General features: G+C 41.7%; 176 protein-coding genes and 1 other annotated feature (2 of these 177 only partly in view). Of the genes, 140 read left to right on the top strand and 36 right to left on the bottom strand.

The window, feature by feature from the left end; translation table 11 throughout:
* The 6 genes from EHS13_RS27920 to EHS13_RS36475 all read left to right on the top strand — a co-directional run.
* On the top strand, positions 1-818 hold the 3' portion of the coding sequence (locus tag EHS13_RS27920; protein ID WP_155703526.1) for a response regulator. The gene continues 271 nt to the left of window position 1, outside the view; the window shows 818 of its 1089 coding nt (coding positions 272-1089); its start codon lies off the left edge, out of view; it ends in the stop codon at positions 816-818.
* A gap of 301 nt (positions 819-1119) precedes the next feature.
* Positions 1120-2088, top strand: coding sequence for an ABC transporter permease (locus EHS13_RS27915; RefSeq protein WP_193571451.1), 969 nt, complete (start codon positions 1120-1122; stop codon positions 2086-2088).
* A 14-nt stretch (positions 2089-2102) separates the two neighbouring features.
* On the top strand, positions 2103-2984 hold the full coding sequence (locus tag EHS13_RS27910) for a carbohydrate ABC transporter permease (RefSeq protein ID WP_155703525.1): 882 nt from the start codon (positions 2103-2105) through the stop codon (positions 2982-2984).
* 75 nt (positions 2985-3059) lie between these two features.
* On the top strand, positions 3060-4643 hold the full coding sequence (locus tag EHS13_RS27905; protein WP_155703524.1) for an extracellular solute-binding protein: 1584 nt from the start codon (positions 3060-3062) through the stop codon (positions 4641-4643).
* Positions 4644-4900: 257 nt separating this feature from the next.
* Positions 4901-6265, top strand: coding sequence for a hypothetical protein (locus EHS13_RS27900; protein WP_227013542.1), 1365 nt, complete (start codon positions 4901-4903; stop codon positions 6263-6265).
* Between the two features lie 52 nt (positions 6266-6317).
* The gene (locus EHS13_RS36475) at positions 6318-11573 is read left to right on the top strand and encodes a DUF4962 domain-containing protein (RefSeq protein ID WP_193571450.1); all 5256 of its coding nucleotides are present in this window, start codon (positions 6318-6320) and stop codon (positions 11571-11573) included.
* Between the two features lie 767 nt (positions 11574-12340).
* Here EHS13_RS36475 and EHS13_RS27875 read toward each other — a convergent pair.
* A complete protein-coding gene (locus EHS13_RS27875) occupies positions 12341-13717 on the bottom strand; it encodes a hypothetical protein (RefSeq protein WP_155703522.1) in 1377 nt (458 codons plus the stop codon).
* Positions 13718-13845: 128 nt separating this feature from the next.
* Here EHS13_RS27875 and EHS13_RS27870 point away from each other — a divergent pair, with 128 nt between their 5' ends.
* On the top strand, positions 13846-14736 hold the full coding sequence (locus tag EHS13_RS27870; protein WP_155703521.1) for an AraC family transcriptional regulator: 891 nt from the start codon (positions 13846-13848) through the stop codon (positions 14734-14736).
* A 167-nt stretch (positions 14737-14903) separates the two neighbouring features.
* Here EHS13_RS27870 and EHS13_RS27865 read toward each other — a convergent pair whose 3' ends face one another.
* On the bottom strand, positions 14904-15755 hold the full coding sequence (locus tag EHS13_RS27865) for an AraC family transcriptional regulator (RefSeq protein ID WP_155703520.1): 852 nt from the start codon (positions 15753-15755) through the stop codon (positions 14904-14906).
* A gap of 164 nt (positions 15756-15919) precedes the next feature.
* Here EHS13_RS27865 and EHS13_RS27860 point away from each other — a divergent pair, with 164 nt between their 5' ends.
* From EHS13_RS27860 to EHS13_RS27805, 12 genes are all read left to right on the top strand, one after another.
* Entirely contained in the window at positions 15920-16738 is an 819-nt protein-coding gene (locus EHS13_RS27860; protein ID WP_162463292.1) for a sugar phosphate isomerase/epimerase family protein, read from the top strand.
* Between the two features lie 25 nt (positions 16739-16763).
* The gene (locus EHS13_RS27855) at positions 16764-17756 is read left to right on the top strand and encodes a hydroxyacid dehydrogenase (protein WP_162463291.1); all 993 of its coding nucleotides are present in this window, start codon (positions 16764-16766) and stop codon (positions 17754-17756) included.
* Positions 17757-17770: 14 nt separating this feature from the next.
* Entirely contained in the window at positions 17771-18619 is an 849-nt protein-coding gene (locus EHS13_RS27850; protein WP_155703517.1) for a helix-turn-helix transcriptional regulator, read from the top strand.
* 91 nt (positions 18620-18710) lie between these two features.
* Complete coding sequence (locus tag EHS13_RS27845; protein ID WP_162463290.1) at positions 18711-19556, top strand: sugar phosphate isomerase/epimerase family protein; 846 nt, start codon at positions 18711-18713, stop codon at positions 19554-19556.
* Positions 19557-19565: 9 nt separating this feature from the next.
* Entirely contained in the window at positions 19566-20576 is a 1011-nt protein-coding gene (locus EHS13_RS27840; RefSeq protein WP_155703515.1) for a hydroxyacid dehydrogenase, read from the top strand.
* Positions 20577-20593: 17 nt separating this feature from the next.
* Positions 20594-21727 carry a glycoside hydrolase family 88 protein gene (locus EHS13_RS27835; protein ID WP_155703514.1) on the top strand — a complete coding sequence of 378 codons (1134 nt, stop codon included), beginning with the start codon at positions 20594-20596 and terminating at the stop codon, positions 21725-21727.
* A gap of 164 nt (positions 21728-21891) precedes the next feature.
* The gene (locus EHS13_RS27830; protein ID WP_227013540.1) at positions 21892-22155 is read left to right on the top strand and encodes a group II intron maturase-specific domain-containing protein; all 264 of its coding nucleotides are present in this window, start codon (positions 21892-21894) and stop codon (positions 22153-22155) included.
* Between the two features lie 723 nt (positions 22156-22878).
* Positions 22879-23079 (top strand): hypothetical protein, encoded by a 201-nt coding sequence (locus tag EHS13_RS27825; RefSeq protein WP_155703512.1) that lies wholly within the window; start codon positions 22879-22881, stop codon positions 23077-23079.
* A 581-nt stretch (positions 23080-23660) separates the two neighbouring features.
* A complete protein-coding gene (locus tag EHS13_RS27820) occupies positions 23661-24422 on the top strand; it encodes a DUF975 family protein (protein WP_155703511.1) in 762 nt (253 codons plus the stop codon).
* Positions 24423-24593: 171 nt separating this feature from the next.
* The gene (locus EHS13_RS27815; RefSeq protein ID WP_162463289.1) at positions 24594-25706 is read left to right on the top strand and encodes an acyltransferase family protein; all 1113 of its coding nucleotides are present in this window, start codon (positions 24594-24596) and stop codon (positions 25704-25706) included.
* A complete protein-coding gene (locus EHS13_RS27810) occupies positions 25707-26147 on the top strand; it encodes a GNAT family N-acetyltransferase (RefSeq protein WP_155703509.1) in 441 nt (146 codons plus the stop codon).
* A 36-nt stretch (positions 26148-26183) separates the two neighbouring features.
* A complete protein-coding gene (locus EHS13_RS27805) occupies positions 26184-26417 on the top strand; it encodes a hypothetical protein (protein WP_155703508.1) in 234 nt (77 codons plus the stop codon).
* Positions 26418-26525: 108 nt separating this feature from the next.
* On the opposite strand, the gene EHS13_RS27800 is transcribed toward EHS13_RS27805, so the two are convergent.
* Positions 26526-26957 (bottom strand): cupin domain-containing protein, encoded by a 432-nt coding sequence (locus EHS13_RS27800; protein ID WP_155703507.1) that lies wholly within the window; start codon positions 26955-26957, stop codon positions 26526-26528.
* 236 nt (positions 26958-27193) lie between these two features.
* Between EHS13_RS27800 and EHS13_RS27795 the strand changes: the two genes are divergently transcribed.
* From EHS13_RS27795 to EHS13_RS27785, 3 genes are all read left to right on the top strand, one after another.
* Positions 27194-28633, top strand: a complete 1440-nt coding sequence (locus tag EHS13_RS27795) for a C39 family peptidase (protein WP_227013539.1) — start codon at positions 27194-27196, stop codon at positions 28631-28633.
* Between the two features lie 46 nt (positions 28634-28679).
* Complete coding sequence (locus EHS13_RS27790) at positions 28680-29693, top strand: CapA family protein (protein WP_155703506.1); 1014 nt, start codon at positions 28680-28682, stop codon at positions 29691-29693.
* Between the two features lie 66 nt (positions 29694-29759).
* Positions 29760-30020 carry a hypothetical protein gene (locus tag EHS13_RS27785; protein WP_155703505.1) on the top strand — a complete coding sequence of 87 codons (261 nt, stop codon included), beginning with the start codon at positions 29760-29762 and terminating at the stop codon, positions 30018-30020.
* A gap of 621 nt (positions 30021-30641) precedes the next feature.
* Here the strand turns inward: EHS13_RS27785 and EHS13_RS27780 are convergent.
* Positions 30642-31751, bottom strand: coding sequence for a glycoside hydrolase family 172 protein (locus EHS13_RS27780; RefSeq protein WP_155703504.1), 1110 nt, complete (start codon positions 31749-31751; stop codon positions 30642-30644).
* A gap of 152 nt (positions 31752-31903) precedes the next feature.
* On the opposite strand from EHS13_RS27780, the gene EHS13_RS27775 reads away from it, so the two are divergent.
* The 25 genes from EHS13_RS27775 (at position 31904) to EHS13_RS27655 (ending at position 71136) form a co-directional block, all read left to right on the top strand.
* On the top strand, positions 31904-32761 hold the full coding sequence (locus EHS13_RS27775) for an AraC family transcriptional regulator (protein ID WP_155703503.1): 858 nt from the start codon (positions 31904-31906) through the stop codon (positions 32759-32761).
* Positions 32762-32957: 196 nt separating this feature from the next.
* Positions 32958-33884 carry an ABC transporter permease gene (locus EHS13_RS27770; protein ID WP_155703502.1) on the top strand — a complete coding sequence of 309 codons (927 nt, stop codon included), beginning with the start codon at positions 32958-32960 and terminating at the stop codon, positions 33882-33884.
* Positions 33885-33900: 16 nt separating this feature from the next.
* Positions 33901-34776 carry a carbohydrate ABC transporter permease gene (locus tag EHS13_RS27765; protein WP_155703501.1) on the top strand — a complete coding sequence of 292 codons (876 nt, stop codon included), beginning with the start codon at positions 33901-33903 and terminating at the stop codon, positions 34774-34776.
* 96 nt (positions 34777-34872) lie between these two features.
* Positions 34873-36549 carry a type 2 periplasmic-binding domain-containing protein gene (locus EHS13_RS27760; protein ID WP_162463288.1) on the top strand — a complete coding sequence of 559 codons (1677 nt, stop codon included), beginning with the start codon at positions 34873-34875 and terminating at the stop codon, positions 36547-36549.
* A 57-nt stretch (positions 36550-36606) separates the two neighbouring features.
* A complete protein-coding gene (locus EHS13_RS27755; RefSeq protein ID WP_155703499.1) occupies positions 36607-38397 on the top strand; it encodes a hypothetical protein in 1791 nt (596 codons plus the stop codon).
* A 14-nt stretch (positions 38398-38411) separates the two neighbouring features.
* Positions 38412-39476 (top strand): beta-galactosidase BglB, encoded by a 1065-nt coding sequence (bglB, locus tag EHS13_RS27750; protein WP_155703498.1) that lies wholly within the window; start codon positions 38412-38414, stop codon positions 39474-39476.
* A gap of 62 nt (positions 39477-39538) precedes the next feature.
* Entirely contained in the window at positions 39539-41332 is a 1794-nt protein-coding gene (locus EHS13_RS27745; RefSeq protein WP_162463286.1) for a PDC sensor domain-containing protein, read from the top strand.
* A 15-nt stretch (positions 41333-41347) separates the two neighbouring features.
* Entirely contained in the window at positions 41348-41779 is a 432-nt protein-coding gene (locus tag EHS13_RS27740) for a helix-turn-helix transcriptional regulator (protein WP_155703496.1), read from the top strand.
* Between the two features lie 197 nt (positions 41780-41976).
* Entirely contained in the window at positions 41977-44790 is a 2814-nt protein-coding gene (locus EHS13_RS27735; RefSeq protein WP_155703495.1) for a right-handed parallel beta-helix repeat-containing protein, read from the top strand.
* Between the two features lie 64 nt (positions 44791-44854).
* Positions 44855-47137, top strand: a complete 2283-nt coding sequence (locus tag EHS13_RS27730) for a hypothetical protein (protein WP_155703494.1) — start codon at positions 44855-44857, stop codon at positions 47135-47137.
* 32 nt (positions 47138-47169) lie between these two features.
* Entirely contained in the window at positions 47170-48534 is a 1365-nt protein-coding gene (locus tag EHS13_RS27725; RefSeq protein ID WP_155703493.1) for a DUF455 family protein, read from the top strand.
* 2 nt (positions 48535-48536) lie between these two features.
* Positions 48537-49400 (top strand): sugar phosphate isomerase/epimerase family protein, encoded by an 864-nt coding sequence (locus EHS13_RS27720; protein ID WP_227014066.1) that lies wholly within the window; start codon positions 48537-48539, stop codon positions 49398-49400.
* Between the two features lie 212 nt (positions 49401-49612).
* Positions 49613-51238, top strand: a complete 1626-nt coding sequence (locus tag EHS13_RS27715) for a response regulator (RefSeq protein WP_162463285.1) — start codon at positions 49613-49615, stop codon at positions 51236-51238.
* 23 nt (positions 51239-51261) lie between these two features.
* Complete coding sequence (locus EHS13_RS27710) at positions 51262-53010, top strand: sensor histidine kinase (RefSeq protein WP_155703491.1); 1749 nt, start codon at positions 51262-51264, stop codon at positions 53008-53010.
* Between the two features lie 108 nt (positions 53011-53118).
* Positions 53119-54063, top strand: coding sequence for an ABC transporter permease (locus EHS13_RS27705; RefSeq protein ID WP_155703490.1), 945 nt, complete (start codon positions 53119-53121; stop codon positions 54061-54063).
* 13 nt (positions 54064-54076) lie between these two features.
* A complete protein-coding gene (locus tag EHS13_RS27700) occupies positions 54077-54973 on the top strand; it encodes a carbohydrate ABC transporter permease (RefSeq protein ID WP_155703489.1) in 897 nt (298 codons plus the stop codon).
* A gap of 47 nt (positions 54974-55020) precedes the next feature.
* Entirely contained in the window at positions 55021-57006 is a 1986-nt protein-coding gene (locus EHS13_RS27695; RefSeq protein ID WP_155703488.1) for a type 2 periplasmic-binding domain-containing protein, read from the top strand.
* 165 nt (positions 57007-57171) lie between these two features.
* A complete protein-coding gene (locus tag EHS13_RS27690) occupies positions 57172-58227 on the top strand; it encodes a Gfo/Idh/MocA family protein (protein WP_162463284.1) in 1056 nt (351 codons plus the stop codon).
* Between the two features lie 344 nt (positions 58228-58571).
* The gene (locus EHS13_RS27685) at positions 58572-60557 is read left to right on the top strand and encodes a type 2 periplasmic-binding domain-containing protein (protein ID WP_155703486.1); all 1986 of its coding nucleotides are present in this window, start codon (positions 58572-58574) and stop codon (positions 60555-60557) included.
* Positions 60558-60735: 178 nt separating this feature from the next.
* Positions 60736-63288: a PKD domain-containing protein gene (locus EHS13_RS27680; RefSeq protein WP_155703485.1), complete on the top strand. Its 2553-nt coding sequence runs from the start codon at positions 60736-60738 to the stop codon at positions 63286-63288.
* A 43-nt stretch (positions 63289-63331) separates the two neighbouring features.
* Positions 63332-65836 carry a glycosyl hydrolase family 28-related protein gene (locus EHS13_RS27675; RefSeq protein ID WP_155703484.1) on the top strand — a complete coding sequence of 835 codons (2505 nt, stop codon included), beginning with the start codon at positions 63332-63334 and terminating at the stop codon, positions 65834-65836.
* A gap of 33 nt (positions 65837-65869) precedes the next feature.
* Entirely contained in the window at positions 65870-67090 is a 1221-nt protein-coding gene (locus EHS13_RS27670; protein ID WP_155703483.1) for a cellulase-like family protein, read from the top strand.
* A gap of 42 nt (positions 67091-67132) precedes the next feature.
* On the top strand, positions 67133-69142 hold the full coding sequence (locus tag EHS13_RS27665; protein ID WP_155703482.1) for an alpha-amylase family protein: 2010 nt from the start codon (positions 67133-67135) through the stop codon (positions 69140-69142).
* A gap of 60 nt (positions 69143-69202) precedes the next feature.
* Positions 69203-70063 (top strand): sugar phosphate isomerase/epimerase family protein, encoded by an 861-nt coding sequence (locus EHS13_RS27660; RefSeq protein WP_155703481.1) that lies wholly within the window; start codon positions 69203-69205, stop codon positions 70061-70063.
* Between the two features lie 14 nt (positions 70064-70077).
* Positions 70078-71136 carry a Gfo/Idh/MocA family protein gene (locus EHS13_RS27655; RefSeq protein ID WP_155703480.1) on the top strand — a complete coding sequence of 353 codons (1059 nt, stop codon included), beginning with the start codon at positions 70078-70080 and terminating at the stop codon, positions 71134-71136.
* Between the two features lie 47 nt (positions 71137-71183).
* Here EHS13_RS27655 and EHS13_RS27650 read toward each other — a convergent pair whose 3' ends face one another.
* A complete protein-coding gene (locus EHS13_RS27650) occupies positions 71184-71627 on the bottom strand; it encodes an Rrf2 family transcriptional regulator (protein WP_155703479.1) in 444 nt (147 codons plus the stop codon).
* Between the two features lie 186 nt (positions 71628-71813).
* On the opposite strand from EHS13_RS27650, the gene EHS13_RS27645 reads away from it, so the two are divergent.
* Positions 71814-72626, top strand: a complete 813-nt coding sequence (locus tag EHS13_RS27645) for an SDR family NAD(P)-dependent oxidoreductase (protein ID WP_155703478.1) — start codon at positions 71814-71816, stop codon at positions 72624-72626.
* A gap of 84 nt (positions 72627-72710) precedes the next feature.
* Here EHS13_RS27645 and EHS13_RS27640 read toward each other — a convergent pair whose 3' ends face one another.
* Complete coding sequence (locus EHS13_RS27640; RefSeq protein WP_155703477.1) at positions 72711-72944, bottom strand: DUF7667 family protein; 234 nt, start codon at positions 72942-72944, stop codon at positions 72711-72713.
* 301 nt (positions 72945-73245) lie between these two features.
* Between EHS13_RS27640 and EHS13_RS27635 the strand changes: the two genes are divergently transcribed.
* The 7 genes from EHS13_RS27635 to EHS13_RS27605 all read left to right on the top strand — a co-directional run bounded on the left by EHS13_RS27635 (position 73246) and on the right by EHS13_RS27605 (position 82097).
* Positions 73246-74199 carry an ABC transporter permease gene (locus tag EHS13_RS27635; protein ID WP_155703476.1) on the top strand — a complete coding sequence of 318 codons (954 nt, stop codon included), beginning with the start codon at positions 73246-73248 and terminating at the stop codon, positions 74197-74199.
* A gap of 25 nt (positions 74200-74224) precedes the next feature.
* A complete protein-coding gene (locus EHS13_RS27630) occupies positions 74225-75118 on the top strand; it encodes a carbohydrate ABC transporter permease (protein ID WP_155703475.1) in 894 nt (297 codons plus the stop codon).
* A gap of 75 nt (positions 75119-75193) precedes the next feature.
* Complete coding sequence (locus EHS13_RS27625) at positions 75194-76840, top strand: type 2 periplasmic-binding domain-containing protein (protein ID WP_155703474.1); 1647 nt, start codon at positions 75194-75196, stop codon at positions 76838-76840.
* Positions 76841-76921: 81 nt separating this feature from the next.
* Positions 76922-78430 (top strand): response regulator, encoded by a 1509-nt coding sequence (locus tag EHS13_RS27620; protein ID WP_155703473.1) that lies wholly within the window; start codon positions 76922-76924, stop codon positions 78428-78430.
* An 8-nt stretch (positions 78431-78438) separates the two neighbouring features.
* Entirely contained in the window at positions 78439-80181 is a 1743-nt protein-coding gene (locus EHS13_RS27615; RefSeq protein WP_155703472.1) for a cache domain-containing sensor histidine kinase, read from the top strand.
* Positions 80182-80291: 110 nt separating this feature from the next.
* Positions 80292-81497 (top strand): ROK family transcriptional regulator, encoded by a 1206-nt coding sequence (locus EHS13_RS27610; RefSeq protein ID WP_162463283.1) that lies wholly within the window; start codon positions 80292-80294, stop codon positions 81495-81497.
* A gap of 156 nt (positions 81498-81653) precedes the next feature.
* Entirely contained in the window at positions 81654-82097 is a 444-nt protein-coding gene (locus EHS13_RS27605; protein ID WP_155703470.1) for a cell wall hydrolase, read from the top strand.
* A gap of 156 nt (positions 82098-82253) precedes the next feature.
* Here EHS13_RS27605 and EHS13_RS37410 read toward each other — a convergent pair whose 3' ends face one another.
* Entirely contained in the window at positions 82254-84047 is a 1794-nt protein-coding gene (locus tag EHS13_RS37410) for a galactose-binding domain-containing protein (protein WP_162463282.1), read from the bottom strand.
* Between the two features lie 361 nt (positions 84048-84408).
* Here EHS13_RS37410 and EHS13_RS27595 point away from each other — a divergent pair, with 361 nt between their 5' ends.
* From EHS13_RS27595 to EHS13_RS27520, 16 genes are all read left to right on the top strand, one after another.
* Positions 84409-88035 carry an S-layer homology domain-containing protein gene (locus EHS13_RS27595; protein WP_155703468.1) on the top strand — a complete coding sequence of 1209 codons (3627 nt, stop codon included), beginning with the start codon at positions 84409-84411 and terminating at the stop codon, positions 88033-88035.
* A gap of 348 nt (positions 88036-88383) precedes the next feature.
* Positions 88384-91479: a carbohydrate binding domain-containing protein gene (locus EHS13_RS27590; RefSeq protein WP_155703467.1), complete on the top strand. Its 3096-nt coding sequence runs from the start codon at positions 88384-88386 to the stop codon at positions 91477-91479.
* 186 nt (positions 91480-91665) lie between these two features.
* Positions 91666-93459: a cache domain-containing sensor histidine kinase gene (locus tag EHS13_RS27585; protein ID WP_162463281.1), complete on the top strand. Its 1794-nt coding sequence runs from the start codon at positions 91666-91668 to the stop codon at positions 93457-93459.
* Entirely contained in the window at positions 93435-95042 is a 1608-nt protein-coding gene (locus tag EHS13_RS27580) for a response regulator (RefSeq protein ID WP_155703465.1), read from the top strand. Before EHS13_RS27585 ends, EHS13_RS27580 begins: the two co-directional genes overlap by 25 nt.
* Positions 95043-95157: 115 nt before the next feature.
* Positions 95158-96456, top strand: coding sequence for an ABC transporter substrate-binding protein (locus EHS13_RS27575; protein WP_155703464.1), 1299 nt, complete (start codon positions 95158-95160; stop codon positions 96454-96456).
* Positions 96457-96540: 84 nt separating this feature from the next.
* On the top strand, positions 96541-97431 hold the full coding sequence (locus tag EHS13_RS27570) for a carbohydrate ABC transporter permease (protein WP_155703463.1): 891 nt from the start codon (positions 96541-96543) through the stop codon (positions 97429-97431).
* A gap of 74 nt (positions 97432-97505) precedes the next feature.
* The gene (locus EHS13_RS27565; protein ID WP_405083595.1) at positions 97506-98336 is read left to right on the top strand and encodes a carbohydrate ABC transporter permease; all 831 of its coding nucleotides are present in this window, start codon (positions 97506-97508) and stop codon (positions 98334-98336) included.
* Between the two features lie 37 nt (positions 98337-98373).
* Positions 98374-102849 (top strand): CIA30 family protein, encoded by a 4476-nt coding sequence (locus EHS13_RS27560; protein WP_155703462.1) that lies wholly within the window; start codon positions 98374-98376, stop codon positions 102847-102849.
* A 598-nt stretch (positions 102850-103447) separates the two neighbouring features.
* Positions 103448-104035, top strand: a complete 588-nt coding sequence (locus tag EHS13_RS27555; protein WP_155703461.1) for a GyrI-like domain-containing protein — start codon at positions 103448-103450, stop codon at positions 104033-104035.
* Positions 104036-104478: 443 nt separating this feature from the next.
* Positions 104479-105537, top strand: a complete 1059-nt coding sequence (locus tag EHS13_RS27550) for a zinc-binding dehydrogenase (protein ID WP_155703460.1) — start codon at positions 104479-104481, stop codon at positions 105535-105537.
* A gap of 39 nt (positions 105538-105576) precedes the next feature.
* Positions 105577-106413 (top strand): helix-turn-helix transcriptional regulator, encoded by an 837-nt coding sequence (locus EHS13_RS27545; RefSeq protein WP_162463280.1) that lies wholly within the window; start codon positions 105577-105579, stop codon positions 106411-106413.
* On the top strand, positions 106410-107204 hold the full coding sequence (locus EHS13_RS27540) for a sugar phosphate isomerase/epimerase family protein (protein ID WP_155703458.1): 795 nt from the start codon (positions 106410-106412) through the stop codon (positions 107202-107204). The genes EHS13_RS27545 and EHS13_RS27540 overlap by 4 nt, the downstream gene beginning before the upstream one ends.
* A 34-nt stretch (positions 107205-107238) precedes the next feature.
* Positions 107239-108552, top strand: a complete 1314-nt coding sequence (locus EHS13_RS27535; RefSeq protein WP_155703457.1) for an ABC transporter substrate-binding protein — start codon at positions 107239-107241, stop codon at positions 108550-108552.
* An 88-nt stretch (positions 108553-108640) separates the two neighbouring features.
* Complete coding sequence (locus EHS13_RS27530) at positions 108641-109537, top strand: carbohydrate ABC transporter permease (protein ID WP_162463279.1); 897 nt, start codon at positions 108641-108643, stop codon at positions 109535-109537.
* Positions 109538-110344: a carbohydrate ABC transporter permease gene (locus EHS13_RS27525; RefSeq protein ID WP_155703455.1), complete on the top strand. Its 807-nt coding sequence runs from the start codon at positions 109538-109540 to the stop codon at positions 110342-110344. It abuts the gene before it with no gap.
* 80 nt (positions 110345-110424) lie between these two features.
* The gene (locus tag EHS13_RS27520) at positions 110425-111474 is read left to right on the top strand and encodes a zinc-dependent alcohol dehydrogenase (protein ID WP_155703454.1); all 1050 of its coding nucleotides are present in this window, start codon (positions 110425-110427) and stop codon (positions 111472-111474) included.
* A gap of 79 nt (positions 111475-111553) precedes the next feature.
* On the opposite strand, the gene EHS13_RS27515 is transcribed toward EHS13_RS27520, so the two are convergent.
* Entirely contained in the window at positions 111554-112414 is an 861-nt protein-coding gene (locus EHS13_RS27515) for a helix-turn-helix transcriptional regulator (RefSeq protein ID WP_155703453.1), read from the bottom strand.
* A gap of 195 nt (positions 112415-112609) precedes the next feature.
* Between EHS13_RS27515 and EHS13_RS27510 the strand changes: the two genes are divergently transcribed.
* On the top strand, positions 112610-114475 hold the full coding sequence (locus EHS13_RS27510; protein ID WP_155703452.1) for a beta-L-arabinofuranosidase domain-containing protein: 1866 nt from the start codon (positions 112610-112612) through the stop codon (positions 114473-114475).
* A 145-nt stretch (positions 114476-114620) separates the two neighbouring features.
* Here the strand turns inward: EHS13_RS27510 and EHS13_RS27505 are convergent, their stop codons facing one another.
* Positions 114621-115298, bottom strand: a complete 678-nt coding sequence (locus EHS13_RS27505; RefSeq protein WP_155703451.1) for a DUF421 domain-containing protein — start codon at positions 115296-115298, stop codon at positions 114621-114623.
* 170 nt (positions 115299-115468) lie between these two features.
* On the opposite strand from EHS13_RS27505, the gene EHS13_RS36470 reads away from it, so the two are divergent.
* Both EHS13_RS36470 and EHS13_RS27500 read left to right on the top strand, forming a co-directional pair.
* Positions 115469-115618 carry a hypothetical protein gene (locus EHS13_RS36470; RefSeq protein WP_193571449.1) on the top strand — a complete coding sequence of 50 codons (150 nt, stop codon included), beginning with the start codon at positions 115469-115471 and terminating at the stop codon, positions 115616-115618.
* A 42-nt stretch (positions 115619-115660) separates the two neighbouring features.
* The gene (locus tag EHS13_RS27500; protein WP_155703450.1) at positions 115661-116818 is read left to right on the top strand and encodes a benzoate/H(+) symporter BenE family transporter; all 1158 of its coding nucleotides are present in this window, start codon (positions 115661-115663) and stop codon (positions 116816-116818) included.
* Here EHS13_RS27500 and pdxR read toward each other — a convergent pair.
* From pdxR to EHS13_RS36945, 4 genes are all read right to left on the bottom strand, one after another.
* Entirely contained in the window at positions 116796-118232 is a 1437-nt protein-coding gene (gene pdxR, locus EHS13_RS27495; RefSeq protein ID WP_155703449.1) for a MocR-like pyridoxine biosynthesis transcription factor PdxR, read from the bottom strand. The two genes, EHS13_RS27500 and pdxR, sit on opposite strands and share 23 nt — an antisense overlap.
* A gap of 129 nt (positions 118233-118361) precedes the next feature.
* Complete coding sequence (locus tag EHS13_RS27490) at positions 118362-118958, bottom strand: hydrolase (RefSeq protein WP_227014065.1); 597 nt, start codon at positions 118956-118958, stop codon at positions 118362-118364.
* A 351-nt stretch (positions 118959-119309) separates the two neighbouring features.
* Complete coding sequence (locus tag EHS13_RS27485; RefSeq protein WP_155705529.1) at positions 119310-120692, bottom strand: SEC-C metal-binding domain-containing protein; 1383 nt, start codon at positions 120690-120692, stop codon at positions 119310-119312.
* 363 nt (positions 120693-121055) lie between these two features.
* Positions 121056-121217, bottom strand: coding sequence for a hypothetical protein (locus EHS13_RS36945; RefSeq protein WP_155703448.1), 162 nt, complete (start codon positions 121215-121217; stop codon positions 121056-121058).
* Between the two features lie 210 nt (positions 121218-121427).
* On the opposite strand from EHS13_RS36945, the gene ggt reads away from it, so the two are divergent.
* Positions 121428-123008 (top strand): gamma-glutamyltransferase, encoded by a 1581-nt coding sequence (ggt, locus tag EHS13_RS27475; RefSeq protein ID WP_155703447.1) that lies wholly within the window; start codon positions 121428-121430, stop codon positions 123006-123008.
* Here ggt and EHS13_RS27470 read toward each other — a convergent pair.
* Complete coding sequence (locus tag EHS13_RS27470) at positions 122995-124590, bottom strand: PucR family transcriptional regulator (RefSeq protein ID WP_162463278.1); 1596 nt, start codon at positions 124588-124590, stop codon at positions 122995-122997. The two genes, ggt and EHS13_RS27470, sit on opposite strands and share 14 nt — an antisense overlap.
* A 281-nt stretch (positions 124591-124871) precedes the next feature.
* On the opposite strand from EHS13_RS27470, the gene EHS13_RS27465 reads away from it, so the two are divergent.
* The 16 genes from EHS13_RS27465 to EHS13_RS27390 all read left to right on the top strand — a co-directional run bounded on the left by EHS13_RS27465 (position 124872) and on the right by EHS13_RS27390 (position 140518).
* Positions 124872-126566, top strand: coding sequence for a CocE/NonD family hydrolase (locus EHS13_RS27465; RefSeq protein WP_155703445.1), 1695 nt, complete (start codon positions 124872-124874; stop codon positions 126564-126566).
* A 24-nt stretch (positions 126567-126590) separates the two neighbouring features.
* Positions 126591-127409: a creatininase family protein gene (locus EHS13_RS27460; RefSeq protein ID WP_155703444.1), complete on the top strand. Its 819-nt coding sequence runs from the start codon at positions 126591-126593 to the stop codon at positions 127407-127409.
* 4 nt (positions 127410-127413) lie between these two features.
* On the top strand, positions 127414-128223 hold the full coding sequence (locus tag EHS13_RS27455; protein WP_155703443.1) for an ABC transporter ATP-binding protein: 810 nt from the start codon (positions 127414-127416) through the stop codon (positions 128221-128223).
* A 14-nt stretch (positions 128224-128237) separates the two neighbouring features.
* Positions 128238-129566 carry an FAD-binding oxidoreductase gene (locus EHS13_RS27450; protein WP_155703442.1) on the top strand — a complete coding sequence of 443 codons (1329 nt, stop codon included), beginning with the start codon at positions 128238-128240 and terminating at the stop codon, positions 129564-129566.
* Positions 129567-129590: 24 nt separating this feature from the next.
* A complete protein-coding gene (locus tag EHS13_RS27445) occupies positions 129591-130490 on the top strand; it encodes an ABC transporter permease (protein WP_155703441.1) in 900 nt (299 codons plus the stop codon).
* A gap of 74 nt (positions 130491-130564) precedes the next feature.
* Entirely contained in the window at positions 130565-131644 is a 1080-nt protein-coding gene (locus EHS13_RS27440) for an ABC transporter substrate-binding protein (protein WP_155703440.1), read from the top strand.
* 118 nt (positions 131645-131762) lie between these two features.
* A complete protein-coding gene (locus tag EHS13_RS27435; RefSeq protein WP_155703439.1) occupies positions 131763-133124 on the top strand; it encodes an amidohydrolase family protein in 1362 nt (453 codons plus the stop codon).
* Between the two features lie 27 nt (positions 133125-133151).
* Positions 133152-133964 carry a cysteine hydrolase family protein gene (locus EHS13_RS27430; RefSeq protein ID WP_155703438.1) on the top strand — a complete coding sequence of 271 codons (813 nt, stop codon included), beginning with the start codon at positions 133152-133154 and terminating at the stop codon, positions 133962-133964.
* Positions 133930-134361 (top strand): cupin domain-containing protein, encoded by a 432-nt coding sequence (locus tag EHS13_RS27425; protein WP_155703437.1) that lies wholly within the window; start codon positions 133930-133932, stop codon positions 134359-134361. Before EHS13_RS27430 ends, EHS13_RS27425 begins: the two co-directional genes overlap by 35 nt.
* A 38-nt stretch (positions 134362-134399) precedes the next feature.
* A complete protein-coding gene (locus tag EHS13_RS27420; RefSeq protein WP_155703436.1) occupies positions 134400-135575 on the top strand; it encodes an amidase in 1176 nt (391 codons plus the stop codon).
* Positions 135576-135598: 23 nt separating this feature from the next.
* Positions 135599-136459 (top strand): fumarylacetoacetate hydrolase family protein, encoded by an 861-nt coding sequence (locus EHS13_RS27415; protein ID WP_155703435.1) that lies wholly within the window; start codon positions 135599-135601, stop codon positions 136457-136459.
* A gap of 119 nt (positions 136460-136578) precedes the next feature.
* Positions 136579-138384, top strand: coding sequence for a PAS domain S-box protein (locus tag EHS13_RS27410; RefSeq protein WP_155703434.1), 1806 nt, complete (start codon positions 136579-136581; stop codon positions 138382-138384).
* A gap of 65 nt (positions 138385-138449) precedes the next feature.
* Positions 138450-138776: a hypothetical protein gene (locus tag EHS13_RS27405; protein ID WP_155703433.1), complete on the top strand. Its 327-nt coding sequence runs from the start codon at positions 138450-138452 to the stop codon at positions 138774-138776.
* Positions 138777-138793: 17 nt separating this feature from the next.
* Positions 138794-139273, top strand: coding sequence for a hypothetical protein (locus tag EHS13_RS27400; protein WP_155703432.1), 480 nt, complete (start codon positions 138794-138796; stop codon positions 139271-139273).
* Positions 139274-139294: 21 nt separating this feature from the next.
* Entirely contained in the window at positions 139295-139786 is a 492-nt protein-coding gene (gene coaD, locus EHS13_RS27395) for a pantetheine-phosphate adenylyltransferase (RefSeq protein ID WP_155703431.1), read from the top strand.
* Complete coding sequence (locus EHS13_RS27390; protein ID WP_155703430.1) at positions 139787-140518, top strand: MBL fold metallo-hydrolase; 732 nt, start codon at positions 139787-139789, stop codon at positions 140516-140518.
* Between the two features lie 85 nt (positions 140519-140603).
* Here the strand turns inward: EHS13_RS27390 and EHS13_RS27385 are convergent, their stop codons facing one another.
* From EHS13_RS27385 to EHS13_RS27350, 8 genes are all read right to left on the bottom strand, one after another.
* Entirely contained in the window at positions 140604-142511 is a 1908-nt protein-coding gene (locus tag EHS13_RS27385) for an alpha-L-rhamnosidase-related protein (protein ID WP_155703429.1), read from the bottom strand.
* 19 nt (positions 142512-142530) lie between these two features.
* Positions 142531-143505 (bottom strand): glycoside hydrolase family protein, encoded by a 975-nt coding sequence (locus tag EHS13_RS27380; protein WP_155703428.1) that lies wholly within the window; start codon positions 143503-143505, stop codon positions 142531-142533.
* 28 nt (positions 143506-143533) lie between these two features.
* Positions 143534-144364: a carbohydrate ABC transporter permease gene (locus EHS13_RS27375; RefSeq protein ID WP_155703427.1), complete on the bottom strand. Its 831-nt coding sequence runs from the start codon at positions 144362-144364 to the stop codon at positions 143534-143536.
* A 2-nt stretch (positions 144365-144366) separates the two neighbouring features.
* On the bottom strand, positions 144367-145239 hold the full coding sequence (locus EHS13_RS27370; RefSeq protein ID WP_162463277.1) for a carbohydrate ABC transporter permease: 873 nt from the start codon (positions 145237-145239) through the stop codon (positions 144367-144369).
* 57 nt (positions 145240-145296) lie between these two features.
* Entirely contained in the window at positions 145297-146679 is a 1383-nt protein-coding gene (locus EHS13_RS27365) for an ABC transporter substrate-binding protein (protein WP_155703425.1), read from the bottom strand.
* 117 nt (positions 146680-146796) lie between these two features.
* Positions 146797-148410, bottom strand: coding sequence for a response regulator transcription factor (locus tag EHS13_RS27360; RefSeq protein ID WP_155703424.1), 1614 nt, complete (start codon positions 148408-148410; stop codon positions 146797-146799).
* A complete protein-coding gene (locus EHS13_RS27355) occupies positions 148403-150247 on the bottom strand; it encodes a sensor histidine kinase (RefSeq protein WP_162463276.1) in 1845 nt (614 codons plus the stop codon). The genes EHS13_RS27360 and EHS13_RS27355 overlap by 8 nt, the downstream gene beginning before the upstream one ends.
* 125 nt (positions 150248-150372) lie before the next feature.
* On the bottom strand, positions 150373-150624 hold the full coding sequence (locus tag EHS13_RS27350) for a hypothetical protein (protein WP_155703422.1): 252 nt from the start codon (positions 150622-150624) through the stop codon (positions 150373-150375).
* 223 nt (positions 150625-150847) lie between these two features.
* Here EHS13_RS27350 and EHS13_RS27345 point away from each other — a divergent pair, with 223 nt between their 5' ends.
* The gene (locus EHS13_RS27345; protein WP_162463275.1) at positions 150848-151807 is read left to right on the top strand and encodes an aldo/keto reductase; all 960 of its coding nucleotides are present in this window, start codon (positions 150848-150850) and stop codon (positions 151805-151807) included.
* 418 nt (positions 151808-152225) lie between these two features.
* Positions 152226-153152 carry a diacylglycerol/lipid kinase family protein gene (locus tag EHS13_RS27340; RefSeq protein ID WP_155703420.1) on the top strand — a complete coding sequence of 309 codons (927 nt, stop codon included), beginning with the start codon at positions 152226-152228 and terminating at the stop codon, positions 153150-153152.
* A gap of 26 nt (positions 153153-153178) precedes the next feature.
* On the opposite strand, the gene EHS13_RS27335 is transcribed toward EHS13_RS27340, so the two are convergent.
* On the bottom strand, positions 153179-155173 hold the full coding sequence (locus tag EHS13_RS27335; RefSeq protein WP_155703419.1) for a hypothetical protein: 1995 nt from the start codon (positions 155171-155173) through the stop codon (positions 153179-153181).
* Positions 155174-155477: 304 nt separating this feature from the next.
* Here EHS13_RS27335 and EHS13_RS27330 point away from each other — a divergent pair, with 304 nt between their 5' ends.
* The 12 genes from EHS13_RS27330 to EHS13_RS27275 all read left to right on the top strand — a co-directional run bounded on the left by EHS13_RS27330 (position 155478) and on the right by EHS13_RS27275 (position 172646).
* Positions 155478-156482: a LacI family DNA-binding transcriptional regulator gene (locus EHS13_RS27330; protein WP_155703418.1), complete on the top strand. Its 1005-nt coding sequence runs from the start codon at positions 155478-155480 to the stop codon at positions 156480-156482.
* 98 nt (positions 156483-156580) lie between these two features.
* Positions 156581-159151: a glycoside hydrolase family 2 protein gene (locus tag EHS13_RS27325; RefSeq protein WP_155703417.1), complete on the top strand. Its 2571-nt coding sequence runs from the start codon at positions 156581-156583 to the stop codon at positions 159149-159151.
* Between the two features lie 18 nt (positions 159152-159169).
* Positions 159170-161005: a sensor histidine kinase gene (locus tag EHS13_RS27320; protein ID WP_155703416.1), complete on the top strand. Its 1836-nt coding sequence runs from the start codon at positions 159170-159172 to the stop codon at positions 161003-161005.
* A complete protein-coding gene (locus EHS13_RS27315; protein WP_155703415.1) occupies positions 161002-162594 on the top strand; it encodes a response regulator in 1593 nt (530 codons plus the stop codon). The genes EHS13_RS27320 and EHS13_RS27315 overlap by 4 nt, the downstream gene beginning before the upstream one ends.
* A 118-nt stretch (positions 162595-162712) precedes the next feature.
* Positions 162713-163648 (top strand): ABC transporter permease, encoded by a 936-nt coding sequence (locus EHS13_RS27310; protein WP_227013538.1) that lies wholly within the window; start codon positions 162713-162715, stop codon positions 163646-163648.
* Positions 163649-163667: 19 nt separating this feature from the next.
* The gene (locus tag EHS13_RS27305; RefSeq protein WP_227013537.1) at positions 163668-164552 is read left to right on the top strand and encodes a carbohydrate ABC transporter permease; all 885 of its coding nucleotides are present in this window, start codon (positions 163668-163670) and stop codon (positions 164550-164552) included.
* A gap of 51 nt (positions 164553-164603) precedes the next feature.
* Entirely contained in the window at positions 164604-166310 is a 1707-nt protein-coding gene (locus EHS13_RS27300; RefSeq protein WP_155703414.1) for an extracellular solute-binding protein, read from the top strand.
* Positions 166311-166406: 96 nt separating this feature from the next.
* Positions 166407-167042 carry an SGNH/GDSL hydrolase family protein gene (locus EHS13_RS27295; protein WP_155703413.1) on the top strand — a complete coding sequence of 212 codons (636 nt, stop codon included), beginning with the start codon at positions 166407-166409 and terminating at the stop codon, positions 167040-167042.
* A gap of 40 nt (positions 167043-167082) precedes the next feature.
* Positions 167083-167988, top strand: a complete 906-nt coding sequence (locus EHS13_RS27290; protein ID WP_227013536.1) for an aldose 1-epimerase family protein — start codon at positions 167083-167085, stop codon at positions 167986-167988.
* 22 nt (positions 167989-168010) lie between these two features.
* Complete coding sequence (locus EHS13_RS27285; RefSeq protein ID WP_155703411.1) at positions 168011-170260, top strand: hypothetical protein; 2250 nt, start codon at positions 168011-168013, stop codon at positions 170258-170260.
* 117 nt (positions 170261-170377) lie between these two features.
* Positions 170378-171478 carry a DUF3048 domain-containing protein gene (locus EHS13_RS27280; protein ID WP_162463273.1) on the top strand — a complete coding sequence of 367 codons (1101 nt, stop codon included), beginning with the start codon at positions 170378-170380 and terminating at the stop codon, positions 171476-171478.
* Positions 171479-171500: 22 nt separating this feature from the next.
* On the top strand, positions 171501-172646 hold the full coding sequence (locus tag EHS13_RS27275; protein ID WP_155703409.1) for a WD40/YVTN/BNR-like repeat-containing protein: 1146 nt from the start codon (positions 171501-171503) through the stop codon (positions 172644-172646).
* On the opposite strand, the gene EHS13_RS27270 is transcribed toward EHS13_RS27275, so the two are convergent.
* On the bottom strand, positions 172631-174448 hold the full coding sequence (locus tag EHS13_RS27270; protein WP_155703408.1) for a cache domain-containing sensor histidine kinase: 1818 nt from the start codon (positions 174446-174448) through the stop codon (positions 172631-172633). The two genes, EHS13_RS27275 and EHS13_RS27270, sit on opposite strands and share 16 nt — an antisense overlap.
* A complete protein-coding gene (locus tag EHS13_RS27265; protein WP_155703407.1) occupies positions 174429-176042 on the bottom strand; it encodes a response regulator transcription factor in 1614 nt (537 codons plus the stop codon). The genes EHS13_RS27270 and EHS13_RS27265 overlap by 20 nt, the downstream gene beginning before the upstream one ends.
* A gap of 129 nt (positions 176043-176171) precedes the next feature.
* Here EHS13_RS27265 and EHS13_RS27260 point away from each other — a divergent pair, with 129 nt between their 5' ends.
* From EHS13_RS27260 to EHS13_RS27215, 10 genes are all read left to right on the top strand, one after another.
* Complete coding sequence (locus tag EHS13_RS27260; RefSeq protein WP_155703406.1) at positions 176172-177104, top strand: ABC transporter permease; 933 nt, start codon at positions 176172-176174, stop codon at positions 177102-177104.
* Positions 177105-177139: 35 nt separating this feature from the next.
* Positions 177140-178027 (top strand): carbohydrate ABC transporter permease, encoded by an 888-nt coding sequence (locus EHS13_RS27255; protein WP_155703405.1) that lies wholly within the window; start codon positions 177140-177142, stop codon positions 178025-178027.
* A gap of 58 nt (positions 178028-178085) precedes the next feature.
* Positions 178086-179696 (top strand): ABC transporter substrate-binding protein, encoded by a 1611-nt coding sequence (locus EHS13_RS27250; protein WP_155703404.1) that lies wholly within the window; start codon positions 178086-178088, stop codon positions 179694-179696.
* A gap of 88 nt (positions 179697-179784) precedes the next feature.
* Complete coding sequence (locus tag EHS13_RS27245) at positions 179785-182889, top strand: alpha-L-rhamnosidase (protein ID WP_162463272.1); 3105 nt, start codon at positions 179785-179787, stop codon at positions 182887-182889.
* A gap of 58 nt (positions 182890-182947) precedes the next feature.
* Positions 182948-186139 carry a glycosyl hydrolase gene (locus tag EHS13_RS27240; protein ID WP_155703402.1) on the top strand — a complete coding sequence of 1064 codons (3192 nt, stop codon included), beginning with the start codon at positions 182948-182950 and terminating at the stop codon, positions 186137-186139.
* Positions 186140-186142: 3 nt separating this feature from the next.
* The gene (locus EHS13_RS27235) at positions 186143-187948 is read left to right on the top strand and encodes an ABC transporter ATP-binding protein (protein WP_155703401.1); all 1806 of its coding nucleotides are present in this window, start codon (positions 186143-186145) and stop codon (positions 187946-187948) included.
* Between the two features lie 167 nt (positions 187949-188115).
* Complete coding sequence (locus EHS13_RS27230; RefSeq protein WP_155703400.1) at positions 188116-188430, top strand: hypothetical protein; 315 nt, start codon at positions 188116-188118, stop codon at positions 188428-188430.
* 121 nt (positions 188431-188551) lie between these two features.
* A complete protein-coding gene (gene cls / locus EHS13_RS27225; protein ID WP_155703399.1) occupies positions 188552-189988 on the top strand; it encodes a cardiolipin synthase in 1437 nt (478 codons plus the stop codon).
* 79 nt (positions 189989-190067) lie between these two features.
* Complete coding sequence (locus EHS13_RS27220) at positions 190068-190418, top strand: hypothetical protein (RefSeq protein WP_155703398.1); 351 nt, start codon at positions 190068-190070, stop codon at positions 190416-190418.
* A gap of 998 nt (positions 190419-191416) precedes the next feature.
* Positions 191417-193540, top strand: a complete 2124-nt coding sequence (locus EHS13_RS27215; protein WP_155703397.1) for an EAL domain-containing protein — start codon at positions 191417-191419, stop codon at positions 193538-193540.
* Here the strand turns inward: EHS13_RS27215 and EHS13_RS27210 are convergent.
* Entirely contained in the window at positions 193537-194169 is a 633-nt protein-coding gene (locus EHS13_RS27210) for a GntR family transcriptional regulator (RefSeq protein ID WP_155703396.1), read from the bottom strand. The genes EHS13_RS27215 and EHS13_RS27210 overlap by 4 nt on opposite strands.
* An 85-nt stretch (positions 194170-194254) precedes the next feature.
* Here EHS13_RS27210 and EHS13_RS27205 point away from each other — a divergent pair, with 85 nt between their 5' ends.
* From EHS13_RS27205 to EHS13_RS27190, 4 genes are all read left to right on the top strand, one after another.
* Positions 194255-194896 (top strand): GntR family transcriptional regulator, encoded by a 642-nt coding sequence (locus tag EHS13_RS27205; protein ID WP_155703395.1) that lies wholly within the window; start codon positions 194255-194257, stop codon positions 194894-194896.
* A 98-nt stretch (positions 194897-194994) separates the two neighbouring features.
* Positions 194995-196143: a mandelate racemase/muconate lactonizing enzyme family protein gene (locus tag EHS13_RS27200; protein ID WP_155703394.1), complete on the top strand. Its 1149-nt coding sequence runs from the start codon at positions 194995-194997 to the stop codon at positions 196141-196143.
* Positions 196144-196165: 22 nt separating this feature from the next.
* A complete protein-coding gene (locus tag EHS13_RS27195; RefSeq protein WP_227013535.1) occupies positions 196166-197179 on the top strand; it encodes an alcohol dehydrogenase catalytic domain-containing protein in 1014 nt (337 codons plus the stop codon).
* A gap of 15 nt (positions 197180-197194) precedes the next feature.
* Positions 197195-197962, top strand: a complete 768-nt coding sequence (locus tag EHS13_RS27190) for an SDR family NAD(P)-dependent oxidoreductase (RefSeq protein WP_155703393.1) — start codon at positions 197195-197197, stop codon at positions 197960-197962.
* A 4-nt stretch (positions 197963-197966) separates the two neighbouring features.
* Here EHS13_RS27190 and EHS13_RS27185 read toward each other — a convergent pair whose 3' ends face one another.
* Complete coding sequence (locus EHS13_RS27185) at positions 197967-198344, bottom strand: hypothetical protein (protein WP_155703392.1); 378 nt, start codon at positions 198342-198344, stop codon at positions 197967-197969.
* Between the two features lie 220 nt (positions 198345-198564).
* Positions 198565-201189 carry a GH116 family glycosyl-hydrolase gene (locus EHS13_RS27180; RefSeq protein ID WP_155703391.1) on the bottom strand — a complete coding sequence of 875 codons (2625 nt, stop codon included), beginning with the start codon at positions 201187-201189 and terminating at the stop codon, positions 198565-198567.
* Positions 201190-201337: 148 nt separating this feature from the next.
* Here EHS13_RS27180 and EHS13_RS27175 point away from each other — a divergent pair, with 148 nt between their 5' ends.
* From EHS13_RS27175 to EHS13_RS37635, 4 genes are read left to right on the top strand one after another with little or no spacing between them, the layout of a single operon-like run.
* Positions 201338-202204, top strand: a complete 867-nt coding sequence (locus tag EHS13_RS27175) for an AraC family transcriptional regulator (RefSeq protein ID WP_155703390.1) — start codon at positions 201338-201340, stop codon at positions 202202-202204.
* A gap of 27 nt (positions 202205-202231) precedes the next feature.
* Entirely contained in the window at positions 202232-202747 is a 516-nt protein-coding gene (locus EHS13_RS27170) for a DinB family protein (RefSeq protein ID WP_155703389.1), read from the top strand.
* A gap of 40 nt (positions 202748-202787) precedes the next feature.
* A complete protein-coding gene (locus EHS13_RS27165; RefSeq protein ID WP_155703388.1) occupies positions 202788-203486 on the top strand; it encodes a PIG-L deacetylase family protein in 699 nt (232 codons plus the stop codon).
* A gap of 25 nt (positions 203487-203511) precedes the next feature.
* Positions 203512-203790: a DUF4184 family protein gene (locus EHS13_RS37635; RefSeq protein ID WP_162463271.1), complete on the top strand. Its 279-nt coding sequence runs from the start codon at positions 203512-203514 to the stop codon at positions 203788-203790.
* Here the strand turns inward: EHS13_RS37635 and EHS13_RS27155 are convergent.
* Positions 203781-204686 carry an ArsR/SmtB family transcription factor gene (locus tag EHS13_RS27155; protein WP_155703386.1) on the bottom strand — a complete coding sequence of 302 codons (906 nt, stop codon included), beginning with the start codon at positions 204684-204686 and terminating at the stop codon, positions 203781-203783. The genes EHS13_RS37635 and EHS13_RS27155 overlap by 10 nt on opposite strands.
* Positions 204687-204839: 153 nt before the next feature.
* Here EHS13_RS27155 and arfA point away from each other — a divergent pair, with 153 nt between their 5' ends.
* From arfA to EHS13_RS27130, 5 genes are all read left to right on the top strand, one after another.
* Positions 204840-206351, top strand: a complete 1512-nt coding sequence (gene arfA, locus EHS13_RS27150) for an arabinosylfuranosidase ArfA (RefSeq protein WP_155703385.1) — start codon at positions 204840-204842, stop codon at positions 206349-206351.
* 139 nt (positions 206352-206490) lie between these two features.
* Entirely contained in the window at positions 206491-207252 is a 762-nt protein-coding gene (locus tag EHS13_RS27145) for an SDR family NAD(P)-dependent oxidoreductase (protein ID WP_155703384.1), read from the top strand.
* Positions 207253-207324: 72 nt separating this feature from the next.
* Entirely contained in the window at positions 207325-207648 is a 324-nt protein-coding gene (locus EHS13_RS27140; RefSeq protein ID WP_155703383.1) for a YtxH domain-containing protein, read from the top strand.
* Between the two features lie 148 nt (positions 207649-207796).
* Positions 207797-209011: a YCF48-related protein gene (locus tag EHS13_RS27135; protein ID WP_162463270.1), complete on the top strand. Its 1215-nt coding sequence runs from the start codon at positions 207797-207799 to the stop codon at positions 209009-209011.
* Between the two features lie 138 nt (positions 209012-209149).
* Complete coding sequence (locus EHS13_RS27130; RefSeq protein WP_155703381.1) at positions 209150-209479, top strand: hypothetical protein; 330 nt, start codon at positions 209150-209152, stop codon at positions 209477-209479.
* Here EHS13_RS27130 and EHS13_RS27125 read toward each other — a convergent pair.
* From EHS13_RS27125 to EHS13_RS27115, 3 genes are read right to left on the bottom strand one after another with little or no spacing between them, the layout of a single operon-like run.
* Positions 209476-210798, bottom strand: coding sequence for a DUF4129 domain-containing protein (locus EHS13_RS27125; protein WP_155703380.1), 1323 nt, complete (start codon positions 210796-210798; stop codon positions 209476-209478). The genes EHS13_RS27130 and EHS13_RS27125 overlap by 4 nt on opposite strands.
* A complete protein-coding gene (locus tag EHS13_RS27120; RefSeq protein WP_155703379.1) occupies positions 210799-211902 on the bottom strand; it encodes a DUF58 domain-containing protein in 1104 nt (367 codons plus the stop codon).
* 6 nt (positions 211903-211908) lie between these two features.
* Positions 211909-212871: an AAA family ATPase gene (locus EHS13_RS27115; RefSeq protein WP_155703378.1), complete on the bottom strand. Its 963-nt coding sequence runs from the start codon at positions 212869-212871 to the stop codon at positions 211909-211911.
* 211 nt (positions 212872-213082) lie between these two features.
* Here EHS13_RS27115 and EHS13_RS27110 point away from each other — a divergent pair, with 211 nt between their 5' ends.
* The 5 genes from EHS13_RS27110 to EHS13_RS27090 are packed head-to-tail and all read left to right on the top strand — an operon-like array spanning position 213083 to position 218506.
* Positions 213083-214825: an ABC transporter ATP-binding protein gene (locus EHS13_RS27110; protein ID WP_155703377.1), complete on the top strand. Its 1743-nt coding sequence runs from the start codon at positions 213083-213085 to the stop codon at positions 214823-214825.
* A gap of 14 nt (positions 214826-214839) precedes the next feature.
* Positions 214840-216630: an ABC transporter ATP-binding protein gene (locus tag EHS13_RS27105; protein ID WP_155703376.1), complete on the top strand. Its 1791-nt coding sequence runs from the start codon at positions 214840-214842 to the stop codon at positions 216628-216630.
* The gene (locus tag EHS13_RS27100; protein ID WP_155703375.1) at positions 216627-217562 is read left to right on the top strand and encodes a TRM11 family SAM-dependent methyltransferase; all 936 of its coding nucleotides are present in this window, start codon (positions 216627-216629) and stop codon (positions 217560-217562) included. The genes EHS13_RS27105 and EHS13_RS27100 overlap by 4 nt, the downstream gene beginning before the upstream one ends.
* Positions 217563-217577: 15 nt before the next feature.
* Positions 217578-217847 carry a DUF1294 domain-containing protein gene (locus EHS13_RS27095; RefSeq protein WP_155703374.1) on the top strand — a complete coding sequence of 90 codons (270 nt, stop codon included), beginning with the start codon at positions 217578-217580 and terminating at the stop codon, positions 217845-217847.
* Between the two features lie 20 nt (positions 217848-217867).
* Complete coding sequence (locus EHS13_RS27090) at positions 217868-218506, top strand: hypothetical protein (RefSeq protein ID WP_155703373.1); 639 nt, start codon at positions 217868-217870, stop codon at positions 218504-218506.
* Positions 218507-218529: 23 nt separating this feature from the next.
* On the opposite strand, the gene EHS13_RS27085 is transcribed toward EHS13_RS27090, so the two are convergent.
* Complete coding sequence (locus tag EHS13_RS27085; protein ID WP_155703372.1) at positions 218530-219336, bottom strand: helix-turn-helix domain-containing protein; 807 nt, start codon at positions 219334-219336, stop codon at positions 218530-218532.
* A gap of 213 nt (positions 219337-219549) precedes the next feature.
* Here EHS13_RS27085 and EHS13_RS27080 point away from each other — a divergent pair, with 213 nt between their 5' ends.
* The gene (locus tag EHS13_RS27080; RefSeq protein ID WP_155703371.1) at positions 219550-220359 is read left to right on the top strand and encodes a phytanoyl-CoA dioxygenase family protein; all 810 of its coding nucleotides are present in this window, start codon (positions 219550-219552) and stop codon (positions 220357-220359) included.
* A gap of 93 nt (positions 220360-220452) precedes the next feature.
* Here EHS13_RS27080 and EHS13_RS27075 read toward each other — a convergent pair whose 3' ends face one another.
* Positions 220453-222105 (bottom strand): beta-L-arabinofuranosidase domain-containing protein, encoded by a 1653-nt coding sequence (locus tag EHS13_RS27075; RefSeq protein ID WP_155703370.1) that lies wholly within the window; start codon positions 222103-222105, stop codon positions 220453-220455.
* Between the two features lie 101 nt (positions 222106-222206).
* Positions 222207-222425: a binding site (T-box leader), on the top strand.
* Between the two features lie 48 nt (positions 222426-222473).
* Here EHS13_RS27075 and ilvA point away from each other — a divergent pair.
* Both ilvA and EHS13_RS27065 read left to right on the top strand, forming a co-directional pair.
* Positions 222474-223739, top strand: coding sequence for a threonine ammonia-lyase IlvA (gene ilvA / locus EHS13_RS27070; protein WP_155703369.1), 1266 nt, complete (start codon positions 222474-222476; stop codon positions 223737-223739).
* A 48-nt stretch (positions 223740-223787) separates the two neighbouring features.
* A complete protein-coding gene (locus EHS13_RS27065) occupies positions 223788-226457 on the top strand; it encodes an alpha-mannosidase (protein ID WP_155703368.1) in 2670 nt (889 codons plus the stop codon).
* A 1-nt stretch (position 226458) separates the two neighbouring features.
* On the opposite strand, the gene EHS13_RS27060 is transcribed toward EHS13_RS27065, so the two are convergent.
* The gene (locus tag EHS13_RS27060) at positions 226459-227196 is read right to left on the bottom strand and encodes a YqjF family protein (protein ID WP_155703367.1); all 738 of its coding nucleotides are present in this window, start codon (positions 227194-227196) and stop codon (positions 226459-226461) included.
* A gap of 41 nt (positions 227197-227237) precedes the next feature.
* Here EHS13_RS27060 and EHS13_RS27055 point away from each other — a divergent pair, with 41 nt between their 5' ends.
* The 3 genes from EHS13_RS27055 (at position 227238) to EHS13_RS27045 (ending at position 229360) form a co-directional block, all read left to right on the top strand.
* Complete coding sequence (locus EHS13_RS27055; protein WP_155703366.1) at positions 227238-227651, top strand: thiol-disulfide oxidoreductase DCC family protein; 414 nt, start codon at positions 227238-227240, stop codon at positions 227649-227651.
* A gap of 98 nt (positions 227652-227749) precedes the next feature.
* The gene (locus EHS13_RS27050) at positions 227750-228514 is read left to right on the top strand and encodes a phytanoyl-CoA dioxygenase family protein (RefSeq protein ID WP_155703365.1); all 765 of its coding nucleotides are present in this window, start codon (positions 227750-227752) and stop codon (positions 228512-228514) included.
* A gap of 24 nt (positions 228515-228538) precedes the next feature.
* Positions 228539-229360 (top strand): helix-turn-helix transcriptional regulator, encoded by an 822-nt coding sequence (locus tag EHS13_RS27045; RefSeq protein WP_155703364.1) that lies wholly within the window; start codon positions 228539-228541, stop codon positions 229358-229360.
* A 6-nt stretch (positions 229361-229366) separates the two neighbouring features.
* Here the strand turns inward: EHS13_RS27045 and EHS13_RS27040 are convergent, their stop codons facing one another.
* On the bottom strand, positions 229367-230386 hold the full coding sequence (locus EHS13_RS27040) for a LacI family DNA-binding transcriptional regulator (protein ID WP_155703363.1): 1020 nt from the start codon (positions 230384-230386) through the stop codon (positions 229367-229369).
* 126 nt (positions 230387-230512) lie between these two features.
* On the opposite strand from EHS13_RS27040, the gene EHS13_RS27035 reads away from it, so the two are divergent.
* Positions 230513-230686: the start of an L-fucose isomerase gene (locus tag EHS13_RS27035; RefSeq protein WP_155703362.1), read on the top strand. Its footprint extends 1614 nt past the window's final position; the window shows 174 of its 1788 coding nt (coding positions 1-174); its start codon is at positions 230513-230515; the stop codon falls past the right edge of the window.

Below are 230686 nucleotides of genomic sequence, written 5' to 3'. Positions count from 1 at the left end.
CCAAACAAAGCATCCAACTGGATGCACTGGATTATATTATGAAGCCTGTAGACGACGTGCAACTTTTCGCAGCATTAGATAAAGCAACAGCAAGAATCAAGGAAGAAAGAAATCGCCAAGCTGCCCAGCTGATGCTGAGAAAGCTGCCCCATCATAAACTTTGGCTGGATAGATGGCTGGAACACATCCGAACCCTGCATGTTGAAACCTTGCCTTTATTGATCGTAGAAACCCTTGAACTATTAGAGGAATGGGTGGAGGGCAATTACAGTCTGTTGAATCCATTATGCAACGTATGGCTCCGAACTCTAATTGAGGAATTGTCAACAGAACGCTTTCAAATGGAGCTGGAAGAAGGTACTGACCTCGGACTAGGGGATTCGACTCTTACTTTGCAAGCCTTACGCAGTTATTTTCGATTATGTGCAGTAAGAAGGCTAGAAGAAGGTGCTAATTGCTTAGTGGATACTATGCGGGGCGTTAGAGAACAGCAGTCTTCAAAAGTGATTGACAAGGTTAAGCAATATATCGATCTTCATTATGGTGAACAGATTAATCTGCAGGAGCTGGCAGAATTTGTTGCGTTGAATAAGACGTATATGTGTACATTGTTTAAGCATGAAACAGAAATGACCATTGGCGCCTACATTGTAGCGATTCGAATGCGCGAAGCACGGAATAGCCTAATGGAAACAGCAGAAAAAATATATGCTATCGCCAATCAGGTCGGCTATGAGGATGTGACCTACTTCTCGCAATTGTTTAAGAAGCATTACGGGTTTAGTCCGCTTGAATATAAGAAACGGATGAAATCATAATAGATGACAGCTATACAGGACAGGCCTTTATGAGGCACTGTCCTTTTTAAATTATCAGAAAGTATATAATTCCATACTTTTAGCTGATAATTCTTAGCAAACGTACCATCCCTAATACTAACGAGCAAAAGACTTTGTTGCTCGTTAGTATTAAGGATGGCGAAGCCGTTTACCCTCGTTTGTAGAATAGTGTACAAGAGTTAAGTTCAGAAGATTACCATGAATTTCGAAATATTCTCTACTAGGATCGAATTGTTCGTATTTATATAATAGAGTTACAAAGGATTAAGGAGTGGGAACAATGAAGAACGAGACGATCATCCCTGTAACTAACCCCGCTGCTGTTAAATTAAAAAAGACAGGAGAAATTAGTTTCTTCAGGTTTGTTAAGAAAAACAATGCTCTATATGTCATGTTGATTCCGGTATTTATCTACTTTTTGGTATTTAAATATTTACCGTTGTTAGGCAGTGTAATTGCCTTTAAAGATTATAATATCTTCGAAGGCTTTATCAAAAGTAAATGGGTCGGGTTGCAATGGTTTGAATTAATGTATACCAATCCGGAGTATATTAAGCTCGTTCGTAACACCTTAATTATGAGCTTATATCAAATTATATTTTCTTTTCCAGCACCGATTATACTTGCTTGTCTTTTGAATGAAATTCGTAATATGGCTTTTAAGCGTTCTGTTCAAACTGTCTTATATTTGCCTCATTTCTTGTCATGGACATTAGTATATGGACTAGCTTACATGATGTTATCGCAACAAACTGGATTTGTTAATGAAATTTTTAAAAGTATGAATTTACCGGTATTTAACTTCCTTCAATCGTCAGAGCATTTTCGCTCCGTGGTTATATCTGCTGGTATCTGGAAGGACATGGGCTGGAGCACAATTATTTTTCTTGCAGCATTAGCGGGTGTTAGTCCTTCGTTGTACGAAGCCGCCAAGATCGATGGAGCAGGACGATGGAAGCAATTTATACATGTGACCTTTCCCGGCTTATTGTCAGCGATAGTCATTCTTCTATTGCTAAAGATTGGCAGTGTCTTGGATGTTGGCTTTGAGCAAGTATATATTTTCTTAAGTCCGATTACCTATGAGGTTGGTGAAATACTCGATACTTACGCATACAGACTAGGAATTATGAATGGCCAGTTCAGTATGACAACAGCTATTGGACTATTTAAATCCGTTATTGGTTTAATTCTACTACTCGGTGCGAATCAACTAAGCAAATCCACAACAGGTGAGAGTTTATATTAGGAGATGTGTGTTAAATGAAAATTAAACAATCAATGGGAGAGAAGTTATTTGATGTAAGTAATCTTATTCTCTTAAGCTTGTTGAGTATTGCGGCCATGGTGCCTCTGTTACATGTTCTGGCCGGTTCCTTTAGCTCCAACAATGCGCTTATTCAATCTAGGGTTTTCCTCTGGCCGGTCGAATTCACTTTATCGCAATTCAACTATGTCATCCAAACAGATTCGTTCTGGAAAGCAGGGTGGATGACGGTAAAAGTCGTATGCATAGCAACCTTTCTTAATATGGTAGTTACCATTGTAGGTTCTTATCCCTTATCCAAATTATATTTAAGAGGTAGAAAAGCCATTATGCTGTTTATTGTCTTCACCATGATCTTTCAGGCTCCTCTGATTCCTGTTTACTTGGTAGTAAAGGAACTGCATTTGATTAATACCCTATGGGCATTAGTTATTCCTGGTGCGATCAGCGCGTTTAATATGATTCTTTGTATCACCTTTTTTCGCAACCTTCCGGAAGAGCTCTTCGATGCTGCTAAGGTCGATGGGATGAGTGATTATAGAATCGTTTGGGAAATTGTGGTCCCGTTGTCCAAACCGATTATGATGACTTTGCTGCTCTTCTATGCTGTAGGCCATTGGAATAATTACTTTGCACCACTTTTGTATATCAATGACCGCAATTTGCAGACATTGCAGATGTATCTATACTTCTTAATTGCAGCGGGTACTAGCAATGATGTTGCCTCAGCTGCGTCAGGTGATGTGGGTGGAAAGCTGCTGCCCGAGGCATTGGAGATGGCAACCATTGTCCTTGCGACTATTCCGATTGTTATCATTTATCCATTCCTTCAAAAGCACTTTGTAAAGGGTGCGACATTAGGCTCCATTAAAGAATAATTGGTTATGCTGGTCTTATGACCTTCATATATAGCTTTTGCTTCAAAACAACATATATAGGGAGGAAAGTTTCAAATGAAATCTATAAAGAACTGGTTAGGTTTGGCTATTGTAATATCTATGGTTACTCTTTCAGCATGCTCCTCAAACAGCGGGACTAAAGTGAGTCCAGATGTGAGTTCAGCAGCAAGTTCAGCTGCAAGTGCAACTCCAACTTCAAGTGAAGTGCCGACAGCACCTGTTAAATTCAGCTTTCTGACAACAGATTCGAATCAGCCTATACCAGGCGGCAATCCAATGGACGATTCAACGATTAAGTATTTGGCTGAAAAAACGAATACGATAGTGGATATTACCTTTCTTCCTCATGGGCAAGCAGATAATCTAATGAAAGTAAAATTCGCTAGCGGTGAATTGCCAGATGTACTATCTGGTTATGGCGTAAACGGTGAGTTATTTATCAATAATCAATTAATACCATTGGATGATTATATTGAGAAATATGGACAGAATTTAAAAAAGGTAATACCCAAAGCAGCTTGGGATGAAGTGTCAAGAAATGGAAAAATTTATGCGATTCCTGAATCGGCTTTAGGGGATTCCCCAGTGAATCGCATGTTCTATGTCCGTAAGGATTGGATGGACAAAGTGGGTATTAAGGAAATGCCAAAAACACCGGATGAGTTCTACAATATGCTAATCGCATTCCGTGATAAGGATCCAAACGGCAATAATAAGAAGGATGAAATTCCATTATCCGCTCGTGAGAATTTTACTTGGCTTGATAATGTCCTAGGTATGTTCGGTACATCCGTTTTCGGCGCTGCGTTGGAGAATGGAGAGATTGTACCAAGAAATACGAGCAAACAAATGAGAGATGCTCTTTCATTCGTTAAGAAGTTAATGGATGAGAAGCTCTTGGATAGTGAGTTTATGACGAATAAACGCAACACTTGGGAGCAAAAAATTCAAAATGATCAAGTAGGTGTGTGGTCACATGCTCCAAACTTGGCTTGGGACTGGCAGGATAAATTAAATAAAGCATTGCCTGGTAAAGGCGCAATAGTGGGTCCACTCTTGACTCCAAAAGCAGCTGGTGTAGAGTATGCAGGATTTGGAGCTGGCCCAATTAATAAAGCTTTCTCCATCACTAAAAAAGCGAAGGACCCTGCAGCCATAGTGAAATTCTTTGATTGGTTGGTTACTCAGGAAGGACAAGAATTTGTTAACTTCGGAGTGCCTGGAATTACCTACACTAAAGAAGGCGATAAGATCAATTACAACAAGCAAAAGGATACTGATGACAAAAGCATTCTTTGGCGCTCTTTAACCTTTAACCTAGCAGGATGGAATCCGTCACTCCAAAAAGTTGTTTTTGGTGATGAGGCAGTAGCGAAGATGGAAGAATTCTACACAATCGGCAAACAAGAAGGGTTGCCTAACTTGATGGTGGGAGCCCCAACGTTTAAATCCAATTTACCGGAAATCGGAGAATTTGGAACGGCAGGTACGATGTTTGTTGAAACTGCAGCTAAGATTGTACTGGGTGACAAACCGATTGAGTATTATGATGAATATGTTAAAAATTGGAGAACTCGTGGTGGTAACGATTTAGTAAAACAAGCAACGGATTGGTATAACGCGAATGGTAAGAAATAAGGTTTAGTGTTTAGAGGCTCAAGCTTAGGTGTGTGGAATCATCCGATCCTACACTCCTAAGCTCCTTAAATAAAATTTTTTTTAATGTTAAATGAAAGCGTGACCATTGAGGAGGGAATTAACAAAAATCACTCTAGCTTGTGAGGTTAGAGTTCATGTATCGAATGAAATGCAAATACACATCCAATTGAAAGAGGTGTACAAATGAGATTTATATTTCGTATTGTGCTATTACTCTCCCTTGTTTCTATAGAATTTTGACAATGGCTAAAGCGGCAGTCGTCGCGAATGTCTATGTTTCGGCAGACTATAATTCGACTGGCTCATTACGATTGAGTAACACTCGAATTACCATGGATGGAGACCCGAATTGTTGGCCGAATGGAAATCCGAATTGGACGGAAGCGGTAGTGGGTTCATTTATGGCAGGCTCATATCTAATAGGCGTTGGAAATGTAAGCGGATTCTTGGAAGGTTACAGTCACGCTGCTTTTAAAACGGAGCTGACGAATAGAGGATTAATCAATGTTTATAACACCTTTAACGTAACACAGAATGCAACAGTAAACGCTTATGTAAATAATATCTTGGATAATGATAACAATAACAAACCGTTTTTCAGAGGGATGAAGCTCAGTGCTTTTGTAACGGATCCTTTCAAGTTTTATTTCGAAGCAATGGGCAAGGAAACCTACAAAGCAAACGCTACAGAAGGGGACTATGTTGGGGAGCTTGGCAGAGCAACGGAATTCGCAAGTACAGATGGCGGCGGTTCAGATGGAAATATCGTCCGGGATTCTTTAGGATATGTTATCCATGGCTTAAATCATAGTATTGGAAATCGCTTTATACTTGAATATTTTGGGTATTGGGCTTCTACCTCATATACAACCCAAAGGACTAATTTATTGAAATGGATGAAGGTTGGTTTCAGTGATCTGCTAGGTAAAGCGAGAAACGGATATTGGTCGCGCGGCAATGGCCATGAAGATTATCATATCAGCAGTACGGATGTATACTTCCCTTACTTTGAAAGCTTAGCTCAAAATTACGGCTTATTTAAGCCGATTCTCTTCAGCGAAAATTATGATGATGGTAATTTCACTGGGTGGATTGCAAGCGGTTCTTGGTCTATCTTAAATTCCGAACCTACCTGGAGTGGCAGTACAACCAAGCTAGATCCAATAGTTCAATTATTGGCAACATCGGGAATTTCAACTTTAGTTTCAGGATATAGTGGAACTAATTATGTTGTTTATACATCGATGAAATACGAATCCTGTGGAGGTGCCTATTGCAACATGGGCATTATCGGAAAATATATAGATGCTAATAATTATTACGTTATGCGTTATAAGCAGGATAATCAGAAGCTGCAAATCGTCAAAGTAAAGAATGGCAGCTCGAATTTAATCACAGAGACCACATTCACTTGGAATGCAGGAGTGACCAAGCAAATGAAAGCGGTGTTCGGAACAAATGGGATAATGCAGCTTTATGTAGACGGTGGTACGTCACCAAAAGTAACTATGACAGATACAGAATATGCTTCAGGCAAAGCAGGCTTATATGCGAGCTTCGCTAATGCGGAATTTGATGATGTTCTAGTAACGGCACCTTGATTTTTAAAAGATATCCAGATAATTCATAACAATATTTTAGGAGGCAATGTCCATGATCCGTACAAGTATAAAAAAACTAATCAGCAAAATCGTTATTTTTCAGATCATTATAGGCATGATTTTAGCGGCTAATCCCATTTATAACAACAATGCTTATGCTGAGGTAATTGGCAATATTTTACCAGAAGCGGATGCTTACGTATCTAGTAAAGTGGGAGAAAGGGATACAAATTACAATGGTGCAGCATCACCGCATCAAATCGTGTTAAGAGAGGATGACACAGCACTTACAAATTCCAAAAGAGGCTATGTACGGATAAATCTAGCTCCGATACCTGCAGACACAAATGGTATAACCGTTACAATGAGAGTATATGCTGAATCTTCTACAGTAACCTCCACGATATATGCTTACGCTGTTGCCGCGGATACTTGGGACGAAACAACACTTACGTGGAATACAAGGCCCGATGGTGGTGCCTATGGTGAAAAAGTAGCAGAGTTTATCATGGGAACGACCGGAGGATATTATGAGTCAGACATCACACCTTATATCCTTGCTCAAAAAGCTAATAACAAAAAAGCCAACCTTGTTCTGGTTAATAAATTGGCAGCACCACAGAGAAATCTCAAAACCAAGGAAAGATTTGTTGGGCAGCAGCCATATCTAGTTGTTTCAAAGAGTGTTGACCTATCTCAATTAGCTCCAACCAATTTAAATGTTAGCAATTATCAAAAAAAGGTAGCCCTTACTTTCAATGAGACTCTTACTGATAATACGGGTGGGAACTTGAAGACCGCAGTGATGATTTCAAGGGATAATGGAGCCAACTTTAAAGCCCTTACTCCATGGGATTCTGTGAGTCTGACCGGAAACCAGCTGGTGATTGATTTTCAAAATCCATTGTTAGGCGTTAGTAATAAAATTAAAATACAGAGTAACTCGTTGAAAGCCAGTAATGGAACTATTCAAGCTACTGAAATTATTACGAGTGCTTTTGCCGCTGGACCTATTCCAGATCCATTGCTTGCCCCTACAAAGCCTGCACGTGATTTTGCGGCGAATGTTCCTAATATAAGTCAAACCTCGCTCAATCAATATGCAAACGTTCATCCTAAATTATTTGTTGATGCAAATAGGGTAAATGAACTTAGAGCTACTGTTTTACTAGGGGGCAGCCATAAAGCAATATGGGATAGATATTTAAAACAAATGGATGGAGAGTTATTAAAGACACCACCAGCTCTGAATTATTCAGATGGGGATGAGGCCGAATTGTGGCAAAAATTTGTTGCTTTTACGACTCAAAACCTTGCGACAGCTGCCATACTTACTCAAAAAAAATCTGTAGTGGATACAAGATGGTTGGAAGCTGAGGAAGCAACGATCGGTGTTACAACTACTGTAGCGGCTGACACTGATGCTTCTGGCGGTAAATATGCCAATACAAGCAAAGATAACATTACAAAATTGCCTACACCAGCTGAAAAAGCAGATATGGAATTAAAGGTTACTCTACCAGCGACACAGGCATATAAGGTTTGGGCTAGAATATCTACCGATGCAGCTAATCCTGTGTTTCATCTAGCTGCCGACATCAGTGACTATCAACAAGCACCTGCTATAACGGCCGGTGGATGGAAATGGATTAAGGCAGCGGAATTTCCTTCACTTTCAGAAGGGGAGCATATCATCAAAGTAATGACCAATACCCGGCTGGATAAAATCATGATTACCTCGGATGCCAATCTTATTCCTTCTGGAGTAGGTACGGAACAGCATTGGAAAGAAGCGGAAGATGCCATAATAGCGGCTCCAATGGTGGTGTATTCGGATGATACTACAGCATCCAGGACAAAATATGCGGCTGTAAAAGCGGGGGCAGATGCAAATACGCTTCCTGCAGCTGGTGTGGCAGGGGATATGAGCTATTCTTTTGACTCAAATCAAGGAAACTACGATGTATGGGTAAGAGTTAAAACGGAGAATGTAACTAAAAATGGGTTATATTACAGTGTCGATGGTGGAGCCTATGCGGCTGTAGCGCCAACGATTGATAAAGCACAAGAGTGGCAGTGGGTTAAGGTTAATACACTAACTGAGCTTGCTAAGGGTCAACATACTATCAATATCAAATACAAAACTACTAAACTTAAAATCGATACGATTTTAGTAACCTCAGACATAGCAGCCGTACCCAATGATCCGAATAAATACCTTATGGCTGCCATACAATGGGCAAAGAGTTCAGTCAGCTACAATACCTGGGGTAAAGGTCAGGATATAAAAAGCACACAATGGAATCTCAACAGTGATCTTGCACCGGCACACCAACTGGAATCCCTTGCCATCGTATATGACTGGTTATATGATAGCTTAAATGCAACGGATAGGAAATTAATACGGGATAAGCTGATTTATATGGGTGAATACATGTACGCCACTTTAGCAGGTGAGAATCAGCAATATAGCTGGTTTATGTATAGTTATTTAAATAACCATCTTTGGTTAACAGCAGGTAGTCTTGAGCTTGCAGGAGCAGCCATTTATGGGGAATACCCTGCAGCAAAAAGATGGTTTAATGTAGCTGTAGAAAAGTTTGACAATATTCTGGGCTATATATCCGATGATGGCAGCAGTCAAGAGGGACCTGGGTATTGGAGTTATGGTACCAATGGTTTATTAAAATACATGGAAGTGTCTAAAAAGCTCCTAAATATAGATTATTTTGAATCAGAAGGCCTTAAAAATACGTTTGATTACAGACTTTATAACCAGCTTCCGATAAATGCAAGCTCGAGTTTGAACTTTTTGGTTGAGACGGGGGATACCTTTAGGGATAATTTTGGTCAGACGAATACTACATTAATCAGAAATTTAGCGAGATTATATAAGGATGGAACAGCACAATGGCTCGCCGATCAAATGACCTTAAAAGGTATAGATGCAAAAAGCACTATGGATTTTGGTGATTTGGTTTTCTATGACGAGTCCATTCAACCAACGGATCCGGTTACAGCGAATAAAACCTCCTTTAAATTATTTGAGGATTTGGGTCTTGTCTATGCTAGAAGTGACTGGTCAGGAAATGAATCATTGGTTACTTTCAAATCAGGGGCTTATGTTGGAACGAAATCATTGGAATTGAATCCAGGAAGTAAAGCAGGCTATGGAAATGGAGGCCATGTACACCCAGATCAGAATAATTTCACCATATTCGGAGATGGAGAATGGCAAATCAGAGATGATGGTTACGCTGCAAAGTATACAAGTAACCATAACACCCTGCTAATCAATAATCTGGGTCAGCTTGGCGATCAGAATGCGAATGGAGATTTAGGAAACGGCCCGATCTGGGGCGGTGGAGATACACAGCAAATGCTTACACAAGGAAGCGCACCTACTATAGATAAGCACGTTTCAACACCACAGCTGGATTACTTTGTAGGGAATGCTACCTCACAGTATCATGTAAACAAAGGCTTGACTAAATACAAAAGACACATGATTTACTTGAAGCCGGATGTCCTTATTGTGGTGGATGATATTGCTCTGGATTCTCCACAAAATCTTGAATTGAGATTCTTTCCAGAGCAAAACAGCTTTGTAAAAACAGGTGCCAAATACCTGAGTGTTGGAAAGAAATCCAAGCTTGAATTTACTCCGCTTACGCCGACAGATGTAATAGTAAAAGCTGAAAACGTAAATTATTATGACCGAGATAATAAGGCTTCCCCCAAGTTGGCTTATCGCGTACAGAAAACAACCGACACGTGGAAGAATGTTTCCGCATTTGCATGGTCCAGCAAAGCCAGAACACCTAAACAAGTCAGCCTAACCAGTCAAATTGGATCTATATACTCGTTTGAAGTGGAAGGCAAAAAAATAACCGTCGATATTAACACGATGATAACAGCCGTGTCTGATGTTACCGTTAGGGAAAGAATTAAAGGATCGGATGCCAGTATTGCAGGTGTATATTCAAATGATATACTGATAAATGGAGTCACACCAGATAAGTTGAATTATGAATTTACTGTAAAGAGCTCAATACCGCCGCAATTATTGGTTATTCCTTCGGATAGCTATGCAGTGGTGAACATAACGGTACCAAGTAAATTGCCGGGTGAGTTTAAGGTTGATGTTACCTCAGAGGATGGCAGTAATAGTAAAGTATACACCTTTAAATATAATAAAGTACCCAACACAGGCTTTGGAAATGTCCATGTGGATCTGGTTGGAGAATCTGATCCATCGGGTACTTTAACATCAGGAGCAGGCGACTATCTTACCTTAGACAAAAATCTGGGTTCGTATTGGGCACTTCTTCCAGATGGAGCTTGGATACAGTATGATTTCGAAACAATTAAAAAAATTGACAAAGTATTAATTGCCTTTTCCAGTGGCGCAGCTAGAACAGCTAGTTTTGACATTATGATTTCAACGGATAAGTCTAACTGGATAAAGGTTTACTCAGGTGTAAGCAGTGGGAAAACACTGGAACCACAAACCTTTACATTTGATCCAGTAGATGCCAGATATGTAAGAGTTGTTGGACATGGAAATTCAAATAGTGGATGGAATAGCTTCTCTGAAATTGGAGTAATGGGAGTTGAGGGTGACGATAACAATCCAACACCAACACCAACACCAACACCAACACCAACACCAACACCAACACCAACACCAACACCAGTCGCGGGAACGATGGAGCTATATCCTGTTCTGAACGGGCAAACCGCACAAGCGAGTATCGATGCCGACATACTTGCCAGTTCTTTCGAGAATGCGCCGTTAGACAATCAAAACGACAAGATCGTCAGTCTAGTAATCATGCCGATGGAGGGGGCGAAGAAATATGTACTCAAGCTTCCAAAAGAAGCTTTTTACGATTCGCCAGGGAATAATAAGGATGCAGAAAGGAAAATCGCGATTAAATCAGCTATAGGTTCAATAACTGTTCCTAACAACATGTTCAAGGCGAAGGAAATCAAAAATGTAGCGATTATCGGGATTTCTATCGGTTTAGCGGACACTTCCCAATTCAAACCCAAACTAAAGAAGGAAATCGGAAACAGTCCTGTTATTGAACTGAAGGCAATCTTGGATGGTAAAGTAATGGATTGGAGTAATAACAAGGCTCCTGTCACTGTAAGTATGAATTACACACCAACGGAGAAGGAGCTAAAAAATCCTCAACATATTACAGTTTGGTATGTGGATGGATCGGGCAAGGTCAATAAAGTGTCTAAGGTAAAATATGATGCAACCACAGGTAAAGTCACCTTTACTACAACGGAATTCTAACATCCCAAGCAAAGGAATTGTGAATGAGATGGCTGAAAACCTACTGTAAACATTACTAGAACAGACTTCAGTGGGCTAACTGATCGGAGCTAGTTTTATTTAATAGGCAAGTAGGGGGGCTTAGGCCTTCCTTTAGCTTTTTTAAAGCATTCGTGGGAATGTATGAAAAATTCGAGCTTAATTTTATACGCTCTATATGCCCCTTTTAACTTGTATCCCATTGACTCAGCAAAAGATAAATTACCGAAAATTAATATGACATATATAATAAGCCATACTAAATACTGGCTTATTGTATGCAGAAAACAACTGACACGGGGAAGAATGTATCCGCATTAAATATCGCAAACAGAGCTATAAAAAATCATTCAGCTCCGTTCTTGTAATCCATATAGAATCTTTCATAAGGCATCCAACGGGAATCATTCAGAACTATCCAATAGGAAAATCTATTTGTGGAAAGCATGCTTATATCGAGCCCCTTACATCAGGTCTCTTATTTGTTCAAAACACAACGAATATGTCCCTAAATAAAGGAAATAAGGTGAAATAACGAATCTGATGTCCGTAAGAATTAAATAACTGACATCTAAGGAGCAATTGAACTTATTCTAAGTGAGCAAAGCTAATCCCCTAGATAAAATACCCCGCAGCTTCTGCGGGGAACTTTATTTTTATTGGAATAAGTTGTGAATGTTATTTATATAGCAAATGGCTATGACCGATTGGAGGAATTAGTGGGTAAAGCTTCTAAGAATTGGATTTTATTAATATTGGTTGTATTTTAATTCAATTGTGGATAGTCCGCAGAAGCCAGGGAAGTTTTTAGCGATTTTCTTGGCTTCCTCCAGAGAAACAGCTTCTCCCAATTCTTCAATACGACGGATACGTGCACGCTCAGACATTTCTGTTGCCGTAATGATATCGTTGATTTGTTTGTAGAGCTCAGGGCCCCATTTTTTTCCGAATTCCACATGCATCCGCTCATCAACCATATCAAACTCACAATGAATGGCTGAAAGTGCATCATTGAATTGCCAGAAATGCTCAGCAGACTTCCGTTTTTTAATAAAGGAACACGGTTCGGCGACCATTGTTAGCCCTGCATACAGATTTGGGAACCATTCTTGGGTTAAATCCTTCAAACCTTTTCCAGGAGATCCTTTGAAAAATTTGAAAGCCTCCGTTTTATAACCCATCTGAAGCAAACGGCGAACACCCATTTCACAGTGTCTCACTTCATCCCACAAATGACGAGCTGTATCAAAATAAAACTCAAGCTTCATCTCACTCACAGCATAATAGAGATAACAAAGGGATTCGGCTGCCCCCATCTCTGTGGCATTAATGTAGTGCATTTGTTTCACACTGTCTTGCAATGGTGACAGTGAAGGGTCTGAATAGGATTGTTTGTATGCAGGGTTCCATTTATAAAGGGGGAAACGCTCTTCATTCCAAGCGGAATTCATAGGTACGGGGCCGATTGCTTGCCCAGTAAGGTGTTGGGGCCATACTGGGCTGTAATGGTTACCACTATTCAATGATTCTATGAGATTCGTCCATACAGCTTTTGCGTAATTCCTCCATGCCGTAATTTCACGAGCTAGCACCGGATCTTCTGTTGCGGCAAACTGAACTTGTTGTGGCAGCCATTTCAGCATCTCATTACGATCTACAAGAATATAACGCAGCTTATCAGCCGTAGGCGCATCTAAAATAGGGTCAAGACGTTCTTCCAAAAGCTCATACTCTTCAAATAGCTTACGTACGGCGTAAGTATACCCAGCAAAAAAGGCAGCCTCCGAAGGCGCAAGGGAAATTCGTTCAACTACTTCACGTGTAATTGAAGGAGAACCTTGTTTTTCATTTAATGAGCCAGGGAGCTCACCCAGTCTTTCATATAAGAGCTTGGCATGCTGGTTATGAAGATAGCCGTAGCGGCCCAATTGTACCTTTGTTTCGAATTCTTTCACTGCAGGCAACCATCCAAAGGCCATGCGGGAAAGCTCCAGCTCTACCCATAAGAGGTCAGTAAGCAGGCAAGCTGTTTCCTTGGGACGCAAGTACAAGGAATGCTCAGAGTCAGAAAGGTTAATTTCTGATCGATCCTTATCAAAGACATTTACTTCGCGATGCTCATTCATAGATATCTCTCCTTAAATGTATTTGTTTCATTACATTCATTATAACAAGATATTTTCTAGAAAAGTTTCTGTGAATTATGGTAAAATGTCTTTGAATTGCTGTGAATTTTTGTGAAGGTGGACTACTAGTGAGAGTAATTGAACATTTTGATTTTAATAAACATCCTTTTATGTTTAATTATAATGCCAAGACAACAGATAACTTGTTTCAGATGTTTCACGCACATCAAGGTTTGGAATTTTTGTTTATCGAGCAGGGGAATGGACATATCATTATTGAGCAGCAGTTGGTTCCACTTCATCCGCCAATGCTTTTTATATTTCAACCGTATCAGCTTCATCGCATTCATGTTACAGCTAGTAAAGAAATGCCGTATGTTCGTTCTATTTTTGTGGTGGAGCCACATGCACTAGAGCCGTATTTACTGCAGTTTCCCTCACTTCGTGCTTTCTTTAGGAGAACCTGGTTAGAGCTATTGCCAACACAAGCATTACTGTTGGATAGTGAGCAAGCGCTTGCTTTAAAGAATGCATTGCTGCTAACTCATAGTGAACGTGAGCAAGTTAAGACTTATCAGCAAGAGCAGAAGGATGAAGCGACAGCTCTCGGAGCGCTAAACGTTCTTCGCCTTCTGCGAACCATGCCTGATTTATTCTTGAGCCAATTGAACAATCGCCCTCTTCGTGAGGCTCATCTTGCTGAGCAAACGATGGCTTGGATTGAAGAACATTTTAGAGAAGCATTTTCACTACAGAGTCTTGCGGATAGCTTACATGTGTCACCTCATTATTTATCCCATTTATTCAGGCAAGATACTGGAAGTAGTATTACAGAGTACATGATAGCCAGAAGGCTGAGGGAAGCATGCTTCCTACTTGAAACAAGCGATATGCCTGTCAAAGACATTGCCTTAAAGCTGGGCCTTTCCGCAATCTCTTATTTTGTCCAATTATTTAAAAAGCATATGGGAATTACACCCTATCAATACAGACTGAAGAGACGGAAATCGTTTATTTAATAATATCAGAAAGTATAAAATTCCATACTTTATCTGATATTTCTTGACAAACGCACCGTCCTGAAAGGACGGCGTAGCCGTTTATCCTGAAAAATGTCAAATCGTGAACGGAATATCATGGGCTAAAGGTGTGCGGCTAATCTAATAGGCAAATCTAGACCCTTCCTTTATCTTATCTTCTGTTCTTTTCTAAATACTGCAGGAGTGACGCCGTATTGTTTTTTAAAAAGATGATGAAAGTGACTTAAATTATTAAAATTCAAATCCAGTGCGATATCTGTAATACTATTGAAGCTATTTGCAAGCATATTGGCTGCATAATTCAACCGCAGCTGATTTAGAAAGCTCGTTGGTGTAGCTTTAAAGTGCTTTTTAAACTCACGGCACAAATGATGATGACTTTTCTCTGAGAGCTCAACCATTCTCTCCGAGCCTAGAATGAAATTTTCTTTTTTGTGCATTTCATCATACACATGTAACAGCCAATCCGGTTTTTGGGGTTCATCATTAAAGTGAAATGCAGAGTAATAATTTACAAGTATATCTATTAGCAAAGCTCTAAGCGATGTTTTAATAAGTGCTGTTTGATGAATAGCAAGGGTTACAATTTTTTCGAACTTTGCGAGAAACTGGCGCTTTTCTTCTTGGGTTAAATGGGCAATAGGTGGATATTTGGAATCCAAAAGACGTTTCGACTGAAATCCATCGCCAAGAAATTTGAACAACTCAAAGACAGTATTCAGCGAATAGGCAATGTTGATATAGTGGCATTCTTCCTCGTTAGCAGAAAGACAAACATGGGCATCATCAGGACGAATGAATAACAAGCCGCCAACATTTAAGACATGACTTTTACCATCGGCAAAAAGATGCTTGAGTGTGCCTTTGACAACAAAATGGATTTCATAATATTCATGGGTATGAAGAGTGCGAACGTTGTTACGGGTATTATGAACTCGATAATAGGCTTCAATTTCAGGGTCAATAATTTGTGAAGCAGTAAAATGCAGAATACACATATAGCATCCAATCCTTTAAACGAAATAGGCATCAGGTAAGCTGACGAACCTTTATTGATATCAAAATAACACACAATTCCTGTACATACAAGACAAGTATTATCCGTGAAATTAGCCTAAAATATAAGGGAGGATATTGACATCTAAACAGGGAGCTGGCGACATTGAAATTAAGCTTTACCACCTTGGCTACCCCAGAATTAAGTGGAATCGAAGCGATTAAGCTGGCCAGGAAATATGGTTATCAAGGCATTGATCTCCGGGTATCCGAGAATCGTGGAGAGTTAACACTAGCTGCAACGAGGAAACAAATTACGGAGATAAAGGATACGCTAAAAAGCGAAGGGATTTGTCTTGTCAGTCTGATGGCGTATAATTCGGCAGTCAGCTCGGGAAATGTGAATTGGATGAGGATGGAAGATAGCATATGTCGTCATCTTGAGCTAGCAGATCGGGTTGAGGCGCAGTCCGTAAGAATTTCTTTAGAGAAGAAAGCTCCTGAAATGGATAGTAGAGCTTATTGTGATGGGGTTTTACAATCGTTGTCAATAGCTTTAAAAGATGTACCAGATGGAGTCGAAGTATGGATTCAAAATCATTATAATCACTTAAATGCCGTAGAATGCGCTAACTTAGTTAGATGTCTCAATCATCCTAAGCTTGGTTTTTTATTATCTACAGATCATTGTCTGATTCAAAATGAAGATTTGGAAGAAGTCCTTAAAGAAGCAAAAGGGATAACTAAGCAGATTTATATGGCAGATATTATTAGAATCGAAAAGGGTTATGAAGATGTTCTTCCTGGGATGGGACAAGTACCCTTAATGGAAATCTATCAAGGCATCGGGGGCAAACAATTTAAAGGCTGGATAACACTTAAATGGGAAAATATATGGCGACCTTACCTTGCAGATCACGAAATAATATTGCCATTTTTTATCAACTATATTAAAGAACATATGAATGATAAATGTTGCAAATAAAAGGATGATTATAGGAGGGCTGAGTTTGAACCTATTTATAACACAACAAGAAAACAGCTTGAAACAGAAGTTTTTTCCAAAGTCTACATTAGAGGAATTGAACTTAAAGGGGAATTTAAAGGTTAATCAATATAACCGAGTAATGACAGAGGTCGAGCTCTCTAAAGAGCTTAAAGATGTGGATGTATGTATTGCTTTAGCATGGGGAGGTTGTCCTAGGTTTACTCGAGAAGTACTGGATAATGCGTTAAATTTAAAACTAATTGTGACCCCAGGTGCAAGTGTGGCTACATTTATAACTGAAGCTGTATACGAAAGAGGCATTAAGGTTTGCAGTGCCAATAGTATTATGGCAAGATATGTAGCAGAAGGCACTCTAGCCTATATATTGGCTGCTCAAAGGGAGATCGTCATGCGCAACAATGAAATCAGGGAAGGAATATGGAATAATTCCACATGCCAAACTCTAATTGGAGCTAAAGTCGGACTAATTGGTCTAGGCACAGTAGGGAGGTTTCTTCTCGAGTTTTTAAGACCTTTCGGTGTAAGCATTAAGCTATACGATCCCTATATAAAACCGGTTAGTTTGCGATTCCATTCGAATGTTACACTTTGCAGCTTAGAGGAGGCATTGTCTGGTAATGATGTCGTTTCATTACATGCTTCTCAGACGGAGGAAACCTTTCATATGCTTAATAAGGAAAGGCTGTCCCTTCTGAAGGATGGGACTCTATTAATTAACACATCCAGAGGTTCATTAATAGATGAACCAGCCTTAATAGCTGAGCTTAGAACCGGGAGAATTCATACGGCTTTAGATGTATATGAAGTCGAGCCATTGCCTATTGATAATAAGCTTAAAAAGCTGGAAAATGCTATATTGATGCCACATATTGCCGGAATGGTCCATCTGGAGAAATTTACTTTTGCTATGCTGGAGGAAATTGAGAGATTCCAACTAGGGGAAAAGCTTTGGTACGAAATTCCTGTTGAACAATATAGATTAATGACTAGATAGAGGAAGGACGCTATATGAGCTCACACTTAATTTATTATTATCAAGACTTTATGGAGCAGGAATTTCCATTTAAGCTGGCATTTCCGAATGAACAAAGTCTGAATCAGCAGCTTCATGCACACGAGCACTTTCAAATTTGCTTTTTAATGCGTGGAGTTTGCCTTCATCATGTTGAGAATCAAGTCTATCTCATGACAAAAGGCGATATGCTTGCGATTCCTCCCTTTGTTCCCCATCGGTTCGAGCCTTACCAAGAGGAGAAAGTCGAGTTGGTTCAGATTGATTTCATGCCCATCGTCGTCGATCAGGATGAAATCTCGCTTGAAACTCAATTTTTCCCGAAGATTAATATATCGGCAATCAATCAAGATTTGGTTGAACAGCTCATCACAAGCATGAAGCGTGAGCATGCCCAAAAAGAATCGGGCTACCAGCTGCTCATTAAGGCAGACTTAATTCGATTACTGATCACGATATTTAGGGAAAGCAATAAGGAAGCACATTCAGTCTCAGCTCAAGAGCCACAAAGCAGGAGATTATTCAATGAAACGGTTCGGTATATTGAAATACATTATGCTGATAATCTGCAGTTGGAAATAATGGCACAAAAAGCAGCGATGTCTACTACCTATTTCAGTTATATGTTCAAAGTTCTGAAAGGGCAGCCATTCGTGCAATTTGTAAATGAAGTCAGGATTAGAAAAGCGCTTGACCTCCTGAGATTAACCGAGATGAGTATTCAAGAAATAGGCTACGTAACAGGCTTCAATACTGCAAGCCATTTTAACCGGATGTTTAAAAAACGGATAGGACTGAGTCCGTCCAAATATCGCCAGCAAACCTCAGAAACAGTAACATCCTAAAAAACGTGTATCTTTTCATAAAAATGTGCAAGTATTCTACATCACCTCCATGTATAGTGAGCTTAAGTCACAATATATGGAGGTATTTGGTATGAGACTATCTTTTAGTACGCTGCCTTGTGAGGGCTGGAGTGTAGAGCAGCTTATTGCTTGCTGTCAAACATATGGCTTTACAGGAATTGAATTGAAGCTAGATGAGCAATATGCTGTTTCTTTAGCTACAAGTGCAGAAGATCTTCGTATAATTGCCAAACAGTTTCAATCCGTCGGCATCACCATTACGAATCTAGGGACAAGAGTGATTTTCAATGGGATTAGGGAGGAAGAATCTGAAGTCCTACAAGAGCTAAAGATGTGCATACTTATGGCGGAGATGTTGGGAGCAAAAGGTGTAAGGATATTTCTTGGGACTTATTTGCGCTACAAGAATGCACCAGAACAACCCAAAGATAGCAACAGAATTATTCACTACTTGCAAGATGCATGTGATTATGCGGCTGCACATCAAGCTGAGGTATGGATTGAGACTCATAATGAATTCTCGACAGGGCAAGTTTTGCGAGAGCTGCTTGACCGCATTAATCGACCTAACTGTAAAGTGGTCTATGATATTATTCATCCCTATGAGTTTGGGGAATCACCTCAGGAAACGATTCGCATGCTGGGACATGCTTGTGCTCATGTTCACATGAAGGATGGAGTACCCTTTGAGGATCCGCTGATTCACGAATGGAAATACACCTTAACCGGAGACGGACAGCTCCCATTAGAAGATATCATTGCGGAGCTTAAAAAAAATGATTATGAAGGCTATTATTCATTGGAGTGGGAGCCTAAATGGAGACCGGAATTACGAGAGCTTTCTGTGGGCATGGATACCGTGTTCGCTGAGTACATCCAGCTTATGGAACGAATAAATAAAACTATAATGAGGTGAACCTACCCAATGAAAACACTTATTTCTATAAAAAGTCCTGAACTGAAAGAAATGTTTTTCCCCGAGCATGTCATTGGAAAGTTGGAAGCATTCTCTGAAGTGGAATGGTTCGAATCGACAGGCGAGAGCTTTGACAGTGAGGGATTAACTCGCATTATAGGCGATTACGATGCTTGTTTGACATCATGGGGGTCTCCCTTTTTTACAAAAAAAGTGCTAGAAAATGCTCCGAAGCTGAAATTCATTGGGCATGTAGCAGGCTCAGCAACCGCGGTTGTCGACGAGGATGTATATGGCAAGGATATTGCGGTTACCACTGCTAATATCGTATTAGCCAAATCTACGGCAGAGGCCGCTGTTGCCTTAATTTTAGCTGGAGCATGGGATTTGCTCGGGTATAGCTCCCGACTTAAAGCTGGACAATGGTGCAACAATAGCAAAGATACGGTTATGGGATTATCAAATCAAGTTATTGGTTTAATTGGGCTGGGAGAGATCTCACGGAATGTAATAGCTTATCTTCGTGGTTTCCCTGTGAAGATCAAGCTTGCCTCTCGTTATTGTACAGATACCCAAGCTGCTGAGCTTGGGGTAGATCTGTGTTCTTTGGAAGAACTGCTGCAAACCAGTCAAATCATCAGTCTTCATACTGCACTGACCCCTTCGAGTGTTGGAATGCTTGGAGAGCGGGAATTGTCACTCATCCAAGATGGCGCATTGTTTGTAAATACAGCTAGAGCAAAAATTGTCGATGAAGCAGCCTTAACCGCCCAATTGCAATCGAAGCGTTTTTTTGCAGCGCTTGATGTCTATCATGCTGAACCTCTACCGATGAATCATCCATTTCAGCAATTAGATAATGTGATTTGTGTTCCGCATATTGGCGGATTTGCAAGAACATATAAGCGTTTTATGGGTGAATTTATTATAGATAATCTTAAAGATTTCAGCGAAAGCAAGCGACCTCAGGGGCAGGTTTCAAGAGAAGAATACAATCGTATGACATCCAGCATTCTTTAAGAGAGAGGGAAATTAAAATGGAAAAGCTTCAAGAGATCAAACAATTTGTGCTAGCTAAAACGAAGGGAAATGCTTTGAAATTCGGGGATAAGCTACCTCATTCGACCGAGCAAGGTAAATACACCTTCATGGATAATGGATTCTGGGTAGGCGGCTTTTGGACAGGTCTTAATTATCTTTGCTATGAGATGTCAAAGGATTCATCCTATATGGAATTTGCCAGAAGCTCTAATCACCGCTTTACTAAGAGATTATATGAAGATCGTCAGACAACAGATCATGATCTCGGTTTTTTATTCAGTCTTTCGTCTGTTGCGGATTATAAGCTAACGAACAACCAAGAAGCTCGCAAGGTTGGAATCGATGCGGCTGATGAGTTAATTGGGCGATTCCATGAAGTAGGACAGTATATACAGGCTTGGAATGTTTGGACCCCAGGCGATCCCTTCAGTGAAGAGAATAGGGGGAGGATCATCATTGATTGTATGTATAATTTGCCCTTGCTCTTCTGGGCAAGCGAGGAAACAGGTGACCCTAAATATAAGAATGTAGCGATTGCACAAGCAGAAACCTGCGCCAAGTCGATCATTCGTCCCGATTACACCACCTATCACACCTACATATTTGATTCAGAAACGGGTGAGCCTAAATACGGAAAAACATTCCAAGGTCATGCAGATGAATCCTGCTGGTCCAGAGGTCAAGCATGGGCACTCGGAGGCTACACCCATGCCTATCGTTATACGGGTAATATGGCTTATTTAAAAATAGCAAAGCAATGTGCCCAAGTATTTATAGATCGCTTGGAAGAGGATCTAATTCCGATGTGGGACTTTACCTTTCAAGGCGGCAAAGAAGGAGAAACAAGAGATACCTCCGCAGCAGCTATAGCAGCGGCAAGCTTCCTCGAGCTTGCCAAGCACGTTCCTGCAGCTGAACAAGCCTATTACCATGATCTTGCTAAGCGTATAGTATTCAATTTGTATGAATTCTATTCGACAAAGAATGATCCTGAGAATGAGGGATTGCTTAAGGAAGCTACTGCACATAAGCCGAAAAATTCAGGTATTAATGTCTCTTTGATTTACGGAGACTATTATTTTGCAGAAGCTGTGGCAAGATTATTAAACGAAACGGTTGTTTACTGGTAAGGTGCAGGGATAGAAAATGCTTCGAACAAGCGCAAGGCTGCTTCATAAGTCGAACTGACTTGTGGGCAGTCTATTTAGTTTGGCGGCGTGTTCAGGGACGGATCCATTTCGCCTGAACAAATGGGGCATGGTTAACTAGAAAGGCAGAAGAGCGCATTCGAGAAGTGGTCAAGGAAAGGCTTGCACCGCCCAGCATGCGATCACGCTCCTTATTGGAACATGTGGAATGGCTCAATCCAAAGATTCAAGGATGGAGAAACTACTATTACACGAACTACAGCCAGCTAAAGTTAGCAAAGCTGGACTGGTACATCCTGCAACGACTAACCCGCTGGTATGCCAAGAAAAGACAACGCAGAAGATGGATGGGTTCATTGCAAGAAGTTAAATACACTGCCAAGCAATGTGGATTAAAAACGTTATTGTAATTTGCATGCACATGAATGATGAACATCGGAAAGCCGTATGAAGGAAAACTTCACGTACGGTTTGATGAGGAGAGGCTGAAATAATATTCAGCCTTTTACTCTAGATGAAGCGGATAACAGTAGTGATGAAATGAAGAATTCATGTGAACATGATTATGGGATATGGAGAAAATGAGAGTAACGTGATTATACAAAGAAGATTTAGTTAGTGTAAAGGTGGGGGCTAGTTACATTGCTAAGCTTTTTTGTGTTTCCGGTAGGCGGAAGAACTGATAGGCAGAGAGCGTTGTTAGGGGGAAACGATTGAAATTTCAATATACATTTCATATACTAATTTGGCGAAACTTGGTATGATTGTTTTGAAACAGATTTTTTCCTGAAAACACAAAACGTGGTATGTATATTGATGTACTATTGTGATTAATGATTTTAACGATTAAGGTGATGATAAAATTTGAAATTTTTAGATTTATTAGGTTATGGTATTGTTTATTTGCCTACAGTTATTTTTACTTATTATATTTTTAAAAGATACATGGTTACAGAGAAAATTATAATTCCTAAATTATTTTATCTTTTCTTGCTTTATTCAATAATTGGAACACTAATGCCCTTTACAAAATAACAAATAAAACAAGGATTTCAAGAGGAATTGATATCATTAATCGATAACTAACAGAGTTGGGGTTGTTGGAGTATATTATAGGGATTAGGAGCGAATACATGTCTGAAGATAATGAAATTCAAGAATTAAGAGAGCGTTTGACAAAAGTTGAGACCAAAATTGAAATGTTAATGAATCAACAGCCTGAACCAACTCGTTCATTTATCTATGATTTTTTTGTTGGCTTTGTTGTTGTGTTAGGGGCAATGTTTCTTGTTGCAATAATTGGTTTAGTTGCTAGACAGATATTTTTTAGATAAAAGCAATTAAGTCAAAAGTAGAAAAACTGGTATCGTGACGTACAAATATTACATTTTGGAATGGTTTAATAACATTAAAAATACAGAAGAGATAGAACATATGGATTGGAACAACTTTTAGGATTATCAGAATCTATTCAAAAACTATATTTATAGGAGTAAATATGACGGAACTAGAAGAATGGTCTAGTTTAGTTATCAATTATTCAACATGGCAATGAATTGAAAAATCTTAGTGGTAATATCTATATTTCAAATAGTGAGTTTACCACACAGTGGATTGATAAGAATACTATTAGTGTGGGTAACGTTGGTCAGGATCAATTTAAGAAGATCAATAAGTTTAAAGCATTTAATATCCAATATAATTGAAAATGAAATATTGCTTTTAAAGGCTTATTAAATTAGGAGGTGAAATTATGAAGATAATATTCCTTGATATTGATGGAGCATTAAACGCAAATAGATCTATAAAAAATAGATTAAATTTAATTGATATATAGATTCAAATGATTACATACAGTAAATTGTGTTACATTAGGTGTTAATATATGGAACTGCGACGAAGGGAATGATATTGAATGTGGACGCGTAAGGAATTGAAGGAAAAGGCAAAGCAAGTATTGAGAACATCGTATTGGAAGGCGTTTCTTGTAAGCCTAGTATTGGCGATTATCAGTGGGGGGATTCCAAGTTGTTCATTCAATTCAAGTTTTAGCGGGAGCATAGGAAACAATGGGTCATCTATGAATTTATCTGGATTTTTTGATGGAATAGGCGATTGGCTGAATGGAGCACTATTAGTTATCATTATTATTTTTGCGATTATTGCTGGATTGATTGCATTAGCTTTTCGCTTTTTTCTCATCGTTCCACTCGAGGTAGGAGTTAGACAATATTTTAAACAAGCTGCGCAAGAAGATGTGAACATGAATTATTTAGGGTACTCGTTTAAAAAAGAGAAGTATTTAGCGATCGTTAAAGGAATGTTTTGGAGTGCTTTTCTCAACTTTTTGTGGTTCCTGTTGCTCATTGTGCCGGGAATCGTTAAGGCTTATTCATACAGCTTAGTGCCTTACATTTTGGCTGATAATGCAAATATTGGAACGAAACGTGCTATAGCACTAAGCATCCAAATGACCCGTGGACAAAAGTGGAACATGTTCGTGTTGGATCTTTCCTTTATCGGCTGGTACTTGCTTGGTACACTTGCATGTGGTATCGGTGTCTTATTCGTCTTCCCGTATGTCAATTCGACTGAAGCAGAGCTTTACTTGGTACTGCGTCAACAGGCGCTGGACGATGGGGTTTGCACAAGGTCTGAACTTAATTTAATGGTGTAAAAAAGCCTTAAATAAATAATAAACTGGAAGACTTCCTGAAGAGGAGGTTTTTTTATATCCTGATGGAAGCTTCCAAATTATAGAGTCTTGGTTAGCATATTGGAATTAATATACTATATATTTATAAGTATGTGATTACAATATTTTCGTTAATGGAAGGAGAACATGATAATGGAACGCAATGCCGGATTGGATATTGTCCGCAGCACGGCTATTTTGCTTGTCTTATTTTGCCATGGACTCGGGTTCTTTTTTATGAAATACTACGACTTTAACCCTATCAACTATGTGGCAGGCTACTTGGCGGTAGAGTTGTTTTTTGTTTTAAGTGGTTTTTTGATCGGCAGAATTTTGTTGCAAGACATCGTTGAAAGCGGTTCGTTCTCAGGGCTGAAAAATTTCTATCTCCGCCGCTGGTTCCGGACGCTGCCTCTATATTACTTTGCGGTGGTTACAACGTACTTGTTTTTTAATCAGCATATGGATGCCACGAACCTGATCTTTCTGCAAAACTTCAACGAACAGGATTTATCATTTTTGCCGATTTCGTGGAGCTTGTCGATTGAGGAATGGTTTTATCTACTAATTCCACTTCCGCTTCATTTTGTAGGTAAATTTCGTAATAAACGTCTTGCATTCTTCGTCATTACGTCTCTGTTCGTCATAATCCCGCTCATTCTGCGGATGGTCGAAGTGTCACATAGTCAGCCGGTTTGGGATTACGGGGTGCGCAAACAAATTCCACTTCGTCTCGACAGCCTCGTATTCGGTGTTATTCTGGCGGGTATCAAAACGTACTACTCTGGTATCTATCGAAAATATATCGCAGGGAAAGTGTCCTTGCTGCTTACGCTTGTCGGGCTGACCTATTTCGGCGGTTACTTGGTTTACACCGGAATACAGGATCAAACAATGGATCATTCCTGGTTTAACCGAACGTTATTGTTCAGTTTCGTATCCTTGTTTATCGCGATGTTGATCGCCTTTATGGAAGTACATATTCAACGTATGGACCATTTTCCAAAAATATGGACCGTCTTCCGCTTCATCAGCTCCCAAAGCTATGGCTATTATTTGTTTCATTGGAATATATACGTCTGGTTCAGCCGAGAAAATACGACCAACAGCATCGGCCACAGCTTGTATTTACTAATGTTTTCGCTGATAATGCTGATATCGTTCACTTATTTGATGCATAGGTATTATGAGGTGCCAATGATGAAGTTAAGGGACCCAATGACTAAGAAAAGAAAACGGGCATATCCAGCAGGAGGAGGACTATGATTGGGAAATATTGTGGTAGAAAGAGTGGAATGGGGTTCGCCGAAATATAAATCTGCAGTTGAATTAAGAGATAAGATACTTAGAAAACCCTTGGGTTTAAATATATTTGATGACAATTTACAAGAAGAAATAAATTATTATCATATTTGTGCAACAATTGATTTGGTGACTATTGGCGTACTTATTCTCAAGAGGATTAACGAAACCACTATGCAAATGAAGCAAGTTGCAGTAGATGAATCTGTAAGAGGTCAGAATGTAGGTAGGAAGATGGTTAACTTTGCAGAACAAATAGCAAAAGGTTTAGGTTATAATACTATTGTGTTAATCGCACGTGAAACTGCCATACCATTTTACGAAAAACTTAATTATCTAAAAATGGGTGATAAATTTATAGAGATAGGAATACCGCATTTAAAAATGATGAAAAATGGATTTTGAAAATGGCATTATCCGAATATTATGGGAGTGAATCGCATGAACAAGAAACCAGTAACAAAAGCTGAAGTTATTAAATTAATTAATCTCGGAACAGTTGTTAAAAACGATACTTCTGATGGCTATGTAACAATAAAGCGAAAAATTAAAGGGATATTTGAGATAAAGATTTTTATAAATGGAGTAGAAAAACCAGAAGTTTTTAGCAATAATTTCGAGAAATTATTAGAGACTATGAAGAAATATGATGCGTTCTATATTGAAGAAGAATAGCCAAACAAGGAGTGTGAAATAAGTGAGTAAAAGGCCGCTTACTCCCGATAAAGAAAACGAGCCTTAGAAGTGATTCTAGAGGCTCATTTATCTTTGACTATTTTCTTGCTACGGAAGCACCGTAGATGGATGTATAATAAGGAGTTCTTTCCCTTTCTCGACGACATACGTGGCTAGCTCCGAGGCGGTTTCTTTGCCGACGTTCGTTGCCCTGTGGACTGATCCAGCCGGGATGAACAAGTTTTCTCCAGCCTTGAGCGTCACCGGTGACATACCCTGGACTTCATACTTCAGCGAACCTTTGAGGACATAGGCGATTTCCTCGCCCGGATGCGAGTGCGTGGGGGACACCACTCCCGGAGCGAAGTCGACGCGATCCTGGATGACCTCGCGCCCGGGGATGCTGATATCGTGCTGCAGGAGAGCGGTTCGCTTGATTTCCTCTTGTGCCGACACCGGCTGATACGCATAAGCGCCTCCAGTGATTAGTACTACTACTGCTACCACTACTGCAATGATTAAAGTCTTTTTTCTTTTCATGTGATTATGTGAATCTCCTTTCAGCCTTTAATTCAACTCGGTTCATATTATTAGCTTAAATAATTTTTTTATTATTGGTTCCAGACATTTTTTTCTAGTTCCGCAGTTTTTTTCACTTAATAGCTCTTATATGTTTGTTCTCATGTGGTTTTTCTTAACGGCATATCGGGCAAAAAGCACCTTGACTTGATACGAATTGTATCGTAATATAAATTACGATACAATTCGTATTTAGTTTGGGGGAGGATACGATCATAAAAAATAAAACTCGTAAATTATCCTTTATTATTTTAATATTTTGTATTTTCCAAATATCGAACAGTTTTTTAATAAGCAGAAATGTTCTTTCAGCAGTTAAAGCAACAAATATTGTTTTATATATCAATAGTAATCTTGCCTACGTAAGTGATGCGATTTATTCGATTGAGGCTCCATTTGTAGAACATGACATTACGTTCGTCCCTCTACGTTTTTTGAGTAAACATTTAGGGACTCAGATTACTTGGAATGACACAACACATTCAGTCATCATTAATACATATCAGACTCAAATTGAACTGATTATTGGCAAAGCAGCATTAAAGGTTAACGGTAAAATCATACCATTGCTAGCACCCGTGCAGATGAGAAGTAATAAGACCTATGTACCGCTTAGGGCAATTGCAGAAGCTTTAAACCAAAACGTGACTTATACTAACGGATTTATCACTATCAACGGCGGGGGAATTAAAGTGAATGAGGATAATATCCCAATAAAGTTTGCCAAACTTAAACAAGGTCTCCCTTTTACGGTTTATAAGGATCAAATTTTTGTCGAAGGATTCGTTCAATTAGACAATGCGATTAAACATGCTGAGAGGTTACATCATGCTTCAATCGTGGGGGAGGATGGTGCTTTAGCTTGGGATAATTATTTACCATATCGTGTTTATCAGAATGAGAAGTTTTTAATAGACTTGAAGAGTTACGCTGAATCGGTCGTCTACGCCAAACAATATGTTAATAGCTCTGTGTATTTTTCACTAAAGAATCAAAAGGTTTGGAACAATCAAGAACCACAGCAAACGGCAATCTATATTGAAGCCCCACATGTCCTTCAGCTGCCAGAGCTTGCTCGGGGTTGTGAAGTGACAGCGCTAACCATGTTATTGCAGCATGCAGGCGTAATAGTGGATAAAATGCAATTGGCAAAAGAGATCAAGAAGGACCCTACGGAATACAAAGAAAAAGATGGGCGAATTTATTTCGGAGATCCCAATGTTGGATTTGTCGGTGATATGGAAACGTTCAACAAACCAGGTTTCGGTGTTTATCATGGGCCAATTGCTGAACTTGCTGAATCTTATTTGCCTGATCGAATTATAGATTTAACAGGGGCTGAATTTCAAGACATCCTTTATTTCATTAACCGCGGTGTTCCTGTATGGATCATTACGAATATGAAGTTTGAAGCTTTGAAACCAGAGGATTATCAGCTGTGGATCACGCCAGGCGGCGAAATGACGATTACTCGAAAAGAGCATTCTGTTCTGATTGTCGGTTACGACGATAAATTTATCTACATCAACGACCCCAATGGTATAACAGAAAAAGTTGAAAAGAAGCCTTTTATAGAGGCTTGGGATCAGATGGGTAAACAAGCGATTACTTATGTGGAAAATAAGGAAACCGTCTAACTGAGGCAATATCTATCATTATTCAACAAAATAGGGAGATGCGTAAATGCCAACTAATTTCTTAATAGCTTTACTAGTTACAATTTTATTGGTTAGTACCCCTATAGCTCATGTTTATTCAGCGGAGAAAATAATAGGCGAGTCACAAGATATTCTTATTAGTGCAGTTGGCGATAACACATTAGGTTATGATGATGACTTCGGCACAAAGGGGAGATTTGACACTGTTTTAAAGTCTGTCAAAGATGATTATAGCTACCCCTATAAAAATGTCTATGATATTTTATCGAAGGATGACATCACAATTGCTAACTTGGAAACTACGTTAACTACAGCGACTAAGCGTGCAACTAAAACATTCAAATTTCACGGTAAACCGGAGTACGCAAGTATCCTAACAGATGGCAGTGTTGAGGTAGTCAATTTGGCTAACAATCACACGTTGGATTATTTTGACAAAGGCTATAAGGATACGATGGCGACATTAAAAGATCACGAAATAGCATTCTTTGGCTATGACAACACATCTATAAAAGAGGTAGATGGTGTAAAAGTAGGGATGTTCGGATATACGGGATGGACACATAACGCTACTGCCAAGACAAACATCCTAAAGTCAATTAAAAAGCTAAAGGATCAAGGTGCTGCTATAATCATTGCTTCCTACCATTGGGGTATAGAGCGAGATAATTATCCGAATGCAACACAGAAGAATATTGCCCACTTTAGTATCGACAATGGCGTAGATTTAGTTCTGGGGCATCATCCTCACGTTATTCAGGGATTAGAGAAATATAAAGGAAAGTACATCGCGTACAGTCTAGCAAATTTTGTATTTGGTGGAAATAGGAATCCAACTGACAAAGATACTTTTATTCTCCAAGTCAAGTTTTCCAAAACGGATACTAACACCTTTACCGAATCTATAAATGTCATTCCATGCAGTGTAACTTCTAAAAAAGGTGAAAACAATTATCAACCAACACCTTTGCAAGGTAAAGATAAACAGCGAGTTTTGGATCGGCTTAATAAGTATTCTAGTAATGTAATTGTTAAGTGATTAATAAGATAAAGCTGGAATAAATCCCTGTCCATCGAATATGTATGGGTGGACGGGGGTGATATATTGAGCAATGATGTGTTCTGGTTAAGTTTAATTGGTTTGGCAATTGCTATCCTTGGGTCTTTGTTTCTTTATCTCGGTACGCCAATGGACATCGGCATTCATAAACCAGCATCAGGAATGATAGTAAGAATAACGAATGAAGATAGAATGGCAGCAGACAATGTAATAAGAAGAAGAGAGCAATTATCAAAGCTTGGTTTCATATTTTTATTAATCGGTTTTGTTGCACAGCTCGTTTCAGTTTTGCTACAAGCACCCTAACGGGTGTTTTTTTATTGACTAGGAAATTATACGAACTGCGGTTATTCAAGGTTTAACACCTCATTATTCCTTTGTTTAGTTGGAATAAGCGTTCTGGTGTCCCTAATACTTGAAAACCCCATCCATTTCTTGATATAGCGGTGCTGATGTCCGTTAGTAATGTATGGGGGTAGTTAAATCATCTGGAGGGTGAAAAAAGTCGAGGGAGGGAGTTAATCACTCCCTCAGGTTGTTGAGAAAGTAATATATTCGATTCTCTAAGAATGAAACGTAAAAAGATATTCTAAACCATCTACATTTTATAAGCATAATAATTGTGCTAAAAGTAGATAATTAACCCATAAAATGGATGATACGCACATTTTTTATGCTTATTATTGAGGATTATACAGTAACTTTAAGTAATTTCTGGATATTAACACAATTATTGTGCTTATGCTTCACGTGAACGAATGTGTAGACTCTATACGCACAATTTTTATGCTTATAGCTTATTTTTTTAAGGTTATCAAGAGGAATCCGAAATAAATCAATTTAATTGATACTTTTCATACACAGAATGACTTTTTCAACAGCCAGAGGGAGTTAATCCCTCCCTCCTATTCACTCCCACTTACTCAATCAACCTTTCTCATTTCCCCAAAGTGTACCTGAGCCACCCATAGCTTTGCGCCACTCATGGCGCCAGGTATGCACATCCTTGATACTGATCTCTGGCATATTAGCTCTTGATGCTCTTACCGGCAGAGGAGGGAATATCTTGTGCGGCTCGGTTTGGTACCAGTAGGAGACGGTGCAGATATCCAGAGCCAGATTGTTATCATGGCCGTGCTCAATGCTGGCTCTCAGCGATTTATCGAAGTATATGGGATCTTCCAGCAGAAAACGGTAGACGTGGGTGCGGCCCATCCATCCCAGTTTGTCAGGAACACGAGCACAGCCAAAGTATGGATGGGCATAAAGCTCATTGGGGCACCAGGCTGTATTGAAGAAGTCCTCTGTACCGGTGCCATGCAAGGATCCCGGCCAGCCCTCGCCGTCGATCATCCACATATCGTCACCTTCCCCATACCACATCGGTCCCGGACTATCGACATAGTAATTGATTCCGACAAAGTGTCCCTTGCCTTCAATCTCTGCAAACAAATAATTGTTGGCATCGGTCTGATTGCGGCCAACCCACTCCATTTCCCCTTCAGGCGGGTGAACAGATGTAGTCGCCTCCCGGTTCCACCAGGCGTGGAATCTTCCCATCGAAACCGGGATGGAAAGATGCTCTTCATAATCCACATAATAGAAGAAGGCACGGATATCAATATCCGACTGATTCTCGATAGAGATCCGGGCTCCATTGTTAAATGGCATTGGAAAGTAGCAGTTAAGTGCTTTGCCCTTAAGCGGTGCTGCTGCAAGCGGAAGTGAGGTGAATGAATATTCCTCTCCCCAGCCCTGCCCGAAGAAATCCCCCAAAGGTGCCTCCACACTCGGATGCTCTTCTCCATCCCAATACATGCGGATAATAGCATTCCGCCGCATAAAAGCATCCTCTGAGCTGAGTGTGATCCAGATATGCTTGATAATGCCAGCTCCTGCTATATCAGCAATATCAATGGTTTCTCCAGCAGCAATCCGCACATAATCGGCGTTACCTCCACTGCGGTCATAGCTGGACACTCTCTTGGATTTAATTCCCTCACGCAATTGAAATATTTGCCCCAGTAATCCATTCATTAAGCTCACGTACCTTCCAGATCTATAGTTAAATTCCCTTTAAGTATAGTACTGAAATAGCAGAAAATATTTAGCCGAACACTATGAACATTTATCACTTATTGCTATAATCGTACTTATCTTTTGCACAGCTGAGGGAGGCAAAGCTTCTAATGAACACCATTTCTCCGTATGTTCGCATAGCCATGGATATCTATCAGCTCCCGTACTGGCAGGTCATGGAGCGTGTCATTTGGGATTATGAATTCCTGTATTTAAAGGAAGGCGAATTAATAGTTACTATAGAAGAACGCATATATCATGGTCGTCCTGGGGATGTGTTTATTTTTAAGCCTAAGCTGAGGCATTCGATCAAAGTCACAGGCTATAAGCCTGTACGCCAGCCGCATATTCATTTCGATTTGTTGGAGCAGGAGGACAGCGCCGAGGTGAGAACCTCATTTATTATGGAAGCTGAGATGTCAGAGCATGAAAAAACCTTGTTCCGAACCGACCTCTTATCCGAGCCTCCTTATAATTTGCCTGATTATGTGAGGTTAAACAATCCGGATTCGTTTGAGAAGCTGCTTTTTGAGCTTATTAGCGAATTTCAATTAAAAGCTCCTTTCTATGAAATCCATATTAAAGGGCTGATGATTAATTTATTAATTCTTCTTATCCGCGAGCATCATTGGAATCAATCGCCCCAGCTGCAGAACAAATTGCAGGAGCTGCAATTGATTCAGCGTTATTTAAATGAAATTACCGATCGGGAGGTTAGCCTAGAGGAGCTTTCCAAAGAGTTCAGTATAAGTAAATATTACCTCGTTCGCTTATTCAAAACCGCCTTTCACATGAGTCCAATTCAATTTCACCGATTAGCTCGGTTTGAGAAAGCCAAGCAGCTAATTCAATATACGAATCTCCCTTTTAAGCAGATTGCGGATCAGACCGGCTTCCAGAATATTCATGCATTTAGCCGCGCTTTTAAGAAAATAGCAGGGGCTGCACCATCTGCATACCGTCGTTAGAGTAATTAAGGAAATCCAAGCTTGAGCTGTAGGCTGCCAAAGCCAACGGCTTTTTTTTGTTGTGAAACCCAAGCGGGACAAGGCTTTGTTTAATGAGCTGAGAATTCTGATGATGACTAGAAAACAAGCGATTGTTAATTTTGAAAGGATATCTTACATTTGCGTAGTCAGGAATGAACAACTGGATTAGAGGGAGATGATCAGCATCATAGATGCATCCAAGAAATTTAACAGCAAAAGATTCAAACAGAATGTTCCCTTATTAATTATGTTTGTTCCCGTGATCGCTTTCTTCCTGGTGGTCAAATATTTGCCGATGTTTGGGCTGGTAATTGCTTTCAAAGATTATAATTTCGCGGACGGAATCTTCCATAGCCCATGGGCAGGCTTCAAGAATTTTCAAATGCTGTTCAATAATCCGGAAACGCTGGGGATCGTCCGCAATACGTTGGTTTTAGGTATTCTCAGCGTGGTTGTAGGCTTCCCGTTTCCCATTATGATAGCGATCCTGTTGAATGAAGCGAGAAAGCTGATTTTTAAGCGCTTCGTGCAAACCTTGGTTTATTTGCCGCATTTCTTCTCATGGGTAATTGTTGGAGGTATGGTCATTACCTTATTCTCACAAGAATCCGGAGCGATCAACCATTGGATTACGAAGTGGACGGGAAATCCCTATCCGTTTCTCTATAGTGAAACCTCATGGATCGCGATCTTTCTCGGATCGGGAATTTGGAAGGAAGCGGGCTTTAGCGCCATTATTTATCTCGCAGCCTTGACCAGTGTTGACCCAAGCTTGTATGAAGCAGCTGGTCTGGATGGAGCAAACAAATGGCGGCAAATCTGGCACATCACACTGCCGGGAATCAGCACAACGATTGTACTGATGATGATTCTATCCATCGGGCATGTAATTGAGGTCGGCTTCGATCAGGTCTATGTCCTGCAGAATAATGTAGTTTCCAATGTGTCTGAAGTCATCAGCACTTACATTTTTCGTGTTGGCTTGCAGAACGCCCAATTCAGTTTAACAGCAGCTATGGGGCTGTTTGAATCGGTGGTTGCCTTTATTATGGTGATGACAGCCAACCAAATAGCGAGACGGTTTAATCAAGGATTATGGTAAGCGGGAGGAATGACAGATGAAAGACACGTTTGGCGAAAAAATATTTTATGGAATCAATTATGCACTCCTCAGCTTGCTCGGTCTAACCTGCCTGATTCCGCTCTTGCATATAATCGCCTTGTCACTAAGCGGGTCGCAGGCGGTATTATCCGGCGAAGTCACGATCTGGCCAGTCGGCTGGAGTATGGAATCTTTCTCAACTTTATTAAAAGGAACCAATGTCTTAGGTGCTTTGAAGAATAATGTGATCATAACGGTTGTCGGCGTTGCACTCAGCATGGTGTTCACCATTATGGCGGCATATCCGCTGTCCCGTCCGTATTTCTATGCACGCCGTTTTTTCACCCTTGCGATCGTATTCACAATGTTATTTTCAGGCGGTCTGATTCCCACCTTCCTTGTCATTAAGGCACTTGGGCTGGTAAACACTTACTTTGCACTTTGGCTGCTATTCCTGATTAGTACGTTTAACATGCTCATCATGCGAACTTTTTTCGAAAATATCCCGGATGAGCTAATCGAAGCGTCCAGAATAGACGGCTGCGGGGAATGGCGGCTGCTGATGCAAATTGTGCTTCCACTGTCGATGCCCGTTTTGGCTACACTGACTTTGTTCTATGGAGTCAACTATTGGAACATGTTCATGACTGTCTTGATCTACATCAATGATACGGATCACTATAATCTGACTGTGCTTGTGCAGCAGATGGTGCAGAGCCAATCGATTATGCAGGAAATCAGCAATATGAGCCCCGAGGATTCGATGCAGTTAACCCCAGAAGGAATTAAAGCTGCCGCGATTATAGTAATGGTCCTACCGATGCTTATCGTATATCCGTTTCTGCAGAAATATTTTGTAAAAGGGGTCATGATTGGCGCTATAAAAGGTTAGTACATTATGTTGGAAGGGGTGATACGTGGCATAATAGAGGCAATAGTCAAAACTAGCGAAACGAATTACAAAATTGCATGGGGAGGGTTTTACACAATGAAAAAAACAGTGAAAATGTTTCTAATATTATTGATCGTTATTATGGCGCTTAGCACGGTATTGGCAGGATGCGGATCCAAAAAAGCAGAAAATACAGGGGAAATGTCGGCAAAGCCTGGAGATGATAAGGCCAGCACAGAGCCTGTGAAGAAGTCGGATATGACTTTAACCGTCTATGACCGCGGCACTATTCCTGCCGAAGAAGGTACGGTAGAGGACAACCGTTGGACCAAATGGATCAGCGAAACAGGTCCTGTAAATGCGAAATTCGTAGCGATCCCGCGTTGGGAGTCCATGCAGAAGATGAATACCTTATTCGCTTCCGGTGCTGCACCGGAATTGATTCTTGAGTTTGATCCAGCCATTAAACAGCAATGGTTTACGCAGAAGCAGCTGCAGCCTATCGATGAAATGATCGAGAAGTACAGCACGGATTATAAGAAATTATTGGAAACCTATCCGCAAATCAAGAAGCTGGCTGTGAAGTCAGATGGCAAAATGTATGAGTTTGGCAGAGTTCAAAACTTGAGAACAAACCACTTTTTATATATCCGTGCGGATTGGCTGAAAAAGCTTAATCTGGAAGCACCGAAAACGATTGATGAGCTGTACACGGTAGCTAAAGCATTCGCTGAGCAGGATCCGGACGGGAACAGCAAGAAAGATACTTATGGAATGAGTTTAAGCTTCGTAAGTGGATTAGTGCTAGCAAGTGCATTCCAGAATGTCAGCTGGGTAGTAGAGAATGGAGAGCTGGTAAGAGATTGGGATCGTGCGACTGCGATGACAACTTTTATGAAGAAATTGTATGACGAAGGCATTGTGGATAAAGATTTTGTAACGGATAAGAACGGTGCAAAAGCTCAACAGGATTTTATAACAGGAAAGCTTGGTATATACGGTGCGAATGCAGGTGGAGAGGCATTAGGCTTTGCACTTTACGATTCATTCAAGAAGAACGTGCCTGCAGGAGAAATCATTCCAATTGCCTTGCCTAAAACCGAATTTGGACAATTTAGCCCGGTACTTAACCCGCCGATTCAATTAACGGCAGTGGTGAATGTCGGGGCCAAGAATACAGAAGGTATTATGAAATATGTTGACTTTATGTCTACAGAGGCAACGATGAAAACATTGAAATACGGCTTGGATGGAACGCATTCCAAGGCTGGAGCTAACGGCTGTTATGCGCCAATCGATGCTGAGAAATTCAAACAAGAGGTATCATACACAGGAGATTTGGCGATGCTGACCAATCCGGCGCTTGAAGGAAAATGCGCCTTGTATTCCAGTCAGCTAAATGCGGATAAGCCGTTGGAGGCTGAATTCTTGAACATTATTAAGCTGGCGGATGAGGCGTATCTGTCTCCAGAACGTCCAGTAGCAACGTTTACAGAGTATATGCCGCAGCTTCCTGAGGAGCTTCAGCTTATCTCCAAAAATGGTGAGAAATCAGGTGCCAACGGAACTTTGGCTCCAGGTAATGTATTGGCTGATAACTGGGTTAAGGCTGTCATTAGCGGCGCTGCTTATACACCTGAGCAAGCCATGACAGATTCAAAGGCAGCATGGGATAAAATTGGCGGCAAGAAATTAGAGGAATTCTACAAATCATGGTATGCAGAGAATAAAGATAAAGCTTTCATGCAAAAGGATTTATATACCTTTAAGTAAGCTCAATAAAGCCTCCCTATTTATTGGCGGGGGGCTTTATTTCCTACAATAACGGAGATGAAAGGGTTCGATACTATGGATGCCAATCAGAAAAGCGTGATTTCCAATGTTTATGATGAATTAGCCAGAAACCTCAACTGGAGTGACGGGCTTGTCCGGATTTCCCACCCTGGACATACACGGGAAGCTTCGCAGCATGCGGAATGCCATGAAGGGCGGACGTCAGCTGATTATTATGCGGTTGGATCACTCTTGGGAAGAATTGATGAGCTGCAGGGTATGAAGATTCTAACGGAATTAAGCAAGCTTCAGATAAGCGATCCACAGCATCCGCAATATGGCGGGATGCGATGGTATAAGGAAGAAACCGTAATTAATGATACCAATGCAGCTTTTTTTATTCTAATGCCTTTAACGACTATACGTTTCTTATACCCAGGATCCTTCCCAGCAAGCCAGATCGGGATGCTCGATACAATGATGGATGCCGGCTTGGAATGGTTTGCCCATGAATGCACAGACCCCATTCTGTATTACCCGAACAAAATCATTAGTGATGGCGCGCTGCTGCTCACCTTAAGCCGCATTCGCAGCCACGAAATATATTACAGCAAGGCCGTAGATTTTTTTGAGAAATGGGAAGCTTACACGATTTGCAGAGGCTGGGGCTGGGGCGAGAACATCAGCATGCACTATTTACCCATTATTCTCAACGCTTTAAGTCTGGCCTGCAAAGCATTAAAGCCTGCAGAAGCTGAGCTGAAATGTAAATTACAGAAGCAGATGGATGCTTTGTTGGATTATATTCGCTTTCAAGGACCAGGCGAGCTAGTTCCTTCTATTAGAAGCTACAACTTCGATGGGAAAGCGGAGAAGTCGAGCTTCTTATGGATCATTGCTGGTTTAAGGCACAATGTTATGGACGAAATCAAGCAGGATTCGATCGTTAATAATTGGTCTTTAACCGCAATGATCAGCCTGCTGCTGTTTGAAGAAAGCTGGAACGAGCCGCAAACGGTTCAACTCGAAACCCCGCGGGTTCGCAAAGAGCATATTTTTGATCAAAGTTATTCGTACACATGGGTGGGACAAGCGGGCAGATTGGGCAGCATTAATCAATTTCCGGTTATACCAGGTTCTTACCAATGGCCTACCTGGGGGCTCGGCTGGCAATCGTTTCCGGTCAGCTTCCGCATTGAAGGCGCCCAGCTAGGCTATCTTCGCTGGTCCGTGAAGGAGAACGGTGGTCAGCGAACCCATCCTGCAAGGAACAAAGAAACGTATTTAAGCCCGGCACTCTTCGGAGAGGAATGGTATCCTGATGTGCAAACGCAATGTGCGCAAGCGGAGCATATGCTGCTTGTTTGCCGTTCTATGGCCGGAATTAACAATCAAGCAGCTGAGCTTGCAGATGAATGGGTTATCCATCGCTTTGAAGGCAAGATTCTCCGCATGGAGGACTGGGTGATTCTGCAATATAAGCAAGCAGCTGTTGCAATAAGAGCTTTGAATGGAATTTCCTATTCACAACAGGAGCGGGCTGCTCAAGGCATTCACCTTAAGCAGGTGGGAGAAAGTGTATATCTCCGGCAAGTGTTATACAGCGGAGATGAAACGACACTGCAGCATCCGCGGCTGGAAGCAGCATGGGCTGTGCTTTTCCTCGACAATATCACGGATAAAGCGGAGATATTGCAGCGCCTGGAGAAGGTGGCTATCGCTGATATTTCCAGACCTGATGGCGAGGTCCCGCGAATAAGCTATCACGAAATTCGCCAATTGGAAATGGCAGACGACAGCTGTAAGGTAGCTTTAACAATCGACCCCTTCTCTATGAATAAAGCATAAGGAGCCTACTATTCATGCAATTGTTAGATAGAACCATAATGGAGCAGCATATAGACAAGTTGATTCTGCAAATGAAGGATTTAAAAAGCTCGATAGACGAATCGTGCCCAATCGGAATTATCTCGATGGATAATTGGGAGTGGCCGCAGGGAGTCGGTTTGTTCTCGCTCTACTTATATTACAAGGAAACCGGCAGTCCACAGCTGCTCGCTTATCTGGTAGAATGGTTCGATAAGCGGATTGCCGAAGGCTTGCCGCCGAAGAATGTCAATACGATGTGCCCGATGCTGACGCTGAGCTACTTATATGAAGAAACACAGGATGATAAATATTTGCAGATCTGCAAGGAGTGGGCCAGCTATGTGCTGGAGGAGATGCCGAGAACAGTCGAGTTTGGCATCCAGCATGCAGTATCTGGACAGCTTAATGAGGGCCAGCTCTGGGATGATACGCTTTATATGACGGTGCTTTTTGTTGCGCGCATGGGTGTAATTCTCGAGAATGAGCGCTATATTCAAGAGAGTATCCGCCAATTTCTCGTCCATCTTAAATATTTAACGGATCCAGTTAGCGGTTTGTTCTTCCATGGTTGGACCTTCGAAGGGAGGCATCACTTTGCCAAAGCGCTGTGGGCGAGAGGTAATTGCTGGTATACGGCTGGATTGGTCGATTATTTAGAAATAGTAGAGCTGCCGCAAGGTGTTCAGGACTTTCTTATATCTTCATTGGAGAGGCAGGTCAGCGCATTGCAGGATTTGCAGGCAGATGACGGGCTTTGGCATACGCTGCTTGATGATTCCACTTCCTATAAAGAGACTTCGGCTACGTCTGCATTTGCTTATGGTATTCTCAAGGCAGTCCGTAAAGGATATCTAGATCCTAAATATAAGTCAGTTGGGTTAAAGGCGCTTCAGGCAGCTATAGGCCAAATTGATGAAAATGGTGTGGTGCAGGGTGTTTCCTATGGAACTGGGATGGGTTTGACACTGCAGGCTTACAAGGATATTCCGGTTTGTCCCATGCCCTACGGCCAGTCGATGGCACTTTTGGGTTTAATTGAAGGCTTGAAGCATGTATGAGAAGTTTTTAAAGCTATGAATACAGAGAAATTGTTGATAGGATGAGAAAGGGAGGGATGTATATGCACAAACAATGGTTTCACCGCTTGCTACTATCTTACATTCCAAGCTTTCTCATCATCATCGCAGTCTTGATTTCCACTCTATTCATCGCCTTTAGTGAGCTAACCAAGAAGACAGCCGTGCAAGCTAATGAGGTGTTTGCTAAACAGGTTATGCAGTCGATTGAGAATTCGCTGCGTTCCGTCGATCAGGTCATCATGCAATCCATTCAATATGATGTGAAGCTGCAGGCTTTTTTTGATGCTGCCTTAGCGGACGATCCTTATGCTTCTATTAAAGAGCCCTTCTCGAGAATAACGGAATTAATTGAAAATACACCATTGGTAGAATCGATATATATGTATCGGCTGTCCGATCAACGTATCATGACGCCCACCTCTCTGGTTTCCTTGAATGATTTCGAGGATCGTGAGTTTTTGCAGAGTATGCTGAACCAGCAGGCTCCGTTCTATTGGACTGGAGTAAGATCATATACAGAATTGGACCGCAAGCTGACGGTTATTTCTTTTATTCGTAAAATACCACTTTTAACAGGCAGTCAAGGCATGCTTATTGTCAATGTAAAAATGGATTCGATTGCTGCATTCATTAATGAAATGGTTAAAGGTGATGTCAGTTTTATTCGTTTGTATGACCGCAATCAACAGATCATTTATGGCAGTGACTCCAAATTGCTGGAAAGTGCTGAACTGTCTGAAGGCAATTCCAAGGAGTTAACTGAGATCCAATCTGATTATATGGGCTGGTCGCTGACAAGCGGGATAACCAACTCGACTCTTTTCCAATTTGTATCGGCTTTCTCTTATCTATGGATTGGTTTTGCGATCATCACTGTTGCACTTGGCATAGGCTGGATGATCTATGTTTCCAGACGCAATTATCAGCCGATTCAAGCGATTATGTCACGGATCAACTCCTATTCCCTGCAAAAAAGCTACGAATTGCTCGGCAAAAAACAGAATGATGAATTCAAATTCATCGATTCGGCGCTAGAGAGGCTTATGGAGCAGTCTCATCATTATCAGAAGCAGCATGAAGAAGGCTTGATTTACCGCGGACAGCAATTTTTCATGGAATTAATTGAAGGTACCCGTTCCGTCAGCTTAGAGGATTGGAATAAAGAAATGCAGCTTTTTGAATTGCCGACGCAGTTTGAATACCTGTCTGTAAATGTAATTGAAATTGATAAATATGCCGAATTTGTCCAAGCCTACAGTCCCAAGGACCAAAGCTTGTTTAAATTCGTGCTTAGCAGCTTGGTGAAGGAAGTAGCGGATAATGAATCACTAGTGGTTTGGTTCAACTGGACAGGGGCTAAGCAATTAACGATTCTCAATCAGCTGACAGGGGATACAGAAGAGAGCCAGAGCAAGTGTATAGCTGCTTTTGAGAAAATAGTCGCTTGGGTAGAGGAAAACTTAACTTTTACCATTACAGTTGGTGCGGGATCCTGTGTAAATAAGTTAGCCGGCATTCCCGAATCTTATGACGAAGCTCTGCATGCGTTAAAATATAAATCCTCGTTGGGAATGAACAAAGTTATTGGTTATTGGGAGCTGGAAGCCAAGCCGAGGGGGGAAATGTTCAAGCTGCTGCAGCAGGTACGCTCCATTGCCCAGTCTTATCGGTTAGGCGAGGAGAGTTGGATTCCGCAATATAGGCAGTTTTTTCTGGATTTGAAACAGGAAGTTTATACCCAGGATGAAATTATCAGCCTGTTAAATTATCTGATTTATCAGCTGCATCGCGAAATGATGGAGCTGACTCCAGATCTGCAGGAGCTGTGGAACTAGGATGTGTATCCAAGCTTGAACAAGGAAGTTAATAAATTTGATGCCATTGATGATATGGACCACAGCTTGTTCCAAATTCTGAGCAACGCAGCCAAGATCATCCAATCGACCCGTGAGAATAAAAGCAACTATACCATCATCAGGGAAGTCCGAAAATACACGGAAACGCATCACACCAATCCTGAATTGTCTTTAAGCCATTTAAGTGATGAGTTTAACATTAATGTTAAGAGCTTGAGCCGCTTATTCAAGGAAGAATTCGGTGAGAATTTTATTGATTACCTGGCTAAGATTCGGGTAGAGCATGCTCAAAAGCTGCTGCAGCAAACCAATGATTCCGTCTATGAGATTTCCGAAAAGGTAGGTTATACCAACACCAATACATTTATCCGTGTTTTTAAACGGACATCCGGTTTTACCCCTGGAGATTACAGGGAAAAGCATTGAGAATTTTCGATGTGCTGGGTAAAAGTGAACGGCCATGCATGAATTACATAGGTTAAATTCAAGCCCTGTCTGGGTTTGTCGCTTTTAGAGAATTCTGATGATGCTGAGAAATGTGACGATTGTAAGGTTGGCACAAATCGATTAAGCTTCGTTTGAACGCTGGAGTGCGACTTACTAGAGACGAGGAGTGATTGTCAATGGCAACGGAAATTAATTTGCGCAAGGTATTAATAATGGGTCTTATCGCAGCTGTCTTGATTGCTTTATTCGGAGCTTTACCTGCCAGAAAGGCTTTTGCAGGCACACAAGCAAGCTTTTATGTGGAATTTACTAGTGGGCTGGATACAAATGCGGGTACGCTTGCAGCACCTTTTAAAACGATAGAAAAAGCGAGAGCGGCAGTTGATTTAATCAATGACAGCATGACAGGCGATATTTATATTTACCTTCGCGGAGGCACACATCCTTTAACAAGCTCCGTTTTATTCGATTCAAGTGACTCAGGTACCAATGGTTATAAGGTTTATTATAAGCAATATGCTTCCGAAGTGCCCATCGTGTCGGGTGGGGAGAATTTGAGCGGCAGTTGGACTTTATATGATGCTCCGAAGAATATATACCGAAGAAGTGTTACGGCCGGCCTTGAGTTCCGTCAGCTGTATGTAAATGATCTACAGACTACGAGGGCACGCATTCCAAATATCACAAACGCCGATACCTTGGGGCCTTATTACCAGACTGTTGGTTATGTGCCTGTGACTACACCTTCGCCATCACCTGCTCCTGCAGATAGAATCGATGGGAAATATAAAATTAATAAAGCTGAGATAGCTGCCTGGGCTAACCCCACGCAGGTGGAAATGGTGGTTCAACCGCATTGGTATCATAACAATTTAAGAATTGCAGCCTACACAACCGATGCAACTTATGCTTATGTAACCTTTCAAGCGTCAGAAAAAGCGCTGGCTTTTAAGAAAGATGACAGCTTCTTTGTCGGCAATGCTTACTATTTCGAGAATGCTTATGAGCTTCTGGATGCAGAGGGCGAATGGTATTTAAATACGGTCACCGATTACCTTTATTACAAACCGCGTACGGGTGAGAATATGGCTACTGTATCGGTTGTTGCTCCTAAAGTAGAAGTATTGTTTGACCTCTTGGGAACTTCCGGAGCTAATATCCACGATATTGAGTTCAGCGGAATTACCTTTAAGCATTCCAACTGGAATAACCCGAGCTCAGCCGGTCTGGTAGCGACGCAAGGCCTTCAGCCATTGCCCTTTGATACAGCCACTGGATATGCATCCGTATCTCCGGCAATGGTCAGAGCTTCCTACGCAAACCATCTTCGCTTTATTAACAACAGCTTTAAATTTGCCGGAGCCAATGGGCTGCAGTTTTTCAAAGGTGTCGGCGAGAGCCAAATTGTGGGGAATACGCTTACTTATATTGCCGGCAATGCGATAAATCTCGATGGGTTCAGTAAGAAGAATCCTACTGCAGTCGAGCAAACTAAGAATATTCTGGTGGGTAATAATACGATTTCGCGGTATGGGCAGGTATATACGAACGGGATAGGGATTCTTGCGGGCTTCGTCAGAGACACCATTATTGAGCATAACGATATTAGCTATGGCCCTTATATGGGGATGCAGGTAGGAAATCAAGCATTTGCCAATATTGAGGTTGGGATGAGCAATAACAAGATCCGTTACAATGAGGTTCATCATGTAATGCAGAATCACGATGATGGCGGAGGAATTTATACGTTATCTAGACAAATCAATACGGCCATATTTGAGAACTACATTCATGATATTGTAAAAAGCACCTGGGCGATGAGCTTTGAGGTAGCCGCGATTTATCTCGATAATTACAGTGAATTTATTACAGCTGAGCATAACGTGTTTGCAAATGTTAATAAGGGTGAGCATTTTAATCCAGGCGGACACACTCAGAACCTAACTTGGATAAACAATGGAACTTCGGATGCGTCTGTGATAAGCAATGCAGGGGTAATAGCAGGTTACACAGAACCAGGCGCAGTGTATGAATTTGAAAACGAGTATATCCCATATACTCCATCCGGAGCCAGTGCAAGCGTTCAAAATCAGTTAGATGGAGCAAGCAGTGCGCAGTGGGTATTGCTAAGCGCAGACGGAGTGGGAGACTACATTGATTTCACTTTGCCGAATGTTGCAGCAGGAGCGTATACAATAAAGCTAGTATATAAGCAGCTTGCCAGCAGAGGTCAAATGCAGACAGAAAGTCCAGCTGGTACAAGCTTTGGAGATACTCTTGATATGTATGGTTCACCAGGCGGTTACAACGTCTATACAGTAGGGAGTAAGCTTTATGATACAACCGGCGATAAAATACTGAGGTTTAAGGTTACGGGTAAGAACGCGTCAGCTTCGAGTTACAACTTGTCCTTTGACAAGATTATATTGGAGTTGAGTGTGCTGGATCAAAACTTTAATTCAATGACAACAGGTCTTGCACCAACAGACTGGACAACTGCTGCTAATGGAGGGACTCTAACCGTTGAGGCGATGCCAACCGCATTGGATAAAAGCTTGAAGGCTTATAAAACAGCAGCCAGTGCAGCATCAATGACAGCATACAAGAATTTTACTGCCAACTTGACATTGGGAACTATTGAAACCAGATCACGAGCAGAGCAAACCAATGCTACAAGCTACGTAATCTTAACCAAGGATAGCAGTGATGCTTCAGCCTTTCAGATAGCCTTTGGGAACAATGGATTTATACAATATAGAAACAGCAGCGGATGGCAAAATACTACTATTAGCTATGCGGCAGGTACTTGGTATGACTTTAAAATTGTATTCGATACAAATACAGACACTTATAATTTCTATGTAAATCAAACTTTGTACGCCACCGGAGTAAGCTTTATGGTGAATACAAGTAATATTGCTAAAACCGGAGTAGGAATCTACCAAACTGATCTCGGAACAGCTTACTTTGATAATATCAAAGCATATTGATCCAACGGCAAGATGGAATCCCGCCGATGCACAGTAATCAAACATACTAACGGGAGGGGTAGCTATGCATCAAATATCGGAAAAAGAGTATTTGCAATTGATTGGACCTTGGATTCTGGATGCGAAGAAATGGTTGTATCATTGTCCGGATCGTCCGAATCTGGTTTGCTATGGTACAGGTTACAATGATTGGGGTGTGCAGACACATCAGAAAGCATTAGCGGCATTTGCTGTTTGGGGAACCGCCTCCGATGTGGATCCCGTTGCCATGCGCATGGATCAGGAAGAAATACGCTCGCTTGCTCTGTCGATGCTGCGATTCAATCTAGCCTCGCATCAAACGGGGGATTATCACTGTCTGGATGGAAGCAAGTGGGGCCACACATGGATTAGTGCGCTTGGAATTGAACGCATGATGCACGGTGTAGAAGCACTTAGGGAATATATGAGCGCTGAGGATCTGGTTCAGCTGGAAGCTTTGCTTCTATCGGAAGCGGATTGGCTGTTGGATAACTATAGTGTTGTCGCCGGACTTATTGATATGCTGGATGGCAAAAGCCGCAATAAGCCAGAAAGCAATCTGTGGAACGGTGCGCTGCTGCACCGCACGGCTATGCTGTTTCCACAAGCTAAGCGAGTGGAAGAATACTTGGAGAAGGGGACTCATTTTCTCTTAAATGGCATCTCGGTACCAGACGATGCACAATCGGGACGAATATATGCGGGACGGCCGCTTTCCGAATGGCACGCAGGAGCAAACTTTTTTGAATCGTATGCTCTCCATCATCACAGCTATTTAAATGTTGGTTATATGGTTATTTGTCTGTCTAATATTGCCATGCTGCATTTTGCTTATCGTTCTAGGGACAAGAGTGCACCCGAAGCCTTGTATCATCACGCCGCGGATCTATGGACCATATTGAAACAAATGATATTTCCCGATGGCCGCTTGCTTCGGATTGGCGGCGATACCCGGGTGCCTTATTGTTATTGTCAGGATTACGCGATACCAATGTGGCTGTTTGTGGAGGACTACTTAAAAGAGGATTGCTCGCAAATGGAAGCAGGCTGGTTGGCTCAAGTGAGTGAAGAAGTGAAATCGAACGGGGATGGATCGTTTTTATCCCGTCGTTTGAATCGGCTGGCGGAACGCTCTCCTGTGTATTACACACGATTGGAGTCTGATCGGGCAGTGTCTTTGTCGATGGCCGCATCCTGGAAAAGTCTAATGGGTGAGCGGCAGAAACAGGAGATCATTAAGGATGAAAGTGAACATGGCGGGCAGTCGTTGCAACCAGCCTTTTGGCATGATGATTTCCATGGTGCCTCCCTTGTTCGCTCTGAACAGCGGATCGCATCATGGGTTTGGAAATCGGCAGAGAAGCCAACTGGCCTTTGTTTGCCACCGAAAGCCAGCAGCCTGGCGGAATGGCGATTCAATCTTGCTGGCTCCATCACCGGACTGGGAACGGTCAATAAGTCTGAAGTGACGCAGTTTTATGATTATGCTTTTCCTGGGGGATTCGCGACAATTGGTACATTGGCTGTAAAATCCGAGCGATTCGTAGCAGAAGGTGAATCTTCAGCGACGATTGCCGCTCATCATATCGCTTATGTGGCTTTGCCCGATGATAAGACGGTAGTCGTAATGCAATATGCAGTAGCTGTGAACAGAGCCTATATCCGGCAATTGCGCGGTTTGCATTTGCATGTTCCCAACGACGTTTATAACCAATATTCCCGTAAATATACGACGGATTCAAACATAATAGACAGGGACGGCCAATCAACAGAGGAGCGCTATGATGCGTTCGATTCGAACTGGTTGAATATCGACAATCAGATTGGCGTTGGCCGGGCGTATGGACCTAAGTTAGGACTGTATTGCCCTGGACAGAGCAATATTCATTTGAAGCAATATCCGTGGGTGGATCAATCCATGGATGTTGGATTGTTGAGAACGGATCAAATTGTCCAAGAATTTTCAAACACTCTTCAAGCAGTAGATGAAGGGCAAACGATACTCGACAATGGATTTTTTATACTTGCGAACGCAGATTCTCAGCAAACTGCAATGGCTTCTGCGAGTTCGATTCAATCCAAGCTGCTCGTACAAGCATCATCAGAAGGAGTAAGGTGGATGACAGTGAATGGAGCCGATGGTCTACATTATGCAATCATTGCGAATTTCAGTGATAAGCCAGTCGAGTTCCAGATGTCGACTGGCAACGAGTTGAATAAATTGATCGGCTGCGATACTGCGGTTACATTACTGCCCACGAATGGGGATAGCACAACGCTTCGGTTGGATAAGAACCGAATTGCCGTGTATACATTTAAGCTTTAAATAGTAAGAAATCCACAATTGGAGGCTGTTACATGGCTGAGCAAATTGAAGAAGAGTCTTTCGCTATTGATATAGATCAAATGGAATTACCGCCAGCTGTTGCCGAGTATGGCAATGTTCATTTGCGTCCTGTTGATTCGAATCGCAGGTTAAAGCAATTGTTCTGGCTGGAGTTTGAATTATCGAGATTTGCTATGGGATGGGCACCGTGTTTCCCTGATTGGGATATAAAAGGTGAGCTTATGCGGCTGGCATACCTGCACACGATTCATATGAAAGCCTTGAAGGAGCGTATTGGTGAATTGGCTGGTGGTGGAATTAATGAGCGTGCTCGATCGCCTGTTAGCTTTCGCGAAGGATTTCAAAGCTTGTCGTTAGCTCCTGGATTGGCTGAATTTGCCTTTGCTTATCGGGCATTGGTTCAAGCTTTATTGGAAGCATACCGCAAGCTTGAATTTGAGATGGACCCTATTCTCGATGCACCTTCGTTAGATATTTTTCGCTTAATTGAAATGGATAGCCGAACTCATCTGGAGTGGCCGGAACGATTTATACGATTTGCCTACTCGGAACAGCCAACGCTGAATCAACGGTATACTAGCTGGACGCTGTACACCAATCAAGTAATCCTCACCATGCAACGGCACGCTGAGGATAAAGCTGTAAAATGGCCGACTCCTCTGGCAATCGAAGCAATAGGTCCTGTACCGGCAGTCGCAGCTCCTGATGTCAGATTTCCGCTTCATGACCCAAAGATTCATGGGGAAGCAAATCTGCTTAGAGATTCGAGCAGCCCGCTCAATGATAGTGTTAAGCAAATGATATATATCAATGCAACTGAAATGACTTCAGCGGAATCCATGGCCTATCTATACTATGGAGTACAAAACATGCCGATGGATTTCTATATTGATGTTGCCCGCCATACTTGGGATGAAGTAAGGCACAGCCAAATGGGGGTTCGCCGCTTGAAGCAGCTTGGTTTTCAGACGGAGCATTTTCTCTGGGCAGGAACACAAGCACTGACTTCGGATAATCTGCCGACTATTTTTCCGGAATTTTATGCAACATTGACTATGGTAGCCGAACCATGCTCATTCTTCAAAAAACGCAAATCCATCGATGCTTTCTGGAAATTCGGTGATGCGCTTTCTGCCGTCCAATCTGAATTTGATATATCAGATGAGCGTATGCATGTGGATTTTGGACAAAAGTGGGGAGCGAAGCTGTTTGAGCATATGGAGGATTTTGAGACGGCTAAATCGGTACAGGAAAAAGTCCGCGCCCAAAGGCTGCGTAATGTAGGGGTACAAGAAACAGAAATTGAGCAGCTGCTGAAAAATTTTCCTTCCTTATGCGGTTTCACAACCAAAGAACTCGTATATGATCAATATTGAGTGTGGAAGAAAGGGAAATCACTATTATGGCATTTGGTATATTGGCGCATGCTTTAGGTAAACTGCCACTCAAGCAATTGACGGAGAAGCTGGGTAAATACGAACTGGATTTTGTACAATTGGCTTTATCCAAGGCGATAAGCGATATTGACCTGGGTTTAGGGAAGCTTAGCCCTGGATTGGCCAATCATATTGCAGAGCAGTTTGAGAGAAACAGCCTCCGTATTGGGGTGCTTGGTTGTTATATTAATCCGATTCATCCTGATCCGGTGCAAAGACGGTACGATATTGAGCGGTTTAAAGAGCATATACGTTTCGCTCGTCAATTTGGAACATCGATTGTCGCCACGGAAACAGGAGATTTGAATACCTACTTAACCCATGACTCATTAAGATACCGTGAGATTGGCTGGGACATCCTTAAAGCAACTATAGAAGAGCTGACGGAAGAGGCAGAGAAATGGGGAGTTTTTATCGGGCTTGAACCCGTTTACCGACATACTCTTTCATCATCTGAGAAAATGAAACAGCTTTTAGAGGAAATTCCATCGAACCATCTCGGTGTTGTATTTGATCCTTGTAATCTATTAGATCTGACAAATATAGGGCAGCAGGATAAAATTATTGCAGATGCTTTTGATAATTTTGGTGAACGCATTGTGCTGGCTCATTTGAAGGATGTGAATATTTCAGAGGATTCAGAAAGCCTGCAAGAGGTTCAAGCAGGCTCCGGCCAATTTAATATTACGGGTTTTTTAAGTAAATTGCACCAGCACAAACCATTCGTCGATATATCTATCGAGGGAGTTAATGAAACTAATCTTAAGGATGCATTGCGATATCTGAATAGCCTTTCTTACAAATGAGTGCCGTCGTTGGCGTTAAATAATAGTTTCTTTCGTCAAATAGTCAATTATCTAATTGACTATTTTTTGTTTGCCGATTTTGGTTTCCGTATAAGGGAAGTGAGGTATGACTTTCAAGTGAGGGCCTTTAAAGGACTATCTCGGTTCTTTAGCGAATGTATCATTGCAGAAGTATATTACCCAAAACAGCCATTGGCAGAAGGAGAATATTTATGCATAGAATGCTTATTGTCGACGATAATTTATGGGATCAAGAAGGTATAGCAGGGATGTTGGATTGGGGAAATATGGACATTGAAATAGTGGGCATTTGTTCGAACGGAAAAGAAGGGCTGGAGCAAGCTCGAATTCTAAACCCTGATCTTATTCTTAGTGATATCACCATGCCGATTATGGATGGCATAGAAATGGCAGACAAAGTCAGGCAATTCTATCCCGAAGTGAAAATCATCCTAATGAGTTGCCATGATGAGTTTGATTTTGCGCGTGCCGCTGTGCGTCTGGATGTGCAGGATTACGTGTTAAAACCAATCGTTGCGGAATATCTTGAAAGCGCTATTAAAAAGGCATTAAACAAACATGATTTCGAACGTTCGTTGAAAAAGGAAAAGGAAATGATGCTGGAGCAATTAAATCAATCCTTGCCGTCCTTTCAGGAGCAGTTTCTCCGAGAGCTATTATTTGGTTATTACCATGAAGCAGATGAAATAAGAAGAAGATTTGGTTTTTTGAAAATGGAGATTAGCAGAGACTGCAATATCTACTTGGTATCTGTTGTTTTAGGCGAATATGAGAAGATAAGATTCGATGTGGAGACGGACGATGAATATTTTACTGCTTATACCGTAAAGAGAATATTGCAGAAATGCAACAATGAGCACTTTTCGATGAATATGCTGCAAATCTCCAACAAAGAATTTGTATTGTTATTAACCGACAATGCAACGTCTCCTAGGCAGTCTACTGGAGATTTTTCTGATCTGATCATCGCATCGCGGGATGAAATTAGCAGCTTATTGAATCTGAAGATCAGGATTGGGATCAGCCAGAGCTCACAAGATTTATCGGATGTACCCAAGCTTTACCAGCAGTCGGTTCGCGCAGCAAAAACCAAGTTTTATAAGGACGGTAACGATATCGTACTGTTCGCGGAAATTGAGCATCTACAGAGCAGGATCTTTGAAAAATCCATAGATATTGAAGTGTTGTACAATGAGGTCGAGGCTTTGATCGGAGATGGAAATGAAGACTCTATTGAAGCCTTTTTTGTTAAATACTTTGGCTCATCAACTGTGAATTACAGCGAAAATTATGTGAAAAGCTTAGCTTTTTCGATTGCAAATATAGCACAGCTCATTCTCATAGAGGCGAATCAATCCTCCAAGATTTTATTCAATGAGAATCAAATATTATGGGAAAGACTATCCGAATTTTCAGAAATGAACGATGTTAAGATGTGGATCCGGAATATATTGAAATCGGTTAATGAACATTTATACAGCACTAACCCTTCACATGTTAAAGTGGCAGATGAAATCAAAGCCATTATTAAAAACAAGTATCATGAACAAATAACCGCGGGTGATATCGCCAAAAGCGTTTATTTAAGTGTTGTGCATGCTAACAATGTTTTCAAAGGCTTGACTGGTAAAACCATATTCGAATATCTTACGGAATATCGGATTGACTGGGCTAAAAAAATGCTCAAAGATCCATCCAGCCGTATATATATTGTTGCCGAAAAGGTTGGATATTCTAATAAATCTTATTTTTGCTTATTATTCAAAAAAATTACTGGCTTGACTCCTGGAGAATATAAGAACAAACCTCACTTATAATTGGAGATAGGAGTGGAAGCTTTATGAAAAAAAGAACCGAAGCAAGAATGAGAAAACCAAAGATATCCCTGCAGTACAGCCAAAAAATTGCACTGATCATTTTTTTATTTACGCTAATTCCGTTATTGGCACTGGGATCCTTTTATTTGGTAAAAACATGGAATACCAAAGTGGCCGAAATCATCGACTCCAATAAAACTCAGCTAGGCATTGGAGTGAATGCGATTCATGATCTATTTAAGGAAAATACGAATAAAATTGTTTATGTGATGAGCAATACCCGGTTAAATGGGGTTTTATCAACTAGGCATGAAGAAGAAATTGAGACGGTCTGGACGAATTACAATGTGATGAATGATGTTTTTAGCGCTTTGGAGATGGGTAGCTCGCAAAAGAGTGTTTTGGTCTACTCATTCAATAAATTGGTTTACGAAGGCGAATATATTAGAAGCGGCGAGCGGCTTGATGGAAATTTAAAAACAGAAATTCTGGATGCTAAGGAGAATTCGGTGATTTGGAAGTACAGAAAGGATAGTGACGGCAGTAGAGCAAAATCAGAGGATCTGATCCTATACAAAAAAATCATGTCTATTGATAATCCGTTGGCTATCGTTGAAGTAAGAATCCCTATTGCTAATATCACTGCGCCTTTACAGTTCGCCCTTCCCCAAGAAGGGTTTATTTTATATGTCACAGACGACGGTGCAGATCCTGCTAATCGTATAGTTGTCAACAGCAATCAGCTAAAATCAGAAAAGATTTCGGCTGTTTCGGAGCAGTATTTCAAAAATAACCAAAGTAATGGTTATTATACAATTGACTTGGAGTTTAAAGAGAATGGCCACCGAGTTCTGCTATTTCTGCCTAAACGAGAAGTACTTGCGAATATGAAAAGCTTTGTGATCCAAGCCTTTATTATCATTTTGTTTTTGCTCATTATTATTATACTAGTTGTGAAGATGGTTTCGAAAATGATAACCAAGCGGTTATCCCGTTTATTGAAAGAAATGGATGTGGAAGGCTTGATCAACGGTGAGCAGCTGCTTCCTGTAGATATAAGCGGCAATGACGAATTTGCTAAAATCGCCAGCAGGTTCAATAAACTAATACTCAGAATTACAGAGTATTACCGGACATTAACAGAGTATGAGGTGGAGAAAAAGACACTGGAAATGGACCTCCTGCAAGCATGTATAAACCCTCATTTTCTTTATAATACTTTATCAGCGTTAAAATGGGCTTACCCAGACAAAAAACTAGGCCTAGTTATCGACTCCATGGTGAAATATTATCGGATTGTGCTTAGCAAAGGAGATAAAATTTTTACGATTTCCCGAGAGATTGACGGTTTACATGAATATATGACGATACAAAAATTTGCTTACAAGGCGGAGTTTACCTTTACATTCGAGATCGATGAAACAGTTCGGGATTTTTTAATCGTCAAAAATCTGCTCCAACCGATTGTTGAAAATGCACTTTTGCATGGCATTAACGGAATGAAATCAAAGGGATTTATTGCTATTAAAGGTAGACTTGTTGACGAGAATATTGTCTTTGAAATTTCTGATAATGGATTGGGTATGGAGGAAGACAAAAGCAGGAATATCCTTATCGGAAATTTGACGAATTCTTACAGCGGCTATGGGATGAAGAATGTGCAGAAGCGGATCGAAACGTATTATGGCAAGGGATTTGGCTTGAGCATTGCAAGTGAAATCAATCAAGGAACAACGATTACGGTGACCATTCCGGCTGAAAAGATTTTATAATATTGTTATGTTTTTTTATAAATGGAGTCTTTGATGCTTTAGAAAGGGAGTGTATCATAATAAACAATAAGCCAAACAAATAAGACAGTTAAGGAGCGGGTTCATCTAATGAAAGTTCAAGCAGCAAACAATAAAGCTGTAAAAAAACAAACTTCAATTGTGCAGAAATTAAAAAAAGATTGGCTTATCTATTTGTTGCTTTTACCGGCTCTGCTGATCACACTCGTTTTCTGCTACTTTCCACTGCCTGGTATCCTGATTACATTTCAAGAGTACGATATATTTTTGGGTCCAATTCATAGTCCATGGATAGGGTTTGATAATATTAAAGCGATCTTCGAGCTGCCAGATATCACGAAAGCGCTATCGAACACAGTGGTCCTTTTTTTTATTTCCTTAATTGTTGGATTTCCAGTTCCGATTATTCTGGCACTTCTACTGAATGAAGTAAAGCTAAAGCTTTTTAAACGAACTGTGCAAACGCTTACTTATCTGCCGCACTTTTTATCCTGGATTTCCGTTATCGGGATTGCTTATACCATGTATTCCATGTACGGGCCAATCAATGACATGAGAGTTTCCATGCTTGGTTCTGATGCGGAAAGGATTTTATTTATGGCTAAGCAGGGATTTTTTATCCCGAATATCCTTATGCTCAGCTTATGGAAGGAAATGGGCTGGGGCACAATTATTTATTTGGCTGCTATTTCGGGAATAAATCCTGAATTGTATGAAGCGGCCGGAATTGATGGCGCCGGCAAGTTTCAACAAGCTATGCGGATTACCATTCCAGGCATTATGCCTACTGCGATGATCCTATTGATCCTTAGCATGAGCGGATTGTTAAACAGCAATTTTGAATTGGTTTTTGGACTGCAGAATTCTTTTATTGATTATGATGTGTTGTCCACACTTGTATATAAATTCGGAATCCAGCAGGCACATTATTCATTGGCTACGGCAGTAGGATTTATTCAAGGTGTAGTTGCTTTTGTTTTATTAATTGTAGTGAATTTTATCACGAAAAAAATAAGCTCGATTTCGATATGGTGAGGGAGGATTATTCATGAAATATTCAACCCCTGGCTATCGAATTTTTACAATCTTTAATATATCGTTCATGGCGCTACTGGGTCTGATTACGGTTTTTCCCTATTTGAACGTGATGGCAATGGCTTTCAATGAGAGTCGCGATACTGCTTTGGGAGGAATAACCGTATTCCCGAGGGAACCGACCTTGTATAATTTCAAAGTCATTTTATCAAATTCAGCTATTTCCCAAGCTGCAATCATTTCGGTTTTACGGGTTGTAGCCGGAACGATATTATCTTTAATTGTCCAAGTATCTGCGGCATATGCGTTTACAAAAAGGAGTTTATGGGGAAGAAACGCGTTGCTTTTATTTCTGATCCTTCCGATGTTCTTTAATGGAGGCATTATCCCGCAATATTTGTTATTTTCCAAGCTGCATTTGTTGAATCATTTTCTGATCTACATTCTGCCGGGTGCTTTTGTTTTCTATAATATGCTAATCATTAGAACCTATATGTACACCATACCGGAGAGTTTATTGGAATCAGCAAAGATTGACGGGGCAAATGAAATAACGGTATTAAGACGGATTATCCTGCCGCTTTCCATGCCGATCATTGCAACCATTACATTGTGGACAGCTGTGCTTAATTGGAATGATTGGATTACGACTTTATTCTTCATCACTAAACCTAAGCTATATACTTTGCAATTTATAATGATGCAGATGGTTAGAGAAAATGATTTAATTGCCTCCTTAATTGAAGAGGCCATCAAGCATGGCCAGGTGACCAAAATTAAACTGACAACAACGCCTGAAGCGATTAAGTCAGCCCAAGTTATCATTACGACGATTCCGATCATTCTGGTTTATCCGTTTCTGCAAAAATATTTTATCCAAGGTGTTTTGATTGGTGCTGTAAAGGATTAGTCGGCAAGGGTAATACAATTACCAAAAAAATGAAGGGGATGAGCAAATTGAATAAAAAGCTTAAGTCAGTCATGTCAATGCTTGTTGTAATGATCTTAGTTTTATCCGTTTTTGCCGGATGTACGAACTCAGACAAAGAAGCTTCAAGTCCAAGCATAAGTCCAGCCTCAACAGCAAATGCAAGTACAGAACCTGCATCTGTTGAAGCAACTCCTGCGGAAGCGACACCTGTGGCAGCAAATGAGACGAATGATATTAATGCTCATCCTTGGATTGATAATCCGGATGCAGATACGTCGGATCTTCCTACATGGACGGGAAAACAGCTGAAGCTGACTTACTGGCAGGCTGAGGGAACCGGCGGATTGGGAAAGAAGAAGTCAGCAAATGATGTCGTTACTCCTGAGGTTCAACGGGTCACTGGCGTTACGATCGATGAAGACAATTCGATTGACAATGGCGGACAATCCTGGGATATCAAGCTTAGCCAGCTAACGGCTGCCAACGATTACCCCGATATGGTTTGGAATGCGCAGGATCTTAAAAAACTGGTGGATGCCAATAAGCTCTATGACTTGACAGAGCTAATCCCCAAATATGCACCCAATCTGCAGAAAATGTACGATACTTTTCTAAAACCTACAGAAATGTACAAGAAATATTCGTTGCCTTTTGGTATCTATGAGAATTTGTATGCAGATACAGACCACGACCCTTCTGTAGACCTGGCTAAGTACAGCGTATTCAATCCGCCTGTCGACTCTCTTGGTTATATATGGGTAAGAGATGACGTTATTAAAAAGCTGTATCCAAGCGCCAAATCAGAAAAAGAAATTCAAGATATGTACGTGCAAAAAGGTGCTTTTACAAAGGAAGAAATCCTGGATGTTCCTATTAATAGCTCTGATGACTTTATAAAAATGCTTTATAACATCAAGGACTTGCAGTTGAAGGAAGGCAATAAACCGGTTTCCCCATTTTTCGTATCGACCGGAACGGATAACTGGCCTTTAATGGCTGTGATGATGGCCATTCTGGAAGGACGGATGGATACCGATTACTATACTTATTTTGACAAGAAGGATCAGAAGCTCGCCTATCTGTTCAAACAACCGGCTTTCCGCGAAGACGTTAAATTGATGAATAAGCTTGTGATTGATGGTGTTGCTTCGAAGGAAGGTTTGCTCGATCCCAACGAAGTATTCAATGAAAAGCTGAAGAACGGTCTGTATGCGGTAACCTATGCATGGATGACACCGGATAATGCCGGGCTTGAGGCAGCAGGTAAACCATACAAGTATCGAAAGGTTTATCTGAATATCCCGCAAAAAACAGATGAGTTCCTAAGATATAAATCTAACGTAGGTTCTCGAAGCGGCCTTTATATCTTTAAGGACAGCGTTGCACCTGAGGATCTTCCGCAAATTTTACGCTGGTATGATTACATGGTCTCCCAATCCGCTGAGAAGCTGAGAAGCTGGGGTCCTAAGAGCGCAGGCTTGTTCGACGAAGTGAGCGGCAGCAGAGTATTTAAAGACAAGGAGCTAGCCGACAATATGGTCTATCAAACACAAAACGGTAAAGCACTGCAATATAATTTGGGGGATTCAACAACGATTACCGCGCCAACCGGGGGCTTGATGGTAACCTTTATGAATCAGAATAAAAGTAAATTCCACCCAGCGGTAACCTACGATAGATCCGTTAGAACTCCAGCAGGAGCGGATCAAGCCTTCTCCATTGGCTTTACCGATCCTGCGATAAAAGTATTAGCGAACTCGCCTAACATTTGGGTATTTGGAGAAGTGCCTAGCTTACAGAAAGCCTTTGCCGCAAAGAAAGCATTGGAGGATCCGCTTACCAAAACGTTGACTGCTGGTTCCGCGGCCCAATTTGACAAGCTTTACGATGATTTCCTCAAATCGGCTGATAAAGCAGGGTTTACCGATGCAGCATTGGCAGAAGGGGATAAATATTTTAGAGAGCATAATGTTGGCGGTGATGGTGTGGACTACATGCCTAATATTAAATAAGTGAAGGTCTGACTTGTGTTTATTCAAGTAAGCACTTGCGAGTCTACAAACAAAAGCAGCCCTGAAAAGGCTGCTTTTTGTGCAAATAATCCGAGGATGCGGAGCAGATACAGTAAGTGGTTGCTGCTGCACACCTTTAAGCCAACGGTGGGGGGATTTTGTAATATGAAAAAATTAAAAGTAGGCTTGGTTGGGATTGGCAGAGGAACTGCCTATGGGAGATTATTCGCAGGAAATAACAAAACTATAGTGACGGCACTATGTGATACTCATTCGGAAAGCCTGGAGAGCTGCGGTAGACAATTTGGATTACATGACAACCAGCTTTTTGATAACTATGATGACTTAGTGAATAGTGATGCTGATATCATCGTCATTGGTACTCCTATTCCTGTCCATGCAGATCAGGCTATTAAGGCATTGGAGTGCAACAAGCATGTGCTGTGCGAAGTGACAGCGGCCAACACCCTTCAAGATTGTGAGAGGCTATTCTATGCTGTACAAAGATCAAAAGGGAAATATATGCTTGCAGAAAACTGTAATTACATGCATTTCGCATTAGAATGGAACAAGCTAATTAAACAAGGAAATCTTGGAAACATCTACTACGCTGAAGCAGATTATGTTCATGAAATAAGAATTGCTGTGGAGGGACAATGGAGAGCTCAGCGAGCGCCTCTACATTATTGTTCCCATAGTCTGGGGCCACTGCTTCTGTGGATGGATGACTATATAGTAAAAGCTACGGGCTCGGGAAAAGCGACCTCCATTATGGGGGATATCGGTGTAGGCGCTATCGACATGCAGGTTGCATTGTTCGAAACTAACAAGGGTGCAACGATTAAAGTTTTGAGAAGCTCAGTTGCTACTAGGCAACCGGAGCTTTGCGCTTACAGCGTTTATGGTACTAAAGGGTTTTTGGAAACGGGACGTACGGGGTATGACAATATCGGTTTGAGATATTTTGAAGGTTTGGACGAAAAGACAGGGAAAAAGATAGCTGTTAGTTCATCTAATCCTGATGCTCCTAAAGACAGTGGGTTAGGAGGTCACGGTACTTCTGAGTTTTTTCTCGTCAAAGATTTTATAAATGCCATAGAAAATGATGTGCCTCCGGCCATTGACATCGTGAAAGCCTTGGATATGACTATACCTGGGCTGATAGCTCATGAATCGGCTGTTAAAGGCAACATATGGCTTGATGTCCCTAGGTTCATATGATTTTGAGTCGCGCTTAAGAATTCCGGTTTCGGTGATAATTCAGGCTGAAAAGACTTTATAATACTGTTATCTTTTTTTATAAATGGAGTCTTTGTTGCTTTGGAAAGGGAGTGTATCATATTAAAATATAAGCCGGTAAATAAGTCAGATTATCTGATTTCCGGCTCCGATTATCCACGCATTCCTGCTGAATGAAGTAAAGCAAAAGCTTTTTAAGTGAATTGTGAAAACGCTTACTTTTCCGTCGCATTTTATGCCAATCATTGCAACCATCATGTTGAGTCCATGGGTGTAACACTTAACAAAGTGATTAATATACCAAGAAAATGAAGGGGATGAGCAAATTGAATAAAAAGCTTAAGTCAGTCATGTCAATGCTTGTTGTAATGATCTTAGTTTTATCCGTTTTTGCCGGATGTTCGAATTCAGACAAAGAAGCTTCAAGTCCAAGCATAAGTCCAGCCTCAACAGCAAGTGCAAGTACAGAACCTGCATCTGTTGAAGCAACTCCTGCGGAAGCGACACCTGTGGCAGCAAATGAGACGAATGATATTAATGCTCATCCTTGGATTGATAATCCGGATGCAGATACGTCGGATCTTCCTACATGGACGGGAAAACAGCTGAAGCTGACTTACTGGCAGGCTGAGGGAACCGGCGGATTGGGAAAGAAGAAGTCAGCAAATGATGTCGTTACTCCTGAGGTTCAACGGGTCACTGGCGTTACGATCGATGAAGACAATTCAATTGACAATGGCGGACAATCCTGGGATATCAAGCTTAGCCAGCTAACGGCTGCCAACGATTACCCCGATATGGTTTGGAATGCGCAGGATCTTAAGAAACTGGTGGATGCCAATAAGCTCTATGACTTGACAGAGCTAATCCCCAAATATGCACCCAATCTGCAGAAAATGTACGATACTTTTCTAAAACCTACAGAAATGTACAAGAAATATTCGTTGCCCTTTGGGATCTATGAGAATTTGTATGCAGATACAGACCACGACCCTTCTGTAGACCTAGCTAAATATAGCGTATTCAATCCGCCTGTCGACTCTCTTGGTTATATATGGGTAAGGGATGACGTTATTAAAAAGCTGTACCCAAGCGCCAAATCAGAAAAAGAAATTCAAGATATGTATGTGCAAAAAGGTGCCTTTACAAAGGAAGAGATCCTGGATGTTCCCATTAATAGCTCCGATGACTTTATAAAAATGCTTTATAACATCAAGGACTTGCAGTTGAAGGAAGGCAATAAACCGGTTTCCCCGTTTTTCGTATCGACCGGAACGGATAACTGGCCTTTAATGGCTGTGATGATGGCCATTCTGGAAGGACGGATGGATACCGATTACTATACTTATTTCAACAAAAAGGATCAGAAGCTGGCTTATCTGTTCAAACAACCGGCTTTCCGCGAAGACGTTAAATTGATGAACAAGCTCGTGATTGATGGTGTTGCTTCGAAGGAAGGTTTGCTCGATCCTAACGAAGTATTCAATGAAAAGCTGAAGAACGGTCTGTATGCGGTAACCTATGCATGGATGACACCGGATAATGCCGGGCTTGAGGCAGCAGGTAAACCATACAAGTATCGAAAGGTTTATCTGAATATCCCGCAAAAAACAGATGAGTTCCTAAGATATAAATCTAACGTAGGTTCTCGAAGCGGCCTTTATATCTTTAAGGACAGCGTTGCACCTGAGGATCTTCCGCAAATTTTACGCTGGTATGATTACATGGTCTCCCAATCCGCTGAGAAGCTGAGAAGCTGGGGTCCTAAAAGCGCAGGCTTGTTCGACGAAGTGAGCGGCAGCAGAGTATTTAAAGACAAGGAGCTAGCCGACAATATGGTCTATCAAACACAAAACGGTAAAGCACTGCAATATAATTTGGGGGATTCAACAACGATTACAGCGCCAACCGGGGGCTTGATGGTAACCTTTATGAATCAGAATAAAAGTAAATTCCACCCAGCGGTAACCTACGACAGATCCGTTAGAACTCCAGCAGGAGCGGATCAAGCCTTCTCCATTGGCTTTACCGATCCAGCCCAAAAAGTATTAGCGAACTCGCCTAACATTTGGGTATTTGGAGAAGTGCCTAGCTTACAGAAAGCCTTTGCCGCAAAGAAAGCATTGGAGGATCCACTTACCAAAACGTTGACTGCTGGTTCCGCGGCTCAATTTGACAAGCTTTACGATGATTTCCTCAAATCGGCTGATAAAGCAGGGTTTACCGATGCAGCATTGGCAGAAGGGGACAAATACTTTAGAGAGCATAATGTTGGTGGTGATGGCGTGGACTATATGCCTAATATTAAATAAAGCAGGCTAGATCTTATCGCGACTTGTTGGTTGTTTGATAAATCAGGCATAAGGGCCAGAACGGAGGGAGCAGCTGGGTCTGTATGGGAATTCAACTTCCCATGCAGAACCTACTTGAATATAGATTTCTTTAGTAAAGAAACTTTGTGCGAATTTTAAAATTTAAAGGAGGATTAAGATGATGAACGCAATAAAGAAGATGATCTACATCCTGGTTTGTCTTTCGCTTATGTTTGGGATCCAGTACCAGATCAATATTCCTGTCGCTCAAGCAGCGACGCTTAATATTACGAGCTACGGTGCTACTGCAAACGACTCCTCGGATGATCGAACCGCTATCCAGAACGCGATCACTGCCGCTGTGTCGGGAGATACGGTTTATTTTCCGAATGGTACATTTAACATCACAAGCCCGATTGTCGCCAAAGCTGGTGTTAAGCTGCTTGGGCAAAGCCAGAGCGGTGCCATCGTCAAGTTTACGGGCACCAGTGAGCCGAGTTACATCAGAAGGGATTCGAGCAGCAATGCCATTCAATCCTACGGAATGATTCATATTATCGGGATCTCCAACGTGGAAATCTCCTATCTGACCTTAAACGGGAACAACAATAATTATGCGGGAAACGGAATTTCCGCTGAAGGAAGTCTCGCTGGAACACCTAGCACAAACCTTAACATCCATCACGTTACTATTCAAAATCTGTCCTCTAATCTCGTCTTTGGGCCGATGGGTATCTCTTTTACTGGCTATAATCAGCCAACGGTCATTCCTGGAGTGACGGATAGCATGATCGCCGACAATACGGTCAGCAGCATAAACACGAGCAGTGCATGGGGCGCCGGCATCCGGGTATCATGGGGATCCTCGAGAAATTCCATCTTGCGGAATACGGTATCCAATACGGGGCGGGGCGGTATATTTTGCAATAACGGCTCGGAGGATACTGTGATCAGGAGTAACACAGTAACTGGATCGGGCGGCGAAGGACTCGGCATTGAAGTCTGGAATGGTTGCAACCGCGCGATCATCGAAGATAACGTAATCGATCACTGGCTTAGTGTAGCCCAAAGCGACTATGTGGCCGTTAGAAGAAACGTCGTAAGCGATAAGAGCGGCATCTATAAATTTCTCGGCATTGAATTCGCCGATGCGACTCATGGGGTATTTACCGATAACTTGGTCGATGGCGGAGCGGAAATCGGCTTCTCCATTTCAGGAGATGAAGTGAAAAACTATGCCTACATCGGACATAACACTTTTAATCATAGCAGCTTGTTCGGGGCACAAATCCAAGGAGATCTAGGAGGCGCCTCGAAGCTGTATTTCTATAAAACTGACTTTATCAACACGCAAATCGGAATTGAGCCTCCGCCTTATAATACGATAGACGGCAATGGGCTTCGGTTTAACGGGAACGTAACCGATGTCACCTTTGATAATTCCAGTGTGAGCAATAACCAAAGAGAAGGTGTACTCCTATACGGGTCGAACGTCGATCGCTTAACCTTCAAGAATAGTCAATTTACGGGCAACACAAGTGTTGCGTTTGGATCTTACAGCGGATATTCCGCGTTTGGCTTTACTGGTAATACCGTGAGTGGAAACGGAAGCAACACAACGCCTTCAGCCGTAAGCTTCGGCAACATAGAGCCGACTGCAGTTATCAGCAGCGCCAGCTCGGGCAGCGTTGGCCAATCCATTAGCTTTTCCAGCTCATCAACGGATTCGGATGGAACCATATCGCATGTGCTGTGGGATTTCGGTGATGGAGCCCCAACTAGCAGCTCTAGCACTTCACATACGTATAGCCAGCCCGGTTCTTATCGTGTCACGTTGACCGTTTGGGATAACGGAGGGAGAGGCGCGATCAAGGAAAGTACGATCGTGATCAGTTCGCTAACTACGGTAGTGGACGATTTGAACGACTGGACAAAGACATACAGCCATACCTCCAATCTTACTTTTGATACGATCAACACAACCTATTTCGGTGGAGATGCATCACGGGCGGCGAGAAACGGCACGTCGACGAATGAGGAAGTGGTGTGGAATCGAACAGGGATGACATCCTTCGAGGCAGTCGGATTCTTCTGCGGATGCGAGGCGGTATCGCATTATAGTTTCTATACATCAGCCAACGGCTCCAGTTGGACGTCCGTTACGCCGACGACAACAGGGGGCACGGGAGATTGGCTCAAATATACGTATACGCTGAGCAATCTATCTGGCGTTAATTATGTCAAGATCAGATGGAACCATACGAGCGGCAGCTCTTGGACTCCTCAGCTCAGCAAAGTCACTTATACGTATCCCACTCCAACAGTCGTGGACGATTTGAACGATTGGACGAAGACATATAGCCATACTTCTAATCTTACTTTTGATACGATCAATTCGATTTACTTCAGTGGAGATACATCGCGAGCAGCGAGAAACGGCACTTCCACAAACGAGGAAGTGGTGTGGAATCGGACGGGGATGACGTCGTTCGAAGCTGTCGGATTCTATTGCGGTTGCGAAGCGATATCGCATTACAGCTTCTATACTTCAGCCAATGGCTCCAGTTGGACGGCCGTCACACCGACAACAACCGGAGGAACGGGAGATTGGCTTAAATACAAGTATACATTGAGTAGTCTTACAGGGGTTAATTACGTCAAGATCAGATGGAACCATACGGGTGGTAGCTCTTGGACGCCTCAGCTTAGCAAAGTCACTTATACGTATTGACTCTTGAAACTCAAAATCTATTCACGAGGAGGAGCTATATAAGATGAAAAGGATTAACAAGTCTCTTATGTTCTTAATATGCCTATTGGTTATTTGCACGTTTCAATTCCAATACAATGTTCCTGTAGCAGATGCTGCCACCGTTAATGTAACCATTTATGGGGCTAACGGTGCTGACGGCAATGACGATACGACGGCTATCCAGAATGCGGTAAACGCGGCAGCATCCGGAGATAATGTATATTTACCGGCAGGTACTTATTATATCAGTTCAGCTATTACGCTTAAATCGAATATCAAGTTAAGCGGTGCCAGCAAGACAACAGCAATCATTAAATTCAACGGCACGCTGCAATCGATCAGAAGCATGCTCTACTTAAGCGGCATAAACAATGTTGAAATCTCAGAGCTTACCATCGACGGGAATAGCGATCCGGATGTTCATAACGGGATCGAGGGCAATAACGGAAGCGGCTTTAACATCCATAATATGGTTTTCAAAAATTTTACGGCTTCTGGAGTATATGGACCGTTCGCTGTATGGTTCCAGGGGAATACCGACTATACGCACGGAGTTACGTATTCCACGGTTGCCGACAATTCGTTCACCAATATCGGGGTGACCTCGGACTGGGGTTCGGGAATTCGAATGGGCTGGGGCTCCAGTCATAACCAAGTTCTGCGAAATACGATATCGAACACAGGAAGAGGCGGTATTTTCGCTCATGATGGCTCTACGGATTCGATAATTCGCAACAATACAATTAACGGATCCGGGATGAGCATAGAAGGATTGAGTATTGAAGTCTGGGGCAACTGTATCAACACAATAATTGAGGATAATGTTGTGGATCATTGGATCAGCGTAGCGTCAGAATCTAATTATACTTCCATACGCCGCAATACGATCAGCGATCACGATGACATCAAGTTTCTCGGACTTGAGATCGCTCAGGCAAGCCATACGGTATCCACCGACAATTATTTAGACGATGGACAACAAATCGGGATTTCAATTTCCGGCGAAAGTGCCGAACAGTACAATTATTTTGCCTATAATACAGTAGTTAACATGGTGGAATGGGCGACTCAATTCCAAGGAGATACGAACGGAGAACAATACCATTATTTTTACAAGAATAAGTTTAATAACACGCAGAACAGCAATTCAGGGGCTATATATCCAGCCGATGACGGGTATGGCCTTCGCATTAATGGCAACACAACTTACTTTAATTTCGACAGTAACGAGATTAAGAATAATGGCTCAGACGGGATTTACATTACGCCGCTCGGAATTGCTCCAGTTGATAAAATCAGCTTCGTGAACAATACGATCACAGGAAACGTAGGTAAATCAATTAACCAGTATCCTGCAGTTTCTGCTGATTTGGAATGGAGCGGCAATACCGTGAGCGGGAATGGAACGAATACGCAATTAACCTCCAGAGGCTTCAGCAACGTGAAACCGACGGCTAACTTTACAGCTGTAACGACGGCGACGGTCGGGCAATCGATCAGCTTTACGAATACATCTACGGATACCGGCGGATCAATTGCACATTCGTTATGGGACTTTGGTGACGGTATTCCCACGAGTACGACTAGCCCGTCGTACACTTACTCAAAGCCCGGAACCTATCGTGTCACTCTTGTCGTATGGGATAACGGGGGAAGAGGCGCGATTAAGGAAAGCACGATCGTAATCAGTTCGACGACAACTGTTGTGGACGATTTGAACGACTGGACGAAGACATATAGCCATACCTCTAATCTTACGTTTGATACGATCAACACAACTTACTTCGGTGGAGATACTTCGCGAGCGGCGAGAAATGGCACGTCGACGAATGAGGAAGTGGTGTGGAATCGAACAGGGATGACATCCTTCGAGGCAGTCGGATTCTTCTGCGGATGCGAGGCAGTATCGCATTACAGCTTCTATACATCGGCCAACGGCTCCAGTTGGACGTCCGTTACGCCGACAATAACCGGAGGAACGGGAGATTGGCTCAAGTATACGTATACACTGAGCAATCTAACGGGCGTCAATTACGTCAAAATCAGATGGAACCATACGAGTGGAAGCTCTTGGACGCCTCAGCTCGGCAAAGTCACTTATACGTATCCGATTTCAACAGTCGTGGATGATTTGAATGATTGGACGAAGACGTATAGCCATACTTCCAATCTTACATTTGATACGATCAACACGACCTATTTCGGCGGTGATACATCGCGGGCGGCCAGAAACGGCACGTCCACTAATGAGGAAGTGGTGTGGAATCGGACGGGGATGACGTCGTTCGAAGCTGTCGGATTCTATTGCGGCTGCGAAGTGATATCGCATTACAGCTTCTATACTTCAGCTAATGGCTCCAGTTGGACGGCCGTAACGCCGACAATAACCGGAGGTACGGGAGATTGGCTTAAGTATACGTTTACTCTGAGCAGTTTATCGGGCGTTAATTACGTCAAGATCAGATGGAACCATACGAGCGGGAGCTCTTGGACACCTCAGCTTAGCAAAGTCACTTATACGTATTAGAGTAATGGATTTAATAAAAGGGGGAATATAGATATGTCATTGATGCCATACGATATGCGAAACGGCTTGACACCAAGGCGGCTTACGATTGCAATGTGGGATTATTCATGGTTAAAGGGGCATTATCCTGGAGGTTCCTTCGAAAATTACGGGCAGGCTGTAGATGAATTAGTCGAACGTAATTTCAATACAGTGCGCATCGATTGTTATCCGTTGACGATTGGATTATTGAATTCAGAAGAGGAAGAGGTCACTATACTCGGAGAACCATTAGCAAATTGGGGAGTATGCGACGTCGACCGCAAGCATTCCATTGTTCGAGAGCTTGTTGAATTTATGCAGGCGTGCAAGGATAGAGGGGTTTATGTCATTCTATCGACATGGAATGACCGCTGCAAAGAACATCCCGATTTGCACCAGCATTACGCTAGTGATCGTGCTGCATTCCGCGTTGCTTGGGGTCGGACATTGGATATTCTAGGAAGCCGCGGTTTGTTAGAGCACGTTCTCTATGTTGATTTGGATCAGGAGTTTCCTTATTTCTCGCCTTATGCAGATGAAATGAACAAGCTGGCAGTGAACGGGAACACAAGTCAGGCATCCGGCGGAAATTTAGCAGATAACATGGAAGCGGCGGTAAACCAGCAGGGGGGAACGAACAAGCTAATCTGGACATCGGAACAGCTGGTATACGTGGATGAGCTGCATAAGGAAATGCTTCAACACTTCCAACGTAAATATCCATATCTCCGGTTTACTTATTCGCTGACCTCGTTCTGGAAAGAAGTGAGGACAGCAGGAAATCGCAGTTACGATGTGCTCGAGCTGCATATGTTCATGCAAAGCGCATTGCAAAGCGAACGTCTTGAATCGCGGATTGGATTTAACGATATTGTGAAAGATCGTGGGGACCACGATTACTCTGATTATCAGCGGCGAATCGATGATGCGTTTCGGGTGATGCGCCCAATGTTTATGCAGGAAATGCATAACCGGCTATCGTTCGCAATGGAGTGGTCGGCAGAAATAGGTGCTCCGGTCACCACCTCGGAAGCATGGGGACCTTGGTGGCATATGGACCATCGGCATTTGTCATGGAGCTGGCTTCGCGATTGGTGTACCGAATGCAACGAACTGGCTGGCCGATATGGATTATGGGGAACGACACCTTGGAACTATGCCCATCCATACTGGGAAAATTGGCGTGATGTCTCCTGGTACAAGGAAGTAAACGGTGTATTCTTACGAAGCTGAAGCGAGTCCATGCCAATACAAATAAGGAGCGAACGATAAAAGATGAATTCACAGCTGATATTTCCAAAGAGAACGATCCATCTCGATTTTCATACCAGTCCGTTGATTCCTGACATAGGTCTGAATTTTGATCCAGATGAGTTTGCCGGTACATTCAAGAAAGCACATGTGGATAGCGTTACTGTATTTGCTATGTGCCATCACGGCCATTTGTATTATAACACCAATCATCAGGCGCGCCATCCGGGTCTGAACGAAAAGCTTGATTTGCTGGAAATGCAGGTAGAAGCTCTGCATAAAGTTAATATTCGTGCGCCCATTTATCTCAGTGTATTATGCAACGAATTTGCGGCCAATCTCCATCCAGAATGGATTGCACTTACCCCTGAATTACGTCAGGTCAAATGGAGCGTTAACCCTTCCGATGCTTTTACAGCCGGATGGCAGTTGATGGATATGTCCAGTCCATATCAGGATTATTTAGCGGACATCCTTGCCGAAGTATTGAAGAGATTTGCACCAGTGGACGGTATCTTCATGGATATATGCTGGGATCAACCAAGCTGTTCAACCTGGGCTGTTGAAGCGATGCTGAAAAAGGGGTACGATCCGCGCAAAGAGGATGACCGAAAGCGTTACGCCCGAGGGCTTTCCCATCAATATATGCAACGATACCGTGACATGGTTGAAGAAGCACAGCGCAAGCATAATCCAGCGGGAATCTGGTTCAACGGCCGTCCGAAAACAAATCTTGCGGAGGAAAAGAAATTCTTAAGGCATGTGGAGATCGAAGCTTTACCTACCGGAGGATGGGGTTATGCCTTCTTCCCCTATATGGCGCGATATATACGTACGATCGGACTTCCTACTTTAAGCCATACGGCTCGATTTTTTAGAAGCTGGGGAGATGATGCATCCTTAAAACCCGAGATGGCTTTAAAATATGAATGCTGCCAGATATTAAGCCAGGGAATGACCAACGGTATTGGTGACATGTTGGGTTCGAAAGGTAATTTGAACAAACCGGCATACGATTTAATCGGCAGGGTATTTGGGTACATTGAAGCATGTGAGCCTTATGTGGAAGGCGGAAATCTTGTAAGCCAGATTGCCGTAGTGGTGGATTTAGGGACGGAGGATAACCCAGGTATGTCGGGTCTGGGTACAATGCGGGCATTACAGCAGCTTCGCCATCAATTTGATATTGTGCAAACAGATGTGGAATTGGGCAAGTATGAATTGGTCATCCTCACAGAGACCGTGCTTATGAATGAGAGCTTCAAAGCCAAATTGCAGGTGTATATTCAAGCTGGCGGAGCCTTGATCGTATGCGGTCAAGCAGCACTTAATGCGGACAGTCAGCCGATTCTGGATGAGCTGGGCATTGTTGTCCACGGGTTAAGTCCATTTACACATACTTTTTTGCATGCGAATGAGAAAGTATCTAATGGGCTTGCTGATTTGGGGTATGTGATGTATGAGCCTTGTTTTCGAATGGTCCCTGCACCAGAAGCGGAAGCACTGGTCCAAGTGGGAGAGCCTTATTTTCAACGGGAATATAACCATTTCTCAGGGCATTTCTATACCCCTGAAGACAAACTCTCCGAATACGCGGCAGTGATAAAGAAGGGGAGGGTGATCACCTTCTCGGTTCCTATTCTTGAAGCTTATGGCAAGCATGCTGTCACGAACTATCGAATCTTGTTGGGCAATTGCATCGATCTTCTGATTGAGGAGCCTATTATTCGTGATAAAGGACCGAGTAATTTGGAGACTACAGTGGTGCGGAGAGGAAATAGCACTGTTGTGCACCTTATGAGCTTTGCTCCCATGCGTAGAGCTGAGAATTTGGATATTGTCGAGGATGCGTTCCCTTTAGTGGATATGCAGATAGCTATAAAAATGGCCAAAAAACCTACTCGTGTGTTTCTCGCCCCCAATGAGCGCGACTTGACCTTCGAATATCGTGATGGATATGTGCATACCAAGGTTACCGTACTTGACGGCCATGCATTACTGGTTATTATGGACGGCGCTGATAATGAAAACTAGAGAGCTGATATTCAGGAGTGCTGAGACTAATAAATCATCTATCAGAGAGGATTATTAAACATGAAATTCGGTGTATTGTCTATTGCTTTCGGACAAATGGGTTATAAAGAATTAGCCCGGAAAGTCAGTTCTTACGGATTTGACTCTGTCCATATGGAATTAAACCATATCCTCGATATCGATCACTCTTTAGGCAAATTAAGTACGGGTGTGGCAAATCTAGTCGCAGAGGAATTTGGGCGCAATGGTGTAAGAATTCCCGCGCTTGGTTGTTATACCAATTTGATTAACATCAATCCGGATCAACGCCGTATTGGGATCAACCAGCTGAAGGAGCATCTTCGTTTTGCACGGGATTTTGGCGCCAGTACAGTAACTACGGAGACAGGGACAGCTAGTCCCGACAGTCCTTGGGAGCATCATCCGGATAATCAATCCGAGCAAAGCTGGATATTGCTTAGGTCGGTGATCGAAGAGCTTGCGGAGGAAGCGGAAAAATGGGGTGTGTTTCTTGGGTTGGAAGGATATTACAACAATGTGATCAATACTCCAGAACGCATGGAGCGTATGCTGCAGGAGGTTTCATCTGCGAATATCGGCATCGTGATGGATCCGTGTAATTATATTACTCAACAAGAAGAACACCGTCAGGATGAACTCATGGAGGATGCTTTCAAACGGCTTGGAGATCGAATCTTAATTGCCCATGCCAAAGACTTTAATTATAAACATGCGGACGATAATGCAGAGCACTTGACTATACAGCCGGCTGCCGGTACGGGTGATCTTAACTACCCCCTCTATCTTAAATTATTAAATCAAGCTAAACCGAACATTAAAATTTACTTGGAACATTTGTCTGAAGGCCAAATGCTTACTTCTACAGCCTATGTGCGTGGAGCTATGAAAAAAATACATTAGAGAGGGTGGTTAGTATGGCTGCAGGAAATGAGCTGATTTATGCTTTGCCCAAAAAACATGATTACGGGATTGGCATAATCGGAGCAGGAGGGATTGTTAATGCAGCTCATCTCCCTGCTTACCGCAAAGCTGGATTAAATGTAGTTGCCATTTGCGATATTAATGAGACAGCAGTGGGGCTTACAGCTAAACGCTGGGAAATAAGTGATTATTATACCGACTACAGAAAATTGCTCGCGCGAACCGATATTCATATTATCGATATTGCAATCCCAAATGAAGGAAGAGTAGAGATTGTCAGAGAAGCGGTTGCTACAGGAAAGCATGTGCTCATCCAAAAGCCGTTTGCATATAAGCACGAACAGGCTTTGGAAATGGTCCAGCTTGCTAGAGCAGCAGGTGTCAAGCTGGCTGTGAACCAGAATGCTCGCTTCGCTCCCTTTTATAACGTTACCAAACAGATTATCGATTCAGGTGTTTTAGGAGAACTTTATCTAATTACTCATGAAATGCGGATCAATCAAGATGCGGTTATGGGTGATACTTGGTTTGCCAAGGTTCCCCATTTCCTGATCGTCGATTACGATATTCATCATATTGATTTAATGCGATTCTGGTCGGGAATGACCCCTGAGCGTGTATTTACTTCCACAACTAGAATGCCTGGACAAAATTTCGCAAGCGACATGATCGCATTGACCACTATGGAGTTTGCTAATGGTCTGAGAGGTTCCTTGATGACTGTAGACACAACCCAATCCGATGACCATTTTTGGCGATTTACTATTGAGGGGACTAAAGGAAGCTTGTACGGAAGTATCGAGGACAATTATAAATTCCCAAAAATTAAATATTCTAGCAAAGATAAGCCAGATCAATGGATTAGTCCGTACATCAAAGGAGATTGGTTCTCGGATGCATTCTATGGAACCATGTTTGAATTAATGAATGCGATCCAAGAGGATCGGGAACCGAGTATAAGCGGGAAGGATAATATAAATACATTGAATACAATGCATAGTATTATTCGTTCGATCGAAGAAAAACAAGTGGTTGCTGTAATGGATTGTTAATCTCAGCAACCCATAAATCCTAAGAATACCAACTAGTACCATAACCCTTAAAGAATACCAGAAGATATACCAAGAGCAAGATCCTTAGCTAGTTTTTCAATCGTAATGACTGATAATTCTTTCTCCATACTCGTTTGAACTTGCGTATAAGTGCCAGTCAAAAGGTTGGGTATCTTACTGCCAACAGGACAATTAAGATTTGTATTTTTGTGAATATTGAATAAATCGGTTTGTTCTTCCTTTTCGATAGCTCGATACACATCTAGCAATGTAAGTTGATTTGCTGGACGGGCTAGAGTGATGTTGGCATTGGTACCCAGAGTGGATACAATGAATCCGGCTTGCGTAAGCTTTCGCATAAGTCGACGAATGACTGCTGGATTTGCATTAACACTGGTAGCAAGTAATTCAGAGGTGATTCTACCGCTTTTATAAAATTCAAGAAAGCATAAAATATGAATGGCTACGGAAAATTGAGTGCTGTTCGCCAATGATTTGCACCTTCCTTCTTGAATGGATATTGATATTGTATGGTTTTCACAAGGGTAAATCAAACTTTTAATAAAAGTTGACTTCAAAATAAGTTGCTGTTATATTGTAAATATTAATTGTAACAGTAACTGATACTATTACTATTAATACATAAGATTAAGAACAATAAAAAGGAGCAATTAATTATGAGTAAAGTATGGTTTATAACAGGAACTTCAACAGGGTTCGGCCGACAATTTGTGGAGCAGCTGCTTCAAACAGAAGATAAAATTGTCGCTACTGCGCGTAATATAGAAGCTATCGCTGATTTTAAGCTGAAATCACCTGACAATGTCCATATCGTAGCATTGGATGTCACCAATAAAGCCCAAATTCAATTAGCCGTTCAAGAATCTATTGAGATATTCGGACGGATCGATATTGTAGTGAACAATGCTGGTTACGGACTTTCAGGAATGATTGAAGAATATACAGATGAACAAATTAGAAAGCAATTTGATGTCAATGTTTTTGGAATGTTGGATGTCATTCGTGCCACTCTCCCCGTTTTCAAGAAACAGGGCTCAGGACATTACGTCAATATTTCATCCTTTTTTGGAACCTGGTCAATGCCGCCATACAGTTTATATTCTGCGTCCAAATTTGCAGTGGAAGGTTTTTCAGAATCTATGGCTACGGAGCTTGCGGGATTCGGCATCAAGACAACGATAGTTGAGCCATCTGTTTTTGAAACTGAATTTTTGGGACATTCGCTGCAGCAGGCAGAGAAAAAGCCTGAATATGCACCTGTGTATGAGGCCTATTACAATGGGATTACTTCTCTAAAATTAGGTGATCCAGCAAAAGGTGTAAAAACGATTATTGCAATGATCAATAGCGAGAATCCTCCACTTCATTTTCCGGTTGGCTCATTCGCATCCAATAGTATCCGGAACGCATTTGCCAAAAGAATTGAAGAAGTTACAGCATGGGAAAAGCTATCGTCTGAAGCAGATTAAATTCGCTAGCAATATGAAGATTTGATTAAAGTTAAATTTGGAATAAAAAGCTGCGAATCCTTTTAGTCAAAGGGTTCGCAGCTTTTATAGTTTGAATTGAAGCTCTAGCCGATCAATATCTGCACAGATTTCATGCTGCCAATCCCAATCTTTGGTCATGGAAGCCATCAAGGATAAATTATACAAGCTCGCTAGTTTACGGGCATAATTCGCATTGGCTTCCAAACACATCTCCATTTCTTCGATTTCCTTAAATGTTAATTTCCGCGTCTTTTGTTCTGTCCATAATTCCGCCATACGTTGATGTACCGGCATCATATTTATTCCACCTAGATATTAGATTTGTTATGATACAGTTTTGACATAAAGGAAGATTTTTACACCTAATAGTTAACTATCTTAGTGTTTCCGAATATTTATTCCAATAAATATAATAATTAAATTATCAGTCACAGCATGAGCTGGAGATGGTTTTAATGCTTTTATTAGATAAGGTACTCTGAATACAAAAAGTCCGTTGCTAAGCAGACTCTTTTCGTTGTTTCAGGGAGTATTACGTTTTTACAAGTCGTATTATTATAAAAGTATAAACAATGACTTGCGGAAGGATGCTCTTCAAATGAAAATACAACACAAACCAAGCATTCAGCTTCCCAAAAAGCGCATAAGTAAATTAGTATTATTTGGTAGACAATGGGATTTACAATTGATGGTCATACCCGCTTTAATCTTTATTTTCATCTTTAGCTATTTTCCGCTATATGGCTTGCTAATGGCATTTCAGGATTATGACATCTTTACCGGCTTCTTTTCAAGTCCCTGGGTAGGCTTTAAACATTTCAATATTTTTCTAGAATCACCTGAATTCGGTGAGGTGGTTAAGAATACAATTTGCATTAGCTTGCTGAAATTGCTATTTTGTTTCCCAGCCCCGATCATACTTGCCCTCATGTTAAATGAAGTTAAAAATATGCTCTTCAAACGGTTTATCCAAACGATCAGTTATTTGCCGCATTTTTTCTCTTGGGTGATTGTGGCTGGCTTTATCAGTTCTATGCTTGCCGTAGATAACGGAAGCTTGAACATGGCTTTGCAAAAGCTGAATTTTATTGATGAACCAATCAATTTTTTATCCGTTCCTGATTATTTTTGGACCATTTTGATAAGTGCTAACATTTGGAAGGAAATTGGTTTTGCTTCTATTGTATATTTAGCAGCGATTGCAAGTGTGGAACCAGCTTTGTATGAAGCAGCAGCCTTAGACGGTGCAGGTCGGTTTAAACAAGTGTTTCTTGTTACAATTCCCAGCATTATGCCAGTAATCATTATCTTTATGATTTTGGCAATCGGCAATATTCTTAATGCGGGATTTGAAGATATTCTCCTATTGGCAAACAGTCCGACGATCGCCGAAGTTGCTAACGTAGTGGACACCTATGTCTACCGTGTAGGGATTAAAAATTCCAGGTATTCTTATGCCACGGCAGTAGGTTTGATGAAATCTGTGATTAACATCGGTTTATTGGTACTCGCAAATGCTTTAGCCAAGAAGAAAGGGACAAGCTTGTGGTAGTACAACAAGTTAGAGGTGGAAGTCGATGAGGCTAAGCACAGAGGATAAGATGTTTCATTTGGTAGTCTATACGGCATTGATTGTTCTAGGATTCCTTTGTTTATATCCCTTTTGGAATTCAGTAGTCATTTCATTTAATCTGGGTTCGGATACGGAAATGGGTGGAATCACCTTTTGGCCGCGCAGCTTTACCTTGCAAAATTATCATATCGTTTTTCAAGACAGCAGGCTGATGAATGCATTTGGGATCTCTGTCTTGCGAACAGTACTCGGTACAGCTTCTGCGATTTTATGTACAGCGATTTTTTCCTACGGCATGTCAAAGAGAGGCTTGATGGGGAAGAAGTACTACATGATTTTCTGTATTATCACGCTTTATTTCAGTGGTGGTTTGATTCCTACATTTCTGTTAATCCGTAGTCTTGGGCTAATGAATTCCTTTTGGGTTCTGGTCATACCGGGAATGATCAATGTTTGGAATATGATTGTGTTTCGGACGTTTTTCATGGGCATCCCAGAGGGATTGGAAGAGTCGGCAAAAATGGATGGTTGCTCTAATTTCGGTGTTTTATTCAAAATTGTTTTTCCATTGTCAGGTCCAGTTATTGCTACACTTTCCTTATTTACAGCGGTTTCCCACTGGAATGATTGGTTTTTCGCCAGCTTATATATTTCCAAGACAGAGCTGCTTCCGGTACAGGCTTTATTGCAGCAAATCCTGAATTCCAATATTATGACGACTGAGTTGATGAATTTAAATTCAGCAGCGCAAGATAGGATAACAGCCATGCAAAGCATCACGACTAAATCATTATCCATGGCTACGATGATTGTTGCTGTTTTACCGATTATGCTCATATACCCATTTGTGCAAAAGTATTTTGTTAAGGGTGTTATGGTAGGATCATTAAAAGAGTAATTGGAGATTTAAGAGGTATTACCTGTAGTTTAAGGCAAATCTGCTTTAAATAAATAATACAACGGAGGGTTTTCAATGAAAAAGAAAAACTTAATGGCATTCCTCACTGTTCTTGTACTTAGTTCCAGTATGCTCTTGACCGCTTGCTCTAAATCAAGCACAGAAGAAAGCTCGGCTGCACCAGCTGATGCTACAAGTACACCGGAAGCAACAGCCCAATTTAAGTTTGGGGAAACACCTGTGACCTTTAGCTTCTATGGTAACTATGATTGGTACACACAAGCTCCATGGGGTGCTGACCCAGGGACTAAATGGATTCAAGATAATAAGAAAGTAACCGTTACTGCTATTCAGGCGGGCAGTGCACCAGAAGTGAAATTAAACGCTATGATTGCTACCAATGATTTGCCAGATGTCATTTGGGGCGAGCGCGATGCAAACGTCGAGAAATTGAGGGCAGCTGATAAATTGGTTGCATTGGATTCCTATGTAGATAAATATCCCAATCTTAAAAAATGGGCTGGAGATGCTACTTTGAATATGTTAAAAGCTAGCGATGGCCATTTATATGTATTCCCGAACTGGTATGCTAACTCGCCAAGAGGTAACGGCGGCTATATGGTAAACAGTAAAATTTATAAAGATTTGGGTTCTCCGAAGCTAGAAACCTTCGATGATCTGTATACATATCTGAAGGATGTAAAAGTTAAATATCCAGATGTTGTCCCATTAGAAACTAGCATTGGCGCACAAGGACTTTATGAATTTTATTCCGGCTTTGCCGAAGATCACCCTGTTCAATTCGTAACCCAACAAGCTGTTCCAGAAGGCGATCAATTAAAATCGATTTTTGTTGATCCAGTATTTAAAGAAAGCTTGGTCTATGCAAGTAAGCTATTCAGGGAAAAACTGGTTACGCAGGATGCGTTGACACAAAAAATTGAACAAGTCCGAGAAAAAATAACTACTGGTAAAGTTGCAGTAGCTGCAGCATTCAATGTGACTGATTTAGGAGCAAGAGGAACGGTCGCTTTGAAATCGAAAGATTCGGAAGCTGGGTATACCATGATTTGGCCGATTCAAAAAGGCGGTCTGGATAAGAATAAAATTTATGCTACACAGTACGATACATTGGGCTGGAATGTAAATATGATCACAACCTCAGCTAAAGATCCAGAAGGTATCTTCGCTTACTTGGATTGGTTGACTGGACCGGAAGGACAAAGAGTTGGATTCTGGGGTCCTCCAGGCATGTATTGGGATGGCTATGATGATGCGGATGCCCCAAATTTCACGGAGAAATACGCATCGGATAAAGAAGGACTTGGTAAATTGATGTCTACCATGGATTCATTCAACTGGGCAGGCAACACGACTTTCATAGATACAGCAAAAGCCACACACGAATTGTCCTTGCCGACTGATAAGCAAGAGTGGGCAACCGTTGCGCAAAGTACTGTAGCTTGGAAGACCTCTTACAATATTACACAATTCTCAAATCTGGATCCGCTGCCAACCTCGGATGAAGGCGTTATTGCACAACGGGTTAATGATATCTTTACTCGTGTATTCTCTAAAGCTGTATTTGCAAAGAGTGATGACGAAGTAACTGCATTATTGGAGCAAGCGAACAAAGATGCAACAAAAGCGGGTTATGACAAATTACTGGAATATAAAACTGCAAAATGGCAAGAAAACATAAAAAAAGTAGCTGCAAATTAATCAAAATCATGTTCTTTGTATAGGAGGGAAGGTATACTAAGTATACCTTTTCTTTCTTATTTCTATAGGGGGTTGGTCAATTTGTATAAGGTTTTAATCGTCGATGACGAAATATTGGATTTGATGGGCTTGCAACAACACATTGACTGGGAAGAGCTCGATATGGAGATTGTATCCAGTGCGAATAACGGATTTGTAGCCTTGGAGTATTTGACGAAGAACCATGTGGATATTCTGGTTTCCGACATTAATATGCCGATTATGACAGGGCTGGAATTGGCACGAGAAGCTTTGAAGCATAAATCGAATTTACGAATTGTGTTTGTAAGCGGTTATTCCGAGTTTCAATATGCCAAACAGGCAATAACGATGAACGCCAATGGATATGTTCTAAAGCCGATCGACGATGAAGAATTATTTCTGGTGCTGCAAAGTGTCAAAATAGAGTTGGATAAAGAAATCAAAATAATGGATTGGGAAAAAAACGAAACGATTAACCAACTGTTAAATGGACAAGCCGTTACGCTGGATTTGCAAAAAAACCAAGGGCTGTCAGTCGCTGTGATTGAAATTGATAATACGCTGTTGAAGCCGAGTCCGTTCATTATTGAACATCAAACAGTGGTCTTGGACGACCTGCAAAAACTAATTGTCGAAATGCTCTTGCAGGAAAAAATCGTTTATTTTTGTAAGTCTGATTCTATCAGAATCGTTGTGATATTGGAGGATGGGGCTCCTGCAGTACGGTTAAACAATCTAATTAAAAGGATTAATGAAAATCAGAGCTGGTCTGTTACGATTGGTTTGGGAAATATAGTTTTTGACTTAAAGGAGCTGCCTGCCTCATATCAAGATGCGAAGGAAGCTTTGTCTTACAAAATGTTTCATGGCAAAGGGATCGTTATTCAAACGGCAGATATTAAGAATCAAACCGCACAGCAGACCAAAAAGCTGGATGATGTATTGGAGTCGCTTTTTATCTCATTGAATAATTATCAGCTTGTTAAAGTGGATGAGCATATGGAGGATTTATTCCTTTTAGTGAAGATATTTAAAGATAAATACTCCGTATATGCATTTATGCTGCACGTTATTTCTCAACTGGATTTTAGGCTGCGGAATGTAAATGAAGATTTGTTTCAGATTCTAGATCTGGATTTCAAAAAACTCGATGTTTTATTTCATTTTGAAACGATAGTGGACATTCAATGGTGGCTTAGATCTAAAATGATCGAGCTGTCAGAGTGGCTGCAGCAGAAGAAATTGACAAAAAATCGCAAATTGATTGATGATATTCAAAAGTACATTATGGATAAGTTGGAGGAAGAGCTTACATTGAAAGATGTGGCCATGTTCTTCTCGTTTTCCCCCAACTACTTGGGACATTTGTTTAAAGAAGAAACAGGAAATAACTTCAGTAATTTCGTGATTGGCAAAAGAATGGAGCACGCAAGCCGTTTGCTGCAGGCGCCAAGTATGAAGATATACGAAGTCGCAAATAGATTGGGTTATAAAAAGTTAAGCAGCTTTAATCGACAATTTAAGGAGCAATTTGGTTTGACACCAAGTGATTATCGCAAACAGGGGTGATTAGTTAAATGATAAATAAGAGTAAACCACAAAGATATATTTCCTTTGGCAAAAAACTGTTTGTATCCTACATGGCATTGCTGATCATACCGATATTTGTAATCGGCTATTATTCTTATACCTCATCAATTAAATCATTTAAGGAAAAAACCAGATCAACCATTCACGGGACACTAAGCCAGATCAGAGATAATATTGATTACAAAATGGATGCGATTAAGAATATTTCCGATGATTTATATTTTGATCAAACCATGCAGGATATTTTAAGTACATACGAGGAGGATTATTTCAGCTATGATAATATGAGTCATTATTTGTCACCCAAGCTAACTAATATAGTTAATTCAGCGATAAGTGACATTTGGGTTAACCTCTACATAGACAATAGTAATGTTCCAGAAATTTTCTTCAATCGGGGCAATGAGATAAATCCTTTATCTGCAGGCAAAGATTTTGAAATTATGCATAAAGAGCGACTGGAAGCGCAAGAATGGTATCGGAATTTCAATTATCCGGATGAAGTTTATGGGCAGACTCTTGTTTGGAGTCAGGTAGATAAGGATACGGACTTTGGCAATGTTTCTTTACTGCGTAGATTGATTAATTTTAACAATAGCAATAAAGAAATTGGCTTCATTCGCATTATTACTAGAATCAGTGATTTGTTCAAATCCGTAGATTATAAAAAAATTACAGAGACAAGCTCTTTGGTTATATTAAATGAAAATGGCAAAAAGATTTATTATTCTTCACCAGAAGGAGAGTTTAACGTACAGAATAGTCATTCAGATGATTATTTGATTATTGAAGAAGAATTATCAGGGCTGAACTGGAAGCTGCTTGCTTATATTCCTCAAAGCTTTTTTCAAGAGAATGCAGACAAGGTTAGGAATGTAATTTTCATCGTTTGCATTATTAATCTGCTGATTCTTATTATGGTAGGAGCATTATTTTCCAGGTATTTTACGCGCAGAGTAACGAAAATTATTATGACGGCGAATTACTTCCGAGAAGGGGATTTTTATAAGAGGATTCATTTCAAAAGCAGGGATGAGTTTTCAGAAATTGGTGATGCTTTCAATGATATGGGCAAAAATATTGAAGCGTTGATTCAAAACCTGTACGTGAGCAATCTTCAAAAGAAAGAGGCTGAATTGGAATCTTTACAGGCGCAAATTAATCCGCACTTTCTATATAACACTCTATCCTCTATCAGTCAGTTGGCCAAATTCGGCGAGCTGCAAAAATTGCAGAAGACGGTTTTGGGGCTTGCTAAATTTTATCGTTTATCGCTGAATGAGGGCCGAATTTTCACTACAGTGGATAAAGAGATAGAGCATGCAAAAACCTATGTTGGATTGCAGAAGGTAAAATATGAAGATCACTTGCAAGTGCTGTATGATATCGATCCCCAAGTTTTGCAATATAAGACTATCAAACTGATTCTCCAGCCTTTTATTGAGAATGCCTTACAGCATGCTTGGTTTGGCGATCAAATTAATATTCGAATTACGGTACAATTAGTTGATGAAAATATTGTTTTTCGGATTATTGATGATGGGGTAGGGATAAGCAGGGAAATCTTAGAGCAAATTCTTGATTTGAATGGTGTTCAAATAGGCTATGGTATTCGAAATGTAGATATGCGAGTCAAGCTGCAATTTGGGGAAGAGTATGGGGTAGCTTTATTTAGCAGGAGGGGGATTGGCACATCTGTTTCCATATCTATTCCCATTAGCAGAGATTAATAGCTTTAACATAGGGCAGTTGAATTACGGGGAAAATATGATATGGTAGAGAGATAAAAGTATTGGAAAGGAATGTAATAATGAGACCGATAAAAGGAGATCTCAAATTGATGAAGGCGCTGAATCGTACAGCCATTCTTCAATTGTTTCATAGCAAGGGTACATTAACTCGTGTTGAAATTGCCAAACTGGCTAATCTAACACCGACCACAGTGTCATCCCAGGTGGATGGATTAGTTAACGAAGGTTTCCTCGATGAATTGGGTAAAACGGATTCGAATTCAGTCGGAAGAAAAGCGATTAAATTGGAAATTACTCGGAGTAAAGGTTACATTATTGTTGTTTGTCTTTCTGCCCAATCCTTTACATGCTCGCTTGTTAACTTTCATGGTGAAATAATCGAAGAGATTCATTCGCCCAGTAAAGCGGGGAATAAGTCTGCTTGTGATTTTATAGAAGATGGAATACCACGGCTTATGAAAATCGCAAAAGTAAAAAAAATCGAAAAAATTAAAGGAATCAGTGTTGTATCTCCAGGAATTATTGATGAACAAAACGGAGTTATCAAATTTTCTCGTGTATTGGAAATTCATGATCTTCAAATTAAAAAAATTCTAGAGGATAAATATAAATTCAATATCGAAGTGATTAATGACATGAATGCTTCTGTTTTTGCAGAGCATTACTATGGTTTAAACAATGTCTACAAGAACCTGCTCTACATATCAATTGAAGAAGGCATAGGTTCAGGTATTATCATAAATGAACAAATATATTCTGGCTTTAATGGTTCTGCTGGGGAAATTGGCCATACTTGTGTTGATCCAGACGGAATAACTTGCAGCTGTGGGAATAAAGGTTGTATTGAGACCATTTTAACGATTCCTTTTATTTTGCTTCGTGCCCAGGAGGCGGCTCAAGCAGCTTCAGATGCAGTTGTACCGGAAAATTTTGATGATGTAATTTCCATGTATGAGCAAGGGGCTGAGTGGATACAGCCGATTATGGAGCAGGCACTGCAGGTTATGAGTCAGACATTTGCTTTATTGTTTAATTTCTTGAGTCCGGAAATTCTTATTGTCAACGGCTGGCCTACCCGTTCAGAAAAATTCGTTCAGGAAATGAAGAAGAAATTAGAGGAGTTCCCCTTTCCTACACCTAATAGCAGCTCGAGAATTGTATTTAAGAAATTGGAGCATAATCAGATGATTATCGGAGCAGCAATCTGGTTGTTCCAAGGACTTTTTAGCGGTACGCTTTTCTCGAAACGCCACACATCCTTGGATGAAGAGTTTCTTAATCATTTAGAGAAGTGACAAGGAACACTCGATATAGAAGAAAGTGAAAGAAACCGTCCAGATTATGGGCGGTTTCTTTCCATTCTTTTAAGAAAGCATTTCACTATTATGCCAAAGTAACACATCCGCTTCACCTACAATATGATATGTCATGAAATCTAAAGAGGTGAGCCAATGGCAGTCGTAAAAGGCAGGAAACAGGATATTGATATGTTGGCAAGGTTGCTTCGAGCTGAAGCTGAGACCGAAGGCGAAACGGGCATGCTTCTTGTTGGAAATGTTGGCATTAACCGAATAAGAGCGGACTGCTCCGATTTTAAAGGAATCCGGACAATTCCCCAAATGATCAACCAGCCGCATGCGTTCGAAGCATTGCAACATAGTACGTACTATCAAAATGCAAGAGAGAGGGAACGCCGTCTGGCACAACGGGCAGTGAATGGGGAGCGGAGTTGGCCAGCTGAATTCTCCCTATGGTATTTCCGTCCAGGAACGTTCGAAAATCCGGGACCTTGTCCACCAACTTGGTATAATCAGCCGTTCGTAGGACGATGGAAGAAGCACTGTTTTTATCAACCGACCACGGAAGAATGTGAAAATGTATATAATACGTTTTAATTTTATTAACGAAAAGAGCTCAGGATCTCTCAACCTGACTTGTCGCGGTCATTACTCGGAAACTTTTTAAGCCCGCCAACTAGAGAGGCGGGTTTTCTGACTTTAGCTTTATGTTTTTAAACAACTTTATTATCATACAACAGAGTTAGCAATTAATTATGGATGATTGACCCATTGGCTCATCCAATTCGTTTGATCAGGGGTGAATTTGGATGAAGGATATATAGCTGCATTTCTGCCGATAAAGTTGCTCCACCAGAAAATTCCTGCTCCGTAAACGTTGGCTCCGCCGGTGATAGCTGCATTAATTCCTTCAGCAGCTTTGAGCAAGCTTTCAATAGCTGGATTGTGATAGACAACACCGTCTTCTGCAGTTTTCATCTCATAGGACGGCATTGTAGGCACCAGCTGGGATCTAACGCCTCCAGGTCCAGTATTACCAATTGCTGTGCTGTATCTGCTGATTTCATTCGTCCAGAATGTCTTGAAGGTTGCAGCAGTGGTAACGTCTGATCCCCAGCCCATTTGATCGTACATCATCGGATTCATCATATTCACAATAGCGGCTACTTGTCCGATGTAGGTATTAGTCCATTGGTAAGTTGTTACTCCGCTATAGGGTGGGTCTGCCGGTGTCGATATGGAATAGTAGGCATTGCCTGCTAATGCATTGTTGCGCAAGTATTGAAGGGTGCTTAATAATGTAGTGTCATTGGTCATGAAGCCTTCCCAATCCAGATGCACGCCATCTGCTTTGTAGAAGGTTCCGGTTCCTCCGATTTGTACTCCGACATTCACCAAAGTATGGATAATTGCATTCACATTTGAATTAAAGGTTGCTGTTCCAAAGTTTGGATTGCTTACTTTGACGCCACTAACACGTGTAAACCGATTGCTGTAGTTAAGACCGATAATAATCTTCTGATTAGGGTCAGTTAACTTGGAATTTTTGATCCATGTTGCTAATCCCGCATAACCGGAGGCAGGTAAAGTACCATTGGTTGAAGTGCTGGAATTCACTAGCAGACCGATATCCGCAATCTGATATTTGATTTTGTTAGCTGCGAGTTCATTTACATAGGTAGTAATATTCGCTGCGCTTTGCGCCGTAGCAAACCACGCGGAATCAAGGAATGCTAAGTTTTCCAAATGGCAATTGGAGGAACAACCTCCGGCTGCATTTGTAGTTATATTTAACGCTGAGCTCGCGGCGGACACATTGCCTGCGGCATCTTTTGCCTTGACTGTGAAAGCATAGGCTGTGCTAGCCGTTAATCCGCTGATTGTTGCTGAAATTCCGGATACATTTACTGGTGAAGCTCCGTTTTTATACACATCGTAGCTCGTTACGCCAACGTTATCGGTGGAAGCGGTCCACGATAAATTTACGCTGGTTGCCGTTTTGGAGGGGGAAGCTAAGCTTGTTGGTGCAGTAGGTGCTGTAGTATCACTACCCCCACCGCCACCATTATTATAGACTTCGAGCTCGAAAATTTCATAATTGACATCAGCTTTAGCAGTCATGTACACCCTTACATATTTAGCGCTGGTTGCTGTAAATGAGGCAGTTGTTGTTCCGCCTGAACCAGCTGTAGTTTTATATTTATCAATCCATGTGGAAGCATCTGTAGAGGTTTGGATTTTAAAGGAAGTTGCATAAGTATATTGAGGCCATTTAATAACGACAGTGTCTATGGTCTGCGAAGAAACTAAATCAACATAAAGCCAAGAAACAGCTTCGGCGGTTGCACTAACCCAACTAGTTACGGTGGCATTTCCATCAACTGCTTTAAGCCCAGCATAATCGGTACCCAATACAGAAGAAGTTGTAACAGCTTTACTTAGAGCAAGATTGGTAGCTGCAAAACCAATTTGAGGCAGTATGGCAGTGACAAGACAAAAGGACAAGAGAACCATAAGCAAAGATCTTTTAGTTTGTATTCTGAACATCTCGATAACCTCCATTTAAGTTAATCTGTTGCAGAACTAATCCATGCGTGAACGGATAAACACAATCCCCATAAAACCCGTCTGTCAAACTCCTTTTATTGTATTTGCTGAGACTTCCACCTCCAGAAAAATGTAAAATAATCGCCGGAACCGTTTGAATTATATTAATAATTCCATTGTTTATATTAATATAGTAGCAAAGATATTGAATTGTCAATCATATAATTATGCTGCGGATTTTTAAATTGAAATGATGAGATAAAGAGCACGAAACATCACTGTTGACAAAGAAAATAACTTCTAATACTATTAATTAGTATAATGGAATTAATAATTAAAAATACTTTATTCGGGGTGGATTATGAATAAAAAATTATTAACGGTTTTGCTTTTAATTTGCTTAATGCTCCAATTGGTTACTGTTTCTAGTTCAGCAAGTGCGGATGGTGTAAATCTCGTAGCAGATGGCGGATTTGAATTGGGGGGAGCGAACTGGGAGGATTGGGGATTAACGACTATTGTAACCGACCAGGTGCACGGCGGCAGCAAGGCGGCCAAGATTGGAACAGGAGGCCAGGAAGATGAAGGCGGGATGGCCTGGTACGTGGATGACGTAAGCGGCGGCCAAACCTTTACTATTTCGGGCTGGGGGAAAACAACTCTAGGCGAGACAGCTATAATTGGAGTGAAGAGCTTGAACGGCCCAGCGATCGCAGGAAGCACGGCGACCTTAACTTTTACGGGACAAGCCTATGAGCAGAAGTCCATTTCCTATACTGCGGCTGCAGGGGCGACACAGCTATTGATTTATATTTATAAAAATGGAGGGGCAGGCTACGCTTACCTAGATGATATCAGTGTGAATTTGGAAACCGCGACAACACCGACATCAACACCAACGCCACTAGGTCCGACGCCAACACCAATAGCGAGCGAGCCAACACCTACTCCTGCGAACCCGCATAATCATGCTTATTTGCCAGAGGATTGGTTTTTTAATCCCCAATCGGACCAAGCTATTTTTAATCGTGTTAATCAGTTGAAGGATTATTCGATTGAATATCAGTTTGCCAACATCGGAAGCTTGAAAGCGGATGGTACACTGAATAGTACGCAAAGTGAGGAATTGGGCCATTGGATTAAAGTATCGCATGAGGCGGATCCGAACCAGAAGGTGATAGCTTGGATTAATGGAAATACGGAAACGCATTTGCATGTAGGAACCGAGCAGGAAAAAGCGGCGATGCATACGACAATTATTAATTCTCTGAAAAATATGATTGATACAGGATACTTATATAAGGGTACCTATTATAAAGTGGATGGCATACAGTTCGATATTGAACCGCTTCGCGCTACCTGGAAGGATGATCCTGATTTAGTGGTTTTATTGCAAGGTATTAGAGACGCTGTTGGGCCTAATGTTCACTTGTCAATTGCAACACCTGCTTGGGACAGCGTATGGTCTAATGAGTATATAACTAGAATCTCCAATATCATGGATATGCTTAATCCGATGATCTATGATGCTGTAGGTCCAGACAGCTGGAAGCCTTATGTGGTTCAAACTCCAGAGGAGTATCAAGCCTTATGGAAGAGTACGGCTTTAAGATATAGCGCAGCTATTGGTGCAAGCGACAATCCAGATTGTCAGTATGCTCCGATCATGGCTGCTTATGATACAAAGGGGTACACAGAAACTAATCCTAACGATCCGGAATTCGGAAAATTTATTAAATATCACGATCCCTTTATCGAGAACATATATAATGCAGCAAAAGGTTTAAAACAAGCAGTTGCAGAAGGTGCTAATGTATATGGATCCGGAATTTTCTGGTGGGGTACGTTTATTATGACAAATCCAGATCCACGGGATAACCAAGATTATAGCCATGCTCGGAATTGGTGGATTACGGATTGGGTAAGAAATGGAGAATCAACAGACCTTCCAGCAGCTATTCCAACGCCTCCGCCAACAGTGCTAGGCGCGAATATTGTCCAAAACGGCAGCTTCGAATCAGGTACATCGATTTGGGAGGATTGGGGATTTGTCAATTTAGTACCTACAGAGGTTCAGGGCGAGGGTATGAATGCGGCTCAAATAGGTCTTGAAGAAGGTGGTATGGGCCAGCTTATTACAGGCGTTGGCGAAGGGGTCCACTTTACATTATCGGGCTGGGGTAAGATAGATAATATAGGGGATGAGGCCATTATTGGAATTGATTGTTTAAACAATAATTTAGGAACAGGTGGAGCCAACAAAATAGCGGGCGGGAAATTTTTCATTAAATTTAGTGACACCGAATATAGCTTGAAAACTCTACAGTTCACAACTGTTCCGGGCACAACCAAAATTCAAGTGTATATCTATAAAGAATCCACAGCTGGAGGTTATGTATATGTGGATGGAATAAGTGTGGAACAGGTAAAATCAGCATTTCCTGAAGCAAGCAGCATTACTGTGGCCAATAATCGGGTTACAGCAGATTATGTTCAAGTATCCGGATTAACTGCCAAAGATGTAGTTAAAGTCTATTCTGCTGGAGCGGAGTTGCTGGGCACATCTGACCCGGTGATCAATGGACAAACAGCGGCCGAGGTTACTATAGCCCAATTAGGAATATCTGCGGGCAGTGTATGGGTAAGTGTAACTAGTGATGGGAAAGCGGAGAGTGCGAAAACGGCAAAAAATTACTTGGTCGAGCCGTCAGAGGTAGTTAAAAACGATACACCTAAGACTGAGCCGACAGCTACTCCAGTGCCAATAGCAACTGCATCGCCTGAATTAGTCCCTACATCACCATTATTGCCAGCTTCCGTTAGTATGGATCTATCTGCGAACGTAACAAAGAAAGAAGTTGCAATTGACGGAAAAGTAACCACAAAAGTAGCTTTGGATGCGGAAAAGCTAAGTGCTGCTTTCCAGCAGCTAATAAATAAAATTGAAAATAACCAAGGTAATAATGCTGCGCCAATCATTACTATACAGATAGAAAAAATGGAAGGGGCTTTGAAGGTTGAATTACCTGCTAGTATTTTGTCAGAGGCGAAAAAGAACTTACCCAATGTGATTGTATTTATTCATTCTGAAGCTGGAAGCTATTCTCTTCCGTTAAGTGTGATTGATGTAAACTCGCTTGCTAAGAGCTTGGGTACAACGGATTCGAACGTTACTATCTCTATCCTTATTCAACAGATGGACTTAGAAGTTAACGAACAAATAAGGAAATTCGCTAATAATTCCGGCTTAATTCCACTGGCTGCAGCGGTAGAGTTTAAAGTTAGTGCTGAAGCAGATGGAAAAATAATAGAAATAAATAATTTTGGCACAACGTATGTAGAAAGAAGCATTGTTGTAAAAGCAGCAGTAGATCCCATCAAGGCATCGGGAGTTTTATACGATCTGACAACCGGCAAGCTTACTTTTGTTCCGACTCAATTCCATAAACGGGATGACGGCAGTACTGAAATTGTGTTTAAGCGTAATGGCAATAGTATTTATACGGCTGTTTCTAATAGCAAGTCCTTTGAGGATATTAGCGAGCATTGGGCAAAGGCAGATATTGAACTGCTTGCTTCGAAGCGGATTGTAAATGGAGTAAATGACTCAAGCTTCGCTCCGGAAAATGCTATTACAAGAGCAGAATTCCTTGCATTGCTTGTTCGTTCGTTAGGTCTGACTGACTTCGGGGTTTCAGCCTCATTTACAGATGTTAAAGACTCTGATTGGTTCGCAGGTATAGTTAGCGCAGCGATTCAAGCCAAATTAGTCATTGGATACGAGGATCATAGCTTTAAACCAAACGCTAAAATTACAAGGGAGCAAATGGCAGTTATGATAACCAGAGCTTTTACTGCTATGGGGAAAGGAGAAGAGAATATTATCGGAATGATGGATGATACTTTAGATCCTTCTGCTGTTGTGAAACGTGCCCAAGCAGTGGTCATGCTAAAGCGTTTTCTGCAGATTGCACAGTTTATCAATTAGATTCGCATCCTATAATATTCGGCACGCATAAGAATAACAAGGAAGCACCCGATGGGTGTTTTTTTGCGTTTCAGGCATTTGTTGGTCAGAAACCTTATAAAAAAAATCAAAACTCTTAGCTTTTAAGTGTTTCTTGCTTAAATCGCTAAATAACAAAAATAAGGTCAATTTATTGATAATCAGACCAATTTATTTTCAAGAAAAATCAAGTAGAATTCTATTTGTAAATGTATTTAGATTTGCTCTTTAAGCAGCAAGAATTTAGAAAGCTGGGAAGGAGGATAAATACTCATTGTTTAGGATCATAATTCGGTTTAATGATCTACCAGATTAAAAGGAGGAATTAATTTGAATAAGAAGTTTGGCTCTAAGTTGTTTTTTCTTGTAATCGTTTTCACAATGGTACTCTCGCTTTTGATTACTTCAGTACCTATCGAGCCGGTGAAAGCCGCTGTAAGTGGATTTGTCACTCGTTCAGGCAGTCAGCTCCTGCTAAATGGGCAACCGTTTCGTTTTGGGTCGACGAATATATATTGGTTAGGGTTGGATGAAAATGTACCAGCGAATACGATTGATTTTCCTACTGCATTTCGTGTAGATGATGCCTTGGAAACTGTCAAAGAGATGGGCATTCAAGTTGTACGAAGCCATGCGGTAAATTCATTTGGGTGTGCAAAATGTATTATGCCAACCCTTGGAGTCTATAATGAAGCAGCTTTCGTAAAGCTTGATTATGCAATCAAATCAGCAGGGGATCATGGGATTCGCTTAATTTTGCCAGTAGTTGATCAATATAATTATTATCACGGAGGAAAGAAATCGTGGTCGGTTAAATTCTTTGGTTATCCAGACGATGGTCTTAATTATGGAGGATACGAGTTTTATAACAAACGTGAAATTATTGACGCCTTCAAACTGTATATAAATGCAGTATTGAACCGAACTAATACTTATACAGGCATCAAGTATAAAGATGACCCGGCGATTATGGCTTGGGAAACCGGGAATGAGCTAGGCTGGTATGATAATAAAGCCGCCGAGAGAGCATGGACTCTAGAGATTGCAGATTATATGAAGAGTCTCGATTCCAACCATCTTGTTGTAGATGGCACTTATGGGGTTGAGGATGATCACTTAACGATCTCAAGCATTGATATCTTCTCGGATCACTTCTATAACTGGCCGGCTGTCGGCAGCTGCTGCAAAGGATTATCAGTCACCGCATTGAACGCTCAAGCCACTAAGGTTGGCAATGCAGGCAGGGTTATGTATGTCGGTGAATATGCTTGGAATTATGAAGCACAAGGAACCATGGTGAATTTCCTTACCGCTATCGAGAATAACCCCATAATAGTCGGTGATGCGCCTTGGGCTATGTTTGGTCACAGTGATATCAATGGTTATGTACAACACGGAGACCCTTATACCATTCATTACCCTGGCGATACTACAGATATGCGTACTAAGATGCAGCAAATGCGTACGCATAATTACAAAATGCAAGGCATATTGACACCGCCGGCTCATGGCATACCGGGTGCGCCATTAATCACAGGCTATCAAACGACTGGCAGCAATTATAAATTAACCTGGAGAGGTTCGGTCCCATCGGATAAATATTCAGTTGAGCGTTCTACGGCAGGCAGCAGCGGTCCTTGGACAGTTGTTTGCAACCAATGTGCTACAGATAATAATACTCCTTGGACGGATTCAACTTCGACTGCAGGTATCTCCACTTGGTATCGTGTGAAGGGTTTTAATCTTTCACTAGTGGCAGGAGCCTATTCCAATGTATTTGCAATTTCGGGTACTCCGGTCCCTGCTCCAGGCAGTTTCACGGAATCTGCACCATCAGGGGGAACAACCAATGTTAGTGTTACCCCAACCTTCAGCTGGGGAGCTTCCTCCAATGTAAGCAGCTATTCACTTGTTGTTGCGGATAATAGCGCCTATACCAGCCCAACTATTAATATCACTGGATTGGCCGCAAATAATTATACCCCTGCGGCAGCGCTTGCTTACAATAAAACCTACTATTGGAAGGTTATCGCTGTCAATGGAACTGGATCAACAACAGCTACCAATGCGGGAATTTCATTCACAACTTTGGCTCAACCAGCCATACCGGGGGCTTTCACACAATCCTCCCCAGCCAGTGGATCAACTAATCAGTCCACAACTCCTGCCTTTACCTGGGGAACAGCTTCTGGTGCTAGCAGCTATTCGTTAGTAGTGGCAAACAATGCTGCCTTTACGAGCCCGATTATTAATGCCAGTGGATTGACCAATACAAGCTACACTCCATCCACTTCATTGGCTTATAATACAGCTTATTATTGGAAGGTTACTGCGCTTAACGCTACAGGCTCCAAAGTTGCCACCAATGCGGGGATCAGCTTTACAACGGGTGTTCAGCCAGCGGCTAACCTGATTGACAATTATGAAGGATATGGAGGCTCCAACTCATCCCTTCAAGCAGCGTATATAAGGAATACGTCTGGGAATGCAGTAACCACTACCTTGGATACAACGAATAAAAATGAGGGTACTTACGGAATGAAGGTTGCTTATACGATTGGTTCACCCAATTTTGCTGGTATTGTTCATACTTTAGGCAGCGCAAATTGGTCAGGACAGAACGGCATTAGCTTCTGGTTGAAGCCGGATGGTTCCAATCGTCAATTAACGGTTCAATTCAAAGAGAGCAGCGGTGAAATCTGGGAAGCTTACTATACGCTCACTGGAACTACGGCAGCAACTGTAGGCTTGCTATTCAACGGCTTTCAACATCCTAGCTGGTACAGCGGCGGCAACGGCGTCATTGATCTAGGGGCCATTACCGAATTCAATTTATATGTTAATCAAGGTGCGGGTGCTACAGGAAGCAGTACTTTGTACTTTGATTCTATCACTACTGCTAACCTCACTGCTCCTCCAGTCAATACGATTGTAGATAATTTTGAAAGCTATGGCGGTTCCAATGCTTCGCTACAGTCGGCTTATATTAGAAACGCTTCGGGTAATGCTATGACACCGACATTGAATACAACAAACAAGTCAGAAGGCGCTTATGGGATGCAACTGGCATATACAATGGGAACTCCGAGTTATACAGGTGTCACTCGTGGCTTATCTGGCCAAAATTGGTCTGGCAAAACAGGGATTCAGCTTTGGCTGAAACCAGACGGCTCCAACCGTCAATTGACCATTCAATTTAAAGAAACGGGCAGTGGCGAGACCTGGGAAATCTATTATACTTTAGCGGGCACAACGGCGGTTACCTTAACTTTACCGTTTAGTACCTTTCAACACCCGAGCTGGTATACGGGAGGGAACAGCGTTAGAGACCTTGCAGCTATTGGAGAATATAGCATCTATGTCAACCAAGGATCTGGTATTGCGGGCAGCAGCTCGATTTATCTAGATGCTGTCACTTTGTACTAAAATATGAATTAGGCTGCTCCTAAGTTGGTTCTTAACTTGGAGCGGCCTTTTTATTTCCCAAAAATAATTCCATAGATCCAAAAAAAATTATAGTTTTTGAAGATCAGTCCATTTCCAATGTAGGAAAAATCTAGTATAGTTTTTTATGGATGCGCTTTCGAATTGTTCGGGAGAGGAATGGAAGTAATGAAAAAAGGCAAGCGACTGGAATTGTTGAGGTTCTTTTACCCAACCGGAATGACTATGCAATGGAAGCTTATTGTCGTTTTTATTTTTCTGATTACCATCCCAATTATCACAACCAGCTATATTTCTTATGAGAATTATGTACGCTCCATAGATAATAATACCCGTAAGTATGTCGGAGAGAGCATTGTCAACATGCAAAGCAAGCTGGACGATCATGTTAATGACATGCAGTTTATTTCCAAAATACCGCTTTATTCTATTTTGATGCAGCAGTATTTGGCTGAGAATCATATGGATCTTGAGATTCAGCGGCAAATGGACTTTTATATTGATTTGATGAACAACGTCCGCAAGGATTTATATACCGTATATATCTTTAACAATTCAGGCAATGTGTTCTATCGCTTGAGAACGGATTCAGTCCGCAGTGATTTAATGTCGCATTATAAAGAGTGGAGCACCAAAGCCAAGGAGGTCAGCGGGGATCCTGTATTGATTAGCACACAGGAGTTACCTGAAGGAACTGGCAGCAGCCGCTATGTGTTCACATTAGTCAGAGATATTAAGGATATCAACACAAATATTTCGGTCGGTACTGTAGTGGTTGATGGCGGACTGGAAGTGATCGAGAATGTCGTACAAGAAATGAACGACGTTACGAAAGGAAAGACGCTGATCGTCGATCCGCATAATAATGTGATCTATGACAGTGATAAAAAGCTTATTGCCCGTAATATTGATGGTTATGAAGATTTAAGTAAAGTGGTCGATAAGAAGGGGAGCTTCAATACAATATTGGACGGTGAGCACTATATTTGCAATTATATCGTCTCAGCAAAAACAGGTTGGAAAATGCTCGTTTATGTTCCCGTTTATTATCTATATAAAGATGCTGTGTTGACACGTAATGTAACTTTGACAGCGACGGCGGGTATTATTATTTTTGCGTTGTTCTTTTCAATTGTGCTCAGCTTTACGATGACTAAACCGCTGCGCAAGCTAACCAAGCTGATGAAGCAGGTGCGAGGCGGTAATCTGGATGTTAGCTTTTTAGTGAAATTCAGAGATGAGGTTGGGGTATTAGGCAATGAATTTAATTTGATGTTACGGAGAATTAAAGAGCTGATCAATGAAATTTACACGATATCTTATCGGAGGAAAGAGGCGGAGCTGGAGGCCTTACAGAGTCAGATTAATCCGCATTTTATTTATAATACGCTGGAAACGATACGCATGAGAGCGGAAATTAACGATGATGATGAGGTTGCTGAGATGACGTTTACGTTAGGTAAGCTGCTGCGCTACAGTATCAATCTTAGCCGCGAGATTGTAACGCTCCAAGATGAGCTGAACCATCTGGAGCATTATGTCCAGCTGCTGCGCTGCCGGTTCAGTAATCGCTTTGAGCTTCATTACGAAATTCCAGAGGATTTGCTATCTTATCAAGTCATGAAGCTCACCTTTCAACCGATTGTTGAGAATGCGATTTTGCATGGAGTCGAAGGTATGGAAGCTATAGTGCAAATCTCATTTGTGGCTCGTGTAGAAAAGAATCAGATCATTTTTGTGATTCGAGATGAGGGTGTTGGCATTGACGAGCGGAGGCTCCAGCAATTACGGGATTCACTTCGCGGAGAAGCATCTGTTGGCGGAGCCAAGTCCGGAGTAGGCCTACGCAACATTAATCAAAGAATTAAGCTGCATTATGGCGAAATATACGGAATTGAAATTGATAGTCGTCCGGGCTTGGGTACGGAAGTTCGCTTATGTTTACCTTATCTGAAAGGTTGATGGCAATGCTGAGAATTATCATTATCGATGATGAAGAAACCATACGTATCGGGCTTGAAAAAATCATTACGAAAGCAAGAGCGGATTATTCCGTAGTCGGCACCTTCAGCAACGGTCGGGATGCTTTAGCTGAGCTGGCACGTCTGGAGCCGGACGTGGTTATTACCGATATCAAAATGCCGTATATGGACGGCCTGCAGTTTATTCAAGCGTTGAAAGAGCAAAGGCCGCTTGTGCGCTGCATTATTTTAAGTGGTTATAATGATTTTGATTATGCACGCCGATCCCTGCATTTTGGTGTTACGGATTATTTAATTAAGCCTGTCGATAAACAGGAGCTTTTTATAAATCTGGATCATATTACCGAAGCCATTGTTCGTGAAAGACTGGAAAGTGAACGGGAAATGCTGCAGGATCATAAAGCTAAGCGCAATGATTACTTGGAGCAAGAGATAGTTCTGCGTAAACGAATGCTAGGTGAGCTGCCTACTGTAGAAATGGATGCCTCAGATAAGGAAGAGATGGAAGACAAACAGCAGAATTTGCTGGAGGAAACGTACGTTGTGCTGGCTATGCGGGTTTCTGATAAGCTGATGTGCGAGTATCTTTTGGCGCAATTTCGCATCGGCAAGCTGAAAGAATGCGCAATTACCTCTATGGGGGAGCAAGCAATGGCAGTCCTATTATCGATTAATTCTAATGAGGATCCTTACACTCAAGTGCAAAGGTTCTGCTCCAAGCTAACAAGGGAGGTTCGGAGCCAGGGAGATCCCGAGCAAATTGGCATCGGCGTCAGTCAATTCTTTCAGAGTAAAGAGCAGCTGCAGCATGCTTATTCCGAAGCTCTGCAGGCGGTTCATTATAATATTTATCGTTTGGATACAGCGTATTTTTCTTTTTTTAAAGATGTGAAGCATAAAACGCTTGATCTGGCATTGATGACCAATCTGTTGGATCAGGAGCTAACACAAGCTTTGGAGCTAAGTAACCGTGAGGCTGTTCGCTTCTCCATGCAGCTGATATTCAAAGAACTGGAGCATATAAAGCCGACTTATGAAGAAGTTGTGCGTGTGCTGAGCAACATTTTCTACGTGGCTTGTATGCGTTGTGATGGTTTATCTAATGAGATAGCCCAATTGACAAAGCCCGATTTTAATATTTATGATTCGGTCAAACAATATTTAACGCTCAAACAGATGTGCAAGTGGCTCCTGGATTTATTGGATGACGCATTAAAGAATTTGGAGGAAAAGCGCCTAGGCTCTGGAAGTCGTGTAATTGAGACAGTCAAACAAATGCTTCATGCTCAATACAATCAAGAAATCGAATTGACTGAGCTCTCAGATATGGTTTTCCTCAACGCAAGCTACCTCAGTTTTTTATTTAAACAAGAAACCGGCCAGACCATCACACAGTATTTGCTCGAAATCCGCATGATGAAAGCCAAGGAGCTGCTTCGTGCGCGAATGGACTTGAAAGTATATCAAATTGGTGAATTGGTTGGTTATGCGGATGCGATGTATTTTAATAAATTGTTTAAAAAAACGATCGGTATTACACCCAAGGATTTTCGCAGCAGATAACAAAAAGAATACAAGAAACACAAATTCCCTACATTTGAAATGATTACTAATTATTCTATACTAACTCATGTAAGCGATATCACTTACAAAACTATTGAACCTAGGGGGAAGAACGATGAAGAAATGGTTGTCTATTATGGTGATAACTAGTTTGGCAATTACTATTTTGTCAGCATGCAGTAAGGAAGATAAGGAAAGTGCAAGATCAGGTACTCCTGTAAGCGTGAAAAGTACAGAGGCACCCGTTGAGGCTGTGAAAATACAAGGCAAGGTGACCTTAGCGACAAACCGCACCGATTTAATTGAAACAAATCTGAAGGAATATGCAGAGCAATTCCATGCTAAATATCCAGATGCTACCGTAGAGTTTCAGGCGATAAAGGATTACGATCAAACGATCAAAATTCGGATGGCTTCCAATGAATTGCCTGATATTATCTTGATCCCAGGTACAGTGAAAAACTCAGATTTGCCGACGTTCTTTGCACCTTTGGACGATCTAGGGCTAAACGACAGAATTTATTTTAAAGACAATCGCTCGTTGGATGGAAAGCTATACGGGATCTCATCCGGAAGCTCTGCAATGGGAATAACGTATAACAAAAAGGCCTTCCAGCTAGCTGGAATAACAGAAGTACCTAAGACGCTTGATGAATTTCTCGCAGCGTGTGAGAAGCTGAAAGCTAAGGGAATTATCCCGTTAGCCACCAACTTTAAAGATAAATGGCCTTTATATGGCTGGGATCAAGAAGCGTATGTTGTCACGGGAGATGCTGGTCTGCACAACAGTATGGCTAAACAGGAAGCTCCTTTTGCAGTAGACGGACCTCATTGGAAAGCGTTCTCTATCCTTAAGACGCTTGTAGATAAAGGGTATACCGAGAAAGATTTAATGTCGACGAATTGGGAAGCATCGAAGAAGGATGTTGCTTCTGGCAAGATGGCTATGTATCTATTAGGCAATTGGGTTGTTCCTCAGGTCATTGATAATGGATCAACAACAGAGGATGTTGGATTCTTCCCCTTGCCGCTTGATAACACTGGGAACGCAAAAGCCATTATTGCTTCGGATTATTTCTATGGCGTCAACAAGAAAAGCGCGAATTTGCCAGCTGCTAAAGCTTTACTGAAATGGATTGTGGAAGAATCAGGCTACTCTGACTTTGCAGGCTTTATTCCGGTGCTGAAGGATAAAAAACCAGTTCTTAAGCAGCTAGCGGATTTCATGGCTATGAACCCGACCATGATTGAAATGCAAGCAGATAACGACGAATACCTCGCGATAAGCAATAAAATGCAATTTGATACAAGCGCTTTCGCACAGGATGCCATTATGGGCGACGATATGAAAAAAGTATTTGCCGAATACGATAAAAAATGGCAGGATGCAAAGAAGTCTCTTGAAAAAAAATGATTGATGATAAAAGGCGTCGCCATTGAATGTGCGGCGCCTATTATTTACCCAGGACCTTATTCAACAGCAAAGAAGGGATAATTGATGTTCTCTTTACGTTATAAAGCGCAGAAAACGATGATTTTGTTTGCGTTTTTATTAGTTCCACTGCTGCTGCTGGCAACCTTCTCTTTTTATCCGGCCCTCTACTTGTTCTGGCTTTCCTTTACATCATGGGATGGGTACAGTCCAGCTAAGGCTTGGGTAGGTTTAGATAACTATAAAGAATTGTTTGCAAATCGAGAGCTTTTAGGTGTTTTTTCACATAATCTCTACTATTTATTTGGGGGGATTGTGCAAAATGTTCTCGCGCTTATGTTTGCTTTGCTGCTTAATATTAAATTAAAGGGACGCAATGCATTTCGGGTCATTCTATTGCTTCCCTATATTCTTAACAGTGTCGCCATCGCGTATATGTTTTCCTATGTTTACGATGCACAGTTCGGTTCGCTCAATAGTTTGCTGACGCTGCTCGGTATGGAGCATTTCATTACCAGCTGGTTGGGTAACAAACATATGGTCAATGTTTCTCTAGCTTTTATATCGGCTTGGAAGTATATGGGCTTCAATATGGTGATTTATTTAGGAGCGCTGCAATCCATACCAAGTGATTTATATGAAGCGGCCAGAATAGATGGAGCTAGTCGGAGCCAGTCCTTTCGCTACATCACTCTACCAAGTATCGGACCTGTTCTGGAGCTCAGTATGCTGCTTACTGTATCTGGTGCGCTTGAGGTTTTCGATCTTCCCTTTATTATGACAGGCGGAGGACCAGCAGGTGCAAGTGAGACCTTCGTGACCAAAACGGTGCAGACCGCATTTAACTTTAGTAACTATGGCCTTGCATCAGCGATGGGGGTCGTGCTTCTACTCATTGTGGTAACAGTGATCACGATTCAACGAAAGCTGATTCTGCGAGGAGGCAATGACAGATAATGAGCATCGAAACAGGAAGAGAATCTTTTGTGAAAATTGACAGAAAACAAGCTAAGCTTCCCCCTCGAAAAGCATTGAATCGGGAAAGCTTACTATATAACAGTATGGTTTATCTCTTGCTGTGTCTGGCTGCACTCGTTGTGCTTTTCCCACCGTATGTTGTTGTACTCAACGCGTTTAAAGGTAATGCCGAATATGCCAAGTCTGGTGTTTTTGATAGGCCTGATAGCTTCTTTTATTTGGAGAATTTTAGAAAAGTTCTAGAAATAGGCCATATGGGCAGAGCCTTCTTGAATACAGGCATTATTATGGTCGTAGCATTAATTGGCAATGTCATACTCGGCACTATGGTTGCTTATTCTTTGGGCCGCTTTCGCTTCAAGTTAAGACCTTATATTCTCGGAGCTTATGTTGCAGCTACACTCATTCCTACGGTGACGACTCAGGTTGCGACATTCTCAGTCATTAAGCATTTAGGTTTGTTTAATACGCATTTTGCCCCCATTCTTCTATATCTGGGCACGGATGTGATGCAAATTTATTTATATATGCAGTTTATTCGCAATATTCCCTATGACTTGGATGAAAGCGCGATGATTGAAGGGGCAAGTCTATTCTATATCTATCGTGTTATTATTTTTCCACTGCTGGCTCCCGCTACAGCTACCGTCATTATTCTCAAAAGCATTAGCATTTATAATGATATGTATATTCCCTACCTGTATATGCCGGAACAAAAGCTAGGGGTTGTCTCTACTTCATTAATGAGATTCGCAGGTGTGAACAGTGCGCAATGGAATTTAATCTGTGCTGCCTTGTTAATCGTACTAATCCCATCCATCTGCATATATTTATTGCTTCAGCGTTATATTTTCTCAGGAATTGTCAATGGCTCGGTAAAATAGAGGAGCATAAAAAACACTATAGAGGAGGCTTTAAGTAATGAGAAGAATAAAGGTTATTGCCGTCGGTTTGGCGGCCTTATTAGTAATGGGAACTTTCTTCACTACGCTGCCTGATCTTCGACCTGCAATTGCGCTTGCCGATACTAACACACCTAGTGTTTTTACGAATTTTGTTACCCGCTCGAGCGATAAATTAATGGCTGGCACTGGGGAATTTCGTTTCATTTCTGCAAACGTGCCGACTCTGTCGATGGTAGAAGACATCACTTGGCGGACACCAGATGCTTGGGAGCAGGAGGATGCATTCAAAACACTGGTTCAGATGGGGGCGACGGCAACAAGACCTTATGTATTCTCGGTTCGTAAAGTCGAAGATACTGCGGATATTCAACGTGCTGTTATGGCGCCAGGTGTATTTAACGAGGATGTATTCAAGGCATTTGATAAAATGCTTCAACTTGCCAATCAATATGGAGTCCGGATTATCGTCCCTTTTGTCGATCAATACCAATGGCAGGGCGGGATTGCTGAATATGCCGCGTTCCGGAATAAAAGCAAGGATCAATTCTGGACGGATGCGCAATTGATTACTGATTTCAAGACTACGATTTCCTATGTATTGAATCGAGTGAACACCTATACCGGAGTGGCTTACAAGGATGATCCGGCAATCATGGCATGGGAAACCGGCAATGAGCTTGTGCCCGCATCACAATTATGGACGCACAATATCGCAGCTTATATTAAAAGTATAGATTCTCATCATTTGGTGTTGGATGGCAAATACGGCATCGATGATGCCTCACTCGTTGATAATAGCATCGATATGGTTTCCAACCACTACTATCCCGATCATTATGCGGATTATGCCCTGCAGGTCAATTTGGATAAAGCTAAATCCTCGGGGTTAAAACCATTTATAGTGGGGGAATTTGGCTTTAAGCCTACTGCTGAAGTTGGGGCGTTTCTAGATAATGTAATCGAGAGCGGCGTCTCTGGAGCGATGATTTGGAGCTTGCGTTATCATAATCGCGACGGTGGTTTCTATCCGCATACGGAGTCTACCTATGGAGGAATCTTCTATGGCAGCTATCGTTGGCCGGGCTTTCCTTCGGGCAATGGCTTTGATGAGACTAATCTACTGCAAACTCTACGGACAAAAGCTTTTCAAATTCGGGGAATTAATCCAGCACCTCCGATTCCTGTACCGGAGGCACCGATTCTGTTACCGATTGAATTTGTTTCAACAATTGGGTGGAAAGGCTCTGTTGGCGCGAGCAGCTATATTGTGGAGCGGGCTGAGCAGGCGAACGGTGCTTGGACGGTTGTGGGACCTCAGGTATTTGATGCTGTGTCTACAGATACACAATTGTTCGATGATAGATCAGCGGTGACGGCTCAGACGTACTTTTACCGTGTGAAAGCAGTGAATAGCGCGGGCACTTCTGTTTATTCCAATGTCATAGGTCCAGTAGCTGCCAAGCATGTGATTCTCGACGAAATGCGTAACTATGAGAAAATGTATGACTACACAACAGATTTGGAATTAGATTCAAAGCGTGCAGCGGATTTTGGTGGTGACAGCTCGCGAGTAAAGGCTTTAAATACAACGATCGCACAATATGTCGAGTATGCTTTACCTATCGCGAATAGTGGGAGTCAGCCCGTTCAGGTAAAATCTGTTCATCTTGAATCCTATATAGATAAAACCAAACCATTAACGTCGTTCGTCATGGAGGCAACTACCGATGGCATAACGTATACTCCGGTTGTGGCAAGCGTGACGGATACAGCGGGCATATGGCTCAAGCGAGTTTATCAAACTGGAGCATTAGCGGTAGGTACGAAGACAATTCGGCTGCGTTATCCGACTGATTTGGCAGCTGGACAGCTGGGTCGTCTGCAAATTGAATATCAAACGGATGGTGGAGCGTTAACTTTTCCTGAGCCAATTCATCGCCAAATTATCTCCGACGGCTTGTTGACCGACGACTTCAACAATTTCATAAAAATGGATACACATTCTGCAAATCTCGGCTTTTTCTCTGATAACGAAGTTTATTTTGGCGGGGACATGAAAAGGCTGGGACGCACTTCGAATGCAAATGAAAGCTTTATATATAAAACGGGCGGAGATATGAATTATTTTCAATTCGTGATGTATGCAAGACAAAATCCAAATGATTATGTGCTGCCAGATTTTAAGTTTTATACGTCGATAGATGGATCAAGTTATCTTCCCTATTCGGATACTAGTAAGAAATCAACACCAGGTGACGGATATTGGACAAAAACGGAGTATACCGCCTTCAAGCTTCCTGCTGGTGTACGTTATCTGAAGCTGGAGTTCCCAGTAGTGCCAATTGCTTTTGCAGATCAAACGTGGAATCCGCAAGCAAGCCAGCTGCAGATCGGGGTTGGGAGTCTTAAACTAGACCCGCCACCAGGCTCGGCGCAATCAGCTTGGATTGATGATTATGAAAGCTATAGCGGCTCTAATGCAAATCTTCGTGCTGCTTATATGCTAAACCAGGATGGCTCCGCAGTGACGTTGTCACTCAATTCTGCTAATAAATCAAGCGGAAATTATGGAATGAAGCTTGAGACCAATCTAGAGCTAGGCTGGGGCGGCATGGAGAAAAATGTCTCAGGAGCTAATTGGTCAGGCAACACGGGCATTGAATTATGGGTAAATCCAGGCGGTGCTGATGTGGGTATTTCCATCCAATTCACAGAAAGCGTTGATACAGCTGGAGAAGTATGGAAGGCAGCGAGACGAATTAGCGGCAATACTCCTGTTTTAATCAAAATTCCTTTCAGTGAGTTTACAATTCCGGATTGGTGGTTGAATTCACATCCTACAGTTGGAAACCGTAAACCCGATCTGAATACCCCAGTGTCCTTTGGGCTTTATTTGGACGGAGCAGCAGGTGCTAAGACGATGTACATGGATGCCATTAAGCTTTATCGGGATCCGACAATTGATCGTTTTGAAACATACGATGGAGATAATGCGAAGCTCCGTGCAGCTTATACACGCAACACAAGTGGAGATGATATAACACTTACTCTTGATACTCGTAAGAAGAATGATGGCAGTTATGGTTTGATGATCGACTACAATTTAACCGATGCCAAAGGATTTGCCGGTGTCACCAAAGATTTGCACAGCATCAATTGGCTGGGAATGAACGGAATTCGGCTGTGGGTGAAGCCAGATCGGAAGAATCAGGATTTGACCTTGCAAATTCGCGAAACGGGAAGCGAGTATTGGGAAGCTAAGCTGCAGCTTTCAGGTAAAGATGACCAGCTAATAGAGATTCCATTCCATGCCTTCCATAAGCCAGCTTGGGCTCCGCAGGATAATGGGAAGCTTGATCTTGCGTCTGTCTCCGAGTTCTCCATCTACGTGGATAAAGGCAGCAAGAATAAGGGGAAAGGCACGATTTATGTAGACTCGATCGAGGCTGCGACTATCGGAGCTATCGACAATTTTGAGACCTATCAAGGATCTAATACCGCTGTTGCCGGCGATTATGTGCGTAATTCTTCTGGAGATCCGGTTTCGGTCACATTGGATGCCAAGCATAATAATGAAGGTAACTATAGCTTGAAGCTGGCGTATTCACTTACTAACACTCTCGGATATGCCGGGGTAACGAAGCAGCTTGGTCTGATGGATTGGAAATCAGCCGGTTATAATGCTCTGCAGTTTTGGATTGAGCCGCCAGACAAAACGGGCCATGTGTTCACGCTGCAATTTAAAGAGGCTGACGGCGATCAATGGGAAGCACAGGTTAGCATGGATGGTAAAAGCAAAAAACCGTTGTTAATTCAAGTGCCTTTCTCAGGCTTTGGGCGTTCGTTATGGTCAACTGGCGACGGTAAGCTTGATTTGACCTCAGTCACAGAATACTCCCTGTATGTGAATAAGAAAAACGGTGTTAGCGGCAGCTTTGTGCTCTATATCGATGAAGTTAAGTTGGCTAAGATTGCGGTGCTAGATAATTTCGACTTTTACGATGGTGATTCGGAGCTTGTGGCTGCTAAGGCTTATACACCAAATCCTTTTGGCGGAAGCATAATCATGCGACCGCAAACGGAGTTTAAGCAGGATGGCAAATACGGGTTAAAGTATGATTACGAGCTGCCTTCCAATTCAACCAACTTTGCCGGTGCAACGAAAACGCTAGGGTCAATGAGCTGGGAAGGGTACAAGGGCTTAAATCTCTGGTTGAAACCGGATGGGTCCAATCGTAAGCTGGTGATCCAGTTTAAAGAAGCGGACGGCGAAACCTGGGAGCAATATGTGCAACTAACTGGCAAGACAGCAAAAAATCTGTCGTTTAATTTTAGTGGATTCGTACATGCTCCGTGGAACACGGCAGGCAATGGTACACTTGATCTTGGTTCCATCTCCGAGTATTCCTTGTATGTAAACCAGGATCTTGGAACAATAGGGAAAGGAACGCTATATTTTGACGAAATAGCTTTGTTTAAGAACAAGCCTTAATCCTGCTGCCAGAAAAGCATCTCAAAGGTAAACTTTATTAAAGCTGAGACCCCTTACTGAGTAAGGGTCCTCAGCTTTTGTTGAGAGAGTATACAATAAGTCGTTTTGTACAGCGTACTAAGCCTGAAAAATTGCTACCTGGAAAACCTCCCGTTAATATTGCATTAAATGACCATTGGAGATCATGACTCCTACCGCTCAGATGATTTAGATGGATTTTCTCCCGTTAATAAATGGAATCAGGTTTGTTTTTAAGATTTAGATGGATTTCCTCCTGATAATTCAGCGGAAATAGCCTTGAAACAGCTAAAAACACTTTTTACATGGAGTTTTTCCAGTTATTTACTGAATTTACCCGAATAATGCAATATTAACGGGAGGAATTCCAGTTAGAGCAACATTAATGTGCGATTATTCGCAAAATATCTCTGGAGAATGGATTTTGTGAAAGTAAAAAGTAACTTAGGTGCTAGGAGTCCATGTTTTTGAGGCTCGAGGTGCGGCAAGCCTTTTTCAACAGCCTGAGAAATTCCATATACTAATTTGGTTAAAATTGGTATGCTATTTTCAAAGAAAAATTTTGGAGGGGGATGAGAAAATGGCAATTGATCGCAAAGTTATTGAAAGAGAAGATATTAGAAGATCCAATAAAGAATTTTATTCACTGAGGGATAAGACCGTCCAGTTATATACACTACCAGAAATGAATTATCTGAGCAGTACGGGGGTTGGCGAGCGAAATATTTATGCGATGTATGATTATAGGGGAATATGGATGATGGGCCGATTTATCAATAGAGTTAAGCATTACACGGTACGGGATCTCAATAAGAATTTCAGTAGAATGCCCATGGAGCTGGAATGGGGGGATCCGTTTAAAGCAAACATGTGGGTTCCTGAATACATAGATCAAATTTTATTTAATAACACGGTTGCAGATTTAGTTGAACGGTTTGGAGAAATGGATTATACATTTGAGCTAGTGATGCTACCACAAAGGCGTTGTGCTCAGTTTCTACATCAAGGAAGTTATGAGGAAATTCAGCAATCTGAAGTGGAGTTACTTCGTGGTATCGAAGCGCAAGGCTATAAGCCCAAAGGAAAATGTCAGGAAATATTTATGAACCATCCCCATTGCAATCCTCCAGAAAAACTTAAGATCCTGCTTAGACACGAATTAGCGTAATGGAGCAGGTTTTAGGGATGATCTTTATATAATAAGTCCAAAGAGATCAAGTCCCTCATAGGTAAATAGAATCGAGCAGCCCCATGAATTTACTCATGGGGCTGCTCGATTCTAAATTATAAGCATATAAATTCCACCCAGTATATTTTTCAAGTATATATTTAATTCCCATAAATTAACACCTGTATTTTTGATAGATAACCCTGTATAAAAGTTATTCATCTATCAGGTAATAAGCTTTACAATATTCATGTAAGCAGTTAAAGTACAATGAAAGCGATTAACAGGCGGGAAATGAATAAGTTTAGATTAGGGAATGCTAGCTGTATAAATGATGCCTTCGCAAATGGAAGGCAGATGTTGTCCATCAGTGAAATGGATAGCGGTCCATCGGACCTGTAAAAATCACAAAATGAATAAATATAATGGAGGAGTGCTATATTATGCCAAAGCAACTAATTGCAGTCGTGCCAAGAAAAGCAATTATCGAGGAATACGAAGAAGGAATTGTAAAACCAAACCAAGTAAAAGTTAAAGTGGAGAGTGCTTCTCCAAAGCATGGTTCTGAATTAGCTGGGTTTCGTGGGGAAAGCCCACATACTGCGGATTATTTCGATGAAGAATGGAATATGTTCCTGCCTAGACCACCTCAAGATGCTGAAAAATCAGGCGGTGGCGGAAAGTGGAATTTAGGAAATCAATGGGTTGGCGTGATTGTAGAAGTAGGTTCTGAAGTCAAGGATTATGTTATGGGTGAGCGAGTTTGCAGTTATGGCGGAATTAGAGAATTTCATATTGTGAATGCAGTAGATAATTATTATTTAAAGAAGGTTCCTGAAGGAATGAGCTGGAAAAACGCGGTTTGCTTCGATCCTGCGCAATTCGCATTAGGCGCAATCCGTGATGCACAAGTCCGCGTAGGCGATCGTGTTGCGATCTTCGGGCTAGGTGCGATCGGCCAAATTGCCGCACAAATCGCAAAAGCGGCCGGTGCAAGTTATGTAGCCGTAATCGATCCTATCGAGATGAGACGTGATGCAGCAATTCGCAATGGAGCAGATGCTGGCTTTAACCCTGTGACCCAAGACGTCGGCTTAGAGTTAAAGAAGGCAACGAATAAACTGGGTGTAGACGTCATTATTGAGACAAGCGCCAGTGAACATGCGCTTCAGCAATCTTTACGAGGATTAGCATACGGCGGAACAATTGCATTCGTTGGTTGGGCTAGAGCATTTAAAGGTGGCTTGGATTTAGGCAGAGAAGCACATTTCAACAATGCAAAAATAGTATTCTCACGTGCATGCAGTGAGCCTAATCCGGATTACCCAAGATGGAGCTGGCGCCGTATTGAGGATGTTTGCTGGGATATGTTGAAGTCAGGTCAAATCAATTGCGACGATATCATTTATCCAGTAGTGCCATTCGAACAATCTGCACAAGGTTATGAAATACATGTAGACCAAAGTCCAGAACAAAGCATTAAGCTTGGAGTCAGCTTCTAATAAAGATTATGGACAATGATGTATAAGGGAGGAATTAGAGTGGATGGACAGTTGAATTTTCTGCTAAGAAACGCAGAGCTGGATGTAGTGGAGTTCGATGTGCATCAGCGGAAAGAAATGAAAACCTTTAATCGAACCCTCCCTTATTATGTCATGTCGTATCATAAAAAAGGCAGCGCTAAATTGCGTGTTGGCAATCAAATTCACACAATTACACCGGGAACCGTCATATATATCCCGCCTAACGTGGAGCATGACCATTATAAGGATTCCCATGAGGAAACCGAATTTCTATGGTGGCACTTTACCTTTCAAATTGTGAACGTGATGGATGTAATGAAGTTATTTCAAATTCCAATCGCTTTCCGGCTGCACAATTCGGAATATTTTGAACAAGTATTTGAGCAATTTATAACTTCTACATCACGAAGCAGTTCACTGCCATCCAGCATATTAAAACAGGCTAAAGCTTTGGAACTGTTGTACATTATATTGGACAGCGCCTTGGGTAAACGGGACCACATTTCATTTAACACTCAATCGCTCAGCTTTCTCGATCTACTATCGCGAATTGTTCAACACCCAGAGGAACAAATTTCATTGCAAAGCTTATCGGAAGAGATGCATATGCATCCCACCTACATTTGTAACCGCTTTAAAGAACTATTCGGAAAATCGCCCATGCAGGTACAGCGAGAGATAAAGATGCAGAAAGCAAAAAAACTGCTGGAATCAAGCGAAATGACGATAACCGAGCTTTCACAAGCCTTGGGATTTAGTGAGGTACAGAATTTCACGCGGCTATTTAAAACTTATGTCGGCGTTTCACCTACGCAATACCGAAACTTAAATATTAAATGGAGGTTTATTAAATGAAATTAGCTACGCAAGATCGAGGTTTCCTTGGGAAGACATATGAAGAGAAATTATTGAAAATTCAAGCCATTGGTTTAGAGGGGCTAGAAATCGACGGGAAAAATTTAATCAACAGATTTGCCGAGATTAAACAAGCTGTCTTAACAACAGGTGTGCCCATTAGCTCGATTTGTGGAGGTTACCGCGGTTGGATTGGAGATTTTGATGCAGAGCAAAGAGCACTTTCTATCCAAGATATTGGTGAAATATTAAAGTATACAGGGGAAATTGGAGCAGCAGGCGTGATTGTGCCGGCCGCATTTGGCATTTTATCGAAAAAGCTTCCTCCTTTTACTTCACCACGCAGCGCAGCTAATGACAGAGAGGTTTTGCTGGATTCGCTCGGGCAATTGAACATTCTTGCAGAGTCTGCTGGCAGCCACTTATTGCTAGAGCCATTAAATCGCTATGAGGATCACATGATTAATCGGTTGGATGAAGCGGGAAGTTTAATAGTTGAAGGCGGCTTTAAAGCAGTCAAAATCATGGCTGATTTCTTCCATATGCAAATAGAAGAGCCTGATATCTCAGCTAGCTTGCGGAAATCGAGCGACTTAATTACCCATGTACATCTTGCTGATAGCAACCGGCTGCAACCAGGCTTTGGACATATGGACTTCAGAACGGGCTTCCAAACATTAAAAGAAATCGGTTTTACCGGATTTATGGCTGTAGAATGCGAGCTTGCTCCTGGGGATGAAGAAACTGCTTATATCGAAATGGTTCGTTATTTGAAATCTTGCCTTAATTAATTTATTACAAAAAAAATATAAGGTGGAACCAATTATGAAAACTATTAATCCAGGGCGCTTTACAAAATCAATGTCACTTGCAGTCCTATCTTTAAGTGTACTTTTAACTGGCTGTTCGAGTTCAGGCTCAAGCTCAAGCGCAACAAAAATTGTGCTTAAAGTGCCAGATGCGGAAATTTGGGGAGAAGAAAGCTCTGCCCTTCAAGTAATGTATGATCTGTATACCAAGGATCACCCGGATATTAAACTGGAGCAGGTGATGATGACGGATGACCAAGCTATGTCTGCCGCATTACTTTCCGGAAAAGCGCCTGATATTATGGTTATGGATCCATCTGTTGCTAAGGAACGTTATAAAATGAAATATATTGAGCCTATGGATGCTTATTACAAAAAGTATGAATGGGATAAGGATATGTTCCCGTGGGCTAAAAACGCATTCGTAGACCAAGGCAATGTTATCGGAATTCCATGGAATTATGAAGGGCTAATCCTTGTATATAATAAAACGATGTTCACTGAAAATGGTTGGAGTGCTCCGAAAAACTATAATGACCTAATGCAGCTTGTACCTAAGATTAAAGCGGCGGGAATTATGCCATTTGCATGGGGGTCATCGGATAATCCAGGAGTGGATGACTGGTGGGTAACCAGCATTGTTAATAGTGTCTTGGGTCCTGATGGGACTAAACAATTATATTCTGGAGATAAGAAGTGGACAGATCCTGTTATTGTTGAAGCGATTCAAAGATATAGTGATTTCTGGAACGCTGGTTATATTACGGATAAGAAATCCCATGCGATTTCCCAAGAAGACAGCAGCCAATTGTTCTTTACTGGTAAAGCAGCAATGAGATTGGATGGAACTTGGAGCTTAGCAGCAGAGAATAGCGGCAAATTTGAAGTGGATTTCGCAGCTTTCCCAAGCTGGAAGGCAGATGGAGAACCCGTTATTCCATTGGGAGTAGGCGGCGGATTGGTCATTAACGCGAAATCAGCGCATAAAGATGAAGCGGCTGACCTGCTTAACTATTTCTTCAAACCTGATGTTGTTAAAGCAATGGCGGAGCATGGTATTCCAGAACCGATTACAGCGGATTACAGTACGATGAAATTGAAACCAAGTGTTTCCAAAGCGCTTAACTTAATTAGCGATACCATTAGCCAAGGAAACTCCGGGTATGTGGCTTGGTCATACGGTCCACCAAGTGTAGTTCAAGTGTTGGAGTCGGATTTCGCGAGTGTGTATTTAAAGAAGACGAGTGTAGAGGATTGGCTTAGTAACCTGCAGAAATTGAAAGAAAAAGATGTAGCAGAGAATAGAATTTTTGATTTAACCAATTATTAAAATAAAGGTTTACGGAATGCTCGTAATTGATTTATTCAAAATTACGAGCATTCAAATATGACAATGAATGTGTAAAGGAGTGATCGGTTTGTCATCCATCACCAAGAAAAAAGGAAGCATCTCCAAAAGATGGTTTGGTTGGTATTTCATTATTCCCGGCTTATTATTTCATATTTTTGCGGTATCCATTCCTTCTTTGATGTCCTTATATTTGCCCTTTACGGAATGGAACGGCTTAAATGTACCTAAGTTTATTGGGTTAGATAATTTTGTTGAGGCATTTCAAGATAAAGTGGTAGGGATAGCATTTATCAACAACATCAAATGGGCGTTATTCTGGATAACCATTCCTATCATTTTTGCTTTTATTCTTGCTTATTTGTTAGTGAAGGTTAAAAAAGGGCAAACCGCTTATCAATCGATTTTCTTCTCAACATCGATCATTACAGTAACCGTTGCTGGTCAAATTTGGTTTTGGTTATATAATCCATTCAGTGGAGTCAACCATTATTTAGAAAAAACAGGACTAGATTTTCTGTCTATACCGGGTTTGACAAATCCTTCTCTAGCGTTGTATTCCGTATTGTTTGCTGACATGTGGAAAGGTTTTGGCGGAAATGTTATTTGGCTGCTTGCGGCCATGTCTCAGCTCGATAAATCCATGGAAGAAGCAGCAAAAATTGACGGAGCAGGACGCTTTAGAATTTTATGGTATATTATTATTCCGCAGCTGCGGCCAACCTTGGTTATTATTACGTTACTGACCGTTTTAAACGCATTTGGCGCGTTTGATATGGTGTATGTTATGACGGGCGGCGGACCCGCACATGCAACAGAAACATTGTCTACTTATTATTATTCATTAAGTACTACGGGAAGAAGAGCTGGCTATGCATCTTCCATCGCCTTGTTCCAAATGATGATTGCCATTGTATTGATGATTGTTTATGGAGTGCTTAAGAAGAAGAAAGGGTGGGATGTTTAAATGAAATTCAATTGGCGCCATATCCCTTTGAGTTTAGTAGCCATCTACTCTTTATTTCCAATGGTTTTGTTGGTCTTGAATTCGTTTAAGCAAAAAACGGAGATCATCACAAATCCATTGGGGTTTCCGCTTCATTGGACCATAGATAATTTTCTTAAGGCATGGGATAAAGGCGATTACAGTACGGCTTATCTAAATACAATTATTGTAACGGGAATAACTGTTCTGCTAACCTGTGTTATATGTGGGTTAGCTGCGTATGGAATTGCCTTTCTAAAAACGCCAGGTTCTGGTTTGCTATTAGCCTACTTGTTTATTTCTATGAGCTTGCCGGTTGGATTTATCCCGATCTTTTTTATGGCAGTCAAATTAAATCTGATCAACAACTATTGGGGAGTAATAATCCCTTATGTTGGCGGCGGCTTTGCCTTTAACGTATTCTTGCTTCGCGCCTTTATGTTGGGGATCCCCAAAGATTTGTTAGAATCAGCAACGGTGGATGGATGCAGTCCAATGCGGTCTTTTTTTGCAATGATTCTGCCGTTGGCTAAGCCTGCTTTTGTTGTAGTGGCGATATTCACTACGTTAGCGACCTGGAATGAGATTTTCTTATCGAATGCTATCCTGCAAGCGGATCATTTAAAAACAGTATCTGTAGCTTATTTGAACTTCAGCAGCAAATATGGCACGAATTGGGGACTAATGGCTGCGGGTGGCGTAATGACGGTTATTCCAATGATCATTCTGTTTATGTTCATGACGAAAACATTTGTTACTGGCTTGCAAGAGGGCAGCGTAAAATTCTAATAGCTAAATTTAAAGAAGATTAAAGGTAGCCCATTGATGAATAAACGTGCAAAGGTTCATTAATTCAATGGAGGGACATAATGCCTAAACAACTAATTGTAATTGAACCTAGAAAAGCTGGGTTTAAAGAATATGTCGATGCCGCAATCCAGGAAGATCAAGTCAAAGTTAAGGTCGAGTATGCTGCGCCTAAACGTGGAACAGAGTTAATGGATTTCCGTAACGAAACTCCGAATCTTGTTGATGCATATATGGATGAATGGAAGGCATATATGCCGCTGAAGTATAAGCCTGAGCGATTTGGCGGTTGGCCTTTAGGCAATCAATGGGTGGGTATTATTACAGAAGTGGGAACTAGCGTATTGGATTACCGGGTTGGTGAACGGGTATGTGGATATGGCGGAATTCAGGAAACCCATGTTATATGCGCGGTAGATAATTATTATCTATTGAAAATGCCGCAAGATATGAGCTGGAAAAGCGCTCTTTGTTTTGACCCCGCCCAATTCGCGTTAAGCGCGATTCGTGATGCTCGGTTAAGAGTTGGAGACAGGGTGGCGGTAATTGGATTGGGGGCAATCGGTCAATTGTCAGCCCAGTTGGCTAAATTGGCAGGAGCTAGTTATGTGGCGGTTATTGACCCTATTGCTTTAAGACGAGAGATTGCGCTTCGTACGGGTGCAGATGCGGCATTCGATCCTGCTTCGCAAGACGTCGGTTTGGAGCTTAAAAAAGCTACTAATAAACTTGGTGTCGATATTATCATCGAGACGAGTGCAAGTGAACAAGCGCTTCAGCAATCCTTGAGGGGATTGGCTTACGGAGGCACTATCGCTTATGTAGGGCTGGCTCGTAAATTTAATGGCGGGTTAGATCTTGGCAGAGAGGCCCATTTCAACAATGCCAAAATTATATTTTCACGTGCTTGCAGCGAGCCAAACTCAGATTACCCAAGGTGGGACTGGCGGCGAATAGAAGAAACCTGCTGGGACTTCTTATGTACAGGCAGACTCCAATGCGATGAGATCATAGATCCTGTTGTGGCATTCGGTCAATCGGTAGAAGGTTACGAGGAGTATGTGGATCAGCATCCAGACAAAAGCATCAAATTAGGTGTAACCTTTGTATGATTTCTATACCCAAGTTGAATGAGAATAAGCTGTGAATCCTTATTACAAGGAATCACAGCTTATTCTCATCTCTAAAACATTAAATTCTATAATTCATCCGAAATGCCTTTGGTCGAAATCCAGTATGCTTGGTGAAGCAGCGAATAAAAAACGGGAAGGATCCAAAACCGGAATCCTCGGCAATTTTACCGATTTGTTCATTTGTATGAATGAGCAGAAGCTTAGCTTGATCAACACGATAACGTGTAATAAATTCAAGCGGTGTACAGCCGTATACTCTTTTCATACAGAGCGAAATATAATTTGGATGGAAATGCAGCCTTTCTGCTAATTGGGAATAGGAAATGGGGCTGCGGTAATTTTCGCGTAAAAAAGAAGCAGCCTGCTCGGCAATGACGATATGCGGTCTATTCTGAAGAATCCGTTCGCCTTCGGTAAGTTTAAACAGCAGCTCCTGAAACAATACCTGCTGCTTCCACCTATCCGAGCTTAATGGCTGAGCTTTGAGCAGGTTTAATTGTTTCATTAAACTATAGCTGAGCTCTGGTGTATACAAGTCGCCAAATTGCGGAATAAAGCATGAAAACTGTTCCAAAGGGGAATAAACATCATCTTGATTCGGATAGATAAAGCTGGCATGCTCCGAAAGCTCATTCCAGCTGCCTAATGTTTGAAAATGAAGCCAAAAGAAGTGAGTAGTCATCTTGCAAGCACGAAGCGATCTATGGCTGCGGTCAGGAAGCAGCAGTAAATATTGACCGGCTTGTACCTCGTAATTTTTTTCCTCTTCCGCCATATGCAAACTACCTTGAGTCACTAGGATGAAATCAAAAACACCAATCTTATTTCTAGCTGCATGAGAATCGCCATTGTAATAAGTATCTTCACCGCAAGTGATATAATGCGGCATCGGTGGTGACATGAATTGAATAATCGACATTTGTTCTCCCTTGCCTTACAAATTAATAATAGTTTAACCCGCAGATTCATTTTAGGCAAAATAATTTAGTGAAATTAAGTATTATCGATAAATGATTATCAAATATATGTTGTGATTGGATAAAAACTCGCTGTGATTGGATATGCTCTTTAAATGAAAGTTCAGGTATACTTGGCTTCAAAAGGAGTGAAACCAATGACATTAGTGAAAACAGCCTTCGAATCGCTTCCCTTGAGGAGCATTAAACCATTGGGGTGGTTAAAGGATCAATTACGTATTCAAGCAGACGGTTTAACAGGACATTTAGGGGAGCATTGGGCTGATGTTGGACCCCAAAGTGGTTGGCTTGGTGGAGAAGGTGAAAGCTGGGAACGTGGTCCTTATTATGTAGATGGCATGCTTCCCCTTGCTTACTTATTGGAGGATGAACGGTTAATTGCTAAGGCTAATAAATGGGTGGAATGGACCTTGGCCAGCCAGCAAGAGGATGGCATGTTTGGACCGAAGCGCATTAATACCGTGAATAATGATATCAACCATAATCATGATTGGTGGCATTACATGATCATGCTTAAGGTGTTAATGCAGCATGAAGAGGCGACAGGAGATTCACGGATCGTTCCTTTCTTAAACCGTTTCTTTCAATTTGTGCACCTGAACATTGAGAAACAACCGTTATTTTCTTGGGCCGAAGCACGCGGTGCAGAAATGCTGTTATGTATTTACTGGCTGTACCAACGCTCGCCGAACCCAACATGGCTTGAACTTGCACATATAATAAAGCAACAAACCATCGATTGGACAGCAGTTTTTGCTGACTTTCCTTTTTGGCGAAAGGTTGAGAGCTGGGATCACAAATCTCACGTCGTTAATGTTGCTATGGGTTTAAAAGCACCTGGAACCTTCTATCAATTATCCGGTGACCCTAAGGAGCTGGATGCCATAAATAAAGGAATTAAAAGCCTAATGAAATTTCATGGGCAAGCTCACGGCATGTTTTCCGGTGACGAATGGCTTTCGGGAACGAATCCAAGTCAAGGTGTTGAACTATGTGCTGTAGTTGAATATATGTTCTCGCTTGAAAATTTGGTGCGGATTTATGGTGTAGGCCAATTTGGCGATATTCTAGAGAAAGTGGCATTTAACGCACTTCCAGCGGCAATATCAGCGGACTGGACCTCCCATCAATATGATCAGCAGGTTAATCAAGTCATGTGCAATGTAGCCAAGAGAGACTGGAGTAATGGAGCGGATGCTAATGTATTTGGACTTGAACCCCATTTTGGCTGTTGTACGGCAAATATGCACCAAGGCTGGCCGAAGCTAGCTTCACATCTCTGGATGTCTGATGGTAATGGTGGCTTAGCGGCAGTTTCTTATGCTCCTTGCCTTGTGAGGACTAAGGTTGGCAATGGGAGCGATGCAACACTTGAAGTCAGTGGAGGCTACCCCTTCAATGAAGAAATTACAATGAAGCTTACCCTTTCCTCAGCCGAGCAGTTTGCCTTGTCTCTGCGAATTCCCGCATGGTGTGATAAGCCAAGCTTGTTGATCAATAATGTTAGCGTCACATTATCAATCGTGAATGGGTATGCGAGCATCCAACGTCATTGGCTGGATGGCGATACAATTCAATTGTTTTTGCCGATGGAGGTAGTTACTCATTCGGCTCATAATTTTGCGATCCAGATTAATCGAGGGCCATTGGTTTATGTATTGCCTATAACAGAAAATTGGCAAAAGATCGTTGAGAGAGCGAAATTCCATGATTGGGAGGTTTATCCGATGAGTCCGTGGAAATATGGCATTTCCTCTGAGGCGAGCTTCGAAGTGGTTGAGGGGATTATACCCAAGCAACCTTTCGAAGCAGCCAACTCACCTATTAAACTGCGAACAAGTGGCCAATTGATTCGAGATTGGAGAATGGAAGGCAATAACGCCGACACACCGCCCATCCACCCTAATGTAGATGGGCAAGCGGAACAAGAGCTTTTACTTGTTCCTTATGGCAGCTCAAGGTTGCGGATTGGGGAGTTTCCGTTGATTGGGAAGAGGCAATAAAGGAGCTCACCAAGAATAATCCAAAATATAGAGCCTGATAGCCCTTAAGCAAAGGGATTAACAGGCTCTGTTATTTACCAGCATTGAAGATAGTACATTGGTATGTAAACAGAACGCGGAAAACGTCAACGCCAACGGGTATAATTTAGCTTTCCCTAAGCTTAAAAACACAATAGTCCTGCTGGTCAATCTGAGCTAGTATAACCTGTTCAAGTTGAATATCGCTATGCTTAAGGATTATCTCCATCCATTGTTTGTTTTTCTGAATTTTTTTTAAGTTTTCCTCCATAATTACACCATCAATAATACATAACTGAGGAATACCGCGTGATTTTTTGGAGATATTCATATCTCCTCGTGTTATAGATAAGCTGTCAGCAATTTTTCTAATGGATAAAGAGCCATCTGTTTCAAAAAGTGCAAATTCAATCTCATCGATATAAAATATATCTTTTTTCCGCAAAAGCATCATAAGTTCGTTGATTGTTAAACGGGCTTTTTTTAAGTTATCCATAAAAATTTGACCGTCCTTGATGATTAACAGTGGTTCACTGTCCAATAATTTTCTTCCTATAAGGCTTTTTAGAGAGATGTAATCCGCAAGCAGCCCCAGAGCAGAGAATAGACTTAAACCAACTATCCCGTAAAACAAAGTTACTTGATTATTGAAAATAAGGTTACCGCCAATAGAGCCAAATGTCACTCCAGCTACAAAATCAAAAAAGGTAAAATGGGAGATTAATTTCTTTCCAATAATTCGAGCCCAGAATAATAATCCGATGAACGCAATTACGGTACGCAGAAGAATTTCAATTAGCGACATTTTGTTACCTCCACTTGTGCTCGTATTATTGCCACATAATAACCGATATATTACATTAATAATTCGGTAAAGTGGTGGGTCAATAATCTTCGCAAGTGGACGGTTACAGTATAAATAATAAGCTTTAATATAGGGAATATAAAGATATAGTACTAAAGGAGGTCAATCAAATGGATGTTCCTACATGGGTTTGGATTGTTTCAGGAATTGTCATTATCATCGTATGTTATATAGCCATATGGACGACGAATAAAGCTTATTCGAGAAAATGGGAAGAGCCTGAGGAGATTCCTAGTATTGAAAAGAGGCAGGTGCCTTAATGTATAGAGAAACAGACTAAAAGGGGAAGTTCCATCTTGAATATGCAGAATGTATCAGCAGGTATCTTGTCCGCTCTAATGACCTGCACGGGTGGTGCGATCCTCGTAATTAAATGTGCGGAAATGGCTGGGCTTAGTCGATCTGAGCTTATTTCATGGTTATTCATTGTTTATTTTGTTGGCGGTATCTTAAACTTAGTGCTTTCTATTAAATACAGAATCCCGTTTGGTGGAGCCCATTCGATTACGGCCGTTGCGTTCCTTAGCACTGCTGCAGTTCATTTTACGCTAAATGAACTAGCTGGCAGCTTCATTGTTGCAGGAGGGCTTATCGCAATATTTGGGTTTTCAGGCTTATTTAATAAAGTTTTAGACTTTATCCCCAAACCTATGATTGATGCCATGCTGGCAGGACTTGTTCTGAAATATGTGGTTGATATTGTTCCATCCTTTAAAGCATCTCCATTTGTTGGGGGAATGGCGATCTTGGGTTTTTTTATTGTGCCCAAAATCTCCAAATCATTTCCTCCTTTGTTGGGAGTGCTAATTTTTGGTATATTGGGACTTTTCATCGGCTACGATTTTCCTATAATGCATCCAACAGCTTTTAGTTTACCTCAAATAATAACACCATCGTTTACTTTTAACGGGTTTATTTCAATAGCTTTTCCGCTAGCTGTTTTAGTTCTAAGTAATGATATTGCAGTAGGTTTAACGGCGCTGAAGAATAATGGCTATAAGCCTCCAGTCAATAAAGTGCTTATTTTTTCAGGTTTAGGCACGTTTTTTGTTGGTTTTTTTGGAGGGCATGCTGTGAACATAGGGGGGATGATGACTGCATTATGCAGCAGTGAAGAAGCGGGTCTGAAAGAGAAAAGGATAGTAGCCGCCTTGGTATCAGGGGGCCTAGTAGCCTTATTCGGCTTATTCGCTTGGAAGGTGATCGTTATTATAGAGCTGCTGCCAGCTTCTTTTATTACTATGCTCTCAGGGTTTGCGCTCTTGGGAGTGCTGTTAAACAGTCTGAAATCCGCTTTTTCTGTACCCGCTTATCGTTATTCAATCTTGTTTGTTTTTATCATAGCTATCTCTAATATATCATTTTTAGGGATATCTTCTCCAGTTTGGTCTTTGCTCGTAGGTGTGATTTCGGCAAAAATTCTCAGCGAGGGAAAGCTTAGCTTGAAATCAGTTGAATAGCCTCTTTCAGTAGCTTTAACCCTGGGATGATATCGTCAATGTGAGGCCTTGCAAAGCTTAAACGGATACTACGATGGTCAGATCCATATACACTGCCTGGTACATGAATAACCCCGCGTTTTATTGCTTCGTTAAGCAATTTGAAATCATCGAATTCACGATTTATGTTGCACCATATGTTAAGTCCTCCTTGTGGAGGCGTAAACGTAATATAGTCAGGCAAAATGCTCTGTAAGCCTTGAATCATGTGATTTCTTTTATGTAATAAAGCCTGGCGTAAAAGGATAATCTGCTGCTCAAAATGCCCATCCTTAATAAATTGGTTCGCCACCCATTGTGGAATACCGCTCAAGCCAAAATCCATTTGCTGCCTCGCATCGGTTAACCGGCTTACGACGGCTTGAGGGGCAATCAGCCAACCGATCCGCAAGCCAGAAGCAGCAATTTTGGAAAGCGATCCTATATATAAGACATTGCCGGATGTGTCTAAAGATTTCAAAGTAGGAGGCGGATTGCCATCAAATGCGGTTAAGGTAAACGGGTCATCTTCAACAATTGGGATGCCCAATTCAGCGGCGATTTCGAGTAATCTTATTCTACGCTCTGCAGAGAGGATTCCGCCAGTTGGGTTTTGAAAGTTAGGGTTAAGAAATAGCATGCGTATGCGGTGTTGTCGGTGTAATGTAATGATATCCTCAGGATTTATTCCGTGTTCATCTACAGGCAGTCCGAATAAACGGAGCCCGGCTGATTGAAACATAGGTAAGGAATAACAATAAGAGGGATCTTCAATTGCCACTGCATCACCAGGACTTAGCAGACACTGAGTAATTAAATACAAAGATTGCTGCGAGCCAGAAGTTATTAGAATCGAAGAATCCGTGGTGTTAATATTAAGCTGCTGAGCAAGAAAAGAAACCAAGCTTTCTCTAAGCGGTGAAAAACCCTGTGGATCCTCATACCCAAGCTGTTCTTGAAACGGCTGTTTTTGCATAAGGTGACGAATAATTTGATTGGGAAATAAGTCGGCAGATAGTTCACCACTGGCAAAATCTATGATTCTCTCGCCTTTTCTAAGTTCCTCCCGGATACGGCGGATGAAGGGCAGATTAGGTAAAAAGGTTCCACCCTCCACATATTGCTTCCAGTTAGGTGTTTGAGAAGGAGTAATCCCCCATTTAAGCTTGCTGACTTTTGTGCCGCTGCCCTTAACGCTTTCGACAATACCGGAAGCGCGAAGCTCATCATAAGCTTGTAAAACTGTACTGCGATTCACTCCAAGCAGATCAGCGAGCTTCCTTTCCGAAGGCAGAATACTACCCGGTGGAAATTCTCCGAATGAAATACAACGTTCCATATAATCCGTAATTTGCTGATAGATCGGTTTTTTTGCTGCTCTATCTGGTTTCCACATGTAAGTTCATCATCCTTAGCTAGAAATGAAAAAGAATCACCTTCTAAAATAGTTATCGGAGAATCACCGTGATTCTTCCATAGCCTAGTTTAAAAAGTAATCCTATAATAATTAATTAACGTTGTTTGGCTATTTATTGCCTTCTTTTGCACCGAACATTTCACCTGCATAGAATACTCCCAAACCATAAGCACCGCCATGATCTTTCGCAATGGTAAGTACCTGAGTATAGGTAGCTTGGTTTGCCCAGTCTCTCTGCATTTCAAGTAAATATTGCAGCCAAGTCAGTGGCACCGCACCAGCCTGAATCATCCGGTTCACAGCCATGTCATGCGCCTCGGGGCTAACACCACCGGAAGCATCGGAAACAAAATATACCGTATACCCTTCATCCAAGGCTGAAAGAACAGGATCTACCAAGCACACTTCTGTCCATAGTCCAGCCATCACAATTTTCTTTTTATTGAAGCTTTTTACCTTATCCGCGACGCGTTGATCCTCCCATGGATTCATAGTTGTACGGTCGATTGGCTGTTGATTGGGAAAGACAGCTTGAATTTCTGGGAAAATGGAGCCGCTAAAGGTTTTAGCAGATACTGTAGTCAAAATGGTAGGAACACCAAATAACTTGGCTGATTTAGCTAATCCTGTAACGTTATTACGCAGCTCTGTTATGCTGTGCGATTTTACTGCAAATGCCATTTGGGGCTGATGGTCAATCAACATAAGAACATGATCAGATGCCGTTAGTAATTTCGGGGAAGCATGTCCCGTTGGCTTAATTTGTGCACCCTTGGAAACGTCTGAAGCCAGCTGTCGGAGTTTGGAATCCGTTCCTGGGTTGGTTGCTGGTGCTGATTGACTTTGCTCGGACCGTATCATCTCCTCTGATATGGATTGAGGTTGGATTTGGGTGGCATTGGTGCAAGCACTTAAAGCCATCATTAAAGCTAAAGTAAAGAATAGTTTAAGTTTCATCCAGAGTGTGGGCACCTCTCTCTAATATTATTTAATTCCATATTAGAGTGTACTCGGTGTAATATAATATACGAATAATTACTTGGTTCTTTTTAACATTCAATTCTTCTGATTTTTTAGCAATGCGATAAGCTCGGGAGCATTCTTCCAGAGATGAATATGTGAATCTGCATAAACAATGGCTTCATCGTCATCGCCAAAACCAACAAAATCCGGAATGTCACGAGGGATGGCTTTTTTGCCGTTTAAGTATTGCGGTAAGTGTTTGTTTCTACTAATGGCCGCGTTTAATAACTTGGTCAGCTTAGCGGTAATGCCATTAAGTCCATATTCTGCTAAAACACGGTCAAAGCTTAAACCAGCGCCGGTATCTTCTTGAAATTTTTTATGCAAAGATGAGGCTTCTTTCCATTGCTCTGTTTCCAGATAAGAGAGTGAGAGCATTTCACGTACACATTGGTTATCGTTTGGATTCAGTTCAAGTAAATCCGTATAATGCAGAATTGCTTCATTATCTTTTCCCATTTGAGAGCAGGAATGAGCATAACCTAGCTTTGCTCGCATATAAGGACGTGTGGAAGTAATTCCCCAAAAGTGACCTTTGTTTTCTTTGAAAAATTCGGCGCTGATTTCTCTCTCCCCAGCTAGCATTCCTTGTTCATAGTATTTTGCGGCTTCTTTAAGGGTTCGCGCATCAGTTTCGGCTAGTATATTATAGGCATCAACACTATTGGGATAGAGCTCTAAAGCCTGTTTCGCCATTTGAGTTCGTTTTGTTGCTGAGGGCTCGTCCCAAGCTGCATAAAGAATATCCTGTGCTTTTCCTTTTGCCGAAGGACTCTTTCTAGCTTTCTTTGGTTTGGGAGCATTAAGCTGATTATTGATAAATGCGTTGGCTTCTTCAAAGGTTTCAAAATCCTGGTCTTCGAGCAAGGCGCCGAAGGATAGTAGTTCTTTCTCCATGCCCAATCGGCTTGGAGCAATCGCGACGGGAGGCTGGGTTACTCCAAAGTTTTTCATTTCGGCGATCTTTTCCAATGCATATGTCATAAGTTGAGTCGAACGTTGTGTGATGGTTCCAGCGGAAACATTGTATTTCTCTGCTAGCGAGGAGCGGGTTACATCTCTACCGTGCAATTGGCTGAGCCAATATTCAATTGCTGCGGGATAAACACCGGCCTTTTTAATCCCAGGTTCTTCGTCATTAGAGAAATCATTCCAAAGCTGAATAGCTATAGATATTTCCTCAGCAGTAAAATCATTTAAGCTATCTACCATGTAGATGGCTTCCATTTTGTAAAGTTCATTCTTCCAAGGCAAGGTGTTATGAATCAATATGCTCAAATTCATCGGGCCGACATGAGCCTCGGGGGATGCTGCAATTCTTGTGATATTGCCAGCCTCATCCTTGGACAAGCAGCATTTTTTATATTTATTGCCACTTCCGCAATGACAGAGATCGTTTCTTCCGAGTTTTTGCATGGGTTACTCCTAACAAAAATTTATAGTTGTTTCTAAATTCCTTATCTATTTAATATGTATTATAAACAATTTGGTATCTCGCAGACAAGAAAAGGGTGGATTACTTAGAATTGTTTTTTATTTTAAAGTTTTGGCTTGATAGCCGAGTTTTTAAGTGTTACTTTAAAACCTAAGAAATTATATGTTTGATGAGCTGTTCTTTTTGGACTGTTGAGTCGGAATAAAGCGGTGGCGCCGCTTTAAATCGAGCGATTTTAGTTTGTAGAGCATTTTAAAGCGGCGGCGCCGCTTTAAATCAAGTGAATCTAGCTTCTAGAGCATTTTAAAGCGGCGGCGCCGCTTTAAATCAAGCGAACCTAGCTTCTAGAGCATTTTAAAGCGGCGGCGCCGCTTTAAATCAAGTGAATCTAGCTTGTAGAGCATTTTAAAGCGGCGGCGCCGCTTTAAATCAAGTGAATCTAGCTTGTAGAGCATTTTAAAGCGGCGGCGCCGCTTTAAATCAAGTGAATCTAGCTTGTAGAGCATTTTAAAGCGGTGGCGCCGCTTTAAATCAAGCGAACCTAGCTTCTAGAGCATTTTAAAGCGGCGGCGCCGCTTTAAATCAAGTGAACCTAGCTTCTTGAGCATTTTAAAGCGGTGGCGCCGCTTTAAATCAAGTGAACCTAGCTTCTAGAGCATTTTAAAGCGCCATTGCCGCTTTAAATCAATCGCTGCCACAAAAAGGAGAGATTAATCATGCAAAAGTCGATTATAGGCACCAAAGCTATGGTTGTCAGTCCACATTATCTAGCCTCTGCAGCTGGGGCGCGAATTCTCCAAAAGGGCGGAAACGCTTATGATGCTGCTATTGCAGTTAGCGCCTGCTTGGCAGTTGTTTATCCGCATATGACAGGCTTAGGCGGAGATTCCTTCTGGTTGATGTACAATCAAAAAGCTGGAAATATGCGAGCTTACAATGGCAGCGGCCGTTCGGGCAGCGAGATTAGTAGAGAGACCTTTACTGGAGAGAAAGCCATTCCGCATCGTGGCATACGCAGTATAATCACTGTACCTGGGATGGTAGATAGCTGGGAAGCCATACTAAGTGAATATGGGAGATTGACATTGGCGGAAGTGCTTGAACCAGCGATAACTTATGCCGCGGAAGGTTTCCCACTATCTAACAACCAATATGAGAATACCGTTTACCAATTACCTCTACTTTCGCAAATGCCGATTACTTCTGATATCTATGTGCCTGGTGGTCAAGCTCCTCAAACTGGAAGCAAATTCATTCAAAAGCAGCTGGCACAAAGCTTGCGCGAGCTTGCGGCCGAAGGCAGAGACAGCTTCTATAAAGGCACCATAGCCAACAAGATAGTTGCCTATTTACAAGAAAACGGCGGTCTGCTAACCTTGGCGGATTTTGCTAATCATCATGGGGAATGGACCACACCTGTTACAGGGAACTATAGAGGTTACGATATCTATCAGGTCCCTCCCAATTCACAAGGCTTTGTAGGTATCATGGCATTGAATATATTAGAAAAATATAACTTAAATGAGATCCCTCATGGCTCCTATGAGTACTATCATCTGTTGGTCGAGGCGCTTAAGCTTAGCTTCCAAGACCGTAATCGTGTACTGACAGATCCGGAATTCTCATCGATTCCGCTAGAGCAGCTATTATCTAAAGCATATGCAGAGCAGCTAGCTCAGAAGCTTCAAATGAATCTAGCAAAGCCTTTCCAAACGGAACCATTGGGAAGCGATACGGCTTATGCAGCGGTTGTGGATGAAGAAGGCAATGCGGTTTCGTTTATTCAAAGCTTATATTTTGAATTTGGTTCGGGTGTAGTAGCTGGAGAAACGGGTATATTAATGCAGAATCGCGGCTCGTTTTTCTCGTTGGATCCCAATCATGTAAATTGTCTTGAGCCCAATAAGCGAACTTTTCATACATTAATGCCTGCGATGGCTTGTAGGGCAGGAAAGCCTTATATCCTATATGGAACACAAGGCGGAGAAGGGCAGCCGCAAACCCAAACGGCAATTATTACTCGTATGCTTGATTATGGGATGGACCCGCAAAGCGCGATTAATCAACCTCGTTTTGTATGGGGGAAAACCTGGGGTGAGGACACACAGGAATTAAAAGTAGAAGGCAGGGTCTCGCAAGAAACACTAGACCGCTTAGGTCAAGCCGGCCATCTAGTGCGTAAAGTTGCGGATTATGATAGTGTCGTTGGCCATGCTCATGCAATTCAAATTGATGATAATGGATTTAGAATTGGCGGGACCGACCCGCGTGCAGATGGTGCAGCTATTGGTTGGTAATGACTAGCAATCTTTTAAACATGAGGACTAATTTCAATTGTAAAAGATGATTCGTATTCTTGAGATCGATGTGCAGAATTTCGCCAATTTTCTCTAAGCGATATAAAACGGTGTTGCGATGAATGTACAACTCCTTGGCGGCGTCATTTATTTGACCATTGCTGGCAAAATAAGCCTCCAAGGTGCGCAGCATTTCCGTTATATAGTCCTCGTCTTTTTGTAATAAAGGATACAAGAAATAATCGCAATAGCTGCTCATCACTTCCTGAGGGATATGACGAAGCAGATAAATAAACTCCAAATCCGCGAAAAAAATCACCGATGAATCTGAGGTTAAGGTAGCATTAATTCTTTGAGCCTCCAAGCATTCCTCATAACCACTCATTAATTCTTCTGCACTGCGCTTTATTTTACTCACATACATTTTTAAGGCTTCGACGCTTAGGGTGTTGAGTAACTTTGCAAAGCTTTCGCTTATCTGCTCCATATAGCCCATTTCCTTCGTTTCATTCTCGGTTATGGCGAACAAAGAGACTAGCTTATCAAATACAAAAAAATGATAGGATTCGATTGCTGCAAGCTTGGGATAATCTAGTAATTCACGTTGAATGCTGCGAATGAATGATTTTTTAGCTTCGTTGTCCGTTAATGTGGAACTAAACGTAGAAAGGCTGCACACATAAGAGCTGCTCCAAGTGTGGCTGCCGATGGATTTCGCTTGACTATAGACATCTACAAGGGAGGTCTTTCCTTGAAAGTAGCGTTCTATGGTATTACCTAAACGATAGCTGGCGATTGTAGATTCTTGATTTTGGATGGATTCCAGATGAAAGGAAAGGATAACGGCAGCTTGGTGAAAGATGCCTTCCTCGGCGTTGATATCAGCTAGATTCGTTGGCATTACAATAAAAAACCCATGACAAATGCCATTTTTTAAAAGTGGAATTCGATAAGAAAATCTATTATTAAGCCGGCTCAGCTTATAATCGAGGTTCCAAGGCCATTGGTTTAGCAGCTCGGCTTCAGCGATATCCGAAACATTATATAAAAGCTTCCCATTCGTGCCAATGACAGCGATAGGGTGTTTTAGAATATTAGAAATTTTGTCAAAATAATTGGTGTGCTCGTCAGCTTGCATTGCGAAATCAACTAGTTTTTTCTGCATTTCTAGTACATCGTTAAGCTTCTTCGTATTTCGTTCAAATTGGGATTGAAAGAGTGCGGTTATTTGCTCGGAAAATGTAAACTCAAACGGAAGCTCGATGAGCGGAAAATGTAATCGATTGGCTTCGTCTAAGACGAGCTGAGGGATTTCCTTCCAGTAACGTCCAAGCTTAATGCCAAGGCCAGAGGATTGGCGGTCATTTAAGCTTTGCAGCAATTTAACAAATTGATCTGGAGAATCCTTGATGGCGTACCCCGTTGTAAGCAGGAGCTCGCCTTCTTTCATCCAGTTTGCTATATCAGGTGCGTCCATCAGATTTAATGAGCTGATGACCCGAGAAGCCCCTTGTGCCCCCGCGACAAGCTTGCCTTCCGATAAAGGATAAATCGTCAGCGCCTCTTCAATGGTTATATTCATAGGTATCCTCTTTTCCATTTCTCATCTGTATAGTTCGCCTGTGTCACCTTATATAACATATAATAAGGTGTTTTTGGTTTAAAAACAAATAATTACGATTATTTTATATGGAAAAACAATATTGTGTTATGTATGTTTACATTAAGGCGAGGGGGAGGTAATATAAACACATCGACAAACGGTTGAACTAAGTGATATTTAGAATCTAGCCATCAAATGCATAATTTAATGTTAAGTAATATAACATTAGTTATTGGAGTAAGGGGAATGGAGTGGATTTAATGTCAGCTTTCAGTTTCGCAAATGTCATTATTGAACGTAATATCTCCTGTACTATGAGAGATGGTATTAAGCTTTATGCTGATATATATCGTCCAAATAACGAAAGAACAATCTATCCGGTATTGCTGATGCGTCAGCCATACGGAAAATCAATAGCATCAACAATAACTTATGCTCACCCTACCTGGTACGCCAATCATGGATATATCGTTGTCATTCAAGATGTTAGAGGCAGAGGGGAATCAGAAGGAAGCTTTAACCCTTTTTTCAATGAAGCTGAAGATGGATTTGATACGGTGGAATGGGCAGCATTCCTCCCAAGCTCCAATGGAAAAGTAGGCATGTATGGTTTTTCTTATCAAGGAGTTACACAATGGGCTGCAGCCTCGGAGCAGCCGCCGCATCTGTTAGCTATTGCACCGGGCATGTGTTCAGCAGATTTGTATCACGGAATGTTTTATCCCCATGGCAGATTTGCACTTAAGGAACATCTGCCTTGGGCATTTCAATTAGCACGAGACACGGCGCGAAGAGTGAAAGATGCTGATGCTGAAGAAATCGGCGGACGAGTAAGACGTGGGATCCCAGATGATTTGCTGTACCACCTTCCTTTAAATGCCAAGCATCCGCTAATCACTGAATATTTTCCAGCTTATTATGATTGGATTGAGCATTCTGAATACGATGACTATTGGGAAAAGCTTAATTGGCTGCCCAAGCTGCTCGAGAAACCAATTCCTGCGCTGCATATCGGTGGCTGGTACGATGTGTTTATGATGGGCACTCTGCAAACCTATGAAGCTATGAGCCAGATTAATAGCGAAGCAAACAAGCCTCAACACCTAATTGTTGGACCTTGGGAACATATTCCTTGGGGCCGCAAAGCCGGTGGGGTCGATCACGGTCCGCAAGCGGATGGTGATATTCATCACAAACAGCTGTTGTGGTTCGATACTTGGTTAAAAACAGATACCGATTCGGATTTACAAACACAGCCCGCTGTTACCTATTTTGAAATGGGAAGTAATCTTTGGCGTGAGTCAGAGAAGGCGATATCGTTTTTCCAAAATAACAACCAAACAAAAAACTGGTACCTGAGTGGTTCCGTTAAACCAGCGAATGGATCGCTTGGCGGTGGCAAGCTTTTGGAGACGAACGAGTTAATCTCGGATGCTCCACCTGATGTATTTGTTTATGATTCACGCATGCCAATGCCCATAGAATCCTACGTTCCAATTGATCGAAGCCATGTAGAAGAGCGTTATGAAATTTTAGTGTATAGCAGTGAACCTTCAGCAGCGCCGTTACGATTGTTAGGGTCACCACAGCTGACTGTTTATTACCAGACATTAGAAGGACCTACAGATTTAGTAGCTATTCTAACAATTCTGCAACCCGATGGCACCTCTCGTTTCCTTACAGTCGGTCGTACGGAGATTTGTTCAGAAGCTGGCGAGAACAACGATTGGATTAAGCTCACATTTAGTTTGCGTCCAATAGCAATTGAGCTTGCTGCGGGTACTGCTATCCGTTTGGAATTGACAGGCAGCGCATTTCCTTTATTCATGCGTCACCCCAACGGGATTAAGTCAGCTTTGATTCACCAAGTAAATTCAAGTGAGCTTCAGATAGCATCGGTTGCCATTAGCAGTAGTCAGCAGCTTAATTCTTTTTTAGTGCTTCCAGTAATCTAATCAAAATACAGAGGAGTGACTGTCATGACAGTGCGTTACAGTGGAAAAGCTTGGGATACTCATTTCTTACCGAGACTTAGCAAGCTAGAGGTTGAGGCTATTCCGAAGGAAACCGCATTGGTAGTCCTTCCAGTTGGGGCAACAGAGCAGCATGGGCCGCATTTGCCTATATTTACAGACACCTTGATTGGTGATGGTTTCATCACGGCAACCTTCAATCATTTACCTGACGATGCGAACATTTGGCTGCTGCCAGCACTTCCTTATGGCAAAAGCACAGAGCATATGAATCATCCAGGAACGATTACTTTATCGGCACAAACCTTAATGGCCGTGCTTATGGATATCGCAATGAGCTTAAAACGCAGTGGCTTTCAAAAACTGGCTTTCTATAACACACACGGAGGGAACATAGATGTTCTCAACATGATGGGCAGAGAAATTAGAATCGCAACGGGCTTGGCCGTATTTAATTTAAATACAGGCTCCCATAATACAAGCGAAGGTATTATTACGCCTGAAGAGAAAAAAGCCGGCATTCACGGAGGCGATGAGGAAACCTCGATCATCATGGCGTTAAAAAGAGATTGGGTTCATGATGATTTATTGCCAAGCGAATTGATTAATTTTCCAGAATCGACTTATCTGGCATTTAAGAATAAAACCTTTGCTTGGATTATGGATGATGTCTCTGTTTCTGGAATTGGTGGAGATGCGACGCTTGCAACAGCTGAGAAAGGGGCGGCTTTAATCGAAAGCGGCTCAAAAATTCTCGCAGAAGCCCTTCTAGTGTTCGCAGCCTTCGATATGAAAAGCTTGATATCCCTTAAGGTCGGGAGATGATGAAATGAACAATTCACTGGCGACTTCAACTTTGTCTACAGGTCATACGTCGATTGATAGCCCTCTAATTGTAGAAATGTCTAATCTTAGCAAGGTATATCCGAATGGTACAGTAGCTTTGCAGAATGTGAATCTGACGATTCAAGAAGGTGAGTTTGTCTGCTTCGTAGGTCCGTCAGGCTGTGGGAAATCGACTATTTTCAATTTAATTGCCGGCTTGACACAACCAACTCAAGGTGAGCTAAAGATTCTCAATATGACGCCTAAACAAGCGCTTAAGCAAAGCGATACTGCCTTTGTTTTTCAAGATCATACTTTACTTCCTTGGCGAACACTGTTAGATAATGTGGCTTTGCCTTTAGAAATACGTGGAATATCAAAAAAGAAAACACATGAAGAAGCTGAACGTGTGCTTGAGCTAGTGGGCTTGAAGGATTACACAAAAGCGTTGCCTAGGCAGCTGTCAGGCGGTATGAAAATGCGAGTCTCGATAGCAAGAGCATTGGCACAGCGTCCTAAGCTGCTGCTTATGGATGAGCCGTTTGGTGCACTGGATGAAATTACCCGCCAAACCCTGCAAGAAGAGCTGCTCAATATCTGGCAGAAGGATTCAAAAATGACGGTGCTTTTTATTACGCATAATGTGTTTGAATCGGTATTCCTCTCCACTCGAGTCGTCGTTATGACGCCTAGGCCAGGGAAGGTTTCCAGTACGATTGCTTTACCGGAACCTTATCCGCGTAATGAAGCCTTTCGTTCTGCAGCACAATTCGGCGAGTTTGTTAGAGAAGTATCTCATGCGCTTAAGCATTAGGAGGGTGGCATCATATGAAAAACGAATGGAAAGAGCAAATCGCAGAATTGCTAGGTGAAAGCAAATTATTGCTGGATACCGCTTCACTCGAAAAATACTCCAAGGATTATTATTGGTACTCACCCATACTCGAGCCCAAGCTGAAGCACAAGCTTGCAGAAGGAATAGTACTTGCATCGAATGAACAAGAGGTTAACCAAGTATTAACCTATGCCTATAGCCAGAAAATTCCTGTTACGGTTCGTGGAGCAGGTACAGGCAACTATGGTCAGGCGGTTCCGCTTGAAGGTGGAATTGTGCTTGATGTAAGTGGTTTGGATAAAGTTGTTGAGATAGGCGACGGCTACGTGCGAGTACAGTGCGGAATGAAGATGGGCGTGCTTGAGAAAAAGGTTCGTGAGCAGGGTCAAGAGCTGCGAATGTACCCAAGCACCTTTGTCAAAGCAACAATTGGCGGATTTATTAGTGGAGGCTCCGGCGGGATCGGCTCGATTTCTTGGGGAACACTTTGGGACGACAATGTGCTTGAAGCCATCGTTTACACCATGGAAGAAAACCCGCAAAGACTAGTGATTCGCGGTGCAGAGCTCCACAATTATATTCACAATTATGGCACTACAGGCATCCTTACTGAGGTCGTTATTCGACTTTGTCCGAGTAAGGAATGGGTGCAAAGCATCGTCTCTTTTGAAAGCTTAGAGGATTCGCTACATTTTGCACATGCCTTAGCACACAACGAAACTATTCCAAAAAGATTATTAACTCCAATGGAATGGCCGATCCCTTCCTTTTTTGTTCCGCTCGCCAAGCATTTAAAGCCAGGAGCGCACGTTGTATTTCTCGAGACAGAGGATGGCACTTTACCTTCACTTACCTTATTTGCTGCAAAATATAAAGGAAGAGTTTCTCATGTTATTGAAGCGGCTTTCTATCACAAGGTATTAGGCTTATCGGATTTTACTTGGAATCATACTACACTTTGGGCGCTCAAGGCTGAGCCTACAATCACCTATATCCAAGCTGGATTTTCACCAGAGAATTTCATCAGCCAAATGCAGCAAATTAAAGCGGAATATGGTGATGAAGTGCTGCTTCATTTTGAATGGATGCGCTCGGGAGTTCGGATTGTTCCAGGATCTATTCCACTAATCAGATTTACAAACGAAGCAAGACTCTATGAAATCATCCGTTTCTTTGAATCGATTGGAGTTTCAGTGAGTGATCCTCATGTTTGGACGCTTAAAGGCGGAGCAGCAGGCAAATTAAACAATATGCAGAAGAAAAAGCTGGAAAATGATCCTCTAGGACTCTTAAATCCAGGAAAGATTGCAGTCGAAATCTAATGGAAGGAAAGGAGGAAGAAGACCATGGCAATGGATGAAAGATATTTGCGAATGATGGCAGATGAGATTTTACCAGCAAAAATTAGAAAGTCTTGGACCCAAAAAGCGGATCCTGGTATAAGCGGATCGAGAAGTTTGCTTGTTAAGTTTTTGCTAAAGGCAATTGGTCCCATTCTTATGTTTATTTTTTTCATAGGCGGTTGGGAGCTCTTACTAGCTTTATTAGATACCAGAACCTTTATTTTTCCGAGGCCCTCCGATATTTTTCATGCTGCAATAGACAAATGGCCTAATCTAAAAGCTTCCGTATTAACGACTATTTTTGAATCACTATTGGGTTTTTTCTTCAGTATCATTATTGGCATTACCGCCGCTGTGCTATTGGCACTTTCCAAAACGATTGAAAAAGTTGTTTATCCCTATGCGATTATTCTACAAACAATCCCGATTGTTGCGATTGCTCCGATTATCGTGATTTGGGTTGGGCCTGGATTTTACGCCATTGTGGTCATTACTTTTCTTATCGCATTCTTCCCTATGCTATCCAATACAATTATTGGTTTGAATTCAACGGACCATAATATGAAAAATTTATTCCATCTGTATGGCGCTTCACAGCTTCAAGTGATGTGGAAGCTGCGAATCCCAGCTGCACTTCCTTATATCGTCGGCGGTCTAAAAATTTCTTGTTCCCTATCCGTCATTGGCGCGATTGTTGGTGAATATGTCGCAGGTGTTGGCGGTTCAAGAGGTGGTTTGGGCTACGCGATTACAGTTGCTGCAAGCCGTTTGCAGACTCCTTATCTTTTTGCTTGCGGGCTGGCGGCTTCGGCATTGGGTATTGCATTCTTTCTAGTCGTTAATGCTTTCTCCAAGTGGATGTTAAGCTCCTGGCATGAATCGGAAATGAGAACAGAAAGCTAATTCTTTTTCACCCAACCTAGGCTTCAAAGCTTTATCAAATATAAAAATATAAGTAGGAATGGGGAGAACGAAACATGAAAAATCGTAATTCAGCTGTGGGTCAAATCGCTTTTGTAATTATGCTAGTATTGGTAATGTTTATTGCAGGCTGTGGTGAGAAAAGCACATCTAGTGAGGAAGTTAGTGCAAGTCCTGTAACCAGCACGACTCCCGCAAGTTCTGTTGCTCCAACTGAAGCTGCGACCGCTTCACCCGTACCAAAGGAACTATATAAGGTTGCACAGGTCACTAACTGGGTAGCTCAGCCTGAGCATGGCGGAAACTATGCAGCATTGGCTAAAGGCTTTTATAAGGATGCAGGTCTGGATATGACCATTACTTCCGGCGGTCCTGGGATTAATGCATCAGCACTTATTGCTTCAGGTAAAGTCCAATTCGGCATGGGGTCAACGGATGAAATTTTATTAGCCCGTGAGAATGGAATTCCGATTGTAGCGATTATGGGCACTTTTCAGAAGAGTCCGCAAGCCTTGATTTATCACAAAGGCCAAGCCATTAAATCTTATGCAGATTTAAACGGGCGCAAGGTTTATGTAAGCCCGGGTGCTGGGTATTGGGAATATATGAAGATAAAGTTTGACTTAGGCAAAGTTACAGAAATGAAATACAACTACGAGCTTGCAAGCTTTGCGAGTGATGAAACTTCCGTTGTCCAAGGCTACATTACATCAGAGCCCTATGATTTGAAGATTCAAGGAATTGAAACGGAATATCTATTGAATTCCGATTCTGGCTTTAGCCCTTATGGAAACCTGATGTACACTACCGAGGATATGATTAAGAATCATCCAGATCAGGTTAGAGCTTTCGTTGAAGCAACCATCAAAGGCTGGGAGTATTATATCGCGAATCCAAAAGAAATTAACCCAGTGATCCAAGAAAGAAATCCAGATATGCCGCTAGAGAAAATGGATTATAGTGCAGCAGCACAAATTCCATTGATTAACGGTGGAGATGCTGCAACCGGCGGAATTGGGATTATGACGAAAGAGCGTTGGGAAGCAATGAATACTCAATTGGTGGAAGTTAAATTATTGAAAGCTCCGCAAGATATTACAAAAGCCTATACAACTGAGTTTTTACCTAAGAAGTAAGCTGAAATTATAGTTTGCCATCCAATCCGTTTAGCCGTTTCCGCGAGACAAGGTGCATTTGTGCACCTTGTTCCGTAGAACCTGGCTCATTCCATGAAAATGAGGTGCCTGCTAGATCATGGAAAATAAGCTGAAATTTAATAATGCTCGACTCCCTTTAGTGAATGAAGATTGCCTATTCCAATTAGAAGTAGAAAACGGCAAATGGGTAAGGATCCAACAACAAACTGAATATTTGCGTAATGAAGATTATGTCTCCATAGATGAATTACCGTCTGATGCTTCAAAAAATGGCGCTACCTATAACCAACTCGATCTTGAGGGAAAAATCCTGCTTCCGGGCTTTGTGGATTCACACATGCACTTGGATAAGTCCTTTTCACTGACCACAATCGGGAATCTGAGCGGAACCTTGGAAGAGGCCTGTATCAATTATGGGCAAGCGGCTCCCAGCTTCACCAAAGCCGAGATTAAAGCTAGAATCATGCGGTCAGCGCTACAGTCGCTTTCCTATGGAACCACACACATTCGCACACATCTTGATTTTAGTGCTGCTACAGCTGGGACTGCGAAGATCGCGATGAATACCATTGAAGCCGCATTAGAGGTTAAAGAAACGCTTGCTCCCTATATGACATTGCAGTTAATCCCGATGTGTTCTTATCCACTGCCAGCAGTTGGATTAGATATCCTGGAAGAGGTATTGCGAATGGGTGTGGACGGGATAGGCGGAGCTCCGCATATGTCAGCTAATTCGAGAGAACAAATCGATTTTATTTTTAAAATGGCGATGAAGGCGGATTGCTTAATTGATCTGCACGCAGATGAAAATGATAATCCTTCGATTCGTACGGTTGAGTATATTGCCAAGCTTACTAAAGAATATGATATAGCTGGTCGTGTTACCGTCGATCATTTATGCTCACTTGCCTCGATGCCGGATAAGGATGCATCTACTTTAATTGAAGCCATGGTGAGCTCTGGATTAAAGGCAGTCTCTTTGCCCGCGGTTAATCTTTACCTTCAAGGCAGACAGGACAGCTTCCCGGTTAGGCGGGGTGTTACTCGTTTAAAACAATTATGGGAAGCGGGAGTCCCAGTCGCAATTGCTTCGGATAACATTCATGACCCCTTCCATCCGTTTGGCAGAGGCGATTTAGTTCAGATCGGACTTATATCCGCCTATGCAGCCCATATGGGAAGTCCAGCTGATTTACGCACATTGCTGCGAATGATTACGGATGTGCCAGCATCAATATTAGGTATGGATGGTTATGGAATTGAACAAGGCTTAACAGCGAATTTTGTTGTTCTGGACAGTCATTCACCAGATGAATTATTCACCCTGCTCCCAGAAAGACGATGGGTCTACAGCAATCAGAAATGGCTGCGGATAGCAGCTCCAAAAACGAATTGGAATGAGCCGCGGCTAAACGAATATTGGGATCAAGCCTGTGATATTGTCTCTTTCAACAAATAAACCTTTTACAATAAATGAGGTGAACATATGTATCAACTAGGAAACAACAAGAATTATTGGCAGGTATCCAAGGATCGCGTAGATTTGCAGCGCATAAGGAAGAAATCTAATCTAGTAACCTTATCGACAGAACCTCGTAAAATTACTTTTGATTTACAGCATACAGCCATTATTGTGATCGATATGCAAAATGATTTTTGTTCAAAAGGCGGTTGGTTGGATTATATTGGAGTGGACAATCAGGTCCTGCAGAACCCAGTGAATAAGCTGAATATGTTATTGCCGGAATTGCGAAAGGCAGATGTTCCTGTCATTTGGGTCAATTGGGGTAATCGTGAGGATCGCTTAAATCTGAGTCCTTCAGTCTTGCATGTATATAATGGGACAGGCGAAGGGGTTGGGATAGGTGAGCCATTGCCGTTCAATGGTTCTCATGTGCTGGAAAAAGGCAGCTGGGGTGCCTCGTTAGTAGAGGGGTTGCATGTGGAAGCTTCTGATATTCAGGTGGATAAATATCGAATGAGTGGATTCTGGGATACGCCTTTGGATAGTATTCTGCGGAATTTATCGGTGGACACTGTATTATTTGCCGGAGTAAATGTAGACCAGTGTGTAATGGCCACTTTACAGGATTCCGTATGCTTAGGCTACGATGGGATTTTGCTCGAAGACTGCTGTGCGACAACTTCGCCTGCGTATTGCATTGAAGCTACGCTTTATAATGTACAGCAATGTTATGGTTTTGTTGCAGCATCTTCCGTTCTATTGGAAGCCATTAACGCCCAAGTGGGAGAGGAGATTGTAAATGAGCATTCCAGGGTCGATAGTCGGTCATTTTGAGGATTGTCCTGTGCACAAGATTTCAAGCAAGGACACTAATAAATTCGTGATATTGTGTGATGGAGCATTAGTCCCTTTTGTATCCGTAATCGAAATTTTTGATGAGAATGGGCAAACGCCGCCAAACGAGCATTCAGGTGCTTTTGAATATTTTTATGTGATAGCTGGAGAAGGTGTCGCCGTTATGGGTGATGCAGAGATTGAGATCAAGGTGGGATCATTTTTTGTAGTCCCTCCACAAACCAATCATCAAGTTCGCAATACCGGGACTGGACGACTTTACGTGCTGACGACTATGATACCTGACGAGAAATTTACGGATTTGATCAAATCAGGGCCGAAGGCCAGCTTGGATGAAGCTGATTTGCTAGTGCTTAGAGGAATCGCTAAAAACTAACTGTAAAATATCTAAATTTCGTGTCTAGGAGGTTGTATATGCCTAAAGAGTGGGGAGCATTCGTTGCAAAAGATCTAGTTCTGGAGCCTACTGGGAGCGGGAAATTGCAAGGTGCAGCCTTTGCTGTTAAGGATGTCTTCGCGATTAAAAATTATACATCTGGAGCGGGAAATCCGGACTGGTTAAACTCGCATTCTCCCTCGAAGCAAACCGCTGAAGCTATTCAGCGGCTGCTTTTTCAAGGAGCGAGACTGACAGGAACTACGCAAACAGATGAAATTATGTACAGTCTGAATGGCGAGAACTTTCATTATGGCACGCCAGTTAATCCCCAAGCTCCGGAGTGTATTCCGGGAGGATCATCTAGTGGATCAGCGGTTGCAGTTTCCGCGGGGCTGGTTGATTTTGCATTGGGAACCGATACAGGTGGATCTGTTCGTATTCCTGCTGCCTATTGCGGTATTTATGGCTTTCGTCCGACCCATGGGCTTGTAGCTTTGAACGGCGTCATTCCCTTGGCGGAAAGCTTCGATACTGTAGGCTGGATGGCTCGGGTTCCTAAACAATTATTGGATGTTGGTCTTGCGTTATTGGATGAACCTACTCCGAATGATAAAGGCTTTAAGCGGATGTTTATTGGAAATGATGCATGGGCTTTGGCGGATGTAGATTGTATGGCAAGTGGACTTGAGATTTTTCCTGTGATTGAGCGAATGATTGGCCATTGTGAATGGGTGGATCTTGCTCCACAAGGCTTAGCCGCTTGGATGAATGCATTCCGGACTCTGCAGGGCTTGGAAATATGGCGCGCACATGGTGAGTGGATTCAGACGGTGAAGCCGACGTTTGGACCAGGGATTGCGGAGCGCTTTGCTTGGGCAAGCACTTTGCGTGAAGAAGATAGTGCTGCCGCATCTGAACTTAGAAAAGAAGTTAGAAAGCGGATGAGTGATTTACTAGGTGAGGATGGATTGCTTATTATTCCAACTGCGCCTGGGAGCCCTCCCTTACTCAAGCAATCTGGTGAAGCAGTAGAAAATCGGCGGACAAGGACACTTCAGCTCTCTTGCATAGCGGGCTTGGCTGGCTTACCGCAAATTACAATACCATTGACGACTTCAAATGGCATGCCCATGGGGATATCCATAATTGCGGGACATGGTCAGGATCTTAAATTACTGAGGTGGGTCAACGCGGCGGCTTTTGAATTTTGACAGAAAGAAGGGAGAATTGCATTGTGAAGCTGGCTACTTTAAAATTAGATGGCTTAGAAAAAGGGGTTATTGTAACGGATAAAGGGTTTGTTCTACTTGAAACCGTCTCTACAACAGGTTATCAGTTAGGATCAACGGAGCTGTTCGGCTTACTCCAAAATGACGAACTGGATGCCTTGAATGTTTGGTATCAGCATGGTGGAAGAGGGCTAGTCGAGCAAATGGATACTATCCCTTTTGAAGCTGCCGTATATGCCGCTCCATATCGATTCCCGCGTAAAATATGGGGAATTGGGATGAACTATTGGCAAAAGGCTGAGGATTTAGCTTCAAGCCCACCTAATATGGAGCCGATTTGTTTTATGAAGCCGGATACGACTTTAATTGGTCCTAATGAGTACATTATGCTTCCTGCTATATCTAATAGAGTGACTGCCGAAGCGGAGCTTGGTCTTGTGATCGGCAAGGTTTGTAAAGATGTACCCGAATCAGAAGCAATGAGTGTAGTAGCAGGTTATGTTCCTACACTAGATATGACAGCGCAGGATATCCATGCTAAAAACCCGCGTTTTTTGGGGAGATCTAAGTGCTTTGATACTTTTTTCAGCTTTGGCCCTCATTTAGTTACCTTGGACGAATGCTTGGAAATGGATGCTTTGGCAATCGAAACGGTTCTCAATGGAGACGTTATTTATAGCAATGCCATTTCCAACATGATTTATAAACTGCCATTTATTGTTTCATACTTCTCGGATATGATGACGCTTCTTCCTGGTGATATTATCATGACAGGCACGCCTGGCTCATCTCTAATCCGTGAAGGTGATATGGTTGCTTGTCGAATTGATGGATTTGAAACTCTACAAAACCCAGTAATGAGTTAGGGTTATTAACTTATTTCATGCTAAAACTGACTCCGCGGGGGTCTTTTTTGTTTGGAAAAAGGTATTGGCTTTTCCTCGGTGAATAACAATAACAGAGTATTCACATCGGAGGGTTAAAAATGATGAAATCATGGGGGGCCGGAGAGCGGACCCAGCGTTTAGTAGACTCATTTATTAATTTAACATCGGACGGAATTGTTGTTGTTGACCCCACGGGACGTGTTCTAGAGGTTAATCATAAATTCGAGGAATTGCATGGGTGGACACGAGAAGAATTGATTGGCCAAATCCTGCCTATGATACCGGAAGAATTTAAAGCTAATGCGCACCAGATTTATCAACGTATTACAGAGGGAGAACAGCTGACAAATCTTGAATTAATTAAATTACGCAAAGATGGAAGCACTTTTTATGCGGATGTGTCTATTTCACCCATGAGAGATGAGAACGGTACCATTGTAGCCTTTGTGATTCTCGAAAGAGATATCACAGAAAGAAAGAAGACGGAAGACGCCTTGAAAGAAAGCGAAGAAAGATATCGGGTATTAGTCGAGGAATCTCCTGAAGGCATCGTTGTTTATCGAGACTTGAAGATTGTTTTTGCCAACCCTGCAGCTGCAAAACTTGTAGGTATCCAAGATCCACAGGCATTAATTGGTCAATTTGTATTCAATTATGTCCATCCAGAGCATCTTCAAGCATTGATTCAGTTGGATAAAACATTAAAGGACAATGATAAGCCTAGTGAAGCATGGGAGAAGAAATTAGTCGGGATTAATGGGCAGATCATTGATGTTTTGGTCAAAGCAGTGCCGATTAAATTTCAGAATCAAATGTCCGTACAATTATTATTCAGAGATATAACAGAGCAGAAGAAGGTCGAGGTTCAGCTTGAAGAGCGTGAGCTGCAATACAGACGATTGTTAAAGCTTTCACCCGTGCCAATCATTCTACATAGAAAAGACATCATTCAGTTTGTTAATGATATCGGTATAAAATCGCTTGGAGGCAGTGGTATTCAAGATTTTATTGGCCGTTCGATTTATGATTTCATCGCACCTTACAATCACGCCCAAATGTCAGATAGAATTAACTCTGTGGTCCGAAGTGATGATTATTTGGACTTTATTGAGTTTAAGCTGCTGCGTGTGGACGGGACATTGTTTGACGCCGAAGTTTCATCTGTTTATGTTCATCAGCAAATGGGATCCCCGACCATTCAAACGGTGATTCATGATTTGACAGAACGTAAAAAAACAGAAGAAATGGTACTGAAGTCAGAGAAACTATCGATTATTGGTCAACTGGCTGCAGGGATTGCCCATGAAATTAGAAACCCATTAACTTCGTTAAAGGGATTTACAAAGCTATTAAAAACCCCAGAGAATCAAAAGCATTTTATTCAAATCATGACAGATGAATTAGAAAAAATTGAGCAAATTGTCAATGAATTTATGAGTATGGCCAAACCACATAAAAGCAACTTTAAAAAAACGAAGCTGCCGACGCTTGTAGAAAATGTAGTTCGGTTTATGGAGCCGCAAGCTCATCTCTGTGCCGTACAAATTCAATGTGATATGGATTATAAAATGAAAAATGTGACCTGCGATCAAATTAAAATCAAACAGGTGTTGATGAACGTCTTGAAGAATGCGATTGAGTCCATGCCTAATGGGGGTATAGTCCAAATTCAAGTTATTAATCTAGAGGATGAACAAGCAATGATTCGGATTAAGGATCAAGGGAATGGAATCACGGAAGATCAATTACTAAAAATTGGTGAACCCTTCTTTACGATGAAGGAGCATGGAACGGGCTTGGGACTGATGATTTGCCATAGCATAGTGGAAGAACATAAGGGGAAATTGACGATTGAGAGTCAGCTAAATCAAGGGACTACCGTGGAGATTATATTGCCTATTTAACAGATGCTTTTTCTTTTTAAGAGATACTGGCTATAATATAGAATGAGATGAAACGGAGTGAACCCATGGAACGAGTAACGCTTAAAGTTAATCAAGGCATATTTAGTGTGGAAGAAATATATTTGGATGTGGATCCTGAGCAAGTTTTTGTGCTTTTCGTTGTTATTAACACGGCTGGAGAATGTGAGTGGAGTGTTGGTTCCACCTCAGTGGAAGATAATGATAAAATTTATGCTTCCGTAATTAATCAGGAAATGAAGCAGGCTGTTCTGGCTCATGCTTTGCCTATTCTAATTAACGCTCTTCAAATAAAGGCGTTGCAGCCTGACTCTGCAGAAGATCAAGCCTCCTACCAGCAAGCATTAGAGGAATTGGCGAAAATAGAGCTTTAATCGAGGTGATTAAACCGATGCGCGCGTATTTTCCTTTTACGTTTATAGTAGAAAATCAGTCCTATTGTTGTATTTGGTATTCGGATTCTGTAGATGGATTTATTATGGATGCGGATAAAATAAAGCATTTTAGCAGTATGAGTGCGCTTATTTCTTACGTAGTTTCGCAGAACCTCATGATAGCAGAGGAAACAACTGTGCTTTTTGTGGACGGATTTACTCATTGGTTGGAAGAACCAGCCGAGATTGATTGTGAGGAATTTCTGATGTTCTGGAACGTAGTTACGGATCTTGCGCATTCCTCTGAGTTCAGCTTTTATGGAGATCATACAACTAAAATTCTCACTGGTGTTTATGATAAGCTGTTTATTGGCAGCCAATTACCTAGCAAAGAAGCGGGCAACAGCTTAAATGCTCCTATTTGGGATAAAACAGAACGGCTCGAATTAACCAAAGTGATTGAAGATGGGTTAAGGATTATTAAGAGTTGCTTATGAGCGAAGGAGATGTGAATAGCTATGAAAGCAGTTTACGCAGGCAGCTTTGACCCGATTACTCTTGGCCATGTATCCGTCATTCAAAGAGCTTTGCGAATGTTCGAGAGCATACATATTGTAGTAGCCAATAATAGGTCAAAAAAGCATCTTTTTAACCTTGAGCAAAGAACAAAATTAGTTGAAAAGTCAATATCCGCCGAGTACCTTGAACGCATCATAATCGTACCTTATGAAGGTGTAGTTGCGGATTATATCAATGCCCATAATATTGATGTAGTTATTAGAGGGATCCGAAATGCGACAGATTTAGATTACGAGCTGCAATTAGAACAATATATCCGCAACACAACCATTGCCGAGACGGTTTATCTGTCGCCGTATACTCAGCATATTCAAACAAATAGTTCCCTGGTTAGAATGTTTTTTCAATCCAATAAATATGAGCTTGCGATTAATTATATGGTTAAAGAAGCTTATGAAACAGCAATATGTTATGAAGTCAGGGGGATATGAATGAAGATAACCGTACTAGGTCCATGGGGGGCTTATCCCAAAGCTGGTGAAGCTACAGCAGGTTATTTGCTTGAGCATGAAGATGAGAAGATTCTAATTGACTGCGGAAGCGGAGTTTTAGCGCAATTACAGAAACATATTCAGCTGAGTGAAGTTACAGCTGTTATTATTTCGCATACCCATTTCGATCATATTGCTGATTTGGGGTGCTTGCAATACGCCTGTTTGATTGATACGGATTTAGGAAATCGCACATCCATTCTGCCTATCTATATGGCGGACGAGTCGAACAATAATCAATACAAAGCAATGAGCGGAACAGAAATTCGGCGTATTGCTGTTGGTGAAGCTTTGAGTATTAATGAGCTTCAATTTTCATTCTTCCAAACCTTTCACGGAGTTTATTGCCTGGCAGTAAAGCTCGAATTCGCGAATAGAACATTTGTTTATACGGCTGATACTTTTTATGATGATTCTTTGGTGCAGTTTTGTGCCAATGCAGATGTTGTGATAGCTGAAACCTCTTTTTATAAATCATTTGAAGCTAAAAAGTATGGCCACATGAACACAACGGATGTGGGTACGCTTGCTTTGAAAGCCAACATTGGCAAAGTATATCTAACCCATCTGCCGCATTTTGGGGAGCAGGCTAGTTTAGCAGACGAGGTTGGCGAAATCTATCCAGGTCCAATAGCGCTAGCTTACTGCGGGATGGAAATTGTAATGGAGTGAGCTAAGCAGCTATGTCGAAGTGCCTGCAAAGTAAAGGCAGGAGATTGCTATAAAATCTAGCCAATCTCCTACCTAAGTGTAAGTTTTATACTATTATACGTTGCTTATTGCGAACGATTTCCAAGGTTCTGCCGGAGAGCATGCTGGCTGAAATTTCATAATGAACAGCCACCTCATCTGGACAATCCAATGAAAGCTGCAATCGAGCTTCATCCATTTCAATACTCAGCTTGATAATTCCGTGAGGAGTAGGAAGGCTCCCACTAACCTTGCGCAAGACTCCTAGCTGAGGAGAAATGATGATTTCTGCAAAACCAGCCTTCGAGGGTTTGATACCCAGGACATAAGCCTGCATCAGGTACGCTACCCAGCCAGACCAGCCATGGCAGGCGCTGCCCATAATATCGTGGCGGCTTCCAGGCATGATAATATTGGTGCTGAACTCACCGCTTTCCGCATCGACGAATTCCCAGAACGTTCCCGGATCCTGCCCCAGCATATTTCCCCAGCAAGCTTCTATAAGCGCAAAAGCATCTTCCGTACGTCCGGCGATAAAATTCGCTTCAACTTCATAAGCCACGATAAAAGGCCAAATTTGCTTGTTGTGCGTCCAAAGAATAGACTCGGCATCCTCATCCTTCACTTCACCGAAGTACATGGCGAGCTGCTTTTTATGCTCTGGAGTGAAAACGACATTGCGGATCTTTTTATCGATGGTCGTCGAACCGAATTCGTTCCACATGTTGTTCTTCAAGTAGTCCAGAACGCGTTCCGTCCGCGCGGTATCTGCAATTCCAAAAACGGTCGCATAGCAATTGATGTCGCTGGGAACGAATGTCTGGAGATTAGCCAAATGAATGGTATCGAAATAGACGCCTTTGGCTTCATCCCAAAACTCTGCGTTAATATTACGTTTGATCTCTTCCCGCAGTACTCTGCAAGCTTCAGCACTTTCTGTATTATCCATCGTGAGCTCAAGCTTCTCCGCACATTCGAGTGCGAAATAGAGCACACATTGCGTCGCACCATTGTAGCCTTGTCTCGGAAAAGTCCACATCCAGCCTTTGTCATTGTATAGAAAGCCTCTATCATCGACACTATAGAAGATCCATTCCAGTAAGCGGCGAATTCCAGGGTAGATATAAGCCAGAAAGGCTTTATCACCTGAGAATAGATAGCATTCCCAAACCGAGGCGAGCCACCAGAGGTTATATTCTTTAAAATCCTGGCCGGATGTGGCGCTGCCAGGAACGATTCCCGCTGTATTCTGCAAATCATAGAATAGAGCGAGTGTGCTCTTGGCGACTTCATAGGCACCAAAAGCGGAATAAATCAGGAGCGCTTCCGTTCGCACGTCGCCAATCCAGGCTTCCCTGTCCCGTCTAGGCCCGTCCCATATGACATATTTGGAATAGGGGTTGCGCCAATCGCGGACAAATGCTTTCTTCTCAGACGTCAAAGTGTAGTCAAAGGCATAGGAATATTCACTTGGCTGCATGCATAATTGAACGGTATACGCTCCTGCCTGCCAGATATCATTCCACAACGGAACGTCTGATTCAAAGCCGCCTTTGTAGAGAGCTGGATAGGAGGAATCGCGGATTCCGATTCTTCGAATCTTCGCAAAGCATGAATAAGGAAATGGCGATTCTGATGCAAGGCTCAATTTCAAATAACGCAAAGCGACAAAAGAGCCGTCCAGTGTAAGCACGTTATTCGCTGGCATTGGCATTGTTTTTCGATAAAACATAGAATCCAGTGTAGGGCCATATTCATAAACCAAGCTGCCGCTGCTGCTGTCCTCCAATTCCACATATAGAAAGCCAGTGACTTTGTTGCCGAAATCCAGCCAGATGGTCGGTGAAGCTGTACCGTTTTCAAACGAAAGCAACGTCCAGTCCACTTCCCTGGAAAGCATATTTTGACTATTTTCAACTATTCCGTCATTGGATTCAAGCTTCAAAAATTTTACTGAAATAAAGCCGCTTCTCATCGAAATCTCTCCTCATTAGTCAGCTAAGCTTCAAATCAAGCAGCCCGATACAGCCATATCCGGAATGATCCATGGCCGTATAATAAAGTGTGTAAACACCGTCCCCTTCGGGAATGAAACAAAGCGGTGTGCGCATTAGCTTCTGCCAGTCCATTTTTGCAGAATCAAGCCAAACATAATTCCCTTTGGACCAGTTAATCCCATCCGCAGATAAGGAATAACCAATCGTGCCTCTGCAGCCGAGATCTTCAGGGCCGCCATCGAACCAGGCGATATAGCTCCCATCCTCCAATTGCCTGACCATAGGATTCTCCACAAATTTGTCATCGATCAATACGGGATTAATGGATGAGCATCGTTGCCACGGACCCGCTAGCTCGGGAGCGGAGGCTAGTCCGACTCCCCACCAGTCAATCGGGAACTTCTGCGTATGCGCGCTGCCATAGAAGGCATACCATGAATCGCCAACTGGGTAGGGGTAGAAGGAATCTGTTCCCTGCAAGCCTTCCCATGGATCGGAATCTACTCCGGGCTGCATGAGAATCCCTGCATCCTCATAAGGGCCCCCGATTCCTGCCTCGCCTAAAACGGCAGATACGGCTCTCCATATCTTTCCTTCATGATTAATGAGCATTCGATCTGGTGCATCAGGTGCGCAACGGTAAGCAATATAAGTAAGACTCCATCTGCCTTCAAGCTCATCATAGACCGGCATCGGCGACCAAAAAGCGGCACGCGGATCAGTACCATCATAATTTCCGCTGGATTCGAACAGGGTGGATTGCCGTCTGAAATGCAGGCGGTCGTCGCTAATCCAATGTGCCAACCGCATCTTGACCCACATCGGCATGCCGACCATCTCAGAGGTAAATAAATGGTATACACCATCGAGCTTGACGATAGTCCCGCCTTCAAAGCCAAATTGGTTATTCTCTGTACCTGCAACGCCTTTGAACAAGACTGGTTTCTCATGTTGATTTAGTATGGTTATCATATAGGCTGTATCTCTCCTTTATTGGTTATCAGCCTTTGAATGCGCCTGCTGTCAAACCCTCTACTATATGCTTTTGCAGTAGGAAATACAGGATGATGATCGGAGTGATGACAAGGGTCATATCTGCGAAGACGAGTCCCCAGTCAGTTACGTATGTGCTTTTAAAGTTAAAGACAGAGATGACGACAGTCCAATCCTTGCTCTTGGTTAACAGATAGAATGGACCGGTGAAATCATTCCACACACCCATTACAGTAATGATGGATACTGTTACAAGAACGGTTCGCAAGAGTGGAAGTACAATGCGCGAGTAAATCGTAAACGAACTGCTTCCATCGACAATTGCGGCTTCATCCAATTCCTTGGGTATCGTTTTCATAAAGCCAGCCAGCAGAAATACAGCAAAAGGCAATCCAGTTGCCGTGTAATAAAAGATAATGCCTATAAGTGTATTGTTAATATGCAGCTGCTGCATCACTTTGATAGTCGGAATTATGGAAGCTGGGATAATCATTCCGATGATAAAAGCGAAATAAATCCATTTGGCAATTTGTTTGGTGTTCCGTTGAATAATAAAAGCCGCCATAGAGCCAAAGAGGTTAATGAACAGCACAACTGCTAAAGAGATATTAATACTGTTCTTATAGCCGTTTAAGAGCTTGCCTTTCTCAAATACAGTCGCATAATTGCTAAATTTCCAGACAGAGGGCAGCTTCATCGAGAACATGGCTGCTTCGCGCGTATCCTTCAGTGAGTTAATCAGAATCATGAACAATGGAATCAGTACGATTAAGGCAATTGTACATAAAGCAATATTAATTAGGAGAAGTGGGAGCGAGCCGGTTTTAAAAGTCTTCACGATTACATCTCCACCTCTCTTTTTCTTAGAAAGTATAATAACACCATGGCAATACAGGTTATCAGGAAGAATAACACCAGATTAGCAGCCGTGGAATAACCCAATGCACCTCGACCGAAGGCTCTCAGGATATAAGTATTGAATACCTCCGTTGTGAAGCCTGGTCCGCCTTTGGTTAAGGCGAAAACAATATCGAACACCTTGAGGCAGCCAATCAGTGAGAGGATGAAGTTAACCGTGAACGATTGAGCGATAAGCGGAAAAATTACATGTCTTAACCGTTTCCAATAGTTGGCTCCATCTATTTTGGACTGCTCGATGCAATCACTTGGCACCATCTGCAGCCCAGCCAGATAAATAATCATCGCAAAACCGGATACACGCCATAATTCAGTCCCAATGATTGAATACAAGGCGATTTGCGGATCGTTAAGCCAATCCTCAGCAAGTCCATGTAAGCCTATAGCATGGAGAAATTGATTGAGAATACCGAATTCGGGATGATAAATCGCGCCAAAGATATAACCGACAAGCAGCGGACTAATGACGATGGGCAGAAAATAAATCGTTCTTAAAGTAGTCTTGAGAAATAGCTTTTCATTCAAGGCGAGAGCCAGCCCAAAGCCAATTATGTTCTGCATGACCGTCACGATAACTGCAAAAATCAGAGTGTTCTTAAAAGCTATTATAAGGACAGAATCCTCGAACATATCCTTGAAATTCTGCAGCCCGATAAAGGAAACACTAGCTGCTCCCAGATTCCAATCGGTCAGGCTATAGTAAAAGCTGCCTAAGGAAGGGGCGATGAACATGACGAAATAGATAATTAAAGCGGGTAGAGCAAAGATTATGGGGTATTTCAGGTTTTTGTTCATGCTCATCTCCTAAAACAAAGACGGAGGAGAACCTCCGCCTTTTAATTTCTCTATAATTTAGAATCCAGCTAGTTTCTTGTCTTTTCCAGATCTTTGGTAGTTTTTATCCAGCATATTAACGGCTTCATCTACATTTCCGCTGATAATAAATTGCTGCGAGATTTTATCGAAATCGGTAAAGGTAGGTAAAAGTCTAAACTGCACGTTAATTTCTGATTTACTGGTATTCTGGTAATTTAACATGTCCTTCTGCGGAGCTGAGAGTTTTGCAGTCTCCATAGCGCTTTTGAATACGGGCATGCCGGGATTTTTCCCGTACCAGATAGCCAGTGATTCGGGTGTCGACATGAAAGCAAGCAGCTCTTTGGCTACATCTGCATTTTTGTTGTTCTTGGCAACAATGACTTGGCCTGGCGGGTAGAGTACAACTGTTCCTGTATCCGTATCGGAGGGGATTGGGAATGCACCTAGTTTATCCAAGCCGGCATCGCCGAATTTCTTCTGCACATCGGCTAGAACCCAATCGCCTTCGATCATCATTGCAGCTTTGCCCGTCATAACAGCTTCCGCTTGCATATCATAAGTAGTGGACAGCAGGTTCTTAGGAAAATATCCTTTGGTTTTCAGTTCAAGCTCTCTTGTGAAAATATCCTTAACCTGGGGAATATCCTTGATTTTCAACTCGTTTTTATTCAGCTTATCAATACCTTCCTTGCCAATGGCCGGGTCAACGAAGGTTTCCCAGCTCGCCAGGAAGTAGACTTGCTCTGGCCAGCCATCTTTGACAGCAGTCTGAATTGGCGTAATGCCAGCGGCTTTAATGGTTTCACATATAGCCAGAAAATCCGCATAGTTCTTAGGAGGAGCTAAGCTTAATTTAGTAAATACTTCTTTGTTGTAATAAATGGACATTGTTGTTGAAGCACCCCAAGGCATCCCGTAAAGCTTGCCATCAAGCGTTTGAAAGTTTTTCTGGGAATCCGTAATGTCGCTAACATAGGCTTCATTAGATAAATCAGCGAAATTTTCATCTGGCTTGAATACGGAGAAATCGCCTGTACCCGGATAATACCAGAACACGTCCGGATAATCTTTAGTCGCAAGTCTTGCTTTGATCACATTTGCATAGTCTGGCAATCCTAGAATCTCAACTTTATTGCCTGTCTTTGCTTCAAAGTTCTTGAAGATTTCCTCGACTCCGGTAAGCGGAACATCACCGCTCATAGCGAAGGAAAGAGTTACAGGGTCTTTTTTCGGTTCAGGTGTTGCGGTTGCTGGCGCTTCTGTTGCCGGTGCTTCCGTTGCAGCTTTCTCAGCCACGGTTGCTTGTGGCGCTGAGGAGGCTTGTTCGTTGTTAGAGCTGCTTCCGCAAGCGGACAACGAGAGGAGTGAGATAGATAATAGGGTGATAAGCGTAATTGATTTGAAGCTGGTCTTCATCGTAGTTCCCCCTAGATTACATAAGTAAACGTTTTCATTTACGTTTCTAAATCATATTTTATATAAAATTAGGTTTGTTTCATATTCGCTAATCTTACTCATTCGTGTTTGAATTTCTTACTTGATTACTTGCTTGAATTTCTCGCGGTACTCACTGAGCGTCATTCCCGTCATTTTCTTGAATACCTGGCTGAAATACCTGTAGTCGTCGTACCCGACCATCTCTGCTATTTCATAATTCCGGTTCACATCCTTAATTAACAAAGCTTTAGCTCTTTCTACCCTGATTTCCTTCACATAATCAATAAAATTCTTGTGCGATTCCTCTTTAAATAACCGGCTCAGGTAATCCGGGTTAAGGTGGTATTTTCTTGCATAGTGATTAAGTGAAATTTGTTCCGAGTAATGCTCCATAAGGTCCTTGATGATGTCGACGATTACCTTTTTTCCATCTTTCTTGTTAATTTGATTGAAATAAGCTCCAGCTTTGTCGATCAAGCTGCCAACAAGAGCTGAAGCCGCAAGACCATCCATTAACGATGTAATTTCGCGGATTAACAGGTCATAGCTTCTGCCGCATATTGTTTCCAAACCACTACCCGCAGAATGAAGAATTTTTTCGATGGAACCGACAAGAATGATTAGATCCTTCTGCATCTCATATACCGTGCGATTTTCTTTCAGAACACTATTGAACATCTCATCAAAAACATTACCTGCTTCTTTTGTGTTTCCCATCGTCAATAAATACAATAAATTATTCTCTTTCTCAGCGGGATAACCGTTTGGCAAGTCAATAGCAAATTTAGGTTCATAGAAAATAACTGCAGCCTCATCGGATATTCGTTTCATTCGGAGAGCTTTGCTAGCTTCCTTATACAATTTATTGGGTTGAAAGGAGCTGCCTTTCTGCAATATCTCACTTATTCCTGCGCTGATCTTCACAGAGCAGCCACTGGCTGTCTCTTGCAACAGCTTCTGGATGGTGGACTTCAAAGAGCTTTTGCGCATCAGATCTTCGTCGCCATACAGTAGAATAACCACTTCGTTTTCCGCGAGATTAACGATCGTTTCATGCACAATCCCTAGCTCTGACAGATGAAGCATAATTTTTTCCTTGAGATAGTTAGTTAGCTGCCCGTGGTCAGGTTTAATGTCTGTCTGCTTTTCGACTGGTTCAACATAGCAAACACAGATTGCTTTGCGATTTGCATCCAATAAGTTTTTGAACATTTCGTCTGAATAATGAACAGAGCTGATTTCGCGTTCGCTATAAATTACTTCTTTCAACAAGGCTGTTTTGGACATGACGAAGCTGGCGGAAACATGGCTTTCTTTCTCATGGACTAGTCTTCTTCGTTCCACTTCGCTGATGGCTCTTGTTATTGCCTGATTCATATCATCATCTTTAATTGGCTTCAATAAGTAGTCGAAAGCGCGATTGACAATAGCTTCCCTCGTGTATTCGAAATCACTAAATCCGCTGCATACCAGAATTACTGCATCTGGTGTACTCTGATTTAATGCTCTGAGCAGCTCAACGCCATCCATTCCTGGCATACGCATATCCATAATAATGATATCCGGCTTTAGCATATGGGCCATTTCAAAAGCTTCATCTCCATCGGCTGCTTCTCCGACAAGCTCAAGTCCCAAGCTCTTCCACTCTATGGATTGAATAATCCCCCGACGAATCCAAAGCTCGTCATCCACTACCAGCACCTTAAACATTTGTTATCCCCCCGTTGATATTGTTCTTAATAGCCGCATGATCCCTGGGAATTCTTATCATCACTTTTGAGCCTAGATTTTTATGGCTTTCGATTCTCAGCCCGTATTCGTTTCCATAACACAACACTAAACGAGTATGGACATTAATCAGCCCAATGCTTTGATCGAATGAGAGATCTTTTTCACTTTCCTTCAACGAGTATCGAAGCTTGTCCAAACTTTCCTGATCCATTCCAACACCATCGTCCGTGATCGTAATATAGAGATGCTCCTGGTCCATGGTCCCTTCGATGAGCACCAAGCCTTTACCTTTCTTACGCTCTAGCCCATGGTAAACTGCATTTTCGACGATTGGCTGCATAATAAGCTTGAGGATGATTTCACTCCTGACTTCATCTCCGATTACAATTTCATAGTCGATTTTTTCGCCAAATCTTTCTTTCTGGATCGTCAGATAATCGATTATGTTGCCGACCTCACGGTCAACGGTGACGAAACCGTTAGGGTTTTTAATGCTGTAGCGGAACATCTCCGCCAGAGAAGTGACCATCGCTGAGATATCGCGGTTTTGATGATAATCGGCCTTGGCCTTTATTGTGTAAAGGGTATTATATAAAAAATGCGGATTGATTTGCGATTGCAAAAAGTTGATTTCAGCCTCTTTGAGCTTAATTTGATAGATGTATTTGGATTTAATCAAGTTATCAATTTCCTCAACCATCGTATTAAAATTCAAGGCTATTTTGCCAAGCTCGTCGGTTCTTTTCCAGTTAATGCGTACATCCAGATCGCCTAGCTTAACTTTTTCGACAGATTTAAATATTTTTAAAATCGGCTTAGTGATCCAAGAAGCAAAAAGCAGTGAGAGGATAGAGGTTACCAAAAGCGCGACCGTTGCTATGATTATGGTAGCATTTCGAATATGAATCGAGGCATCGAAAACCTCGGCTTCCGGCACAATGGAAATGACTTTCCAGTCGGACATGGTTAGCTTAGTGTAGGCGATCAGGTTCTTATTGCTGCCATAATCAAGCCATAAGCTACCCTTGGCTTCTGATAATTGAAGGTTTATCTCCGGATTAAACTCGCTGGTAATGGGATCGTCTCCCGTTGAATATATGATTTTGCCGTCTTCATCCACGAGCACAAGCTTGCTGCCTTTTCCCATATCGAAATCCTTGAATATATCGGTTATGGCGCTGAAATTATACTCTGCCTTGACTACACCTTGCGTACCAAATCCCTTGACCAGGATGGAAGCCGAAAAAAGCATCCGCTTCTCATCACTCACCATATCCGGATAAGCGCTTTCAAAATATACACGGCCATCGTAATCAATTGTTCTTTGTAGCCATGAACCGTAATTATATAGCTGCTTTAAGCTGTCTGGGTTTACTTTTTTAGAGGAGAACAGGGGGTCACCAACTTCATTAAACATGAATACATCTACGATATCAGGCCTTTTGGGTACATAATAGCTGCGGGAAAAGAAATCATACAGCATCCGTTCGTAAGAGGCTTGCTGCGCTTCGTTCATCTCCTTATAATCATCCAAACCATTCAACAGATTCTCATTGTAATAAGGCATGATAATGGTATTGCGGATTTGCACCAAATTAAGATCAAGGTTTTTTTGGATTTGTGCTACGACCTCGGTGCTTGCGCTCATTACTTTTTTCTCAATCGATTTGCTTGCGTAATTATACGAGGTTATCCCAGTGCTGATGATGGCAATCAGGATAATAATAAAGTAGGTAACGAATAATTTGGAGACAATTTTATTGCTTTGACTTTTTATACGCCGATAGTAATCAGTTATATATGCTATAGACTTCATGTTAATGCTCCTCATTAGCTGACCCGATTTGAGATGCATCTATAATACTACTAAATCTTATATTAATTCCATTAGAGGTGAAAAATAAAAAGAAACCCCTCATTCCTTGAGGGGATAATTACCTATTAGATAAATCTTCGCGGACCTGTTTCCAACAAGGCGATAACAAGTAGATCGAATAAAACAAGCGGCAGAACGAATGGAAGAAATGAGGTATGAACTTTTTTACCGTCATTGGCGGAAGAAACCTTTAAATATAATTTTTTTCCATCGACTTTTGTGATTTTTCCTGTGTAAATAATCCCATTTTTCGCAGTGATTTTAACCTGTTTATTGATATATAATTTACTTTGGCGACGAAGTGCAGCAACGGACATCTCAAAACCTCCTTTTTAGCGTTTTCAGCAGAATACTAGCATCCATAAGTAGCTGCTTGGTTGATAGTCTAGTATATGAATGTCCCTATATTGAAGTGTGGGTTCTCCATTTAAATGATTCATTCGTCTCGCTTTATACTAGCCGTCACATTAATTGCAATGTGTTCCTGCTTGTTATATATTTTATTGGACAGTAACGATTTCGAACATGGAGGTGAAGGATATGCAGATTAAATCGGTAGTGGGTACGGATTTAGAATGCTCGACCTTTTGTTTAGGTGGCGCAATTCTTGGCAGTGATATTAATCAAGCAGATTCTTTTGAACTTATGGATGCTTATGTAGATCGAGGCGGAAATTTTGTGGATACAGCAGAGGTTTATTCAAATTGGTTGCCCGTAGAACCCAGCCTCAGTGAGAAAACGATTGGTTTATGGATGAAAGCGAGAAAAAATCGCCATAAGCTGCTAGTATCTACGAAGGGGGCACATCCGCTTCTAGAAAGTATGCAGCTAGCGAGAATGTCAAAGCAAGATATTATTCATGATATAGAGCAAAGCTTGCGTAATCTGCAAGTCGAAACGATTGATTTCTATATCCTTCATCGGGATGATACTGATCGAACAGTTGAGGAAATTCTCGAAGCTTTAAATGAACAAGTGAAAGCGGGCAAGATTCGTTATTTTGGTTGCTCGAATTGGACTACAGAGCGGATTAAGGAAGCACAGACTTATGCCAACAAGCATGGGATTCAAGGGTTTTCAGGTAATCAAATGATGTGGAGCCTTGCCGAAGCAGATAGTACGAAGTTTGTGGATACTACACTTGTTGCAATGGATAATGGGATGACGCAATATCACTTGGAAACTGGATTGCCAGCTTTTCCGTATTCGTCCCAAGCACAGGGGTTATTCACTAAATGGGATTCGGGGCAATATACAGCAGATGATTCACGGATCAGCCCTATGTATAAATCAGCAGCCAATAGAGCGCGGTTCGAGCGGGCTCAGCAGCTTGCAAATGACCTCTCGCGTTCAATTACGGAAGTTGTCCTCGGCTATTTAATTTCGCATAGCTTTCAGACCTTTCCGATTATTGGCTGCAGAACAATTAGCCAATTGGAAGAGAGCTTGAAAGCTGCTGACCTACGGCTAACCCAGGAGCAGTTGGAGTTTTTGAGGTAGAAGATTTAAGGGTTTATTATATCCTTGACTAGCTCCATCCACGAAATGAGGTGCACTTGTGCGCCTTTTTTAGTTTGGAATTAACTCCAATCTCGAAATGATGTGACTTTCTGCACAGTCAGACTGTCGCAAGAGAAATCCAGTGTTTGAAAAGTAACAATTTTGAGTGTTTTAATGCAGGCGTTTTGCGCGTTCAGATAAATTTATCCATATGCACAATAATTGTGCGAAACTAGCATTTTTTTGGTGCTAGCTCTATCTTTAGCACAAATATTAGGCTTATTAATTTTTCGGAAAAAACCTGGAAGCCAATTATATGTTTTTCAGCAATCCCAATTCATTTAAAGACAAAATTTGCAACCTGAACTATACTTTAAGAGAGTAACTAGAAACCCTATGAACAGGTGGAAAAAGCAGCATGATTGGAATAATAATTAATCCGCTCTCAGGCAATGGACAAGGCAAGAAGACTTGGTTAAGGGTGGAAAAGGAATTAGAAGAACGAAAAACGGCTTACATTCATAAAGCAACTAGCTATGGCGGAGAGGCTTATGAAATTGCTGCTCAGATGGTGAAGGCTGATGAGGTCAAGAGGATCATTGTCATTGGAGGAGACGGCACAATAAACGAGGTTGTAAACGGTATTGTAGATGCTGGAGGTGCAACAAGCTGCGCACTTGCTGTTATTCCTGCAGGAACAGGCAATGATTATGCCAAAGCACACGAAATACCGAAGAATTCCATGGAAGCTCTTAATTTGGCTTTATCTCCTACCAGTACAATTAAGCAAATAGATTTGATACATACCAATTCGGATAATCTCGCTATTAACAATATCGGAGCTGGGTTTGATGGCTTAGTTGCTAAGCTGACAAATGAGGCCGCTTACAAGAAACTGCTGAATCGCTTGGGACTTGGCAGTCTTGCTTATTTTATTACAATGATGCGTGTGTTTGGAACTTATAAGCATTGTACAATTTGGCTAGAAGTGGACGGAATCTCTCATGAGTTGACCCATACCTGGCTGGCAGCAACTGCCAATATTCCGTTCTATGGCGGCTCCATGCAGATATGCCCGCAAGCACTTTCGGATGATGGTTATTTAGATGTTGTTGTCATTCGCAGCCCAAGCAGATGGAAGGTATTATCCATTCTGTTCTCTGTTTATTCAGGTAAACATGTCAATCATCCAGCCGTAACCTTCTATAAAGGCCGCTCTATATCTATTCGTTCAGCTGCCCCACTCCTACTGCAAGCGGATGGTGAAGCTGCTGGGGAAACGCCAGTGCAATTAAAAATAGTTCCACGGGGAATTTCAATAATAGCAGGCCCTCCAGCTCTTTAATAAGCTCTGGAGGGTTTTTACTACTATTAATAATTAAATGAGAATGAAGAGCTTAAGCCGTATTGCGCGATAGCTTTCTTAATTGTTATCAGAGTCAGCAGCCCTTCAGCATTGGATTCTCCGCCTGTATCATTGCTTTTAGTGATAATACCAGTAAAACGGGCAGGTGCAATGCCATCAAAAACAGTTCCTTGTCCTTTATAAGTGCCTGCTCCGGCTACAGCATCATAGAGGTCTATCTGGAGGTTGTTGTTTCCGATGAACCAGCTGGCTACTCGTTTTGCGTATTCCAGATAGTTGCTTCTTTTAGTAGTTATGTCCGCTCTTCCGGAAAGATAGTAGGCTTCAGCAAGCTGCTTCAAGCCAAGCGCAATGGAAGAATTGGCATAGACCACCTGTGAATCATTAGTATGGAATTTGGCCGCCCAGCCTGTTATGGATGTAATTCGTTCCTTCGTCCTTGCATAATTATTACTTGAATCATTGTAATGATAGGCTTGGTTGGCATAAAAGCGATCTGCTGAGTAAGTGATAGAATCCAACAGACTGTTTAATTGTGTGGGAGTTTGACCAGCATTGCGTTTAAGAATATATTGCTTAGACAATGCATAAATTTCAAGCTCACCCCAAGCTCCCCAGTTGCCAGCAACGGAGTCATCAATAAAGATGCCGTCTCTCCAGTCGCTTGTGTGAAATTGTTTGGAGATTATACGGGTTTGTAAAGCGTCCATCATGACATAGATGTCATTTTGAGTTATCCGATCGTCATATACCGATGTTGTATTGGAGTTTGCAGGTAAATTAAAAGCGTAGGTTCCATAGCTCAGGCTGCCTGGATTTGTTGTTGAGCCATAGATGAGCTGATAATATTCCGTCAACCCGGTAAGGAAATTACTGGCAAGCTTAACATCCAGTGTACTTAAGTTATATTGCTTTATATTATACAAAAGGCGATTGATATGAGCCTCTAAAAACTTCGCAAAATTTAAATTGTCTCCAGTTAAGCTGCCATTGATCGATTTATATTTCTGCATCATGTTCAAGCCTTCAGCAAACGCCCATAAATTCCTAGCATCATCCGCACCTAAATTTAGTGAGCTTGTGGTCCAGTCTTGTTTAATTCCATTGAGCGGATTGGCTGTATTCTCCGTACCATTGGCATTATACAGCACCCCGCTATAGACTTGAGCTATATCTGCTCCGCTGGTGGATTGCAGGTCATTCATATAAATAGAATATTTGGAGTGTGGCATAAATGGCCGTGCCGGAATAAGTTTATTGCTTGCATCATGCAACGCATGGGCATCGTCGGTCTCAGGGTCCATCCAATCATAGCCGGTAAAATGCTCTGGAACATTGCGATTAGGTACTGGGCTTTGTCCAGGCTTGAATGGATATTCCGTACGTTTGACATATTCAGAACGGAAGTTAAAATGTTTGTCTTGACCTTGTTGAATAGGATCCCACCCGAACATGCCAGGCCCATCCAACCAAGCGAAGTTATAAACTTTGCCTTCAAGAGTGGTCATATAGCCGGTAAAGGTGAGCAGATCGCGTGCGTTCTGGAAGGATGCAGCATTGGCGCTAGTTCCATTCAGAATATAATCTTCGGCAAAAGCAATTGCAGATCTAGCAGAATCATCGACACAAGTGGCTCCCTCGGCCATATCTTGATAATAGTTCCAGCCATTGCTCAGCCAAGCATTGTTTTTTTCTGTTGCATACAAAATCATAGATTTCATATTCCAACCGTTCACTGTGTTGTACCCGCCCGCACCCAGAAGCTGATCGTAATAAGCGGTTGTTGGCCAAGTTACGCCATGCTGATCAATGCGAGTGGAATAAGAGAAACCTGTAGAGGAGGTATGAGTAACTGGGAGCTGCCAATTAACATGTGTATAATTGATTGGGAAGTTATTAAAATCAACCGTTTTGGTAGCAGCGAACACACTTGTTGAATTGCTTACTATTACAGCTAAAGACATGCCAAGCGAGACGATCATTCTTTTCTTGGATTTCATTACTTAATCCCAGCTTTCTTTTTGGATTTTGAAGAGGTTACGCTTGTAAAAATTCCATTATTAATTACGATCATAACTTCATTAACATCACCTCATAATACAAAAATCATTCTCTAATAATGTAAGCGGTAACAAAAAAGACGGTGAGGCTGAGTTGTTAAAAGAAGTTATTGCTCATTATGTAAGTCTTACATTACTTCTTTCATTTAAATCCTACATTACCGAATGTTTATGTGTCAATATGAATATTATTGTAAGACTTACATAAAACGTGCTATAATGCAGCTAAATTAATTAAAGGCAGGTGAGTACATTGAATATTTATGATATTGCAGAGAAAGCAGGCGTATCCATAGCGACGGTATCACGCGTAATTAATAATCAGGGTACAGTTAGTGCAAAGACACGGGAGAAAGTAGCTGGGATTATCCAGAATTACAACTATACTCCTAAGCTTGCCTCGAGCTTAAATAAATCCAAGGAGATTGTATTCTTTACTTCCCCACAATCTCTTTTGTTTGAGAACAGCATTATATCTGGCATAGGAGAGGTAGCTTTTTCCAATAAATTAAGTATTCGTTTGTGCGCGCTTAAAGATATTCCACGCAAGCATTCAGATTTGCAGGATTTCATCAGCGAAAGAGGAATCGGAGCTGCTATTTTTACTTTGCTGCCTTACTCGGAGGAGCATTATTATGACCTGTCGCAGCTTGTGCCAAGCGTCCTATTATTCAATCGAATAGATTCATTCCCAGTTAACTTTATACGCGGTGATCATTATAAAGGCGGGTATTTAGCAATCCAGCATTTGGTGCAAATGAATCATCGGCATATCGGGATTATTGATGAGGTAAATGCTTCGGCTGATCATCAAGAACGTTTAAAAGGTGTACATGACGCTTTGAAGGAGTTTAATATAAGTACTTTTAAAGAGCATCATTTAATCAATGTAGCTCATCTTACAGAGATGGATATATGCTCACAAATTGACCACTTGCTAGAACAGAATCCACAAATAACAGCGCTATTTGTGGCCAATGATAATTTTATTCCAGGCCTCTATCGTCATTTTCGGAGCAAAGAAGTGCGAATACCGGAGGATATCTCCATAATTGGTGCGGATGATTTGCCAGGCAGTATTGATTTATATCCACCTCTAACGACCATACGCCAGCCCGTTAAATTAATGAGCAGTAAAGCTGCGCAATATTTAATCGACATCCTGACAGGACATCATGATGCGGCAGCTACTCTGCAGGAAACCTTCGACGTTCAGCTTGTAGTTAGAGGTTCAACACGAAAGATTTAATAAAAAACTAAATTGACATTGGATTTGAAGCGGTTTAGAATAACTTTGTAAGATAGAATGAAAGACTTACAAAATTCATCATAAAAGAAGGTTATTATATGTCGCAGCAGTTTGAATTAAACGGAGATGACTGGCTGCTTACAGGCTGGTATCCTCACCAATGGCGGGCAGAGGTGTCCATGGAGCTGGGTGTAAATCTAACTCCAGCTGTTCATTCGATTAAAGCGGTAGTGCCTGGCTCCGTCCAAACGGATTTGTTAGCGGCTGGGTGGTTAAAGGATCCCAATATAGGTTTGAGCAGTCTTGAAGGCGAATGGGTCAACAACCGGGAATGGGTGTTTGAAAAGTTTTTTGAGCTTCCGCAGGGATGGACTGAGGATCGCTGTGAAATCACCTTTGAAGGCTTGGATTATGCGGGGGAAATTTATCTGAATGGCATGAATATAGCTAAATTCGAAGGCATGTTCAAGCCTGTTAGTATAGATGTGACGGAAAAGCTAATAGCAGCGGCTGGAAATAAAAATCATTTAAAAGTCGTTTTCTTGCAGACACCTGAGGTTGACGGGCAGATCGGGTATTCTCATCAAATCAGCAAGCTTAAATCACGTTTTAATTATGCTTGGGATTGGTGTCCGCGCATTATTCCAGTGGGCATATGGCGTGATGTGTATCTCTCAACTTATCATGCTCTACAGATTACAGACTTTTATCCCGCTGCCAGCTTGCTGCCTGATTACAAAAGCGGCATGTTGGAATTGAATATCCAAATGAATGTACAGGTAACTGGGCAGTATCATATAGAATTTGTCGTATTGGATGAAGAGAATAAGCTAATAAGTTCATGCCATCTGGAGGAATATCTTCAAGGTGGAAGGAGAAAGCTGCAAATCAAGCAGGAGGTTGAAGATGTTAAGCTGTGGTGGCCAAATGGATACGGAGCTCAGCCGTTATATACAGTTAAGATAATTATTACCGATTCCAATGAACGTTTATGTCAACAAGCAGTCAAGCAGGTTGGCTTTCGGCATATCGAGTTTATTCAGAATGAGAACGCTCCCACGGATGCACTGCCTTATACTTTACTCATCAACGGCTTGCGCATATTTATTAAAGGTGTGAATTGGGTGCCCATTACCCCTTTTTATGGTGCTGTCACTGAGAAGCAATATGAGGATTATTTGGGACGTTTCAAGGTAATGAATGTGAATTTATTGCGCGTATGGGGCGGAGGCATTATTGAAAAGCAAGCATTTTACGAGTATTGTGATCGTCATGGTTTATTGGTTTGGCAGGAATTTTTACAATCCTCCAGCGGCATTGACAATAATCCACCAGATGATCCGACATTTCTACAAAGCTTGCGTGAAATTGCAACAATAGCCATCCTTGAGAAAAGAGCACATCCCAGTTTAACTGTTTGGTGCGGTGGCAACGAGCTGATGTGGAGCGGATTTATTCCAGTGAATGAAACTCATGTCAATATAGCTATGCTTAAAGGGCTTGTGAACGAGCTTGACCCTTCTCGCTATTTTCTTCCTGCAAGTGCATCAGGACCAAGCTTTTGTGCGGTGGAAGCGGACTTTGGAAAAGGTCTGCATCATGATGTTCATGGTCCATGGGTTTACCTGGGTGATGGGCAGCATTATGGCTTTTTTAATCAAGATGATGCGTTATTGCGTTCGGAAACAGGCTCCCCAGGCATAGCCCGCTTAGAATTATTGGAAAAATATAAGGATCGTTATTCCGTATGGCCGCCAAACAAAACGAATCCATATTGGACCCATCGAGGCAGCTGGTGGATTCAATGGGAGGAAATGAAAGCTTGGTTTGGCCAATGGGAGGAAGCTAAGAATGAAATGGACGCATATATGCAGTGCAGCCGTTATCTACAGCATGAGTCGCTTAGGTATGCGGTAGAGTCAACTCGACGACGAGAGCCGCAAAGCTCCGGTTTCATTGTATGGATGGGCAACGAGCCTTATGCCAATAATGCCAATACTTCGCTTATTGAAGTAGATGGCATGCCAAAGCCTGCCTATTACAGCATGCAGAAGGCATTCTCCAAGCTGCTTATTACCGCACAATATGAGCAAATTGCTTTTCAAAACGGTGAATTATTCAGAGCAGCCATTTACTTGCATCATGAGCAGGAGCAGGTTTTCTCAGAGAATGAAGCTGACAAGGGATTTAAGGTCCGTGCTGTAATTTATAATGCATATGGAGAATGTTTAGAGGAGAAACACTTCACTATTCCCAATTTGCAAACCGTACTATTAGTAGGTGAGTTGGAATGGAAGGTCAGCTCTTGTCCTTTTGATTTGTTCATATTAAGGCTGGAGGTTGCTGGAGATAGTGAAGTTGTTTGCGCTAGGAACAGTTATATTTTTACGATGAATGGCCTGCATTCCTTTGAGCCCTTACGGAGCTTGAAGAAAGTTAACCTTGAGTTAAATCAGGGAGCTGAGAATAACCAAGTAATCATTTCTAACCCAAATTCCGTTGCTGCAATTGGTATTTTTATTAGAGAGTGTGACCCGGGAGCATTTTTTCATTGGGATCAGAATTATATAACCCTGCTGCCGAACGAAGCTCAAACCTTATCTTGCCTTAACCATGCAGTACTTCCCTCCCAGTTAGTTATAGAGGGTGTGAATTTAGCCGTATATTAAGTTCAAGGAGGAGCTGGAGTGAAGAAATTGCTAACAGGTTTTCGCCAACGTCTCACCAGCTCCATCCAATTCAGATTAACGATTTATTTTATTATTATTTTGATGCCGCTTATTTTCATCAGCTTATACGCCAATTATAAATCCAAGCAAATTCTTGAGGGTCAAATCAGTGAAAGAAGCAAGAATGCGATGATGTCTTCTTTAGATAATATGGATGTGACTATGCAAAGTCTGCGTGATTTGGCGATATTGATTTCTTCGGATCAGGATTTATCGCAAATGCTGAATAATCTGGAGCAATCACCACTTTCTGCTGAATCTGTTTATGGCTCGGTAGAGCTGCTAACCCGAATTACCAATATCAATAATGTAAACAGCATATTGACTCAAACGGCTATTTTTCAAACTAATATGCATATGCTTTTCACCAGTACGTATGGCTGGAAATCTATCGACGATTACAGTAAGCAGGATTGGTTTAGGCGTGTCAAAAATGCTAATGGCAAGAACATATTGTATTCGCCGGTTAAGGATGAAGCTCAAGGCAGCTTTGAATTAAATTCGGTGTTTAATGTTAATAATCTCGTTCTAATGCGTTCCATGGATATTTTTAATAGTGTGAAAAAAGGTAATGTTCTAATGCTTTCTGTACCTAAAGAGAAGCTGCTGAACTTTGCCAAGAAGCTTTCTGATTTCAAGGATAGCGAGATCTATTTGTATGACGAAAACCAACAATTGCTAATATCAACAGCAACAAACGACTCCAAAATCCCGCTAGGCGAGTTAACCTCAGGCAAATCTTCGATGATTCGGATTGCCGGAAGCAAGCAATCTACTTTTATAATAAAAGTAACTTCGGAAGAATCTCATTGGTCTTTGGTAATGACCCAGCCGGAATCGGAAGTATTCAAACAAACCAAGCAGCTACAAACCTTTACATTACTGATTATTGTCATAAGCTGTTTTCTCGCTATGGGAATCTCGTGGGTAGTATATAGCGGGATTTCGGCCCCAATTCGTGGTCTCTCCTACGGGATGAAGCAGCTTCGGCTGGGCAATTTATCGATGCGTTTGGACAATCACCGCTCTGACGAGCTCGGGTATTTAACCGAAACCTTTAATCTTATGGCAGAACAGCAGAGGTATTTGGTTCATGATATTTATGAGAAGGAGCTGCGGCTTGCGCAAACCGAGCTTAATTTTCTGCAATCACAAATTAATCCGCATTTTCTGTATAACACCTTGGACTCGATTTACTGGATGTCCAAAAACTATGATGCTGATGATATCGGGGATGTAGTGCTGAATTTGTCCAAGTTTTTCCGGCTAAGCCTTAGTAAAGGCAGGGATACATTCTCGCTGTCAGAGACTATGGAGCATCTTAGCTACTATATTCACATCCAAGAAATTCGCTTTGGTGATAAAATAAACTTCCAGGTTGAGCTGGATCCTGAAGTCAGTTCCTTTCAATTGTTAAAATTTTTATTGCAACCTTTAGTTGAGAACGCTGTTATTCATGGGCTTGAGAAAAAACAGCATGGCGGGGTCCTGCATATTCAAGCCTATCTAGAGATGGATCGATTGAAGCTGGAGATCTCCGACAACGGTGTCGGAATTGAATCGGGACGACTTGTCTACATTAGGGAGCAGCTGGCGATTGAACGGAAGGACTCTGTTGCGTATGTCAAGTCGGATGATTTATTTGCTTTAAGGAATGTACAAAGAAGAATTCAGATCTATTATGGTGCGGAGGCTGAATTACAAATTCACAGTGAAGCGTTGACTGGAACAAAGGTTATCATTTATTTGCCATTTCAACAACCCATAGATAAGCAGCAGGAGGAAACGGAATGAACTTAATGATTGTGGAGGACGAGGCATTGCTGCGCAACAGTCTTGTCCATAGTATGGATTGGGCAGCAAATGAGATCGAAATAGTAGGTGCGCATTCCAATGGATTAGAGGCTTTGAAGCATTTGGAGCACAATCGACCAGATATTATTCTTCTGGATATTCAAATGCCGGAGATGGATGGACTCACCTTGGCAGCTCGAATAGTGGAATGGAATCCCATGATCAAAATCATTCTGATGAGCGGGCACGACGACTTTCAATATGCCCAAAAAGCGATTGATTTAAGGGTTAGCAATTATTTGTTAAAGCCCGCCGGGGACAAGGAAATCCTGAATGCTGTCGTAAATGCGGCTCAAGAAATCAAGGTAGAGCTAGCGAAGAAGCATGATCAGTCCATCATGCAGCAGCAATGGAAGGAGAATCTGCCGCGACTCCAGGAGATGTTTCTCCAAAACTGGGTTCATGATAAATTCGATGATTGGCAAATTTCGAGAAGAAGCCTAGAGCTAGGGATTAGCTTATCCATGGAGCATGATTATTGTCTGGCCGTTGCAGAGATGGACCCCTTGTCGGAGCATGAGACACGGTTTGGCAATAATGACCATTCACTGCTGCAATTTTCACTGCAGAGTATAGCTAAAGATTACTTTCCGCAGTCCTGCAAGGTTTTTACGGACTGGAGCGGGGCAACCCTTATTCTTTTTGACTCGATTTCAACGATGAATGCTATGGAATTTCAATTGTTTGTTCATACTTCATGCAGTAAATTTATCTACACCGTCGAACAAATTCTGAAGCTGACAGCCAGTGTTGGGATTGGAGGGATTTCACAGCTAGCCAGTGTACAAAGATCCTATAAACAAGCACGATTGGCTCTGCAAATGAGAGTCATTTATGGAGATAACCTGGCGATCCCGTATATGGAGCCAGCAAGTGGGAAAAGTCAGCTTACCTTTAAAGAAAGCTTCGAGAAGGATCTCTGGTTTGCGTTAGAGGCAGGCCAAATGGAAGCGAGATCCGCCAGCCTAATTCAGGAATTTATTGAAAACTTAAATCTGGCAGCAACTGTTGATGAAGTAGAGGAAATCGTATTCTTAACTTCCTCGCTGTTCATCCGTTGGATTCAATCACAGCAATGGCCGGTTAAAGATGTGGTTCAGGAGGATTATGCTTACTTCTCGAATCATGATTTATTGGTATCCAAGGAGCAAATTTCACAATGGTTTGAACGATGTCTCCGTCATATTGACCAATATACGAATCAACAAGGCAAATCTGGCGGGCACCAGCTGATTAAATCGGTGGTTTCGTTGGTTCAGGAGCTGATGGACCAAGACTTAACCCTGCATGCCATTGCCTCGATGCTTTATGTCAATTCTTCCTACCTCAGCCGATTGTTTAAGCAAGAAACCTCCAAATCCTTCTCGACTTATGTATTAGATAAGAAAATGGAGCGAGCCAGCAGCCTTTTGAATGAAGGGGCCAGGGTGTATGATGCTGCTCGCATGGTTGGCTATCGCGATGTCAGTTATTTTACAAAGGTTTTCCGTAAATACTGGGGAATCACGCCGGGCGAAGTCAGAAAATAACTTAATAATGTCATGAGAGTACCATTTCTAGTAATGGTACTCTTCTTTTTTTATCAAGTTCATCCCTATATAATTTAGGTATAGGAAACATAAATAAGCAGCCTTGGAGTGAACGAAAATGCAAAGAAAAGGAATGATGAAGCACAGAGGCATAAGAGATCTTGTGGTAAATCGTTATCTTTATCTATTGGCTTTGCCAGCCATACTATTCAGCCTGTTGTTCAGCTACACGCCATTAATAGGCATTATGATTGCTTTTGAAGATTTCAATCCCATGCGAGGTTTATTTCACAGCAAATTCGTTGGGCTGGACAACTTCAAATTTTTCTTTCGTGGCGAGGATTGGCTGATTATTACCTTGAATACCGTTTATTTCAATTTTTTATTCATCATTACAGGTACTGTAGTTGCTCTGGCATTGGCTATTATTTTGACAGAATTGGGCAAAAATTACTTTATACGCTCCATGCAATCCGTGATGATCTTACCTTATTTCATTTCTTGGCCGATTGTTGGATTGTTCTCTGTCGCTTTCTTCACCGCAGATACAGGGACGGTCAATCAGCTGCTCAAAGCATTATCTCTACAACCCGTAGAATTCTATTCAACTCCATATGTTTGGCCCTTTATCTTTGTATTAGCCAATCTTTGGAAAGGAGCAGGATTCAGCGCCATTATCTATATGGCAGCGATTATCGGGATCGATAAGGAACTATACGAGGCAGCGAGAATGGATGGAGCTACCCGCATGCAGTGCATCTTTCGCATTACCCTGCCGATGCTGAAAAGCACGATTATTATGCTGTTCTTGCTCAGCTTGGGAAGTATCTTTGTTGGAAACATGGAGCTGATTTATTCTTTTATTGGAGACAATCCACTTTTGTTTAGAACAACGGATACCATTGATATTTATGTATTCCGCGGCTTGCGAAATTCTGGATCACTAGGTATGTCTCAAGCTATTGCGCTCTACCAATCGATTGTTGGCTTCCTACTCGTTGTATGCTCCAACACATTGACGAAAAAGCTGGACAAGGATTCCGCGATCTTCTAAGAGGAAAGGAGTTTTGAAATTGAAGAAATCAAAATCGGAACGTTGGATGGTGTTTGCTTTTTATGCTTTTGCCATCTGCTTTGCTCTGATATGTCTATATCCATTTGCTCTAGTGCTGCTTAGTTCACTTACGGAAGAAACCAGCCTCCAAAGATTCGGGTATTCGCTGTTTCCACATAAGTTTTCGATCTCTGCTTACAAAGCGATTTTTAGCACCAGTACAATACCAAGAGCTTATCTCGTAACGCTGTTCGTTACTGTAGTAGGAACAACATTAAGCTTGCTGATAACAAGCACGGTCGCATATGCACTTTCGGGGAAACGTTTGTATTATGCGGGTTCACTAGCTTTCTTCTTTTACTTCACGATGATGTTCAGTGGAGGGCTGGTTTCACAATATATCCTAATTACCAAATATCTTCATTTGCAGAATTCGATATGGGTTTATATCATACCAGCGCTTTTTGGTCCATGGAACATGTTTCTGATGCGCAACTTCTTCAATGATATTCCAAATGAATTATTCGAGTCAGCTAAATTGGAGGGAGCAGGAGAATTGCGATTATTATTCCGCATTGCCCTGCCGCTATCGCTTCCTGCACTTGCTACGATTGGTTTATTCTATGCTTTGGGCTATTGGTCGATGTGGACCCCTGCATTGTTATATGTGGAAAATCCGGATTTATATACACTGCAGTATATTATTATGCAGATTATTAGAAACATTAATATTGCTCAAACCATTGCGATTCAAGGAGCGGCACAGTCTAGCACTGCCGTTGCACCTGCTTATACAGTCCGCTTGGCAACAGCGATGGTAACGGTTGGACCGATCATTTTCTTATACCCGTTTTTACAGCGTTATTTTGTAGGTGGACTTAAAGTTGGCGCCATTAAAGGCTAGCCTCAGCGCAAGCTGATTAGCATATAAAAAATTATCCATGGAGGGTTTCAAATGAGAATTGGATTAAAAAAGATGATTTCCGTTCTAATCATTACATGCTTCATGTCCACATTATTAATCGCCTGCACCAAATCGAAGGATGAAAGTGTGGTTACTTCGACACCGGGAGCCTCAGCAGAAGGAAGCACAACGTCTGCTGCACCAGCAAGTCCTGCTGCTTCAAAGCTGGAACCGGTTACCTTGAATGTCATGCTCTGGGGAGATAAGCCAAAGCAATTTGACGAGGTTGTAGCTGAGTTTGAAAAGCAAACCAAGGATACATTAAACACACATCTTAATGTGGTTTGGACACCTATGGCGGATTATGTAAATAAATTGAAATTAAAGCTGGCTGCTGGCGAGCAGGTGGATCTTGCGTTTGATGCTCCATGGATGAATATGAATCAATTTATTCAACAGGATAATTATTATAATCTGGACGAGTATTTCTTTAATGATAAATATCCAGGACTCAAAAAAGCATTCTCCGATTCATTCATCAATAACAATAAAATGATGGGAATAGACCAGAAGCTGCACACCTTTGGAGTTCCATTAGGTCAATACCTCGGAGATTTAGGGATTCTTTACTACCGCAAGGATTTGGCAAACAAATATGGAATCTCTGATTTTAAATCAGAAAAGGATGTAGAAGCCTATTATGATCTAGTGCTGAAAAACGAGCCCAACATGATTCCATTTGTAGAAAGATCGGATGGGAATTACAATTCGGATCCGGTTATTCAAGGAGATAGTTCGATCATGCTGGCTAAAGCCGATGTTAATTTATGGGATGTACCAATAGCGCCTAGTATTATTGCCACGGCTCTTATTAAAGACAACAAGGTGCTATCTGCTTCGATAACAGGCGGTAAAACGGCAGATTTACAGGGCTTCCCAGCTCCTTTCAATCAACAGAATTACGATCCGCTTGTGGCCATAAGAGCATGGCATGATAAAGGCTACACGGAAAAAGAGCCGATTACGAGGAAGGATGGCGCAGGTACTTTTGCTGCCGGGAAAGCAGCCTCCATGATCGAAGGCATTTCCAACTATGCAAAGATCCTTGGAGATTTAAAAGCAGGCGTTCCGACCGCTGATCTGGGCATGTTTGTTTATCAAAAAGGACAGCGGGAAATGACGCAGCCTAATGCAGTTACAGATTTCCGTGCTTTTAATTTCTTAACGATCCCCAAATCCTCAAAAAATTTAGAAAGAAGCATGCTGTTTATTGATTGGCTGAATCAGAGCCAAGCTAACCATGACTTCTTTGAACTAGGTATTCCAGGGAAAAACTGGGAAGCGGTTGGTGAAGATAAGTTCAAATATCCGGATGGCATAGATCAAGGACAGAACTACAATATACCGGCTTATGAATTGACTTGGAACCCGACCTACATTCGTTTGCCTAATGCGATTCCAGATGAGTACATTAAATATTACAGATACCTGGCAGATGATAAATCCTATATGAAATCAGCTACTGCTGGATTTGCTTTCAATGGTGATATCGTCAAGAATGCTCTAGCCAATCCCGATCTTGGAAAGGTTGTTTCGGATAGTGTGCTTTATAAATTAGGCATGATTCCTAATCCTGCGGTCGAAATGGCCAAACTACAAGCTAAATGGGAAAAGAATACGGCTTTACAAGCAGATCTGCAGAAAATTAAAGAAGAATTTGTTAAACAGCTGCAAGCCTTCCTAGATACTCAAAAGTAAAATTACTGCATTCATAAACATTATGTCTAAATACTTTAGGGGCAAAGCTTTGCCCCTAAAGATTTACTTTATTCCATTATTAATGAGGTGAGCCGAATGAACAGCTTAATAAAAAATCAGGATCTTGTTTTGTTTCAGGGAGATAGTATTACAGATCTTTGCCGCAGCAACGAATATGCACATGAGCTTGGGCTCGGTTATGTACTGATGATTGCAGCGTTGCATGCAGCTCAATATCCAGAGAAGCAAGTAACCTTTATGAACAGAGGGATTAGCGGGAATCGGGTCACGGATCTGCAGGAAAGATGGCAGCAGGATTGTCTGGATTTAAAGCCAACCTGGGTATCGATATTCATTGGTATTAATAATACCTGGAGACGTTATGACAGCAACAATCCAACTTCAACGGAAGAATATGAGGCAGGTTATCGGGACTTGCTGGTCAGAACAAAAGCCGAACTAGGTGCGAATATTATCTTAATGGAGCCATTCGTGCTCCCAGTGTTAGATGGACAGAAGGCATGGCGAGATGATCTGGATCCAAAGATAAACGTAGTCCGTGAGCTGGCAAGAGAGTTTAATACATTACTTGTGCCATTGGACGGCATTTTTGCGCAGGCTTCCACTCGGGCTGCAAGCAGCTATTGGGCTCCTGATGGCGTACATCCCTCACCTGCTGGGCATGCGCTAATTGCTAAGGCTTGGTTAAAAACCGTAGGTGTAGAGCTTTAATTCTCACCAGATGAACCCAGAGAACTCCATATTGAGAAAGGTGAGTCATTTGCATAATGATCGCAATTATGGGTGCAGAATCAAAACGGAGCTTGTTTATAAAGGCTACTCCATGGTAGTTCTGGAGAATGAGCATTTTCGTTTATCGATTTTACCTGGAAAAGGTACAGATATTATTGAGCTGCTGCATAAAAAAACGGATACGGATTTTAATTGGTTCACTTATTTAGGCTTGCGCAAGAAAGAAGCAGCTTTTACTTCCTTTCAAATGCAATATGAAGGCGGCTGGCAAGAGATCTTGCCTAATCTATCCGGCGAACATTTGCATAATGGTGTTAAGCTGGAAGCCTATGGAGAAGTTAGCTTATCGGAATGGAGCTACTCTATTGTAAAAGATGATCCAGAAGAAATTGCCGTCAAATTTGAAAATAACCTGAGGAGTATGCCGCTGCGAATAGAAAAGCTCATTAGCATGCGGAATGATCAAGCAGGATTTGATATTCAAGAGACCTTGTACAACACTTCAACTGCCATAATTATGCTCGATTGGGGCCACCATATCACGTTTGGCAGTCCATTCTTGCAGCCGGGCACACGCATTGAGCTTCCAGATTCAAGGGATGCTTATAGAGTTCCAGAGCCTAAATCACCTGGCGGCTTTGAGGTCTTTCCCTGTGATATAGGCAGCTATCGGCTTATAAACCCACAGGGAATCGGCGCGGAAATTAAATGGGATGCAGGGGTTTGGCCGTACCTGTGGTTCTGGCGGGATTATGGCGAAAGCACGGCGGCTCCTTACTATGGAAAGCATTTTAATGTGGGCTTGGAGGTTTTTAGCTCACCGCCAGCTTCCTTGCTTCAAGACAATGTGATAAAGGGAACTGCAATCTGTTTGCCTCCTATGGGTGAAAAGCATGCCAGCATAAATTTTAGCGTTATTAACTAACCGAGGATGGGATTGAGTTTACATGAACATAAAACTAGCATCTATTGAAATAGAAAACAATGAACAGAAAATCGTTTTTGACTATCATGAAGATTTGCAAGGCTATGGCTATACGCTTTTTGTGATAGATGGCAATAATCAATGGAAGCCAATATCGAACAGCCGCAATCCCTTGATACGGGGAAAAAGCTTTGATCTTTATCCCCAAACGATTTCTCGTACTACAAATGCAGATGAATACAAAGTGTCGGGCATTAAAGGCGGAGTTCTGACGCACAAAGGAGTATGCGATTATCCATGGAGCGGAACGATTTCGATATTCCCTTCCACAGATTGGTTTAAAGTTGAGGTGGAAGTCAACAGCGAGGAGGATCTGACTCTGCAAATGGTGGATGGATTTGAACCGGAAATTATGATCGATATGGGTAGTTTGCCGCCATATGACAGAGGCGATCATGTTTGGTACAAAACCAATATCAATAATCCAACCAAATGGAATGACGAGGCATACGGGAACGACCTGCCTGCGCTTTATTATTATGATTCCTATCATCAATTTGAAGTAATGATGTTCTTCAATATGACTCCGATGAGCTGGATGTCCCGGGAGAATATTGCTAGATTCCTTAATTATCGCTGTGGCTTTCGTAGAAGCTATAAGCCTACTCCGCAATATGAGCTTGGTTTATTTGCCGATGGTTTTTCAGGGAAGCTGTTCCCCAAAGGAAAGCAAGTCTTTGAATATTATCTCAAAATAAGAAAAAGAGTCAAAGCAACGACAGAGCAATTGGCGCTTACGGATTTATTGAACCATTGCTTGGAGCTTGTGCCAGCAAAAGCGGAGTGGCCGCCTAAAGCAACTGATTGGCAGGATTTCACAGAACACTGCGCGGAGAATCTCTTAAGTCCGCAATGCTGGAACAATAATAGTGTTTATGAGGACTTTATCCTCAATTATGTTAATGGGTATTCGCCTGCTTGGCAGGAGGCCTTTGAAGCGAAGAGCCTGACCATTGATTTTAAAGCCATTCCTTGTATGGATTCTGCTGCGTTTATTAGCTTTCCCTTAACGATAGTCAATCAAATTAAGGATAATCCCCATTATCAGCAGCTGCTGGAACGGATTCTTAAGTTCATGCGGCAGCAAGTACGCAACAATTATACAAGACATGAGCCTCTCGGCACGAGTGGGACTTGGCAATATGTTTATATATTGGAGCAAATTTGGCAGGTAGCCCATTTGAATCAAGAGCAAGAAATGTTGAATTATGTCATTCAAGAAGTGGAAACAATCTTAATTCCGCTTGCGCATAACGTTGATTATTTATTCCCTTTATCCTTTGATTTTAAAACCTTGCGTAAATATGCTAATGGGGATGCGTATGCGATTAGTGGTTTATATGCTTATTTTATGTTAAGGCTGCATAGTGTTACTAAAAAGCAGCATTATTTAGAAGAAGCCAAAAAAGGTGTTCGTATTCTGCATCAATTGCCGATTAACTCGCTGGCGCAAGAGGTATTCATGCTGGGCTTAGGAATCCAAGCCGCGTCCGAATTATATGAGAAAACCGCTGAAACAGATTATCAGAATATTTATGAATATCTGCTTGCTCAGAACCTACGCATGATGTATTGGTACAATGATAATACCAAGGAAGAATATAGAGATTACCACATTTTTGGAATGTTCCAAGCATGTACGCCGATCATCTATCCAGCTTTTTTCGAGAATGTAGAATGCTTGGCGCGGATTGCTTCAACACTTGATAAACATCCTGTTCACAAGGGACTGCTCCGCGTTTTTAATCAAGCTAGAATCAATAATTTTTACCTGTTTCCTGAATGTTTGCCTGAGAATAGGCATATGTCAGATCTTATGTACATTCCGTTTGAGAATTTAGGCGTCTTGGAGGATGAGAAGACAGGCTGGATTGGTCAAGAAATTTACGGTGCCGGTCAAGTGTTTGAAGCCTATCTCATGTGGGAAGCTTTTGCAAAAAGCAGTGATCGTGATGTGTTGCTGTTGAATTTGAATAACTACAAGTTTGCAGAGCTTGATGCGATTGCGGATGCTGAATTAACTTTTATAGTTTATAATCCAGAAAACATCGACAAAACAATACAAATTCAAGTGAATGCAGACTCAAATTGTACGCAAGCCTATTGGGGAGAAACATTTGACTCCATTATCACGCCATTATCCATGAAGGATAAACAAATAAATGTAGTAATAGAGGCGGATCAGAGCTTGTACCTAAAGCTGACGAAATAGAGAGTGCTTACTTAGAAAATAGCAGGATTTGAAGATTAATCTTCAAGTCCTGTTTGCGTATTCCAATTTATGCTAAATTCTGTTTAAATAAGAATAAGAATGATGGGGGGATATGATTTGAAAATCACGCAGGATTCCACATTAATTGCACGGACTAGGCGGCATATATTTCGAAATACCTTATTGTTACTAACTGCTGCAATTGTATTAACCTCCTGTGATAGTGGAGAATCTACTGTTACTCCACAGATCTCTATTCTTCAAGAAACGACAATGCCTTTACCGTCTCCAACAGAGGTAGTCACTCCATCACCATCGCCAATACCAACGCCAGATCCTTATAAGGCACCACTAACAGGATTAGGTATTGAGGCTCCGATCACAGCAAGACCCATCATGTACATGGTGGAGAATTCACCTAGCGCCCGTCCGCAAACAGGGCTAACGGATGCAGATGTTGTTTATGAAATTCTCGCCGAGGGTGAGATTACCCGATTCATTGCTGTTTATCAAAGTAAAGTCCCTGCTGTCATTGGACCCGTTCGCAGTATACGTCCTTATTTTGTAGAGATTGGAAAAGGATTGGATGCAATTGTGGTACACGCAGGCTGGAGCCAAGATGGCATGAATGCGATTGTCAGGCTGAAGGTGGATCATCTGGATCAGGTCTATGGGGATGATCGGTATTATTGGCGCGATAAATCTCGGAAAGCACCTCATAATCTCTATTCAAATGTTGAGAAAATCAGACAAGCGGCGCTTGATAAAAAGTTTCATGTGGAGTGGAAGAATCCATTGCTGAAGTTTACTGCACCGTTAGATTCCAAGCTAGAAGGGCAAGTAGTAAACAATATAACTATTCCATACATTGCAGGATATAAAGTTGGTTACACCTATGACAAGGTAAGCGGATTGTTCCAACGGTCAATGCTGGGTGAACCACATAAAGATAAAGTAAGTGGTCAGATAATCGAAGCGAAGAATATAATTATATGCGAGGCTTCTCATCAGATTTTGGATAAAGAGGGACGGCGTGCGGTCAATATCCATGGGCCAGGGAAAGGCTACTTACTGCAAGAAGGAATTATTAAAGAAGTCACGTGGAAAGAGAAAGATGGTTTCATTCGCGTAAGCGACACAACGGGTGAGCTTGGATTGCTGCCAGGTAAAACATGGATTCAAGTGGTTCCGAAAGGGACTGAGCTTACCATAACTTAAATTATTTGATATATGGAGGATTATGAAAAAATCTATTGTTATGCTCACAATCATCCTATTGCTAGCTGGCTGTAAGTCAGAGATTTCAGCAACTATGGCTCCAACAGCAACCGTAATGACATCGACACCAACCAACTTACCAACAATGACACCAATTATAACTCCTGAACCTACAGCTATACCTGAATTAGAGAGATTTCTGTTTCCTTTCCCAGGTGAACGCCTAGCATTTAACCACGAAGAAAGCGATATAACGGGTTGGGCTATTACACGAGATAATCGAGATCAGGGTCTGCAGATTTCTTATACAGAAAATAAGGGAGTGGATTGGTTTACAACAATTCTACCTACAAAACAGCCATGGGAAAAAGAAGTCGATCAGAAGCATTTATTTGCTTCGTTAAACGCAACTGGCCCAAGCTGGATTATGCTAGCCTTACCTTTTGAATCTGTGGATGGAGTGTACAATAAAACACTATACCGTTCAGATGATAAGGGAAGATCGTGGGCTTTATTAGGTGACTTTACTAGTGTAATTGAGGGTGAGCTTAAAGAGATTTTATTCATTAATGACAAAGAGGGCTGGGTTACAACCAATTATCGAGGAACGGACATTATTCCGTTGTATCATACTGTTGATGGTGGAGTAACATGGAGTCTTGAAGCTCTTCCGCAGGAAAAGGGTTTTCGTTATGCAAATGTAAGTATCCCATATTTTGACTCAGTGGGGCATGCTACAGTGAAGGTTGAATATATAAGCGATGCTGGCAAAAAAACCGTTTATTACGAATCGACTGATAATGGCAGCACTTGGCAGCTTTTCACGTTTAACTCTATTCTGAAATTAAATGGTGATAAGGCAGCACTTGAGGTAGTCAGGCAATTTGCAGTAGCATGGCAAGGCCAGAATGAGAAGAAAGTAAGCTCATTATTCGAGATAAGATCAGCTGAATACGTCTCCGAATACACCTCACAGCTGAAAAAGCATAAGAATACTTTCTATAGTGCTTATTCATTCTTACAGCCAAATGATCCGACTCCTGCCGAGTTTTGTATGAATCTTTATTATCAGAATGATGGGCAGACAGAAAATGAGGTTGGGAGAATGTCAGTCTGTCTGCGTCAACAACCTAAAAGTGATAAGTGGAAGATCTATATGCTGGATTGAGTGACATTGGTTTGGATGGGTAAAGTGATGAGGACTGTCGTCCCGGTTTTTTTATTATATCCATAAGAAATCCCATATTCTTCCCCATAAAGCAACTTGATTCGCTTATTAATATTATTGACACCATAGCCATGGAAGGCGTCTACCGTATTCATCTTGAAGATAGTATTAATCTTTTCCTCCGAGATTCCCACTCCATCATCTTTTAGTTCGAGAATAAATTTGTGCTCATCCATATATCCACTTATCGTAATCGTGCCTCGCTCTTCCTCTGTTTCGAGAATTCCATGAATAATGGAGTTCTCGATCAGAGGCTGCAAGGTAATCTTTGGGAGCTTGTATGCATAAAACTCATCAGGAACATCAATAATTAGGTTAATCCCATTCTTAAACCTCGCATTTTGAATATCAACGTAGGCTTGAATATGTTCAAGTTCATTTCTGATTGTAACAATGTCTTCCCCTTTGCTTAAGCTTAGCTTATAGAATTTAGATAAAGCTTGGACAACCTCATAAATACTTTCTTCCTTTATTCTCAAGGCCTTCCAATAAATAAGGTCTAATGTATTGTAGAGAAAATGGGGGTTTATTTGTGCTTGAAGCGCTTTTAATTCCATGGATTTAACATCCTGGCCTAATGCGTATTTCTCTTCCAATAGTTGTGTTACTTTAGTGATCATCGAGTTGAAATTACGTGATAGCTCACCGATTTCATCCTTGCTTTCGTGCTTGATCCGCACATTGAAATCACCTTGTTTTACACTTTTCATTTGGGAAATTAGACTGCGTATTCTTCTTGTTCCCGATGCTGCTGCGAAGAAGGCAAGTGGCAGCGTGAAGGGGATGATAAATAACGTAATCCATAACATTTGTTTAATTGCTTTGCCTTGTGAGGCAAGGATTTCTGCATAAGGGATAAAGATTACTAAATGCCAATCAACACCAAAAACCCTTTGCAAACCGACTAAGTAATCTTTTCCATCAATAGTATGTTTTTTCCAAATGCCTGTATTTAAATTGCTAATCAAATCTTGGCTGGGCAGATTAGATAATAAATGGATATTATTAGAATCGGTTGAAGATGACTTGCTTAAAATTTCATCTTTGTTATTCAATAAATAAACAGAAGAGTTTTTAAAGAAAGCAACATTATCAAGTATGTTGGTGATGAGAGTTTCGGGTACATCCAGCCTAATAAATCCGAGAAAATCGTCGAGATTTTCTAATTTAGCTATTCCTCTTGCTACTGAAATATATTTGGTTGTTGATTCGTAAGTATCTGAGGGTGTAGAGGTATCTTGAAACCATTCAAATATGCTAGTTTTCGAGCTTAGTTTGGAATACCAAACCGTATTGAAGATTCTTGAAGTGTTCAAAAAATCATAGCTCTCGTTAAAAGTAGTTATGGCTTCTTGGGTATATATCGTTGTCTGGGCAATCTCAATGCTTGGTTTCGCGTTATAGAATTGTTTGCGGATCTCTGATAAATCAAAGCCCCAGAATCCCATGCGATTCACATAATACTCAGATTTAGTTTTCAAGATTTTTAGGACCGTATCGTTCGTAGAAACCACAGTTAAATAGGTTTTAATAATATCAATTTTGTTCTCCAAAAGTGTCCGATTCTGCTCGAAGGTTTGTTGGGAGGAATACTGCGCTTGCTTCTCTAAATCCTTGGAAGCAATATAATTATTGACCAGGATGAAGATGATAAAAGGCACCGAGATCAGCAGGAGATATTGGATAAAAAGTTTATATCGTAAATTCAGATCACTATAGAAGCTAAAGAGTTTTTTTATCATATAAATGCTTCTCCCTAAATTCCGAAGGAGTGGAACCCGTATATTTCTTGAATAAAGTGGAGAAATAATTCGTATCGGTTAAACCAATGCTGGTTGTTATATCGTATAGCTTCATATTCCTATCCTTGAGATATTCTTTAGCTTTCTCAATCCGCAGCTCCGTGATGTGTTCGTTAATAGTCCGACCTGTGGATTTCTTGAAATAAGCACAAAGATAGGTTTGGCTTAAATGAGTGTGTTCTGCAATGGATTGGATCGAAAGCTGATTACTAGTGCAGTGGCTCAATATGAATTTTTTAATTTCACCGATTTTAGCGATTGTATTCTCTTTACTATCTGGTTTAAGCAAGATAATTTCAATATTCGTTATTAAGAAGTCGGATAATTCTTGTAATGTCGTTCTTGCTTCGGATTCCTGCCATACGGGAATATTCTCATTGATATCGCCTGAATCTACAATACTCCACTGCATGGTGACCTCAAATAAAATCCGCAGGAATTTAAAATATATATTTCTTATTTTATTAGTATCAGGGTCATAGGCTTTAGCAATATCTGTGGTTAAATGCTTAACAAGAATAATTAGTTCATCGGCGGATGAATTTCTCAATAGCTTTCTGAATTGCGAATATAAGGTTTTATCAATTTCAAAGCTTAGAACAGGGAAGGTATTCGGATGGAAAATTTGGTTGACTCCATAATAAAATTGCTGCTTTACGGTTTCAAGTGATGATTTATATAAATCAGGAAAATCAATGCTCTGATTGGAGCTAATGCTGTAACCGATTGAACTGCTATATAAATTGGATGCCGGACGAAGCAGCTCTAGAAGACTGTCGCCAAAGGCTTTGGTTTTTAAACTATGTGGATCTGACTTCTCATCGTTTGCAGCAATAATAAGATAATTGTCATTGACGAAACCGGCAATAAACCTGTAATTGAGGAATGGATTGCAATGGCTCAGTGTCTTCAAAATAGTATGTTTAATGAGTGATTTTTCATCGTTGGTAATGCTAGCCTTCCAATTTAGAACGGTACAGATTACCAATACATTCCCTTCAGTATGGAGGGGAATAGCATCCGTTCCATATTGATTAATTAAATCGCTAAGCTCCGTTTTATTGAGAATTAACTCCAATATTATTTCTTGGCGCAGCAGATGAATATTCTCATTAAAGCTATTCAGGAGAAGTGTCTGATTCGCTTTTTCATTCGTTGCCTCCAATAATCTTGGAACGATTTTTTGGAATAAAGCTTTCAATTCTTCGAGGTCAATTGGTTTCTCTAAGTAATCTACAGCGCTTAATTGTATGGCTGATTTAAGGTAGTCTTTATCCGAAAAACCACTAAGGAAAATGATCATGCAATCGGGAAATAGCTCGCGAATTTTTTTGGATAGCTCAATGCCATTCATCTTAGGCATGCGGATGTCGGTGAGGAGAATGGAAGGGCTGTAATGCTCTGCAAGCTTAAGTGCAGCTAAGCCATTTTCAGCTGATCTTACATTATCAATACCCCATTCTGACCAAGGTACTAGCTCTTCTAGACTGCTTCTTGTGGTCTCTTCGTCATCTACTATCATTAAGTTAATCATTTATTAACACCTCATCTGTACATAATAGAATAACAAAGATATCGTAACTTTATCATGTGGTAATCTTATTGTAAACGCTTTATTATGAAAGCGTACCCAATAAAAAAACAAAAGTTAAGAGGTGCTTGAATGAATACAGTCAGAAGAAAAAAGGGCTTCTTATACGAAATTGCTAAAAATAAAATTCTTTATTTAATGTTCCTGCCAGTGGCATTTTACTTTTTAATATTTGCTTATCTACCCATGCCAGGAATAATAATAGCGTTTAAGAACTTCTCTTATTCTGGTTTGATTTTTGGCAGTGAATGGAATGGATTAGAGAATTTCAGGTATTTCTTTGAATCAGGCAAGCTGCTGCAGGTTACGGTTAATACCGCTATTTATAACATGGTCTTTCTCGGATCAAGCACAGTTATTGCCATTATGTCGGGTATATTCATTGCCGAAATGACAGGTAAATATTTCAAGAAAGTTGCGCAAAGCTTTATGTTTCTTCCTTACTTTATTTCATGGGTTACGGTTGCTGCTTTTTTCTACAATATTTTCAATTTTGATTTTGGAGTATTGAACACCTTGCTTCGCAAGCTTAGCATGACACCTGTGGACATTTATTCGAACCCAACGATTTGGATGTTTCTATTGCCTTTCTTCTATATTTGGAAGACTATCGGTTTTACTAGTGTTCTATACCTTGCGGCAATTATGGGTATTGACTCAGAGAGCTATGAATCAGCCAAGATAGACGGTGCCAATATCTTTCAACGGATTAGGCATATCACTTTACCGGCACTTACTCCAACTATTATCACCTTAATATTATTAGGTATCTCAAGAATTATGCGTGGAGAATTTGATATGTTCTATCAGCTAGTTGGGGAGAATGGCCTGCTGCTTGATAAAACAGACATTATCGATACATTGGTTTTTAGATCCTTAGTTTCATTAAATGACTTTGGAATGGCATCTGCTGCTGGATTTTATCAATCGATCTTAAGTTTTGTAGCTATATTCGGTGTCAATTATTTAGTCAAGAGATTCAATAGTGATTATGCATTGTTCTAAACTTATTAATCCATTAGGGAAAGGTGGCTTCACCTATGAAACATAGTAAAGACATGCAGTTATTTAATATCTTTGCTTATCTATTTGTTGGTTTATTAGCGGCAGCGGCTGTGATTCCATTTTACTTACTTGTAGTCAACTCCTTGCAATCCGAAGATAGCGTCATGCAATTTGGTTACTCTATATTACCAACCGAGTTCAATCTTTCCGCTTATAAATTCATTTTTGAAAGGCCAGAAAAGGTCCTTCACGCTTACATGGTATCCATATTCGTAACAGTGGTGGGAACGGTTATTGCTTTATTCTTCTCGTCCATGACGGCTTATGTATTATCGAGGAAAGATGTTAAATACCGCAATCCAATGGCCTTTTATCTTTTTTTCACAACATTGTTCAGCGCAGGATTGGTCCCCTATTACTTATTGGTCACTAATTATATGCATATCAATGATACGCTGCTAATCCTATTATTATCCAACATGTTTAACATTGTTTATCTGCTAATTATCCGTTCCTATATAGCTAATAGCATTCCAGATGCTGTTTCTGAATCAGCCAAGATTGATGGAGCTAATGATTTCTTTATCTATCTTAAAATCATTCTTCCACTGATGAAACCTGCCTTAGCAGCTATCGGGTTATTCCAAGCTTTAAACTATTGGAATGATTGGTATTCCGCTTCCTTGTTTATTTCTAAGGAGAATTTGCATCCACTCCAGTACATGCTGTTAAGTATCCTGCGAAATTCTACATTCGCACAGAAGCTGTTGTCCCAAAGCGGTGGGGTTGCGCTTACTGCATTACCGCAAGAGACCATCAAGCTGGCATTGACAGTCGTAGCGACTGGACCGATCGTCTTGTTATATCCATTCATTCAAAGGTATTTTGTTGCTGGCTTGACGATTGGATCCGTAAAAGGGTAAAACTGGTTAACCCCGCGATCAAGCGGTTTAACATATAATAAAACAGGAGGTTCTAACAATGAGAATTAAAAAGGGAATGAGCTTAACAATTGTAATCATGTTATGCGTAATGTTAGTATTATCGGCTTGCTCGAAAAAGGAAGCGGCGACGCCAAGTGCTGCTCCAAGTGCTGCACCAGCTGAATCAGCGGCTGTCGCAACTGAAGCCCCAGTAGTAGAAGCAACTCCGGAACCAGTGGCAACTGCTGCTCCGCTTGAGAAGGTTGTACTTAACTTCGTGCTGCTAGGCGAAGCTCCAGTAGACTATAATGCAGTTATGGCTGAGGTTAACAAGAAGCTTGAGCAAGACATTAATGCTACAATCGAAACAAAATTCATTCCTTTTGGAGATATAGAAACCAAATATCCATTGGTGCTTGCTTCTCAACAGGATTGGGATGTAATCTATGGAAATATCCATTATGGTGAAAACGCATCCAAAGGTGGATATCGTGAAATTCTAATGGATGATGTTAAAAAATTAATGCCGCTTACAGATAAAGCAACAACAGCTGCTCAGTGGGGAGATACTTTGGTTGGCGGTAAAATCTACATGATTCCACAAAGCTTCGTAGAATTAGGAGTTGGCTCTGGATTTTATAGAGAAGATCTTAGAGTGAAATACAATGTTCCGGAAATTAAGAAAGCTCAAGATTTGGAAGCGCTTTTCCAAGCTGTTAAAGACAATGAAAAAGGAATCGCACCTTTCGACGGAACGGCTGATGATATTAGAGGGTTGTTCGCAATGATGGTGGATGGTTGGTTAACTAAAAGAGAATTGCCACAAGTATTTAACTTCAATCCAGATAATAAAGAATTCAAGGTTTCTGGTTTAATGGATCCAGATTTCGTGCCTATCTATACTGCAGCAGCTAAAACAATGAAGAGCTGGGTGGATAAAGGGTTGCTTCCTAAAAACGCTTTTGCACAGAAAACATCTGCATATGAGCTATCAAGAGTGGGGAAAACAGCTTATTGGGGAAATGCATTTGAGAACTATGTGAATTATGAAGCAGAAATGAAAGCAAAAGGTTGGGCACTAGGAGCAATTCCTGCATTGACACCTAACGGTACTGGAACTCAACGTCCTGCCACTGGTAATGGCTTTGCTTTCTCACCTAAATCGAAGAACTATGAAAGAGCTTTAATGGCAATTGACTTGCTTCACCAAGATAAATCCTACAATATGCTTCTAGCTTTTGGTGTTGAAGGCAAGAACTATGTAATGAATGCAGAAGGCAAGCTAGCTTTGGCTCCTGGAATTGATGCTTCCAAGAATCCTTATCCGATGTACCAAGCTGGTTGGTGGTCCAATAACAGAGATCAATGGCCGCCGTTAGAAAACTATAGCGAAGGTTACATCAATATGAAAAAGGATTTACAAGCTCATGCAGTATCCTATTTGTTAGATGGATTTAATGTCAACACAGATAAGTTTAAAACAGAAGTAGCAAACATCAATAACGTTATTAAGCAATATGCAGCACCGATCGAGCTTGGAATTGTTAAGGATGTAGATAAAGCAGTTGCTGAGCTAGTCGACAAATTGAAAAAAGCCGGCGCTGATAAAGTAATGGACGAAATGAAGTTACAAGCAGCACAATTTGTTAAGGATCATACTTTGCAATAAGGATTTGTTAATAATAGAAGCTGCCCCGAGTTACTGGGGGCAGTTTTTATTTAAACACTAATAGAGCCTGAGAATGGAGGACTCGGTAATGAGCAACATTACAATTGGCGAAATTAAACCCTTTGATTTGAAAACAGATAGTCGAATAAACCCTTTAGGTATCGATAACAAGGAGCCGATGTTTAGCTGGAAGCTTGCTGCTTCCAAGCGAGATCAGAAGCAATCAGCTTATCGCATAATAGTTGCTTCGAGCTTAGGTGACATATGGGATAGCGGAATGGTACATTCAGACGAAACTCTGCAGATTAAATATCGAGGCAGTAAGCTGAGCTCAGGTCAACGTTGTTATTGGCAGGTCATGGTTTGGGATGGAAATCTAGCCGCTTCGGAATGGAGTACTGAAGCATCGTTTGAAATGGGTTTACTAAGAGCTGAGGATTGGAAAGGCGATTGGATTGGAGGGAATTCAAGCAACAATCCGCTGTCGAAGAGTAACTGGATTTGGCATCAGAATCAAAAGGTTATCCCAGCTAGCCATAGGCTCTATTTTCGGAAGGTATTACTTGTTCCTGAGGATAAAAAAATCCAACAAGCGATTTTTTATGGAACCTGTGGCAATCCCTTTACTGTTTTTGTCAATGGCAGCACAGTCGCTAAGATGAATCAACCATGGAGACAGGATTGGTCATCGCCTTTTTATCATATTGATTTTACAGAGCACTTAAAGTCAGGGGAAAACTATCTTACTTGTGAAGCAGAGGATCAAGGCTCAGAATTTGACGGATTTATCGGCAGCTTTGTAATTGAATTTGCAGATGGCTCTTGCGAGATAATTAGCACAGATTCCACCTGGGTGATCTCGGAGGATGCATCAGCGGACGCTTCAAATTGGACGGTCGCTGAACAGATTGCTGAATACGGGGATCAACCATGGGGGGCGATTAAAAGGCGAGGGCCAGCTCCCTTGCTTAGAAAAGAATTTCAAACAGGCAAAGCTGTGGAGCAATCTAGACTTTATATTTGTTGTCTGGGTTATTATGAGCTAAGTTTAAATGGACAGCGAGTGGGTGACGCGATATTGCAGCAAGATTATACGCAATTTATTAAACGAGTCCATTATTCTACCTTTGATATAACTGAGCTGTTAGCCCAAGGTGGCAACTGTCTAGGTGTTGAGCTAGGCAGAGGTTATTATGCATATGGCAAGGATTGGGTAGGTCCTAATCCAAATTTCTCTAATCCTAATGATGCCTTAACTGAACCGCAGTTCCTACTTCAACTTATAACAGAATATTCAGATGGAACGATCTCCACTATTGCCAGCGATAGTTCATGGGCAACAATAGATGGGCCAACTCGAGATGATAATATTTGGTATGGAGACAAGTATGATGCGAGATTGGAGCAAAGTGGCTGGAACCAATTCGGTTTTCAGGAAAAGGGCTGGGTAGAGGTTGCTGAGCGAAGTGGAATTGCCGGGCTTAAACAAGCTACTCGAGTTCCTCCTATCCGCATTCTAGAAACAAGCAGCTGTGTGAATATCGCTGAACCGAAGCCAAATGTGTACATATATGATGTAGGAAAAGTGACTGCTGGCTGGGTGCGTCTGATCGTAGAAGCTGTCCGAGGTACGCGGGTTAAACTGACCTATGGGGAAAGACTGCGCACGGATGGGACGCTTGATATCTGGAAGGATGGCAACAATTTTCAATTCTGGGAGACAGCGCAGGTAGATAGTTATATATGTAAAGGTAGTGGAACAGAAGATTGGGAGTCTAAATTCAGCTACAAGGGCTTTCGTTATGTACAAGTCGAAGGTTTGAGTAAACCTTGTCAGCTGGAAGCGTTAATTTTCCATAATGATGTTGAGACAATCGGCAGCTTTTACTGCTCCAATTCCTTATTTAACCGAACTCATCAAATTATGGTCGATACGATGCTGAATAATTTTCATAGTGTCCCTACAGATACGCCTGCTCATGAAAAGCGAGGCTGGACTGCAGATGGTCAGGTAATTGCAGAATGTGCGGTCATGAACTTTGATTTATCCACATTCTTCCCTAAGTGGGTGCAGGATATGGAGGATACTCAAAGTGAGCTGGGTGAGATCTCTCATACTTGCCCAGGCCCACTCGATTATCCGCCAACACCTGCATGGATGTCCGCTTATATCATTGTTCCTTGGACTTTATATGAATATTATGGCGACAGTGAAACTCTAAGCAAGCATTATATCGGCATGAAAAAATATCTCCAGTATGAGCTTGATCGTTTAGTGGATGGTGTCAGCTCAGATATGCATTACGCCGATTGGTGTGCTCCGGGTGGTAAAGGGATTGAAGGTGCTGCATTGTTATCTACCTTATATGTGTATCATTCCTGTGTACTTATGTCACGAATTGCAGGTATAGTTGGAGTTGAAGTGGATAGCTCCTATTATTCGGATGAAGCAGCTAAGCTCGCGAATACAATGAATAATAAGTTCTTTGATAATGAGAAGCAGATATATCACACCGATATCGAAGTCGGTTATCGTCAGGCATCCAATGTGCTGCCTTATGCTTTTGGTATAGTTCCAGAGATGAGCAAGATGAGAGTAATTGATAATCTAGCTGATGATATTCTCCTGCGAAATAAGGGTCATTTGAATACCGGCTGCTTTGGGACCAAATATCTGGCACCTGTATTAACCGAGGGCGGCAGGGGGGACGTAGCTTTTACATTAGCGATAAAAGAAACTTATCCGAGCTGGGGGTATTGGCTAGCCAATGGTGCAACGACCTGTTGGGAAGGCTGGGAATTGGAAGTGAGGTCATACGATCATTTCTTCTTAGGCACGCTAGATGATTGGTTTTATAAGCATTTGGCAGGTATTCAGCCAGAATCTGCAGGCTTCAAAACAAGTATAATCAAGCCCTATGTGCTTGGAGACCTCATCTATGCGGAGGGAAGAATTAATACGGTTAGGGGATGGATTGAATCTAAGTGGGAAAGAGAAGAGAACGTTATACGCTTGGAGATAACTGTTCCCGTTAATACAACAGCAACTGTATATGTGCCGAAGCTAGGTAGTCGAGCTTTGGAAGAAAGCGGCAACTCGATTGAGCATGCAGATGGGGTTAGCTTCTTGGGTGAAATTGCTGGATTCTGGATCGTCCATGTGCAGTCTGGAGCCTATTATTTTAAAGCCTAAATTATATCTATATGAAAGAGATTCCTCTTAAAATTAAAACATAGGAGCTAAATAAAATATGGGAGAACAATTGGAATTATACAATTTGTTTAAGCAGCCGACAGCAGCATTTAGAGGGAAACCCTTCTGGTCATGGAACGGAACGTTAGATAAAGCTGAATTGCTGCGTCAGCTTGAGGTTTTTAAAGAAATGGGCTTTGGCGGAGTGTTTATGCATTCGCGTACGGGTCTTGCTACAGAATATCTGGGGGATGAATGGTTTGATTTAATTAATGCTTGTGCGGAAGAAGCGGAAAAGCTAGGCATGGAGGCTTGGTTGTATGATGAAGATCGTTGGCCTAGCGGGACAGCAGGAGGAATTGTCACAGAGGAGCCACGCTTCCGCTTGAAGTTTATTCGCCTGCAGATTGTATCTTCTGAGCAATTTGTCTGGAAGGACGATGTGATTGCTGCTTTTCAATGCAGGATCAAAGGAATGGTATTTACAGATTTAAAGAGATTATCACAGGAACAGGAACAGGCAGTTGAGACACAGGCTGGCACAAGCATCTTGGTTTTCACAATTACTGAACAGCAGAAAGAAAGCTTTTATAACGGCTATACGTATCTGGATACACTTAATCGTGAAGCGGTAGATAAGTTCATTGAGCTGACGCATGAAAAATATAAATCAAAAAGCGGCAAGCATTTCGGCAAAGCGATTAAAGGTATTTTTACGGATGAACCGCATCGTGGGACTTTAATGGATGGGTTTGGCATTGATAATGAAGCTAAAGAATGGCATTCACCCTGGACGTATACGTTATTTGAACGTTTTGAAGCAGCCTATGGCTATGATTTAATCGAGAAACTGCCTGAACTGTTCCTTAAGTCTGAGGGCCAATCTTTCTCTCAAGTGAAATGGCATTATGTGGATCTTTTACAGGAAATGTTTCAAGATAACTTCGCCAAGCCCATACAAGCTTGGTGTGAAGCGAATGATCTCATTCTCACAGGCCATATCTTGCATGAAGATAATTTAACAGCGCAAACGGCAATGGTTGGATCTGTCATGCGTTATTATGAGCACATGGACTATCCGGGAGTAGATGTGCTAACAGAAGGCAATTTAAATTATTGGGTGGTTAAACAGCTCTCCTCTGCAGCAAGACAACTGGGCAAAAAATGGCTGCTGTCAGAGCTCTATGGATGTACGGGCTGGCAAATGCCTTTGGAAGCACACAAAGCAGTAGGTGATTGGCAGGCACTTTTTGGAATAAATTTACGTTGCCATCATCTCTCTTGGTACACGATGGCAGGAGAAGCGAAGCGGGACTACCCGGCTAGTATTTCTTATCAATCTGCATGGTGGCAGGATTATGATTATGTAGAAGCTTATTTCTCCAGACTAGGTGTGGTCCTGTCGCAAGGGGATTCTTTGTGTGATTTATTGGTGCTTAATCCAGTGGAAAGCTTATGGGGTCAGATCTATCCAGGCTGGTCGCGTAATTTAAGCCCGCAATCCCCTGAGGTCCAAGCGCTTGAGCAAATTTACCAGAACACATTTCATTGGCTGACTGGCGAACAAATCGATTTTGACTATGGTGATGAGGAAATGCTCAGTCGTTTAGGCTCAGTTAGCGTTAATAGCTATGGAGAAGTCGTTTTCCTTGTTGGGAAATCTGCTTATCGCTCCATTCTAGTTACAGGGATGCTGACGATGAGAGCTTCGAGCTTGCAGCTGCTTGAGCAATTTAAGCAAGCGGGGGGCAGCGTTATTTTTGCTGGTGAGGTACCTTCCTATGTGGATGCACTTGCTTCGAATGCTGTACAGGAGTTAGCCCGCAATACGGTTCATGTGCCGTTTACCAAGCATGAGCTTTTGGATACATGCCGCATAACGATTCCCACCCATCTCACCTTATTTGATCTCGAGCGAGGTAAAGTACCTGATGAAATTTATGCTCAGCTTAGGGTTGATGAAGCTAGTACTTATATTGTTCTGATGAATATGAACCGTGAGAATTGGATTAGCAATGTGCGGGTTAGTATAGAAGGCAAGGGCTCCATGGAGGAATGGTTCTGTACATCAGGTGAGCGCGGATATGTAGAGTCAGTTAACGTAGATGGCAAGCTGGAATTTATGGTGGATTTCCCGCCTTCTGGTGAACATGTCTATGTGATGCATACGGAGAAAAATGCGAAAGCTGTAGCTTTAAAACCTGTCATTCGTAGGTCTACAGCTGCTGTGCAGGATTTGACAGGTCCTTATGATTATACATTGGATGAGCCTAATGTTTGTGTTCTGGATTGGGCTGCGTATAAAGTCAATGATGGAGATTGGCAGCCAGCTCAGGAAATTCTCCAGGTTGATCGCGCCATTCGCGATATATTAGGGATGCCGTATCGAACGGGCAGCATGATTCAGCCTTGGTACACACAGAAATTTAATCCGTTTGCACTAGAAGGAAAAGCTGAGATTGAGCTGTCTTTTACATTTGGTATGAAGGAAATTCCAACAGGTCCGTTATATTTGGCGATAGAAAAACCGGAGCACTTTCAGATTTGTTTTAATGGTCATGAGTTAGCGGCTGATGAGGTAACGGAATGGTGGGTAGATCGCTGTTTTGTAAAAATCGCAATTCCAGCAGCTTATTGCCTGTTAGGGAATAATGCGGTTGAGCTGAAAACGCTGTACCACCAGGGAATTGATTTAGAAGCCATCTATATTCTTGGAGAATTTGGTGTGCTGCTTGCTGGTAATCATAAAACGATTAATCGGTTGCCGGAGCAGCTTGCCATTGGGTGTATTACCCAACAAGGGTTTCCTTTTTATGGGGGTTTGCTTAGTTACTTCATTACAAACGATAAAGTTAAAGCAGCATTAGAGCTTCTCAGTCCAAAAGAGCTGAAAGCGAACGATGAAATTATGCTGTCACTGCCTAATTTTGAAGCAGCTTGCATCAAGGTGAGAACTTCAGGGCGAGCTGATCAGATGATAGCTTGGCAGCCATATGAAGCTGAAATTTCGGATATTGCAGGCTTATCTGCTGCAGATTCGATTCGGCTGGATGTAATTCTAACGCGTCGCAACACATTTGGTCCATTACATCAATTGCCATTGCTCACTTGGGCTTATGGGCCTGAAAATTGGGTAACCGAGGGTGAGAAGTTTTCGGCGGATTATGTATTGATGCCAGCAGGCTTGTTAAGTGCTCCACAACTGATTAGGAAAATAGCTATCCAGACAACAAGTACAAGGCAGGGATGACCGTTGAAGGATAGAGCCGACCAATTATTCGAGGATGAGATGGATCTCAATACCTTATTCGAGAATAAACATACTCACCATACGAACGCAGTGAAAGTGCTCTTGAGCTTATATAGACGCCACGCGGGTAAGATTGCTTTATCGCTCTTGTTTTTTATTATTCGCAGCTCACCTGTTTGGGTTGTACCGATTGTTATGGCCAATGTGATTAACGCTATTAGCCGTTCAGACAAGCACTCCATTAATGAAATTTGGCTCAACGTGGGTATCTCGATTTTTCTAATGCTGCTGTATATCCCCATGCATACGATTCATGTCAGCTTCATGAGCAAAGCTATTCGTTACGTGGAAGCGGGCTTGCGCAGTACATTGGTGCGTAAGCTGCAGATGCTTTCAATGGGGTATCATGGCGATCTGCAAGGCGGCAAAGTCCAATCCAAAGTGCTTCGAGATGTAGAAGCTATAGAGTTTCTATCACGCCAAACAATGACTACCTTGCTGCCAGCAGCTATTTATTTGATCGGGACGGCGATAATTGTCTTCAATAAAAGCTGGATAGTGGGTTTATTCTTTTTGATGATTATTCCGTTTGGGGTTACGATGGTTTATTTGTTTCGCAAGCGGATTAGCCAGAATAACCGGCAGTTTAGAATGCACATTGAAGACATGTCGAGCAAGGTTTCAGAAATGGTCGAAATGCTGCCTGTTACCAGGGCTCATGGATTGCAAAAGGTAGCCGTATCGAAAATTGATCCTACTCTGAAAAAACTGATGGATCAAGGCTATAAGCTCGATTTGATTGAAGCCTATTTTGGATCATCTAGCTGGGCTGTGTTTCAGGTTTTTCAGATGCTAAGCTTAGCTTTTACTGGCTATCTGGCTTATCAAGGCAAGATTCAGGTTGGGGACGTGGTCATGTACCAAACCTTTTATAATGTCATTTTAGGCTCAATCACCCAGATTACCAATGTTTATCCGATACTGGCTAAAGGCTTAGAATCGGTACATTCTATTACGGAAATGCTGATATCGGATGATCTAGAGGAATATTCAGGGCATGAGAAAATCGACAAGGTTAAAGGGAATATTGAATTTCAACAAATAAGCTTCCAATATCGCAATACGCAAAGTCATACCCTGCGCAATATTAGCTTACAGGTTCGCGCTGGTGAATGCATTGCATTAGTTGGTGAATCGGGCTCAGGGAAATCGACAATGCTGAACTTGATGATCGGTTTTTATCGGCCGCAGGAAGGGAAAATCATTATTGATGGTATCCCGATGGATGAACTCGAAATGCAGACATATCGCAGTAAGATAGCTGTTGTACAGCAGCATAGCATTCTGTTTGCTGGGACGGTAAGGGACAATATTACTTATGGACTGCCATCTGTTAGTGATGAGCAGCTGTGGGTTGCTATTGACGCGGCAAATCTCCGCTCGGTTATCGAAGGTATGCCAGATGGCTTGAATACCAAGATCGGCGAGCATGGAGGCAGCCTCTCAGGTGGACAGCGCCAGCGAATTGCCATTGCAAGGGCTATTGTCAGAAATCCACGCATTATCCTGTTAGATGAAGCGACCTCTGCATTGGATAACAAATCCGAGTATTTGGTGCAATCCGCAATGAATCGCTTGATTGCAGGCAGAACAACCTTTATCGTGGCGCATCGCCTCTCGACCATTCGTCATGCCGATCGAATCATTGTCATGAAAAAAGGAATTATTGTAGAGATAGGAACCTTTGAGGAATTGATGGAGAAGCAAGAGGAATTCTATAGTATGCAAAGCGTCCATGAGGCTAATTGAAATGAATAGTTGTAAAGCGACTTCTTTCGTCCGATAAAGACCCCTGGCGAAGAAGTCTTTTTTGTGCTTAAACGAGATAGAATGTGTTAGAATCTATTAGGAGATATTTATAAAGTCGAAAATATGAAAAAAAGGGGAACATTGATTTAGATCAGAACGACGAGGTTGTGCTGGCTTTTGGAATATCGGATGATAATCCCCTTTCCACGATAATTGCTAAATCTTATGTCTTAAAAGATAGTAATGGTACAATAGAACTAGTTTTAGGTGATTTATCGGATGCTGGGAGTGGGTACGGCATGTATGAGCTTAAACTTGTGCATTTGCAGGATATGCCAAAACCCTATATCTTTTGCGGCCTTTCCAATGGGGAAGGTATGTTCGGCTTTTCCCTTTATGAGCTTACTGTATCCAGAATCCATTATGGAGGTTCTCCTGCAGTTTTTAACATTAAACATCTTAAAAGATGGGGTTTCCCCTGAAATTGACCAAAAAGCTATAAACTGGCTTTCCATTTAAAGAAGGTAGATCAGAAGTGGACAATTGACCAAATTACAAGTGATTAAGCTGCTTGATTATTTATAAAGACGGGTTGGGGTAGCATTGTTATTCTCTATACTATTTATTATTTACTTTCTAGTAAGCATCACTTTTGCTGTTACCGTTGTGTTCCTGGAAAGAAGGAATGTTGGGGCAACCTGGGCCTGGCTGATGGTCTTGTTTTTTCTCCCTGGTCTTGGTTTCGTAATTTATTTACTCTTGGGACAGAATCTTAGCCGCAGGAAAATTTATAAAATTCAAGAGGATCGGATTAAATTTGTCCAAAGCTTTATTTATGACCAGCTGGAAGAGCTGCCACATACCAAATTTAATGATCCAGAAGCCCATCGATATATGGATATGATCTATATGAATATGAAAACCGCGTATTCGGTTTATACTCAGAACAATGAAGTGGAGATTTTTACAGATGGACAAGCTAAGTTTAATTCGCTTTTTAAGTCAATCGAAGAAGCTAAAGATCATATTCATTTAATGTATTATATCGTACATGATGGCTTACTTGGACGCAGCTTGATTAATGTTCTCTCTCAAAAGGCAGCAGCTGGTGTTCAGGTGCGCTTCTTATATGATGATGTAGGCAGCTCTGATTTACCTAAGCATTTTTTTGATAAGCTGATTCAGGCTGGCGGTGAAGTGGCCGCATTCTTTCCTTCCAAAATTCCTTATTTCAATCTGAGAGTGAACTATCGCAATCATCGCAAGCTAGCCATTATTGATGGTTCCCATGGATATATTGGCGGCTTTAATATTGGGGATGAATATCTCGGATTGGATGCTTTTTTTGGGTATTGGCGGGATACACATCTAAAAATCACAGGTACTGGCGTGCTGCAAATGCAAGCGCAGTTTGGTTTAGATTGGAACTTATCGTCGACGAAGCAGATTGTTACAGATCTCAGATATTTTCCATCTCTCGAGCCAATAGGCAAGGTGGGGTTGCAGATTGTTTCAAGCGGTCCCAATCAATCGGAGGAACAGATTGAGAATGCTTATGTAAAAATGATACATACAGCAAAAGATCGTGTATTCTTGCAATCACCGTATTTCATTCCAGACGAGAGTTTAATTACAGCCTTAAAGATTGCCTCCTATTCAGGAGTAACTGTAAAGCTTATGCTTCCTGCAAAAGGAGATAACCGTTGGGTGCAATGGGCATCATTTTCTTACTTGGAGGAGCTTTTAGATGCAGGTGTGGAGTGTTATTTATATGAAAAAGGCTTTCTCCACGCAAAAACAATCGTTATTGATGGGCAAGTTAGCTCTGTAGGGACAGCTAATCTGGATAATCGCAGTTTAAAGCTCAATTTTGAAGTGAATGCTTTTATGTATGATTCCGGGATAGCGGGTCAGCTTGAACAAATATACCTCGATGATCTGAAATCATGTCGGCAGCTTACATTGACTGAACATCAGCAGCGCCCATTATCGCGCAAGCTTAAGGAAGCCATAGCCCGCTTATTGTCACCGATTCTTTAGGCTAGACGTTTGTTTCAACCAATATGATTAGGGGTAAAGTAATAATATGAAATATACTCTTATGAATGAGGTGCTTACTATGTCAACTCAATTACAGGCCTATTTTGAATCGGAAGACGCAGCTTTGGCAGTGAAGGATCAGTTGATCAAATATAACATTTCAAACCTAGAAATTGGTTTATTGGAAGATGATGGCCCAGAGGATAACATTCCGCTTGCCGTGCCAATCCTAACAGGTGGTATTACTCAAGTGAACACGGGCATAATGGGAGGCGGCGTACCTATTATTGCTGAAACGGGTCAAGGAGCTTTCCATGATGATCAATATACAATTTATCGTGCTGTGCTTACAGGGCAAGTGAATCCGGAGTCTTACGATGAAGTAATAGCCTTGGTTCAAAGCAATAATGGACATATCGAAGAAGAATAGTAGTAATAGAATGGATAGAAGCCCTCATCGCTGAGGGCTTTTTTACGTTTTGGTGCGGAATGAGCTCGATGAGAGTTATAACGCGATAAGCTGGCGTTCAGACTCCTAGAAACATACTAACTAGTCGCTTCTAAGAGATAAATCATGTTTTCAATGCTAGTAAGCCTATATTTTGTGCTAATAATAAAGTGATGGACCCTTAGATGCTTGTTAAGCACAATTTTTATGCGAGTCCTTAAGGATTTATTGGATAATTAAGGATTTTTATGGAAATAAGCATAATCTTTGTGCTTAAGACTTAAAATGCTAGCTGAGTAGACTATATAAGCATAATTCTTGTGCTTATAGCTAAATTTGAATGGACGCGGGAAAACAAATTGCCTACCGATCGACACTAAATCCTAACCCTTAAACCGCAAGCGCAGCAATCTCAGAGGCACTCAAGGCTGTATTGTAGATTGGAAAATTTCTAGCATTAGACAACGAGGTGGTGACAATTTGCGGTATTACAAAATACCATTGCAACCTGGGTCAAAGTAACCACCAGCACAGATTGGTCGCGTAGCTTTGACTTCTGCACAAATACGACCAATCTCATACGTTTCTCAGATCCCTATCTTGCTGGTATATTAGACAATTTCCGCATCTACAATAGAGCTTTAACTGCTGCTGAAATGGCCGTTCTTGCTACTTAAATATTAAGAGATTTATGGTGACTTCAAGAATAACCTTACTGTCTTATGACGGTAAGGTTATTCCAATTCTATCCAATAATTGTGTTGTAAAAAGTATGAAACACGATTAGAATAACATTAAACTACCTTTATGTAACTAACTGAGGAAAGGAAGTGAATAGGCCTCAATTCCTATAATGAAAGGCTGAAAAACAATAAATAGACTAGAAAATAGTGGAGGAATATTATTTATTGATGTGTCGATTCAATGCTACAGATAAGCTATTAACATACAAATTCATTGGAGATGGGTCGGTGAAGTAAATGGTGGGCTTAGAAAGTCAAATTAATATTCTAATGGTGGATGATCGACCAGAAAATTTATATGCTCTTGAAGCAGTCCTTGACGCACCAAGATTAAATTTAACAAAGTGCCATTCTGGTGAAGAAGCTTTAAAATGTGTTTTGATGCATGAGTACGCTCTGATTTTATTGGATGTACAGATGCCTGGACTAGACGGTTATGAAACCGCGAGGATTATTAAATCCCGCGAACGCAGCCGGGATACACCGATTATTTTTGTGACGGCAATCAATAAGGAGCTCGAGCATGTCCATTCAGGATACTCCGTAGGTGCGATTGATTATTTGTTTAAGCCATTTGATCCAGATGTGCTGAAGTCTAAGGTAGATCAGCTGATTAAGCTCTATCTGAATTCCAAAGAAATTAAGAATCAATCCAATCAGCTGCTTGAGAAAACCAAAGCGCTTGAAATGGCTAATCGTGAGTTATCGCGCGTAACCTTTGAATTACAGAAATCAGAAGCACTTCATCGTTTAGTTGGAGAAACATCCGTGGATACGATTATTATTTTAGACGAGCAACGTAAAATTATAAGCGTTAATCCCGCTATTTATCATACATTTGGCTTTACGATGATTGAGGTTTTGGGCAATAATATGAATATACTTATTTCAGAACCCAATATTAATTGGAATGAGTCTTCACAATTCTCAAGAACACAGCATTTTGAGGTTATGGCTAATGCCAAAGATGAGAGTTTATTTCCAGCGGAAGTACATATTAAAGAGAGTCGTTTAGAAGGGAACTTAATTTATGTATGTACGATTCGTGATATCTCGGATCGTAAGGAGCAAATCGAAAAGCTGAGATTCATGGCTTTTCATGACCATCTGACCAAGCTGCCTAACCGGAAAATGCTTTATGAAATGGTTGACGTAATGGTGCAGAACCAGCAAGAACCTTTTTCATTAATTTTATTGGACTTAGATCATTTCAAAGCTGTAAACGATACGCTTGGTCATCAAATTGGTGACTTATTGCTGATTAAATTAGGTGATCTGATTAATGAACTGCTATCATCCAACAAAACGATGTTTCGGCTCGGTGGAGATGAGTTTGCCATTCTGATGCCAAATAGTGAGTTGGCAATGGGAATGGAAACAGCTAGAATAGTGCTCTCACGAATTAATCAACCTATTGAAATAGACGATGTAACCTTATCCATAGGAGCAAGCTTGGGGATAGTATGCTTCCCTGAGCATGGTAAAGACATTCGAACTTTATTAAGACGTGCAGACGTTGCCATGTATACGGCTAAACGCAATGGAAACGGAATTACCGCTTACAGTAAAGAACAAGATGAGAAGGACCCTTATCGATTAATATTAATGGGAGATTTGCGAGCAGCTATTGATAAGAATGAACTATTCCTCGTCTACCAGCCTAAAGCGAATTTGCAGACCAAAGCAATAGAAGGCGTTGAAGCATTAATTCGGTGGAAGCATCCCAAGCTTGGGCTTGTGGCTCCTATTGATTTCATTCCTATAGCTGAGCAAATTGGTGTTATTAACTTAATCACAACCTGGGTGCTGACCGAAGCCATTAAACAGAATAAAAAATGGGAGCAGCAAGGTCTGGATATTGAGATAGCAGTAAATCTATCTGTGCGTAATCTGCAGGATGTTGAGCTGCCAACTCGCTTACAGGCCTTACTGGACAAGCATGAGCTATCACCACACAAAATTACTTTGGAAATTACAGAGAGCTTCATCATGTCGGACCCCAAGCATGCCAAAGAAGTCTTGATGAAAATTCACCAAATGGGGATTAAATTATCAATTGATGATTTTGGTACAGGTTATTCATCCCTAGCTTATCTGAAAAACCTGCCGGTAAATACAATAAAAATAGATAAATCTTTTATAATGGAAATGGTTTCTGATGGAGCAGATGCCATGATCGTACAATCGATTATATTCTTGGCACATAATCTTGGGTTGAAGGTCGTGGCTGAAGGCGTGGAGACTGAAGAGGTTTGGGATTTATTAAATTCATACAATTGTGATATTGCACAAGGTTATTATATAGAAAAACCATTAATGGAGCATGAATTAAAGCTTTGGTTAGAGAATTGGCAGCATTAGATCCATGTCTTCTTCAACTGCTGTAAATAGGCAAAAAGTCGAGTAGGTAAATCAACAGAAAAGCTTGATAAGGCAAACAACAGATCTGCAAGTAGATCTGTTGTTTCTATTTGGTAAGGGGCCTTCCATCTGCGAATATTCGCCAGCCAATCCAAGCGTTCGACGGATTGCTCGAACAAGCGATCCATCTCCTGATTACGGTTAGTGGAAATCAACAGCTTGAATAAACGCAGCTCCATCTTAGAACGATTCTCTGGGACAAGCTGGTTATCTGAAGCAGCTAATGAATCGGATATTTCGCGTATTTCAAGCTCCAATTCTAATGAGAATCGTTGTTGAGAATATCGGGCTTGTTCATAGGAGAACAGAATCATCGAGAAGATTAAATCTAGCAGATCACCAACTCGCTGTGCCGATGATTCAAGAATCAGGATCCCATGCTTAGGAATGATACGCAAATATCCTTCCAGCTCAAGCTGCTGCAAAGCGGCTCGCACAGGGGTTCGACTCATATCCAAGCGTTGGCTGAGCTGAATCTCAGAGGAAACGGTTCCCTTAGGAAGCTCATGGTTGTGAAGCCAATGGCGGATCGAAGTATAAGCTTTTTCACGCATGGATAACTTGTTCATGAATACACCTCGATAATAATGGAATCCGTTCTTTTGGTTGCGAAAATTATAACATATAATAGAGATAACTTGGAGGTAGAGACCTATGAATTCATTATCCTCGAATGTAACGCTGAAAGAAACCGCCTATCAATTTATTAAGAAAAATATCGTGGAAGGCAAATGGGACGGAGGTACATTTCTCTCTGAAAATTTGCTGTGTGAGCAGCTGAATATGAGCAAAACTCCCATTCGCTCAGCACTGGATCGCCTAGAAATGATGGGTTTAGTTAAGCAGTTTCCTAAACAGGGAGTGGTTGTTTCAGAAGTTTCTCTTCAAAAGATATTGCAAATTTATGAGCTGCGCAAAGCGCTTGAAGCTTATGCCGTTAAGCGGCTAACGGGAAAGCTGGGAGATGGTTTTTTTGAACAAATGGATGAGAATATATGCTTGCAAGAGGCGTTGATTGAGAAGGAAGATATAGCGGAATATGTGCAGATGGACAGACAATTCCATATGATGATTATTAATGGGATGGAGAATGAAGAATATGCAGCAGCAATGACTCGAATACAGGATCAGTTTCTGCTTGCTGTTCGTACAACCTTTCTCAAGAACAAACAACGGCTAGCAGGAAGCATTGAAGAACATCGCCAAATTCGGCACGCACTCGCTGGCAATGATCCGGAGCTTACGGAGCGTTTGATGATTGAACATATCGAATATGTAAAACAGATTATGCTCTAGCCTTTATTTAGCTTAGATTTAACATGTATACAAGTTAGACATCTTGTAAGAAGCTCATCTCCATGATAGCTTTAAATCATTAGAAAAGGAGGCTTCAAATGAAAATTACAGACGTTAAAACGTATATATTGGGAAACCCATGGAAGAATTGGCTTTTTGTACACGTCGAAACAGATGAAGGTATTATTGGATTAGGTGAAGGAACATTAAATGGTTTTGCCAAAACTGTAGAAGCTGCCATACATGAATTGAAGCATTTGGTGATTGGCATGGATCCATTTGATGTGGAAACGATTGGTTTACGATTATTCCGTGATGTTTATTCCAATGGTGGACAAATTCAAGGCTCTGCATTAGCGGCGATTGAAACCGCTTGCTGGGACATAATGGGGAAAGCAGTAAATCAACCTTTATATAAATTATTAGGCGGACGCTGCCATGATAAGCTTCGCTGCTATGCTAATGGATGGTACCGAGGTCCACGTACTCCGGAGAATTTTTATGAACGAGCTAAGATAGTAACAGCTAAAGGCTACACGGCATTGAAGTTCGACCCATTTGGAGCTGCATGGCGAACTGTGGATCGCGAAGATTTCGCGCTATCTCTTGAAATTATCGCAGCAGTAAGAGAAGCTGTGGGTGAGAAAGTCGATATATTAATCGAAGGGCATAACCGTTTCTCCGTTCACACTGCTTTGCAGTTTGCGGATGCTATGCTTAAATATGAACCGACCTGGTTTGAAGCTCCAGTCCCGCCTCATAATATTTCTTCGATGGTTGAAGTAGCTAAACGAAGTCCAGTGCCAATTGCCTGTGGCGAAGATTACTACTGCAGAGAACAGTTTGCTGAGCTTTTGAAGCATGATGCTGTGCATATTATTCAGCTTGAGCCGCAGTTTTTAGGAATATCAGCTTCTAAACAGATAAACAGTATGGTCCATGCGCATAATGGGGTCATTGCTCCGCATAGTGCTCAAGGACCTGTTTGCTCCGTAGTTTGCAGCCATTTGAACATGGCAACTCCCAATTTTTTATTGCATGAAATTTTTGATGAATTCAACGAGCCTTGGGAAGAAAATGTACTTCTCCCTGCATTGAAGGTAAAGGATGGATTTCTCCAGCCTCCAGAAGGCCCGGGACTTGGTGTAGAATTAAATTTAGAGGAGCTGCATAAGCATCCGTATCAGGTAGGAAATTGGCTGCCTTTGTTTAAGCAAGGCTGGGAAAAACGTGAATCAAATCACTAAGGGATTCTAAAGGAGATAATAAATGATGGGGAATTCAACTATGCAAGCCCTGGTTTATGAAGGACCAAAAATAATGAATATGCGCGAGCTGCAAGTTCCTCAATTGCTTGAGGATGAAGTATTAATTAAGGTGGAGGTCGCTGGGATTTGTGGTTCGGAGCTAAGCGGTTATCTGGGTCATAATTCCTTGCGCAAGCCGCCGCTTGTTATGGGGCATGAATTTGCCGGTTCCATTGAAAAATTAGGCGTTGGAGTCAAACGCATTGCATTAGGTGATCGAGTTACTGTAAATCCGCTAATCACTTGCAGAGTGTGCAGATATTGTTTATCTGGTGAATCTCAGCTTTGTCCGAACCGTCAGCTGCTTGGTGCTCATCGCCCAGGCGCATTCGCTGAATATATTGCCGTTCCCGAGCGTAATGTTTATAAATTGCCTGAAAATTTATCTTATGAGCAAGGGGCATTCGTAGAACCTTTTGCCTGTGCGGTTCATTTATGCCGTATCGCTTTATTAACACCACGTGATCGTTTGGTGATTTACGGGGCGGGCCCTATTGGATTATTCGTCCTGCAAACAGCTCATGTTTATGGTGTGCGTAATGTAGTTGTCGTTGATTTGAACGAGTCCCGCTTGGAGATTGCAGCGGAGCTAGGAGCTACTGTGGTAACCAACATTGAAAAAGCAGTCGGCAGCAGCTTGGGTTCATTTGATGTGGCCATTGATGCAGTAGGCGCAGGAGTTACTAGACAGCTTTGTATTAAAGCGGTTCGTCCTGGTGGAATCGTTATCTTTACAGGCTTGCATGAAGCGGAGGCAACACTTCCGATAAACGATATGATTCGCAGCGAAATAGTCACCAAAGGTGCCTTTGCCTATTCAACCGAGGATTTTGAAACGGCGCTAGAGTGGATTGGCCAAGAGCGAGTTAATCTGCTGCCATGGACAGAGCAGTATCCAATAGCAGAAGGTGGAGCTTGTTTTGATAAACTAATCAGCGGTCCAGGTAAGGTCGCCAAAATATTGCTTAAGCCTTAAGAAAAGAGGATAAATATGAGCTGGCAGGATAAAGTGGTCATCGTAACGGGAGCAGGCAGTGGGATTGGCCGTGCGGTCGCACATCGATTTGCTAAAGAAGGTGCACATGTTGTTGTGGTTAATCGCACTGCAGAGAAGGCAGATAGGGTTGCAGAAGAAATTACGGGAAATGGCTTTTCCGCCATTGGGATAGCTGCTGATGTATCGTCCGAGGAGGATGTGCGTCGTGTAGTTGCGGAAACAATCCAGCGTTACAAGCACATTGATGTACTCGTTAACTCAGCAGCAGTTTGTCCGCAAATTCGACTTACGGATATGTCGCTTGAGGCTTGGAATCGGGTGATTACGAATAATTTAACGTCGGTGTTCTTGTTCTGTCGGGAGGTCATACCACACATGCTTACTGCTGGAGGAGGAGCAATTGTCAACATCAGCTCGGTTCATGCCTTAGCAACTCTGGATGGATACTCGGCATATGCAGCTTCAAAAGGTGGAATCGTCGCTTTAACTAGAGCGATTGCACTAGATTATGCGAAGCAAAATATTCGAGTGAATACAGTGCTGCCTGGAGCGATTCAAACACCGATGCTGGAGTCGAGTGTGAAGAATTTGGAAACACCTCGCGAGGATATCATGCGTGAATGGGACAATGCGCAGCCAATGGGCCGAATTGGCCAGCCAGATGAGATAGCAACGGTTGTTTTGTTCGCGGCTAGTCCAGATAATTCCTTCATGACAGGTGCAACTCTTGTTGCTGATGGCGGTATGACAGTTGATTTGTAGGATTTCATCGGCGAAATAAAAAGTCCCAGAACGATGTTTTCTCAGGCTTCGGATGTCGTTCAGATCGAGTGGTTTCGATAAGCTCTGGAACAAGCGGTTTAGGTTCAGTCTCAACGGGTTTCTTCAGCTGAGCCTCCTCTATATTCAGCATTTCTTGAGTGGAGGCTTCTTCCTCTTGAATTTGATAGAGCTCGTACAATTGTTGCTCAAGCTCATCAACTCGGGATGAAAGCACTCGCTTCTCCTGCTGGATTTCGCCGATAAGCTGATATAAATATTTCATGGTCAGTTTTAACCTTCTAGGTTGTATTATTTCCTCATGCTGATAATCGTTCGATAAGAGCATCCTTAGCTCAGCTTCGCTCAGAATATTATGAGCCATGCATAGCACCTTCTTATTAATAGATTTAGAATATATTTGAAAGATTAAACTGATATTATCATAGTACACGATTGGATAAGCGTATACTGTCGAAATAAGCTGTCAAAAGCAATGAAAAAACCTCCAAATCCACAGGAATGTGGTTTTGGAGGTTTTAGTATGGCTGATTTTAGACAAGTAATGCAATAGCCAATAAATCAAAAAGCGCATTGTGTAGGCCCTATAAGGCAGGAATTAGATTTATAGATAAGGAGTGACTATCATTTAGGATTAAAGGTGTTGGAAAATATATATGCGTTGGCGCCAATTGATAGCTTAATTCAACATTAGCTGATTGGACTGATTTAATTTTTGTTAGCCAATCTTCTGGAAGTTTAAGTATAGAGAGATTCAGTGTTCCATTTAATACCTGCAGCACCACAGTATCTGCATCGGCTTTAAACAACCCCCAACCGCCTTCGAGTGACCAAAAAGTTTGGAAGCTGCCGTTGGGAGCTAGCACTGGATGAAATCCAATCATGCCTTCAACCGCATTAAATTCAAATCCGCTAAATGCATTCAGTAACGAATAGCTTGCCATGGATCTCGCATAATTACTCCCGCATTCAATTTCATTCCACGGGTTTCGTTTTTCACCATCATATCGATTACGAATGGCCATTACAATGCTAAGCCCTTCCTCAATCAATCCTTCTTGGATCATATGCGAAGCAGCTTGATACTCAAATCCAGTCATTGTTTCAGGAGCATAGGTTAACGGGACGGCAGGCTTTATGCTCCCATCAGGCCAAGAGCAGATGATTAAACCGCCTTCATCGTTAAGCGAATAGAGACGCCAGGTGTTAGCTTCATTTCGCATGGAAGGCTTAAAGTTATTGCGGTACAAGGCTTGCAATGCCTTTCGAACCTGCTGTTTATCGAATATTTCTCCTAATCCGCATAAATTTGCATGCCATTGAGCAATAACTTGGTCGATCATGCAGCCACCGGAGATCTGATATTTAATTTCCTGCACTTCTTCATTCCAATAAGCTTGAAGGGCATTATCACCAAAAATAGTCTCCCCTGCGGAGAAGCGCTCTAATAGGCTGCGATCTTGTAAGTCAACTTTTTGTGTATAATAATCACCATTAAATAAGTGTTCATCGGTCCATTTGCGGCCTTTTTCAAAAATTCGACTATACTCCACAGCGACCTCATGCTCACCTAAATAGGCAGCCATTTCCGCACCTGCTTTAAGTGCAGCTAGGTAGAACCCATTCAACCATGAGTTAGGTCCATAAAGCTCCATATCCAAGGTATGATGCTGTCGTCCCTCTAATACTCCTCGCTTCTGAGGGTCCCATTTATCTTCATTAGATTCTGCCCATGCATATTCAATGGACTGTTTAATGGCTGCCCAGTTGGACTCCAAATATGGAAAATCACCAGATATTTTCCAATCGCGGTAAGCCTTAATTACTCCACCGAACTGTCCATCAGCACAGGCATGGAAATCCGCAGTTTCACGGCCGACTGGCAGCATTAAGCGAAACGACATTCTGCCATCCGCACGTTTATTGTATTTGAAATCAAGCTCATGCATGCTGCGTTCTAGCTTAGGAAAGAGAAACGGCAAGGCATAAGCGTAATTCCAGACATGAGTGCAAGAGCCTTCGCAGCTTCCCACATCGGCAATACAGCCTTCAAAGCCATAAAACGAACCGTCCGTTAACCGGAGAACCGTAGGTGATTTCAATACAGATAAGTTAGCAGAAATAGCTTCGAGCACGACAGGGGGCAGAGTTGAAGCGAATAAGGTCTCTTTAAACAAGCGGGTATCTTCATATAAACGGTTCCAATGTTGTAGAGCATAAGCTGCACTAGCACAAGAATCTTCAAAAATTGTCGCATAATAGTTCTTCCATATGGTCGGCTCACCTTTTTCTGGATTCCAGAAATTTTGACAATTTGGGTAACTCCAGCTGATCACAAACCGGATTTTCTGCTTTGCCCCAGGCAATAATTCGATGTGAGCGGCTAATGAGGACATATCGTTATGTCGTGGATGCAATCCGCGGTCTTCTGTATAGCTTCTGTTTGTTAAAAGACCCGGTTTGGTGAAATCCCTCCAGAACATTTCGAGATTATCACACCAGCCACCGCGATACCAGAATTCCTGAAAGCTTACGGAAGAGGCATCAGTTGCGAGACTAATATCACCAAATCGCGGATCATCCATCGAATAATTACTAGAAGATAGTTTTGTTATATGGTATGTAGATGCATCAGCTTCTTTCACATGATGCTGGTGATGGATTAACCCTGTTAATTCACGATTTCCCACGGATAAACAAGCTGTATAAGCAATAGATATGTCACTAGTATTCTCAAACTCTATTTCAAAAAAAGCCGCAGGAATACTAGAATCAAGATCATTTAGCGGAATTAAGGGATTGAAGGCGTTTAAGGTAATATTTCCCGGAAAATAATTGTCGGAAAAGGTCATTTCGGCTAAAGGAAACTCACCACTAAATGCGACATCTTTAAAATGCGGCATTCCTGCCATTGTATTGCTCTCAGGACCATATCCGTAACCACTATGCTGCGCACCACCACGTACATATTCACCTACATAGGGAGAGTGCAAATCACCATTCAATACACGAGCATCTAATAAATTACCGTCAGCTTCTGCTTTCACGGCAAAATGACTAAAGCCATTGAAGCTCCGCTTATTCGGACGATTATAAATTTCCCAATCGATTAAACTTCCATTTCCTGCTAAACCAATTGAGCCAGTTCCAATCCCGCCAAGCGGAAAAGATATTTCTTTAGCTTTGCTGCCAGTGTATATTTTTTTCAATGATAATTCCCTCTTTCATTCCGAGTATAGTGTGCTTTTTTGATGCTTATATGCCATAATAATATAGGAAACGTTAAGTGAAAGCTTTGGAAAGAGATTTTGTTTTCTTTGTAAAAAACGATTGTTTTATTCGAGCTGGAGGCTTTGGATGGATATCGAGCAGCATGACATTGTACCTTATATCCGACAAGCAGACTATGCAATACGCGCTCCATTCTGGATAGGAGAACGTAATTTATTAGATTATATTCTCTTCTATGTTCAGGAAGGCTTATTCGAGATTCAAGCTCGTGGAAAACTACACGTTCTTAAAGAAGGCGACTTCTGCTTGCTGCAGCCCGGTGATATTCATACGATAAAGGGCATTAATAATACGATTAACCCGCATATCCATCTAGATTTCTTCTATAATCCACTTCGCGCAAAGAGCTTTATTACCTTGCCGGGTCAATTAGATATGAGTCCTCATCTCGAGCTGATACAGCCTAGATTGAATGACTTTACAGTATTTGAAATTCCGATAACTCTGCAGCTTAGTCAACCGCAGAAAATGCGAGATCTTTTGTTTAAAACAATTGAGCTCTGGCAGCGGCAATCCTATATAAGCCAGATGCAGGCGAATCAATGTGTAAGTGAGATTATTCTTACTGTCATTAAAGATTATATGAAGCCACAGACCACCGCCTTAGTAGCTAAACCAATCTTGAATTGGATCACATCCTATATATCCTTTTATTTCTCAGAACCGATTACCATTCAAGATATGGCCAAACGAGCAGGGATCTCACCATCTAGGTTTCAAGTTGTTTTCAAGCAAGCATTCGGGATCTCACCGCATCAATATCTGCTGAGAGTTAGAATCGATCATGCCAAAGAGCTAATGAAATCATTCCGTTCCATTCAGCTGGTTAGCGAGTATTGCGGCTTCTCTGATGTGCATCATTTCTCCAATGCTTTTAAGAAAGCAACGGGGTATTCACCTGCTAAATATCGGGATTCAATTATGGAGCACTAGCTCAAAAATTTAAAGGAGGCTATTCCAATGCTAAAACGTCCAGAAAGCAATGAGTACTCATCTAATCAAGCGGTATATATTGAAGTGGTGCCCGAAGGTGATCTTATAGGTATCCTTAAGCAGCAGATAAAAGATACTGTTGCATTATTAAGCGATCTAACAGCAGATAAAGCAGGCTTTCGATATGCACCTGGCAAGTGGAGTATTAAAGAGGTTGTCGGCCATATGGCAGACACCGAACGAATTATGAGCTATCGCTTGCTGCGTTTTGCCAGAGGGGATAATACTTCATTAGCTGGTTTTGATGAGGATGCTTATGTAAAAGGGGCAAGCTTTGATTCAAGCTCGCTTGCAGATTTGCTGGATAGTCTGGCCGCCGTTCGAACTGCAACACTTGCTTTGTTAAAGGGAATAACACCTGAAGTATTTCTACGATTGGGTTCTGCCAATCAGAGCGTACTCTCCGTGCGTGCTTTAGCTTATATTATTGCTGGGCATGAGCTGCATCATCAGAATGTACTGAAAGAGAGATATCTAGGGTGAGAATATCACATATGCATTTTGAAGAGGAGGTAAAAATAAATTGACACATACCATTGGATTTATTTATGCGCACCCGGATGATGAAACCTTTTTAAGTGCTTGTCTAATTAGGCAATTAGCGGATCAGGGCCACAAAACAGTGCTGCTTCTTGCAACAAAAGGAGATGCCGGTAAAAAGAATGGGGATGTCGGACATCTGAGCAATGCGGAGCTGGCAGCAGTACGGGAGCTTGAAATGAAAAAAGCAGCCGATATTATGGGGATTACACATACGGAGTACTTGAATTATCCGGATGGTAAGCTGAATACAATTGATTCAACTGAATTTGTAGATAACGTCGTTCTGTTTATAAACAAGCATCAGCCTTCAGTGATATTCACCTTCCCTGAGGATGGTGGGAATGGTCATCTCGATCACATGGCGATATCGGATATAACTAGCAAAGCTGTATGGAGTGAAAGATGTGATTCTGTCCAAAAGCTGTATTATGTTGCAACTAATCCCTTGCTGGAACAGGGGCATTTCCCATCGTTATTCATTGATACGGCTAGCCAATGGGAGATGAAAGCTCAAGCCTTAAGAGCCCATGATTCGCAAAAATTGGCGATAAACCGATACTTTGGTGATTTAGCGGTATTGCCTGAGAACAGAAGATATGAAGCCTTTGTACTTGGTTGGGAGAGAGGCGTTTTCTGGCCGAAGAAAACGGAACAATCGATCTTGGATGATTTGATTTAATTAAATTAAATTAATTCTACAATATTTGTTTTCCATTATTGGACTTGCAGTTGAGTTCATTGTCATGATTTACATGCTTAAAAAGGTGCAACCAAGCGGAATAAGAATAAGATCGGCTTCGATTAAACAAAAGATTCGCTATTGGGCAATAGCTTTTTCAGTGATGATTATTACGGTCTTGCTCAAGCTAACCTTAACTTCAAGTAATAATTACATTGGGATACTCGTGGTAGCACCTATTTCCGGGATGTTTATGGGAATCTTAATTTCGTCCTGTCTATTTAACAAAAATAGCTACTCATAATAAAGCCGAAATAGCATGTCCTGATCGTAATTGCCGAAGCCTTTTCCATATAAGGTCAACCCACCTTTGTTAACTGCATCCGGAAGCACACTCAAACGAAAGTTCCACTGTTTGTTCTGGATGTTATAGTCATGAATCGTTTGGTTGGACAGCTTCTTTCCATCGATATAAGTACCTGATTCATTGATCCGAATTATTTTTAAGAGTCCGAATTGATTAAGGCCAAGCCTCCACCAGATGGGGGTATATTTCCCGCGTTTGCTCCCATAATCCCCTGGACTAGTCCAATACCCCAAAGCATGCTCATTCAAGGTGAAAGTGATGTCAGACGGCCAGTTTTCGTTAGAGCCTTCAGCTTCTGACCCCAGCTCTAAGTAGATTTCCAGTTCAGTCGGGCTTTCGCTATTTAATAGATGATTAGGTATCTTATATTCGACATACCCTTCGCCAAACCATAGTACCTTAGCATTAACTCGATCTGGATCGAGAAAATACCGTGGATCATCAAAAAAGCCAATCAGATGCTCGACAGTAGCTAGCCCGCAGGTAGGCTGTACCTCGAAGTCCGTGTAATGCCCAACTGGTAATGTGACTTCATGAGATTTGCGTTGCGTCTGGACAGCAGCAGTTGGGAAAGTGATCTCAAGACTCTCCATGACTAGCTTGCAGAGCTTTTGAGTGCCCCCGTTTATACGATTCATTTGTGTTTCAATGATCCCAGATTTCTCTAGCTTTTTAATGTGCATGGATAGAATTGCACTGCTTAGACTTAAAGCTGTCGCTAATTCTTTGATATTCATTTGTTTATCGGCTAGCAATTGAATGATTTTCAACCTTACTTCACTCGCTAAGGCTTCGTAGATCGAAAGCCACTTTTCGGATGCTTCTATTTTCATATGAACTAATCTCCCTGTGTTGAATTAATATAAATATAAATCACATAAAGTAGATAAACAAGTTTATATTGCTCGATTTCTATTTATATTGTACTATAAGATTAATAATTATGGTAACTGGTTAATAAATATATTAATTTAAAGGGAGTTTACATGATGCGTAAAAAGGCGAGCATGATTATCGACAAGGAATTTGCAATTGGTGAAGTAGATCCTAGGCTGTATGGATCATTTATTGAACATTTGGGGCGCGCTGTTTATGGTGGGATTTATGAGCTAGGGCATCCAGACGCGGACGAGCAAGGCTTTCGTAAAGATGTTGTGGCATTAATTCAGGAATTGGCTGTGCCTATTGTGCGTTATCCAGGAGGAAATTTTGTCTCGGGCTATAATTGGGAGGACGGGGTAGGTCCTGTTACAGAACGTAAAAAACGTCTAGAGCTTGCATGGGGTACAATAGAGACTAATGAAATTGGCACGAATGAATTCGCCGATTGGGCCAAAAAGGTTGGCACAGAAGTGATGATGGCGGTAAATCTGGGAACAAGAGGACCTGATGAAGCACGCAATTTAGTCGAATATTGCAATCACCCGAAGGGAACCTATTGGAGTGATTTACGCAGATCACATGGTTATGAGCAGCCGCATAATTTCAAAACCTGGTGCTTGGGCAATGAAATGGACGGCCCTTGGCAAATTGGCCACAAGACTGCAGATGAATATGGTCGTACTGCTCTTGAGACAGCAAAGGTTATGAAATGGGTCGATCCAACTATTGAACTGGTTGCCTGTGGCAGCTCTAACCGCGCTATGGCTACATTTGCCCAGTGGGAAGCGACCGTGCTTGATCATACTTACGATCATGTCGATTATCTTTCATTACACACTTACTATGGAAACGGCGATAATGATACAGCTAATTTTCTAGCTAAATCCTTGGATATGGATGACTTTATTCATTCGATTATTGCTACATGTGATTATATTAAAGCTAAAAAACGCAGCAAGAAGAATATGATGCTCTCTTTTGACGAATGGAATGTATGGTTTCATTCGAATGAATCGGATAAGAAAATCGAACGTTGGACCATTGCCCCTCCACAGCTCGAGGATATCTATACATTGGAAGATGCGTTATTAGTGGGCTGCATGATTATATCCATGCTTAAGCGTGCAGATCGTGTGAAAATGGCATGTCTGGCTCAATTGGTTAACGTAATTGCTCCTATTATGACGGTTAATGGTGGAGGTTCTTGGCGCCAAACGATCTTTTTCCCTTATATGCATGCGTCTGTTTATGGACGAGGAGTTTCCTTAAAGCCGCTGATTCAAAGTCCTAAGTATGATAGCAAGGAATTTACCGATGTACCGATGTTAGAATCCGCTATTGTATACAATGAGGCGCAGAATCAAGTGACTATCTTTGCAGTGAACCGTGATTTAGAGGATACTTTGGAGCTTGCGGTAGATTTACGGCAATTCGCCAATTATCGGGTAGTGGAGCATAGTATTCTCGAGAATACAGATCACAAAGCCAGTAATACAATGGCGAATCCACAGAACGTGGTTCCACACGCTGGTGGCGATGCTGCTCTGCAGGATGGCCGATTAAGCGCAAGCTTGCCAAAGCTTTCTTGGAATATGATCCGATTAGCTTTAAGCTAGGATGCAAACCACTTCTATAAGATTAAGCAGATAAATTTTGCTTAACTAAGGGAGTGGTTTTTTTGTGACTTCGATTGAAGAAAAGTTAATAGAGGAGTAAAATGCATAGGTAGAATAACCCGATAGGAGATGGAGCAGAATGAATATTGATTTAACAGGTAGAACAGCCTTGGTAACGGGAGCAACAGGACAATTAGGCAGAGTGATGGCGAAGACATTGGCGAGCTGTGGGGCGGATGTAGTCATTCATTATTTAAATAATGAAGCGAAGGCATTGGAGATTCAAGCTGAAATTCAAGCCTTGGGTAGAAAAGCAGTGATTGTCCAAGCTGATATTACAAATTTGGCGTCGGTGATGGAAATGAAGCAACAGATATTTAAGCAGTTTGACCGTTTGGATATAATTGTCGCTAATGCAGTGAGCCAATATACCTGGACATCAATTTTGGAGCAGGCTCCCGAGGATTATCTCGATCAATTTAATTCCTGTGTGATGCAAAGTGTTTTGTTAACCAAAGCTTTCGTACCACAGATGATAGAGAACCAGTATGGCCGAATTATTGGTATTAACACGGAATGCTCGCTTCAGAATTTCCCTAATCAATCGGCTTATGTTACAGGAAAACGTGGGATGGATGGCTTATATCGTATCCTAGCTAAAGAAATTGGTGAAAATCAAATTACGGTTAATCAAGTGGCCCCAGGCTGGATGATTAGTGAAAAGTATCGTGGAGATGATCCTGAACCTTCATCTGATTATGAAAAAAATGTACCCTTAAAGCGAAGAGGGGAAGATCAGGATATAGCTAATACGGTTGCTTTTCTGGCTTCTGATCTTGCGAATTTTATTACAGGAGCATTTGTGCCCGTATGTGGCGGTAATGTGATGGCGGCTATTTAACAATAAAGTGTTTCAATTCCTTCTATTCGGTTTATATACCTGTAATCGAACTATAAGGATGGTGGAATCACGATGTCAATTGAAGCAAAAAACAACAGTGGGTTTTGGCAAGGTATCTTGATTGGTGGCGCGGTTGCAACAGTTTCTGCGTTATTATATGCACCAAAAGCAGGCAAGCAGGTTCGAAGTACATTAACTACCTTGTTTCGCTCCCTAACTCAAGCACCAGTCACAGCTACAGGACAAGCAATAACTGTCGCAGCACCGCAAACAATCAATAGCATGGCACAGAATGAAACTGAAATGGCCAAGCTTGGTCGTGAGATGAAGCATATGCAAACCAATACGCAGGTTAAAGATAGCGGTATGGTGCCAGATCCCATTCAAAACGAGTAGCATATGGATAAAAAAACTATCCCTGGGATCTTTATGATCCTGGGGATTATTTATGCTAACTAGGGTTGTTTTAAAAAGGAGGTTGAAGGGTAATAACTATTAAATGACCATAATTATGCCAAAAACTACAACTAAGGAGTCTGACACTATGAGCCTATTTAAAAATTTGAAAATTCCGTTAATGATAATTCTTGCCTTGACTTTCTTGGCAGGCTGTAGTTCTACCAAAGCTGAAAACTCTGGAACACCAGATACGAACATCTCAGCATCACCGGTGCAAGCAATTGCAACGACTACATCCGTGACGCCGATACCGTCTGCAGTTCCAACAGCATCACTCGTCCCAGCAGCAGAAGTTCCGCAGGATATCCCAATGGACAAAGTTACAGCAGTCCGCATAGCGAGCCCGCTTTCTGGATGGGTTGGCGGGAGTGGTTGGATCGCAAAGACAGCTAATGGGGGAAAAGAGTGGAAAATTCAATACGCTGGTGAAGGAACGATACATCAGATATTTGCTCTGGATGACCAGCATGCATGGGCAACGATTGAAGAGGATACGAGTTTGTTAGTCACAAGTGATGGAGGTTTGAAATGGACGAAATTGAGTCAAGTACCGAATCTTGGATTCCTGCATTTCGTTAGCTTAACCGAAGGCTTTGTTGCGAGTGAAAAGACTATCGATGGCGGAAAGACCTGGACGAAGCTAAAGATTCCAGCATCAATCGTAGGTGACGCTTATTTCCATGATAAAGATCATGGTTGGGCTGTTACACAAACAAAAGCTGGGTTTCAGGTTCAACGTACAGTAGATGGAGGTTCAACATGGAAAACCGTCCTATCAAAGAAATCAGAAACTGACCTTAATGCTATCATCCGCTCAGCAGGCGTGAATGATGCATGGGTGGAGTTAATCGGTGACTCCGGAATGACTCAAACCTCTTATTCTGTTATCCATACAATAGATGGAGGCAGTCACTGGCAAACCGTAATTGCTAACTCAACAGCAGGCGGTGGACCTGCACCAGGGTTTCCAAGTGATTATACAGATGGACCTAATAACCAAGGGAACAGTCCAGGACCGTTGTATGTGGTAGATCCTAAGACAGCCTATATGGGCGGACAATGTATGGCATGTGATAAACCCAATTCAGTTGGCTGGACACATGACGGCGGGAAAACTTGGGTGAATGGTAAACAAACATTTGAGGGTTTTGATGCGGAGCTTCTCGCTATTGCGGATGAACAGAATGGCTGGTTAATAACGACCGATACCATTAATCCTTCTGTATTATACACAACCACGAATGGTGGCGTTCTGTGGAACAAGATCTATACATTTGCAACACCGAAAAAGGCAGAATGATCATGAAGTTAACCTGATGCACACAAACTTTTAGTTATTAGACCCTAGTATGTGATAGAATGTGTGGATATACGATTAGCGGGCAGCCCAGATAGACAGGCTGTCCGTTAACAATGTAAGAGAAAGGAAGCGTTAAGTTTGAAAATTCATCGTTTATCCATCGTAGTTGGAGAAGGGAAATCGGAAGTGTTTTACCGCGATTTTATCTGCAATGCAACGAAGGATTACTACATTTTACCAAAAGACAAGCGAGTGAAGAAAACAGCCATTGAACAAGTTGAAGTACATGGAGTTACACATGAGCGTTATTATGCCGCTGTCTGGCTTGCAAATGTAGATAATGCTAAAGAATTCGTTGCAAAGCTTCAGCAAATGGCAATTGACCATTTTGAACTTTGTGAGAAATTAGCACAACAAGGACTAGAACTGGCTAAAGCTAATACCATTCTACCTGAAATCACCAATTAATTAGACTTTAAAGAATTTTTTAGCTTCGTAATATCCTCGTCTTGAATGGGATGATCGCTGTAACGCGCCTGATTGTAAAGAGAAGCAAGCTGTTCACTGGAATCTGATAATTCAGGCATTCGTTGTTGAATCGTCAAGATCATTTCTTGAGCAGTTAAATGGGAGTCTATTTTAGTACTCTTACTCAAGCTCTTCATCACAAACAGGCGATACAGATATCGTGCTTTTTCGGCATTTGTGGTTAGATCAGACCATTTCACTTCACGTTTTCGCATTCGTTCAAGCCAATTAGAAGCTTTCGAGCCGTAGCTTTTAATTAAGTCTCCCCATGAGGTTAAACTTGTCGATTCATCCTCGTATCCAGTTTCTTGCTCTATCCCGTCTTGATTCAGCCTGCGGTTAAGCCAATTATACAGAAGCCTGCCCAAACGAATTAATCGCTTACCTAGGATATAAATGAGATAAAGGGCAACTACACAAACCACGGCAATGACTACAATATAAAGAATCTTCTCAACCCACATCCAAAAAGCGGATGGTTCTGCAGACTCTGCAGGCGGTAATTGAGCGGGCGGCGGCGTTTGCTCAGGCTGTGGTTCTTGCGGTGGAGAACTAAACAGCTGACTAATTTTTCTTGCGATATACAATACACCTTGCCAGAAAATGTGATTGAGATAGGTTAAGCCTTCGGCAAGCTGTTTCACGGTGGCAACAATTGTGATAATACAAAGAACAGCAATCGAGATAATGCGTCCATGCCAAAGCTGCTTCTTGTTCACTAAATGCCGGCCGTTTTTCTCTGGCAGACTTTCTTGAATGATTCGCTCTTGACTGATTACTAGCAGCGTAATCGCGACACTGATTAACCCAAGCCAAAACAGAAGCGGCAAATGGACTCGTGTTTCAGGTTGAAGTCGATAATAAACCGATACTAGAAAATAGCTCCCAAGCCCCAGCCAATAGATCGGAGTGGGGAAAACATTATTCCACGCTCTTGTTGCGATAAAGGTCCCACGAAAAAATAAATAAAAACCTAGAAGCCCAGTAAATATTCCGCTAAGCGTTAAACCCAAGCCTCCATAAACAATAAGGCAAGAGCAGCTTAATCCAACCCCAAGTAAGCTATACCATTTGTTTAAGTAAAGCCATGCGCTCGCTAAGTAACCCAAGCTATAGAAAACAAGCAATAAGGCAATCCAGATAAAAGTCTCGGTAGAAATAATCCAGTTGTGTACAAGAAATAGAATTGGAAAGAAAAGCAAAATCTCGATAGCAGCTTTCAACCACATCGTAAAAAAAGCAGCAGCGTACCCTCGCATTTAATTAGCCACCTCCGATTTTAACGCATCTGGTTGGAGCTCAACGATAGTCACAATGTTTCCAGTCGCTTGTAGATGCTCGATATGCAGCTGAATTTCATTGCTGATATATGCAGATATCAGCACGATGTCGGTATCGACAATTTGATTGCGAATGATGTTAGCCATAAATTGCTCGAATCCAAGACTTTGAGCAATCACAAGCTTCGCCATAACATAATTAAGCTCATTTAATGCTTCATGCCCGCCTCGTGGCTCGACAAAAACAGGCTCCTTAGGTGCATCTTCGCTATAACCGTTACAAGCAAAACCAATCTCCATGCCTTGACTTATAACCCAATCGGCTATTGTAATGGCGTAGCTTAAAGCCTTTTCGATCGTATCTGGATCTGAAATTTGGGTTTGCACGCTCTCATTCAAGTCGAAATTGACCATAATAACTACTCGATGATCTGCAGTACGCTCGCGATTATGAACCTGCAGCATTCCATTACGTGCCGTTGCTTTCCAGTTGATGCCGTTTAATGTGTCGCCGTATCGATATTCTCTTGCTCCCGCCACCGTAAAGGGGTCATCTAGGATCCAACGCCGCACAATAACTTCACCTTGCCAGCTTCGAGACGGTAATGGCACCTCATCCATGGGGATAGGCTTTGGAAAAACAAGCAGCTGTCCATCCAAGGGCAGTGTTTTATAGGTTTTACTGATACCAAATGCATCTCCGCAGGTCAATGAAACCGTATTAAGCCTATAGGACCCTCGTTTAGAGCAAATAATGCGGTGCTTGCGGACAATCTGTGTATAAGGCATAAGACTAAATATACTCTTATGATTCTGATAAAATTGGCCTTTACTGATATCAAGATTGCTTTGATGCTGAAATTGCAGTGCCGTATGAAACTGGGATTGCAGAAGTAACCAAGGCAACGGCAAGAGCTTTCGGTTTGAAATTGTTTCAAGAATGAGAATTTCATCTCCGCGGTAACAGGTCGGCGTGCTGAATTTACGTGAATATTGGAGCTGACTCAAGCTCCATCTGCGATAAATCCAGCCTTGCACAGCTAAGATCAGAAAAGCAATGAACAGAAACCAATAGATATTCATCCGCTTCTACCCTTTCACTAATTGCTCTTCAGTAGGTACGGGGACTTGATTTAGTATAAGGTCAATGATGTTAAGCACCGTATCTTCTTTCATCCGATTAAGGCTTCTTGGTATCATCCGATGTCCAAAAACAGGCTTAACCATCGCCTTAACATCATCTGGAATCACATAATCCCGCCCCTGTAAAATAGCGTAAACCTGAACGGCTTTGAGTAAGGCTTGCGCTCCACGAGGACTAACGCCGAACGAAATATCCGCATGAGTTCTGGTTTTCTCAACAATAGCTACAATATAGTCATATATCGATGAATCTACCTTTACTAGTGAGTATGCTTGTTGGGCAGCAATTAATTCTTGGACGCCGACAACGCTTTCAATTAAATCAAGTGGATTGGATTGTTTAAAGCGTTTCATGATTTCGACACTTTCTGCTGTCGTCGGATAACCCATTCTTACCTTCAAAAGAAAACGATCTAGCTGAGCTTCAGGAAGTGGAAAAGTTCCTTGATTTTCAATCGGGTTCTGAGTAGCTATAACAATAAACGGATTATCTAGCTTGCGAGTTTCGCCGTCGATACTTACCTGTCGTTCCTCCATACATTCCAATAAACTGGATTGCGACCTTGGTGTAGCTCGGTTGATTTCATCTGCTAAGAGAATATTGCAGAAAACGGGGCCAGGACGAAACTCAAATTCAGATTGCTTTTGATTAAAGAAGTTAATTCCAGTTAAATCAGACGGCAATAAATCAGGTGTGAACTGAACTCGTTTAAAGCTAGCATTCAATGACTTTGCCATGGCTTTGGCTAGCAGGGTTTTACCAGTTCCAGGTACATCTTCTAATAGAACGTGACTGGAAGTGATTAAAGCAATTAACAAGTAATCGATGATTTGATCTTTACCAACAATGACTAAGCTTATGTTTTGCTTTACGCGTTCAGCTAGCTTTTTGATTTCGACTGTTTCCATGAAATAACCGCCTTTAGTAGAAAAATGTAAAATGATAGTTTAAGTATAGCAAAGTGCAGATGAAAGCGCATATTTTATGAATCAGTTGGTCAAATCTATGTTTATTTGCCCTTAGCTACTAAAGGGTACAGTCCCTTTTCTAAAAAAGAGTTTTTTTTTTGCCTTTAAAGAGTCTATAATGAAATGATCTTGTATGGAGAGTGGTGGGATTGTGTCTTTTGTAATACGCTTAAAATGGTTTTTTAAACTGCGCTGGAGCCAATATACATTAGCTATTGTTTTGATGGCGATGGTTAGCTTGCTTGCTACTATTCCACCTAAGATGATCGGAAATACGATCGATCACATTCGTTTACATGATTTAACTTCTGATAATCTTAAAAATACGGTACTGATTCTCATAGGGCTTGCTATTCTGCTATATGTGACTGCCTATGTTTGGATCACTACCTTGTTTGGAAATTCAGGACTGGTCGAGAAGCTGTTAAGAGGACGTCTATTAGCGCATTTAACTAAAATGACACCTGGCTTTTTCCAGCGAAACAGTACGGGACAATTAATGGCTCTTGCAACAAATGATGTCTTAGCCATTGGACAAACCGCGGGTTACGGAGTAATGACACTTGTTAATACTTTAGTAGGGGCATCGGTAGTTATTATTACGATGATCTCCTTGATAAGCTATAAGCTTATGCTTGCAGCTTTGATTCCAATGCCGTTTTTGGTTGTGGTCATTAATAAGCTAGGCCAAAAAGTACGAAACCGATTTATTGCGGCACAAGCTTCGTTTGGGGTTATGAACGACCATGCATTAGAGTCAATTTCAGGGATGCGTGTTATTCGTTCCTATGTGCAGGAAGAAAAGGATATTGCTGCTTTTGATAAAGTTACTGGGGATGTAATGGTTAAGAATCAACGTGTTTCAATTCTCAATGCTTTATTCCAGCCACTGATTTCTTTGATTGTCGGCATCAGCTTTTCAATTGGAATCGGATATGGCTCCTATTTGGTCTTTGATGAGCAGATTACTTTGGGCCAGCTGATTTCCTTTAATATTTATTTGGCTATGTTGATTTGGCCGATGATATCATTTGGAGAATTTATTAACGTTTTACAGCGGGGGAGTGCTTCGGCTGACCGCTTGGATCAAGCTTTCGCACATCAGCCAGATATTAAGGAAGCGGAGCACCCTATTGCTCTAGAAAAACCAACAAGTATCGAGATGAAGCAGCTTTCTTTCAGCTATCCGAATACAGTCCATCCAAGCTTGAATGAAGTATCCTTTCGGTTGGAGCAAGGGCAAACATTGGGTATTGTAGGTCGTACAGGCAGTGGAAAAAGCACATTGCTTAAGCAATTACTAAGACAATATCCGATCGAACAAGGGAGATTATTCATCTCTGATGTACCCGTGGAGCAAATTGCATTGGATCAAATGAAGCAATGGATTGCTTATGTGCCACAGGAGCATTTATTGTTATCGAAAACGATACGAGAGAATATTGCCTTAGGAAGACCCAAGGCTACAGCTGCCGAGATTGACAATGCCATTGAAATGGCATCATTCACTCAAGATATTGCGCAAATGGCACAAGGCTTGGATACAGTGATTGGTGAGAATGGTGTTATGTTATCGGGGGGACAGAAACAGCGTGTTGCTATTGCACGCGCCTTGCTTATTGATTCAGAGGTATTAATTCTAGATGATTCTTTATCTGCTGTTGACGCAAGGACAGAGAGCCGTATTCTCCATCACATACGCCAAACCCGCACTGGGAAAACTACATTAATCACGACACATCGTCTCTCAGCAGTCGGACATGCGAACTGGATTCTTGTACTGGATGATGGACGAATAGTGGAAGAAGGCACACATGAACAGCTGATGTTATTAGGCGGCTGGTATAAAGAACAATGGGAGCATCAGCAGCTCGAAGCAAGCTTACAGGAATAGGAGGTAGCCAACGAATGGAACCTAAGAGACCCGTCTTTAAACGTTTAGTGAATTATGCACTTGTTTATAAATTTAGAATTATTGGAGCTCTACTTGTTCTCTGCTGCGCTGTAGGCGCGGAGCTTGGCGGTCCGTTTATCGTCAAGACCATTATCGATAAGCATTTGACCGTACCGGATGATAATTTAACAGCTGTCTTTCAGCTAATTGGTTTATATATTGCTTTGTTGTTGATTGCGAGCGTATGCAACTTTGTGCAGTCTTACACCTTACAGGCTACGGCATTGCGGATTATTAAGAATATGCGGATGGATTTAATGAAGCATATTCAACGGGTGCCGTTGCGATATTTTGACAACACTCCAATTGGTCAAGTTGTATCGAGAATCGCCAATGATACCGAGGCAATTCGTGATCTGTTTATGAGCTTTATGGCAACATTTGTAGTTAGCGCTGTTCAATTGACAGGCATATATGTAGCCTTATTTATTCTGAATACAAAATTAGCACTTTATTGCTTATTGCTGCCGCCGTTGTTTGCCTTAATTATGAAAGTCCATCTTAAATATTCAAAAATCTTCATCACCATCATGCGTGCTAGACTAAGTGATATGAATGCGATGATCAGCGAAACGATCGCTGTTATGCCGATTCTACAGGCGTTTCGTCGTGAGAAGGTCCAGCTGGAAGAGTTTGAAGTGTTGAATGAAGATCGGTATGTCAATCAAGTTAAACAATTCCGCGTTTTCTCGCTCTCGTCACGTAATATTGTAGGCACTATTGGCAGCTTGGTCACGGCTTTGGTTATTTATTATTTTGGAAATCAATCCTTGAATACAGCCATTTCCTTTGGGGTATTTTATGCATTTATTGATTATTTAGGCCGGATATTCCAACCGATTATTGGTGTTTTTGATCAACTTACGAATGCACAACGTGCGATAGTTTCCGCAGAAAAGGTTTTCTTCATTCTCGATATAGAGGGTACAGAAATTTCTGGAGCTGATCATATCAATAGACCTGAGGGTTATGTGAAGTTCGATCAAGTTACCTTTGCTTACAAAGAAGGAGAAAACGTCCTGAAGAACATTTCATTCGAGGCTAAAAAAGGCGAAACCATCGCTTTAGTTGGCCATACGGGTTCTGGCAAGAGCTCAATAATGAATTTATTGCTTGGTTTTTATGAGCCGAGTGATGGTGTTGTTTCGATTGATGGTCGAGATATTACTTCTTTTTCTAAGCAAGCTTTACGCAAGCATATGGGAATTGTCTTGCAGGATCCGTTTTTATTTGCTGGTGATATTAAATTTAATGTTAGCCTCTATAATGAACAGATTGATCTAGAGCGTGTGAAAAGTGCGCTTAAAGAAGTTGGAGCAGATGGATTTGTTGAGCAATTGCCTAAAGGCTATGATGAGCCGGTTGTTGAACGGGGAAGTACGTTATCTGCTGGACAACGGCAGTTGATTTCTTTTGCCAGAGCGTTGGCTTTTGATCCGTCAATCCTTATCTTGGATGAAGCGACTGCCAGTATTGATAGCGAAACAGAGGGCTTGATTCAAAAAGCATTGAAGGTTGTTAGTGAAGGCAGAACGACCTTTATTATTGCCCATCGCTTATCGACGATTAGAGATGCCGATCAAATTCTCGTGCTTCACCGCGGAGAAATTGTTGAACGTGGGGACCACGATACGTTAATGGCTCTGCAAGGCAGATATTACAAGATGTATCAGCTGCAAAAAGGTGAAACAGCACCAGTGGCACAAGGAAATAGTGTAGCTCCTAATGTAGGAACGGTAGTATGAAGCTAGGATATGTGTACACCTATGCTTGCCACGAGGATGAAAAAGATTTATGTCAGCTTGAGCTGCGTGTAATATTTGGAATCGAACCTGCCAATGGGTATATTGAAAGCTCACTTTATATGGATCCAAGCCGAAGCCCGTTTATTAAACAACGGGTTTCGCTTTTATTTTCCGGTACAAGCTCGGCTGAGCTTGCGGAGCAGGTAACCGCTGTGGAATTAAATGAAGCGACCTTTAAAGTCGTTTATACGGAAGCTGAATGGGATGCTTCAGTGAAATTGGATTTTGAAGAGAAGCGTAGTGTTGAAAGAGAGATTGGCTGGCAGATTCAAGGTAAAGCAGATATGCGAACGCCAGAGCGGACTTTTGCGGTCATATGTCTGGATAATCGTTGGTTATTCGGTGAGTGTGTATCGAATAAAGCGATATGGCTAGCGCATAAGAATAAACCGCAAAACTACTCGACAGCCTTAAATACGCGCCTTGCCAGAGCAGTAGTGAATATTGCTATACCGCAAACAGAGGGCATTAAGGCAATCGATCCGTGCTGCGGTATTGGTACCGTATTAATAGAAGCACGGTCTATGGGGATTGATATGGTCGGATATGATCTCAACCCGCTTGCCGTAATTGGAGCGAGGGCTAACTTGGCGCATTTTGGATTAGAGAGCAATGTTACTATTGGAGATATGCGTTCTATTCAAGGAAGCTTCGATGCTGCAATTCTTGATCTGCCATATAACCTCTGCTCCGTTAGCTCACCCGAGGAGCAGCTGGAAATGCTGCAAAGTGCACGTGGCTTTGCTCGAAGAGTAGTTATTGTTACGATTGAAGCTATGGATGAATTAATAATAAATGCTGGTTTTATGATTCAAGATCGCTGTATAGTAAGTAAAGGAAGCTTTTTGCGCCAAGTAATTGTTTGTATCTAGAGGAGTGGGGAAAACGTGTCTATTTACTTAGTTTATTTTTTAATTGGAATCAATGTTTTGGCCTTCTATATTATGGGGTATGACAAATTAAAGGCGAAGCAAAAAAAGCGAAGAATACCTGAGCGACAATTATTCTGGTATGCAATCATTGGCGGCTCTATAGGCACGTTTGTCGCTATGAAGGTCTATCGGCATAAAACGCAGCACCCAAGCTTCCAATATGGGATCCCGGCTATAATTTTACTTCATATTGCAGCAGCTGTTTATTTTTTGTGGTTTTACTAAAATCATAGGAGGTTAAGTTAATGTTGATCTATAGAAGTATGTATCTTTCACAGATTAAGTCTCAATCTATAACGGACTTTAAAAAGCATCTTGCAGAAAATAGTGCTGAATTTCGAGGTTGGCTAGAGCAGCAAGGTATCGTTTCTTTTTCTTTATTTAACCAAGGAGCATTCTTGTTTATTTATCTGGAAGCCTCCAAAAAAGCATTTAGTTTTTCGTGGGAAACGCCTTACAGTGAACGGTTGGAGCAATGGCCAGGTCAAGCGGTGCTGCGCAACTCGATTCCCTTGCTTGATGTATTTCATGATGGAGTTCCGGAAGAACTCAATGAATGGCGCGGGGATCGTACGGTCGAGCAGCGCAGCGGATCTATGGTCTATCTTAAGCCAGAGCAATATTGCAGCTATGTGTTCTATCATTATCAATTACAAGAAGAAAACCCGGAAAGCTTTAATAAAACCTATACAATTGGCGCTTATGAGAATATGCTGTTTTCCTACTCTGAGCTGCCTGAATCCTTCAGCTTAAGTAAACCGGAAGGGAAGCTTAAAACAAATCATACTCCGGAAAATTGGCAAGAAGTTATGCTGCCCCATTTCCAGCTTGATCAGGATGAAGATGTGATTTGGAAGACTTTAGAGACTCTTTTCGTTTTGTAGCAGTGTGTCTGAATATTGCTGAATTAGGTATCCTGCGGTAGTTTTTTATAGAAACGAGGGCTTTTGCCGTATTGCTTACGGAACAGCTCGGCAAAATGATTATAGTTGTGGAAGCCGACATCTAGCGCTGCTTCCATTGCTGTACGATCTGTATGCTCCAGTAGTAAAGCAGCTTGCCGAAGTCTCATGCGATTCAAGGTTTCTAGAATGGATTCACCCGTTTCCGCCTTGAATAAATGAGATAAACGGGATGGCGAAAGACATATTGTTTTTGCCAAATCATCAATTCGGATCGAGTCTTTCATTTTCTGTGATAAGATGTGCAAGACCTGTTCAATACGCGGATCGATTTTTCGATTTAACCGTTCGGCCAAGAGCAGCAGAATTTCGCGAATCGAGTTTTCACATAACTCATGCCATAAGCCGGTTCGTTCTCTTGAATCACGTAAGACTCTTTTAAAAGCACGATAAATCCGTTTGCGAATATGCTCACTATTAATGCGTGTAATGAAAACTTCTTCATCCGGAAGAAAAGCAGTCTCCGAAAGATAGGGAAAGTGAGCCCAAACAAAGTGCCAGTTTTTCTTCGGACAAGTGCCATATTGATGGGGCACATCAGCTTTTAATAGCGTGATATCCCCGGCTTCACAAAACTTTTCACCACTAGGTGTTTGAAAATAGCCTTCGCCGTCCAAGGTGAATAGGATAAGCCAATCTTTCATACCTTCAGGTCTTCGGGTAATGTAATTATCTGTCTCAATAAAATGGCCTGCAATAATCCCGACAGGTTGCTGATAGTGGTTAATGGACTTTCCCTCAAAGGCTTTCATTGTTTCCCCCTTTTGAGCTGAACAGCAGGAATGAGTGTCTATATAAGTATAAAAGATTAGGTTCCTTTTGTCATATATCCTGTGAAATTTAGAAGGGTAGCAGAATACCAATACTTTTTGACAGAATGCATACTGTACCGACGGCTCGAAAAAAATTATGATAAATGTAGAAGAAAGCTCATTCTATTTATAATTGCAAAGGGGTTGCGTAGCATGGCAGTTACACTAAAATCACTAACGGATGAACAGAAACAACAATTTGCTGCAGATGGTTATATTATTATTAAAGGTCTTTTCTCTCCTCAGGATCTATCCACTATCGAAAAAACGTTTGAAGACATCAGTCACACAGTGGTACCTGGTTATTTTGATCCAGATTTGAATGGAGAAATTCTAGATCCGCTTAAACGTTTTCCACGTGTTATGCATCCACATCGTTTTAATGCTACAGCCAAAAAATATATGCTGCACCAGCCAGTTCTAGATGTACTAGCTGATTTGTATGGTGAAGAGGCTTTGGCAGCTCAGAGTATGTTTTATTACAAGCCTCCAGGCTCACGTGGTCAAGCGCTGCATCAGGATAATTTCTATCTCAAGGTGGAGCCTGGGAATTGTATCGCGGCATGGACTGCAGTAGATGCGGCAAATGAAGAAAATGGTGGACTTCTAGTCGTTCCCAAGACAAATGATTATGAAATTGTTTGTCCAGAAACAGCGGATGCTAACGAGTCGTTTACAAGCCACTTTGTTAAGCCTCCGGAAAATAAGAAAGCCGTTCCTGTTATCATGGACAAGGGGGATGTGCTTTTTTTCAATGGGAATATCATTCATGGCTCTTACCGCAACAAAACCAAGGATCAATTCCGCAGAGCGTTTATATGTCATTATGCTAATGAATCTGCTACCCATATCGGCGAGCATTACAATCCTTTGTATCGCGCAGATGGAAGCGAGCTTGAATTAGTAAATAATCCTGACGGCGGACCTTGTGGAATTCACTTTGATGCAGCTTACCCTCATTGATTAATATAATGATATAGACAAACAACCTCCAGATTAACAGGAAGGTTGTTTTTTTTACTGCTAATTTTATAAACCTCGAAAAAGACACATGGCTTATCTAAAAAGCACCTGCTTGCGATTGGCAACTGCAGCTTCAAACGGCTTATCGATCATGTCATTTATTGGAGTTAGTAAAATCTCGGATCCAGCTAATCGATAGATTCCGTTTCCAAGCGGCTCGATAGCTGGATTTTCTTCAAAAGAAACCACAGACTCAGGGCTATCAATACCAAGCAGTAACACGCCATGTCTATATGAATGAATCCCTTCCAGGGAATGATGGCCAATGGATTTTTCTCTCCGCAGCTGTATGTTAAAAGTTAGCTTGATAATGGAACCTTGTGCAAATGGACCCGTGATTGAAATAAATCCGTCTTCTAACTGCCCGTGTACGTTAATACCGTCTATTTGTAAGCTGACTGATGCTGGTTTGGTCCAGCTAGGAATATAAAGCCGAATGGTAATAGGTTGGGTAAGTGAACTCTCCACAACTTCTATTTGAACGACCCCTTCAATGGGATATGCTGTTGTCTGCTTAAGACTAATGGCTCCATGCTCTGATTGGAATTGTGCTAAGCTATCTTCATAGAACGGAATGGATATCTGATTGCCGGCTGCATGATAACTATATTCGAGGGCCTGCGAAAGTCCCTCTGCACCACGCATGGTACAGCACCAGAAAGCTTCGAATAATTCTTCGCTCTTGGGTGAAAGCATAAGATTGTGTGCACCTGCGCATACATCACAGCCGAAGCCGCCGTTAGGCCGTTGTCCATACCCAAGTCCATTGAATAGAATGTGATGAGCGATATCCAAATATGCAATTTTTGCTGTATGCTTCCATAACCCAACTGCAACCATATACGAATCCACAATTGCGCAAGGCTCAGTCCAATCCGGCCGGCCAAACCAATTGTAATTGGCATAGTTCTCGGTCATTCCGGCATTAGTGTAAATAAGAAAAGTAGCTTCGACTTTTGCAAGAAGGGCGGGATCTCCGGTTGTTTCGTAATGGCGCATAAGACCGCGTAGAGCCGAAAGTGTTGCGTGAGTTTGAAAAGAGAGCTGAAGAATATCAATCGTATTAAACTTCGCGATCATTTCAGCAATAACTGCGTTTAGCTCAGGACTAGGCGCAACTTGATAAGCGTGTGTAGCGCCATCAAGCATGATGAAAGCGCAGCCAATATCGCTGGATAAATACCAGTCTCCAACCTTTCCAAGCAATTCACCAACAGCTGCACCATCGAGAACGCGCTGCTCAGGAAAAACGGGATATTTGGTATAATAGCCTGCAGCTAGTAAAAGCAAATGCTGTATAATATCTTGAATGATTTTTAAGGATAATTCATCTTTTTGCCAGAGGTAATGCTCGACCATAGCTCGTAAAAGCCAGCTGTTGCCAGAAAGCTGCTGCTCATCAACGGTTCCTTGGGGATGAATAGGTCCATAATCCCCTTTCGCATTGAGATGCTCAGGCAGCTGACGCATGATTTCTTTAAGGTAAGTTGGTTCTTGCTTTGTTGATTGAGCGAGTAAAACCAAGCCAAGAATGGTTCTTCCTTCCCAATCACCAGGCCAGCTGTAAGATTCTTCGCGGAATATCTGAGGTGGCTGGTATTGTTCTGTTTCTAAGCGAGCAAAATTAGTTATAGCTCTTTTCTGTAAAGGACCGTTTGCCTTGAAATCCTGTAAAGAAATTGTCATCTGAATCAGCTCCAATCCTCTAGTAAATTCAATCCATTCTAGTATACTTTACTTTAGTTTAATGTACCATTGACAGGCATCGGAAAAGGAGTTAGACTAAGACAAATTCATTGAAGAGAAAGAGTAGGCTGTGTCCTTGTTCCGCAGAGAGTCGGTGATTGCTGAAAGCCGATGTTCAAGCCATTCCCGAAAATCATCTCTGAGAAGTAAAGCTGAAACAAGTAAGCTTTATCGGACATCCACCGTTACCCGGATCACGTATGTTTGTACGTTGTCAATGGCTAGTATGGGTGGTATCGCGAGTTCATCTCGTCCCTTCAGGGGCGGGATTTTTTTGTTTTTAATCAGATATGAAAGAAGGTAGAAGTATGAATACCCATGGATTTAGTCCTCAATTCCAACTAGCAGATTTTGAAGAAGCACAAGCGAGCTTACAAGGCGTGATTAATCGTACTCCGCTGCAAAAAGACATGATTCTGTCCGCCCAATTCCAGTGTAATGTGTTTCTGAAACGGGAGGATTTACAGGTTGTGCGTTCTTTCAAAATCAGAGGAGCCTACCATTTGATTCAGGGATTATCCGAATCAGAAAGACAGCAAGGCGTCGTTTGTGCAAGTGCTGGCAATCATGCGCAAGGTGTAGCTTTTGCTTGCAATGCTTTACAAATTCAAGGCAAAATTTATATGCCAACGACCACTCCTCGACAAAAAATAAGCCAAGTGAAAATGTTCGGCGGAACTTTTGTAGAGGTCATTTTGCAGGGGGATACGTTTGACGACGCTTATGCAGCTGCCATGCTGACTTGCGTGAGAGATGGCATGCAGTTTGTACATCCATTTGATGATCTCCGCATTATTGCTGGTAATGGTACAGTTGGCATGGAAATTATGGAGCAATTGGAAGCTGATCCTGACTTTATCTTTGCAACCATAGGTGGAGGTGGATTAATTGCGGGTGTAGGAGCCTATGCCAAAATTATTCATCCAGCTGTTAGAATGATTGGAGTTGAGCCGCTTGGGGCCGCATCGATGAAGGAGGCTTTTAGCCAACAGCAGGTAGTAACCTTGGATCAAATTGAAACCTTCGTTGATGGCGCAGCAGTGAAAAGAGTAGGCCAGTTAACTTATCAAATCTGTCGTGAAGTACTGGATGATATCCTGCTCGTTCCAGAAGGTAAGGCTTGCACGACAATCCTCGAATTGTATAACCGCAATGCGATTGTTGTTGAGCCAGCTGGGGCATTGGCAATTGCCGCATTAGATCAGTACAAGGAGCAAATTATCGGCAAAAATGTTGTTTGTATTATAAGCGGAGGCAATAATGATATCGATCGCATGCAAGAAATCAAGGAACGCTCATTGATTTACGAAGGCTTGAAGCATTATTTTACATTGAATTTCCCGCAACGGGCAGGAGCTTTAAGAGAGTTCCTCGATAATGTGTTAGGACCCAATGATGATATAACTCGATTTGAGTATACGAAAAAGCATAATAAGGATAATGGACCTGCACTTGTTGGAATTGAGTTGAAGTTTAAAGAAGATTATGAGCCATTAATTGCACGGATGATTGCCAATGGAATCAACTATATGGAGCTGAATAAAGATCCATTTCTATTTAATTTGTTGATCTGATAAGATGAGAATATAACGGTAGAATTTGAGGCTGGAAGGGTGCATACCATGAGTAAAACGAAGGTATTTATTACGCCAACAACACACTGGGATCGCGAATGGGTGATGACTTTTGGCCAATTTCAGGTCCGTTTGGTGCATTTAATCGATAATCTATTGACTATTATGGACAATAACCCAGATTATCGTTTCTTGCTTGATGGACAGGCAATTGCGTTAGAGGATTACTTAGAAATAAGGCCAGAGAAACTTGAAAAAATATCGGCTTTACTGCAAGAAAATAGGCTGGTTGCCGGTCCGTGGTATGTACTAGCCGATCAATTTCTCGAAAATGGAGAATCGACGATTCGCAATTTACTTCTTGGTATGCGCACAATTAGGGAATTGGGTGGCAGCCCGATGATGCTGGGGTATATCCCCGATTCCTTTGGCAGTATTGGATCTATGCCGATGATTCTTAATGGCTTCCATATCAAATACACATCATTTGGTCGGGGGAGACCTGATTGGAACAGTCGGCTGCCTCATTATGAATTTTGTTGGGAGTCACCTGACGGTTCCAAGGTTTTGGCAGCAAGCCACGGTTATGGAAATGGGATTTTCTTAAGTTATTTGGATATTTGGACCGATATTCTGCAAGCATCTTCCTTGAATTCAGATCCAGACGAGGTATTAGCGCGTTTTATGAAAGAGGCAGAGAAGCAACAGAAATTAGCTGCAACCCCAAACCTTTATTTTTCAGTCGGCGTAGATCATATGGAAGCAAGAAAATCGTTACCAGAACTAATAAACTATATAAATAGGCATCAAAACGAGTATGAGCTAGTATATGGCACACCAGAGGATTATTTAAAAGCCGTTGAGCTAGTGGCAAAAGATTTGGCCAATTACAGTGGCGAGATGCGCGGAACCGAGCTAAATCCAATGGATTTGGTCGGAACCTTGTCGTCTTATATGCCATTAAAGCAGCAAAATGATTATTCAGAAATTCTGCTGCAGCGTAATTTAGAACCTCTCTGGGTTATGGTCGCAGGATTAACTGGCAGCGAATACCCTAAAGGCCATCTAATAAAACTTTGGAGGCTATTATTGGCTAATCATCCGCATGATTCCATCTGTGGCTGCAGTATAGACCAAGTACATAAAGATATGCAGAACAGATACGAGCAGATTCATCATACAGGTACTTATTTAATTAAAGAAGGACTTCATCATTTATTAGCAAAAATCAACACAATTTATCCAGATAAAGATGCCATTGCAGTAACGGTGGTAAATCCTTTGGGAAGATCACATTCTGGGCCAGTAAGAGGATTAATTCGGGTTCCAAAAAGATTTAAACATGCGGAATATAGTCTTGTAGATTCTGACGGAAAAACAATTCCTGCAAAGATTACACATCTGAAGAATAAGAATAAGGATTTAGAAAGCGTCTACATGACGAATGAACAGCTAGCAGCTGTGCTATCTAAGGATGCTAATGAAGAGCGGTCGGACGACCAAGTATTCACTATGCTTGATGTGGATTTTATAGCATCGGATGTGCCTGGGGTAGGCTATAAAACCTTTTGGATCAAGTCAGGTGTTGCTGAAATGGCAGGACTAGCTGGCGTAAAGCTCTCTGAAAATGGCATGGAGAATCAATATATCAAAATTAGACTCAACGATAACGGAACCTTCGATTTATTTAATAAAAGCTCAAAACACATGTACCGTAGCCTTAATTACTTTGTTGATCGTGAAGATACAGGTGATTTATATGACCATCATGAATTTACTAATCCTGAAGAATTTGATTCAAGGGATTGTACAGTTAAATGGCAAGTACACGAGCAAGAGACATTTAAGATTACATTCAAGGCACGAATTGAATGGGAGCTGCCACAAAGAATTGAGCTTGGTAAGCGTTCTACAGTATTAAAAACAACTCCTATCACTATCTATGTGACCTTGTTATCTGATATGGATCATCTTGAAGTTGCAATAGAGCTGGACAATCAAGCTAAAGATCATTGTTTGCGGGTCGCGTTTGATACAGGTTTACAATCAGAGACCGTTTCAGCTTACGATCACTTTAACGTTGTAGAGCGGAAGCTTAGCAGCAAGGATGGCGAATGGAGAGATGAGCCCTTTCAGGAATTCATTGATGCTTCTAATGGCATAAATGGATTGTGTATTTCTACACGAGGGCTTCCTGCTTATGAAGCAGTTCAAGGCGATGCTGGAACGCAGCTGCTAGTGACTTTAGTTAGATCAGTTGGAAGCGTGGGCAGTGCAGCGGGTGCTAATCACCCTAATCCAGACGGACAGTGTCAGGGAGCATTACGCTTTGAATACGCGATTATTCCCCATGAAGGCAATTGGCGGGCAGGGGATTGTTTGCAAAATGCAGCTGATTACAGAACTCGTTTCTTGGTAGAGGGTGATTTGCAGCATGAAGGGATTCTGCCAGCAACGGGTTCATTACTAACTGTAAGCTCACCACCTGATAGTAAACCGTTAATTAGCTGTCTTAAACAGGCTGAAGATGGTGATGGCTGGATCATTAGGGCGTGGAATTCGACGGATCAGGATCAATTCAAATTAAAGAGCGATTTTAAGATAGATCATTTTACTTTAACAAGGTTGGATGAAAGCTCGAAACACACTACTAAGCATTTAGAAGAAGATATTCATATGCCTGTTAATGGACTAACGACACTTCGGTTCAAGCTTTAAATCATATTTTCTCTAATAGCCAGAACAAAGCTGTAATCTGCTCGACATAATGGAGAATCGGTTGGGTCTGTAGTATGCTAGGAGAAAGTACGGGATGCATCACATTATTATGAATCTCAGCCTCTGCTTGCTGTAATGGCCAAGGTGCATGATGGATTTCACCGCGGTACAGCTGATTTTTATAGGATGTATATAGACAGTATCTAGCTGTTAACCAATCATCTAAGGAGCCTTTGACTGCGTGGAATACCGCAGAAGTGGGGGAATATTGAGCAGAAAAACTAGCAGAAGGCGCGTTCTTATGGATGCGTTGATTGGAATAGTGAATCGTGTTTTGCTTCGTATTTACTTGAATATCTGCCTTATAATAAGGGAGATGGAAAAAAGTGCGAGCAGCAGCTACAGCTAGAGGATTCGTTGCATCCAGACTGAAGAAAAACACACCAGGCTTATTGTCTTTAATCACATAGGTTCTGACATTAATTTCGGGAAAATAGCTTGTATAAGGAATAGGTGGAAGTCCACGAGCTCGTAGGTGGCTAATTTCAAACGGAATAACGCCAATCCAAGCGGTACCCTCAAAGGTATCGATGTCGATAGATGCTGGAATATAGGGCAGCAGCAATGAAATAGGCACTGGCCAGTGAGCAAAAAGCAGGCGGTTCCAAGTTTGAGCCATGATCCATGGTCTTGAAGGTATAGGGTAGGGGCGATGCTCGGTTTGCTCTATTAAACGCATCTTTGATCACTCCGAACTATAATTTTGAAGGAGGAACGGTTATGGAAAAAGATTTAACTGCGCATGGGGTTATCTTATTCGACGGAGTTTGTAATCTTTGCAATGGTGTAGTTCAATTTATTATTCCGCGCGATCCAAACCGATATTTCTATTATGCAGCTTTACAATCTGACGCAGGATATCAATTACTGAAACAGTACCATCTTTCTACAACGGAAATCAATACCTTTATCTTGGTTCGGAATGGCAAAATATATACCAAATCAACCGCTGCCTTATTAGTAGCACGCAAGCTGCCAGGCTTATGGTCCTTGCTGGCTGCCTTTATTGTTGTCCCGAGGTTTTTAAGAGATCCCATCTATGATTGGGTAGCAAGAAATCGTTATAAATGGTTTGGACAAAAAACGGAATGTATGATGCCTACAGCGGAGACCAAGATGCGCTTCTTGGATTAACATATCAATTTTAGATACAAATTCATTAGTTTGATGCATTTCCATTTAGAAGGTCAACCTGTAGAATTTAGTTATGAATCTTACAAGGAGGCAATTAAATGAGCATTCAAACTCAAGCTACAAGATCAACTCCACTGACAGAGGAACAATTACAGTCCTATGAGAAAAATGGGTATATCGTCATTCCTCAAGGCTGCAGTAACGATCTTATTGATGCTTTTAATTCACATATTCACACTATTCGCTCCAATGACCCGATTCCGCAATGGGCAGCACCGCATGCTGGGGCGGAGAGTAAAGAAATTACGGAAAAACAGCGGTTTTCGTTACGTTTATTCAATCCCCACCTACATGATGGTTTTTCATTGCAAGTACTAAAGCTGCCGATTGTTCGTGGTGCGCTTGCGCAAATTTTGGGTGATGAGGCAGTTGGTGTGCAAAGCATGTATTTTTACAAAGATCCCGGTACACCAGGTCAGGCAGCACATCAGGATTACCATTATATCCGTAATAACCCGAATACACTTACTGCTGCTTGGGTTGCCATGGAGTACACCAATGAAGAGAATGGCTGCCTTTATGTTATTCCAGGCACACATAAATTAGGACTGCTCCCCCATGGTAAAGTGAAGAATTTAGCAGAACATGAAGCTTGGACAGAGGAAACAGAAAATATTGATTTGAGTCAAGAAATTGCGGTTATTCTTAATAAAGGCGACATTCTGATTTTTGATAGCTTGCTAATTCACTCCTCGACTCGTAATCGTTCGGAACGCTGGAGAAGATCTTATGTTTGCCATTATATTCGTCATGATTCTACGATTGACCGTGAGGATTTGAAGAAGAAAATCTCGTTACACTAAAAATTAAACAAGAGGAGCCGACATATGGTGCTCTCATCCAAAGACGGAGCGGAAGCAATTCCGCTTTTGTCTGTTAAATCAGCAAAAGCAGGTACGGTTGTTTATGCTCCAGGAGGCAAGCTAGGTCCAAGAATTCAACAGGATTTACAGCTAGTGCTTCTGCATACAGGCAGCATGAGCGTGGATATTGACGGGGTTACTCTGAAGGTACCTCCAGGTCATATCACGCTGTTAAAGCCTGGACATGAAGAGGATTTTATTTTTGGGAAAACACAGGATACCTGGCATCGTTGGATTGGTATTTCTGTTAATTCTGTTCCTGAATCTATGCTGAAGATATTGGTGAAGCTCCCGGCATACATTCCGATATCAGATCGAATGAATCGAATTGTGGAATTAATGCTTTTGCTGGATAGCTCAGCTATTAGCTGCGTGGAAGCATTAAATGATCTAGGACGGGCAGCACTCATGCTGTATATAAGTGAGGCTAAACACCACAATACACTTGAGATTATGCATCCAGCTGTTCTAGCGGTTAAAGAATATATCCAGCACAATTATGCCTCCGAACTCAACTTAACGCTGTTATCACGAATTGGTAACATTACCCCAGAGCATTTAATTCGGATCTTCCAAAGAGATGAAGGTCTGACGCCTATTAAATATATGTGGAATTATCGCTTGAATCAAGGTGTAGAATTGTTAAGGAGCACAGGATTATCGATCGGTGAAATTGCAGATAGAATAGGCTTCAAAACATCCTATCATTTTGCGCGGATGATCAAACAGTTAACAGGCCAAACAGCAAGCGAAGTCCGTAAAGCCAGCTGGCAAGGCAATAAGTAAGGTGCGTTACTCAACCATAACCTGCTTAACTGATTTGCGTACTTTTAGTTCAACGGGTAAAATAATCTTCTTCCATGGCTTCACATTTTCCCGTTCTTGAATGCGTTCAATCAGCAGCTGGACTCCCATGTAGCCAAATTGATAGGCTTGCTGGGCAACTACTGTCAGGAAAGGTGTAATCTCCGATATGGCTCCCAAATCATCGAAGCAGGCTACGGATATATCCTCTGGAACACGCAAACCACAGTTAAGTATGGCACGAATAGCTTCGACTGCAAGTACGTTATTCCCGGCAACAATAGCTGTCGGCTGTGGGGATAAGGCCTTGAGCCAGTTCTCAATCGTTGTCAGATCACTATGTGCTTCATAGCTTAATTCGAGCATATAATCCTCTCTAACGAGCAAGTCATTGAGCTTATGCGCATCGAGATATCCCTGTTGACGTAAACGTGCGCTGGAAACCTCCAAAGAACCATTAATTAAAGCAATTAAATTATGCTGGTATGCAATCATATGCTCAACCAGCTGGCGAGCTCCTTCTTTACTATCCCCTAACACTACATCACATTCGATGCCTGGAACTTCGCGGTCAAGCAGCACGAACGGAACCTTATGCATACGCAAATTTTCTAAATTTGGCAGTGAACGATCCCCAGCAGGCGAAAATAGTACACCGTCTACTCGAGTACCAAGAATAGTATCGACGTATTCACTTTCTTTAATAAGATTTTCATCACTATTCCCAAAAAGGAGGCGATAGCCATGTTTCTTAGCCGCATCCTCGGCACCTCTAGCCAAAGTGGTATAAAACGAATTCGTAATATCAGTAATTAACAAAAACAAAATATTCGTTTGCTGCAAAACGAGTCCGCGAGCCATTTGATTAGGTACGTAGTTTAATTCTTCCATCACAAGCCTGACTTTAGTCCGTGTTTTCTCACTTATCCGACCTGTGTTATTAATTACTTTCGAGACTGTCATTGCGGATACATTCGCTTTTTTGGCGATGTCATAGATTGTTACCATTCCGCTAGCCCCATTTCTGTTTGTTTTGTTTCATCTTACATAACTTAAGGATTGACAGCAAGCATTAATCTTGCTAAATTAGGGTTATCGGTAACCCATTATATATTTTGAGAGGATTGGTTGGTAATGACAGTTGATTTTAGATGGAAAGATGGCTTTCCCAAGATCGGGATTCGCCCAACAATTGATGGCAGAAGAAATGGTGTTCGTGAGTCGCTTGAAGATATTACAATGAATTTAGCAAAGTCTGTAGCTAAGTTTCTTTCCGATAATTTACGTTACCCGAATGGTGAACCAGTT

Origin of the sequence: Paenibacillus psychroresistens (genome assembly GCF_009728935.1) — a bacterium.
Classification (GTDB): domain Bacteria; phylum Bacillota; class Bacilli; order Paenibacillales; family NBRC-103111; genus Paenibacillus_AC; species Paenibacillus_AC psychroresistens.
This window is presented reverse-complemented; position numbering and strand designations above follow the sequence as displayed.

Coding starts and splice junctions, on each gene's coding strand:
- EHS13_RS27915 (WP_193571451.1), top strand. CDS start 1,120: ATGAAGAACGAGACGATCATCCCTGTAACTAACCCCGCTGCTGTTAAA.
- EHS13_RS27910 (WP_155703525.1), top strand. CDS start 2,103: ATGAAAATTAAACAATCAATGGGAGAGAAGTTATTTGATGTAAGTAAT.
- EHS13_RS27905 (WP_155703524.1), top strand. CDS start 3,060: ATGAAATCTATAAAGAACTGGTTAGGTTTGGCTATTGTAATATCTATG.
- EHS13_RS36475 (WP_193571450.1), top strand. CDS start 6,318: ATGATCCGTACAAGTATAAAAAAACTAATCAGCAAAATCGTTATTTTT.
- EHS13_RS27875 (WP_155703522.1), bottom strand. CDS start 13,717: ATGAATGAGCATCGCGAAGTAAATGTCTTTGATAAGGATCGATCAGAA.
- EHS13_RS27865 (WP_155703520.1), bottom strand. CDS start 15,755: ATGTGTATTCTGCATTTTACTGCTTCACAAATTATTGACCCTGAAATT.
- EHS13_RS27850 (WP_155703517.1), top strand. CDS start 17,771: ATGAGCTCACACTTAATTTATTATTATCAAGACTTTATGGAGCAGGAA.
- EHS13_RS27845 (WP_162463290.1), top strand. CDS start 18,711: ATGAGACTATCTTTTAGTACGCTGCCTTGTGAGGGCTGGAGTGTAGAG.
- EHS13_RS27840 (WP_155703515.1), top strand. CDS start 19,566: ATGAAAACACTTATTTCTATAAAAAGTCCTGAACTGAAAGAAATGTTT.
- EHS13_RS27835 (WP_155703514.1), top strand. CDS start 20,594: ATGGAAAAGCTTCAAGAGATCAAACAATTTGTGCTAGCTAAAACGAAG.
- EHS13_RS27825 (WP_155703512.1), top strand. CDS start 22,879: ATGTCTGAAGATAATGAAATTCAAGAATTAAGAGAGCGTTTGACAAAA.
- EHS13_RS27820 (WP_155703511.1), top strand. CDS start 23,661: ATGTGGACGCGTAAGGAATTGAAGGAAAAGGCAAAGCAAGTATTGAGA.
- EHS13_RS27815 (WP_162463289.1), top strand. CDS start 24,594: ATGGAACGCAATGCCGGATTGGATATTGTCCGCAGCACGGCTATTTTG.
- EHS13_RS27805 (WP_155703508.1), top strand. CDS start 26,184: ATGAACAAGAAACCAGTAACAAAAGCTGAAGTTATTAAATTAATTAAT.
- EHS13_RS27800 (WP_155703507.1), bottom strand. CDS start 26,957: ATGAAAAGAAAAAAGACTTTAATCATTGCAGTAGTGGTAGCAGTAGTA.
- EHS13_RS27790 (WP_155703506.1), top strand. CDS start 28,680: ATGCCAACTAATTTCTTAATAGCTTTACTAGTTACAATTTTATTGGTT.
- EHS13_RS27780 (WP_155703504.1), bottom strand. CDS start 31,751: ATGAATGGATTACTGGGGCAAATATTTCAATTGCGTGAGGGAATTAAA.
- EHS13_RS27775 (WP_155703503.1), top strand. CDS start 31,904: ATGAACACCATTTCTCCGTATGTTCGCATAGCCATGGATATCTATCAG.
- EHS13_RS27770 (WP_155703502.1), top strand. CDS start 32,958: ATGATCAGCATCATAGATGCATCCAAGAAATTTAACAGCAAAAGATTC.
- EHS13_RS27765 (WP_155703501.1), top strand. CDS start 33,901: ATGAAAGACACGTTTGGCGAAAAAATATTTTATGGAATCAATTATGCA.
- EHS13_RS27760 (WP_162463288.1), top strand. CDS start 34,873: ATGAAAAAAACAGTGAAAATGTTTCTAATATTATTGATCGTTATTATG.
- EHS13_RS27755 (WP_155703499.1), top strand. CDS start 36,607: ATGAAAGGGTTCGATACTATGGATGCCAATCAGAAAAGCGTGATTTCC.
- bglB (WP_155703498.1), top strand. CDS start 38,412: ATGCAATTGTTAGATAGAACCATAATGGAGCAGCATATAGACAAGTTG.
- EHS13_RS27745 (WP_162463286.1), top strand. CDS start 39,539: ATGCACAAACAATGGTTTCACCGCTTGCTACTATCTTACATTCCAAGC.
- EHS13_RS27735 (WP_155703495.1), top strand. CDS start 41,977: ATGGCAACGGAAATTAATTTGCGCAAGGTATTAATAATGGGTCTTATC.
- EHS13_RS27730 (WP_155703494.1), top strand. CDS start 44,855: ATGCATCAAATATCGGAAAAAGAGTATTTGCAATTGATTGGACCTTGG.
- EHS13_RS27725 (WP_155703493.1), top strand. CDS start 47,170: ATGGCTGAGCAAATTGAAGAAGAGTCTTTCGCTATTGATATAGATCAA.
- EHS13_RS27715 (WP_162463285.1), top strand. CDS start 49,613: ATGCATAGAATGCTTATTGTCGACGATAATTTATGGGATCAAGAAGGT.
- EHS13_RS27710 (WP_155703491.1), top strand. CDS start 51,262: ATGAAAAAAAGAACCGAAGCAAGAATGAGAAAACCAAAGATATCCCTG.
- EHS13_RS27705 (WP_155703490.1), top strand. CDS start 53,119: ATGAAAGTTCAAGCAGCAAACAATAAAGCTGTAAAAAAACAAACTTCA.
- EHS13_RS27700 (WP_155703489.1), top strand. CDS start 54,077: ATGAAATATTCAACCCCTGGCTATCGAATTTTTACAATCTTTAATATA.
- EHS13_RS27690 (WP_162463284.1), top strand. CDS start 57,172: ATGAAAAAATTAAAAGTAGGCTTGGTTGGGATTGGCAGAGGAACTGCC.
- EHS13_RS27680 (WP_155703485.1), top strand. CDS start 60,736: ATGATGAACGCAATAAAGAAGATGATCTACATCCTGGTTTGTCTTTCG.
- EHS13_RS27675 (WP_155703484.1), top strand. CDS start 63,332: ATGAAAAGGATTAACAAGTCTCTTATGTTCTTAATATGCCTATTGGTT.
- EHS13_RS27670 (WP_155703483.1), top strand. CDS start 65,870: ATGTCATTGATGCCATACGATATGCGAAACGGCTTGACACCAAGGCGG.
- EHS13_RS27665 (WP_155703482.1), top strand. CDS start 67,133: ATGAATTCACAGCTGATATTTCCAAAGAGAACGATCCATCTCGATTTT.
- EHS13_RS27660 (WP_155703481.1), top strand. CDS start 69,203: ATGAAATTCGGTGTATTGTCTATTGCTTTCGGACAAATGGGTTATAAA.
- EHS13_RS27655 (WP_155703480.1), top strand. CDS start 70,078: ATGGCTGCAGGAAATGAGCTGATTTATGCTTTGCCCAAAAAACATGAT.
- EHS13_RS27645 (WP_155703478.1), top strand. CDS start 71,814: ATGAGTAAAGTATGGTTTATAACAGGAACTTCAACAGGGTTCGGCCGA.
- EHS13_RS27640 (WP_155703477.1), bottom strand. CDS start 72,944: ATGATGCCGGTACATCAACGTATGGCGGAATTATGGACAGAACAAAAG.
- EHS13_RS27635 (WP_155703476.1), top strand. CDS start 73,246: ATGAAAATACAACACAAACCAAGCATTCAGCTTCCCAAAAAGCGCATA.
- EHS13_RS27630 (WP_155703475.1), top strand. CDS start 74,225: ATGAGGCTAAGCACAGAGGATAAGATGTTTCATTTGGTAGTCTATACG.
- EHS13_RS27625 (WP_155703474.1), top strand. CDS start 75,194: ATGAAAAAGAAAAACTTAATGGCATTCCTCACTGTTCTTGTACTTAGT.
- EHS13_RS27615 (WP_155703472.1), top strand. CDS start 78,439: ATGATAAATAAGAGTAAACCACAAAGATATATTTCCTTTGGCAAAAAA.
- EHS13_RS27610 (WP_162463283.1), top strand. CDS start 80,292: ATGAAGGCGCTGAATCGTACAGCCATTCTTCAATTGTTTCATAGCAAG.
- EHS13_RS27605 (WP_155703470.1), top strand. CDS start 81,654: ATGGCAGTCGTAAAAGGCAGGAAACAGGATATTGATATGTTGGCAAGG.
- EHS13_RS37410 (WP_162463282.1), bottom strand. CDS start 84,047: ATGTTCAGAATACAAACTAAAAGATCTTTGCTTATGGTTCTCTTGTCC.
- EHS13_RS27595 (WP_155703468.1), top strand. CDS start 84,409: ATGAATAAAAAATTATTAACGGTTTTGCTTTTAATTTGCTTAATGCTC.
- EHS13_RS27585 (WP_162463281.1), top strand. CDS start 91,666: ATGAAAAAAGGCAAGCGACTGGAATTGTTGAGGTTCTTTTACCCAACC.
- EHS13_RS27580 (WP_155703465.1), top strand. CDS start 93,435: ATGTTTACCTTATCTGAAAGGTTGATGGCAATGCTGAGAATTATCATT.
- EHS13_RS27575 (WP_155703464.1), top strand. CDS start 95,158: ATGAAGAAATGGTTGTCTATTATGGTGATAACTAGTTTGGCAATTACT.
- EHS13_RS27570 (WP_155703463.1), top strand. CDS start 96,541: ATGTTCTCTTTACGTTATAAAGCGCAGAAAACGATGATTTTGTTTGCG.
- EHS13_RS27560 (WP_155703462.1), top strand. CDS start 98,374: ATGAGAAGAATAAAGGTTATTGCCGTCGGTTTGGCGGCCTTATTAGTA.
- EHS13_RS27555 (WP_155703461.1), top strand. CDS start 103,448: ATGGCAATTGATCGCAAAGTTATTGAAAGAGAAGATATTAGAAGATCC.
- EHS13_RS27550 (WP_155703460.1), top strand. CDS start 104,479: ATGCCAAAGCAACTAATTGCAGTCGTGCCAAGAAAAGCAATTATCGAG.
- EHS13_RS27540 (WP_155703458.1), top strand. CDS start 106,410: ATGAAATTAGCTACGCAAGATCGAGGTTTCCTTGGGAAGACATATGAA.
- EHS13_RS27535 (WP_155703457.1), top strand. CDS start 107,239: ATGAAAACTATTAATCCAGGGCGCTTTACAAAATCAATGTCACTTGCA.
- EHS13_RS27525 (WP_155703455.1), top strand. CDS start 109,538: ATGAAATTCAATTGGCGCCATATCCCTTTGAGTTTAGTAGCCATCTAC.
- EHS13_RS27520 (WP_155703454.1), top strand. CDS start 110,425: ATGCCTAAACAACTAATTGTAATTGAACCTAGAAAAGCTGGGTTTAAA.
- EHS13_RS27515 (WP_155703453.1), bottom strand. CDS start 112,414: ATGTCGATTATTCAATTCATGTCACCACCGATGCCGCATTATATCACT.
- EHS13_RS27510 (WP_155703452.1), top strand. CDS start 112,610: ATGACATTAGTGAAAACAGCCTTCGAATCGCTTCCCTTGAGGAGCATT.
- EHS13_RS27505 (WP_155703451.1), bottom strand. CDS start 115,298: ATGTCGCTAATTGAAATTCTTCTGCGTACCGTAATTGCGTTCATCGGA.
- EHS13_RS36470 (WP_193571449.1), top strand. CDS start 115,469: ATGGATGTTCCTACATGGGTTTGGATTGTTTCAGGAATTGTCATTATC.
- EHS13_RS27500 (WP_155703450.1), top strand. CDS start 115,661: ATGCAGAATGTATCAGCAGGTATCTTGTCCGCTCTAATGACCTGCACG.
- pdxR (WP_155703449.1), bottom strand. CDS start 118,232: ATGTGGAAACCAGATAGAGCAGCAAAAAAACCGATCTATCAGCAAATT.
- EHS13_RS27490 (WP_227014065.1), bottom strand. CDS start 118,958: ATGTTGATTGACCATCAGCCCCAAATGGCATTTGCAGTAAAATCGCAC.
- EHS13_RS27485 (WP_155705529.1), bottom strand. CDS start 120,692: ATGCAAAAACTCGGAAGAAACGATCTCTGTCATTGCGGAAGTGGCAAT.
- EHS13_RS36945 (WP_155703448.1), bottom strand. CDS start 121,217: ATGCTCTACAAGCTAGATTCACTTGATTTAAAGCGGCGCCGCCGCTTT.
- ggt (WP_155703447.1), top strand. CDS start 121,428: ATGCAAAAGTCGATTATAGGCACCAAAGCTATGGTTGTCAGTCCACAT.
- EHS13_RS27470 (WP_162463278.1), bottom strand. CDS start 124,590: ATGAATATAACCATTGAAGAGGCGCTGACGATTTATCCTTTATCGGAA.
- EHS13_RS27465 (WP_155703445.1), top strand. CDS start 124,872: ATGTCAGCTTTCAGTTTCGCAAATGTCATTATTGAACGTAATATCTCC.
- EHS13_RS27460 (WP_155703444.1), top strand. CDS start 126,591: ATGACAGTGCGTTACAGTGGAAAAGCTTGGGATACTCATTTCTTACCG.
- EHS13_RS27455 (WP_155703443.1), top strand. CDS start 127,414: ATGAACAATTCACTGGCGACTTCAACTTTGTCTACAGGTCATACGTCG.
- EHS13_RS27450 (WP_155703442.1), top strand. CDS start 128,238: ATGAAAAACGAATGGAAAGAGCAAATCGCAGAATTGCTAGGTGAAAGC.
- EHS13_RS27445 (WP_155703441.1), top strand. CDS start 129,591: ATGGCAATGGATGAAAGATATTTGCGAATGATGGCAGATGAGATTTTA.
- EHS13_RS27440 (WP_155703440.1), top strand. CDS start 130,565: ATGAAAAATCGTAATTCAGCTGTGGGTCAAATCGCTTTTGTAATTATG.
- EHS13_RS27435 (WP_155703439.1), top strand. CDS start 131,763: ATGGAAAATAAGCTGAAATTTAATAATGCTCGACTCCCTTTAGTGAAT.
- EHS13_RS27430 (WP_155703438.1), top strand. CDS start 133,152: ATGTATCAACTAGGAAACAACAAGAATTATTGGCAGGTATCCAAGGAT.
- EHS13_RS27425 (WP_155703437.1), top strand. CDS start 133,930: ATGAGCATTCCAGGGTCGATAGTCGGTCATTTTGAGGATTGTCCTGTG.
- EHS13_RS27420 (WP_155703436.1), top strand. CDS start 134,400: ATGCCTAAAGAGTGGGGAGCATTCGTTGCAAAAGATCTAGTTCTGGAG.
- EHS13_RS27410 (WP_155703434.1), top strand. CDS start 136,579: ATGATGAAATCATGGGGGGCCGGAGAGCGGACCCAGCGTTTAGTAGAC.
- EHS13_RS27405 (WP_155703433.1), top strand. CDS start 138,450: ATGGAACGAGTAACGCTTAAAGTTAATCAAGGCATATTTAGTGTGGAA.
- EHS13_RS27400 (WP_155703432.1), top strand. CDS start 138,794: ATGCGCGCGTATTTTCCTTTTACGTTTATAGTAGAAAATCAGTCCTAT.
- coaD (WP_155703431.1), top strand. CDS start 139,295: ATGAAAGCAGTTTACGCAGGCAGCTTTGACCCGATTACTCTTGGCCAT.
- EHS13_RS27390 (WP_155703430.1), top strand. CDS start 139,787: ATGAAGATAACCGTACTAGGTCCATGGGGGGCTTATCCCAAAGCTGGT.
- EHS13_RS27385 (WP_155703429.1), bottom strand. CDS start 142,511: ATGAGAAGCGGCTTTATTTCAGTAAAATTTTTGAAGCTTGAATCCAAT.
- EHS13_RS27380 (WP_155703428.1), bottom strand. CDS start 143,505: ATGATAACCATACTAAATCAACATGAGAAACCAGTCTTGTTCAAAGGC.
- EHS13_RS27370 (WP_162463277.1), bottom strand. CDS start 145,239: ATGAACAAAAACCTGAAATACCCCATAATCTTTGCTCTACCCGCTTTA.
- EHS13_RS27365 (WP_155703425.1), bottom strand. CDS start 146,679: ATGAAGACCAGCTTCAAATCAATTACGCTTATCACCCTATTATCTATC.
- EHS13_RS27360 (WP_155703424.1), bottom strand. CDS start 148,410: ATGTTTAAGGTGCTGGTAGTGGATGACGAGCTTTGGATTCGTCGGGGG.
- EHS13_RS27355 (WP_162463276.1), bottom strand. CDS start 150,247: ATGAAGTCTATAGCATATATAACTGATTACTATCGGCGTATAAAAAGT.
- EHS13_RS27350 (WP_155703422.1), bottom strand. CDS start 150,624: ATGTCCGTTGCTGCACTTCGTCGCCAAAGTAAATTATATATCAATAAA.
- EHS13_RS27345 (WP_162463275.1), top strand. CDS start 150,848: ATGCAGATTAAATCGGTAGTGGGTACGGATTTAGAATGCTCGACCTTT.
- EHS13_RS27340 (WP_155703420.1), top strand. CDS start 152,226: ATGATTGGAATAATAATTAATCCGCTCTCAGGCAATGGACAAGGCAAG.
- EHS13_RS27335 (WP_155703419.1), bottom strand. CDS start 155,173: ATGAAATCCAAGAAAAGAATGATCGTCTCGCTTGGCATGTCTTTAGCT.
- EHS13_RS27325 (WP_155703417.1), top strand. CDS start 156,581: ATGTCGCAGCAGTTTGAATTAAACGGAGATGACTGGCTGCTTACAGGC.
- EHS13_RS27315 (WP_155703415.1), top strand. CDS start 161,002: ATGAACTTAATGATTGTGGAGGACGAGGCATTGCTGCGCAACAGTCTT.
- EHS13_RS27310 (WP_227013538.1), top strand. CDS start 162,713: ATGCAAAGAAAAGGAATGATGAAGCACAGAGGCATAAGAGATCTTGTG.
- EHS13_RS27300 (WP_155703414.1), top strand. CDS start 164,604: ATGAGAATTGGATTAAAAAAGATGATTTCCGTTCTAATCATTACATGC.
- EHS13_RS27295 (WP_155703413.1), top strand. CDS start 166,407: ATGAACAGCTTAATAAAAAATCAGGATCTTGTTTTGTTTCAGGGAGAT.
- EHS13_RS27285 (WP_155703411.1), top strand. CDS start 168,011: ATGAACATAAAACTAGCATCTATTGAAATAGAAAACAATGAACAGAAA.
- EHS13_RS27275 (WP_155703409.1), top strand. CDS start 171,501: ATGAAAAAATCTATTGTTATGCTCACAATCATCCTATTGCTAGCTGGC.
- EHS13_RS27270 (WP_155703408.1), bottom strand. CDS start 174,448: ATGATAAAAAAACTCTTTAGCTTCTATAGTGATCTGAATTTACGATAT.
- EHS13_RS27265 (WP_155703407.1), bottom strand. CDS start 176,042: ATGATTAACTTAATGATAGTAGATGACGAAGAGACCACAAGAAGCAGT.
- EHS13_RS27260 (WP_155703406.1), top strand. CDS start 176,172: ATGAATACAGTCAGAAGAAAAAAGGGCTTCTTATACGAAATTGCTAAA.
- EHS13_RS27255 (WP_155703405.1), top strand. CDS start 177,140: ATGAAACATAGTAAAGACATGCAGTTATTTAATATCTTTGCTTATCTA.
- EHS13_RS27250 (WP_155703404.1), top strand. CDS start 178,086: ATGAGAATTAAAAAGGGAATGAGCTTAACAATTGTAATCATGTTATGC.
- EHS13_RS27245 (WP_162463272.1), top strand. CDS start 179,785: ATGAGCAACATTACAATTGGCGAAATTAAACCCTTTGATTTGAAAACA.
- EHS13_RS27240 (WP_155703402.1), top strand. CDS start 182,948: ATGGGAGAACAATTGGAATTATACAATTTGTTTAAGCAGCCGACAGCA.
- EHS13_RS27220 (WP_155703398.1), top strand. CDS start 190,068: ATGTCAACTCAATTACAGGCCTATTTTGAATCGGAAGACGCAGCTTTG.
- EHS13_RS27215 (WP_155703397.1), top strand. CDS start 191,417: ATGGTGGGCTTAGAAAGTCAAATTAATATTCTAATGGTGGATGATCGA.
- EHS13_RS27210 (WP_155703396.1), bottom strand. CDS start 194,169: ATGAACAAGTTATCCATGCGTGAAAAAGCTTATACTTCGATCCGCCAT.
- EHS13_RS27205 (WP_155703395.1), top strand. CDS start 194,255: ATGAATTCATTATCCTCGAATGTAACGCTGAAAGAAACCGCCTATCAA.
- EHS13_RS27200 (WP_155703394.1), top strand. CDS start 194,995: ATGAAAATTACAGACGTTAAAACGTATATATTGGGAAACCCATGGAAG.
- EHS13_RS27195 (WP_227013535.1), top strand. CDS start 196,166: ATGATGGGGAATTCAACTATGCAAGCCCTGGTTTATGAAGGACCAAAA.
- EHS13_RS27190 (WP_155703393.1), top strand. CDS start 197,195: ATGAGCTGGCAGGATAAAGTGGTCATCGTAACGGGAGCAGGCAGTGGG.
- EHS13_RS27185 (WP_155703392.1), bottom strand. CDS start 198,344: ATGGCTCATAATATTCTGAGCGAAGCTGAGCTAAGGATGCTCTTATCG.
- EHS13_RS27175 (WP_155703390.1), top strand. CDS start 201,338: ATGGATATCGAGCAGCATGACATTGTACCTTATATCCGACAAGCAGAC.
- EHS13_RS27170 (WP_155703389.1), top strand. CDS start 202,232: ATGCTAAAACGTCCAGAAAGCAATGAGTACTCATCTAATCAAGCGGTA.
- EHS13_RS27155 (WP_155703386.1), bottom strand. CDS start 204,686: ATGAAAATAGAAGCATCCGAAAAGTGGCTTTCGATCTACGAAGCCTTA.
- arfA (WP_155703385.1), top strand. CDS start 204,840: ATGATGCGTAAAAAGGCGAGCATGATTATCGACAAGGAATTTGCAATT.
- EHS13_RS27145 (WP_155703384.1), top strand. CDS start 206,491: ATGAATATTGATTTAACAGGTAGAACAGCCTTGGTAACGGGAGCAACA.
- EHS13_RS27140 (WP_155703383.1), top strand. CDS start 207,325: ATGTCAATTGAAGCAAAAAACAACAGTGGGTTTTGGCAAGGTATCTTG.
- EHS13_RS27135 (WP_162463270.1), top strand. CDS start 207,797: ATGAGCCTATTTAAAAATTTGAAAATTCCGTTAATGATAATTCTTGCC.
- EHS13_RS27125 (WP_155703380.1), bottom strand. CDS start 210,798: ATGCGAGGGTACGCTGCTGCTTTTTTTACGATGTGGTTGAAAGCTGCT.
- EHS13_RS27120 (WP_155703379.1), bottom strand. CDS start 211,902: ATGAATATCTATTGGTTTCTGTTCATTGCTTTTCTGATCTTAGCTGTG.
- EHS13_RS27115 (WP_155703378.1), bottom strand. CDS start 212,871: ATGGAAACAGTCGAAATCAAAAAGCTAGCTGAACGCGTAAAGCAAAAC.
- EHS13_RS27105 (WP_155703376.1), top strand. CDS start 214,840: ATGGAACCTAAGAGACCCGTCTTTAAACGTTTAGTGAATTATGCACTT.
- EHS13_RS27100 (WP_155703375.1), top strand. CDS start 216,627: ATGAAGCTAGGATATGTGTACACCTATGCTTGCCACGAGGATGAAAAA.
- EHS13_RS27090 (WP_155703373.1), top strand. CDS start 217,868: ATGTTGATCTATAGAAGTATGTATCTTTCACAGATTAAGTCTCAATCT.
- EHS13_RS27085 (WP_155703372.1), bottom strand. CDS start 219,336: ATGAAAGCCTTTGAGGGAAAGTCCATTAACCACTATCAGCAACCTGTC.
- EHS13_RS27080 (WP_155703371.1), top strand. CDS start 219,550: ATGGCAGTTACACTAAAATCACTAACGGATGAACAGAAACAACAATTT.
- EHS13_RS27075 (WP_155703370.1), bottom strand. CDS start 222,105: ATGACAATTTCTTTACAGGATTTCAAGGCAAACGGTCCTTTACAGAAA.
- ilvA (WP_155703369.1), top strand. CDS start 222,474: ATGAATACCCATGGATTTAGTCCTCAATTCCAACTAGCAGATTTTGAA.
- EHS13_RS27065 (WP_155703368.1), top strand. CDS start 223,788: ATGAGTAAAACGAAGGTATTTATTACGCCAACAACACACTGGGATCGC.
- EHS13_RS27060 (WP_155703367.1), bottom strand. CDS start 227,196: ATGCGTTTAATAGAGCAAACCGAGCATCGCCCCTACCCTATACCTTCA.
- EHS13_RS27055 (WP_155703366.1), top strand. CDS start 227,238: ATGGAAAAAGATTTAACTGCGCATGGGGTTATCTTATTCGACGGAGTT.
- EHS13_RS27050 (WP_155703365.1), top strand. CDS start 227,750: ATGAGCATTCAAACTCAAGCTACAAGATCAACTCCACTGACAGAGGAA.
- EHS13_RS27045 (WP_155703364.1), top strand. CDS start 228,539: ATGGTGCTCTCATCCAAAGACGGAGCGGAAGCAATTCCGCTTTTGTCT.
- EHS13_RS27040 (WP_155703363.1), bottom strand. CDS start 230,386: ATGGTAACAATCTATGACATCGCCAAAAAAGCGAATGTATCCGCAATG.